The sequence below is a fragment of the Stenotrophomonas sp. X genome (assembly GCF_055721025.1).
In genome coordinates, this window is the sequence record NZ_CM146756.1 from 4043217 (window position 1) to 4230000 (window position 186784).

The window sequence follows — 186784 nt, forward strand, 5'->3', positions numbered from 1 at the left end:
CCCAGCAGCGACAGCGAAGTCAGCAGCAGCTTGCCGGCCGAAACTGCTGGGGAAAGGTTGGTTTTCCGGAACGGCTCATCGGCCTTGTCCAGCGCAGCGATGACCTGCGGAATGCCGCTGCCCCGCGTGGGCTTCAGCACGCCGGAAGTGAGCCAGGCCAGCAGCGCGAAGATGCCCGGCGTGAGCAGCAGGGCCCACCACGGCGAGTGCGAGGTGATGCGCTGGAACAGATGGAAGGCCGCGTCGCTGGCCTTGGCAAACAGGATGGCCACCAGCGCTACGGCCACAGCGCCGCCCCAGAGCGCGGCACGGCGGCGCCAGGCTTCGCTGATAACCAGCGCGGTGATGCGGCCGCGGAGGCGATGGAGATCGGTCATGGGAAAGAGTCTGCGCGCCAGCGCTTGCGTCGGGCAGCGGCCACTGTGGCCGGAGGCCTTGCAGGATGCGGTGAAATGCGGCGCATTCCTCGCTGTAGGACACGCCAATAATTGGTAAACCATATCAGTCAATAAATAGTTGACAGCCCTCCCCACCCCACCCACACTGCCGCCCTCGCTCCACTCGTACCCAAGGTCCGCCATGGCTGCTGCCATCCGCCACGACTGGCAACACGACGAACTGCAGGCCCTGTTCGATCTGCCGTTCCCCGAGCTGCTGTTCCGCGCCGCGGCGGTCCACCGTGAGCACTTCGACCCGGCGCAGGTGCAGGTCTCCACGCTGCTGTCGGTGAAGACCGGAGGCTGCCCGGAAGACTGCGCGTACTGCCCGCAGGCGCAGCGCTACAGCACCGGCGTGAACGCGCAGAAGCTGATGGACACCGATGCGGTGCTGGCCAAGGCCCGCCAGGCCAAGGCCGCCGGTGCGTCGCGTTTCTGCATGGGCGCCGCGTGGCGTTCACCGAAGGACCGCGACATTCCCAAGGTGGCGGCGATGATCGCCGGGGTGAAGGCGCTGGGCCTGGAGACCTGCGCCACGCTGGGCATGCTCAGTGGCGAACAGGCACGTGCGCTGAAGGACGCCGGCCTGGACTACTACAACCACAATCTCGACACCGCGCCGGACTACTACGATTCGATCATCCACACGCGCCAGTACCAGGACCGCCTGGACACGCTGGAGCACGTGCGCGAGGCCGGCCTGAAGACCTGCTGCGGCGGCATTGTCGGCATGGGCGAGACGCGCGCGCAGCGCGTCGGCCTGCTGCTGGCGCTGGCCACGCTGCCGGCGCATCCCGATTCGGTGCCGATCAACAGGCTGGTGCAGGTGGCGGGCACCCCGCTGCATGGCAGTGCCGAGCTGGACCCGTTCGAGTTCGTGCGCATGATCGCAGTGGCGCGCATCGCCATGCCGCGCTCGATGGTGCGGCTGTCGGCCGGGCGCGAAGCCATGAGTGACGAACTGCAGGCGCTGTGCTTCGTGGCCGGTGCCAACTCGATCTTCTACGGCGACAAGCTGCTGACCACCGGTAACCCGGAGAGCGAGCGCGACCTGGCCCTGTTCGCGCGGTTGGGCCTGCAACCGATGGCGATGCAGGTGGACGCCGAGGGCCACGACCACGGTGGCACCGTGCACGCCGATATCAGCGCCGAAGCGCCCGGCTGTGGCTGTGCTCACGCGGCCTGAGACAGGCCGCAAGCAGGCGTCGCGGCAACGCGCTACCCTAGCCGCCCCGTCGCCGCATTCAGCCGCCATGGCCCGCCCCGACCTGACCGCCCGCCTCCACGCCCAGCGCGCCCTGCGCGATGCCCAGGGCCGTCGCCGCACGCGGCGCACGGTCAACCGTCGTGATGGCGTCCGCCTGGAAGTGGACGGCCAGTGGCTGACTGGCTTCTGCAGCAATGATTACCTGGGCCTGGCCCAGCAGTTCAGCGTGGTCAATGCGCTGCAGGATGCCGCCGCACGCGAAGGCACCGGCGCCGGTGCATCGCACCTGGTCTGCGGCCACCACGCCCTGCATGACGCACTGGAGCGCGAAGTGGCGGAGTGGCTGGGCTACCCGCGCGCGCTGCTGTTCGGTAGTGGCTTCGCCGCCAACCTGGCCGTGCAGCAGGCACTGCTGAGCGAAGAGAGTGATGTCTGCGTGCAGGACAAGCTCAACCACGCCAGCCTCTTGGATGCGACGCGGCTGGCCGGTGCGCGCCTGCGCCGTTATCCGCACCTTGATGCCGAAGGCGCGATGCGCCAGCTCAAGCACGCGCCCGACGGCGCGGCGATGCTGGCCACCGATGGTGTCTTCAGCATGGATGGCGACATCGCACCGCTGCGTGCATTGTCGCTTGTGGCACGCCTGCAGCAGGCGCTGTTCTATGTGGACGATGCGCACGGCGTAGGCGTGATCGGTGACGGCCGTGGTGCCGTGGCCGCCGCCGGGCTGGGTGTGGACGATGTGCCGCTGCAGCTGGTCACGCTGGGCAAGGCACTGGGCGGTTCCGGCGCGCTGGTGCTGGGCCGCGACGATCTGGTCGAGCACCTGGCCGAAACCGCGCGCCCCTACATCTACACTACGGCGATGCCGCCACTGCTGGCCGCCGCTGCACTGGAAGCGGTGCGCCTAGCACGCCGTGACAACTGGCGCCGCTCGAAACTGACCGACCTGATCGCGCTGTTCCGCAGCGAGGCACGCCGCCATGGCCTGGACCTGATGGCTTCGGAAACGCCGATCCAGCCGCTGCTGTGTGGTGACGATCATCGCGCTGTGGCGATGTCCAAGGCACTGGAACAGGCCGGTTGGCTGGTCGGTGCGATCCGTCCGCCCACGGTGCCCGAAGGCAAGGCGCGCCTGCGTGTCACCCTGTCCGCCCTGCACACGCCGGAACAGGTGCGTGGCCTGGTGGACGCGATCGCCAGCGCGCGCGATCGCGTGGATCTGGCGGTGCGTGACGCCGTGCCACCGCCGTTGCCTGTCTTTGCCTGAGCCTGCTGTCGTTTTCCCATGCATATCGACGTCACCGGCCAGGGGCCGGACCTGGTACTGATCCATGGCTGGGCCCTGCAGGGCGGTGTGTTCGCACCGTTGGTGCAGCGCCTGGCCGAGCGGTTCACCCTGCATCTGGTTGATCTGCCGGGCCATGGCCACAGCCGCGAAGACACCACACCGTTGCGCCTGCCATTCGTGGTCAATGCCATTGCCGCGGCCACGCCGCCGGCGGTGTGGTGCGGCTGGTCACTGGGCGGGCTGTTCGCACTGCACGCCGCCGCGACGCTGCCGAAGGTGCGCGGGCTGGCGATGATCGCGGCCACGCCGCGCTTCGTGCGTGGCGACGACTGGCCGCATGCGGTGGAGCCGGCGGTGTTCGAGCAGTTCGGGCGCGAGCTGGCGACCGATTTCGGTGGCACCCTGGAGCGTTTCCTGGCGCTGGACGTGATGGGCTCGGCGCACGCCCGCGAGGAGCTGCGCACGCTGCGCCAGCGCCTGGTCGAGCGCGGCGCGCCCACCGAACGCGCTCTGCTGGAAGGCCTGCGCCTGCTGGAAAGCACCGACCTGCGCGGCGCACTGCCGACGCTGGCCAGGCCCAGCCTGTGGATCGCCGGCCAGCGCGACCGGCTGGTGTCTCCGGCGGCGATGCAGGCCGCTGCGGCATTGGCCCCGGGTGCGCAGGCGCTGACCATCGCCCATGGCGGCCACGCGCCCTTCCTCGGCCATGCCGACGAGGTGGCCAGCGCCCTGCAACACTTCGTTGCCCGCCTGTCACCGGCCGATGGCGGACAATGAGCGCCTTCCTCATTCCACGGGATTGACGCATGGATCTGGGCATCAACGGCCGCTGGGCACTGGTCTGCGGCGCAAGCAAGGGCTTGGGCCTGGGCTGCGCGCGTGCGCTGGTGCGCGAGGGCGTCAACGTGGTGATCGTGGCCCGTGGCGAGGCTGCACTACAGGCTGCCGCCGCAGAGCTGGGCGCCCTGCCCGGTGCCGCTGAGGTGCGCGCGGTCTCCGCCGACGTCACCACCGACGCCGGTCGTGCCGCGGCGCTGGCCGCATGCCCGCAGGTGGACATCCTGGTCACCAATGCCGGTGGCCCGCCACCAGGCGACTTCCGCACTTTCGAGCGCGACGACTGGATTGCCGCGCTGGACGCCAACATGCTGGCGCCGATCGCGCTGATCCGCGCCACCGTGGACGCAATGATCGCGCGTGGCTTCGGCCGCATCGTCAACATCACCTCGTCGGCGGTGAAGGCCCCGATCGACATCCTGGCGCTGTCCAATGGCGCGCGCAGCGGCCTGACCGGGTTCGTCGCCGGCCTGTCGCGCCGCACCGTGGCGCACAACGTCACGATCAACAACCTGCTGCCCGGCCAGTTCGACACCGACCGCCTGCGCGCCAACTTCGCCCACACTGCGGGCAAGGACGGCGATGCCGGCGAAGTGGCCGAACGCCGCCGCCAGCAGATTCCCGCCGGCCGCTTCGGCACGGCGGACGAGTTCGGCGCCGCCTGCGCCTTCCTGTGCAGCGCACACGCCGGTTACCTCACCGGGCAGAACCTGCTGATCGACGGCGGCGCCTACCCCGGTACGTTCTAAGAGACTTTCGCAATGCCGTCCCACTTCGATGCCCGCCATGTCCGACGCGCGTTCGCCCGCGCCGCCACCAGCTACGACGCCGCCGCCGCCCTGCAGCGCGAGGTGCAGGCGCGGCTGGTGGAATCGCTGGACTACCTGGAAGCACGCAAGCCCGAGGTGGTGCTGGACATTGGCGCCGGAACCGGCCACGCCAGTGCGCTGATGAAGAAGCGCTGGCCGAAGGCGCAGGTGATCGCACTGGACGTGGCACTGCCGATGCTGGACCAGGCCAAGCGCCAGGCCGGCTGGTGGAAGCCGTTCCAGCGCCTGTGCGGCGACGCCGCCGCGCTGCCGCTGGCCGACAACAGCGTGGACGTGATCTTCAGCAACCTGTGCCTGCAGTGGGTGGACGACCTGCCGGCGGTGTTCGCCGGATTTCGTCGGGTGCTCAAGCCCGGTGGCCTGCTGCTGTGCTCCACCTTCGGCCCGGAAACACTGGTCGAGCTCAACGAAGCCTTCGCGGCCGCCGACGACCGCCCGCACGTGAGCCGCTTTGCGCAGATCGCGCAGTTCGGCGATGCGTTGATGATGGCGGGCTTCCGCGACCCGGTGCTGGACCGCGATCTGTTCACCCTGACCTACGACGACCTGCCCTCGTTGATGCGCGAGCTGCGCGCGATGGGCGCGACCAATGCGCGGGTGGATCGCCGCCACACGCTGACCGGGCGTGGCCGTTTCGCTGCGGCGGCAGCGGCGTATGAACCGATGCGGCGCGCCGACGGCAAGCTGCCCAGCAGCTGGGAAGTGATCTATGCCCACGCCTGGGCACCGGACCCGGGCGCACCGATCCGCGAAGGCGGGCATGACGTGGCCTCAGTGCCGGTTTCGGCGATTCCGATCCGGCGCAAGCAGACCTGATCGCCTGGTAGTGCCGGCCGCTGGCCGGCAACCTCACGTTTCCATGCTGGGCATCTGCCGGCCAGCGGCCGGCACTACCGAATGGTAGCCGCCCAAATCAGGCTTCCGCCTCAGGTATTGGCCGGCGAACTCAGCGGCGGCCGCACCAGGTCGCGGTGGAAGAAGTAGATTTCCTGCACCAGGAAGCGCCAGCTGGTGTGGAAGCTGCGGAAGCGCGTGCTGGGCGTGGACGAGGCCAGTGCATCGATGCCCAGCGCCTTGCTCAGGCGCAGCGCGCGCGCCATGTGCAGCGGGTCGCTGACGATGATCACCCGGTGCAGGTTGCGCTGGTCCATCAGCCGCTTGGCTTCCACCAGGTTCTGCACGGTGTTGCGCGAGGCAGTCTCGATCAGGATCGCATCGTCCGGCACGCCGTGCTTGAGCGCATAGCGCCGCGCCACCTGTGACTCGGAAAAGCGCGCGCCGGTACCACCATAGCCGCCCGTGAAGATCAGCAGTGGCGCGAACTGGGCCTCATAGAGATCCAGCCCATGACGGATGCGTTCTTCGAACACCGGCGACGGCTTGGCGTCATAGGCCGCCGCACCGAGCACGATGATGGCGTCGGCCTTGGCCGCCTGGTCACGCTCGCCGACCCAGACGATCCAGGCAGTCACGCCCAGCAGCCAGATCACCAGCAGGACGAACAACCGCCACAGCCAGCCCAGCAGGCCAGTGCGATGCCGGTGCCGGTCGCGGCTCACGGCGCGCCCCAGCGCAGTGCGGGCAGGTCGACGTTGCCGCCGGACAGCACCAGGCCCACGCGCAGGCCGGCAAAACGCTGAGGCTGCGCCAGCACCGCGGCGAGCACGGTCGCCGATGACGGCTCGACCACCTGCTTGAGGACCTCCCACAGCAAGCGCATCGCCGCCATCGTCGCCGCGTCATCGACCACGATCACCTCGGCGTTGGCCGCGCGCAGCAGCTCGAAGTTGGGCGCGCCGATCAGGGTGCGCAGACCGTCGCAGATCGTGTCCGGAGTGAACGGCCCCTGGCGCTCGCCAGCGGCCAACGAGCGCGCGGTGTCGTCCGCGCCGGCCGGCTCGGCCAGCACCAGCCGGGTCTGCGGGCTGGCGAGCTGCAGGGCCCGCGCGGTACCGCTGGCCAGGCCACCGCCGCCCACCGGTACCACCAGCACGTCGAACGGGCCGTCGCTGTGCAGCAGCTCCAGTGCTGCGGTGCCCTGCCCGGCCATCACCGCCGGGTCCGCATAGGGATGGACCAGGGTCGCGCCGGTATCAGCCTGTACTTTGGCGCAGGTGGCCTCGCGGTCGGCGATGGTCGGCGGGCAGCGCCAGAGCGTGGCGCCATGGCGTGCGATGTTGGCCAGCTTGGCCGCCACTGCACCTTCGGGCACCACCACGTGGCAGGGAATGCCACGGGTGCGCGCGGCCAGGGCCAGGGCGGCGCCGTGATTGCCGGAGGAATGGGTGACCACGCCGGCGCCGGCGCGATCGGCATCCAGCGACCACACCGCATTGCAGGCGCCGCGGAACTTGAATGCGCCACCGCGCTGCAGATGCTCGGCCTTGAACGCCAGCTGCGCGCCGGCCAGCGCATCGAGCGTGCGCGAGCGCAGCACCGGGGTCACGCTGGCGTGCGGCGCGATCCGCGCAGCGGCAGCCAGGACATCATCGGCACGGGGCAACAGTGAATCGCTCATGACGCAAGATTAACGTATGGCTCCCTGCTGGCGACCCCGGCACAGGTCATGCCAGCATGGCAGCCTTCACCTCCATTCATCCTGGACAGTGAAGTTAAGGGCCGATTCAACGCCTGCGCATGAAGCTCCCTGTACAACCCGTCCTCTGGGGGGACCCACCATGAAAACGCGCCTGATGCTTGCCGGTGGCCTGATGCTGGCCCTGACCGGCTGCACCACCTACGACTATGTCGGCGGTGGCCGCAGCGGCAGCTACTACCACGGTGCGCCGTCGGTGGAGTACCGCTACCCCGCCGGCTATCCCTACAACTACGGCTACCCGTACTACGGCGGCTATGGCGGCTACTACGGCGGCTATGGCAATCCGTATTACTCGCGCCCGATCTACCGCCCGCCGCACAACCACCGCCCGCCACCGCGCCCACCCGGCAACGGCGGCGAGAACCGCCCGCCACCGCCGTCGCGGCCGTCGTACAACGGCGGTTCGCCGTGGCGGAACATGGACTCGATGCGCCGGCCGCCGCAATCGAACATCCAGCCCTCTGCGCCCCCGCCGCCGGCCCGTCCGGCTCCGGCGCCGAGTGCGCCAAGAATGAACGGTTCCCCCTGGCGCAACATGGATCGTGGGACGCAGCGCACAGTTGAGCGTTGAACCGTCTTGCATTTCACACGGTCCAAGCCGCACTCTACGGGGCCAGTGACGGCCCGCGTCACAAAGTGACAAAAACGACACGGGCCGCCGCAAAAAGCTCTACGTCGATATCCGACAGGAACATCTGGATCCCCCCTGTTCCGGCCCTGTCGGATGTCGGCACCTCTGAAGGCAGACGGCCCCGCAGTGCGGGGCCGTTTGTTTTTGGGGCACGTTGTTCTGGTGCCGCCGCCACGGCATCCACGCATGGCGTGGATCTACCCAAGGCCCGACATCAGTAGATCCACACCATGCGTGGATGGAGCTCTCCCGATTGCCTCCAGAAAAAAACAGGGCCGGGCAGTCCCCCGACTGCCGGCCCCCTGCTCCCCCACCGTGCGCCTGTACCGGCCCCTGTTCCAATTCCGGTCACGGGCGCCTGCGGCGCCAGCCACGGTGGGTGCTATTGGGTTATCTGCAAAAATCCTGCCAACTTTAGGGCTGATTTCGACGGGAGCCGGCCGGCGCCGACGTCCCAGCCCCGAATGGCGCTAAAATCGCCACCCCGGTGCCGCCCCGGCCGCGCCCGCCCCCAGCTGAACAGCCCCATGAACCCGTCCTTCCATCGTTACGACGTCATCGTCATCGGCGGTGGCCACGCCGGCACCGAAGCCGCGCTGGCCGCGGCCCGTACCGGCGTGCGCACCCTGCTGCTGACCCACAACATCGAAACAGTGGGCGCGATGAGCTGCAACCCGGCCATCGGCGGCATCGGCAAGGGCCATCTGGTCAAGGAAATCGACGCCCTGGGCGGTGCGATGGCGCATGCCGCCGACCGCGCCGGCATCCAGTGGCGCACGCTCAACGCCTCCAAGGGCCCGGCCGTACGCGCCACCCGCTGCCAGGCCGACCGCAACCTGTATCGCATGGCGATCCGCGCCATCGTCGAAGGCCAGGCCAACCTGACCGTGTTCCAGGCCGCCGTCGATGACCTGGTCATTGAAGGCGACGCCGTGCGCGGGGTCATTACCCAGACCGGCCTGCGCTTCGACGCCGGGGCCGTGGTGCTGACCGCCGGCACCTTCCTGGCCGGCAAGATCCATGTCGGCCCGACCCAGTACGCCGCCGGCCGCATGGGCGACCCGCCGGCCACCACGCTGGCGGCGCGCCTGCGCGAGCGTCCGTTCCAGGTCGACCGCCTGAAGACCGGCACGCCGCCGCGCATCGATGGCCGCTCGCTGGACTACAGCGTGATGGACGAGCAGCCGGGTGATTCGCCGCGGCCGGTGATGTCCTTCCTCGGCTCGGTGGACGAGCATCCGCAGCAGGTCAGCTGCTGGATCACCCACACCACCGAGCAGACCCACCAGATCATCCGCGACGCGCTGCACCGCTCGCCGCTGTACAGCGGCCAGATCGAAGGCATCGGCCCGCGCTACTGCCCGTCCATCGAAGACAAGGTGGTGCGCTTCGCCGAAAAGGCCAGCCACCAGATCTTCGTCGAACCCGAAGGCCTGGGCATCGTCGAGATCTACCCCAACGGCATTTCCACCTCGCTGCCGTTCGACGTGCAGCTGGAGATGGTGCGCAGCATCCGTGGCTTCAAGAACGCGCACATCACCCGCCCGGGCTACGCCATCGAGTACGACTTCTTCGATCCGCGCGGGCTGAAGGCTTCGCTGGAGACCAAGCTGGTCAACGGCCTGTTCTTCGCCGGCCAGATCAACGGCACCACCGGCTATGAGGAGGCCGCCGCGCAGGGCCTGCTGGCCGGCCTCAACGCCGCACGCCAGGTGCGTGGGCTGGACGGTTGGTGCCCGCGCCGCGACGAGGCCTACCTGGGCGTGCTGGTGGATGACCTGATCACCCACGGCACCAACGAGCCGTACCGCATGTTCACCAGCCGCGCCGAGTACCGGCTGCAGCTGCGCGAGGACAATGCGGACCAGCGCCTGACCCCGACCGGCCGCGAGATGGGCCTGGTGGATGATCGTCGCTGGGGTGCGTTCGAGACCAAGCAGGCCGCTGTTGCTGCCGAGCGCGCACGCCTGGGCGCGCTGTGGGCAACCCCGGCCAATGCGCTGGGCCGCGAAGTACAGGACACGCTGGGCGTGGCGGTCAGCCGCGAGACCAACGTGCTGGACCTGATCAAGCGCCCCGAGCTGGATTACGCGCAGCTGATGCAGGTGCCATCGCTGGGGCCGGCCGTGGCCGACGCCAAGGTGGCCGAGCAGGTGGAGATCGGCGTGAAGTACGCCGGCTACCTGGACCGCCAGCGCGAGGAGATCGAGCGCCAGCAGCGGCATGAGGCCACGCCGATCGCCGAGGCGTTCGACTACGCGACCGTGCGCGGGCTGTCGGCCGAAGCACTGCAGAAACTGGAGCGGGTGCGCCCGCAGACCATCGGCCAGGCGCAGCGTATCCCGGGCATGACCCCGGCAGCGATCTCACTGCTGCTGGTGCACCTGGAGCGCGCGCGCCGCGGCCGCGTGGCGTAACGCGGGACCGTCCGCTTCTGGTGGGTGCCGACCTTGGCCGGCACGAGTCATCCGATAGCGATACTCCGTGCATGTGTGCCGACCAAGGTCGGCACCCACCGGAGCGGAACACGCACCCACCTTGGCGAACGCGCTACCGTGCGTCGGCCCCGCCGCCCAGCACCTTGAACAACGTCACCCGGTTTCCCGCTTCCTGCTGCTGCAGCGCGATCAGGTCCTGCTGTGCGGCAAACAGGCTGCGCTGCGCATCCAGTGCCTGCAGATAACCGTCCAGCCCGGTGCGGTAACGCGCATCGGCCAGCGTGTAGCTGCGCTGGCTGGCGGCCACCAGCGCGCGCTGTGCGTCCATCTGTGTGGCCAGGTGATCGCGCGTGGCCAGCGCATCGGCTACTTCACTGAAGGCCTGCTGGATCGCTTTCTCGTACTGCGCAATGCCGATGTCCTTGCCGATCTTCGAGGCATCCAGCGAGGCCTTCAGCGCACCGGCGTGGAAGATCGGCGCGGTGATGCTGGGCGCGAACGACCAGCCACGGGTGCCGGCCGAGAACAGCGTCGACAACGCGGTGGAGCTGTGGCCGTAGTTGGCGGTCAAGGTCAGCGTCGGGAAGAATGCGGCGCGCGCGGCACCGATATCGGCATTGGCCGCCTGTAGTGCGTGTTCGGCGGACAACACGTCCGGGCGCTGCAGCAGCACGCTGGACGGCAGGTTGGCCGGCAGCGGCGCCAGTGTCACGCTGCCATCCAGCGCCTGCGCAGTTGGCAGCAGGGCCGCATCCAGCGGCGCCCCCACCAGCAACTGCAATGCATCCCGATCCTGCGCCTGCTGCGTCTGCAGCTTGGCCAGCGCACCGCGCGCGGCTTCGACGCTGGTCTGTACCTGCGACAGGTCCAGGCCCGAGGCCAGGCCCTGGGCGTGGCGGGCCTCGGTGCGCTGCAGGGTCTGCTGCTGGCTGTCCAGGGTCTTCCGGGTGAACGCCAGTGACTGCTCGTCCGCTGCCAGCGCCAGCCACGCCGTGGCCACTTCGGCTACCAGGCTGGTGCGCGCGGCGCGCTGGTTCTCGGCGCTGGCCAGCCAGTTCTGCAGGGCCTCGTTCTTCAGGCTGCGGATGCGTCCGAACAGATCCAGTTCCCAACTGCTGATACCCACCTGCACGGCATCGGATTCAGTCACCTGGGTGGCACCGGTCTCGCTGTTGGCATCACTCACCCGCAAGCGGGTGACACTGCCGCTGGCATCCACCGACGGCAGCAGCGCCGCGCGCTGGATGCGGTACTGCGCCCGCTCCTTCTCCACCTGCAGCATGGCCACGCGCAGGTCGCGGTTGTTCTGCAGCGCCAGCGCGATCACCTGCTGCAGGCGCGGCTCAAGGAAGACTTCGCGCCAGGCTGGCGCCGCCAGTGCTGGCTCGGCCTCGCCCGTGGCGGCATTGCCGAATTGTGCCGGCACCGGTGCCTCGGGCCGCTGGTAATGCGGCGCCATGCTCACGCAGCCACCCAGCACCGTGGTGATCATTGCGGCCGCCAGGGCGCGCAGCAGCATCGGCCTCATGGGCTTGCCTCCGGGGCCGCGGCGTGGGCCGGCGCGCGGCCCGGGAACAGGCGGCGCACCAGCAGGTAGAACAACGGCACGAAGAACATGCCCAGCACCATCGAGGCGACCGTGCCGCCGGCCACGCCGGTACCCAGCGAGCGGCGCGCGGCCGAGCCGGCGCCGGTGGCGAACACCAGCGGCAGCACGCCCATCAGGAACGCCAGCGAGGTCATCACGATCGGCCGCAGGCGCAGATAGACCGCCTGCAGGATCGCCTCGCGGGTGTTCCTGCCCTGCTGTTCAAGGATGCGCGCGAACTCGACGATCAGGATGCCGTTCTTGGCCGCCAGGCCAATCGTGGTCAGCAGGCCGACCTGGAAGTACACGTCATTGTTGAGGCCACGCAGGTTCATCATCAGCACCGCACCAAACACGCCCACCGGCACCGCCAGCATCACCGCGAGCGGCACCGCCCAGCTTTCATACAGCGCGGCCAGGCACAGGAACACGAACAGCAGCGAGATGGCGTACAGCATTGGCGCCTGGTTGCCCGACAGCTGTTCCTGGTAGGCCATGTCCGACCAGGCATGGCTGAAGCCTTCCGGCAGTTTGTCGGCCAGGCGCGCGATCTCGGCCATCGCCTCGCCGGAACTGACGCCGGGCGCGGGCTGGCCGGTGATCTCCATCGCCGAGATGCCGTTGTAGCGTTGCAGCGCGGCCGGCGCGCTGGACCAGTGCGCGCTGACCAGCGACGACAGCGGCACCATCTGCCCAACCTGGTTGCGCACGCTCCAGCGCTCGATGTCCTGCGGCTGCATGCGCGCTTCGGACGTGCCCTGGATGAACACCTTCTTGATGCGGCCCTTGTAGATGAAGTTGTTGACGAAGTCGCCACCCAAGGCCGCATTCAAGGTGTCATTGATGTCCTGCGGATTCACGCCCATCGCCTGCGCCTTGGCGTCGTCCACCTTCACTGCATACACCGGCGCGTCTTCCAGGCTGGCGTAGCGCACGTTGACCAGCTTCGGATCCCTGGCGGCCTCCTTCAGCAGCGTGTTGCGCGCGGCCACGGCGGCGGCATGGCCGGCGCCGCCTTCGTCCTGCAGTTCCAGGGTGAAGCCGCCCGCATCGCCCAGGCCAAGGATGGCCGGTGGCGAGGTGATGAACACCTGCGCATCGGGCACGCTGGCCATGGCCGCGGTCAACCGCGCGGCAATGGTGTCGGCGTCATCCTTGCGGTCATCCCAGTCCTTCAGGCGGATGAAGGCCTGGCCGACGTTCTGGCTGCTGCCGGTGACACTGAAACCGGCGGTGGCCTGGATCGACAGCACGCCGTCGTCCTTCACCGCGGCGGCACTCAGGCGATCCATCACCGCGCGGGTCTGCTCCAGGGTGGCACCGGCCGGCAGCTTCACCAGCGCGTTGAGCATGCCCTGGTCCTCGTCGGGCAGGAACGCGCCGGGCAGGTGCCACAGCAGCAGGCCGGTGGCCACGCTCAGCGCCAGGTAGAGCACCACGCCCAGCGTGCGCCGGCCAAGGAAGCCATCCACCCGGCGACGCAGGCCATTGGACGTGCGCTCGAAACGGTGGTTGAACCAGATGAAGAACTTGCCCAGCAGGCCCGGCTCGCCGCCGTGGTCGCCATGCGGATGGCCGCCCTTGGGAATCGGGTGCAGGATGCTGCCGCACAGCGCCGGGGTGATGGTCATCGCCACCAGCACCGACAGGATCATCGCGGCGGCGATCGTCACCGAGAACTGGCGATAGATCACGCCGGTGACACCGCTGAAGAACGCCATCGGCAGGAACACCGCGGTCAGCACCAGCACGATGCCCACCAGCGCGCCGGTGATCTGGCCCATCGCCTTCAGCGTGGCCGGCTTCGGCGCCAGCCCTTCGAAGGTCATCACCCGCTCCACGTTCTCCACCACCACGATGGCATCGTCCACCAGCAGGCCGATGGCCAGCACCAGTGCGAACATGGTCAGCGTGTTGATCGAATAGCCAAATGCCGCCAGCACGCCGAACGTACCCAGCAGCACCACCGGCACCGCGATGGTCGGGATCAGGGTGGCGCGCCAGTTCTGCAGGAACAGGTACATCACCAGCACCACCAGGATGACCGCCTCGATCAGGGTGATCACCACTTCCTTCAGCGAGATCGTCACGAACGGCGTGGTGGTGAACGCCACATGGTAGGTGTAGCCGTGCGGCCAGTGCTTCTGCAACTGCTGCAGGCGGGTCTCGATGGCCTTGGACACGGCGATGGCATTGGCGCCCGCATTGAGCTCGATGCCCAGCGACGCCGACGGCTTGCCGTTGAAGGTGCTGATGCTGTCGTAGCTCTCCGGGCCCAGGCCGATCGTCGCCACGTCACCCAGGTGCACCACGCTGCCGCTGGCATCGGCTTTCAGCACCACCCGTGCGAACTGTTCGGGCGTGTGCAGGCGGCTGCGCGCGGTGACCGTGGCGTCCAGCTGCTGGCCCTTCAGTGCCGGCTGGCCGCCGAGTTCACCGGCCGAGACGTCGGTGTTCTGTGCCTGCAGCGCGGTCTCGATGTCCGACGGCATCAGCGCGTACTGGCGCATCTTCTCCGGGTCCAGCCAGATGCGCATGGCGTACTCCTGGCCGATCGGCTGGATGTTGCCGACACCGCTGACGCGGCTGATCTGGTCATCGATGCGCGCTTCCATGAAGTTGGCGACATCGAAGTTGTCCATGCTGCCGTCTTCGCTGGTGAACGACAGCACCTCGAAGATCGAACCACTGGACTTGGTGATGGTCAGGCCGTTCTGCTGCACCGCCTGCGGCAGCGTGGCCATGGCCGCCTGCAGCTGGTTCTGCACCTGCACCTGCGCGGTGTCCGGATTGGTGCCGGTGGCGAACACCAGGTTGACCTGCGCCGAGCCGTCGGAGGCGCTGGTGGAGGTCATGTACATCAGGTGGTCCAGGCTCTGCTGGGACTGCTCGATGACCTGGGTGACCGCGTTTTCCACGGTCTGCGACGAGGCACCGGTGTAGGTGGCGCGGATGGTGATGGTGGGTGGGGCGATCTGCGGATAGCGGTCCACCGGCAGGATCAGGATCGCGAGCAGGCCGAGCAGGCTGACCGCGATGGCGATCACCCAGGCGAAGATCGGCCGGTCGATGAAGAAACGAACCATGTGTGGCAGGCCTCAGTGCGACGTTTCGTCGGTGTTGCCATTCGGGTCGATCGCCGGCATTGCGGCCAGCTGCGCGGTGGTGGCCGCCACCGCCTGCACCTGCTGGCCAGGCGCTACCGCGCTGCCGTTGCTGACGATCACCCGCTCGCCGGCCTTCAGGCCCTGCGTGATCTGCCACTGGTTGCCCACTACCTGGCCCGTGCTGACCCGGCGCTCGACCACGCGATCCTTTGCGTCGAGCAGGCGCAGCAACGGCTCGCCACGTTCATTGCGCAGCACCGCCTTCTGCGGCACCAGCAGGGCGCGCGCATCGGTGGCCATCGGCAGCACCGCCTTCAGGTACATGCCCGGCAGCAGCAGGCCCTCCGGGTTCGGAATGACCGCGCGCAGCACCACGTTGCCGGTGCCCGGGTCGACTGCGCTGCCGACGAACTCCAGGGTTCCTTCATGCGCATACGTGCTGCCGTCCTCCAGCAGCACCTTCACCTGTGCCTTGCCGTCGATGGCTTTCACCAGGCCGGCATCGAGCTGCCTGCGCAGCGCCAGCATCTGCGTGCTGGACTGGGTGACATCCAGGTACACCGGATCCAACCGCTGGATGGTCGCCAGCGCCGCGTCCTGGCCGGCGGTAACCAGCGCGCCGGCGGTAACGCTGGAGGTGCCGATGCGGCCCGCGATCGGTGCAGTCACCCGGGTGTAGTCAAGGTTGATGCGCGCGGCCTGCAATGCGGCGCGCGCGGCGATCACGTTCGCCTGTGCCTGCTTCAGCGCCGAGGTGGCATCGTCGGCGTCCTGCTTGCTCGCTGCATCCATGCCCAGCAGCGTGCGGGTGCGCTCGGCCTTCGGCTGCGCCGACAACACAGTGGCCTCGGCCTGCGCCAGCTGGCCACGCGCGGTATCGAAGGCGGCCTGGTACGGCGCCGGGTCGATCTGGTACAGCACCTGGCCGGCGCTGACCTGCTGGCCTTCGGTGAACAACCGCTGGCGGACCAGGCCGCCGATCTGCGGGCGCACCTCGGACACCTCGAACGGTACGGCGCGACCGGGCAGGATCTGCTGCAGCGCCAGCGGCTGTGCGCTGGCAGTGATGACGCCCACTTCAGGGATGGCCGGGGCCTCGGACCTGCCCGCCGAGCAGGCCGCAAGGGCCAGCAGCAGGGGCAGCAACAGCGGACGGGGAGAACGGGACAGCGGGCGCAGGAGTGACATGAGGGGGCGTGGGGGCCTTGCGTTGACCCGTGCACGCTGCCGTGGAACTGTGCAGAGAATATGGAGATTGTGCGACCGGCTCAGCGGGCGCTTGCTTTCGGCGCCGCATGCGCCGCTAATGGCCCGGCGATGGCGAAGATTCGACTCAAATTCGGCCTGACCGCGAAGACCTTCCTCGCGATCTTCACCGCCTGCCTGCTGGTGCTGGCAGTGAACGGCATTGCCAGCCGCGTGGCGTTCCAGACCGGCTTCCTGGACTACCTCAATGACCAGGGCGATCTGCGCATGCAGCGGGTGATGCCGCACCTGCAGCGCGAGTACAGCGCGCACGGCGGCTGGGAGCATCTGCGCGGCGACAGTGACCGCTGGGCGCGGCTGCTGCGCCCGGACCTGGCCCATGGGCACGAGGGGCCCGTGCCACCGCTGTCCGACCAGACCGGCGTTCCCTCCCGCCTGGGCCTGTTCGATGCACAGCATCGGTTCGTAGCCGGCAACCCGGATGCCACCAGCGACGACGAGCCGCACGCCGTGCAGGTGGACGGGCACACGGTCGGCTGGCTGGGCATGGTGCCGTTCCAGACCGTCATCGCCACCAACGACCTGAACTTCTACAACACCCAGGTGCGCGCGTGGTGGGTGATCGGCATCGCGCTGCTGCTGGTGACGGTACTGCTGGCCTGGCTGGTATCGCGCGCGCTGCGCCAGCGCCTGGCCAAACTGGCGGCGGCCACCCACCGGCTCGCCGCTGGCGACTACGCCACCCGCATCGAGCGCACCAGCGATGACGAGCTGGATGCACTGGTCAACGACTTCAACCGGATGGCGCAGGCGCTGGACGACACCGAGCGCAACCGCCGTGCCTTCATCGCCGACATCTCGCACGAACTGCGCACGCCGCTGGCGGTGGTTCGTGCCGAACTGGAAGCCATCGAGGACGGCATCCGCCCGTTGGACCGCGCCAACCTCGGTGCCCTGCAGGGCGAGATCCGCCAACTGGGCAAGTTGATCGACGACCTGCACGACCTGTCGATGACCCAGTCCGGCGGCCTGGCCTACCGCTTCGCGCCGCTGGACCTGGCGGCGCTGCTGCGCAGCGAGCTCAATGGCATGCGCGTGCGCTTCTCAACGGCGGGGCTGGCACTGGAGGAGGACCTGCCCGCCACACCGCTGCAGGTATCCGGTGACGAACGGCGCCTGCAGCAGGTGCTGGCCAATCTGCTGGAGAACGCATTGCGCTACACCCACGCCGGGGGCCGCGTACGCGTGCAGGCAGCGCGCGCGCCTGCCGGCGTGCAGCTGATCGTGGAAGACACCGCGCCAGGCGTGCCGGCCGACAAGTGCGCGCTGCTGTTCAAGCGCTTCTACCGGGTGGAGAGCTCGCGCAACCGGGCCAGCGGCGGCAGCGGGCTGGGCCTGGCCATCAGCCACAACATCATCCTCGCCCACCACGGCCTCATCCACGCCGAGCCCTCGCCGCTGGGCGGGCTGCGCGTGGTCATTACCCTGCCGGAGCCTGCATGAGCCCGTCCCCCGCCGCGTCCGCGAAGATCCTGATCGTCGAGGATGAGCCACGCCTGGCCTCGGTGCTGCGCGACTACCTGGCCGCCGCCGGGATGACCAGCGAATGGGTGGACGATGGCGGCCAGGTGATCGACGCATTCGCGCGCTACCAGCCCGACCTGGTGCTGCTGGACCTGATGCTGCCGCAGCGCGATGGCGTGGACCTGTGCCGCGAACTGCGCGCCAGCAGCGATGTGCCGGTGATCATGGTCACCGCACGGGTGGAAGAGATCGACCGCCTGCTGGGCCTGGAAATCGGTGCCGACGACTACATCTGCAAGCCGTTCAGTCCGCGCGAAGTGGTCGCACGGGTGATGGCGGTGCTGCGTCGCTACCGCCCGGACCCCGATGCGCGGGCCAACAGCGGGCTGCATATCGACGAACCGGCAGCCCGCGCCACCTGGAACGGCAAGGGCCTGGACCTGACCCCGGTCGAATACCGCCTGCTGCGCACGCTGCTGGCCACGCCGGGCCGGATCTGGGCGCGCGACGAGCTGCTCGACCGCCTCTATCTGGACCATCGCGTGGTGGTCGACCGCACCGTCGACAGCCACGTGCGCAACCTGCGCCGCAAGCTGGCCGACGCCGGCATGGAAGGCGAACCGATCCGTTCGGTGTATGGCATGGGCTACAGCTACGAACCGTGATCGCGTTCGCCGGGCTTGGCCCGGCGCTACCCCGTCATGCCTCGTCGACGAACGTCACCCTCTGGTAGCGCCGGGCCATGCCCGGCGAGCGCAGCGATGCAGACCTGCGCTACAGTCGAGAACGCTCGACATTAAGAACACAACTGCATGGACGACATCCACCCGATCGCGCCGGACAAGCGCGCCGCCATCCTTTCCACCCTGGCCGACATCGAACAGCGCTACGACGTACGCGTGCTGCTGGCCTGCGAATCCGGCAGCCGTGGCTGGGGCTTCTCTTCGCCGGACAGCGACTACGACGCACGCTTCATCTACGTGCATCGCCAGCCGTGGTATCTCAGCGTCAACGAGAGCACCGGTCCCGGCGAAGCGCAGCGCGATGTGATCGAACTGCCGATCGACGATGAGCTCGACGTCAGCGGCTGGGACCTGCGCAAGGCACTGCGGCTGGTCTCAAAATCCAATCCGACACTGATCGAATGGCTGCGTTCGCCGATCGTGTACCGGCAGGACGACGCCGCCGTGGTGCAGCTGTGGGAGGCCGCAAAGTCCTTCTATTCGCCGCTGGGCACGTGGTGGCACTACTTCAGCATGGCGCGCTCGAACCATCGCGGGTACCTGCGTGGCGAGATGGTACGCACCAAGAAGTACCTGTACGTGCTGCGCCCACTGCTGGCCTGCCAGTGGATCGAGCACGAGCAGACACCTCCGCCGATGGCCTTCGAGGATCTGCTGGATCGACTGCTGCCGCATGGCCCGGTGCGTGAAGCCATCGATGCCCTGCTGGTAGTGAAACGCGCCAGTGCCGAGGTCAATGCCGGACCCCGCATCGCGGCGATCAGCGATTTCATCGATCATGAGCTGGCCACCCGGACTGCGCAGGCGCCACAGCTGCCCGTTGGACACGGTGATGCGGCGTGGCTGGATGAGCTGTTCCGGCAGGTGCTGGCCAAGCACGCGCCGGCATGAAGAGCCGCAGCTGCTTCCGGTCGTGCCGGCCGCTGGCCGGCAACCCCAGAATTCCAGGTACGCCCATTGACGTTGCCAGCCAGCGGCCGGCACTACCACACGGGTATCATCGTCGCGAACGCCCTGATTTCCGGAGACACCGATGAACCCGCTGCGCCCCTTCCGCGACAAGATGCCCGTCCTCGGCGAGCGCGTGTACATCGATCCGGCCTGCACCGTCATCGGTGACGTGGAGCTGGCCGAGGACGTATCGGTGTGGCCGGGCACGGTCATCCGCGGTGATGTCAATCACGTGCGCATCGGCGCACGCACCAACGTGCAGGACGGCACCATCATCCACGTCAGCCACCACAGTCCCTACAACAAGGCCGGCTACCCGACCCTGATCGGCGAAGGCGTGACCGTCGGCCATGGCTGCATCATCCATGCCTGCACGATCGGCGACTACAGCCTGATCGGCATGGGCGCCTGCATCCTCGACGGTGCGCGCGTCGAGCGCCATGGCTTCGTCGGCGCCGGTGCGGTGGTCGGCCCGGGCAAGGTGGTCGGCGAAGGCGAGCTGTGGGTGGGCAATCCGGCCCGCCCGGCCCGCACGCTGAGCGACAAGGAGATCGAGTCGCTGCACTACTCGGCCGACCACTACGTGCGGCTGAAGGACGAATACCTGGGCTGAGCAGCCAACGCCGCCATGCGGCTCTGCTAAAGTCTGGGCCCGACCAGGACCTGTCGAGACCCCCATGCCTGTGGCTGCCTGCCGGAGAGGACTCCGGCGCCCACAACGAAGGCCATCGCACTGATGGCCGCACCGATGCTCGATACCTACCGCGAGGTGGTGACGCCGGAGGGTGTGCCGCTGCAGCTGCCGGCAGCCGGCCCGGTGCCACGGGCGATGGCGTGGCTGGTGGATCTGGGCGTGCGCATCGCGGTACTGGTGGTGATGTCGATTCCACTGGCACTGCTGGATTCGTTCGGCTCCGGGCTCGGCCTGGTGCTGATGTTCCTGGTGTACTGGGCCTACCCGATCGTCTGCGAAGCGCTGTGGGGCCGTACGCTCGGCAAGCGCGCGCTGGGCCTGCGCGTGCTTGCGCGCGATGGCGCGCCGGTAGGCTGGATGGCTGCCATCACCCGCAACCTGCTGCGCACCGTGGACATGCTGCCGTTCGGCTATGCACTGGGCCTGATCAGCAGCCTGTTCGATCCCCATGGCCGTCGCCTGGGCGATCTGGTGGCCGGCACCGTGGTGGTGCATGCGCCCGCGCTGTACCTGCCGCCTCCGCCCACCATCGACAGCGTGCTGGCCCCGCCGCAGCCGCTGCGACCGGAAGAGCAGGCCGCGCTGATGGCCTTCGCCGAGCGCGCGCCACGGCTTTCGGCGGCCCGCCAGCAGGAACTGGCCGGCATCGCCGAACCGCTGACCGGCACCCACGGCCAGGTCGGCGTACTGCGCCTGTATGCCATGGCCAACTGGCTGTTGGGGCGGCGATGAAGCAGGAACAGTTCGTCGCCCGCTACCAGCAGGAATGGCAGGACCTGGAACACTGGCTGCTGCTGCGTGCTGGTGCTGCGCGGCGCACGCGGCGCAAGGCCAGCGCGCTGGCAGTGGACGACGCCGCCTTCCCGCAGCGCTACCGGCGCCTGTGCCAGCAGCTGGCACTGGCCCGCGAGCGCGGCTACAGCCCGCAGCTGGTGCAGCGCCTGCAGCAGTTGATGCAGCAGGGCCACAGTGTGCTGTACCGCACGCCGCCGACGCGCTGGCGCGGTGCACTGGAATTCCTGGTGGCCGACTTCCCGCTGCTGGTGCGCAGCCAGGCGCGCAGCATGTGGGTGGCACTGGCGATATTCGCGCTGCCGGCGGTGGCCTGCTTCGTGCTGGCGCAGCTCTACCCGGACCTGATCCACATGGTGATGGACAACCGCCAGATCGCCGAGATGGAGCGCATGTACGATCCAGCGGCCGAACGCCTCGGGCGTGACAGCGGCACGGACTGGATGATGTTCGGCCACTACATCCTGAACAACATCAGCATCGCCCTGCGTACCTTCGCCAGTGGCCTGCTGGCCGGCCTGGGCACGCTGCTGGTGCTGCTGTTCAACGGCGTGATCATCGGTTCAGTGGCCGGCCACCTGCAGCACATCGGCCATGGCGATCCGTTCTGGCGCTTCGTCGCAGGCCATGGTGCGTTCGAGCTGACCGCGATCGTGATCGCCGGCGGTGCCGGCCTGCAGCTGGGCATGAAACTGCTGGCCCCCGGCCGGCGCAGCCGCCTGGATGCCCTGGTCGAAGGCGGCCGCATCGGGGCCCGGCTGTGCCTGGGCGTGGCGTTCATGCTGCTGGTGGCCGCGTTCATCGAAGCGTTCTGGTCGTCGATTGCCGAAGTGCCGGCGTGGGGCAAGTTCAGCGTGGCCGGCGTGCTGTGGGCCGGCGTGCTGCTGTGGCTGTGGCGCGGCGGGCGCGGAGGCGGCAATGCGCATTGACCGCCTGGACGTGGCGCTGCGCGCGCGCAGTGGCTGGGAAGCGATGGAGCTGGGCAGCGCCCTGTCGCGCCGCCACGCACGTGCGGTGTGGGGCAGCTGGCTGCTGGCCAGTGCGCCGCTGTTCGTGATCTTCAACGCGTTGGGCTGGTGGCTGGATGCGTTCGGCTGGGCCTGGCTGGCGATGTGGTGGTGCAAGCCGCTGTTCGAGCGCGCACCGCTGTACGTGCTGTCGCGCGGCATCTTCGGTGAGCCGGTGGGCGCGCTGGCAGCGCTGCGTGCGCAGCGCAGCTGGGGCAATGCAGGCTTCTGGGGCTACCTGGGCTGGCGCCGCTTCAGCGTGCTGCGCAGCCTGTGCCTGCCGGTGAACCTGCTGGAAGGCAACGCGCCGGCCCAGCGCGGTGCACGCCGCCGCGCCGTGGCGGCCGGTGCTGCGGGCGCCGCCGTCGTGCTGACCGTGGCCTGCATGGCCTTTGAAGGGGTGCTGGTGTCCGGCGCGATCGGCGCGGTGTTCATGTTCATGCCACTGGAGCTGATGTCCGAATCATGGCGTGCCGCATGGGACATGATCGGCCAGGACACGCCTGCCTGGGCGCAGCTGGGCTTCAACCTGGCGTGCTGGCTGGCATCGGTGCTGATCGGACCGTTCTATGTCGGCGCCGGCTTCGGCCTGTACTTGAACCGGCGTACGCAGATGGAAGCGTGGGACGTGGAGATCGCCCTGCGCCGCCTGCGCGAGCGGCTGCTGCCGGCAGCATCGACGCTGGCGCTGCTGCTGTGCCTTGCCCTGCCGCTGGCCTCCGCGCCAGTGCATGCGCAGGACGCGCAGACAGTCGCTGAGCAGGCCGGCGATGCCGAAGAGGACGAGGGCCGTGCGGAAGAACCCGCCACTGCGGCCAACGATCCGGCCAATACGCCGGCGATGATCTTCGGTGCGGCGCCGGTGGACACCGCCGGTTTCCGCCAGGCGGTGAACCGCGCCTATGAGGATCCGCTGCAGCGCCCGACCCGCCAGGTCACGCGCTGGAAGCCGATCGAACAGGCCGAGGAAAAAAAGAAGGAAGACAAGGCGCTGCAGAGCGACGGCAGCGACAAGGGCGAGCGCAGCAACCGCAAGGCCAGCATTGCCTGGCTGGCGCGCCTGGCCGAGTGGGGCCTGTGGGGCCTGCTGGGCGTCCTGCTGCTGGTGCTGTTGTTGACCGCCCGTCTGTGGCTGCCGTGGCTGCGCGGCAGTGGCCGGCGCAAGGCCGAGGCTGCACCACAGGTGGTGGAGGAACAGGTGGAGCTGCCGGTCGTGCTGCCGCCGGACGTGGCCACCCAGGCCGGCCTGCTGTGGGACCAGGGCCGGCCGCGTCAGGCGCTGGCCCTGCTGTACCGCGCCAGCGTACGCACCGTGGGCGAGCGCAGCGGCATCGCGCTTCCGCCCGGTGCCACCGAAGCGCAATGCCTTCGCGCCTCGCGGCGCATGCCCAATGCCACCGACCGTGACCTGTTCGCGCGCATCGTGCGCATGTGGCAGTACGCCGCCTACGGTGGCCGCCTGCCCAGCCGCGCCGATTTCGATGCATTGGCCGACACACTGCGCCAGCAGTACCGGTGGCTGGCATGAGCCCGCGCCTGTTCTGGTCGCTGTTGCTGGGCGGGCTGGTGCTGCTCGGCGTACCGCTGACGATCCTCTTTCTGCGCACGCATGAGCGGGTGACCGAGACCGTGCAGCTGCCGCCGCAGGGCGAAGCTGGCTACAACCCGCTGTACGTGCTTGGCCAGGCACTGCGCGCCGATGGCATCGACGTGCACTCGCGGCCGCGGCTGGACCTGCAGCAGATGGCGCTGGGTCCGCGCGATACGGTGGTGCTGCTGCAGGACAGCAGCGAACTGCCGGCACCGGCGGCCAGGGCCCTGCTGGCCTGGGTCGATGGTGGTGGCCATCTGCTGGTGCGTACGCCGCCACCCGCAGAGGACGACGCCAGCAGTACGCAGGGACCGCTGCTGGACCAGCTCGGCGTGGACAGCCTGTACCAGCAGAGCGACTGCCAGCCGTTCCACGTCATCGACGATCCCAGCCATGTGGAATTCTGCGGTGGTCGCCGCTTCACGCTGGGCTTTGCCGCCCGTACACAAGCCGAACGGCGTTGGGGCAACGAGCGCAACCTGGTGTTCGCGCGACTGCGCCACGGGCAGGGCAAGGTGAGCGTGCTGGCCGACATGGAGTTCATGCGCGGCGAGGTGGATTCGCCGGCAGCACGCCTGGCGTCGGCTGCGGGCAAGGCCAGCGACGGCCTGCACGATCTCTCGCACCGCGACCTGACCCGTTATCTGCTCGATCCGAACTATGGCAAGGGCACTTTCTGGCTGGTCTACGCCAGCCGCCCGCCGTCGCTGTGGGCGCGCCTGTTCTACCAGGGCTGGCCGGTGTGGGCGCCGCTGCTGCTGGCCCTGCTGGGCTGGCTGTGGGGCCGTTCGCAACGCTTCGGCAGCCGCCTGCCGTCGCCGGTGCTGGAACGCCGCTCGCTGCTGGAACACGTGCGTGCCAGCGGCGAGCTGCTGCTGCGCTTCGGCCACGGCGCGCGCCTGTACCACGCCGTGCTCGCCCTGTTCCTGCATCGCCTGCGCCTGCGCGCACCGGTGGCTGCCGCACTGGAGGGCGCCCCCCGCGAACAGGCCATCGCCGAACTGCTGAAGTGGCCGCAAGGCCGCGTTGCCAGCGCGCTCACGCCGCCTCCGCCGCACGATTCCTCCGCCCTGCGCGAGCGCATCCGCTTGCTGCTCCAGATGAGATCCCTGCTATGACCGAAGCCCCCGAGCTGCCGGCGGCCGCCAACGCCCGCCTGATCGAACGCGTCGATGCCATCCGCGATGCCGTCGGCCACGCCTTCATTGGCCAGGCCGATGTACTGGACCAGATCCTGGTGGCCCTGCTGGCCGGTGGCCATGTGCTGATCGAGGGCGTGCCCGGGCTGGGCAAGACCCTGCTGGTGCGGGCACTCGCGCAGGCGCTGGAGCTGGATTATGGCCGCGTGCAGTTCACCCCCGACCTGATGCCCAGCGACGTCAGTGGCCATGCGGTGTACGACCCGAAGAGCGAGAGCTTCAGGATCCGCCGTGGCCCGGTGTTCACCAATCTGCTGTTGGCCGACGAGATCAACCGTGCGCCGGCCAAGACCCAGTCGGCACTGCTGGAAGTGATGCAGGAAGGCCAGGTGACCATCGAAGGCAAGGCGTTCACCCTGGCGCCGCCGTTCATGGCGCTGGCCACGCAGAACCCGCTGGAGCAGGAAGGCACCTACCCGCTGCCAGAGGCACAGCTGGACCGCTTCCTGCTGAAGGTGCTGATCGACTACCCGCAACTGGAGGACGAGAAGCGCATGGTGACCGCGATCACCAGTGGCCGTGCCGCCAGCGATTTCGACCTGAGCCAGGTGCCACGCGTGCTCGGTGCCGGCGAACTGCTGGAACTGCAGCGTGCGACCGCGGCGATCACCGTCGATGACGAAGTGATCGACTACGCGGTCCGGATTGTGGCGGCCACGAGGCAGTGGCCAGGCATCGCGGTCGGCGCTGGCCCGCGCGGCAGCATCGCGCTGGTGCGTGCCTCGCGCGCGCAGGCGGTGCTGGCCGGCCGTGACTTCGTCACGCCCGACGACGTGCGCGACATTGCTCGCCCGGCACTGCGCCACCGCATTGCACTGGCCCCGGAGCTGCAGATCGAAGGCCAGGACGCCGACGACGTGCTGGGCGCACTGCTGGCCAAGGTGGAAGCACCGCGCCGATGAGGCCTGCCCCGCTGCTGCTGGCGCTGCTGCTGGCCTGGGCCGCCCTGGGCGGCCTGGTGCTGGGCGGGTTGCTGCCGCGCTGGAGCTGGGCGCTGGCCGCGGCGGCCATCGCGTTGCCTGCGCTGTTCGACCTGTGGCGGCAATCGCGGCGTCCGTCGCCGCAGGTACAGCGCGAACTGCCCGAAGCGCTGGCGCTGGGCGTGCGCCGCGAGGCGGCGCTGCGGCTGCAGGCCGAGCAAGCGATGACGGTGCAGGTGTTCGACCTGGTCCCCGGCGGCTGGCCGCTGGAATCGCTGCCACAGCGCGTGCGCCTGCGGGCCGGTAGCGCCTCCACGCTGCACTATCACCTGCAGCCGCTGCAGCGCGGGCACTTCCGCTTCGAAGGCGTGCACCTGCGCATGCGCTCGCCGTGGCGCCTGTGGTGGCAGCAACGCACGCTGCCGCCCGCACTGGACGTGCGGGTCTATCCGAACTTCGTCCCGCTCACGCGCTTTGCGTTGTTCAGTGCCGACCAGGCCTCGCGGCTGGTCGGTGCACACGTGAAGCGCCGCCGTGGTGAAGGCACCGACTTCCACCAGATGCGCGAGTATCGCGTCGGCGACAGCCTGCGCCAGCTGGACTGGAAGGCCACCGCGCGTGCGCGCAAGCTGATCTCGCGCGAGTACCAGGACGAGAAGAACCAGCAGTTGCTGCTGATGCTCGACAGTGGCCGGCGCATGCTGGCCAGCGAAGGCGGGCTCTCGCACTTCGACCATGCCTTGAATGCCTCGCTGGTGGTGGCCTACCTGGCGCTGCGCCAGGGCGATGCCGCCGGCCTGTTCGCTGCCGGTGGCGAACGCCGCTGGGTCGCGCCGCAGCGCGGCATGGGCACGGTCGAGCACCTGCTGCGCGCCAGCTACGATCTGCAGCCACGCGCGGTGGCCACCGACTACCTGGCCGCCGCCACCGAGGTATCGCTGCGCCAGCGGCGACGTGCGCTGGTGATGCTGGTCAGCAACGTGCGCGATGAAGACATCGAAGACCTGCTGGCGGCGGTGCGCCTGCTGCAGCGGCGCCACCTGGTGTGCGTGGCCAGCCTGCGCGAGCGCGAGCTGGACGGCGTGCTGGAGGGCGAAGTGCAGACACTGGAAGACGCCACCCAGGCCGGTGCCGGCGCGCTGTACCTGCAGCAGCGCGCGAAGGCGCACGAAGCGCTGCGCAGCGAGAAGGTGATGGTGCTGGACGTCACCGCCGACGCCCTGCCCGGCGCGCTGGTGGAGCGCTACCTGGCGGTGAAGCGCGAAGGGCTGCTCTGAGCCGAGCGCGGGCTCGGCTCTACACGGATCGGGTTGTCTGTAGCGCCGAGCCCATGCTCGGCTGCCGGCCAGCGGCCGGCACTACCTACCCCTGCAGCAAGCGCCGCTGCAACCGCTCCACCGCACGCTGCAGCAGCACCCGGTTGCGGGCCAGCTTCATCCACTGCGGCAGGCGCGAGATCATGGATCGATGATGGCCGCGGCCTTCGCGCAGCGTCGCGCCCGCGTATTCGTGCAGTGCCTGCAGATGTTCGGCGTTGTAGGCCCACAGCAGGCCCGCGCGGGTCGATTCGACCAGGCGCAGCGGCAGACCGAAATGCGGATCGGCAGGCTCGGCGTCACGCAGGGGACGCGTCAACACCGTGACCTCGGTGCTGCGATCGCACTGTGCGCATCGGGCGGGGAAGGAGGCAGGCGCGGGAATGCCGGCGGGAATCGGCCGACACACATGCAGCCACTGATGCCCGCAGAATCCACAGGGCTGGCGGCCCAGAATGCGGACTGCACCCACCCAGTCGCCGCTGTCCAATGCAGCGCTGCAAGCGGTGCAGCGGAAACGCGCGGTCCATCGATAGGGTTCCCAGCGGGCGATCACCCAACCGGGGGCATCGCAGCGGTGGCAACGCACCGCGACGCGGTCCGCGAAGGCCTGCAGGCTGCGCCCGTCATCGAAATGCCGGCCCGGCGCAGGCGTGGCACGTCCATGCCGGCCAGGCCAACGCCGCACCGTCATCAGACGTAGATCCGCGTCGGCGCCTCGTCGACGATCGCGTGCGGCACGAAGCGCGCACTGTCGCGGGTGATCGCGCTGTCGTCCTCGCGGATGCCGATGCCACAGGCGTGGTCACCCACCACCCAGCTGCCGATCAGCGGGTAGCCGCCTTCGAAGCGGGTCAGCGGATGGGCGCGCTGGATGATCGCCGGGCCGTCATAGGGACCGTCGCTGCGCTGGGTGCTGCCATCGGCCAGGTGCATCTCGATGTTGGCACCTTCGCGCGAGAACAGAGGCTTGCGCACCCAGCCCGGGGCCAGCGTGCTGCCGTCATCGAAGTGCGCCTCCAGCAGGTTCGGATGGCCCACGTTGCGCTGCCACAGCAGCGGCAGGATGCCCTTGTTGCTCAGCACCGCCTTCCAGGCCGGCTCCAGCAGCTGCACGCCCGAGCCAGGCAGCGCGCGGCCGAACTCTTCGGCCATCAGGTCTTCCAGCGGGTACAGCTTGAACAGCGTGCCGATCACCGAATCATCCAGCGCGGTGAAGCGGCCGTCCTCGGACAGGCCGATGTCCTCGATCGCGATGGCCTGGCCATGCAGGCCGGCCTGCGACGCGCAGTCGCGCAGGTACTCGACCGTGCCACGGTCTTCTTCCGAGCTTCCCACCGCGCTGAAGTACAGCGGCGGCGGCAGCTGCGTGGCCAGTTCGCCGAAGCGCTCGACCAGTGCCTCATGGATCGCATTGAACTGGTCGGCATGCTGCGGCAGGCGGCCGGCGTTGCGCTGGTCTTCCAGCCACTGCCACTGGAAGAAGCTGGCCTCGAACAGCGAGGTCGGCGTGTCGTAGTTCAGCTCGTACAGCTTGGCCGGACCGGTGCCGTCGTAGGCCAGGTCCAGGCGGCCGTAAAGGTGCGGCTGGCGCTGGCGCCAGCTGTCGGCGATCCAGTCGCGGTAATGCGACGGAATCGCCAGCTGGTCCATCAACCGCTCGCTGCCGATGACATCACCGACCAGATCCAGCGCCATCTGGTGCAGCTCGGCACTGGGGTCTTCGATGTCCTGTTCGATCTGGCGCAGGGTGAACGCGTAGTACGCGCTTTCATCCCAGTAGGGCTGGCCATCGATGGTATGGAAACGGAAACCCGCTTCCTCCGCGCGTGCCCGCCACTGGGCACGCTCGGCAATCCGGATGCGCTGCATGGGTCGATCAGCCGCCGTAGCTGCCGCTGGTGCTGCGGCGTGCGCTGGTGTTGCCGAAGCCACCACGGCTGGCAGTGACCGCACGGTTCGGTTCGCTGGTGACCGGTGCCAGGCCGGCCTTGCCGGCGCCGATGCCGCTGGCGGTGTTCAGGCCACCGGTGCCGCCCGGTGCCGGGCGCGCCCAGCCAGCGTTCTTGTCCTGGTAAGCCGGTGCCGACGCCGGCGCCTGCGGGGCGAGGCCGCCGCGGTTGCTCAGCATCTGCGACATGAAGAAGCCCATCATCATCGGGCCGATGAACGAGGTGCCGGCCGAGGTGTGCTGCTGCACGCACTGCTCCGGCTTGTAATCCTTCTCGCAGGCTTCCTTGCTGGCGTACTTCGGCGCCGCATCGGCGGCCTGCGTCTGCGCTTCGGCGAAGGCATTGCGGCACGACGACGGGTCGCCGGTGGCCTCGGTGCAGGCCTCGACCGAGGTGTACAGGCCTTCCTGCACCTTCACTTCCGGCTCCTTCTGGCAGGCGGTGAACAGCAGCGGCGCGGCGCTCATCATCAGCAGCGCGGTGGTGCGGGAACGTTTCATGGCCTCATGCCCTGTCGACGGATCAATGCCCCAATGATGCCAAATCCTCACCAACAACCGGAATCGGCAAAGTGGGAAAGATGAACGGAATTTCATTTTCGTCGTTCCCCATCAGCCACGCATGACGTGGATCCATCGTGTCGACCAAGGTCGACACCTACCAACAGCCACAGGAAACTGTCGAAGGCGGGCTGGGTCCCGCGGATAGCCCAGCTGATGCTGTTGAGGTTGCCGGCCAGCGGCCGGCACTACCACGGGTGCAGGGCGCAGCCCTGCCACTCCCTTCCTGGTGGTTGCAGCAGCAACCGAAAAAATTGGCCATGATCGGCTGACCCCCACGTCGTACGGCCCGCCCGTTCCGCCCGCCATGCCCGAATACCGTTCCCGCACCTCCACCGCCGGCCGCAACATGGCCGGCGCCCGCGCCCTGTGGCGTGCCACCGGCATGAAGGACGGCGACTTCCACAAGCCGATCATTGCCATCGCCAACTCCTTCACCCAGTTCGTGCCCGGCCACGTGCACCTGAAGGACCTCGGCCAGCTGGTCGCGCGCGAAATCGAACAGGTCGGTGGCGTCGCCAAGGAATTCAACACCATCGCCGTGGACGACGGCATCGCGATGGGCCACGACGGCATGCTGTATTCGCTGCCCAGCCGCGAGATCATCGCCGACGCCGTGGAGTACATGGTCAACGCGCACTGCGCCGACGCGCTGGTGTGCATCAGCAACTGCGACAAGATCACCCCCGGCATGCTGATGGCTGCGCTGCGCCTGGACATCCCGGTGGTGTTCGTCTCCGGCGGGCCGATGGAAGCGGGCAAGACAAAGCTGTCCGAGCACAAGCTGGACCTGGTCGACGCGATGGTGGTGGCCGCCGATGACAGCGCCTCCGACGAGAAAGTCGCGGCCTTTGAACGCAGCGCCTGCCCCACCTGCGGCTCCTGCTCGGGCATGTTCACCGCCAACTCGATGAACTGCCTGACCGAAGCGCTGGGCCTGTCGCTGCCCGGCAACGGCACTACGCTGGCCACCCATGCCGACCGCGAGGCGCTGTTCCGCCGCGCCGGCCGCCTGATCGTCGAGCTCTGCCATCGCTGGTACGGCGGCGAAGACCCGAGCGCGCTGCCGCGCGGGATCGCCACCCAGGCCGCGTTCGCCAACGCGATGACCCTGGACATCGCCATGGGCGGCTCCACCAACACCATCCTGCATCTGCTGGCCGCAGCGCAGGAAGCGGAGGTCGACTTCGACCTGACCCACATCGACGCGCTGTCGCGACGCGTCCCGCAGCTGTGCAAGGTGGCGCCGAACACACCGAAGTACCACATCGAGGACGTGCACCGCGCCGGCGGCGTGTTCGGCATCCTCGGGGAGCTGGATCGCGCCGGCCTGCTCGATACCACAGTGCCGACCGTGCACAGCGCCAGCCTGGCCGAGGCGCTGGAGCGCTGGGACGTGGTGCGCAGTGACAACGACACCCTGCACACCTTCTTCAAGGCCGGTCCGGCCGGCATCCCCACGCAGGAGGCCTTCAGCCAGGCCACCCGCTGGCCCGCGCTGGACCTGGACCGCGCCGAGGGCTGCATCCGCTCGCTGCAACATGCGTATTCGCTGGAGGGTGGCCTGGCTGTGCTGCGCGGCAATCTGGCCGTCGATGGCTGCGTGGTGAAAACCGCCGGCGTGGACGAATCGATCCATGTGTTCGAAGGCCCCGCGCGCGTCTATGAAAGCCAGGACGCCGCCGTCGCCGGCATCCTCGCCGACGAGGTACAACCGGGCGACGTCGTGGTGATCCGTTACGAGGGCCCGAAGGGCGGCCCGGGCATGCAGGAGATGCTGTACCCGACCAGCTACCTGAAGTCGAAGGGACTGGGCAAGCAGTGCGCGCTGCTCACCGATGGCCGCTTCTCCGGTGGCACCTCGGGGCTGTCGATCGGCCACGTTTCGCCGGAAGCGGCCAGTGGCGGCGCGATCGGCCTGGTGGAAGATGGCGACCGCATCCGCATCGACATCCCGGCCCGCCGCATCGACCTGCTGCTGGATGAGGCCACGCTGGCCCAGCGCCGCAGCGAGGCCGATGCACGCGGCTGGAAGCCACGCGCACCGCGCCCGCGCAAGGTCACCAGCGCGTTGAAGGCCTACGCCCTGCTCGCCACCAGTGCCGACAAGGGCGCCGTACGCAACACCGCCCTGCTCGGCGATTGATCCGTGCGCGGTAGTGCCGGCCGCTGGCCGGCATCTGGGAAAAGGGGACGGAGGGGATTAAGTCGTTTGAGGCACAAACGACTTAATCCCCTCCGTCCCCTTTTTTCAGCCGATCACGCGCTTGAACGGCGGCAGCGCGTCGATGATGCGCTTGCCGTAGCGGCGGGTCAGCAGCCGCGAATCGAGGATGATCACGCGGCCGGTGTCGGTGGAGGTGCGGATCAGGCGACCGGCGAACTGGGTCAACGTGCGCAGCGCGTGCGGAATGGCGATCAGGTTGAACGCATTGAGCCCGCGGCCCTCGAACCATTCGCTGAGCGTGGCGGTCTGCGGATCGGTCGGCACCGCGAACGGTACCTGGGTGATCACCACCGTGGTGCAGGCTTCGCCGGGCAGGTCGAGGCCTTCGCCGAACGAGTTCAGGCCGAACAGCACCGAACCCTCACCCGCTTCGACGCGGCGCAGGTGCTCTTCGATCAGCCGGGTCTTGGACATCTCGCCCTGCACCAGCACCTGCTTGCGGCGCGCCGCCGACATCAGGCCGGCCACCTTTTCCATCTTCCAGCGCGAGGTGAACAGCACCATCGAGCCCTTGGCCCAATCCAGCTCGGTGTCCAGGTAGCGCGCCACTTCGCGGGGATGGCCTTCGCGATCGTCGGGGGTGACCGGAAACTTCGGCACGATCAGCTCGGCCTGGTTGGGCAGGTCGAACGGCGACGACAGCGAGACCATCTCGGCCTCTTCGGGGATGCCGTTGTCGATCGCCAGCGACTGGAAATCGCCGCCGCCGGTCAGCGTCGCCGAGGTCATCACCACCGAATCCACTTCATCCCACAGCAGCTTGCGCAGCACGTGCGCGGCCGACACCGGCGAGCCGTGCAGCACCAGGTCGCCGTCGCGGGTAGCAGTGACCCAGCGCGCCATCGGCGGCGCGCCGTCCTTGTCCTCGCGGCGCCACGCCTGCCACAGGTTGTACTGTTGCTCGATCATTTCCAGCGCCATGCCCAGGTTGCGCTGCAGGCGCTCGCGCGCGGCATCGTCCGGCTTGCCCTTGGCCACCTGCGCGGTGGCGGCATGCGCCCAGTTGTAGAGGCTGCGGGTCTCGTCGGCCAGTGCCTCGATCGGCTCGCGCCAGGCCTCGGGCAGGCGTCCATTGGCCGCACGCCACATTGGCTCCTCGTCCGCCGGCGCCGGCATCCACACCCGCTCGATGTGATCGCGGAACGCGCGCAGCTGCTTGGCGACGTTGCTGGCCACCTCGATCGCTTCGTTCGGCAGCAGGTTGCCGAGGCGGTCCTTGTCGACCGCGCGGTAGGCACCGGCAATCAGGATCTGCAGGCGGCCGGTACGCTTGGCCATTTCATCCAGCGCGAGGCTGGCCGCGCCCTGGTCGATCGCCACGTTGCCGATGTGATGGCCTTCGTCCAGCACCAGCAGCATGTCCGACGGCGGCGCGATCAACGGCTGGCCGTTGTCGCTGTCGCCGATCGACAGCGCCGACAGCAGCAGTGCGTGGTTGGTGACCACGATCTGCGCATCGCGCACGGTGTTGCGTGAACGCAGCACCGCGCACTGCGCCGAATACGCACAACGGCGCCCGGCGCAGCCCGAGGCCGGCGTGGTGATGCGGCTGCGCAGGCCGGGGCTGATGGTCTCCGGCGCATTGTCGATATCGCCGTCCCAGCTGCCGCCGGTAAAGGCATCGGTCAGGCGCTTGGCGATGTCCATCTCGATCGGCGCCAGCGGCCGGTCGAACAGTGGTGCATCCTCCTCGAACATGCCGCCCTGCGAGCCCTCGCCCTGTGCTTCGGCCGCGTTGCGCGTGCACAGGTAGCGGGTACGGCCCTTGGCCAGCGCCACGGTTGCTTCCAGGCCGGTGGCCTTGAGGAAATTCGGGATATCCCGCTCGACCAGCTGCGACTGCAGCGCCACGGTGCCGGTGCTGATCACCAGCTTCTTCTTGGTGGCCAGCGCAATGGGTACGCCCGCGGTGAGGTAACCCAGGCTCTTGCCGACGCCGGTCGGCGCCTCGACCACGCCAACGCCGCCGCTCTTCGACAGCGCGCGCGACACCACGCCGATCATCTGGCTCTGCGAGCGGCGGGTGGAGAAGCCGGGAGTATTAGCCTGCAGCGTCGTGTACGCCTTGCGGATCGCGTCCTTCAAGGTGTCATCGAGCGTGCGCGGAGCGGCGACGGTTTCGGTCACGCCGGGAATTACCGTGGCTGGATCGGGCCGGTCATTGTCGCATGGCCGGCCATGTCCGCCGCCGCTGCCTGCCTGAACGGGGCAGCGGCGACGCCCGGCGGCTGGATGAACACACCGTACGCTGCGGGCGACGGCCCTGGGCCGTCACCGGGGTGTCACTGCACCGCGTTGCCGCGCAGCCGCAGCAGGCGCACCAGCGCCCACACCAGCAGCACCACGCCGATGGCCTCGACCATCGCCAGCGCGAAGTGCAGCACGCCGAAGATGGCGCTCATGCCCGAGATGGCGCTGAAGTTGCCACTGCTGACCAGCCACATCGGCAGGACACCCGCGGCCAGGCCGCCCAGGCTGGACAACAGCAACAGCAGCAGGCCGACCAGCGCGCCGGTGCGGGTCGCATCACGCGGCGCACCGATCACCCAGACCAGGCCGACGCACAGCGCGATCAGCACCGGCAGGCGCACACCGACCATGCTCAGCACGGTCACCATCAGGGTCGTGCCGTCCATCGATCAGTCCTCGCCGGCCAACACAGCCGGGCCCTGGCGCAGCGCCTGGTAGACCTCGTCGGTCTGCGGGCGTACGCCGTGCCACTGCAGGAAGCTCTCGGCAGCCTGCTCGACCAGCATGCCCAGGCCGTCGACGGTGTTACGGCACTGCGCCGCACGGGCCCAGGCCAGGAAGGCGATGGCCGCCTCGCCGTAGTTCAGGTCGACGGCGGTGGTCATCGAATTGACCAGCGACAGCGGCAGCTTGAACTCGACGTCGCGGTCGCGGCCCGCCGAGGTGGCGTTGACGATCAGTTCAAAGTCGCCCAGCTCGCGCAGGTCCTCCCAGTAGCGGCTGATCGCGCGGCCGGGTTCGCCCATGGCATCGATCAGTTCGTCGGCGCGCTCCGGCGTGCGGTTGACCACCACCAGTTCGGTGATGCCGGCATCGAGCAGCGCCGGTGCGACGCTGCGCGCCGAGCCACCGGCACCGATCATCAGCACGCGGCGGCCGCGCAGGTCCAGGCCGTGGCGGTCGGTCAGGTCGCGCACCAGGCCGATGCCATCGGTGGTGTCGCCGTGCCAGCGGTCGCCCTTGCGCAGCAGCGTGTTGACCGAGCCGGCGCGGCGCGCCCGTGCGGTCAGCGTGGTGCATGCCGAGAACGCGGCTTCCTTGTGTGGCAGGGTGACGTTGGCGCCGACACCGCCCTCGGCAGCGAAGGCCTCCAGGCCGGCCAGGAACGCCTCCGGGGCCAGGTCGATCGCGCGATAGTCGATGGCGATGCCTTCCTGGCGACCGAACGTCGCATGGATCTGCGGCGACTTCGAATGGGCGACGGGGTGTCCGAAGACGGCGTAACGGTCGGTCATGGAATCCTCAAGCTGGCTAGACTGATGCTCTGTTCGTGCATGGAACCGGATGATGCGCATCACCCCGCCCCTGCTGGTGCTCGCCGCCAGTCTACTCTCTGCCCCCGTGGCGATGGCGTTGAACGAGTACGGCATCGAAGGCATGGGCGTGGTCTCGACCCGCACCGACGAGGGCCGCGCCACGATCAGCGCCGATGGCCAGCGCATCGTCTTCGCCCGCCGCGGCGAAGCCGGCTGGAGCCTGTGGGAGGCACGCGTGGTCGACGGTCGTTGGCAGCAGGCACAGGCACTGCCGGTCGGCGTGGCCGGTGAAGCCCGCGATCCCTACTTCAGCCGTGACGGCCGCTGGCTGCTGTTCGCGGCCGGTCGCGAGGGCGCGCTGGCGCTGTACCGCGCTGCGCTGGCCACCGATGGCCGGCTGGGCCCGGCGCAGCCGCTGGCCGGTGACGGCGGGCGCCGGGAAGAGCGCGGACCGGCCCTGAGCGCAGATGGCAAGCAGCTGTTGTTTGCCCGCCAGCAGGGCCATGGCGCCGGCTGGGATCTGTTCGTAGCGACGCTGGATGCGCAGGGCGTGCGTGGCCCGGCCACCGCACTGAGCGCGTTGAACAGCGCCGACGACGAGACCGACGGCGACTGGCTGGGCCATGACGGCGCCGTGGTGTTCAGCCGCAGCCACGGCAGTACCGCGCAGGTCTGGAGCAGCGGCTGTGCGTGGAGCGGTGTGGCGCTGCAGCCGCTGGGGCTGTCGTTCAACCAGGCCGGCGGCTGGACCGGCGCGCCGGTGATCGACAACGCCAAGCCCGGCGAGATGATGGTGGCCAGCAGCGCGGCAAAGGCGCCGCGCGCCGGTGGCGTGGACGTGTACCGGTTGGCGGTGCCGAGGGTGACGGCGGTGGCCGGGTGCGTGCGGTAGATCCACGCCATGCGTGGATGGCGCCCGCGAAGGGGTCAGAGCCCTTTCCTGCGGAAAGGGATCCGACCCCGGGGATTGCCCGTCAGCGCGACAGCACCTTGGCGCGCAACTGCTCGTACTCCATCTCGCTCAGCTGGCCGTTGTCCTTGCGCTGGTTCAACGCAGCCAGCTCGGCCTGCACGCTGTCCGGCAGGGCCTGCTCACGGGCCACGCGGCGGGCGGCGGAGAGCTGCTCCGGTGGGCGCTTGCCCGCGCGCCATGCGGCGATGAAGACAGCGACGATGATGGCGCCGAACACCAGCGTACCGATGCCCCAGATCAGCCATTGCATCCATCCCAGTTCGGGTCCCATCGCGCAGTCCTCCGTCTATCGTGGCGCTATTGTCAGCGCTCGCGCAGCCATCGCGCCACCTGCGGCGCGAAATAGGTCAGCACGCCGTCGGCACCGGCTCGCTTGAAGCCCAGCAGCGACTCCAGCACGCAGGCACGCTCGTCCAGCCAGCCGTTGGCGAAGGCGGCCTTCATCATCGCGTACTCGCCACTGACCTGGTAGGCGAAGGTCGGCACGCCGAACGTCTCCTTCACCCGGCGCACCAGGTCCAGGTACGGCATGCCCGGCTTGACCATCACCATGTCGGCGCCCTCTTCCAGGTCCAGCGCGATCTCGCGCAGAGCCTCGTCGCCGTTGGCCGGGTCCATCTGGTAGGTCGTCTTGTCGGCCTTGCCGAGGCTGGCCGCGCTGCCCACCGCATCACGGAACGGGCCGTAGAACGCCGAGGCGTATTTGGCCGAGTAGGCCATGATGCGCACGTTGATGTGGTTGTCGGCATCCAGCGCACGGCGGATCGCTCCGATGCGACCGTCCATCATGTCCGACGGCGAGACGATGTCCACACCGGCCTCGGCGTGCGACACCGACTGCTTGACCAGCGCTTCGACCGTGATGTCGTTGAGCACGTAACCCTTGTCGTCGATGATGCCGTCCTGGCCGTGGGTGGTGTACGGGTCCAGCGCCACATCGGTCATCACGCCCAGTTCCGGGAAGCGCGACTTCAGCGCGCGTATCGCACGCTGCGCCAGGCCGTCCTCGGCCCACGCCGCCGATGCGTCCAGCGACTTCAGCGACGGGTCGATCACCGGGAACAGGTCGATTACCGGAATGCCCAGCTCCAGCGCCTCTTCGGCCACCTTCAGCAGCTCTTCGATCGACAGCCGCTCCACGCCCGGCATCGACGGCACTGCGGTGCGGCCCGCCAGTTCGTGCACGAACACCGGGTAGATCAGGTCGTCGGTGGTCAGCGTGTTCTCGCGCATCAGGCGGCGCGAGAACTCGTCGTGGCGCATGCGGCGCGGGCGGTAAAGCGGATGGGACATGGCAGGCTCCGAGGAGTGGCTATTGCAACAGGTAACCCTGCGGCAGCAGGGGTTCGGGCAAGGGGCGTTCGCCGAGCGCGTCGAGCTGGTCGATCTCGATCGTGCGCACCAGCGCGTCCAGCGGCAGGTCGTTCGGCTCCAGGCCGAACGGGTCTTCCATTTCTTCGCCCAGCTGGTCCAGGCCGAAGAAGGCGTAGGCCAGCACCGCCGACAGCACCGGCGTACCCCAGCCCAGCGAACTGGCCAGGCCGAACGGCAGCAGCACGCAGAACATCCACGCGCAGCGATGCAGCAGCAGGGTGTAGGCGAACGGCAGCGGCGTGGTGAGGATGCGCTCGCAGCCGGCCTGGATCGACGACATCGCGTGCAGGCGCTCCTCCAGCTGTGCGTAGAGGATCGGATCGAGCTCGCCGGCGCGCAGCGCCTGGGCCAGCTCGGCGGCGATCATCGACAGCAATGCATCCGGCACGTTCTCGCGCTGGCCCAGCTGCTCGCGCTGCGGCTTGTCCAGCCATGGCAAGGCGACCAGGGCCACGACGCGCCCACGCAGGCGCGCGGCCAGCGCATGGGCGAACGCGGTGGTGAGGTACGCGATGCGGCGACGGCGGCCGCCGTCATCGGCCAGCAGCAGGTGCACCTGGCGCGCCAGCGAACGCGATTCGTAGATCAGCTGGCCCCACAGCTTGCGGCCTTCCCACCAGCGGTCATAGCAGGCGCTGTTGCGGAAGCTGAGGAAGATCGACAGGACCAGGCCGAGCAGGGTGAACGGCGTGACCGACACGCGTTCGATGCCGGTCGGCGGGGCCAGTTCCACCACGGCCGCCACGGCAATGGACAGGATCAGGATGGCCAGCACCTTCGGCGCGATCGCTTTGACGATCGAGCCGCGCAGGATGTACAGCAGTTGCCAGCCGTGGGGACGGGGTCGGATGATCATCGGGCAGCCGCGCCAAGCGCGGAATCACAGGCACGCGGGGGGCTCGCGCAGCCGCTCATTGTACGCCCCTGCCCGGCCACCGGCCGTGCGCCTGCGACGCCCTGTCGCACCCGGCGCCGGGATTCAGATCACGCCGCCGCCCAGGCCCAGGCGCAGGATGCCGACCACCACCACGATGCCGTTCAGCACCAGCCCGGCCCAGGCCCGACCGCGCTTGGTCGGGTGGGTAAACAGGATGCCCAGCGCGGCGATCACCGCGCCGACGGCGGCGAACGGGATCAGGAACCAGTTGCCCCAGCCAAGCAGCGGAATCAGCGCCAGGATCATCCACAACAGCGCCAGTACGCCCCACAACAGACTGATCACGCCCATTCCGCTCTCCCGCAGTTGGTTCTGTCTGTCCACCATAGTCGTTCCCGCAGTCGCCGCCTACTGCCGTTGGCGGGGCTGTCACCCGACGCGTGCTAGCGTGCTGCCGTGGGTGCCCTGGCCCGGGTGTTGGCGCCGATTCAGAGTGGCCCGCCGATGATCGCAACCAGTCCTACAGGGGTCGTGCCATGAACATCCGTTGGGCCGCGCTGGCGGCCATCCTGCTGGTCGCCGCCGGTTGTGCCAGCACCTCCAAGGTCATGCTGGGGCGCGCCCGCGCGCCGATCGATCCGGCACTGGTGCAGATCTATTCCACGCCACCGGCCGGCTCGCAGGAAATCGCGCAGCTGGAATCGGCATCTGCCGTGGGCTTCGGCACGCAGGGCCAGACCGATGCCGCGGTGGCACGCCTGAAGCGTGAAGCGGCGGCACTGGGCGCCAATGGCGTGGTGCTGATGGGCGTGGGCAGCAGCGGCTCGCCGGTCGGCATGTCGGTGGGTGCCGGCACCTTTGGCTCGCATGTGGGGGGTGGCGTCGGCATCGGTATTCCGACCACGCAGAAGCGCGCCGCCGGCGTGGCGATCTGGGTACCCAATCCGGAACCGCCGGCACGGCTGCCGACCCAGGTGATCACGCCGCAGCGGTGAGGCGGCAGCGTCACCGCGGGTAGCGCCGGGCCATGCCCGGCGTCTCTCCCGCTGCGCTCGCCGGGCATGGCCCGGCGCTACCGATTATTTCTGCCGGTACTTCGGCACGAACACCTTGTTTACCGCATCGGCCAGCTGGTCCGGCGGCAGCAGGCCCTGGTCGAGCAGGAAGTTGTTGAAGGCCAGGCGGTCGAACTTCGCACCCAGTGCCAGCTCGGTCTGCATGCGCAGTTCCAGGATGCGGGTGTAACCGTAGAAGTAGCTGCCCGCCTGGCCCGGCATGCGCACCATGTAGCGGTCCAGTTCCTGGGTGGCCATCGCCTTGGACAGGCCGACCTGCTCCATCAGCACGCGTTCGCCGTTGGCGCGGTCGGTCAGGCCGAGGTTGAGCATCGGGTCAAGCATTGCGCGTGCGGCCCGCAGCAGGCGGAACTGCAGGGCGATCATCTGCCCGTCCAGCGGCTCGTACGGCACCATCTCGGCCTCGGCATACAGCGCCCAGCCTTCAACGTTCACCGAATTGAACGCGAACATGGTGCGTGCCAGCGAGACACCACGCTCGACCATTGCGGTGAACTGCAGCTCGTGGCCGGGGCGGCCTTCATGCGCGCTCAGCGTCCATGCCGCCGCACCGAAGTTGAAATCGTCGTATTGTGCGCCCGGGCCCGCCGCCGGGTTGCCCAGCGGCAGCACGAAGGTGCCCTGCTGCCCGGTGTTGTTGACCAGCGGCGCCGGCAGGAAATGCGGGGCCGGGCTGGCCGCGCTCTCGGCGGCCGAACCCAGGCGCATCTGCATGGCGCGCTTGGGTACATCGACGATGGCATGCTCGCGGATCAGCGGATCGATCGCATCGATCACCTTGCGGTAGTGGCCTTCCAGCTGGTCGTCGGCGATCTTGTCGGCCTTCAGCGCGCGGATCACCGCCACCGGGTCGCTCGGATCGGCCACCTTCAGGCCCTTGTCCTTCACCACCAGCGGCGCCAGCTGCTGCATCGCCGAGCGGGTTTCCATGAACTCCAGCTGCGCGCGCTGCATCAGCAGCTTCGGGTCGATATCGATGCCGACCTGCTTGAGCTGGTAGGCGTACAGCGGCGCCGGCAGGCGCGCATCGGTGCGTGCCTTCGGCAGCACGTCCTTGCGGGTCCAGGCGGCGTAGTCCTTCATCTGCCCGGCCAGGGCCTTCATTGCCTCATCGGCGCCGGCGATCTGGTACTTCTTCAGCAGCGACTCGATGCCGGTGATGTACGTCTCGACGTTGTCCAGCGATTGCTGCACTTCGATCTTCGTCGGCTGCAGCAGGCTGCCGTCCTTCAAGCGCTCTTCGTAACGCTGGCGGGCCAGCGTGGTGAACGCGGTGCCACCCGGCTGCAGCCCGGCGTAGGCCTTGAGGCGGTCGATCGCCTTGGCCCGGCGCTCGGCCGGCACCTGGTCGGACAGCAGCAGGTTGAGGCCGCTGAACACGGTCTGCGGTGCATCGGTCCACGGCAGCAGGTACTTCTCGTTGAGCTCGCTGCCCTCGATGTTCTGGTTGGCGGCGTGGATCATGATCTCCAGGTCCTGGCGGACGTTGGGATCCTGCTCGGTGGCCAGCTTCGCCTTCAGTTCGTCGCGCGCCTTGGCCATCGCCGCGCGGTAGCGCTTGCCGTTGTCCGCACCGAGGTCGGCCACCTTGTCGTCATAGCCGGGCACGCCGAAGAAGCCGGTTTCTTCCGGCTGGAACGGGCCCTGCGCATCGAGCAGGATCTGCGCCAATGCGTTGCTGCGGGCCACCCAGGCCGGGCTGGCCGGAGTAGCGGCCTTGGTGGCGGGTGCCGCCAGCGCCGGCGGTGCGAACATCAGCGGGGCGGCAGTCAGGGCCAGGGCAACGGCCAACGCGATCGGCTTCATGGTGCACTCCAGGACAGGGTTGCCCGCACCCTACGCGCTCAGCGCGGTGGCGACAATCGGCCGGAGGTCACAACGCCGCGGCCAGCGGGCATTCGCCGCGTTCGCGGCAGGCCTGCAGCTCGCATTCCTGCGCGGCCTCGTCATCATCCAGCGCGGTCAGGTCGAAGGTCTGCTTGTTCTCGCCCAGCACATACATCACCGGATAGTCCCAGACGTCGTCGCTGCGGGTGCCCTTCACGAACAGCCGGCCGTGCGCGCGCGGGCCTTCCAGGGCCACGGTCAGGCCGACGTCGCGCTGGCCATTGATCGCGGTCTGCATGCTGCCCAGCGGCATCGATTCGGCACGCAGCGGCTCGCCGAAGGCTTCCACCAGTTCGATGCTGCATCCGGCGCGGCGCATCGCCTCGCGCATCGGCGGGCTCTCGCGTGCCGCCTCGCTCCAGCGCAGCACGCTCCAGGCCACCACGCCACCGGCACCGGCCAACACCAGCAGCACGGCCAGCGGCATCGCCCAGCGCCAGTGACGGGACCACCAGCCGGCAGGCTTCGGGCCATGGGTGGGAATCGGCGGCGGCAGTGTCATCGGCGGGCTCCTTCCCGTTTGTGCATCAGGGCTTCAGGCAGCGTCCCAGGAAGGCTTCGGCCACACGGTAGCGATGCAGGGCATCGGCGCCGGACAGGCCATGCTTGGCACCCGGATAGGTCATCAGCTCGAACGGCTGCCCGCGCTTCTGCAGCGCGCTCATCAGGCTGGTCGAGTTGGTGAACAGCACGTTGTCATCGGCCATGCCGTGGATCAGCAGCAACGGCGAACGCAGGCCGTCGATATGGGTCAGCACGCGCGCTTCGCGGTACCCCGCTTCGTTGCGCGCCGGCAGGTCCATGTAGCGTTCGGTGTAGTGGCTGTCATACAGGCCCCAATCGGTGACCGGTGCGCCGGCCACGCCACAGGCGTACTGGTTCGATGCCTTGGCCAGCAGCATCAGGGTCATGTAACCGCCGTTGGACCAGCCCTGCACGCCGATGCGCGCCGGGTCGACCCACGGCTGCTGCTTCAGCCAGGCCACGCCGCGCAGCTGGTCGGTCACTTCCACCGTGCCCTGCTTCCCGTACAGCGCACCACCGAAGTCGCGGCCGCGGCGCGGGGTGCCGCGGTTGTCCAGCGAGAACACGACGTAGCCCTGCTGGGCCAGGTACTGGTTGAACAGATGGTCGCCACGGCCGGGCCAACTGTCAGTGACGGTCTGGCTGGCCGGGCCGCCGTAGACGTACACCGCCACCGGGTAGCGCTTGGACGGATCGAAGCCGGCCGGCTTGATCAGGCTGTAGTTCAACGGGGTCTTGCCGTCGGCAGCCATCAACGTGCCGAACTCGACCGGGCGCTGCGCATCGCGGTAGCGCGCATACGGGTGCCTGGGATCGGCCAGGTCGTTCTCGACCAGCGTGGCGATCTTCTCGCCGTTGGCGCGGAACAGTTCGATCTGCGGCGGCGTGGTGCTGTTGGACCAGCTGTCCACGTAGACGCTGGCATTGCGGGCGAAGCTGGCGCTGTGCATGCCCGGCGCCTTCGACAGGCGCTGCGGCTCACCGCCCTGCAGCGACACCGCGTAGATCTGGCTTTCGCGCGAGGTCTCGATGCCAGCACGGAAGTAGGCCTTGCCGGCCTTCTCATCGACCGCCAGCAGTTCGTCCACCGGCCAGTTGCCATGGGTCAGCGCAGTGGCCTTGCCCTTGCTGTCGATGCGGTACAGGTGCTGGAAGCCGGTGCGCTCGGACGACCACAGCACGCTGCCATCTTCAAGGAAGCGCAGGCTGTTGTGCAGCGGCACCCAGGTCGGGCTGGTCTCGTGGGCGAGCACGCGCTGGCGGTTGGAGTCGAGCGCCACTTCGACCAGGTCCAGCTGCTTCTGGTCACGCGACTGGCGCTGGAAACTCAGGTGCTGCGCATCGCGCCAATCGACGCGGGCCAGGTAGATGTCCTGTTCCTTGCCCAGGTCGATCCAGCGCGGCTGCGCATCGGCGGCCGGTGCGATCACGCCCAGCTGCACGCGCACGTTGGCGTCGCCGGCGGCCGGGTAACGCTGTTCGATCACATCGGTGCGGTCGGCGTAGACCTCGTAGCGCTTCTGCACCGGCACCGGCGCCTCGTCGATGCGGGCAAAGGCAATGGCCGAGTCATCCGGCGCCCACCAGTAACCGGTATGGCGATCCATTTCCTCGTCGGCGACGAACTCGGCCACGCCGTTGCCGATGGTGGTGCCGCCGTCGCGGGTCAGCTGCAGCTGCTTGCCACTGGCCAGATCGATCACCCACAGGTTGCGGCCGCGGATGAAGCTGACGAAACCGCCCTTGGGCGACAGCTTGGCGTCGGTGGCGAAGCCTTCACCGTGGGTCAGCTGGCGCACGGCCGCCTGGCCCTGCTGCTTGAGGTCGTACAGGTAGAGTTCGCCGCCCAACGGGAACAGCAGGCGCTGCGCGTCCGGCGACCACTGGTAATCGACGATGCCGGTCATCGCGGCGATGCGCTGGCGCTCGCGTCGGGCCTTTTCCTCATCGCTGAGGGTCTCGGCGCCGGGCAGCACCACCTTGGAATCAACCAGCAGGCGGGTCTGGCCGCTGCCGATGTCGTAGGTCCACAGGTCCAGCTGGTTGCGGTCGCTGTCCTTGCCGCGCAGGAAGCTGACCTGCGAACCGTCCGGCGCCACCTTGGGCTTCATCAGGGTCGGGCCGGACAGCGGCAGCGGGCCGGTGATGGCTTCCAGGGTCAGCTTTTCGGCGTGGGCGGCGGTACTGGTGGCGAGCATGAGGGCGAGCGAAGCGAACAGATGGCGCATGGAGGATCCCGGCAAACGGCAGGTCCGCCTCCACGCGGGGCGCGGGACGGTCGTCCCTCATCCTAACCAAGCCCGTGCGGGAAGGCAGCATGACCTTCTGCCCATAAGCAGTGCGGACGAGTGCCGACCAACGGTCGGCACCCACCTTCAGATGCCGGGGTCAGCGCTGGCCGAACAGGTGCTTGCGTTCTTCGTCGCTGAGCGGCTTGCCGGCGTTCGGGTTCACCTGCTGGCGCAGCGCATAGGCGCGCTGGGTGGCCGGGCGCGCGGCGATGGCCTCGTGCCAGCGCTTGAGGTTCGGGAACGCGGCGAAGTCCACCGGCAGCGTGTCGTAGGCGCCGATCCAGGGGTAACTGGCCATGTCGGCGATGGTGTACGCGTCGCCGGCCAGGAAGGCGTGCTGGGCCAGGCGCTTGTCCATCACCCCATGCAGGCGGCGCACTTCGTTGTCATAGCGCTCGATCGCATACGGGATCTTTTCCGGAGCATACACATTGAAATGCCCCATCTGGCCGCTCATCGGGCCCAGGCCCGCCATCTGCCAGAACAGCCATTCCAGGGTGGTGACGCGGCCGCGCGGATCGCTGGGCAGGAAGCGGCCGGTCTTCTCGGCCAGGTACAGCAGGATCGCACCGGACTCGAACACGCTCTGCGGGGCGCCGCCGTCGGCCGGGGCGTGGTCGACGATGGCCGGCATCTTGTTGTTGGGCGAGATGGCGAGGAATTCCGGCTTGAACTGGTCGCCCGAGCCGATGTTGACCGGGTGGATGCGGTACTCCAGGCCGGTTTCCTCCAACAGCAGGGTCACTTTATGGCCGTTCGGGGTGGGCCAGTAATACAGGTCGATCATGGCGTCGGCTCGGGGGTGCGGAAAGGAAACTGAAGTCTAGTGCGTGAGTTGGCTTGGCACCGTCATGGCGGGCCGGTAACCTCGCCTCTCCCCCGAAACGCAGCATCCCCCGCATGAGTGCAAACCGCCCGCCGCTCTCCCCGTTGTCCACGCTGATCTTCGCCTCGCGCTGGCTGCAGCTGCCGCTGTACCTGGGCCTGATCGTGGCGCAGTGCGTCTACGTGTTCCTGTTCGGCAAGGAACTGTGGCACCTGATCTCGCATTCGGTGTCGATGGGTGAACAGCAGATCATGCTGATCGTGCTGGGCCTGATCGACGTGGTGATGATCTCCAACCTGCTGGTGATGGTGATCGTCGGCGGCTACGAGACCTTCGTCTCGCGCCTGCGCCTGGAAGGCCACCCGGACCAGCCGGAATGGCTGAGCCACGTCAATGCCAGCGTGCTGAAGGTGAAGCTGGCGATGGCGATCATCGGCATCTCCTCGATCCACCTGCTGAAGACCTTCATCGCCAGTGGCGCACTGAATGGCATCCCGCTGTGCACGCCGGAGCAGATGAGCGTGGCCGCCGCCAACATCGGTGTCGCCCGCTGCTCGATGCTGACCCAGGACGGCGTGCTGTGGCAGACCATCATCCACTGCGTGTTCATCCTGTCGGCGATCGGCATCGCCTGGACCGACAAGCTGATGTCCAACGGCCACAGCAAGTCGCACGACAAGGCGCACGACCACTGAGGTCGGCGCCGGCAACGGCACGACCGCCGTTGCCCATCCCGGCCACTGCTCTTGTACGCGGCGGCGGCCGGGATGCTAGATTGCACCCTCGCCGTTGCCGGCGGTGGCGTCGGGAAACGTCACCCTGCCGCGCCCGGACCGCAGGTCCCGGCCATGCATATCAATGATTTACGTCACGTCGTCTTCTAGAGGGGAGCAGGATGTCGCACGTCTCAACGATCACCGCCGCGCGCCGGTGGCTGCCGGTTGCCCTGGCACTGGCACTGGCTGCCTGCTCGGGCAAGGAGGAAACCGCCGCACCGGCCCCGGCCGCCGCACCCACCGCCGCTGCACCGGCCGCACCGGTGGTTGCCGCCAAGGTGCAGTCGATGGGCACCGAGCAGCTGCGTGAGTCGGCCAGCCAGGCCCTGCGCGAGAACCGCATGTACGCGCCGGCCGGCGACAACGCCATCGAGTACTACCTTGCCCTGCGCGACAAGACGCCGGACGACGCCTCGGTGAAGAGCGCACTGACCGATCTGCTGCCGTACACCCTGATCGCCGCCGAGCAGCACCTGGGCCGCGAGGACTACACCGAAGCGCAGCGCCTGGTGGCACTGATCGAGAAAGTGGATGCGTCCGCGCCGGCCCTGCCACGCCTGAAGGACGGCCTGGCCAAGGGCGTGCAGAACGCGGCCAAGCGCACCGAGGCCGAAGCCGAGAAGGCGAAGAAGGACGCCGAGGACCGCAGCAAGCAGCAGACCGAACAGCAGCGCCTGGCCGAGCAGCGTGCCAAGGAAGCCGACGCGGCCAAGCAGATCGCTGCCCAGCAGGACGCCGCCCGCCGCGACAATGAGCGCCAGGAAGCCGAGCGCCAGGCTGCGGCCCGCCGCGAAGCCGAGCAGAAGCAGCAGCAGGCTGCCGCCCAGCAGGCCAGCGCCGCACGCCAGGCTGCAGCTCCGGCGGCCGCTGCGGCGCCGAACCTGCGCCCGGTCAGCACCCCGGCGCCGCGCTATCCGTCCGAGGCGCTGCGTGCAGGCACCTCCGGCGAAGTGCTGGTGGAGATCACCGTCGGCACCGACGGTTCGGTGACCAACGCCCGTGTGCTGCGCGCAACGCCGTCGCGCGTCTTCGATCGTGAGGCCATGAACGCGGTCAAGCGCTGGCGCTTCGAGCCGGTCAGCGCACCGGTCACCACCCGCCGCACCCTGGTGTTCGCCCCGGGCGGCAGCTGACCACGAAAAGGGGACGGAGGGGATTAAGTCGTTTCCGCCCCGCAATGACCACACGGCCCGGCATGTCCGGGCCGTGTTCGTTTCAGGAGAGGCTGTCGATCAGGCGTTGCAGTGCCGGATCACGCGCGGCCAGCACCTGGAACAGGCCCAGCGCATGCAGGCCCGGCAGTAGCGCACGCAGGTCGGCTTCGGCGGTGGCGCGGGTGGCGTCATCGCTGGCGGGGTCCTGCCAGTCACGGACGCTGGCGAGGAAGGCGCCGACGCTGCCCTTGCGCACGGTGAGGCCGTTCACCTGCACCTCGTTCTGATGGTCGGGAAGGATGTCGTGTGGCTGCATGGGTGATGCTCCGGTGGGATCGGGAGCCCAGTGTGCCGCCCAGTCAGTGGCACTTCTGCCGTATAACTGCCATTGGATATGGCAGATCAGACATCACCCGCGTTGATTGACCCCGCTTTGGCGAACGCCGAAGGCGGTCCCCTCGTCCTGGCCTCACAGCTGCGGGTGCCGGGACGGCGCCGCACCGCACGCCACCAGCACGTGCGCGGCCAAGTACTGGGTGCCCACCACGGCCTGCTGCGGATCGAGGCCGGCGATCTGCACTGGTTGCTGCCGGCGGGGCACGTTGCCTGGATACCACCCTTGCTGCCTCACGCCCTGGTAGGGGCAGAGGCATTCGATGGCTGGAGCCTGTACTTCAACGCCGAAGCCTGTCTGGAGCTGCCCGCCGTGCCGCGCATTTTCCAGCCGAACGTGCTGTTGCAGGCGGCGATGATGCGCGCACTGAGTTGGCCACATCAGGCGCTGGACGCCGCGCAGGCACGCCTGGCCGGCGTGATCACCGATGAGATCGCCGCCAGCACGCCTTTGCCGCTTGCCTTGCCACAACCGCAGGATCGACGGTTGCGGCGGATCGCGGCGGCGCTGGCACGGTCGCCGGACGACCTTCGCAGCGTCGAAGCGTGGGCAGCCGCCAACGGACTGTCCGGCCGCAGCCTCGCCCGCCGGTGGCAGGCCGAAACAGGCATGACCCTGGGCCATTGGCGGCAGCGCCTGCGCGTGCTGCTGTCGCTGCCACGCCTGCTGGCCGGCGAGCCGGTGATCAGCGTTGCGCTGTCGATGGGCTACGACACCCCGAGCGCGTTCATCACCGTGTTCAAGCGCGAGATGGGGGTGACGCCTGCGCGGTACAGGGTGGGCTGACGTATCCAGCACTCCCTCTATCCTTCCTTGCGACCTAAGCTGCTTGCTGATTTCGGGAGGGGAACAGATGAAGTACGACGACGCCAGCTGGCATTCCGACGGTGATTTTCCTGCCGAGCTTCCGCCCGAGGCCGGTGCAACGCATATCGGCATGTACGTGGCATGGCTCCTACTGCGGGGTATGGCAGGCGAAGAACTGGCCGACGACATGCAGGAGGAGCTGGAATCCTTGACCCGGCGTGCTATGACACCCGGTCAGTTCCTGCTGGTGTGTGATGGCAAGTTCCTTGACGAAATGATCAACGATGAAGCGAACGCATTCACGCTGGAGTACTACCAAGCGGATGACTGCCTGTATCCCGATGACTACATCGAATTGCTGGCAGACGATCTTCCTTCGCTGTACCACGTCGCCGATACCTGGGAAAACTTTGACCGACTGGCACCGGTGATCGCCCAGCGCTTCGCCGCGTGGCAGGCAACGCGAACCTGAGAACAACGAGGCCCGGAATGACCGGGCCTCGTTCCCCATCCGCCAGGCATGGCCTGGCGCTACCAGTTGCAGTCAGCCAGAGATGGCCAGGCGTTCGTTGTGATAGCGGCGCACGGCCGCGAACCACAGCACGGCGGCCAGGCCGAGGCTGGCGCCGAGGTAGATCGCCCAGACCGCCGGGGTGATGATCTCGTGGCGGATCACTTTCAGCAGCATCTGGTTCTGCGACAGGAACGGCACGGCGTACTGCCACAGCTCGCTCTTCAGCGGATAGGCCACCAGTGCGTAGCCGGGCAGCATCGGCAGCAGCATCAGCCAGGTCATGTGGCTCTGCGCTTCCTTCATGCTCTTGGCCGCGGCCGACAGGAAGGTCAGCAGCGAGGTGCCGATCAGCAGCATCGGCAACATCACCAGCAGCATCTGCAGCATCGAGCCGACGTTCATGTTGAACTGGCGGCCGATGTTGCCGGGCGCGATCTGCGCGCTCACCTTGAACGCGACCAGGGTCAGCAGCAGCGACACGAAACCGACCACGCAGGCGGCGGCGATCTTGCCGCTGACGATCGCGCTGCGCGAACCCGGCGTGGCCAGCAGTGGCTCCAGCGACTGCCGCTCGCGCTCGCCGGCGGTGGCGTCCATCACCAGGTAGGCGCCACCGATGAACGAGGTCAGCGTCAGCAATACCGGCAGCAGCATCGACAGGATCATGCCGCGCTTGGCCTCGGCACTGGCCAGGTCCTGGCGCGCCACGTCCAGCGGGCGTGCCACCTGTGCGTCGATGCCGCGTGCCATCAGGCGCAGTGCACCGACCTGGCCGTTGTAGGTGGCCAGCGCCGCCTCCAGGCGTGCACTGGGTACTTCGGCCGCGCGACGCGTGCTGTCCTTGATCACCTCCACCAGCGCCGGCTTGCCCTCGGCCCAGTCCTTGCCGAAGTCATCGCTGATGCGCAGCGCCACATCGATGTCCTGGGTGCGGATGGCCTCGGCCAGGTCCTTCGGTGCCGGTGCGGCATTGAGGCCCTGTGCGGCGAGGAAGCGCACCAGGTTCGGCGCGTTCTCGGCGCCGATGGTCGGGATCTGCAACGGCTCTTCGATCTGGGTGCGCACCCGGCTCTCGGCCAGCTTGCCCATGCCCAGCAGCAGCACCGGGTACAACAGCGGCCCGAACAGCAGGGTCAGCAGCAGCGTGCGGCGGTCACGCGACAGGTCGCGCAGTTCCTTGCGCATCACCGTCATCAGGGTCGACATCATGCTCATGCGTGCAGGCCCTCTTCGCTGCCGATCAGTTTCACGAACGCATCTTCCAGGTTGGCTTCGCCGGCCTGCGCACGCAGCTCGTCGGCGCTGCCGGCAGCCATCACCGTGCCCTTGGCGATGATCACGATGTGGTCACACAACGCCCCCACCTCCTGCATGATGTGGCTGGACAGGATCACGCAGCGCCCCTCATCGCGCAGGCCCAGCAGGAAGCGGCGCAGCGCGCGCGTGGTCATCACGTCCAGGCCATTGGTCGGTTCATCGAGGATGACGTTGCGGGGGTCGTGCACCAGCGCGCGGGCAATCGCGGTCTTGGTGCGCTGGCCCTGCGAGAAGCCATCGGTCTGCCGGTCGAGGATGTCACCCATGTCCAGCGCGTGCGACAGCACCTCGATGCGTTCGCGGATGCGCTCGGCAGACAAGCCATGCAGTTCGCCGAAGTAGGCGATGTTCTCGCGCGCGGTCAGGCGCTTGTAGACGCCACGCGCATCGGGCAGCACGCCGAGGTGGCGGCGCACCTCCACCGGATTGAGGGCGGCATCGATGCCATCGACAGTGATGCTGCCCTGGTCGGGCGTCATCAGTGTGTACAGCATGCGCATGGTGGTGGTCTTGCCGGCACCATTGGGGCCGAGCAGGCCGGTGATCTGCCCATCCCCGGCGCGGAAGCCGACGTTGGCGACCGCCTGGATGCGGCCCGTGCGGGTATCGAAGGCCTTGTGCAGGTTGTCGGCGACGATCATGGTTCCCATCCGTTGAACGAGGTGAACGCCGGCACGTAGCTCAGCGTGTCCAGGCAGCCGGCATCCAGCGCCTTGGCATCGGTCTTGTCGATGAACTGTCCGAGCAGCCGCGGCATGCAGCCGGCGGTCAACGTGCCATGGCCCTGGCCACGGGCGACCAGCGCACGGCCGTTGGGCAGGCCCTTGAGCACCTGTGCGGCGTAGCGCGGCGGCGTCACCGGGTCCAGCTCACCGGACAGCAGCAGTGCCGGCACGTCGCTGCGCAGCGGCACGGCATCGGTTGCCGGCGCCGGACGGTGCGGCCACACCGGGCAGGCCGCGAAGAACGCACTGGCCACTTCGTTGCCGAACAGGCGTTCGGGATCCTCGGCCGGCGCGTGGTAGCGCGGCGCATCCTCGCTGCAGATCACCGACCATTGCATGCCGCGGTTGATCTGGAAATCCATGCTGCGGTTCGCGCCGCGCGCCAGCGATGCCAACGGGGAATAGCGCCCCTGTGCGGCTTCATCCAGCACCAGTGGCAGCAGCGAGGAATATTGCGGCACGTAGGAGAAGGCGAAGGCAAGGCCGACCACGCTGTCCGGCGTCAGGACATCCTGCCGGGGTGCATTGGTACCCGGGTCGCGATACTCGACCGAGACCGGTGCACGGCGCAGGGTGTCGACCACGCTGCGCAGCTGCGCGCGGGTATCGGTCGGGAAACGCTTGCTGCACGCGGCATCCTTGCGGCACTGCGCCGACTGCAGGGCGATCGCATCCTCGAAGGTGGTTGCGAAGTCGCCACCGACCACCAGCTCGTTCGGTACCACGCCATCGATGACGATGCTGCGGGTGTGCTGCGGGTAGGCCCCGGCATAGCGCTGGGCCACGCGGGTACCGTAGGAGCCGCCAACCAGGTTGAGCTGGTCCACACCGAGCGCCGCACGCACCGCATCCAGATCGGCGATCGCCTCGGTGGTGGTGTAGAAGCGCGCATCGGCACGCCCCTGCAGCGATGCGGCACAGCGCTGGGCGTAGTCGCGCAACGCTGCCTCGGAAGGCGCGGCATCCTCGTCCACCTGCAGCGGCTTGCCGTCCGCGCCCAGGCAGCTGAGCGGGTTGGAGCCGCCGGTGCCGCGCTGGTCGATCAGGAACACGTCGCGCTGTTTGCGCACCTGGCGCAGTGCAGTGTCGACGACGACCGCCACCTCGCTGGCCGCCTGGCCGGGGCCGCCGGCCAGGAAGAACACCGGGTCCGGCTGGCTGGCGCCGCTGCTGCCCGATTCCAGCCAGGCGATACGCAGGCCGATCCGGCGACCGCCGGGCTGGGCCCGGTCCTCCGGCACCTGCAGGGTGGCGCACTGCGCCTCCACGTTGGCGCTGGCGCCTTCGGTAGACAGCGTGCAGGGCTGGAAGTCGATCGTGCCGAAGCGGCGGCTGGGTGCATCGCTGGCACTTCCGGCGTCGGCCGGCGGCGGCTGGCTGCACCCGGCAAGCATCAGGCTGGCCAGCATCCCGGCCAGCGCGAGGTGGTGTCTTTGCATCGTGCTCGTTTCCCCTGGAGGACGTTCCTGTCGACCACGACGGGCTGCCGCGGAAGATGTGACCCAACTTACACGGGCAGCGCGCCGACGGCGATGGGCAAATGACGAATCCGCCCAGACCAGGCAGTCCCGCCCCTCGGCCTCGGCCGGCACAGGGCGGCATCGGCGGCGGTCCGCAGCGCCCCATGGGCCAGTGCCCCGGCCCGACGGCGATGCGGGGTCTGAAAACGGCGAGCACGGCCGCCGGCGCACGCGCAGAATCCGCCGCAGACCCAGGAGACGCCCATGCACACGTGGTACCTCGGTGGCATCGACCATCGCCCCTTCCTGCACCTGTTCGAGATGAGCGACAGCGCGCTCGCCGCGCTCGGCATCCAGCGTCGCTGGGCCGGCGCCAACGGCGGACATCCCTGCCGGATCAGCCTGAGCGATCCCGCGCCTGGCAGCGAGCTGCTCCTGCTGTCCCACGTCCACCTGCCGCTGCATTCGCCGTACCGCGCCGCCGGCCCGATCTTCGTGCAGCGCGGCGTGACCCGTTGCGTCCTGACGCCGGGCGAGGTGCCCCCGTATGTGCAGCGCCGGATGATTTCGATGCGTGCCTATGACCACGCCGCGCTGATGTGCGGTGCCCAGGTCTGTGCGGGCACCGAGGTGGCCGACCATCTGGATGCACTGTTTGCCGACCCGTCGGTGGCGTTCGTCCAGCTGCACAACGCGGCGCATGGCTGTTTCTCGTGCCAGGCAGATCGGGTGGGTACCGGGACCGCGTAGCGCGATCTCCATGACGTGATCGATGCCACGCCGATCACGTGACATACAGCGCATCTGTTCAGTCCTGCGTGAAGCCTGCGGGAAGGGCTTCACATGCGCAGTCACGGATCGGCACTTCGATGGTTCCGTCGCCTGCATCGCGACTCGATACTCGCCGTGGTGCCGCCGGAAGTCCGCCGCGCAGCGCAGCGCCTGCGGTCACCGTTCCCTTTCGACGACCACAAGGATGCGCCATGTCATTCCGATCCACACCGCTGTTGCTGGCCACCTCGTTCGTGGCTGCGGGCCTGTGCCTGGCCGGCAACGCGTTCGCCCACGGCACCATGACCACGCCTGTCAGCCGCGTCTACGCCTGTTTCCAGGGCAACCCCGAGAACCCGACCAACCCGGCCTGTGCCGCCGCCAAGGCCATCGGCGGTTCGCAGGCGTTCTACGACTGGAACGGCATCAACCAGGCCAATGCCAATGGCAACCACCAGGCCGTGGTACCCGACGGCAAGCTGTGCAGCGGCAACAACCCGACCTTCCGCGGCCTCGACGTGAACCGCAGTGACTGGCAGACCACGCCGATCCAGCCCGATGCCAATGGCAGGTTCACCTTCGTGTTCAAGGCGACCGCACCGCACGCCACCCGTGACTGGCGCTTCTTCGTCACCCGCGAAGGCTGGCAGCCGGGCAGCCCGCTGCGCTGGGCCGACCTGCAGGAGTTCTGCACGCTGGGCAATACACCGCTGTCGGCCGATGGCACCTACAAGCTGCAATGCACGTTGCCGCAGCGCAGCGGCCAGCATGTGATCTACAACACCTGGCAGCGCTCGGATTCGACCGAGGCGTTCTATACCTGCATGGATGTGCGCTTCCAGGGCGGCGGCGGAACGGCACCGGCAACGCAGTGGCAGGATGCCGGCCCGGTCACCGCGCGCGGCGAGCTGCCGGTCGGCACCACGTTGGCGCTGCGCGTGTTCAATGCCAACGGCAATGATGTCGAACGCGTGGAAGCCACGCTGACCAGCGGCCAGACTGCCGCCGCACAGTGGCCGCTGGTACTGGCACGCAAGGTCAACGCCAGTGCGCAGCACGCACGCGTGGGCGTGCTCAGCAACGGCGTGATCACGCCGGCCGCCTCGGCCACCGACAACCGGGTGTACCTGAAGGACGGCAACCGCTTCCAGCTCGACACCCAGGTACCGGACGCGGGCACGCCGTCACCGGGCGGTGATTTCGACCACGTGTACCCTGCGGGCATCGGCAGCTACATCCCCGGCCAGACCGTGGTGAAGGGTGCCGACGGCAAGCTGTACGCCTGCCGCCCGTTCCCGGAAGGTGCGTGGTGCAACGTCAATGCCGAGGCATATCGCCCCGGTGTGGGCAGTGCATGGCGCGATGCTTGGATTGCATACTGAGACCGGGTACAGGGAACGGTGGCAGAGCGCCGTTCCCTGCATAGCGTGAGACGCGACAGCGCGTGAGTGTGAAGCCGTTCCCATATGCAACCACGCGATGCTTTTTTCAACGTAATCCGATGGATGCGGGCGGGCGGGATGCCGAGACTTCGCGGGGTTTCACCACCCACAGGAGATCTCCATGCATCTGTCACACCGGACTGTCTTCGCGCTGTCTGTGATCGCAGGCATTGCCACCTCTGGCAGCGCGTTCGCCCACGGCACCCTGTCCAAACCCGCCAGCCGTGTCTATGCCTGTTACCAGGGCAATCCCGAAAATCCGACCAACCCGGCCTGCGCCGCCGCCAAGGCCATCGGCGGCGCCCAGCCGTTCTACGACTGGGCCGGTGTCAACCAGGCCAACGCCAACGGCAACCATCAAGCGGTGGTTCCAGATGGAGAGTTGTGCAGCGGCGGCAACAGCAAGTACCGCGGCCTCGATCTGAACCGCAGTGACTGGCCGACCTCGCCGATCCGCGCCGATTCGCGCGGGCGCTACACCTTCGAGTTCAAGGCACCGGCCCCGCATGCTACCCGCGAGTGGAAGTTCTACGTCACCCGCGACGGCTGGCAGCCGGGCAGCCCGCTGCGCTGGGCCGACCTGCAGGAATTCTGCACGCTGGGCAACGTGCCGGTCTCCGGCGACGTCTACAAGCTGGATTGCCCGCTGCCCAAGCGCAGCGGCCAGCACATCATCTACAACACCTGGCAGCGCTCGGATTCCGGTGAAGCGTTCTATACCTGCGCGGATGTGCGCTTCGAAGGCGGTGGTGGCGTTGAACCGCCGCCGCAGTGGCAGGACGCCGGCCCGGTCACCGCCCGCGGTGCATTGGAAGAAGGCACCACCCTGACGCTGCGCGTGTTCAACGCCCAGGGCAATGATCTGGAGCGTCCGGAGATCACCTTGGCCGCAGGCCAGACCGCTGCGAACCAGTGGCCGCTGGCGCTGGCCCGCAAGGTCAACGCCAGTGCACAGCAGGCGCGTGTGGGCGTAATGAGGAACGGCGTGATCACGCCGGTCGCCTCGGCCACCGAGAACCGCGTCTACCTGAAGCCGGGCAACCTGTTCCAGATCGATACCCGCCTGCCGGGCCCGGTCGATCCGGTCGATCCGCCGCCGGGTGACGACTACGACTTCGTGTATCCGGCCGGTATCGGCAGCTACACGCCGGGCGAAACCGTGGTCAAGGGCACCGACGGCAAGCTTTATGCCTGCCGCCCGTTCCCGGAAGGCGCGTGGTGCAACATCAACGCCGATGCCTATCGCCCGGGCACCGGTTTCGCCTGGCGCGATGCCTGGGTCGCGTACTGAGGCAGGCGACCGGGGGCGGCGTGGCACCGCCTCCGGTTCTTGGAGTTGCCGGCCAGCGGCCGGCACTACCCTGACTTACTTGCTGCTGACGTACTTCTCGCGGCGGATCTGCGGGTTGCCCAGGCCGGCGGCCTTCAGCAGCTCGGCGCAGGCATCGACCATGTCCGGGTTGCCACACAGGTAGGCGATGTCGGTGGCCGGGTCCGGCGTGAAGCCGGCCAGCGCCTGCTGCACGTAGCCGTGCTGTACGTCCGGGTGCGGATCAGCCGGGAGTTCACGCGACAGGCACGGAACATAGCGGAAGTTCGCGTGTTTTTCGGCGAAGCTGTAGAAATCTTCGCTGTACAGCAGCTCGCCCGGGCTGCGCGCGCCCTGCAGCAGCACGATCTGCACGCCGCGTTCGGCCATGGCCTTCTCCAGCAGCGGCAGCATCGAGCGGTACGGGGTAACGCCGGTACCGGTGGCGATCAGCAGGTAACGGGCGTTGTGGTCACCGGGATTCAGGCAGAACCGGCCATAGGGGCCGGACGCACTGATCTGGCTGCCCTGCTCCAGTGCCTCGAACAGGGCCGTGGCGGCGCCACCGGGCACGAAACTGACCGCGATGTCCACCGCCTCGCCCGGGCCCAGCGCATGGTCGTGGATGGTCGCCAGCGAGTAGCTGCGCTTGGTTTCGGTGCCGTCGGCGTAGCTGAAATGGACCTGGATGAACTGGCCGGGCTGGAAATCCAGCGGCTGCCCATCGTCACGCACGAACTGGTAATGGCCGACGGTCGGGGCCAGCATGCGGCAGCCGACCAGCTTGAGGGGGAATTGAACAGGCACGACTTTTCGGGACAGTGTGTAGCCGGGGCAAGCCCTCGGGGTCTTCTATAATAGCCCCTCCCCGCCCCTCTCCAGCGCCAGCCCATGGGCGCGAAGGCTTCGAGCTTGGCATCCCAGAACGATACGGCGCCCGCCCTGCGCGTGCGCGACCTGCGCAAGACCTATGACAACGGCACCCAGGCCCTGAAGGGCGTTTCCCTGGAAGTGGCCCCGGGCGACTTCTTCGCCCTGCTCGGCCCCAACGGGGCCGGCAAGTCGACCCTGATCGGCATCATCAGCTCCCTGGTCAACCTCAGCGAGGGCCAGGTGGAAGTGTTCGGCAGCGACCTGGTGCGCAACCGCAGCGCCACCATGCGCCTGATCGGCCTGGTGCCGCAGGAAATCAACTTCAACCTGTTCGAGAAGCCCTTCGACATCCTGGTGAACTACGCCGGTTTCTACGGCGTGCCGCGCGAGGAAGCCGAAAAGCGCGCCGAGGAAGAGCTGAAGCGCGCACACCTGTGGGAAAAGGCGCAGGTGATGAGCCGCACGCTGTCCGGCGGCATGAAGCGCCGGCTGATGATCGCCCGCGCGATGATGACCCGCCCGCGGCTGCTGATCCTGGACGAACCCACCGCCGGCGTGGACATCGAGATCCGCCGCGACATGTGGCGCGTGCTGAAGGAGATCAACGGTGCCGGCACCACGATCATCCTCACCACCCACTACCTGGAAGAGGCCGAGTACCTGTGCCGCCACCTGGCGATCATCAACCATGGCCAGATCGTCGAGCAGGGGCCGATGCGCACCCTGCTGGCCAAGCTGGACGTGGAAGGCTTCCTGCTGGACATCGACGGTGACCTGCCGGCACAGCTGCCGGTGATCGAGGGCGCGACGCTGACCGCGCCGGATCCGCACACGCTGGACATCGACATGCCACGCGCGATGGACCTCAACCGCGTGTTCGCCACGCTGAACGAGGCGGGTATCCGCGTGCGTTCGATGCGTACCAAGAGCAACCGCCTGGAGGAGCTGTTCGTGCGCCTCACCGGCAACATGGAGAAGCCTGCATGAGCACCACCGAGCTGACCGACGGCCAGCGCAACCGCATCGCGCTGATGACCATCGTGCGCCGCGAAGTCGCCCGCATCATGCGCATCTGGGGCCAGACCCTGGTGCCGCCGGCGATCACCATGACCCTGTACTTCCTGATCTTCGGCAACCTCATCGGGTCGCGCGTGGGTGACATGGGTGGCTACACCTACATGCAGTTCATCGTACCGGGCCTGGTGATGATGAGCGTGATCCAGAACAGCTACGGCAACATCAGTTCCTCGTTCTTCGGCGCCAAGTTCGGCCGCCACGTCGAAGAGCTGCTGGTCAGCCCGATGCCGAACTGGGTGATCCTGTGGGGCTACGTGGCCGGCGCCGTGCTGCGCGGCCTGATGGTGGGCGTGATCGTGCTGATCATCGCCATGTTCTTCACCCCGGTGCGCATCCCGCACCCGCTGGTGACGCTGACCACGGTGCTGCTGGGCGCGACGATCTTCTCGCTGGCCGGCTTCATCAATGCGGTGTACGCGAAGAAATTCGACGACGTGGCGATCGTGCCGACCTTCATCCTGACCCCGCTGACCTACCTGGGTGGCGTGTTCTATTCGGTGAAGCTGCTGCCAGGCTGGGCCGAAGCGGCCACGCACGCGAACCCGATCTTCTACATGGTCAATGCGTTCCGCTATGGCCTGCTGGGCAGCAGCGATGTGCCGCTGCCGGTGGCCTACGGCCTGATGATCGGTTTCGTGGTGGTGCTGACGGCGCTGGCCCTGTGGCTGCTGCGCCGTGGCGTGGGCATGCGCAGCTGAGACCTGCGTGGTAGTGCCGGCCGCTGGCCGGCAACACCAGTTCCACGCCATGCGTGGATGCAGCAGCCTGTAGAGCCGAGCCTACGCTCGGCTCTTTTTCGCCAGCAATCTCCGGCACAATCGCAGTTCTGATTCCCCCCAGAAAACGGTGAACGTGCAATGCGCATCCTGATCCTCGGCGCCGGCGGCACCGGCGGTTACTTCGGTGGCCGCCTGGCCCAGGCCGGCGTGGACGTGACCTTCCTCGTGCGCCCCGCGCGCGCCGCGCAGCTGGACCATGATGGCCTGGTCATCCGCAGCCCACTGGGTGATGCGCGTTTCCCGGTTCAGCACGTCACGGCTGATGCACTGCCCGCACTGGCCGCGCAGAAGCCCTTCGATCTGGTCATCCTCAGCTGCAAGGCCTACGACCTGGACAGTTCGATCGATGCCATCGCCCCGGCAGTCGGAGCGAACACCACCGTGCTGCCGATCCTCAACGGCCTGCACCACTACAACGCACTGGATACGCGCTTTGGCCGCGACGCGGTGCTCGGCGGCCTGTGCTTCATCAGCGCCACCAAGGCGCCCGATGGCGCGGTGCTGCATCTGGGCAAGCCGGCCAAGCTCACCTTCGGCGAGCGCGACGGCGGCGCGATCTCCGCGCGCGTGCGCGCCTTGGCTGCGGTCTGCGCGAAGGCCAACCTTGATCACCTTGCCAGCGAACGTATCGGCCAGGAACAGTGGATCAAGTACGCCTTCCTGACCGCGCTGGCCGCGGCCACCTGCCTGCTGCGCGCGGATATCGGCACCATCGTCGCCACCGATGATGGCGAAGCGATCGTACGTGGCCTTTACGACGAGTGCCTGGCCGTCGCCGAAGCCGCCGGTGAACCGGTTCCGGAGGCAGCGCAGGACACTGCGCGCGGCACGCTGACCCAGGCCGGCTCGGCGTTGAAGGCCTCGATGCTGCGCGATCTGGAGGCCGGCCAGCAGGTGGAGGCCGAACAGATTGTTGGCGACATGCTGGTGCGTGCGCGCAGGGCTGATCAGGAAGCCCTGCTGCTGCAGGTTGCCTACAGCAGCCTGCAGGCCTACCAGGCACTGCGGGTCGCGTGAGTACCGCCTTGCAGGCCAGCCCGTTGCCCGCGCGGGTACTGATTCTCGGGCTGGGCTGGAGCGGACGCGTGCTGGCCGCGCAGCTGCAGGCGCACGGCGTAGGCGTGGCCGGCACGGTGCGCGATCCCTCGTTCGCGCCAGACGATGGCCTGCCGCGGCATCAGCTGCACGCCGACACGCCACCGTCGCCTGCCCTGCTCGATGAGATCGCACAGGCCGATGCCGTGCTGTGCAGCGTGCCACCGGATGCTGAAGGGGACCCGGCACTGCGCCTGCTGCTGCCCGCGCTGCAGGCCAGCCCGGCATTGCGCTGGGTCGGCTATCTGTCGTCGACCTCGGTGTATGCCGACCGCGCCGGCGGTTGGATCGACGAGCGCAGCGCGGCCGACGCCGCTGAAGCGGCTGGCGTGCAGCGCCTGCTCGCGGAAGCCCAGTGGCGTGCACTGGCCGGACAACGCGGCATCGCCTCGGCGGTGTTCCGCCTGCCCGGCCTGTACGGGCCGGGTCGCAATGCGCTGGTGCAGTTGGCGCAGGGCCGTGCACGCCACGTGGTTCGCCCGGACCAGGTGTTCAACCGACTGCACGTGGATGACCTGGCAACCGTCATCATCGCCGCAATGCAGCGACCGACGCACAAGGGCCTGTACCTGCCCAGCGACGACGAACCGGCACCGCCACAGGATGTGCTGGCCTTCGCTGCGCAGCTGGGTGGGTTTGCGCTGCCGCCCGCCGTGGCCTGGGATGACCCGGCACTGAGCCCGACGCTGCGGCGCTTCTACGAGAGCAACAAGCGCATCGACAGCCGTGGCACGCGTGAAGCGCTGGGGTGGCAGCCGCGCTTCCCGAGTTACCGTGAAGGCCTGACGGACCTTGCCGCTTCGCTCGCCGGGCATGGCCCGGCGCTACCGGACAGCGCTTTGTAGAGCCGAGCCCATGCTCGGCTGCTCTTTGCCTCTTTCGCGCTGCGCGCGATAAGCCGAGCATGGGCTCGGCTCCACGGATCAACCCGCGTCGGGCAGGCGGAAGAACGCGCGGGCGGCCGCCGTGGCATTGGCCGCGGTCACCGCAACGTCCTCGCCACGGTCACGTGCCAGCTCTTCCACGATGTGCGACAGGAACATCGGCTCGTTGCGCCGGTCCTTCGGCATCGGCTTCAGCGTGCGCGGCAGCAGGTACGGCGCGTCGGTCTCGATCATCAGGCGGTTGGCCGGGATGTTCTTCACCAGTTCGCGCAGGTGCGCGCCACGGCGCTCGTCGCACAGCCAGCCGGTGATGCCGATGTACCAATCCTGGTCCAGATAATCGAACAGCTCATCGCGTTCGCCGGTGAAGCAATGCACCACCGCCGGGCCGATGCGACCTTCGAAATTCTTCATCTGCGCCATGAAATCGGCGTGCGCGTCGCGCTGGTGCAGGAACAGTGGCTTGCCGTTGTCTGCCGCCAGCTGCAGCTGGCGCTCGAACGTTCGGTGCTGGGCCGGGCGCGGCGAGAAATCACGGAAGTAGTCCAACCCGCACTCACCCACCGCCACCACTTCCGGGTGGGCGTGCAGCGCGCGCATCTCGGCATCGCATTCCTCGGTGTACTCCACCGCGTGATGCGGGTGCACGCCGGCGGTGGCGTACAGGAAGCCCGGATGCTGCTGGGCCAGCTGCACCGCCAACGGCGAGTGCTCGCGGCTGGCGCCGGTGATGACCATCTGCACCACGCCGGCCTGGCGCGCGCGGTCCAGCACGGCATCGCGGTCGCGGTCGAAGGAGTCGTGGGTCAGGTTGGCGCCGATATCGATCAGGTGCATGGTCATCGTGGGGGAAAAGTGCCCGCGCATTGTACCTGCGCCCGCCGTGGCCCCTTATCCTTTGCACATGACCGCCCCGCTCTTCCCGATTTCCCCGCTGCTGCCGCAGATCCAGCAGCACCTGGCCGCACAGTCGCGACTGGTGCTGGAGGCCCCGCCCGGTGCCGGCAAGACCACCCAGGTACCACTGGCCCTGCTCGACGCACCGTGGCTGCAGGGCCGCAAGATCATCCTGCTGGAACCGCGCCGGGTGGCCGCACGCAGCGCGGCGCTGTTCATGGCGCGACAACTCGGCGAGGACGTCGGCGGCACGGTCGGCTACCGCATCCGCTTCGAGAACAGGATCTCGTCACGCACGCGCATCGAAGTCGTCACCGAAGGCATCCTGACCCGCATGCTGCAGGACGACCCGATGCTGGAAGAGGTCGGTGCGATCCTGTTCGACGAATTCCACGAGCGCCACCTCAGTGGCGACCTCGGGCTGGCGCTGGCGCTGGACGTGCAGGCGCAGCTGCGTGACGACCTGCGCCTGGTGGTGATGTCGGCCACGTTGGACGGGGAGCGGCTGGCGCGCTTCCTCGATGCACCGCGGCTGAGCAGCGAGGGCCGCAGTTACCCGGTGGCGATCAGCCACTTCCCGGCGCGCCGCGATGAAGCACTCGAGCTGCAGGTGCGGCGCGCTGTGCAGCAGGCCCTGGCCGAGCACCCCGGTGACCTGCTGGTGTTCCTGCCCGGCCAGCGCGAGATCGCGCGGGTGCAGGCGGGCCTGCAGGAATCACTGGATGCCGGCGTCGAAGTGCTGGCGCTGCACGGTGAACTGCCGGTGGAACAACAGGCGCGCGTACTTCAGGTGGCCAGCGATGGCCGCCGTCGCGTGGTGCTGGCGACCAACGTCGCCGAGTCGTCGGTGACGTTGCCCGGCGTGCGCGTGGTGATCGACAGCGGCCAGGCACGCGAACCGCGCTACGACCCCAACAGTGGTTTCACCCGGCTGGACGTGGTGGCCATCGCGCAGGCATCGGCCGACCAGCGCGCGGGCCGCGCCGGCCGCGTCGCCGAGGGCGTGGCCTGGCGGCTGTGGCCCCAGTCGCAGCGGCTGGAACCGCAGCGCCGCGCCGAGATCGACCAGGTGGAACTGGCCGGACTGGCACTGGAGCTGGCGGCCTGGGGCAGCAGCGATCTGCGCTTCCTCGATCCGCCCCCGGCGGGTCCGATGGGCGCGGCGCGCGAACTGCTGCAACGGCTCGGCGCCTTGTCCAGCAGTGGCGCGATCACCGAACTGGGCCGACGTGTGCTGGCGCTGGGCACGCATCCACGGATGGCGGCGATGCTGCTGGCAGCGCCCGATGCCCGCGCCCAGGCGCTGGCCGCCGATCTGGCCGCGCTGCTGGAGGCGCGCGACCCGTTGCGCCAGGGCGGCGACGCGCTGGCGGCCCGCTGGCGCGCACTGGCCGCGTTCCGCAATGGCCGCACACCGGGCGATGCCAACCGCAGCGGGCTGGCCGCGATCGATGCCGCCGCCAAGCAGTGGCGTCGCCGCCTGCGCTGCGAAGCCACGCCGCCGGCCAGCATCGAGGCCCATGAGCTGGGCGACCTGCTCGCTCATGCCTTCCCTGACCGGATTGGCTTCCAGCATCCCAGCGATCCTCTGCGCTACCTGCTGGCCAATGGCCGCAGCGCGCGCCTGCACGAGCTGAGCGACCTGCGCGGTGAGCCGTGGCTGGTGGCCAGCGAACTGCGCTTCGAGGCGCGCGATGCACTGCTGCTGCGCGCCGTACCGGTGGACGAGGATCGGCTGCGCAAGGCGTGGCCGGAGCGCTTCGTCACTGAAGACGTGGTGCGCTGGGACAGCGAACGACGCGCCCTGGTGGCGCTGCGCGAGACCCGTTTCGACCGCATCGTACTGGACAGCCGCTCGGCCGGCCGGGTCGATCCGCAGCACGCCGCGCAGGCACTGACCGACGCGGTGGCTGAACTCGGTCTGCAGGCGCTGCCGTGGACCGAGGGCCTGCGCCAGTGGCAGGCGCGCGTCGAGTCACTACGGCGCTGGATGCCGGAGCTGGACCTGCCCGACTGCAGCGACGCGGCGCTGCTGGCCAACCGTGCGCAGTGGCTGCAACCCGCGTTTGCCGGCAAGAGCCGTCTGGATGCGCTGGACGAATCCAGCTTCGGTGAGGCACTGAAGTCGCCGCTGGAGTGGTCGCAGCGGCAGCTGGTCGAGCGTCATGCGCCGACCCGCATCACGGTGCCGTCCGGACTGGAGCGGCCGATCACCTATGCGCTGGACAGCGAGAGTGGTGACCCGCTGCCGCCAGTACTGGCGGTGAAGCTGCAGGAACTGTTCGGCCTGGCCGACACGCCGCGCATCGCCGATGGCCGCGTGCCGCTGACCCTGCACCTGCTCTCCCCCGGCGGCCGCCCGCTGCAGGTCACCCAGGACCTGCGCAACTTCTGGGAAAGCACCTACGCCGAAGTGAAAAAGGAAATGAAGGGGCGCTACCCGCGCCATCCGTGGCCGGACGATCCGTGGACCGCGACAGCCACGCACCGCGCCAAGCCGCGTGGAACCTGACGGGTAGTGCCGGTCGCTGGCCGGCAATGCATTCCACAGGGTGCCCGGGACTGCCGGCCAGCGGCCGGCTACCGGTTTGGGACCCTGCCTGATCCTGAATGGCTGCGGTAGAGTCACACCACGTGCGTCCCCGACTGACATACCGTTTACGGGCAACGCGCGACACTGGACTTCGACCCGAGGCAAAGGACCCCCGCATGAGCAAGCTGACCGTAATCACCGACCGCGCTCTGGAGCGCGCCCTGGAGCTGGCCCACACCGCCGGCGATGGCCTGAAGAGCGCCGGTGGCAGCCTGCGCAACGCGGATTGGATCAAGACCGGCGCCGCCCTCGGCGCAGTGAAGACCGGCGGCAAGGTCGCCACCAAGTTCGTGCGCCGCAATCCCGCAGTGGCCGTGGCCGCCGCTGCCGTGGGTGTCGGCCTGCTCGGCTATGCGCTGTACCGCAAGCAGCAGAAGAAGAAGGCTGCCAATGGCCACGTGGTGAATGGGCAGGCGCAGCGCATCAGCGCGCGTGACCGCCGCAACGACACCGTCGTGGACGAGCACAGCGATATCGGCAGCGACGCCTGAGCCTGCCGGGGTCGGATCCCTTCCACAGGAAGGGCTCTGACCCCAAGGCACTCCATGAGGGCCGGATGCCGCGAGGCCTCCGGCCCTTTCTGTTTCAACCGATCTGCCGCCACTGTCCGGGCTGCAGGTCCTCCAGCCGGTACGGTCCCATCGACACCCGCACCAGGCGCAACGTCGGCAGGTTCACTGCCGCTGTCATCCGCCGCACCTGGCGGTTGCGGCCTTCGCGGATCGTGATCGCCAACCAGCTGTCCGGCACGGTCTTGCGGAAGCGTACCGGCGGATCGCGCGTCCACAGCAACGGTGCTGGATCGAGGCGCTCGATCTTCGCCGGCAGGGTCGGCCCATCGTTGAGCACAACGCCATCGCGCAGCTGTTGCAGCTGCTCGTCACCGGGCGTGCCTTCCACCTGCACCCAGTAGGTCTTGTCGGCCTTGTGCCTGGGGTCGGTGAGCTTGTGCGCCAGCGTGCCGTTGTCGGTCAGCAGCAGCAGGCCCTCGCTGTCATGGTCCAGGCGGCCGGCGGCATACACGCGCGGCGGCAGGCCGAATCCGGCCAGGGTCGGCCGCGGCGGCACGCTGCGGTCGGTGAACTGGCAGAGCACGTTGAAGGGCTTGTTGAAGGCGATCAGCATTGCAGGCACGGCGGGCGGCGGGTGGGGCATTGTCCCACGCCTCGCGCCCAGGCAACGGTAGAACCGGAGGCAGCGGCAGGAGCCGCTGCCAACGTCGCGTGCGACGGTCCGAAGGGTGCCGGTCAGGACGGCCGGCATTGCCCACGCTCGGCTGCTGTTGTGCTCCGTCGCGCTGCGCGCAATGAGCCGAGCATCGGCTCGGCTCTACGGGGCACTCCGCGCTGGCGCTACGGCGTGCCGGCTTACGGCTTGATGAAACGCAGGGTCATGCGGTCGCTTTCGCCGATCGCCTGGTACTTCGCATCATCGGCCTTGTCGTGCTGGTTGGTCGGGGGCAGCGTCCACACGCCATTGGGGTGGTCCTTGGTGTCGCGCGGGTTGGCGTTGACCTCGCTGCGCGCGTCCAGCTTGAAACCGGCGGCCTCGGCCATCGCGATCACCTGCTGCTGGCCGACATAACCGGTGTCATCGTCGTCGGCCACGTCGGTCTTGGCGCGATGCTCGACCACGCCCAGCACGCCACCCGGCTTGAGCACGTTGAAGAAGCCCTGGAACATGCCCTGCGCCTGGCCGGCCTTGCGCCAGTTGTGCACGTTGCGGAAGGTCAGCACCACGTCGGCTGAATTGGCCGGGCCGAACACCGGCTTGGCCGGATCGTAGGCCACCACGGCGGTCTTGCCGAACTGTGCCGGCGCGCCGGCGTACTTCTTTTCCAGGCTGTCGCGGCTGCGCTGCTGGTAGTCACGGCCACGGCCTTCGGGCACCGCCATCGGATCGACCACCGCAGCGACGTAATGGCCCTTGTCATGCAGCAGCGGCGCCAGGATTTCCGAATACCAGCCGTTGCCGGGGGTGATCTCGATGACGGTCTTTTCCGGTGCCACCTTGAAGAACGACAGCGTCTGCGCCGGATGGCGGAAGCCATCGCGCTTGACGTTGTTGGCATCGCGGGTGGGCGCCTTTACCGCCGCGTCGATGGCCGGCAAGACCTCGATCTTCGCCGGTGCCACCGTGGCCGGTGCGGCGAACGCGGGAACAGCAGCAAGCAGGGCCGAAGCAAGCAGCAGTCGGCAACCACGCAGGGACGAAGCAGGCATCATCGGGACGACTCCAGCGGAAGATGCGGCGAGACTAGCAGTCGCAGCGTCCCAGGTGTTCACAAAACGTTAGCGGCGTGCGCGTCGCGGAACACTGTTTTGTGGTCGTCGCCGCAGCACGGTCACACATCGCGTTCTATTCTGGAACACTTCCCCCAAGGAGTCCGTGCCCATGACGGCAACCCGCGAACTGGGCCGTTCCGGCCTGCATGTACGTCCGCTCGCCTTCGGTGGCAACGTGTTCGGCTGGAGCGCCGATGAGAAGGCCAGCTTCGCCCTGCTCGATGCCTTCGTCGATGCCGGCTTCAACCTGGTCGACACCGCCGACGTGTACTCGGCCTGGGTGCCGGGCAATGTCGGCGGCGAATCGGAGACGCTGATCGGCAAGTGGCTTGCCCGCAGCGGCAAGCGCGACAAGGTGGTGCTGGCGACCAAGGTGGCCAAGTGGGCCGAACGCCCCGGCCTGACCCCGGACAACATCAATGCGGCGGTCGAGGATTCGCTGCGCCGCCTGCAGACCGACGTGATCGATCTGTACCAGGCCCACGAGGATGACGAGTCGACGCCGCTGGAAGCCACGCTGGCTGCGTTCGGCCGCCTGATCGAGGCCGGCAAGGTGCGTGCGATCGGTGCTTCCAACTACAGCGCCACGCGCCTGGCCGATGCGCTGAAGGTGTCCACCGACTACAAGTTGCCGCGTTACGAAACCCTGCAGCCGGAGTACAACCTGTACGACCGCGCCGGCTACGAAAGGGAACTGGAACCCCTGGTGCAGCGCGAGCAGATCGGCGTGATCGGCTACTACGCGCTGGCCAGTGGCTTCCTCAGCGGCAAGTACCGCACGCCGGCCGATGCAGCCAAGAGCCCGGCGCGTGGCGAGACGGTGGTGAAGCGCTATCTGAACCCGCGCGGCCTGCGCATCCTGCAGGCGCTGGATGACGTAGCCAGCAAGCACAGCGCCAGCGCTGCGCAGATCGCACTGGCCTGGCAGATCGCGCGGCCGTCGATCACCGCGCCGATCGTCAGCGCCACCAGCGTCGAACAGCTGCACGACCTGCTGGCCGCAGCCAACGTATCGCTGAGCGTGCAGGATGTCGCGCAGCTGGATGCCGCCAGCGCCGAATCATGAGACCCGGTAGTGCCGGCCGCTGGCCGGCATGACACGTACATCGAAGAAAATAATTCAACAAAATGGTTGCGCGCGACTAAATCGTGGTTTATCGTGCGCACCTCGTTTCAACACCCACTGGAAACTTCCCTTGAACGCGCATTCCTTCGCCATCGCCAAACTGCTGCCATGCCTGCGCATGGACCGGCCGGCGCGCGCGTTCGGCAAGGAAGACCAGCTGACAACGGCCTGATACCCGCCCTGCGGAGATCGGCCACCCCGATCTCCGAGGCCTGACGACGCCCTCGGAACGCAAGTCCCGGGGGCGTTTTCGTTTGCGTCGGCACAAGGACCCGCGATGCCAGAACTGCACCCCGCGCGGCGACCCGCCGCTCACTGATCCAGGTTTTTCTGCCGCGCCGGAGGATTTTCTCCGCGTGCATGGCAACGCCTGGACATTATCTGCATCGCACCCAAACATTATCGTTCGCCGATAATGTCGGTGGCCTGCACCCTCGATTCTCCAACGGTCCCGTTTCCACCACGGGCTGGTGCGCGCGGCGTTGCCGTGGCGTATGCCGGCGGTCGCGGACAAGCCATCGCCTGGATCGCCTGCTGGAGGCAGGCGCCGGTTCGCCGGTACGCGGTTCGATTCCGCGCGGTTCACCACTGGATAGCTCAGTCGGGTAGAGCAACGGATCCTGATTCCGTCTGTCGTGGGTTCGATTCCCACTCCAACCACATGACCTGTCACGTCATGACTTGAAGCAACACCCGGGGCGCAAGCCCCAGCGGCCATCGTCGCCGTCCACGGTCACTGCCCTCGGGCGGGGCCTGGAAGGCAACGGACCGCACGCCGGGCCTCGGCCCGCCGTCACTGCCAGCCACGTTCCGCCCCGGTGCTGCCTGCCGGGAACGACGATGGCAGCACTGCCGGTGCACCGAAGGCTCCGCGCGCGGACCGTCCGCCGATGGCCGCCCTCTTCCGCTGCCTGCACGTGGTGTGCAGGCGGCCTCGCCACGACCTGATCGACCCGGGTCTTGGCGATTCATCCGCAACGGGTCGAACCACCAGAGCCATACAAGGAGAGACTCCCATGTTCTGGACCATCAAGGTCGTGATCGGCGACGGCGAGCGCGGCCTGGTGTATCGCAACCGTCGTTTCCAGCAGATCCTGCTGCCGGGCGTGCACCGCCTGTCGCCGTTCGGCGGCCGTCCGCACGTGGACATCCACACCGCATCGAAGGGCGCGGCCTACACCGGCAGCGACCAGGACAGCCTGATCGAAGCGCTGGGCGCACAGCTGGACACGCACTTCGTGCTGGCCAACGTCGGCGCCGGCGAGGTCGGCCTGTTGCTGCGCAACGGCCGCATCGACGAGGTGCTGCCGCCGGGCAGCCGCCGTCTGTACTGGCGCGGTTCGGTCGACACCCAGGTACGCGTGATGGCGCTGGGTGACGAGCCGCGCATCCCGCTGGACGTGCAGCAGCGCCTGGGCCAGCTGGGCGTGCTGCCGCGTGTCGCGGTGATCAGCACCGTGCCGAGCGAGTCGGTCGGCCTGCTGTTCATCGATGGCACGCTGCGGCAGACGCTGGACGCCGGCCTGCATGCGTTCTGGAACTTCAACGGCAACGTGTCGGTGGAGCGCGTGGAGCTGCGTGCGCGTTCGCTGGACGTATCCGGCCAGGAGCTGCTCAGCCGCGACAAGGTGACCCTGCGGGTGAACCTGGCCGCGACCGTGCAGGTGGTCGACCCGGTGCGTGCACACCGCACGCTCAGCAATGCCGATGAATTCATCTATCGGCAGCTGCAGTTCGGCCTGCGCCAGGCGATTGCCGCGCGCAGCCTGGACGAGCTGCTGGGCGACAAGGCAGCACTGGACGGTGAGATCGCCGCCCATGTGCAGGCGGCGATCGAGGGCCACGGTGTACGTCTGCTTGGCGTGGGCATCAAGGACGTGATCCTGCCGGGCGAGATGAAGGAGATCCTCAACGGCGTTGTGCTGGCCGAGAAGCAGGCCCAGGCCAGCGTGATCCGTCGCCGCGAGGAGGCCAACGCCACGCGTTCGCAGCTCAACACCGCAAAGCTGATCGAGGACAACCCGGTGCTGATGCGCCTGAAGGAGCTGGAGGCGCTGGAGAAGGTCACCGAGAAGATCGACACGCTCACCGTGTTCGGCGGCCTGGACGGCGTGCTGAAGCAGCTGGTGACGATCAGGTAGGGGGTCGCGGTGGCGCAGGGACGCGCCGCCGGCCCATCAAGGACATACACGAAGACATGGACACTCAACACAATTATCAATGGCTGCATGCCGAGGGCAGCACGCCGATCAAGGGCTGGGTCAACGGCGTGCCACTGGAAGCGCAGGCGCATGAGCAGCTGCGCAACATCGCCGCGATCCCGTTCGTCGGGCCGTGGGTGGCGGTGATGCCGGACGTGCACCTGGGCAAGGGCGCGACAGTCGGCTCGGTGATCCCGACCCGCGGTGCGATCATCCCGGCCGCAGTCGGCGTCGACATCGGCTGCGGCATGGCGGCCGTGCGCACCACGCTGCGCGCCAACGACCTGCCCGATGACCTGCGGCAGCTGCGCAACAGCATCGAGCGCAGCATCCCGGTCGGCAACGGGCGCGGCGGCGAGCATCAGCGCATGCCCGACAGCATCCATACCCGCCTGGTGCAGTCCGGACTGGCCGCCGGCCTGGAGAAGATCAAGGACAGGCACCGCAGGATCCGCACCGACAAGCTCGACCGCCAGCTCGGGACACTGGGTGGTGGCAACCACTTCATCGAACTGTGCCTGGACGAGACCGACACGGTGTGGGTGATGCTGCACAGCGGGTCGCGCGGTACCGGCAACCTGATCGGTACCTACTTCATCGAGAAGGCGCGCGAGGAACTGGCCCGGCGCGTGCTCGGCTTCCACCTGCCGGACAAGGACCTGGCCTTCTTCATGGAAGGCGAGCCGCTGTTCGATGACTACGTCGAAGCCGTGTCGTGGGCACAGGACTACGCCCGGCAGAACCGCGAGGCGATGATGTCGCGCGTGCTGGCCGAGATGCGCCACCGGCTGCCGAAGTTCCAGCTGGCGGCGATGGCGGTGAACTGCCACCACAACTACGTGCAGAAGGAAACGCACCACGGGCAGGAGCTGCTGGTGACCCGGAAGGGGGCCGTCAGTGCCCGCGAGGGTGAGCTGGGCATCATTCCCGGCAGCATGGGCACGCGCAGCTACATCGTGCGTGGCAAGGGCAACGCGGACAGCTTCCACAGCTGCAGCCACGGTGCCGGCCGGGTGATGAGCCGTGGCGCCGCGCGCCAGCAGATCACGCTGGCCCAGCACCGCGAGGCCACCGCGCACGTGGAATGCCGCAAGGACAGCGGCGTACTGGACGAGTCACCGGCCGCGTACAAGTCGATCGACGATGTGATGGCCGCGCAGCTGGACCTGGTCGACGTGGTGCACACCCTGCACCAGGTGTTGTGCGTGAAGGGGTAATGGAGCGGTGCCGGCCAAGGCCGGCACCCACCGCACCCAATGGCAGTAGATCCACGCCATGCGTGGAGGGAACGGCGCCGACCAGGGTCGGCCTCTACCTGTGCAACGTTCAGCGCGCGCTGCTGTCTTCAGCCACCAGCGCGTGGTGCACGCCGATGCCCGCGCGCACGCCTTCGGCCATGGCCAGGGTGATGTTGCCGACCGTGGTCGCATCGCCTGCGGCATACACGTTCGGCACCGAGGTCTGCTTCATCATGTCGACCTCGATCAACTCGCCCAGCGGGCTCTCGGCCAATGTGCAACCCAGCTGCTGCACCAGCGGCGTGGCCATCACCTGGGTGGCCGGCACGAACAGCGCACGCTGGGCGATGCGGCGGCCATCGGCCAGCTCCACTTCCAGCCAGGTCGGCTGGTCGCCCTGCACGCCCAGCACCGGCGACGTCTCGATCCGCACGCCACGCTGCTGCATGGCAGCCCGTTCCTCATCGGTGATCGGCAGGCCCTGGCTGAAGAAGGTGACATTGCCCCAGTCGGCAAACAGCGGCGCCTTGCTGGCGGACATCGGATGCCCGCCAAGCAGCCCGATGGCGCCACCGCCCACTTCGTAACCGTGGCAATAGGGGCAGTGCAGCACGGTGCTGCCCCAGCGCTCGGCCAGTCCGGGCAGCTCCGGCAGCTGGTCGGCGATACCGCTGGCCAGCAGCAGCTTGCGCGCGGCCAGCACCTGGCCATCGGCCGTGCGCACTTCCACACCCACTGCGCCGGCGGTGGCCTGCACGGCCTCGGCATGCACCCAGCGCACGCTGGGGTAATCCAGCAGCTGCTGGCGCGCGGTCTTCAGCAGCTCGGCGCCGCTGATGCCATCCAGCCCCAGCACCCCGTGCGAATGGCTGGCGAAGCGGTTGCGTGGTGAACCGGCGTCGATGACGGTGACCGGGCGGCGGGCACGGGCCAGGATCAGGCCGGCGGCAATGCCGGCATAGCTGCCGCCGACGATGAGCACATCAGGATTCATGGTGACCTTCCAGGGAACGGTGATGGGCGAGATGGCGGGCGAAGTCGGCGCCGAGCTTGTCCAGCGTGGTCGCCCGCAGGCGCTGTTCGAGCAGGCGCTGTGCTTCGCGTGCACCCTCCAGCAAAGCGCTGTTGACCAGCTGCTGGATCGGGCAGCCACCGCCGGAATCACGGGTACCGACCTGTACCAGCGACGGTGCGCCCACCGCCAGGTAGACGTCATGCAGGGTGATGGCTGCGGCATCGCGCGCCAACTGGCTGCCACCGCCATGACCACGGGCGCTGTGAACCAGGCCCGCCCTGTGCAGCTGCGCCAACAGGCGGCGGATCACCACCGGATGGGTCGGCAGGCAGGACGCCAGCTGCTCGGAGGTGCGCGGGCCGTCCTGGCCGACCAGGTGCGCCATCACGTGCAGGGCATCAGAGAGCAGGCTCGCGGATTTCATGTAACTACATTAGTTACATTTATATCCCCTGTCCAGGGTCCGTATTCGTTCCATATGGACACATTTGTCCTATGAAGCACTTTCTTCACATCACTAAACGAAACGCTAATGTGATGTTCGTCGCACTTCAGCGGGAGCTTGGCGGGTCGATACCGCATTGCCCCTTCCCGAGAGTGCTTCCCGATGAATGCGTCTGTCCGTGCTCCGCGCCTGCAGTCCAAGCTGCTCGGCGCGGTCTCTGTTGGCTTGGCCGTGGTCCTGCTGTGCGCGCTGGCTGGCCTGGCCTCCGCCTGGTTCAAGTTGTCCACCGAGGTTCCACCCGAAGTCGCGCACAGCCGCGACGCCGAACGCCTGCAGCGTGAGTTCCGAGGCCAGGTGCAGGAATGGAAGAACGTGCTGCTGCGTGGTCACGACGACGCGTTGCGTCAGCGCCATCTGGACGCCTTCGACAACGAAGGCCGCCTGGTCGAACGGCTGGCCAAGGGCCTGGTGACCAGCCCGGACGCGCGCACGCGTGAACTGGCGCAGGCGTTCATCGGCCTGCACGCGCAGCTGCAGCAGGACTATCGCGCGGCGCTGCAGGCATTTGCCGCGGCCGGCTACGATCCCGCCGCCGGCGACACCCTCGTGCGCGGCAAGGATCGCGCGGTGGCGACCGCACTGGATGCATTGAGCACGCATGCCACGCAGGTGGCCGAAGCGGCGCTGGCGGCGCGTTCGCAGCAGGCGCGGCAGACCCTGCTGCTGTGCGCGTCACTGACGGTGCTGGCCGCCGTGCTGTTGCTGATCGGCCTGGCCTGGTGGCTGCGGCGCGCGGTGGTGCAGCCGGTACTGGCGGTGGAAGCCGCTGCACGCGCAGTGGCTGCCGGCGACCTGCAGCACGTGGTGCAGGTGCGCAGCCGCGACGAGATCGGACGCCTCGCCCAGGCGATGCAGGCGTTGCAGTCCACGCTGCGCGGCGTGCTGGATGCACAGGCCGCGATGGCCCAGGCGCACGAGGCCGGCACCATCAGCCATCGCATGGACGCCGCTGCCTTCCCCGGCGCGTTCGGCACCATGGTGGCCGACTGCAACACGCTGGTCGACGCGCACATCCGGGTGAAGATGCGCGCGATCTCGATCATGGGCCGCTACGCCGTCGGCGACCTCAGCCAGGACATGGAACGCCTGCCCGGCGAGAAGGCAGTGATCACCGAAGCGCTGGATGCGGTCAAGCACAACCTCGGTGCGATCAACGGCGAAATCCGCCGCCTGGCCGAAGCGGCGGCCGCCGGTGACTTCAGCCAGCGCGGCGACAGCGCGCGCTTCGAGCATGACTTCCGCGCGATGGTCGATGGCCTGAACCGCCTGATGCAGACCACAGAACTGAACCTGGGCGAAGTCTCAACGATGCTGCGCGCGATCGCCGATGGCCGCCTCGGTGCACGCATGCACGGTGATTTCCAGGGTGTGTTCGCGCGTATCGCCGGCGATGCCAATACCACCGCCACGCAGCTGGCGACCATCGTCACCGACATCAAGCACGCCTCCGGCAACATCCACACCGCCGCCGCGGAGATCGCCGCCGGCAACAATGACCTGTCGCGCCGTACCGAGCAGCAGGCCGCCAATCTGGAAGAGACCGCGGCATCCATGGAAGAGCTGACCTCCACCGTGCGCCAGAACGCCGAACACGCGCGCCAGGCCAACCAGCTCGCGATCGGCGCGCACGCGGTCGCCTCGCAGGGCGGCAGCGTGGTCGGGCAGGTGGTGGCGACGATGGGCGCGATCGAAACCTCGTCACGGCAGATCGCCGAGATCATCAGCGTGATCGATGGCATCGCGTTCCAGACCAACATCCTGGCGCTGAACGCCGCGGTGGAAGCGGCACGCGCCGGTGAGCAGGGCCGCGGATTCGCGGTGGTTGCCAGCGAAGTGCGCACGCTGGCACAGCGCTCTGCGGCGGCGGCAAAGGAGATCAAGTCGCTGATCGAGGCGTCGGTGGAACAGGTCGGTGAGGGTGCGCAGCGCGTGCGCGAGGCCGGCGACACCATGGCCGAGATCGTCGCCTCGGTGCAGCGCGTGACCGACATCATGGCCGAGATCTCTGCAGCCTCGCAGGAACAGAGCGCGGGCATCGAACAGGTCAGCCAGACGGTGATCCAGATGGACGGCACCACCCAGCAGAACGCCGCGCTGGTGGAAGAAGCCAGCGCCGCGGCGCGCAGCCTGGAACAGCAGGCGAACCGGTTGATCGATGCGGTCGATGTGTTCGATCTGTCGGCCACGGCGACAGCGAAGGACGCGTTGGCGCGCGCGGCCTGAGGGATCCGGTTGCCGGCCAGCGGCCGGCACCACCGTGGAGCGCGGACTGGGGTAGTGCCGGCCGCTGGCCGGCAGCGTCCAACGCTACATGGGTGGCGGCATGAACAGTGCGGACCAACGTTCCGCACTCATTACGGCCTGTGGTCGTACACGGCAGTGCAATGCACCGTTGCCGGCATGCACACGGCCGCTGGCCTACCCTTTCGTGAATATTCCCGTCTCCCTCCCCCACTGCTGGAGCCCCTCATGACAGTCCCCGCCTTCGGTCTCGGCACTTTCCGCCTCAAAGACCAGACCGTGATCGATTCCGTGCGCAACGCGCTGGAGGTCGGCTACCGCGCCATCGATACCGCGCAGATCTACGGCAACGAAGCCGAAGTCGGTCAGGCCATCGCCGATTCCGGCGTGCCGCGCGATGAGATCTACCTGACCACCAAGGTCTGGATCACCGAGTTCAAGCGCGAAGCGCTGCTGGCCAGCCTGCGCACCAGCCTGGAGAAGCTGCGCACCGACCATGTCGACCTGGCACTGATCCACTGGCCGTCGCCGAACGACAAGGTCGACGTGCCGATGGAGGAGTACCTGACCGCACTGGCCGAGGCCAAGGCACAGGGCCTGACGAAGGAGATCGGCATCTCCAACTTCACCATCGCACAGACCCGCAAGGCGATCGAGATCCTCGGCGCCGATGCGATCGCCACCAACCAGATCGAGATCCATCCGTACCTGCAGAACCGCCTGCTGGTGAAATTCCTGCAGGACAACGGCATCCACATCACCGCCTACATGAGCCTGGCCTATGGTGAGGTAATCAAGGACCCGGTGATCCAGGCCATTGCCGGCCGCCACCAGGCCACGCCGGCGCAGGTCGCGCTGGCCTGGGCGCTGCAGCAGGGCTTCTCGGTCATTCCGTCCTCGACCAGGCGCGACAACCTGGCCAGCAACCTGGAAGCGGCAGCGATCCGCCTGACCGACGAAGACATGGCACAGATCGCCAAGCTCGACCGCGGCCATCGCCTGGCCAACCCGGAAGGCATCGCCCCAGCCTGGGATTGAAGAGCGGCCGCCGGGCATGGCCCGGCGCTACCGGATACGCGTGGGTAGCGCCGGGCCATGCCCGGCGGATCCATCAGGCCTGCAACAGCCACCCACGCATCGCCACACTGACCTCGTCCGGTTTTTCCATAGGCGCCAGGTGCCCGCAATCAGGCACCACCACCAGCTGCGAGTGCGGCACCATCGCGTGCATTTCCTCGCTCACCGCTTGTGGCGTAATGCGGTCGTTGGCGCCGCACACGATCAGCAGCGGATCGCGGTAACCGGCCAGCACATCATGGCCATCGCGGCGTTCCAGTGCGCTCTGGCGCAGGAACACTTCCGCGCCCAGGCGGGTGGTCATGTCGCGCACGCGCTGTACCAGCACGTAGTCGTCCAGCCGCGAGGCATCGATGTAGCTGCGCATCAGCACATCGCCGAAGCCGTGGAACTTCCCCGGCAGGCGCACGCTGGCGCGCTGGCTGCGCCGCTGCTCGGCGCGCTCCGGCGAGTCGGCGTGGATCGAGGTGTCAATCAGCGCCAGCTGCAGCACCCGTTCCGGCGCGATGCGCAGGATCTGCTGGGCCACGAAGCCGCCCAGCGAGAACCCGGCCAGCGCAAAGCGCTCCGGTGCCTGCGCCAGCACGTCTTCGGCCACCGCCTGCAGGGTCTCGCCACGGGTCTGGTCGCCCACGGTGCAGTCGGCGATATCGGCCAGGTCGGCCAGCTGCGCGCGCCACAGCTCGGCATCGTTGAGCAGGCCCGGCAGCAGCAACAGGGGGATACGGTCGGTCATGGGGATATTGTCGCGCCGGCGGGGTGACGGCACCATGCCGCAACGGGTGATTGCACTGTAGAGTCGAGCTAGTTCGACTCTACGACACGGACGCGACCATGGCAGACCCCTACAACAGCAGCCCCACGTCCCCGCCCGCGCTGCGTTTCGACGATGCGCTGGTCACCACCGCCTTCGAGCTGCCCGGCCATCGCGTGGTGCGCAACCTCGGCGTGGTACGCGGCATCACCGTGCGCTCGCGCTCGATCGTCGGCAATTTCCTCGGCGGCATCCAGACCCTGTTCGGCGGCAACATCACCATCTACACCGAACTGTGCGAACAGGCCCGCGAGGAAACCTACCGCGACATGGTCAAGCACGCGCGGCAGCTGGGTGCCAACGCGATCATCGGCATGCGTTACGACGCCACCGATGTGATGACCGGGCTGACCGAAGTGCTGTGCTATGGCACGGCGGTGGTGGTAGAGCCGGTGCGGTGATGCAGCCGCCAAGCGTACGCAAAAGCAGCCGAGCGTAGGCTCGGCTCTACAGGAATTACGCCACCGGCGGGACGTCGGGCACCTCGACCTGCTGCACCGGCAAGGTCACCACCATCACCGTCGGGTCGTCCGGGTCGAGTCGGGTCTTGAAGCCCAGGCTCTGGCACATCGCCAGCATGGTGCTGTTCTCGCGCAGCACCTGGCCTTCGACCACGTCCAGGCCCAGCCACTTGGCGTACTCGATCATGATCGCCATCAGCCGCCAGCCGATGCCGTGGCCCTTCAGGTCCGAGCGGATCAGGATGCCGTACTCGCCGCGATGATAATCGGCATCGGCGTGCAGGCGCACGGCGCCCAGCATCTCGCCGCTGCGCGGTTCGATCGCTACCAGCGCGATCGAGCGCGCGTAGTCGAGCTGGGTAAGGCGCGCGATGAACTCGTGGCTGAAGTGCTTCACCGACTGGAAGAAGCGCAGGCGCAGGTCCTCGTCGCTGACGCGGGCGAAGAACGCACGGAACAGCGCGTCATCCTCCGGCCGCACCGGGCGCACGAAGGCCCGGCCGCCATCAGACAGTTCGATGGTGCGCTCCCACTCCTTCGGATACGGAAACACCGAAAAGCGCGGATGGCCACGGCCCTTGTGCAGGATCCGCGACGGTGCCACCGCCACGCGTGCGTCGAGGGCAAGGATGCCCTTGCTGTCGACCAGCAGCGGGTTGATGTCCAGCGTGCGCACTTCGGGAATATCGGCGGCCAGCTGTGCCAGCTTGACCAGCGCCAGCGCCAGTGCGCGCTCGTCGGCGGCGGGCACATCGCCGTAGGCCTTGAGGATGCGCGAAGCGCGGGTCTGGCCGATCAGCTCGTGGGCCAGGCGCAGGTCCAGCGGCGGCAGGGCCAGCGCCTTGTCGTTGATCACTTCGACGGCGGTGCCGCCACGGCCGACCACGATCACCGGGCCGAACGTCGCGTCATCGGCGATGCCGACAATCAGTTCGCGCGCCTTCGGGCGGACGATGGTCGGCTGCACCAGCAGGCCATCGATGCGCGCATCCGGCCGCAGCTGGCGCGCACGCGACAGGATCGCGTTGGCCGCGCTCTGCACCGCCGGCAGCGTGGACAGGTTCAGGCGCACGCCGTCCACTTCCGACTTGTGCGGAATATCCGGCGAGAGAATCTTCAGCGCAACCGTGGCACCGCGTTCCAGCAGCGGCTGCGCAAGGTCCATCGCCTCGTGCGCATCACGCGCATGCATCACCGGAGCAGACGGAATGCCGTAGGCCTTGAGCAGTTCATGCGTGGCCAGCGGGTCCAGCCACTGCTGGCCATTGGCCAGCGCGGCATCGACCAGTGCGCGCCCGGTGCCCGTGTCGACGCTGAAGTCCTGCGGCAGGCTGGGCGGAGTTTCCATCAACGCGCTCTGTGCCTCGCGATAGCGCACCAGATGCTGGAAGCCACGTACGGCTTCGGCCTCGGTCGGATAGGTCGGCACCCGCGCCGCGTTGAGCGTGGCGGTGGCCTGGTCATCGTTGCCCAGCCACACCGCGAACACCGGCTTGTCGCGATGATGGCGCGGGCGTAGGCCGAGCGTGCGGGTGAGGGCCTGCGCCGCGTCGGCGGACGAGGTGAATGCGGTGGGTACGTTGACCACCATCACCGCGTCATTCTCGTTGTCGGCCAGCAGCGCTTCGATGGCCGCGGCATAGCGGTCACCATCGGCGTCGACCACGATGTCCACCGGATTGCTGCGCGACCAGCCCTGCGGCAGCACCGCGTCGAGTTTCTCGACCGTGCTGTCGGACAGGTTGGCCAGCGTGCCACGCAATGCGATGAGTTGGTCCACGGCCAGGCGACCGACACCACCACCATTGCTGAGGATGGCCAGGCGGCGACCGGGGAAGGTGCCCAACCGCCCGAGCGATTCGGCGGCGGTGAACAGTTCGTCCAGCGCACCCACGCGCAGCAGGCCGGCACGATTGAAGGCCGCGCCGTACACATCATCGGCACGCGCCAGGGCCTGCACATGGGTATCGCGGCTGCCCGGCTGCACGCGCTCGGCGCGACCGGACTTCACCACCACCACCGGCTTGGCGCGGGCGGCGGCACGCGCGGCCGACATGAACTTGCGCGCGTCCTTGATCTGCTCGACATAGAGCAGGATGGCGCGGGTGCGGTAGTCGGTGGCGAAGTAGTCGAGCAGGTCGCCGAAGTCGACGTCCATCGTGTCGCCCAGCGAAACCACGGCGGAGAAGCCCACCGAGCGCGCCACGCCCCACTCCACCAGCGCGGCGGCAATGGCGGAGGATTCGGAGATCAGGGCGAGGTCGCCCGCCTGCGGGAAATGTGCGGCGATGCTGGCATTGAGTCGCGCGTGCGGCGCGATGACGCCCAGGCAATGCGGCCCGAGGATGCGCAGGCCATGCTTGCGCGCCACCGCCTCTACCTGTGCAGACAACGAACCCGGGCCTTCGCCCAGGTGCGCGGTGAGGATGATCGCCGCCTGCACGCCACGCTCTGCAGCGGTACGCACCACCTGCGGCACGATCGCCGCGGGCGCGGTGATCACCACCAGGTCGGGCACCCAGTCCAGGTCCTTCAAGCGCTTGACCGTGCGGATGCCATCGATCTCGGCGTGCCGCGGGTTGATCCACGCCACCTTGCCGGGGAAGCCGGTGCCGCGCAGGTTGCGCATCACCGCACGGCCGGCCGAGCGCTCACGCGGGCTGCCGCCGATCACCGCGACCGACTGCGGACGGAACACGGACTGCAGGTGGTAGGTACTCATGCGCCTACGGTACCCAAAAAAGGGGACGGAGGGGATTAAGTCGTCTGTGCCACAAACGACTTAATCCCCTCCGTCCCCTTTTTTGTTACAGCAGCGTGCCGTGCAGGATCAGCGCGGCGATGCTGAAGTAGATCACCAGGCCGGTTACATCCACCAGGGTGGCCACGAACGGGGCCGAGGCGCTGGCCGGGTCGAAGCCGAGCCGCTTCAGGACGAAGGGCAGCATCGAGCCGGACAGCGAACCGAAGGTGACGATGCCGACCAGCGCGGCACCGATGGTGATCGCCAGCAGGATCCAGTGCTCGCCGTAGTCATGCAGGCCACCCAGCTGCCAGATCACGATGCGCACGATCGCCAGGCAGCCGAGGATGGCACCCAGCACCATGCCGGTCGGGATCTCGCGCAGGGCCACCTTCCACCAGTCGCGCAGGCGCAGTTCGCGCAGCGCCAGGCTGCGGATCAGCAGCGAGGTGGCCTGCGAGCCGGAATTGCCGCCCGAACTCATGATCAACGGGATGAACAGGGTCAGCACCACCGCGCGCGCCAGTTCGTCTTCGTAGTGCTGCATCGCGCTGGCGGTCAGCATCTCGCCCAGGAACAGCACGCTCAGCCAGCCGGCGCGCTTGCGCAGCATCTCGAAGAAGCCGATCTGCATGTACGGCTTGTCCAGCGCTTCCATGCCGCCGAACTTGTGCGCATCCTCGGTGGATTCCTCGATCAGCGCATCGAGCACGTCGTCCACGGTGACGATGCCGAGCATCTGCTGCTGCGCATCGACCACCGGAATCGCCAACAGGTCGTGGCGGCGGATCAGACGCGCGACTTCTTCCTGGTCCATCAGCGCGTCCACCGTCACCGGCGGGTTGACCTGGGCCACGTCCAGGATCGATTCCTCGGGCAGGCCGGTGATCAGCCGGCGCATGGTCACCACCTGCTGCAACTGCTGGGTGGCCGGCTCCAGCACGTAGATCGCGTACACCGTCTCGCGGGTACGCTCGACCTGTCGGATGTGCTGCAGGGTCTGCGCCACGGTCCAGCTGGCGGGCACCGCCACGTATTCGGTGGTCATCAGCGCGCCGGCGGTGTTCGGCGGATAGCTCAGCAGCTTCTGGATGGCCTGGCGGGCGTCAGTGCCCAGCAGCGGGATCAGCCGCGCGCGTTCTTCCTCATCCAGCTCGTGGACAATGTCGGTGGCGCGGTCGTCAGCCATCAGCCCGAGCAGGGCAGCGGCGCGTGCCGGCGGCAGCGCGGCCACCAGCTCACCGCTGCGGTGCAGCTCCGGTGCTTCCAGCATCTTCACTGCACGCGGCAACGGCAGCGCGGCCAGCGTTTCCGCGGCGCGGGCCAGTTCCAGTGTGTTGAGGAATTCCACCGCATCGGCGGTGTTGTAGTTCGCCAGCGGTGCGGCCAAAGCGGCGGCATCGGCCACCGGGCGCAGCAGTTGCTTCTGGTTCATCGGTTTTGCCTTGTGGGGGTGCGACCTCGCGCAACGCCAACGCAGGCAAACCGTCCCGATGTCAGGCGGTGGCCATCGCTGGCGTCGAACGAGGTCGACTTCTACTGTCGCTGGACATGGGTTGGGGACTCCGGAATGCGCGTGCCGGCGGTGCGCCGCCAGCGGCGGGCAGTCTGGACCCGCGGGCCATGCAGGTCAACCCGGCATCCCTGCGCCGGGCGCCGGCCGGCCGGTTGTTCTCGTGCATACACCGACCGGCGCGCATAATGGCCGAGTGGCGCTCGCCACGCTTTCCCCACCCGAACGGACGCACTGCGGGCTTCCCCGATGACCAGGTATTCCCATGCATAGCGGCGGTCTGGAACTGGCCCTGGTGCTGCTGCTGGCGGCGGTCATTGCCGTGCCGGTGTTCAAGAAGTTCGGCTTCGGCGCGGTGCTGGGCTACCTGGCGGCCGGCGTGGTGCTGGGCCCGGACGGGCTGGGCTTCGTGCAGGACGCCGATCGCATCCTCGGCGCGGCCGAGATCGGCGTGGTGATGCTGCTGTTCGTGATCGGCCTGGAGCTGTCGCCGGCACGCCTGAAGGTGATGCGGCGCTCGGTGTTCGGCGCGGGCGCGGCGCAGGTGGCGATGTCCGGGCTGGTGCTGGGCGGCCTGCTGCTGCTCGACCACTTCCAGTGGAAGAGCGCGCTGGTGGTCGGTGTTGCGCTGGCGCTGTCATCCACCGCGGTAGGCCTGCAGCTGCTGTCCGAGCACAAGGCGATCAACAGCGACCATGGCCGGCTGGGTTTTGCCATCCTGCTGTTCCAGGACCTGATCGCGATCCCGCTGCTGGCGGCCATCCCGCTGCTGGGCGGGGCGAAGAACGAGACCCTGCGCTGGGAAGACGCCGCCGTGGCCCTCGGCGCGCTGGCCGTGGTGATCCTGTGCGGGCGACCGGTGCTGCGCAAGGTGTTCAGCATCATCGCGCGCACCCGCAGCCCGGAAGTGTTCACCGCCACCGCCCTGCTGGTGGTGCTGGGCACTGCCTGGTTCATGCAGGAAGCGGGCCTCAGCCCCAGCCTGGGCGCGTTCCTGGCCGGGGTGCTGCTGTCCGATTCGGAGTTCCGGCACGAACTGGAAGCGCAGATCGAGCCGTTCAAGGGCCTGCTGCTGGGGCTGTTCTTCATCGCCGTGGGCATGGGCATCGATCTCGACCGCATCGCCGCAGAGCCGTGGCTGATCGCCGCCGGCGTGGCGATCCTGCTGGTGGTCAAGTTCAGCCTGCTGTATGTGATTGGCCGTATTGCAAAGCTCAGTTCACGGCAGTCGCTGCTGCTGGGCAGCGTGCTGTGGCTGGGGGGCGAGTTCGCCTTCGTGGTGTTCAACGAAGCGCAGCGCGCGCACCTGCTCGGCAACGCCAATCACGATCGGCTGGTGGCGATCGTCGGCCTGTCGATGGCGATCACGCCACTGCTGATGATCGCGCTGCTCAAGCTGCTCGGCCAGGAGAAGGCTCCACCGCGCGGGAGCGCCGAGGCCGACAAGGTGGCACCGGACAACCGGCCCAAGGTGCTGATCGCCGGCATGGGCCGCTTCGGCCAGGTGATCGCGCGCCTGCTGACCGCACAGAAGGTGCCGTTCGTGGCGCTGGAGGCGAACCCGGACACGGTGGCCGACCTGCGCCGCTTCGGCAACCAGCTGTACTACGGCGACCCGACCCGCCCGGAGATGCTGCGTGCAGCGGGTGGCGAACACATCGATGTGTTCGTCATCACCGTGGACGACCCGGAGACCAACCTGCGCGCGGTGCGCATGGTGCGCCGGCTGTACCCGGACGCGAAGGTGCTGGCGCGTGCACGCAACCGCCAGCATGCCTGGCGACTGATGGACATGTCGGCCGAGCCGTTCCGCGAAGTGTTCGGCACCAGCCTGGAGATGAGCGGGCGCGTGCTGACCGCATTGGGCGTGGCACCGGACGTGGCCGAGCGCCATGTGCAGCGCTTCCGTGAGCATGATGAGCAGCTGCTGCGCGACCAGTACCTGGTGTACGACGACGAGGCCGCGGTGATCCAGACCTCGCGTGATGCACGCAACGACCTGATGCATCTGTTCGAGGCCGACGCGGAAAGCGACGGCAAGTAGGCGTGCCGACCAACGGTCGGCACCCACCACAGATTGCGGTTGCCGGCCAGCGGCCGGCACGACCCTTTTCCAGGAATCAGCCGTTGTCGCGCAGGAACCGCGCCATCGACGAGACACCCGGCACGCGGGGTTCGAACTCGCCGGCGACGTCGATGAAGCCACGCATCACCGCGATCTCGCGCGGGCTGCGGTTGAGGCTGTCGCGCGCTTCAGGATCGGCGCCGGCGCGCAGCAGGCGCTGCACCAGCAGCGGCAGGCCATGCAGCGCGGCCAGATGCAGCGGGCCGAAGCCACGCGGGTCGCGTACGTCCAGGCTTACGTCCTCGTCCAGCAGGCGCTCCACTGCGGCCATCACCACCTGCTCGTCGCAGGCGGTACCCGGCTCGGCGCGCGCGCCCAGCAGCAGCAGCAGCGGCGTGACAGAACCAGCGGCGGCCTGGTCCGGTTCGGCACCGGCCAGCAGCAGGGTGTCGAGCAGCGCCAGCAGGCGCGAGCGGTCGCGGGCACTGAAACCGTACAGCGCGGCACAGTGCAGCGGACCCAGCTGCTGCGCGTCACCGGCATGCACGTCGGCACCCGCCGTGAGCAGGCGCGCGACGATGTCCGGAAGGCCCAGCGCGGAGGCCAGCATCAGCACCGTCACGCCACCCGGCAGGCGGTGTTCCAGCTTGGCGCCAGCGTCGAGCAGGGCCGAAACGATGTCCACCTGGCGCATGCTGACCGCCGCCGACAGCGGCGTCGCGCCACTGGCCGCCGCGTGCTGCGGATCGGCGCCGCGCGCCAGCAGCAGGTCGGTTACCGCCAGGTGGCCGCCACCGGCGGCACGCAGCAGCGCGGTGCAGCCCTGTGCGTCGACCGCGTCGACGGCGAAGCCCAGATCGATCAGGCGGCGCACTGCATCGACGTCACCGGCCATTGCGGCGGCCGGCAGATCGGCCTCGCGCAGGGTGCGGCGCGGCAACGGCCACACCCGCCAATCGAGCCAGTCGGCCAGATCGCGGCGACCGATCGACAGCGCCACGCCCAGCGGTGTCTGGCCGTCGGCGGCACGTGCTTCCGGCGAGGCACCATGCTGCACCAGCAGCTTAAGCGCGCCTTCGCGGGCCAATGCGGTGGCCAGGTGCAGTGCGGTCATGCCGTGGCTGTCGCGTGCTTCGCGATCAACGCCGGCCTTGAGCAGGGCCTGCTGCAGCCGCAGCCACCCCAGGCGCACCGCCAGCGACAGCGGCGGATCGCCCGCCGGCGAGGCGGCGAACGGATCGGCGCCACGCTCAAGCAGTTCCAGTGCCAGCTGTTCCAGGCCACGCGCGGCCTGGTCGTGCTGTGCGCAGGCAGCAAGGAAGCGCGCCAGGCCACCGCGGCCGGCCGGCGACAGGCCACGCTGCAGCATCACCTGCAACGCCGGCACCGCATCGATGCCGCGCGACAACAGCGCGAACATCGGCGTATCGGAGCAGGCATCACGCACATAGGGATCGGCGCCGTGGCCCAGCAGCCAGTCCACCGCACGCGGTTCCAGCGCCAACTCCGGATCGAGCAGCAGCCCGCCCAGTTCCTCCGGCTGGCACAGCCTGGTCAGCGCCGCCATGCCGTCTGTGTTGCCGAAGCCCAGGGCCTCGCGCAGCAGGGTCAGCGGCGGACGATCCGGCAGCAGGCCGCTGGCACTGGCTGCTTCGCCACGATCGGCCAGGCCATCACTGACCGCGGCCGGCAACGGATAGGACGGGTCCAGCAGGGCTACGATCGCCCAGCGGCCGGCCTCGGCGGCGTAGTCCACCGCACGGCGGCCGAGCGGATCGGTGGCATCGGCCGCGATGCCCAGTTCGACCAGGCGCTTGATCAGCAGCGGCGAGACATCCTCGGCCATCGCCGCCAGCTGCACCGCATTGCGGCCTTCGCCGTCCACCGCGACCAGGTCCGGCTTGTGCGGCAGCAGGTGCTCGATCACGGCGGCGCGACCGGCACGGGCCGCTTCCAGCCACGGCGTACGCCCCAGTGCATCGCGCGCCTCCAGATTGGCGCCCGCGCCGAGCAGCACGCCGATGATCTCGACATGGCCGGCCAGGGCCGCCTCATGCAACGCACTGCGGCGCTGGCGATCGCGGGCGTCGGCCCGTGCCTTGTGCTTGAGCAGCAGCTGCACGCCCGCCGGATCATCATCCTCGGTGGCGGCGGCGGCCAGCAGCACCGGGGTGCCATCGGCCGGTTCGCAGCGTGCACCGCGTTCGAGCAGGAAGCGGGCCAGACGCCAGTTGCCCACCTGGCAGGCCACCGCCAGCGGCGACCAGCCATCACGGTTCAGCGCATCGACTTCGGCAGCGGCATCGCGCAGCAGCGCGGCCACCCCCGGGTCGGAACTGCGTGCGGCATGGTGCAGCGGGGTGTTGCCATCACTGTCGGTGGCACGCGAGTCGGCGCCGTTGGCGAGCAGGGTCATCACCGCTTCGGGGCGGCCATGCCAGCTGTCGCGGGTCGCCGCCAGCAGCGGGGTCATGCCCCGGTGCGGCGCATTCACATCGACGCCGCGGGCAATCAGTTCGCGCAGCAGGCGCAGGTCCGGCAGCACCGCGGCCAGCACCGCCAGGCTGCGCTGGTCACGCCAGTTCGGGTCCGGCAGCGCATACGGATCGGCACCGGCCTGCAGCAGCTGCAGGCCCCGGTCGATGCGGCCCTGGCGGGCGGCCTCATACAGCGCCGGTGTCAGTTCCTGCGGCGCCATCACCTCCAGCGGCACGGTTTCGGCCGCCGCTGCGAACATCGGTTCGGGTGCAGCGCTGGACGCCGCCAACGGGCTGGAGCGCAGCGACACCAGCGGCGCGGGCGCGACCCGCTGCAGCAGCAGGTGCAGCACCGGCGACAGCAGTACGACCGCCAGTGCGGCGGGCCAGCGCGCGCTTTCCGGCAACAGGCCCGGCCAGGCCGGCAGCACCACCAGCGCGGCCAGCGCAATGACCAGCGCGGCCACGCCGAGGCCACGCCAGGCAGTCAGGTCGCGCCCCGCCAGCGCCTGCCAGTGCTGGGCCAGGCTGCCATCCAGGCGTTCGACATCGTTCCACAATGGCCAGGTGCGCCAGGCCGCCAGCAGGCCGGCACTGACCAGTACGCTCAGGCCAAGCACTGCCGCCAGGCTGCCGCTGTCACGCAGCGCTGCGAGCGGCCAGGCCAGCAGCAGCGCCAGCAACAGCGGCGCGGCTGCCCACAAGGCCAGCAGCGCCGGCAGGTCCTGGCGCGCGACCACCTTCAGCGGCAGCAGCCCGCGGCTGCGGCGCCACCACGATATCGCCAACGCGAACGCGGGCTGCGCCAGTGCGGCAAGGACGGCACCCGGAACGCCGCCCACGGCGGCGCCCAGCGCCAGCACCGCGCCCGCGGCGAAGGCAATTGACAGAATGCGCGGACGGGAGGCGTCAGTCATAGTGGCGCGGCATCAGGCTGGCCACCGACGGCGGCACCTGCAGGTAGAACCCGCGCTCGCTCATTTCGCTGCGGACCTTTTCCGGGTCAGCCTGCGCCAGGCGGCGCTGGGCATCCAGGGCCACCTCCAGCACGAAGGCGAGCGTCCCCAGCGAGGTGAGCAGCGGCGCGGGCAGCGCGCTGAAATCATCGCGTCGGGGAACGTAGACGTAGGTGTCCGGCTTGAGTTGGCTTTTATAGACGTAGGCGTGCATGTCCGCGGGACGATAACCCGGGAAGAGCCATGATTGTGTCGGAAAGCCGACACCGGGGAAAGCCGTCAGCCGGCGATGGCGGCGCGATCGGCGGCGTTTCGCCTGCGGGGTTCAGCAATGTGGCGGCGACGTTCAGGCTGCGCCGCCGCCACACCGGCGCTTACTTGACCTTGGCGTAGGTGCCCTTCAGCGCGACACCCGCGAGGATGGCACCGGCGTAGCACTCGTAGTTGGTGCTGCTCTTGAACTCGTTCTTCTTGTAATAGCTGACGATGTCGACCACGGCGTTGGCGCCGCGCGACTTGGCACCGTCCTGCAGCGCGCGCAGTGCCGACAGCGCAACCCAGCGGCAGGCCTCGGCATCGCTCTTGTTGGCGGCGTTGGTCTTCTTGTTGGTCACGTCTTCGCCCAGGCGCTGCTGCACGCTGACCGGCTGGCCGGCCAGATAGAAGCGCACGCTGCCGTCGATGCCGGCGTCCTTGGCGGCCTGCGAATTGACCAGTTCCTGCAGGGACTGTTCGACACGCGTGTCGCGGGCGGAAGCGGTGGAAGTCAGGGCCAGCAGCGCGGTAGCCGTGGCGATCATGAGAGTGCGGCGCATCGGAACATCTCCTTGTCGAGGGTGCGGGGGTAACGGGGACGGTATGTTGGCGCAGTGGATCACTCGCTCCAGCGGCGGAACACCAGCGAGGTGTTGATGCCGCCGAAGGCGAAGTTGTTGCTCATCACGTACTCGGCCTGCAGTTCGCGGCCCTGCCCGGTGATGAAGTCGAGCTGGCCACAGCGCGGGTCGACCTCGGCCAGGTTCAGGGTGGGCGCGAACCAGCCGGCACGCATCATCTGGATGCTCACCCAGGCCTCGAACGCGCCACAGGCACCCAGCATGTGGCCGACGTAGCTCTTCAGCGAGCTGATCGGCACGCGGCTGCCGAACACCTGTGCGGTAGCCTGGGTCTCGGCGATGTCGCCGTGGTCGGTGGCGGTGCCATGGGCGTTGACGTAGTCGATCTGCGCCGCGTCCAGGCCGGCGTCCTCCAATGCCAGGCGCATGGCCTGGGCCATGGTGTCGGCACTGGGCTGGGTGACGTGCTGGCCATCGCTGTTGGTGCCGTAGCCGACCACCTCTGCAAGGATAGTGGCGCCGCGCGCCTGCGCGTGTTCCAGGTCTTCCAGGATCAGCGTGCAGGCGCCCTCGCCCAGCACCAGGCCATCGCGGCCGGCATCGAACGGGCGTGGCGTGGTCTGCGGCGCGTCGTTGCGCACGCTGGTGGCGAACAGCGTGTCGAACACCGCTGCAGCGGTGGCATCGAGCTGCTCGGCACCGCCGGCCACCATCACCGTCTGCTTGCCGCTGCGGATGGCTTCATAGGCCGCGCCCACACCCTGGCTGCCCGACGTGCAGGCGCTGGAGGTGGTGTACACGCGCCCGGACAGGCCGAAGAACACGCCGATGTTGACCGGCGCGGTGTGGCTCATCATCTTCAGGTAGGTCGTGGCGCTGATGCCATCCGTGGTGAATTCGTTGAGCATGCGCCCGAATTCGCCGGTGGCCTCGTGGCTGCCGGACGAGGAACCATAGGCCACGCCGGTACGGCCACTGCGCAGCACCGGATGCTCATGCAGGCCTGCCTCGCGCAGCGCCACCTCGGTGGCGCGCACCGACATGATCGCGACCTTGCCCATCGAGCGGGTGGTCTTGCGGTTGTAGTTCGGCGGCAGCTCGAAGTCCTGCGCCGGCGCGGCCAGCTTGGTGTTCAGCCCGGCATAGACATCCCACTCGGGCATCGCACGCACCGCGTTGCGGCAGCTGCGCAGGTGCGCTTCGATGGTGGGCCAGTCGTGGCCGAGCGGACTGATGGCGGCGGCGCCGGTGACCACCACGCGACGATCGGCGGCCATCAGATCATGCCTCCGTTCACCGAGATCACCTGCCGGGTGATGTAGCCGGCCGGTTCGGACAGCAGGAACGCCACGGTAGCCGCCACTTCGTCCGGGCGGCCAACGCGGCCGGCGGGAATCAGCTTGAGCGCGTGTTCAACCACTTCGTCGTTGAGCATTTCGGTCTCGATCAGGCCCGGGGCCACGCAGTTGACGGTGATCTGGCGGCTGGCCAGTTCCAGCGCCAGGGCCTTGGTGGCGCCGATGATGCCGGCCTTGGCGGCACTGTAGTTGACCTGCCCGCGGTTGCCGGCCAGTCCGGAGACCGACGACAGGGTGACGATGCGGCCCGGCTTGCGCCGCCGCACCATCGGCATGATCAGCGGATGCAGCACGTTGTAGAAGCCATCCAGGTTGGTGTGGATGACCTGGTCCCAATCGTCCTCCGACAGCGCCGGGAAGGCGCCGTCACGGGCGATGCCGGCATTGCAGACCACGCCGTAATACGCGCCATGTGCCTCGACATCGGCTTCCAGCGCGGCCCTCGCGGCCTCGCGGTCGGCCACGTCGAACACCACTACGCGGGCCTGCTGGCCCAGTGCCTGGATCTCGGTGACCACCGCCTGTGCTTCATCCACGCGGCTGCGGCAATGCACCACCACGTCGAAGCCATCGCGCGCGATACGCAGCGCGATGGCCCGGCCGATGCCCCGGCTGGCGCCGGTCACCAGCACGCTTCGATTCCCTGTCATGCCTGTCCACTCTCCAGATAGGCCATCGCGTCGGCCGGTTCGAACACCGAAACGTTGGCTGTCGCCCATTCTTCCTCGCCTGCCAGGATGCGGCAGGCGAACATCCCCAATCCATTGTCACCCAACAGCTCGCAGCGCGCCTGCACGCGCAGCCGCGAACCGCTGGGGAAGCTGCTGCGCGCGCTGCTGTAGCGGCGGCTGCCGAGCAGGAAGCCCAGCTGCGGTGGCCTGCCGGCCGCACGCGCGCGGCAACCGGCCCAGGCCGCGATGGCCTGCGCCATGTACTCGATGCCGACCCATGCCGGCACCTGGTCATCCTCGACGAACAGGCCGGCCTCGGGCACCACCAGTTCGGCCTCGATGGCGTCCTGGTCCCATTGCGTGATGCGCTCCAGCAGGCACATGTCCTGGCGGTGCGGCACCACGTCTTCGATCGCGTACAGCGTGTTCATCGACGCTCCAGTGCCAGCACGGCATTGCTGCCGCCGAAGGCGAACGAATTGCTCAGCACCCGCCGTGGCGGCTGCGCAAGGCGCGTGCCCGGTGCGACCAGCGGCAGCACCGGCAGTGCCGGGTCGGCCACGCCGTCCCACCAGTGCGGCGGCAGCAGCTGCTGCGGGTTCTCGGCCAGCACGATCCAGCACAGCGCCGCCTCGATGGCACCCGAGGCACCCAGCGTGTGGCCGGTCAACGGCTTGGTCGAACTGGCCGGCACGTGGCTGCCCAGCACCTGCGACACGGCCAGGCTTTCCATCGCATCGTTATGGCCGGTCGCGGTCCCATGCAGGTTCACATAGTCCACTTCACCGGCGGCCCAGCCAGCACGCTGCAGCGCCTGCTGCAGGGCGTCGATGGCACCCAGGCCCTGCGGGTCCGGGGCGGACATGTGGTGGGCGTCGGCCGACTCGCCCCACCCCGCCAGGCATACCGGGCCGGGTTCGCGGGTGAGCAGGAACAGCGCGGCGCCTTCGCCGATGTTGATACCGGTACGATGCTGCGAGAACGGATTGCAGCGTTGGGCCGAGACCGATTCCAGCGCGCTGAAGCCGGCTACGGTGAAGCGGCACAGCGAATCGGCGCCACCGGCGATCACCGCATCGACGATGCCGGCGCGCAGCATGCGTGCGGCCGACATCAGCGCCTTGGCACTGGACGAGCAGGCAGTGGACAGGGTCCATGCCGGCCCCTGTGCGCCACTGCGCTGGCGCACGAACTGCGCGGCGGTGCCCATTTCCTGCTGGGCGTAGTCAAAGCCCTGCGGCCACTGGCCCTGTTCGGCATGGCTGCGCAATGCCTGCTCCGATTCACCAATGCCCGAGGTGCTGGTGCCCAGCACCACCGCTACGCGCTCGGCGCCATGGCGGGCGATCGCCGCGGCCACTGCCGGCGCGATCTGAGCCAATGCCACGTCCAGCAGGGCATTGTTGCGCCCGCGCAGGGCCACCGGCAGGTCATCCAGTGCCGGCAGCGGCGTGCGTACTTCTCCCAGCGCCAGAGTGCGCCCCGGCAACAGGCTGTCGTTGTCGCTGAGCCCGCCCGGCGCGTCGGCGAACAGTGCCGACGTCACTGCGGCGCGGCCAGCGCCGAGTGCACAGACCACACCCAGGTCGTTCAGGTAGATCGGTGCGCTCATCGGTACGGCCCGGCCATGTCGATCGATTCGATGCGCAGCGCATAGCCTTCGGCGCGGTTGTCCAGCTGCACGCTGCCATCGTCCAGCCGCTGCAGGTGCAGCCACACGGTGCCCTCACGCGACAGGCTGCGCTGATGGCCATCATCACTGACCTGCCAGCCCGGCGGCAGCACGGCGGCAATGGCCGCGGTCGGCCACAGCGCGAACTGCAGGTCATCCAGCACGCGCTCGGCGCGCACCTGCGGTGGCAGCCATGGCGCGCGCTGCTGGGTCAGCTGCTGGCCGTCCCATTGCAGGCGCACGCCGGTCTGGCCCATCGCCTGCACGGCCAGCTGCACCTGCTGGGCGTCGGCTTCCAGCAGCGCGTCGAGATCGCGCTCATGCGTGCCGAAGCGGAAATGCAGCTGCTGCTGCAGCGCCAGCGGCGCCGGCAGGCTGGCCGGCGCCAGGCGCAGCGGCGGCAGTTCCACCTGCGGTTTCGGCATGCGGCCGGCACAGGCGGCCAGCAGCAGGCACAGCAGCAGGGCCGCAGTACGGAAGATCAGGCGCTGCACAATTCCTCCAGCACGCGCATGCGGCGACCACTTTCATCGGCCACATACGGATTCTTGGTGTCCCAGGCGTAACCGGCCAGGATGGAGCTGATCATGTCGCGCACTTCGGGCTGCTGCTGCGGGTGGTAGATGATCTTCTGGAAGCCGCCCTGGTACCAGCTTTCGACGAAGCGGCGGAAGGTCTTCACGCCCGCGCGCAGCGGGATCGAGAACTCGGCCTCCCAGTCCACGGCCTGGCCGGCATAGCGGCGCTTGAGGCATTCGCTGGCGAGCTGCGCGGACTTGAAGGCAATGGTCACGCCGGAGGAGAACACCGGATCGAGGAACTCGCCGGCGTTGCCCAGCAACGCGTAGCCGGGCCCCCACAGCGAGCTGACGTTGGCCGAATAGCCGGTGATGCGGCGCACCGGCAGCACCGCCCATTCGGCGTTGGCCAGCAGGCGGGTCAGGTTGGGGTCCTCGCCGACGATGGCCTGCAGCTTCTGCAGGTCGTCACCCTCGTAGCGCTCGAAGAACGACGGCTCGGCGACCACGCCCAGCGAACAGCAGCCATTGGAGAACGGGATCGTCCAATACCAGACGTCGATGTGCTCGGGATGGGTGGTGATCAGGATCTTGTTGCGGTCGAATTCTGCTTCGGCCGGAATGTTGTCGCGCACGTGGCAGAAGATCGCGCCGCGCACCGGGAAGTTGGACGGCGATTCCAGCTGCAGCAGCCGCGGCAGCAGGCGCGCGAAGCCGGAGGCATCGAGGATGAAATCGGCCTCGATGCGGTACTCGCTGCCGTCCGGGCGGCGTACCGTCACCGCCGGTTGCTCGCCCGGCTCGACCGACAGCACCTCGTCGCCGAAACGCAGCGTGGCCCCCATGCGCTCGGCGCCGCGTGCCAGCACGTTGTCGAAGTCGGCGCGCTGCACCTGGTAGGTGGTGCCCCAACCCGGCGAGAACTTCTTCCTGAAATCGAACGCCGTACGCGCTTCGCCGTGCACGAAGGCGGCACCGTTCTTGTACTGGAAGCCCGCCTCGACCACGTCCTGCAGCAGGCCGGCCGCCTCGATGTACTCCATGCTCTGCGGCAGCAGGCTTTCGCCGATGGAGAAGCGCGGGAACTGCTGGCGCTCCAGCATCAGCACCTGGCGGCCCTGCTGGCGCAGCATCGCCGCGGCCACGGAACCGGCCGGGCCGGCGCCGATGATCAGGATTTCAGTGCGTTCGACAGCATCCACAGCAGTGTTCATCGGTGCGTCCTTGTTGCTCGATCAAGTGGAAAGAAGGAAGTCGGAAAACAGGCTCAGGCCGGCGGCAGATCGTGCGGCGGCGGACGGAACAGCGGCGAGATCAGCCAGACCAGGCCGATGCCGAACAGCAGGGTCAGGCCGAACGCGCGCAACGCCGGGGTCTGCGACAGGCCCAGCAGGCCGAACGACAGCCAGGTGCTGGCCGCGCCCACGCACACGGCCAGCCAGGCACTGGCGTCGCCGCGGTGCTCGATCAGGAAAATGCCGTAGTCGATGCCCATGCCCAGCAACAGCATCAGTGCCAGCACGTTGAACAGCTGCAGCGGCTGGCCGAACAGGCCCAGCAGGCCCAAGGTCAATGCGCCGGCAATCAGGGTCGGCGCGAACACGCGCCAGGCCTGGCGGCGGTAGCGCAGCCACAGCGCGCCGAACACCAGCACGATGCCGACCAGCAGCAGCCCGCCCATCAGCTTGCGGTAGTGGCCCAGCAGCTGCGAGAAGTCGGCGGTGCGATCCACCCAGCGCACACCCGGCAGGCCCTCGGCCGCCCCGCGTAGGGTGGCCAGCGCATCGGCGCGCGACAGGTCATCGACCATCACCACGCTGATCATCTGCCCGCCGACCTGGCCCACCCACAGGTGCCGGAACGGCTGCGAGGCCGGCGAGGCCAGGAACGCTTCGGCGGTGAGTGGCGCGTCCGCGAACCGCGGTCGCTGCAGTGGCTCTCCCACGGCCTCGGACACGGCCGCAAGCACACCCGGCTCAACCTTCGCAGTCAGCGCCGCATCGGCCTGCTGGCGCGACGGCGACGGCAGCCAATCGCTGATCGCGCGATAGCCCCCAATGCGCTTCTGGTTGGCCAGTACACGCAGGCGTTCGGTCAACGCTTCCTCACGCTGCAGCAGCTGCGCCGCGTCGGTGCCCTGTACCAGGTAGAACTGTGCCGGGCTGGGCATGCCCAGCAGCTGGCTCAAGCGGATCTGCTGCGCCATCAGCGCGGGCGGCGACGATTGCAGGCTGCGCAGGTCGTCGTTGCTGTGCAGGCGGGCGATGCCGATTGCAGCCAGTGCCAGCGTGATCACCACGAACACCGTCAGCGGGCGGCGGCCATGCAGGCGCGGGAAGCGCTCCAGCGTGTTGCCCAGCCACTGCGAGAAACGGGTCTGGCGGATCTCTCCGCCATCCAGCCACGGGAACCAGAAAATCACCGTAAGGAAGGCGGCGGCCAGGCCGACCACCGAGAACAATGCCATCTGGCGCAGGCCCGGGAACGGGGCCAGGCCCAGTGCCAGGTAGGCCAGCGCGCTGGTCAGCAGGGCCAGCCACAGGCCGGGCAGCAGGTGCCGCAGCAGTTTCCAGCGACGATCAGCCGGTTCGGCCTGGCGCGAAGCGAACCAGTGGATGCCGTAGTCCTCGGCCACGCCCACCAGCGACGCACCAAACACCAGGGTCAGCACATGCACCTTGCCAAATACCAGCACGGTCACCGCCAGCGCCACGCCACAGCCGATCAGCAGTGAGGCGGCGACCAGCAGGATCGGCCGCAGCGAACGGAACGCCAGCCACACCAGCAGCAGCACCGCGGCCAGCGAGCCCCAGCCGATCGTGTTGATCTCCTGGTTGGCCTGCACCGCCGCCGCTTCGGCGTGCAGCGGCACACCCGCATGCAGGATTTCCAGTTCTGGCGCCGCCGTCCTGGCGGCCAGCCCGGCACGTTCCAGCAGGCCGTCAAGATGGCGCTCGCCGTCAAGCTGGAACGCCGACCCCGGCGTATCGAACTGCAGTACGGCCCAATGCCTGCCCTCGGCTTCGAGCAGGCCGTCATCGCCCAGCCGCAACCCCGATCCCTGCGCCTGCTGCTGCCACCATTGCGGCCACAGCGACAGCGGGTCTTGCCGCCAGTCGGTCAGGCGCGGAGCGCCCATCGGGCCGTACAGCGCAGCCAACGCCTGCTCGGCCAACGCGCCCGGTTCGCTGCCCTGCAGCTGCTCGCGCTGGGCCGGGGTCAGCAGGCGGTCGCGGTACGGTGCGTAGAACGCGCGCGCCTCGTCGAACCAGCCTTCGATCGAACCGCTGGGCACCAGCAACGCGCTGTCGGCATCCGCCGCCATCGCCGCAGCGAACGCCGCCTGTGCGCGCTTGGCGGCGGCGCCATCCTTGCTGCCCAGCAGCACCACCACCTGGCGCGAGCTGCCGTCGGCGATGCGCCGGGTGACGTCACTCAACAGGCGGTCATGCGCGTCCTGCGGCAGCAAGGCGAGGATGTCGGTGTCGATCCGCGACTGCTGGCTCCACAGGCGCCATTGCTGCGCCCCCAACACCAGCAGGAGCACCAGCCAGGCGATGCCCAGCCAGTGCCACCAGCGCCGCAACCGGTCCGGCCCGTTCGATGCTGCACCCTCACTCAAAGCGGCGTGCCTCGTCGGCGGTGAGCGTGGCCGGCGCTTCGCTCAGTGCACTGAACTGGATTTGCGTGCGGTCCTTGTTGGCCTCGACGATCTCGACCTGGCGCACGTAGCGGTCACCTTGCAGGGTCAGCGACTGGAACGCCTTGGCCAGCATCGCCGACTTCGGCGTCAGCCGCAGCCGCCAGCCCTGCCCTTCACGGCTGGCCGCCACGTTGAACTGGCCGGACAGCGCCTGCACGTCTCCACTCATCAGCGCGAACATGATCGCGTTCACCGAACGCATCGCCGGCTGCTGCCGCGCATCGAGCTCGACACGGGTGCTGCCATCGCGCTGGCGGCTGAGGATGCGGTCGGCGGTGACCACCACTTCGGAGGGGAACGGCTTGAGCGTGGTCCAGATCACGCCATGCTGGCGCGCGACCACGAACTGGCCCTGCGAGCGCAGCGGGTTCTTGAAGCCGCTGACCTGCTTTTCCTGGCTGAACTGACCACGCAGCACGTCCGGCCGCGCCACCGCCTGGGTGATCACATCAATGGCGGCGTCGGCCGCCTGCACCTGCGGCGCGGCAATGAACATCAGCGCGCACAGAAGCACGCTCGAAAGGCGGACAAGGGTGTTCACGGTGCAGGCACTCCCAGGCGTTCCCACAGTACCGGCGGGCACTGGTACAGCATTTCCCTGCTGGTCGCGTCCACCGCGACCTGGATGGTCATCGCACGGGTCAGCACCTGGCCGCTTTCCGCATCAAGGATCTCGTACTCGATCTTCAGCCGGTTCTCCCATTCCACGATGCGCGCAATCACGCGCAGCGCCTGGTTGAACAGCAGCGGGCGCACGTACTTCACCCGCGCATCGACCACCGGCCACAGGTAGCCCGATTCGAGCATCTGCGGGTAGTCGTAGTCGTAGCGCCCAAGCAGCGCGCAGCGCGCGATCTCGAAGTACTTGAAGTAGTTGCCATGCCAGACCACGTTCATCGGATCGCAGTCATGGAAGGCGGGGGTCAACGCAATTTCGCCAACCCGTTCAATAGCCTCATTCACCGGCATACAGCTCCCAACGTTGCGCGCGGATCTCCACCAGCAGTTCCCGCAGTTCGCGATCCAGCGCGCGGTCTTCTTCAACCAGGGCGATGCGCTGCCCCAGGTCGGCGTACATGCCGGCCAGACTGCCATGCAGCTGCGCGTTCAGGCCAACCCGTTCGCGCAGCGCCAGGCCCTGGCGGGCGGCGATCAGCATCGCGGCCACCACCTGTTCAGTCAGCTCGATCACGCGCAGGCAGTCGCGCGCGGCGATGGTGCCCATGCTGACCTTGTCCTGGTTGTGGCACTCGGTGGAACGCGAGAACACGCTGGCCGGCAGGGTCTGCTTCAGCGCTTCGGCAGTCCAGGCCGACACGCTGATCTGCAGCGCCTTCAGGCCATGGTTGATGGCCGCGCGCGGGCCGGTTGCCGCCGACAGGTTGGCCGGCAGGCCATGGCTGTAACGGGCATCCACCACCAGCGCCAGCTGGCGGTCGAGCAGGTCGGCAACGTTGGCCACGGTGTTCTTCAGGGTGTCCATCGCCAGCGCGATGTGGCCGCCGTAGAAGTGGCCGCCATGCAGGATGCGCTCGCCGTCGGCGTCGATCAGCGGGTTGTCGTTGGCACTGTTCAGTTCGGTTTCGATCAGCTGGCGCAGGAACGGCAGGCTGTCCTCCAGCACGCCGATCACGTGCGGCGCGCAGCGCAGCGAATAGCGGTCCTGCAGGCGCTGTTCATTGCGTGGCGGACGCTCGCTGTGCAGGTCGCTGCGCAGGCGCGCGGCGATGCGGCCCTGGCCCGGGTGCGGCTTGGCCGCGAACAGGGTTTCGTCGAAGTGGTGCGCGTTGCCGTCGCTGGCCAGCACGTTGAACGCGGTCAACCGCGTGGCCATGCGGGCCAGGTAATCGGCGCGCTGCCAGGCCAGGCAGGCCAGGCCGGTCATCACCGCGGTGCCGTTCATGATCGCCAGGCCTTCCTTCGGCCGCAGCTTCAGCGGGGTCATGCCGATCTTCGCCAGCACCTCGGCAGCAGGCTGCACGCGGCCATCGTGCAGCACCTCGCGCTCGCCGCACAGCACCGCCGCCACGTAGGACAGCGGGGTCAGGTCACCACTGGCCCCCACCGAGCCTTCGGCCGGGATCATCGGCAGCACATCGTGCTGCAGCAGCGTGGCCAGGCCTTCCAGCAGCGGCATGCTGACACCGGACATGCCACGCACCAGCGACGCCAGGCGCGCGGCCAGCACCGCACGGGTCTCGACCGGGTCCAGGTAACGGCCCAGGCCGCAGCCATGGTAGGTGTACAGGTGGTGCGGCAGTTCAGCCACCAGTGCCGGCGGGATGTTCACCGTGCACGAGTCGCCGTAGCCGGTGGTCACGCCGTAGATCACGCCATCCTCGCGCAACAGGCGGTCAAGGAAGTCGGCACCGCGCTGGATGTGCGCGCGGAACGCCGGCGCGTCGCTCAGTGCGGCCTCGCACTGGCGCTGGGCCAGGGCAACCACGTCTTCGATGGTCAACGGTGCATCGCCAAAGCGGCACACGGGTACGGCGTCAGTCGTCATGCGGAGCCTGATCCCAGAAGGGGAAGAAATTGAACCAGTCCAACGGGGACTGGATGACCTGGAGTTCCAGCCAGCGCGCGAAGCGCTGTGCCTGTTCGGCAAGTGCCGCGTCGCGCGAGCCACGCGGCAGCACGATGCGTTCGGCGAACTGTTCGAATGCCACCCGATAGCCATCGCCCTCGTGCAGGCAGGCCATGGTGTAGACCGGGCAGCCCAGCGCCGCGGCGAGCACATAGGCGCCGATCGGGAACGGGGCGCGATGGCCGAGGAAATCGGCGGTGACGCTGCGACCGCCCTGCACCGGCGTGCGGTCGCCGACGATGGCAACGAAGCCCCCCGCCGCCACGCGCTCGGCCAGCATCACCGCCGTGGCCGGCCCCATTTCGGTCACCTGCACCAGTTCCACCGCCGCCAGCGGGTCCAGCCGCTGCAGCAGGCGGTTGAAGCGCTGCGCATGCGCGGTGTGCACCAGCACGGTGATGCGGAACCCCGGCACCTGTTCGGCCAGCACCTGGCACAGTTCCAGGCAGCCGATGTGCGCGGTGAGGATCAGACCGCCTTCGCGGCGCGCGATCTTCTGCAGCACCAGGTCGCGGTGCAGGTGGATACGGTTGGCCGGGTAGCGCCCGCCCAGGCCGAGGATCTTGTCCAGCATCGTGTCGGCGAAGGCGAAGAAGTGGCGCAGGCTGTCGCGCCGGGTTGGCGCGCGGCCGAGCACGCCGCTGTATGCCTGCAGCCGCTGCAGGTACTGCATCGAGGCCTGTCGCCCCACACGGTTACCCAGCCAATGGCAGGCCACCACCGGCCACGCGCACAGGCGGAATGGCCAGCGCCCGAACCAGCGGTGAACCCAGCACAGGAACAGCACGCCGGCCACCGACGTCGATTCGCCGATGTCGGCCCAGTGCGGGGCGTCCTGCGCGGTCGCCATTTCAGCGCTGCCCCTGCAGGCGGCGCCACAGCAGCCGCGGTGCGCGCCAGAGCATGCCGAAGAACAGGCGGGTGTGCATGCGGCTGATGCGCACGTTGTCGCGCCACACATCGAAGTGCGACACGCCATCGGCGGGATAGGTCACGCGCGTGGCCAGGTGCTCGACCGGCAGCTGGCGCCAGTACAGGCGCACCATCACTTCAGTATCGAAATCCATGCGCCGGCCGATGGTCTCTTCACCGATCAGGCGCAGCACCGGTGGCAGGGGATACACCCGGAAGCCGCACATGGTGTCGCGCAGGTGCAGCGACAGCGTGTTGATCCAGACCCAGACGTGGGTGGCGTAGCGGCCATACAGGCGTGCCTTGGGAACACTGGCGTCGTAGGCCGGAATGCCGCAGATCACCGCGTCGGGATGCACACGCGCGGCCTCGATGAAGCGTGGCAGGTCAGCGGTATCGTGCTGGCCGTCTGCGTCGATCTGCAGCACGTGGCTGTAGCCACGCGCGCCGGCTTCAGCAAAACCGGCCAGCATCGCCCCACCCTTGCCCTGGTTGGCGTCCAGGCGCAGCAGGTCAACGCCCTGGCGTTGTGCCAGCGTGCGCAGCACCGCCGCGCACGCGTCATGCGAACCATCGTCGACCAACAGGCAAGGCAGGCCAGCGGCCTGCACACCGTCGACCACCGCCACGATGGCGTGCTCGTGGTCGTAGACGGGAATCACCACCAGTGGCGCGAACGCGGCACCGGCAACGGCCGGGTCAGTCCGCATCGGCGAAAACCACCTTGCCGCTGGCATGCACACCGTGGCTGGAGGTATAGCGGAAGGCGAGCACGTTGCGTGCGGCATCCCAGTCCAGCTGCAGGGTCAACTCATCGCCGGGGCGGGCCACGTGCTGGAACTTCACCGCGTCCATGCGCAGGAACACGCGCGGCATCGCAAATGCCTGGCGACCGAAACGCATCGCCCAGTCCAACTGCGCCACACCGGGCAGGATCGCCGCCTGCGGGAAGTGGCCCTGGAACGGTCGCAGCGCCGGGTCGAGGGTCATGCGCAGCGTGGCGCTGGCGGCGTCGCGGCGGTCCCAGACCGGCACCGGCATCAGTGGCTGGAACAGCGCCGCCAATGCCGCCTGGGTCACCTTGCCCTGCGCGTTGATCGGCAACGCCTGCACCAGGCGCCAACGGCGCGGCCGGGTCACCGCGTCATGCGCATGCGCCAGGCGCGCGCCCAGGCGTTGGCCCAGCGCACGGCGCGCGGCGTCGCCGCCCTCCAGCAGCGCCGGATCGGCCGGAACCACCACGGCGGCCAGCTGCTCGCGCTGCCCGGGCAGCACCAGCACGCGCACGTCATCCACTTCGGTGTCTTCGCGCAGCGCGCGTTCCAGCGCATCCAGCGAGACGCGGCGCTCTTCGATCTTGACGATGCGGTCGGCGCGGCCCAGCAGCCGGAAACGGCCATCGGCCAAGGCTTCCACGCGGTCCTGGGTGCGCCACCAGCCGGGAGTTTCCAGATGCGCCGAGGCCACCGCCAGGCAGCCGTCGTCGATCCGCCATTGCACACCCGGCAGCGGCTGCCACGGCGGCAGGTCGGTGTCCCAGCGGCGCCAGGCGATACCGCCGGTCTCGCTGCTGCCATAGACCTCGGTCGGCGCCACGCCCAACCACTGCCGCACCTGTCGCGCCGCGTCCTCCGGCAGCGGGCCACCGGAGGAGAACACCGCGCGCAGGCGGCCATGCAGGCTGGCCCAGTCGAGCTGCTCGGGCAGGCGCTTGAGATGGGCCGGCGTCGCCACCAGCACCGTGTCGGTACCGGCCAGCGCACCCACCAGGTCTTCGTGGAAGAACCGGCGCGGATGGATCAGGCGGCCGGCGGCCAGCGGCCACAGCACCCGGAACAGCAGCCCGTAGATGTGCTGGTGGGACACCGTGCCGTGCACCTGCGCGCCCTCCAGCTGCGCGCCGAACGCGGCCTGCAGCGCTTCCACCTCGCGCGCCAGCTGGTCCAGGCGCTTGCCGATCGCACTGGGCTGGCCGGTGCTGCCGGAGGTGAACACGCACAGCTCGCAGGCGCGCTCGTCCAGCGCCTGCAATTCGTCGTCCAGCGCGGCGTCCAGCGCCGCCAGCGGGCGGTAATCGGCCGGCACGTCGCCCGCGAAACCGCTCACCTGCGGCTGCAGCGCCTGCAGCGTGGCCGGCAGGTTGTCAGCAGCCAGGAACACCCGCTTGCCGGCATGCCAGGCGCCGAACAGCGCCGCAGCGAAGGCCACGGCGTCATCGAAATACAGGGCCCAGTCGCGGCCTTCGGCCGCCGCAAAGGCGGCGCGCCAGCCCCGCACGCGCTGGCGGAAGCAGGCGTGGTCAACCATGTCTCCGTCGCACAGGCCGACGCTGCGCTGCGGCCGCGCCTCCAGCAGCAGCCGGTCCAGGGCAATCCACTCAGCCATGCGCGTGCGCCGCCTTCACCCGCCGCCGCACCAGCCACTCACCTGCGAACAACACGCCCATCATCACGTACGCCAACAGTCCGTTGTAGAGCATCCAGGCCCGGTCCGACGCGTACAGCGCGGTCAGCAGGGCCAGGCTGCCGTTGAGAACGAAGAAGCCGCTCCACACCTGGGTGACGCGGCGGGTATAGGCCACCGCAAACGGGGGCAGGTCCGGCTCCTGCAGCCGCGCCAGGCGCTCCACCAGCGGCGGCCCGAAACGCAGGCTGGTGCCGAACACCGCCAGCATCACCGCATTGACCAGCACCGGGTACAGCTTCAGCGGCAGGGCCTGGTTGAGCACGGTGGCCAGCACCGCCAGCAGGCCGGTGCCGGCGGCGGCGGCCCACCACAATGGCTGGCGCGTGCTCAGCGCACGCAGCAGGGCCAGGGTGAACAGCAGCAGCGACAGCCAGCGCGGCTCGAAGCGGCCCATCGCCAGGTACACCAGCAGCGGGTAGGCGAGCGAGATCGCTGCCACCACGACGGTACGTGCGCGAGCCATGGCGAAGCCGCCGGCGCTGCGGTCAGGCGGCTGCCTGGTCCGGCAGCAGTCCATGCACGACATCGACGATGTCCTGCACGGTGCGCACGGCCTTGAACGCTTCCGGCTGCAGGTTGCGGCCGAGCAGCGGCTTCAGCTGAACGATCAGGTCGACCGCATCGATGCTGTCGATGTCCAGGTCGTCGTACAGGCGGGCCTCGGGGGTGATCCGGGCGGTTTCGATCTCGAAGCTGTCGGTCAGGATGCTGACGATGCGTTCGAACAGTTCATTCTTGGTCATGGCTATTCCTGGCGCCGTTACGACTGGCGTGCGGCGACGAACTCGCCGAGCGCGCGCACGCTGGAGAAATGGCGACGGGTTTCTTCCGAATCGGCCGAGAGGCTGACACCGTACTTCTTCTGCAGCGCCAGGCCCAGCTCCAGCGCGTCGATCGAATCCAGGCCCAGGCCCTCGACGAACAGCGGCGCGGTCGGATCGATGTCCTCCGGCGTGATGTCCTCCAGCGAAAGGGAGGAAATGATCAATTCCTTGATCTCGTGCTCAAGTGCTTGCACGGGGCGGATCTCCAGACAGGTCGAAATAACGAGAAAGGTGCTCGGTGACGCGGCGGGCTGCCAAGGCATCCCCCCTTGGCGAGTCGTCATCGGCCAGGAAGGGCGCGATCGGGATATCTTCGCCGATCTGCAGCCGAACGTGAAAGCGACGTGAGGGGACACGATACCACTTCTGTCCCTTGGTCAACGTGGGCGGGGTGCAGGTGATCCGCACCGGGGTGATGTCCAGCCGGCCACGGACGGCGATGTTGGCGGCCCCGCGCTGCAGCCGCGGCGGCTGGCCCGGCACGCTGCGGGTGCCTTCGGGGAAGATCACCAGGGTGCCGCCGGCGTGCACCGCCGCCACGCAGTCATCGACCAGGCCAGCGCCATCGTCATTGGAGATGTAGCCGGCCGCCCGCACCGGACCGCGCATGAACGGGTTGCGGGCCACGGCCCGTTTCACCACGCAATCGGCGTTGGGCAGCAGCGAGATCAGGCAGACCACGTCGATCAGGGTCGGGTGATTGGCCAGGACCAGCAAACCGTCGCGCTGCAGGCGTTCACCGCCCTCGATCTGGTAGGTCATCACCCCCAGCGCGCGCATCAGGCGCAGATGGCTGGCAAAGGCAACCTGAACCACGCGGCGCGCCCGGCGGCGACGGACCACCGGGTCGCGCATCAGCAGCAGCACCGGCATCACCAGCACGCCTAGCAGCAGGCCACCCATGCCGAATGCGGCAAAGCTCAGGCCGGTGCCGAGCACCCGCCAGGCATGATCGAGACGGCGCAGCGCCTCAGCCACGGCTCCCCCAGTGCCAACGCTGGCCCTGGGCCACGTGCTCCAGCGCCGGCGCACCGGACAGCAGGAAGCGGTGCAGGTCCAGCGCGTGCGGCAGCGCGCCCGGGGCGGTGGCAGTGGCCTCCGGCGCCGCCTCCCACTGCAGGGAGAGGGTCGGCTGGCCCGGCATCGGCGCCGTCAAACGCCAACACCAGGCAAAGAACGGGTCGGGTTCGTCGGCGAACGTCGAGTAAATCTCGGGAAGACGCGACTCATACACCACCACCCGCACTTCGCGGGCGCCATCGGCGAGCAGACCGGCCGCTTCCAGGCAGGCGGTCTCGACCGTGGCCTGGCCGGCGGCCAGCGCCAGGTAGTTGCCACGGTGGCCGCGCGCGATCGAGTACAACGCAGCGATCGCGTTGTGCACCGACAGGCCGAACCCCGTCGGTGACAAGGGCTGATCGTTGGACAGCGCCCCCAGCAGCTCCATCGAACGGGCCACGTCGCCGTGGCGGCTGGCGAACACCAGCGGGACCTGGCTGTCTGCCCCCTGCCCCTCCTCGCACCAGCAGGCGGCCTGGATCGCCATCCGGCCCAGCCGCTCGATGCGCCGGCGCTGCATTGCCGGGATCTCGGCCAGCGCCGGCGTGTCCTCGCCAACCGGCGGATACGGCGCATCGGCCCAGCCCAGCCACTGGCTACGCTCGCTCAGGCCAGGCGCCCAGGCAGCCCAGTCGACGATGGAGAATTCGATCATTTAGCGAAGGTGCTTCAACGGGAGAACGATAGGCACGAGCCATTACGGCGACGCGCGGCGGCCCCCCAGTCCTGCAGCCGTGCGTCCGTCCAGGACGTCGCCGGCTGCCCCCCTGGCTGCCGGAAAGGAGCGCACGCTAGCACGTCCTGCACGGGGTGTGCAGGTTTCACATTCCCCAACACGGGAGCCGGCACCGGCGGCCCCGCTTCAAACGATCAGTGGTAACCGGTATCGGCGTGCACCTTGCCACGGAACACCCGGTACGACCACGCCGTATAACCGAGGATGACCGGCAGCAGAATGACCAGGCCAACCAAGGTAAAGCCCAGCGAGGAGGCCGGCGCGGCGGCCTGCCACAGGGTCATCGACGGTGGCAGCAGGTAGGGCCACATGCCCAGTACCAGGCCGAGGAAGCCGAGCACGAACAGGGCCAGGCTGAGCACGAACGGCGGCAGCTCGTGGCGCGGGTGGGTGGCACTGCGCCACAGCGCGGCGGCTACCGCCAGGGTCAACAGCGGCACCGGCGACAGCCACCAGAAGTTGCCGTCGCTGAACCAGCGCGCCATCAACCGCGAGTCGAGGAACGGCAGCCAGCTGCTGACCAGGCCCATCGCCGCGATCACCGCCACCACCAGCGGCCGGGTCATCTGCCGCGCCAGCGCCTGCACGCGTCCCTCTGTCTTCAGGATCAGCCAGGTGCTGCCCAGTAACGCATAGCCGGCCACCAGCGCGGCACCGGTCAGCATCGCGAACGGGCTGAACCAGGCGAACGGCCCGCCCTGATAGACACCGTCCACCAGCGGGATGCCCTGCACCAGCGTGCCCAGGATCACGCCCTGGGCGAACGTCGCCAGCAGCGAACCGAGGCCGAACGCCACGCTCCACAGCCGGCGTGACCGATGTGCCTTGAAGCGGAATTCAAAGGCCACGCCACGGAACACCAGCGCCACCAGCAGCACCAGCACCGGCAGGTACAGCGCCGACAACAGCACCGCATAGGCCTTGGGAAAGGCCGCCAGCAGGCCGGCCCCCCCCAGCACCAGCCAGGTCTCGTTGCCGTCCCAGATCGGCGCGGCGGTGTTCATCATCAGGTCCAGCTGCTCCTCGTCCTCGGCGAAGGGGGCGAGGATGCCGATGCCAAGCACGAAGCCGTCCAGCACCACGTACATCAGCACGCCGAAGCCGATCACCGCGAACCACGCCACCGGCAGCCAGGTCATCAGGTCCATGTCAGCGCTCCTCCAGCGGTTCGTCGGCTGCCGACAGCGGGCGCGCCGGGGTGTGGCTGCCGTGGTCCAGCGACGGCCCTTCGGCGTAGGGCTGCGGTCCGTGGCGCAGGATCTTCACCAGGTACCAGATGCCCCAGCCGAACACGAAGGCGTAGCCGACCACGTAGACGCCCAGCGACAGCGCGGTCATCCACGCGCTCTGCGGGCCGACCGCATCGGCGGTGCGCAGCAGGCCATGCACCACCCACGGCTGGCGCCCCATTTCGGTGACGAACCACCCCGACAGCAGCGCGATGAAACCGCTGGGCAGCATCCAGTTCCAGCCGCGCAGCAGCCATGGCGAATCGAGCAGCTTGTTGCGCCACAGCTGGAAGGCCGACACCCAGGCCAGCAGCAGCATCAGCGTGCCCAGCCCGACCATGATGCGGAAGGCAAAGAACACCGGCGTCACCGGCGGCCGCTCGCTGGCCGGTACCGAGGTCAGCGGGTCGAAGGTGCCGTCCAGGCTGTGGGTCAGGATCACGCTGCCCAGCTTCGGGATGGCCACTTCGAAATCGTTGCGCTCCTCCTTCTCGTTGGGCAGCGCGAACACCACCAGCGGTACGCCCTCGCCTTCCCGGGTCTCATGCCAATGCGCTTCCACCGCCGCGATCTTCATCGGCTGGTGCTTGAGCGTGTTCAGGCCGTGCATGTCGCCGACGAAGATCTGCACCGGCACGGTCAGCGCAGCGAATGCCACGGCGGCGATCAGCATGCGCCGGCCCGCTTCCACGTGCGTGCCCTTGCGCAGGTACCACGCACCCACGCCACCAATCACGAAACAGGTGGTGATGAACGAGCCCAGCGCCATGTGCGCGAGGCGGTAGGGGAACGAGGGATTGAACACCACCTGCCACCAGTCCACCGGATGCACGATGCCGTTGACCATCTCGTAGCCGGCCGGCGTGTGCAGCCAGCTGTTGGACGACAGGATCCAGAACGTGGAGAACAGCGTGCCCAGCGCAACCATGCAGGTGGACAGGAAATGCAGGCGCGGCGAGACCCGGCCCCAGCCGAACATCATCACGCCGAGGAAGCTGGCTTCCAGGAAGAACGCGGTCAGCACCTCGTAGGTCAGCAGCGGGCCGATGACCGTGCCGGCCACCTCGCTCAGCCGCGGCCAGTTGGTACCGAACTGGAAGGCCATGACGATGCCGCTGACCACGCCCATGCCGAACGACACCGCGAAGATCTTCTGCCAGAAGAAGTACAGCTCGCGCCACACGGGCAGCCTCGTGCGCAGCCAGCGCCACTCGATGAAGGCCAGCCAGCTGGCCGTACCGATGGTGAAGGCGGGGAACAGCACGTGGAAACTGATGACGAATCCGAACTGGATCCGGGACAACAACAACGCGTCCAAGGGACGCCTCCTGCCTGCGACCGGTGGGATACCGGACCACTTTAGGAGGATTTCGTTAAAACGGGATGCGACCGGGTGACGCGCTGCTTCACTTTGTCGCAGGGGTCAACCGTTCTGGTAGCTGCCAACCTTGGTTGGCACACACGCCCAAACGCCGACCCAGGTCGGCCTCTGCCCACCGCGATTGGAGCGGCCCCTTGGCGGGTGCCTCAGTGCCAGAAATACCAGGCCGCCGCAGCCAGCAGGGCGCCAAACAACAGCACCTGCACCACCACATAACCCACGCCACCGTCGCGCGACTCAGCGGCAATGCGCTTCTGCAGCGCCTCGCTCACATCCGGCGTTTCTTCCTGCTGTGCCTGCTCACGCAACGCCTGTGCCAGCGCGCGCGCTTCCGCATCGCGAGGGTCGGTCGGTGGATTCACAGCAGCTCTCCGGCGGTGGCATGCCGCGTCAGTTCCTGCTTCAGGATCTGGCGCGCGCGGTGCAGATGGCTCTTGATGGTACCGCGCGCCAGCCCGGTCACCTGTTCGATCTCGGCCAGATCGAAATCCTCCAGGTAATGCAGGCCGACGATCAGGCGCTGCGGCGGACTCAGCCGTTCCAGTGCCGCGCCGAGCTGGCGCCCGGCCTGCAGCGCCTCGCTCAACTCGGCCGGCCCGGGGCCTTCATCGCCGATCCCCAGATCCTCCGGCACCTCCACCGCCACCATCCATTGCGCCTCCAGCCGCCGCCGGCGCAGGTGCTGCAGCGCCGTGGTGTAGGCGATCCGGGAAACCCAGGTGCGCAGCGAGCATTCAAAACGAAACCGATGCAGCTGGCGGAACACGGCAAGGAAAGTTTCCTGCAGCAGGTCGGCGACCTGGTCGCGGTCGCCCACCATGCGTCCGATCACATGCGCGCAAGTGCGCTGGTGGGTCTCCACCAGCTGCGCGAAGGGCGACTGCGAGCCATCGATGATGGCCCGCACCAGAGCCTGGTCCGCGTCCAGCGCTTTGGCGGGGGCCGCCGTCGCCGCCGTATCCTCGCGGCGACGGCCCCGCAGTGCCGACAGCGCTTCGCCGAGCAGGCTCATGCGCGGGGCGCCCCCTGTGCCCGTGGCATGCCTGCCTCAGCCCTTGCGCGCGGCAGGCCGGGTGAAGTGCCAGGCCAGCAGCTGGCCGAGGCCGGCACTGCCGACCAGCGCGGCGGCGGCGCCAAAGGTCAGGTCACGGGCCCCGATGGCTTCCAGCAGGGCCATGGCCAGGGCCAGGCAGACCAGGCTGATGCCCCAGCGCAACGCACCCTGGCGGCGGCGCTCTTCTTCCAGCACGGCCAGCGAGCGGATCACTTCCTCCGGTACGTGCGGGGCCACCAGCTTGCTGCGCGCGCGCGCATCGGCAATGGCATGGATCGCGTAGGCGATGCAGATGAAGAGGGTGATCGGGATCAGTTCCTGCATGGTCGGGCTCCTGTTCGGTGGATGATGCGGGTTCAGGAGAATGGATGCGCGACCACGGCAACCGGTTGCGCCACTTTGCCAATCCCGCTGCCATGACCTGTGGCCCCTGCCCCGGGCCGGGGCGGCTGCTACCCTTGGCCGGTTTCCTCTTCTGGTGCCGTCCGCCCATGTCCCGAGTGCTGCCCCTGTCCCTCCTGCTGTCGGCCGTGCTGGCCGCACCGGCCGCGCATGCCGCGCCGACGCCGATCACCATCGAACAGGCCATGGCCGACCCGGACTGGATCGGTCCCCCGGTCGAGAAGGCCTGGTGGTCGTGGAACAGCCAGCAGGTGGAATACCAGCTCAAGCGCAACGGCAGCCCGGTACGCGACACCTTCCGCCAGCCGGTGGCCGGCGGCGTGGCCGCGCAGGTGGCCGATGACCAGCGCGGCACCCTGGACGTCGCCGATCCGGTCTACGACCGCAGCCGCAGCCGCAGCGCCTTCGTGCGCAATGGCGATGTGTTCGTGCGCGACCTGCGCAGCGGCGCGCTGACCCAGCTGACCCGCAGCAACGAGCGCGCGGGCAACGTGAACTTTGCCGCGGACAACGGCGTGATCTGGCGCGTCGGCCAGAACTGGTTCCACTGGACCGCCGCCAGCGGCGTGCAGCAGGTGGCCAGCCTGAAGGCCGAGAAGGACCCGCGCACGCCGCCGAAGGCCGACGTGCTGCGCGACCAGCAGCTGCGCACGCTGGAAACCCTGCGCCGCGACCGCGAGCAGCGCGAGGCATTGAAGGACCAGGACCAGCGCTGGCGCCAGGCCGACCCGACCCGCGCACCGGGCCCGGTCTACCTCGGCGCCGACGTCGAGATCGGTGACAGCGTGCTGTCGCCGGACCTGACCCACCTGATCGTGGTGACCAAGCCGAAGGACTTCGACGACGGCCGCACCAGCAAGATGCCGCTGTACGTGACCGAGTCGGGCTACGAGGAAACCGAGGACACCCGCACCCGCGTCGGCCGCAACGGCTTCGAGCCACACACCCTGTGGTACGTGGACGTGCGCACCGGCAAGGCCGAGAAAGTCTCGCTGTCCGGCCTGCCGGGCATCAGCACCGACCCGCTGGCCGAACTGCGCCGCAAGGCCGGCAAGGATGCGCTGAAGGGCGAGCGCAGCGTGCAGGTGATGAGCGACTTCATGGGCGGCGGCATCCGCTGGAGCGCCGACGGCCAGCAGGCCGCGGTGATGCTGCGCGCCAACGACAACAAGGACCGCTGGATCATCAGCGTCAATGCTGCCGACGGCCGCGTGCAGAACCGCCACCGCCTGACCGACAACGCCTGGATCAACTGGGGCTTCAACGATTTCGGCTGGATGGCCGATGGCCGCACGCTGTGGCTGTTGTCCGAGGAATCGGGCTTCTCGCACCTGTACACCCAGGCCGGCACCGCCAAGCCGCAGGCGCTGACCAGCGGCAAGTGGGAAACCTCGGCGCCGGTGCCGTCGGCCGATGGCAAGGGCTTCTACTTCCTGTGCAACCAGCAGGCGCCGCATGACTACGAAGTCTGCGCGGTCGACACCGGCAGCCGCCAGGTGCGCGAGCTGACCAGCCTCAACGGCGTGGAGGATTTCTCGCTGTCGCCCGACGGCCAGCAGCTGCTGGTGCGCTACTCCGGCGCCTACCTGCCGCCGCAGCTGGCGGTACTGCCCAGTGCCGGTGGCCAAGCGCGCGTGCTGACCGACACCCGCACCGCCGACTACAAGGCACGCCAGTGGACCCAGCCGAAGCTGGTGGCAGTGCCGTCCAAGCATGGTGCCGGCGTGGTCTGGGCCAAGTACTACGAACCGGAAAACAAGGAACCGGGCCGCAAGTATCCGATCGTGATGTTCGTGCACGGCGCCGGCTACCTGCAGAACGTGCACCAGCGCTACCCGGCCTATTTCCGCGAGCAGATGTTCCACAATCTGCTGGTGCAGAAGGGCTACATCGTGCTGGACATGGACTACCGCGGCAGCGAGGGCTATGGCCGCGACTGGCGCACGGCCATCTACCGCAACATGGGCCACCCGGAACTGGAAGACTACAAGGACGGCCTGGACTGGCTGGTCGACACCCAGCAGGGTGACCGCGACCACGCCGGCATCTACGGCGGTTCCTATGGCGGCTTCATGACCTTCATGGCGCTGTTCCGTGCGCCGGGCACCTTCAAGGCCGGCGCCGCGCTGCGCCCGGTGGTGGACTGGCACAACTACAACCACGGCTACACCAGCAACATCCTCAACACCCCGGACATCGACCCGGAGGCGTACCGCGTGTCCTCGCCGATCGAGTACGCGCAGAACCTGCAGGACAACCTGCTGATCGCCCACGGCATGATGGATGACAACGTGTTCTTCCAGGATTCGGTGAACCTCACCCAGCGCCTGATCGAACTGCACAAGGACAACTGGTCGATCGCCCCGTACCCACTGGAACGCCACGGCTATGTGCGTGCCGATTCCTGGCTGGACCAGTACAAGCGCATCCTCAAGCTGTTCGAGCAGAACCTGAAGTGAGCGACGCCGCAGCCACGATCCGGATCGTGGCTGCGGTCATCCTGGATGACCGCGGCCGGGCGCTGGTGGTGCGCAAGCAGGGTGCGCGCCGCTTCATCCAGCCCGGTGGCAAGCCCGAACCCGGCGAGGCGCCCCTGCAGGCGCTGGCCCGCGAGCTGGACGAGGAACTGGGCGTGCAGCTGCGCGCCGATGCCGCCATCGCGCTGGGCACGTTCGAGGACTGGGCGGTGAACGAGCCCGGCCACCACGTGCAGGCACAGGCGTGGTGGGTGCAGGTGGACGGTGCGCCGCAGGCGCGCGCCGAAATTGCCGAACTGGCCTGGGTGCCGCTGCAACCGCCGCATGGCCTGCCCTTGGCACCCTTGAGCGAACACCATATCCTGCCGGCCGTCGCCACCCGGGCGACGGCCCGCTGAGCAGGCGGGCGCCGACTGCAAGGACATCGGATGTCAATGTCGATCCCGTCGATCCCCTCGCCGCTTTCCCCGGCCTATCACGCCTGGGTGCGCCCGGTCGCACAGGCTTCGTTCTGGCTATCACTGCTGCTGACGATCTACTTCGTGCTGCAGGGACTGGTGCTGTGGCCGCTGCAGAACCTCGCGCTGTGGCACCTGGTGGAAGGTGAAGTGCAGCTCCAGCAGATGCACAGCCTGGTCTGGCTGCTGGCGCACCCGGTGGCCGCGTCAATGGTCGTCGCGCTGTTGTGCCTGGCCTCGACCGTGTCAAGTTGGGGCCTGCTGCGTGAACGTCGCTGGGGCCTGTGGAGCTTCGTGGTACTGCTGCTGCTGAGTGCCCTGACCAACTTCGCAGCCGCCTGGTGGCTGGACCTGTTCATGGGCGACTTCATTCCGTTGCTGGCCGATGACCCGGCCCTGCTGCAGGAACTGCAGCTGAAACGCTGGCTGATCACGCTGACCGTGGTCGGCATGTCGTTCGTGCTTCTCGGCCTGCAGGGCTGGCTGGCCTGGCGCCTGCTGCGCCCCGACGTGCGCGCGCGCTTCCACTGAGTTCTGCCGGGCGTGGGCCAAGGCCTCCGGCAGCGCCCGGCGTTTTGCCTTTGATCGTCAAGGAGACGACATGCTCTCATTCGCACCGTACCGCCACTGGCTGGCCTGGGCGTTGCTGCTGGCCACGCCGGTGGCCGCGGCACAGTCACCGCAATGCGGCCTGTTCAAGGCCGACGAAGGCAGCAGCACGCTGCGCGTCAGCTCATCCAACCGTGGCGAGCAGAAGCACTTCGGCAGCGCACCGACCCCGGTCGCGTTCCAGCAGATCGAAGGCAAGCTGCAGCTGGTGAATCTGGAATATGGCCTGCCCAGCGCGCTGCAGGTGCGCGACCGTGGCCGCACCCTCGAGGTGGACGGCACGGTCTACACCCTGCAGGCCCCTGCACAGTGCGCCGCAGCCGCCGCGCCGGCTGCGGGCAGCTGCCTGGCCGATGCGGCGGCCTGCCTGGACAACCGCCACGAGGCGACCCCCACCGCGCTGGCAGCGGCGTGCCGGGAAGGCGTGCCCGGCATGTGCCTGCAGCTGGCCGATCGCTGGCATGACGAGGCCAGGGCGCCGGCCACGCCGGATGAGGCGCAGCAACAGGCCATCCTCGATACCGCACTGGCCGGCATCGAACTGCCTGTGCCGTGCCGGAATGGAGGCTTCAGCAACGAGACACCGGCCTGTGCAGCGGCGCTGGAAGCGGATCCGGCGCTGCAGGAGCAGATCGTCAAGGCCGCGATGGGTGCGGCGATGGTCGAAGCGGTGAGCTCCGTGCTGTCACCCTCCACGCCGGTGGTGGTGCCGGCCGCGCAGCGCCAGCAGCTGTTGCAGTTGTGCCAGCAGGTCGGCCATGGCGGCTTCTGCAGCCGCGTGGCCGAGCTCTCGTGGGAATCCGGCGACCCCTTGCAGGCGGTGCAGGCACTGGCCACAGCGTGCGCGCCCGGCAATGACAGCGCCGCCTGTGAGCGCCTGCCTGCGTTGCAGGCGCTGGGCGCCTCGTTGCGGCCGCAGCCGGCTACGGCGCTGCCCTGCGGCACCTTCCGCGCCGCGGGTGGCCTGATGGATACGCTGGACTTCGGCGATGCAGGACGGGTCGGCATCGGCTGGGACAGCCAGCTGCGTGCCCGTGTCGAAGACGGCGACGTCCGCATCCGCCACGACAAGGGCGGCGACTTCGTGCTGCGGCCGTTGCCCGGGGGCCAGCTGCTGGGCCTGGACACGTGGACACGCTTCCAGGTGTTCGTGCCGACCGGCGAGGGCGCGAGCACCTGCAGCCCGCCGAAACACTACACGGTGCTACCGCTGCCGCAGGACTGCCCGCAAGCGCTGGCCAGCGGCGGTGCCGAAGCCTGCTGCGCGCAGGGCAAGCTGCAGGGCTGCAACATTCTTGGCAACCGTCTTGCGCTGTCCGGCCAGTGGCGACAGGCGGCAGAGCACTACACCACCGTGTGCCGTGCCGGCGTGCGCGAGGGCTGCGAGAACCTGGTCGCAGCGCAGGGCCGCAGCAGCGACGTCGACGCCCATGCGACGCTGGAGCGGCTGTGCGCCGCCGACCGCAGCGGGCGCCACGTCGCCTGCGATGTGCTGGACACCGGAAACTGGAGCGCCCTGGAGCTGGGTCGCGTCCTGCAGGAGGCGGTGGACGAAGCGACGGCCGAGGACGCTCCGGCGCCGCGCACTTCCAATCGCAAGCGCTGAGCCTGCCAGGGCCTGTCCGCAGCGTTGGCCGGGCCCTGCGGTAAAGTACGCGCCATGAACGAATTCGAGCGCGTTCGCGCCTACCTCACCGAGCTGCAGGACCGCATCTGTGCGGCGATCGAGGCCGTCGATGGCCGGGCCCGCTTCCAGGAAGACCTGTGGCAGCGTGCCGAGGGCGGTGGCGGGCGTACCCGCGTGCTGCGCGACGGTGCGGTGTTCGAGCAGGCCGGCATCGGCTTCTCCGACGTCGCTGGCAGCCGCCTGCCGCCGTCGGCCTCGGCCAACCGCCCGGAACTGGCGGGCGCCTCCTGGCGCGCCACCGGCGTGTCGCTGGTGTTCCACCCGCTCAACCCGTACGTGCCGACCACCCATGCAAACGTGCGCTTCTTCCAGGCGCAGCGCGACGGTGAAGTGGTGGCCAGCTGGTTCGGCGGCGGCTTCGACCTGACCCCGTTCTATCCGTTCGACGAGGACGTGCAGCACTGGCACCGGGTCGCACGCGATCTGTGTGCGCCGTTCGGCGACGAACGCTACGCCGCGCACAAGCGCTGGTGCGACGAATACTTCTTCCTGCGTCATCGCAACGAAACGCGCGGCGTCGGCGGTCTGTTCTTCGACGACCTGCACGGCGATTTCGAGCGCGATTTCGATTATCTGCGCGCGGTCGGCGACGGCTTCCTCGATGCGTACCTGCCGATCGTGCAGCAGCGCAAGGACACTCCGCATGGCGAACGCGAACGCGAGTTCCAGCTGTACCGCCGCGGCCGCTACGTGGAATTCAACCTGGTCTACGACCGCGGCACCCTGTTCGGGCTGCAGAGCGGTGGCCGCAGCGAAAGCATCCTGATGAGCCTGCCGCCGCGGGTGCGCTGGGAATACGGCTTCTCGCCCGAACCCGGCAGCCCCGAATCGCGCCTGGCCGACTACCTGGTGCCGCGCGACTGGCTCTGAGGGGTGTCGTCGCGCGGGACGTGGGCTCGGCGCTGGTCAGCTGCCCTTTCGCGCGATGATGGTGATGTGCCCTGTCGTCTCCAGCAGGGCAATCTGCACGTCTTCAATCTGCAGCCCGCCCTGCTGGCGGAGCGCGGCATCGAAGTCGGCGCGGCTGATCAGCTCGCGCCGAAGTACCGCCTCGAACAGGCGACCACCGCGCGCAGGATGAATTCCCACCACGGCATGGCCAGCGCGAACAGGTCGGGCATGGTCTTCCCTTGCTGGACAGTGGCCCAGCCTGACCCCATCTGCGGTTCCGGCAGCACAAATAAAAAGCCCCGCTGACCAGGGGGAGGTCAACGGGGCCGGGGAACGGGCACTTGGGGAGGAGTCCCCGTTCCGAGATCTGCTCCAGGGGATGGGAGAGATCCACAACAGGCATTGCGCCTGTCGGGAGTTATAGAAGCACTCCGAACACTAACGGTTCGTGAAGGGGCCCCATTTAATGAAATTCAATCGGGGCAACATTCATGGTCGAGTCAGAAACCCCTGACTCATGAACACATTCACGTCGTTTTCGGCCTGAAATGCCGTCAGTGCGCTTCGTCCCAGTTGTTGCCGACGCCCGTGTCGACCACCAGAGGCACCCGCAGTTTGGCCGCTTGCGACATGCGCTCTACCACCTGCAAACGCAAGTCTTCAACGAAACCGCTTTCGGTTTCAAAGACCAGTTCATCGTGCACCTGCAGGATCATCCGTGCCGGTGCCCCGCTGTCGCGCAGCCACTGGTCCACATCCACCATTGCACGCTTGATGATGTCGGCGGCGGTGCCCTGCATCGGCGCGTTGATCGCGGCGCGCTCGGCCCCGGCACGCAGGCCCTGGTTGCGGGCGTGGATGTCGTTCAGGTACAGGCGGCGGCCGAACAGGGTTTCCACGTAGCCCTGGTCGCGGGCCTGCTGGCGCATCCGCTCCATGAAGTCGCGCACGCCCGGGTAGCGGCTGAAGTACAGCGCCACATAGTCCTGCGCCTGGCCCCGGTCGATGCCCAGGTTGCGGGCCAGGCCGAAGGCGCTCATGCCGTACATCAGGCCGAAGTTGATCGCCTTGGCGGCGCGGCGCTCGTTCGGGGTCACCTCTTCCAGCGTGCGCCCGAACACCTCGGCGGCGGTGGCACGGTGCACGTCGGCGCCCTGCTCGAAGGCGCGCACCAGGCCCGGATCCTCGGACAGGTGCGCCATGATCCGCAGCTCGATCTGCGAATAGTCGGCGGCCAGCAGCTGGAAGCCTTCCGGCGCCACGAACGCGCGGCGGATGCGGCGGCCGTCCTCGGTGCGGATCGGGATGTTCTGCAGGTTCGGGTCCGACGAGGACAGGCGGCCGGTAGCGGCGCCGGACTGGTGGTAGCTGGTGTGCACCCGGCCGGTGTCCGGATTGACCATCTCCGGCAGCTTGTCGGTGTAGGTGCTGCGCAGCTTGGCCAATCCGCGGTAGTCGAGGATCACCCGCGGCAGTTCATGCTGGTCGGCAATCGCCTCCAGCGCCTCTTCGTTGGTGCTGGGCTGGCCCTTCGGGGTCTTCACCACCGCCGGCAGCTTCAGCTCGTCGAACAGCACCGCCTGGAGCTGCTTGGGCGAATCCAGGTTGAAGCTGCGCCCGGCCAGCTCGGTGGCCTTCTGCTGCGCGGCCAGCATGCGCGAGGACAGGTCCTGGCTCTGGCGGCGCAGTTCGTCGGTGTCGATCCGCACGCCGTTGGCTTCGATCGTGGTCAGCACCGGCACCAGCGGCATCTCGATGGTGCGGTACACGCTGTCCAGCGCCGGCTCGGCCAGCAGCTGCGGCTGCAGCGCGCGATGCAGGCGCAGGGTGATGTCGGCATCCTCCGCCGCATAGCGGCTGGCTTCGTCGATGCCCACCTGCGAGAACGGAATCTGCTTGGCACCCTTGCCGGCCACGTCCTCGAACTTGAGGGTGGTGTAGCCCAGGTAACGCAGGGCCAGCGAATCCATGTCGTGGCGGGTGGCGGTGGAGTTGAGCACGAAGCTCTCGAGCATGGTGTCGTCGTGGTAGCCCTGCACCTCCACGCCGTGGCGGCGCAGCACATGCAGGTCGTACTTGCCATGCTGGCCCAGCTTCTTCTTCGCCGGGTCCTGCAGCACCGGCCGCAGCGCATCCAGCACCTGCTGCATCGGCAGCTGGGCCGGCGCACCCGGGTAATCGTGGCCGACCGGAATGTAGGCCGCCCTGCCCGGCTCGACCGCCAGGCTGACGCCGACCAGGCGCGCGCGCATCGCGTCCAGCGCATCGGTTTCAGTATCGAAGCTGATCAGCTCGGCCTGCTGCAGGCGCTCGACCCAGGCCTGCAGCTGCCCGCTGGTCAGCACGGTCTCGTATTCACCCGGCGCGGACAGTGCCGGATCCAGCGTGCCGGCGGCCGGCGCCTCGACGCTGCCACGTGCGAAGCCGGCGGCGGTGCCGCGCAGGCTCGGGGTCGCCTCGCTGGCGGCCAGCGGTGCCGGCACCGGCGCGCCCAGCTCCTTCAACGCCTGGGTGAAGCCATAGCGCGTATACAGCTCGGTCAGCGCCGGCACATCCTGCTCGCGCAGGGCCAGCGTGGTCGGGCTGGCGTCCAGTTCCACGTCGGTACGGATGGTCACCAGCTCGCGGTTCAGCGGCAGCCGCTCCAGCGCAGCGCGCAGGTTCTCGCCGATCTTGCCCTTCATGGTCGGCGCGGCCGCCATCACCCCGTCCAGGTGCTGGTACTCGGCCAGCCACTTGGCAGCGGTCTTCGGCCCGCACTTCTCCACGCCCGGCACGTTGTCGACCGCGTCGCCCATCAGCGCCAGCAGGTCGATGATCTGATCGGCGCGCACGCCGAACTTGTCCATCACCGCCGCGTCGGAATCCATGCGGCTGCCGGTCATGGTGTTGACCAGCTCGATGCCCGGCCGCACCAGCTGGGCAAAGTCCTTGTCGCCGGTGGAGATGGTCACCTTCAGGTCCTGCGCCAGGCCCTGCAGCGCAAGCGTGCCGATCACATCGTCGGCTTCCACGCCGGGGATGCGCAGGATGCTGATGCCCAGCGCTTCGACGATGCGGCACATCGGCTCGACCTGGCTGCGCAGTTCATCGGGCATCGGCGGGCGGTTGGCCTTGTACTGGTCGTACAGGTCATCACGGAAGGTCTTGCCGGGCGCATCGACCACGAACGCGACGTAGGCCGGGCGCTCCTTCAGCGTCGAACGCAGCATGTTGACCACGCCGAACAGCGCGCCGGTGGGTTCACCCTGTGCATTGGACAGGGGCGGCAGCGCGTGGAACGCGCGGTACAGGTAACTGGACCCGTCGATCAGGACTAATCTGCTCATGCGCCGATTCTACGCGCCCGTGCCTGCACCGCGGCGACACGGCGCGCACACCGCGATGGGGCATAATCAGGGCTCTTTCCAGGCAAAGGCCCCCGCCGATGAAGACCCTGATGCTGGCTTCCCTGCTCCTGCTCGCTGGCTGCGCCAGCATGGGTGGCGCGGGTGCTCCCCCGGTGGACGTCAAGGGCGCGGATGTGTCCAGGCGTACCATGGACAACGGCGATGTCATCGAGGAATACCGTGTGTCCGGCCAGCTGCGCATGGTCAAGGTGACCCCGTCGCGCGGTGCCCCGTTCTACATGTACGACAAGAACGGCGATGGCCGATTCGACAACGACAAGGATGGCGTGTCGCCGGTCTACTGGAAGCTGTACAGCTGGTGAGGTGACCCGGTCGGATCCCTGCGATCCAGTAGATCCACGCCATGCGTGGATTCACCCCAGCCCCCTACAAAAAACAACGCCGGCGCGCATCCTGCGCACCGGCGTCGGGTTCCCTCCCCGGGGGAACGCTTGAATCTGCGGGTATGGATCAGCGGATGACCAGTACCGGCAGCGTGCTGCGCGCCAGTACCTCGGCAGTCTGGCTGCCCAGCAGTACACGGGTCACGCCACGGCGGCCGTGCGAGGTCATCACGATCAGGTCGCTGTTGCGCTCGGCCGCCGTCTCGATGATGCCGTCGGCCGCGTAGCGGTCCAGCACGTGCACCGGGTTGGCCGTGATGCCCTGCTCGGCGGCCTTGGCCAGCGCCGGCTCCAGCACCTTCTGCGCGCCCTCCTCGCGGTCGGCCTTGTATTCCGGGCTGTTCATGTAGCCCACGCTCCAGCCCATGGCGTCATACATGCCCACGGCCCACGGCTCGGACACGGTCACGATATCGACCTCGGCATTGAGGTCCTTGGCCAGCTCCAGGCCCTTGGCCAGGCCCTTGTCGGCCAGCTCGGACCCGTCAGTGGCAATCAGGATGCGCTTGTACATGGTAGGGCTCCGTGGCGGTCTGCCAGATGGGAACAACACCATTACACACCGGATGTGGAGGCGGCGCCTTGAGCAGGATCAATCCGGCGCCGTGCAGCGGCCCGTGCGCGCCACCCGCTTGCCCGCCCCCCTTCTGTAGAGCCGAGCCCATGCTCGGCTTCGGATGCATGAGCCGAGCATGACTCGGCTCCACATTTTCCGCCCTCAGGCGATCTGCACCACGCGTGCGTTCTGGCACAGGGGGTAGCTGCCCACGAATTCAGCGATCGCATCGCGCATCGCCTCGAACGATTGGCCGTACATGTACAGCGCGGTCTCGCTCGGGCCCTGCCACCAGCTGCAGATCTCGCCAAGGCCATCAATGCGCTCGGACAGCTGCTCGAACACGTGGTTGGAATCGCACTGTTCGTAGACCTCGTCCGGCAGGTTCAGGCCATCCAGGTAGATGCCCAGGCCCTCGGTCACGCCGAAGCTGCGATCGGCTTCACCCGCGCCCTGGATCTTCGAGCCCTTCGGCGCACCCAGCTGTTCCAGCAGATCGATCAGCTTCGGCACGCCATCGGCATCGACCAGCGCCACTTCGATATCGCCGTATTCGACCTCACCCAGGTCGGACATCGCCGTGCCGCCACCGGTGATCTCGCCGACATTGGCCGCCTGCAGCAGCGCATCGAGTGGGTCCTCGAACAGTTCGTGGCGATGCTCGGGCTGCAGCCGGGCATTCAACGTCACGGTGACGTGCAGCGTAGGTTCGGTCATGGGAGCGTTCCTGAAAGAAGTGCCGCCTATTGTAGAGCCGAGCCCATGCTCGGCTGCTTTTCGCGCCAGAAGCAGCCGAGCATGGGCTCGGCTCTACAACAGCCCGTCAGCGCAGGAACGGGGTCACCTTGCGCTTGAGCAGCTCCACCAGCACCGGGTCCATGTACTCGTAGTCATCCGGGATATCCAGGCAGATCACTCGCTTGCCGTTCAACCACGCCTTGTAGCGGCTGGACAGCCGGTTGCGGTGGGCGCGCTCCATCACGAACACCAGGTCGGCCCACTGCAGCAGCTCGGGGCTGAGCACTTCCTCGGCGTCGGCCAGCAACCCGGCTGAGGCGGTCTCGATGCCCGGCCAATCGGCGAAGACCTGCTCGGCGGTGGGGCTGCGCAGGCGGTTCTGGCTGCAGAGGAAGAGCACGTTGCGGGTCATGAGCGCAGCCTAATCGGGGTCGGATCCCTTTTCCAACGGAAAGGGATCCGACCCCTTGGCGGTGATCAGATCACCGTCAGGTTGGCATACGCCATCACCAGCCACTTGCTGCCGGCGTCGGCAAACTCGACCTGCACGCGGGCGTGCGCGCCGCTGCCTTCGTAGTCGGTCACCATGCCTTCGCCGAACTTGGGATGGGTGACCAGCGCGCCGAGCTTGATCGGCGGTGCTTCGATCGAGGCATGGCCCATCACCCGGCTGGCGCCCATCGAGGCCGGCCGCGAGACCTGTACCTTGGGGCGCACTTCGTGCAGCAGCTCGCGCGGGATCTCGCGCAGGAAGCGCGACGGCAGGCTGTAGTTGTCCTGGCCGTGGATGCGGCGCGATTCGGCATAGCTCAGCACCAGCTTCTGGCGCGCGCGGGTGATACCGACGTAGGCCAGGCGGCGCTCTTCTTCCAATCGCCCGCTTTCCTCCAGCGAACGTGCGCTGGGGAACAGGCCTTCTTCCAGGCCGGCCAGGAACACCAGCGGGAATTCCAGGCCCTTGGCCGAGTGCAGGGTCATCAGCTGCACACCATCCTCGCCGGCCTGCGCCTGGCCTTCACCGGCCTCCAGCGCGGCATAGGCCAGGAACGCGACCAGCTCATCCATGTCCTCGCCCACTTCCTCGATGTCGTCGGCGCGGCGCACGAAGCGCGAGGCCACCGAGACCAGTTCGTCGAGGTTGTCGGTGCGCGATTCCGAATCCAGCGCGTTGCGGCTTTCCTTGCTCCAGTGCTCGCGCAGCTGCGAGCGGGCCAGCACGTGGTCCACGCGCTCGGCCAAGGTCATGTGCACGGTCTGCGCCTGCAGCTCGTTGACCAGCCCCAGGAAGCCGGCCAGCGCATTGCGCGCGCGTGCGGCCAGCGCGTTGCCTTGGGTGACCAGCATCGTTGCTTCCCACAACGAAATGCCCTGCGCGCGCGCCTCGCGGCGCACTTCGTCCAGCGTGCGGTCGCCGATGCCCCGGGTGGGCGTGTTGACCGCGCGCTCGAAAGCGGCGTCATCATTGCGGTTGGACAGCAGGCGCAGGTAGGCCAGCGCGTCCTTGATCTCGGCACGCTCGAAGAAGCGCATGCCGCCATACACGCGGTACGGCACCTGTTCGCTCAGCAGCGCTTCTTCCAGCGCGCGCGACTGCGCGTTGCTGCGATAGAGCACGGCCACTTCGGTGTAGCTGCCACCGTCGCGCACCCACTGGCGGGCGCGCTCGACGATGTAGCGCGCCTCGTCCATCTCGTTGTACGCGGCGTACAGGTCGATCGGCTCGCCGTCACCGCTGTCGGTCCACAGCTGCTTGCCGATGCGATCCGGGTTGTGCGCGATCACCGCATTGGCGGCGCCGAGGATGTTGGCGGTGGAGCGGTAGTTCTGCTCCAGGCGGATGGTCTGCGCGCCCGGGAAATCGCGCAGGAAGCCCTGCACGTTCTCGACCTTGGCGCCGCGCCAGCCGTAGATGGCCTGGTCATCGTCGCCGACCACGAACACGTGGCCGGAATCGCCGGCCAGCACGCGCACGAAGGCGTACTGGATGGCGTTGGTGTCCTGGAACTCGTCCACCAGGATCTCGCGGAAGCGCGCGCGGTAATGCGCCAGCAGGGCCGGGTTGTCGCGCAGCAGTTCATGCGCGCGCAGCAGCAGCTCGGCGAAGTCGACCAGGCCAGCGCGGTCGCAGCGTGCCTGGTACTCGATGTAGGCCTGGCGCATGGTTTCCAGCCACGCATCGTGCGGTTCGGGCTGGATGTGCTGCGGGCGGCGGCCTTCGTCCTTCTGCGCGTTGATCCACCACGCGATCTGCTTGGGCGGGTACTTGCCGTCGTCCAGCTCCAGCGCCTGCACCACGCGCTTGACCAGCCGCAGCTGGTCGTCCGAGTCCATCACCTGGAAGCCTTCTGGCAGCTTGGCGTCCTGCCAGTGCAGGCGCAGCAGGCGGTTGGCCAGTCCGTGGAAGGTACCGATCCACATGCCACGGCTGCCATGGGGCAGCTGGGCGTCGATGCGGTGGCGCATTTCGCCGGCCGCCTTGTTGGTGAAGGTCACCGCGAAAATGCCGTGGGTCGGCACGCCATCGACTTCATGCAGCCAGGCGATGCGGTGGGTGAGTACGCGGGTCTTGCCGGAACCGGCACCGGCCAGCACCAGGTGGTGGCCGGGGGGAGCGGAGACGGCTTCGCGCTGGGCCGGGTTCAGGCCATCAAGCAGGTGGGAGACATCCATGCCCCCATTTTACGGCATCGCCGTCGCGGCTCCTGCGACCACCTGGGTGGCCAGCGCCTGCGCCTGCTGACGCAGTTCAGGCACCGCCAGGCTTTCCCACAGGCTGCCGATGCGCAGGCTGCCGAGCACGCCCAGCCGTGCCTGCGGCTGGCCACTGGCGCTGCGCAGGCGTTCGCCCGGCACCGTGCTGTCCAGGCCCAGCCCATGCGGGCCGGGGCGAGCGAGGCCATCGGCCTGCAGCTGCTGCAGCAACGGATTGCGCAACGCACTGGCGCGGGTTTCCACGCCGGTGGCGTTGACCACACCGCCGATCGTCCAGTGCTGTTCATTGCCGTTGGCATCGCGACCCGACAGCCGCAGGGCATCGCCTTCGCGGCCGACGGATTGCAGGCGGGACCGGTGAATGCGCAGTTGGCCGCTTTCGATCAGCGCCTGCAGCTGTGCGTCGACCTCTTCGGCGATGCGGTGGCGATGCACGTCCCAGTAGCGCACCACATGGCGCAGGAAGCGACGCTGGTCGGCCGCGTCGAGGCTGCACCACAGCGCCTGCCCGTGCGGACGGATGCGGTCCATCACGCCCTGCCACGGCAGCCCGTCGGCCTGCGCCTGGCGCGCAAACCCACGCAACGCGCGCAGGCGCTGGCGCAGGTTCATCTGCAGCAGCGTGGCCGGGTCGAACGTGGGCAGGCCGCCATGCGCATGCGGCAGCGGCAACAGGCCATGGCGCGAGATCACGTGCAGCGGGCCGGTGTGGCCGGCGGCAACCAGCGCCAGCACGGTGTCGGCCATGCTCAGGCCGGAGCCGACGATGGCCACGGCCTGCTCACCGGCCAGGGTACGCACGCCGTCGTAGTCCCAGGCCTCGATCACGTCATCCGCAGGCAGCGCATCAGCACCGGCCACCGGCAGCGGCCGCATGCTGTTGCCGGTGGCGAGCACCGCCTGCGCGGCGTGCAGCGTCCGGGCATCGCCAAGTGCCAGCCGGTAGCCATGGTCATCCGGCTGCAGGCCCAGCACCGGCTGCGCGATCACCTGCAGCTGCGCCGGGCTGGCCGCAGCGGCCTCCTGCAGGCGCTGCTGCAGGTAGGCCGCAAAGTAGTGGCGGCATACGTAACGCTCGCCCAGCACCTCGCGCGCCTGGCCCGGGTAGGCGTTGGCGGCCATCAGGTAGTCGAGGAAATCGCCGGGCTGGTCGGCAAACGCACTCATCTTCGCCGCCGGCACGTTCAGCAGGTGCTCCGGCCACGGCGTGGCATAGGCGATGCCCTGGGCCAGCTGCGAAGCCGGTTCGAGAATGGCCAACGCCAGTGGCGCCTTGGCTTGGCGCAGCACCTGGATCGCCACCAGCACCCCGGCCGCACCACCACCGATGATTGCCAGGTCCAGTTCGCCATTACGCGGTGAATCAGTCATGCGCCGATTGTAGGCCATCGGCGATGACGGGCCGGATTGCCGAAGCGGGCGGTTGCCACCGTTTCACATCAACGCATCGGCCAGCCGTGCGATGCCTTCGCGGCTGCGCCGCCACGTGGGACGGCTGCGCCACTGCTGCAGGTCCAGCTGCCGCGACTCGCGCAGGTAGCCATCCTCGATCGCGCACAGCTGCTGCACCAGCGCGCGGTCGTAGCAGACCAGGCCGATTTCGGCATTCAGCGCGAATGAGCGGATGTCCATGTTGATCGAGCCGAGCACGGCGATGTCCTCGTCCACGCTCATGTGCTTGGCATGCAGGAACTGCGGCTCGTACAGCGCGATGCGCACGCCACAGCGCAGCAGCTCGTCGTAGTAGGCCTCCTGCGCCCACGAGGTCAGCCGCTGGTTGTTGCTGGCCGACAGGATCAGCTGCACCTGCACGCCGGACAACGCCGCAATGCGCAAGGCGCTGAGCGTGGCTTCGTCGGGCACGAAGTACGGGGTGACCATCACCAGCCGTCGCCGCGCCAGATGGATCAACGCCGCCACCGCGTCGCGTGCGTTGCTGTACGGATAAGCCGGGCCGCTGGGCAGCAGCTGGGTGGCGATGTCGTCGCTGCACTCGGGCACATCGGCGATCACGTCCAGGCGCTGGCCGGTTTCCATGTACCAGTCGCTGGCGAACACCGCTTCCAGATGCGCCACCGCCGGGCCGCGCACGCGCGCCACCAGTTCGCGGTTCGGGTGGCCGGGCACGAACTGCGGGCCGGCCAGGTTCTGCGAACCGACATAGGCCACTTCGTTGTCGATCACCGCGATCTTGCGGTGGTTGCGCAGGTCCATGCGCCCGCTGCGGCGCCAGCGCAGGCCACCGGGCAGCATCGCGCGCACTTCGATGTCGCGCGCCTGCAGGCGCTTGCGATAGGCACGCAGGCCGCGCTTGGCGCCCACCGCGTCGAGCAGCACGCGGCACTGCACGCCACGCGCGGCGGCACGCTGCAAGGCCTCGACAATGGCCTCGCCGACCGCGTCATCGAACATCAGGTAGTACAGCAGGTGCACGCGGTCTTCGGCCTGGTCGATATCGGCAATCAGCGTGTGCAGCGATTCGTCGTAGTCGGTCAGCAGGTCGACCGCGTTGCCGTGCACGGGCATGAAGTCGCCCTGGCGCTGCACCAGCGGCACGATCTCGGCGCAGGCGGTGTCCGGCTGCGGTGTCCAGCGCAGGCGATGCTGCAGCGCCTGTTCCTCGCGGATGACCTGCGAGGCCTCGGCCTGGCGGCGGATGCGCTCGCGCGACAGCCACGGGTGGCCGAACAGCAGGTACAGCGGCAGGCCCAGCAGCGGCACGAAGCCGACCAGCAGCAGCCAGCTGCGCGCCGCCCCCGGCGTGGTGCGGGTGGGAATCCAGCACAGCGCGACCAGCCGGATCAGCCAGTCGATCAGCAGCAGGTAGGAACCCAGCAACCACTCGAACAGCATCGTGTCGCCCGTCGGGAGGTGATGGGCCATTCTGCCCAGCAGGATTTGCAGAGTCGAGCCATGCTCGACTGCCTTTCGGCCCGACAGCGGAGCAGCCGAGCGTGGGCTCGGCTCTACAGGATGGATCAATGCCGCACCGGCACCTCGCACAGCTGCCGCACCGCGTCGGCATGGCGGCGGCCGTTGAGCGCCATGCAGGCGATCGCCTGTGCGGCCCGCTCCAGCTGCGTCTCCGGCAGCGGTGACGGCGCGCCGTTGGCCAGTGCCAGATGGTGGTCGCACAGCAGCAGCGCCATGCCCTCGATGCCTTGCAGCATGCGCTGCAGGCGCAGCCAGCCCAGTTCCAGGTCCTGCCGGTGGGATGGGGTGTTCATGCAACCTCCTTCAACGGATCTGGCCACCGTGAAGGTGGCGGACGATGCGTGGTTGCAATACCGGGAAGCAATCAATCAGCAAACGAACCGGCGGGCGCAAGGCCCCCTCGCACCGTCCGCCATAGAGGCGGATAGGTCACCAACCGTCGCCGGAGGGATCTCCGGCGACGGCGGGCGAGTCTACTGATTGATTGACTTCACGGGATTGCAAGCCCGACCGCTGCAACCGCAGCGGCTCGCCATCATGGGCACGGCCACGCCCGTCGTTCCAATCGATTTGAACAGCGCGAGGCGCCGGAACCAGTAGGAAGAATCACTTATCGCAATCGGCCCTTCGCTCCAGGCATGGCGCCATTGGCGACAGCGTGCGCAGGGACTGCCCAGTGCCGACCAACGGTCGGCACCCACCACCACCACAGCAGCATCGGAACGGTCGGTATCCACCAGGTAAATGCAGGGCATAAAAAAACCCGCCACAAGGGCGGGTTTCTTCGCGGGGACCAGCAATCCGTGCGGATTACTTGATCTTGCCTTCCTTGTACAGGACGTGCTTGCGCACGACCGGATCGTACTTCAGGAATTCCATCTTCCCCGGGGTGTTCTTCTTGTTCTTGTCCGTGGTGTAGAAGTGGCCGGTACCGGCCGAGGAAATCATACGGACCTTATCGCGCTTGCCTGCCATGATGCTTTACTCCTCAGACCTTTTCGCCGCGCGCACGCAGCTCAGCCAGAACGGAATCGATGCCGTTCTTGTCGATGGTGCGCAGTGCATGCGCGGAAACACGAAGCTTGACCCAGCGGTTCTCGCTGGCCACCCAGAAACGGCGCTCGTGCAGATTCGGCAGGAAACGACGACGGGTCTTGTTGTTGGCGTGCGAGACGTTGTTACCCGTCTGCACTCGCTTGCCGGAAACCTGGCATACGCGGGACATTGCGCACCTCGATAGTAGTAGTTGTCAGCCCGTAGCCCGGGCGACGGCGGCCTCGATGGTTGCCCACCACACGTCAAGAGAATCAAAGGGTTACGCTGGCGTTGGGCGGCCGGGGACGTGCTCCCGGGGGCGCCGCCCGGTAGGAAACCGGACACAGCGAGCCGCGCATTATGCACGGGTTCAAGCACTTGCGCAAGTTACCCACAGGCGGGGGCTGAATGCGGCGATCGCCCCCTGTAGAGCCGAGCCCACGCTCGGCTGCTGCGTCCCGGAACGCCTGAGCCGAGCGTGGGCTCGGCTCTACAACAATGACCGGGCCGGCTCAACGCAGGTGCGGAATCACCTGGGCGAGAAGATGGGCATCCTTCAACGCGCCGTGCAGGCCGCGCTGGCTGGGAATACGCAGGCGCTGCAGCACATCGTCCAGCTTGTTGCCCTGGCCGGGCCAGCGCCCGCGCGCCAGCTTCAGGCTGCAGGTGATGCGGCAATGCTGGGCCAGCGTGCCAGGAATACCGGACAGACGCAGCTCGTTGTCCAGGAAGCCCACATCGAAGGTGGCGTTGTGCGCGACCATCTCGCTGCCGCGCAGGAAGTCGAGCAGTTCAGCAGCCTTGCTGGAGAACAATGGCTTGCCCACCAGCATTGCATCGCTGATGCCATGCACGCGCTGTGCGCCCCAGTCCACCTTGCGCTGCGGCTGCAGGTAGGTGTGGAACTGGCGGCCGGTGAGCTGACCATCGATCAGTTCGACGGCACCGATTTCGATCACCCGGTGCCCCAGGCGGTGGGAGATGCCGGTGGTTTCGGTGTCCAGTGCGACGATGCGATTCATGCGTGGCGATGTTTCCTGTTGCGTGCCGCGATGATTTTCGCATGCTTGCAGCAGGAAGCCCTCCCTGTAGCCGAACCCGTGCTCGGCTCACGCGCGAAGCGCGGGCCTTGAGCGCTGGTGCCAGAAGCGGCCGAGCGTGGGCTCGGCTCTACAGATGCGCGCGCGCGATCACCCCAGCGCTTCCACCACCCAATCGATGAACACCCGCAGCCGCTGGCTCATGTGCCGGTTCGGCGGGAACATCACATGCATCGGCATCGGCGGCAGCTGCCAGTCCGGCAACACCGGCAACAGCTCGCCGCGCGCCACGTGCGGCTCGGCCATGTAGCTGGGCAGCGCCACCACGCCCAACCCCGCCAGCGCTGCGGCCAGATAGGCATTGCCGTCGTCAAAACCGACCGTGTAGCAGCCCTGCACCTCGATGCGCTCATCGCCGCGCTGTGCAACGAACACGCGTGCGCGGCCACTACGCGGGCTGAGGAAGCCGACCATGTGGTGATCGGGCCCTTCCAGCGCGCGCGGATCGGTCGGCAGGCCGAAACGCTGCACATAGCCGGGGCTGGCGTGGAAGCCGATCGGCAGCGCCGCCAGCGGCCGCGCCACCAGTGCCGGGTCGGCAGGGGTGCCGCCGCGGATCACGCAGTCGACGTTGTCGGCGATGACGTCGACCTCGCGGTCACTGACGCCGATATCCAGCTGGATCTCCGGGTAGCGCGCCTGAAACTCCGGCAGCGCCGGTACCAGCCGCAGCCGCGCGTAAGGCCCCGGCACATCCACCCGCAGGCGGCCGCGCGGCTGGCTGGCTGCGTCACCCAGCCCGCCCTCCACCTCTTCCAGCTCGGCCAGCAGGCGGGCGATGCGCGGGTAGTAGGCCGCGCCGTCGGCGGTGACGCTGACCCGGCGCGTGGTGCGGTTGAGCAGGCGCAGCCGCAGGTGTGCCTCCAGCTGCTGCACCAGCTGGGTGGCCGTGGTGCGGCTGATCTGCAGGGTCTGCGCCGCACGGGTGAAGCTGCCAGTCTCCACCACCCGGGCAAACGCCCGCATCGCCTCGAAACGGTCCATGGCTGGCCGTGATTGTTTGGAATTGGCAATCAATCTAGGCCGATCATCGCGGTTTATCCAGACACCGCTGGCGGGGAGGATGGCGTCCTCTCCCACGGGATCTTCCCCATGTCACAGCGTGATGTCGTTTTCCCCGCCGGCCGCCAAGCGCTGTACGAGCGCAACCGCTATTCGCCGGCGATCCGATCCAACGGTTTCCTGTTCGTCTCCGGCCAGGTCGGCAGCCGCGAGGACGGCTCGCCCGAGCCGGACTTCGAAATGCAGGTGCGCCGCGCCTTCGAGAATCTCAATGCGGTGTTGGCTGCCGCAGGCTGCACGTTCGATGACGTAATCGACGTGACCGTGTTCCTGGTCGATCCGGAGAAGAACTTCGAGAAGGCCTGGGCGATCGTGCCCGAGTACTGGGGCCAGGCGCCGCACCCGACCCTGACCGGTATCGGCGTGACCTGGCTGTACGGGTTCCAGTTCGAGATCAAGGTGATCGCGAAGCTGCCATGACCTTCGCTGTAGAGCCGAGCCCATGCTCGGCTGATCGTGCGACAGCAGCCGAGCATGGGCTCGGCTCTACAGAAGCGCAGCCCGGTGGGCCGAAAGGCGTGCCCGGTCCACCTGAACGGGAAATTCCGACGGATTCCCGAAGCGGCCATTGATATTGTATCCGGCGAAAACCGCTTGCTAGCCTCCCTTCCATGCGCCGGATCACCCGCCAACTGCGTACGTACCTGATGATGCTGCTGATGGCGGCATTCGTGGTCGTGCCGGTGGCCGACGTGCTGGCCTGCGCGGTCGAACCGCACGACACCACTGCGGTGCACGTGGAAAGCAACACCAACGATGCCGAGGGTGACAGTGACAGCAAGCACGCCGGTGCCTGCAGCCACAACCACTGCCACCACTCCAACCTGAGCCTTCCGGCCAGCACCCTCGCCGCCTTCGGTGCGCCGCTGCCGGCGCGCTGGATGAATGCCGGCGACGCGGCGACCTATGCGGTCGCCCAGGATGAATTGACGCGTCCCCCCCGGGCGTGAGTTGAGCGCGTCCCGCGATTGCGGGCTCCCGTTTCACTCACAACCGGAATCCCCCTATGTCGATCCTGACACCTCGGTCGCTGCGTGCGGCCGGGCGGGTCGTCGCCGTGTTGCTGGGCCTGGCCCCAGCGGCAGCGGTGATGGCGCAAGCCGCCCCTTCCTATGACACCCTGCTTGAACGCCTGGACCAGCTGCCCGGCACCCGCGTCGGTGCGGCGCTGGCCGAGGCCGCCGATGCGCGCGCCGACCAAGCCCGTGCGTTGCCCAACCCTTCACTCTCCTACTCCGCCGAGAACGCCTGGGGTACCGGCTCCTATGGCGGCATGGGCAGGGCCGATACTGTGCTTACCCTGTCCCAGCCATTGGAGGTCTGGGGCCAGCGCGGCGCGCGCGTCCGTGCAGCCCGCGCCGAGGCACAGGCGGCCAACCTGCGTGGCACGCAGAGCCGCAGCGATGTGGCCAGCCAGCTGGCGGTGGTCTACGCACAGGCGGAAAGTGCACTGCGCCGCTACACCCTGGCCGAAGAGGCACTGAGTCTTACCCGCGATGACGCCAACGCGGTCAACGCGATGGTCAAGGAGGGCCGCGAACCGCAGCTGCGTGCGGTGCAGGCGCAGAGCGAAGTGGCCAACGCCAGCGCCGCGCTGGATGAAGCGCAGGCCTTCCGCGATGCCGCGCTGGCCCGCCTGGCCGGTGCTGCACTGCTGGATGCGCCGGTGCAGTCGATCGACGACAGCCTGCTCGACCGTGCGCCGCCGCTGCCGCGCGGTGCCACCGATGTAGCGCTGGCCGTGCGCATCGCCGAAGCCGAAGCCGATGCGGCGGGCAAACTGGTCGAGGTGGAGCGCAAGCGTGCCCTGCCCGACCTCAGCGTCACCGCCGCGCAGACCCGCTTCCGCGAAGGCGGCGAGCGTGCCTACAACCTCGGCGTCAGCATCAGCATCCCGCTGTTCGACCGCAACCGCGGTGGCATCCGCGCCGCCAACGCCGACCAGCGCGCGGCCGAGGCGCGCCTGGACCAGCAGCGCCGCGACAGCGAGGCGGCACGCCTCTCCGCCGTGGCCGGTTTGAAGGCCGCCGGCAGCCGAACCCGTGCCGCCGACGAAAGCGTGGTCGCCGCCGAAGAGGCGTATCGCCTGGCCCGCATCGGCTTCGACGCCGGACGCATCTCGCAGCTGGAACTGCGCAGCACGCGCAGCGCTCTTATCGCCGCCCGCGCCGCCGCCGTGGATGCGCGCCTGTCGCGCGTCGGCGCGGAAATCGATCTTGCCCGCCTTGAAGGGCGCGCACCCTTTGTGGAGGCCCCATGACTCTCTCCCGTACTTTTCCGCTGATCGGCGGCATGCTGCTGACTGTGCTGCTGGCCGGCTGCGCCGGCAACGCGCAGACGCCTGCCAATGAAGACCCCGCTGCGGCCAAGGCCGGCACCGACGATGGCCATGGCCACGCCGCCAGCAGCAAGGAAGCCAAGGCAGAAATCGCGAAGGCGCCTGCTGACGCCGACGAAGGCGTGGTGCAGCTGACGCCCGAGCAGATCAAGGCGTCCGGTATCGAAGTGGTTGCCGTCGGTCGCGGCGGTGGCGGTTCCACCCGTCTCGCCGGTCGGGTGGAACCCTCGGTCGGTGCCCGTGCCTCGGTGGCCTCGACCGTGACCGGCCGCGTCGAACGCGTGCTGGTCGCACCGGGCACCGCAGTGAAGCAGAACCAGGCCCTGGCCATCGTGGTCAGTGGCGAAGCGGCGGTGTTCCGTGCCAATGCGCTGGCCGCCTCGGCCGAAGCCGAGGCCGCGCGCCTGGCCTATGGCCGCGACAAGGCCCTGGTCGACCAGGGCGTGGTCGCGCGCCAGGAGATGGAAGCCTCGCGCGCACGTTCGCTGGCGGCACAGGCCCAGGCCGCTGCCGCGCAGGCCCAGGCCGCCGCCAACGGCGCGCCCGATGCCAGTGGCCGCGTGCGCATCACCAGCCCGGTGGCCGGCATCGTTGGTAACGTGCAGGTCACGCCGGGCGGTGTGGTCGCCGCCGGCAGTGCGGTGGCCGACGTCGCCGACCCGTCGATGAACGAGCTGGTGTTCACCGCACCGCCAGCGCTGGCTGCGCAGGTCATGCCCGGCATGACGCTGGAAGTGAGCGTGCCGGGTGGCAGCTTCACCGCTACCGTCACCGGTTCGGCCGCCGATGTACGGCAGCAGGGCGGCGTCGCAGTGATCCGCGCCACGCCGCTGGATGCGTCGCTGCCGCCAGCCGGTTCGCCGGTATCGGCCGTGGTGGTCACCGAAGGCCAGGACGGCTCGCTCAGCGTGCCCGCCGATGCGGTGCAGAACGTCGATGGCAGCAGCGCGGTGTTCGTCGCCGTCGAAGGCGGCTTCAAGGCGCAGCCGGTACTGGCCGGGCGTCGCGCCGGCGACCGTATCGAGATCCTCGGTGGGCTGACCGGCAACGAGCGCATCGTCGGTGCCAACGCCTTCCTGCTCAAGGCCGAACTGGCCAAGGGCGAAGCCGAGCACGGCCACTGAGGAGGCGACCATGTTCAAGCTGATCATTGAAACAGCGGTGCGCCACCGCTGGCTGGTGGTGTTCATGGCCGCGCTGATCGCCGCCGTGGGCCTGTTCCAGCTCGGCAAGCTGCCGATCGACGCGGTGCCGGACATCACCAATCGCCAGGTACAGATCAACACGGTGGCGCCAGCACTGACCCCGGAGCAGATCGAGCGGCAGGTGACCTATCCGCTGGAAACCGCGCTGGCCGGCATTCCCGGCCTGACCACCACGCGTTCGCTGTCGCGCAATGGCTTCTCGCAGGTCACTGCGATCTTCACCGATGCCACCGACATCTACTTCGCCCGCCAGCAGGTGGCCGAACGCATGCGCGAGGCATCGGAAGACCTGCCCGATGGTGCGTCGCCGATGCTGTCGCCGGTCACCACCGGCCTCGGCGAGGTGCTGATGTGGACGGTGGACTTCACCGCGTTCAATCCGGCCAGGCTGGCCAAGCCCGGTGAAGCCGGCTGGCAGGCCGGCGAGGTCTACCGCACGCCGGAAGGCAACCTGCTGCGCACGCCGGAAGAGCGCGCGACCTACCTGCGCACCGTGCAGGACTGGATCATCGCGCCGCAGATGCGCTCCAGCCCGGGGCTGGCCGGGGTCGATACGGTCGGCGGCTACGTCAAGGAATACGGCGTGCATCCTGACAGCGCCAAACTGGCCGCGCATGGCCTCGGCCTGGCCGACCTGGTCACTGCCCTGCAGCGTTCCAACGTGCAGGCCGGCGCCGGCTTCGTGCAGCGTGCCGGCGAAGGCCTGGTGGTGCGTGCCGATGGCCTGGCGCTGACCACCGAGGATCTTGCACAGGCGCCGGTGGCCACCCGCAATGGCGTGGTGGTACGCGTGGCCGATGTGGCCACCGTGGAACTGAGCCGCGCGCCGCGCCTGGGTGCAGCCAGCCGCAACGGCCACGAGGCTGTGCTGGGCACCGCGCTGATGATCGCCGGTGGCAACAGCCGCACCGTGGCGCAGGCCGCTGCGGCGCGCCTGGAACAGGTGAACACGTCGCTGCCGGCCGACATCGTGGCCGCGCCGGTGCTGGACCGCAGCGTGCTGGTCAATTCCACCATCAAGACCGTGGCCAAGAACCTCACCGAGGGCGCGCTGCTGGTAGTGGTGGTGCTGTTCCTGCTGCTGGGCAATCTGCGCGCGGCCACCATCACCGCGCTGGTGATTCCGCTGTCGTTCCTGTTCGCGGTGATCGGCATGAACCGCTTCGGCATCAGCGGCAACCTGATGAGCCTGGGTGCACTGGACTTTGGCATCCTGGTGGACGGTGCGGTGATCGTGGTCGAGTCGACGCTGCTGATGCTGGGCCAGCGCCGCGCCGAACTGGGCCGTGCGCTGACCACGATGGAACGGCTGCGCGTGGCCGCCGATTCTGCGCTGAAGATGGCGCGCCCGGCGGCGTTCGGCCAGCTGATCATCCTGCTGGTGTTCGCGCCGATCCTCACCCTGGAAGGTGTGGAGGGCAAGACGTTCCACCCGATGGCGGCGACCTTCATGCTGGCTCTGGTCGGTGCCTTCCTGTTCTCCTTCACTTTCGTGCCGGCGATGACGGCGCTGCTTGTGCGCGAGCCGAAGCTGAAGGACGGCGATGCACATGCGGACGACGGCGAGCACGAGACCAGGCTGATACGCGTGCTGCGTGCGCGCATCGAGCCGGTGATCCGCAAGGCCGTGGCGCATCCGCGCACGGTCGTGGCCAGTGCGGTGATGATGGTGGTGGTGGGCATCGGCTCGTTCTCGCTGCTGGGCCGCGAGTTCATGCCGACGCTGGACGAAGGCAACGTGGCGATGCAGGCGTTGCGCGTGCCGTCGACGTCGCTGGAGCAGTCACTGGCCATGCAGCTGGCGTTGGAAAAGGTGATTGCCACGCAGCCGGAAGTGGAGACCGTGTTCTCGCGTACCGGAACCGCCGAGGCGGCGATCGATCCGATGCCGACCAACATCTCCGACAGCGTGATCGTGCTGAAGCCGCGCAAGGACTGGCCCGATCCGAAGTTGGCCAAGGACGCGCTGGTGGCCCGTTTCGAAAAGCTGGCCGGGCAGCAGCTGGGCAACAGCTTCGAGTTCAGCCAGCCGATCGAGCTGCGCTTCAACGAGCTGATTTCCGGCGTGCGTACCGACCTGGCCGTAATGATCTTTGGCGATGACTTCGGCCAGCTGCAGAAGGTGGCCGACCAGGTGGCGTTGAAGCTGCGTGCGGTGAACGGCGCCGCCGACGTGCGGGTGGAGCAGATCTCCGGCCTGCCCACGCTGAACGTGGCGATCGATCATGTGGCGGCGGCGCAGTACGGGCTGACTGCGGCGGATGTGAGTGATGCACTGTCCACCGGCATCGGCGGTACCGCGGCCGGCAAGATCTTCGAAGGCGACCGCCGCTTCAACGTGGTGGTGCGCCTGGACGATGCCGCGCGCAACGATCCGGACCAGCTGGCTTCACTGCCGATCGCCACGCCGTCGGGGTTGGTGATTCCGCTGTCGTCGGTTGCGCGCATCACGGTCAGCGAAGGGCCGAACCAGATCAGCCGCAACAACGGCAGCCGCCGCGTGGTGGTGCAGGCCAACGTGCGTGGCCGTGACCTGGGCGGCTTCGTCGGCGAAGCGCAGGCCGCGGTGGCCGACGTGGCACTGCCGCCAGGTGCCTACCTGACCTGGGGTGGCCAGTTCGAGAACCTGCAGCGCGCGGAAAAGCGGCTGGCGACGGTGGTACCGGTAGTGTTCCTGCTGATCGGCAGCCTGCTGTTCATGGCCCTGCGCAGCGGCAAGGAAGCCATTCTGGTGTTCAGCTGCGTGCCGTTGGCGCTGGTCGGCGGCATCCTCGCACTGCTGCTGCGGGGCATGCCGTTCTCGGTGTCGGCGGCGGTCGGCTTCATCGCCGTCTCCGGCGTAGCCACGTTGAACGGCCTGGTGCTGATGCAGGCGATCCGCGAACGCCTGGACGCCGGCGACCTGCCGTTGCAGGCGGCGATCAACGGTGCGTCCAGCCGCATCCGCGCGGTGCTGACCACGGCACTGGTGGCCATCGTCGGCTTCATCCCGATGGCGATCGCCAGCGGTTCCGGTGCGGAAGTGCAGAAGCCGCTGGCGACGGTGGTGATCGGTGGCCTGATCACCGCCACCGTGCTGACCCTGCTGGTGCTGCCGACCTTCGCAGCACGGGTGGCCAAGCCGCGGGCGGTAGGCTGAGGTGAGAGGGGGTCGGAGCCCCGCCCTTCGGGCGGGGCTCTGACCCGATCGCATCACGCTCGCCGGGCATGGCCCGGCGCTACCACCGCGCATTCTGGTAGCGCCGGGCCATGCCCGGCGACGCGTCGGGTCAGGCCTTCTTGCGCTCGGCGATGTAGGCCTGGATCTGCTGTTCCAGCACCGGCAGCGGCACCGAGCCCTGCTTCAGCAGGGTGTCGTGGAAACCCTTGATGTCGAACTTGTCGCCCAGCTCCTTCTCGGCCTGCGCACGCAGGCGCACGATGGCGATCTCGCCCAGCTTGTAGCTCAGCGCCTGGCCCGGCCAGGAAATGTAGCGGTCCACTTCGGTGGTCACTTCATGCTCGCTCAGCGCGGTGTGGTCACGCAGGTAGGCCAACGCCTGCTCGCGGGTCCAGCCCTTGCTGTGCACGCCGGTGTCGATCACCAGGCGCGCAGCACGCCACATCTCGTAGGTCAGACGGCCGAAATCCTCGTACGGGGTTTCATAGATGCCCATTTCCACGCCCAGCTTCTCGCAGTACAGCGCCCAGCCTTCGCCATAGGCGGAGATGTAGGCGTTGCGGCGGAACTCGGGCAGGTTCTTCTGCTCGGCGGCGATGGCGCCCTGCAACGCGTGGCCCGGATCGGACTCATGCAGGGTCAGTGCCGGCAGGTTGTACAGCGGGCGCGACGGCAGGTTGTAGGTGTTGAGCCAGTAGGTACCCATGCCACCGCGGCCGGCCGTCCAGAACGGTGCGATGTCCGGCGGCACCGGCACGATGGTGAAGCGTGCGCGCGGCAGCGTCATGTACTTGCCCAGCTGGCCATCGGCGCGCTTGGAGATCCACGCGGCGCGCGACAGCAGCTCTTCCGGCGTCTTCGCATAGAACTGCGGATCGGTACGCAGGAAGGTCAGGAACTCGGCGAAGCTGCCCTTGAACTTCACCTGCTTGATGATGTCGTTCATTTCCTTCTGGATGCGTGCGACTTCATCCAGGCCGATGCGGTGGATCTCGTCCGGCGACAGGTCCAGCGTGGTGTATTCGTGGATCTGCTGCCGGTAGTACGCCTTGCCATCGGGCATCGCTTCGGCGGCCAGGGTGGTACGCGCCTGCGGCACGTACTCGTTGACGAAGAAGGCGCGCAGCTGCTGGAACGCCGGCACCACCTTGCCGCTGATCGCTTCACGCGCCTGCGCCTGCAGCCTGGCCTGTTCGGCGGCCGGGATGCTGTTGGGCAGCTTCTTGAACGGCGCGTACAGCGGCGATTCGGTCGGGTCCTTCAGTTCGGCGACGGTGGCGATGGACACTTCGCGGCCATCCAGCACCGCGCGCGGCACGCTGAAGCCGCGCTTCAGGCCGGCGCGCATGTTCTCGGTCTGCTGGCCGAAGTAACGCGGCACATCGTTCAGCCGTGCGATGTAGTTCTGGTAGTCCTGCACGGTCTTCATCTCGCGCCGGGCCATGAAGGACAGGTTGGACCAGAACGAGGAATCGGCGTTGAACGGCATTTCGTAGCCGCGCAGGCGCGTCTCTTCGGCCAGGTTGAACACCTGGTCGTGGTAAATCGCGTAGTTGACCTGGTTGTCCGGCGACAGGGTCTTCGGGTCGATCTTCTTCAGCGCGGCCAGGGTCTCGTCCCACACCTTCAGGCGTGCCTGCTGCGCGGCCGGGCCGACGTCGGGCATGCGGGTGGCGTTGGCGGGCGCGTCTTCGTCCTCGCTGGCTTCACCACCGCCCTGCTGGCGCCACTTCCATTCCTTCTCGTACAGCGCGCGGAAGGCGGCATCTGCGGGCGATTCGGTGGCCACGCTGGCGGGCGCGGCGGCGGCGGTGGGCGCAGCGGCCAAGGCCACGGTGGGGGCGGACATGGCGAGCAGCAGGGCAACGGCAAGACGGGTTTTCACGAGCACAGGTTCCCGGGAAGGCAGACCCCGATCATGGCACCGCCCACGGCCCATGGCATGGGACGAAGGTCCTGCTTGCAGCGCAGGCAGGACCGGGAACCGGCCGCAAGTTGGGCCCCCAGCGCCGGAGGCGCGTGGTAGAGCCGACTGGGTAGAGCCGACTGTTAGTCGGCTGCTCTTCCGCCAGACGTAGCAAAGCCCGCGCTCCGCGCGAAAGTCGACTGACAGTCGACTCTACCCATGGCAGGCACCCCGCGCCCTCAGTGGCTGGCCCTGTCGCGCTTCCAGCCGCGGTGCTTGATATCCAGGTGCAGGCTGTACAGGGCGGTGAACGCCGGGAACAGGTTCTGCAGCACGCCCACCGAGTCCTGCTTGGCCGAGAACAGGAAGTAGCTCAGGGTCATCAGGCTGCCGATCACGCTCATGTACCAGAACAGGCGCGGGATGACCGGCTTGCCGGCACGCTTGGAGGCAATGAACTGGACCAGCCAGCGGCCGCCGAACATCAGTGCGCCGGTGTAGCCGATCAGCTTCCAGCCGGTCACATGCAGGCCGGTCCAGTACAGCCAGGTGAGGGGCTGATCCAGCCAGTGCAGCTCCAGATCCATCAGCGCTCCTCCACCGCGGTGCGCTTGCTTCGGGTGATCAGCCAGGCCACGCCACGCAGGTCGCGGATGCCGACCAGCGCGCGGCCGAGGTTGTTGTACTTGGACACGCCGGCGGTACGGTGGCGGTGGTTGACCGGCACGCTGGTGGTCTTCCAGCCGGCACGCTGCATCAGCGCCGGCAGGTAACGGTGCATGTGGTCAAAGTACGGCAGGTCGAGAAACGCGCTGCGTTCGAACAGCTTGATGCCGCAACCGGTGTCGGGCGTGTCATCGCGCAGCATGCGCGCACGGATGGCGTTGGCCCACTTGCTGGCCCAGCGCTTGCTGCCGCTGTCCTGGCGGTTGACGCGCCAGCCGGCGAACAGCTTCACCTGCGCCTCGGCGGCGTCGCGTGCGGCGAGCAGCTTGGGAATATCGGCCGGATCATTCTGGCCATCGCCATCCAGGGTGGCGATCCACGGCGCCCGCGCATGCTTGACGCCGGTCCGCACGGCGGTGCTCTGCCCGCTCTGGTTCACGTGGTGCAGCACCCGCAGTTCCGGCGTGGTCGCCTTCAGTCCCTGCAGCACCGCCAGGGTGTCATCGCGCGAGTGATCGTCGATGTAGACGATCTCGAACGGCAGCCGGCCACGCAGCGCAGCGGTGATTTCGGCGACCAGCGGGGCGACATTGTCGCGCTCGTTGAATACCGGGACGACAACGGAAAGCTCGGGTTGGCTCATAAGGCACTCGGCCAAAGGGGGGACAAAGACCGCGCATTCTCCGAAACCGAGGTTATCCGAAGATGAACCCGGCGGCGTGAGGATCCGTCCTCAGGCGCGATCGCCAAAATACTCGCGGCACCACTGCACCACAGGCGGCAGGCCTTGTTCGATCGGGGTCACCGCATCGAAGCCGAAAGCGTCATGTGCGCGCCGGGTATCGGCCATCGTGCGCACCATGTCGCCGGGCTGCATGGGCTTGTAGACCTTCTGCGCGGGGCGGCCGGCGGCCTGCTCGATCACGCTGATGAAGCGCTCCAGCTCGACCGGCGTATGGTTGCCGAGGTTGAACACCCGGTGCGGCACCGGACCGTCGGCCGGATGCGCGAGGGCGCCGAGGATACCGGAGACGATGTCGGAGACATGTGTGAAATCGCGCTGCATGCGGCCTTCGTTGAACACGTCGATCGGCCGCCCGGCCAGCACCGCGCGCGAGAACAGCAGCGGTGCCATGTCCGGCCGGCCCCACGGGCCGTACACGGTGAAGAAGCGCAGGCCGGTGGCATGCAGGCCGTACAGCTGCGCGTAGGTGTAGGCCATCAGCTCGTTGGCCGCCTTGGTCGCCGCATACAGCGAGCGCGGCTGGTCCACGCGCTGGTCTTCGGAGAACGGCGGCGTGGCCGAATCGCCGTAGACCGAACTGCTGGAGGCGTACACCAGGTGCTGCACGCCACGGTGGCGGCACAGCTCGAGCATGTTGACGAAGCCGACCAGGTTGCTGTCGACGTAGGCATGGGGGTTTTCCAGCGAATAGCGCACGCCGGCCTGCGCGGCCAGGTGGATCACCGCGGTCGGCTGCACCTCGTCGAACAGCGCGGCCAAGCCCTGCTGGTCGGTCAGGTCCAGCGTGCGCAGGTCCAGCGCCGGACACAGCGCGGCCACGCGGTCACGCTTGATCTGCGGGTCGTAGTAATCGTTGAAGTTGTCCAGGCCGACCACGGCCTGGCCGGCCTCCAGCAGCGCGCGGGCGGTGTAGGCACCGATGAAGCCGGCAGCGCCGGTGAGCAGGATGGTCATGGCAGGGGCCTGGAAACGAAGTTCAGGCCCCTGATGTTACCGATCTCAGAACAAACCGAAACGCTTCTTCGCCACGTTGGTGCGGCCGGGTTCGATTACATCCTGGATCTTCTTCGCGTCGAAGCGGTCGAGCAGGGCGTCGGCGCCCTTCTTCAGCTTCAGGTCCATCTCTTCGGGGTACAGCGGAACCAGGCTCATGAAGCTGATGGTATTGCCATCCTCCAGCTCCAGCGTGGCGAAGTCCTCCGGGGCGGTCACCGGCGGCAGCACGATGGCACCGTCGAAACCCACGCCCGGCGCATAGGGCTCGCTGGGATGGCCGTTGGGAATGGTGTGGCCGAAGCCCAGCCACGTGTCGTACTCGTGCGGCAACCGCGCCATGCCCTTCAGCAGGCGCACCGGCCAGTAGTTGCGCTCATCCTCGAAGGCGTCCTGGGAGATCGGCCAGTCGGCCGGCAGGGTCACCATCAGTTCCATGTAGCGCGGCACGTCCGCATCCACCTCGGCGGGCACGGTCATCGGCAGGTCGCTCATGCCGGAGGTGACCAGGCGCAGGTACGGGCAGTGGTCATTGGCCGGCACCACGTGCACGTCGATGTGCACCAGGTCGGAGATGATTTCATGGAAGACACCGGACACCGGTCCCAGGTGGTGTTCGATGTGGGCACTGATCGCCTCGATGTGCCGTTCTTCGCCGATGGCGAGCACAAAGTCCTTCTCACGGCGATGTACCAGTATCTGGGTGCCGTCCGGGCTGACGTCCTCGTAGTCGTTGCTCATGTCCTGCTCCCTGGATGAGGCCACGGCGGGAGGTCAGTGCATTCCCGGTGCGCGTGGCGGTGCGTTCCCTGTCATTCGCGGGGCGGCAGGAACAGGCCGCCCCCCGACGCGGCGCCGGGCTCAGCCCTGGCGCGTGCGCAGTTTTTCCAGCACGCCGTCCAGGGTGTCCAGATCGGTGTAGTGGATGATCAGCTTGCCCTTGCCGCCACGGCCGTGGCTGATCGCCACCTTGGCGCCGAGCGCTTCGGACAGCTCGGTTTCCAGCGAGGCGATGTCGGCCTGCTGCACCTTCGGCGTGGCCACCGGACGGCTACTCGGCACCTTGCCGGCGGCGAAAGCCTGCGCGCGCCGCTCGACCTCGCGCACCGACCAGCCTTCGTCGGCCGCTTCCTGGGCCAGCTTGCCGGCCAGTTCGGGGGCCAGGGTCAGCAGCGCACGGGCATGCCCCATTTCCAGGCGGCGGGTTTCCAGCAGCAGGCGGATCGCCACTGGTAGTTCCAGCAGGCGCAGCAGGTTGGACACCGCCGCGCGCGAGCGGCCGACGGCCTCGGCGGCCTCGGCATGGGTGAGGGTGAACTCGCTGATCAGGCGCTGCAGCGCTTCGGCTTCTTCCAGCGGGTTGAGGTCTTCGCGCTGGATGTTCTCGATCAGCGCCATCGCGATGACGGTGCGGTCTTCCAGCTCGCGCACCACCACCGGCACTTCGTCCAGCCCGGCCAGCTGCGATGCGCGCCAGCGGCGTTCACCGGCGACGATTTCGTAGTTGCCCGCCGGCAGCTGGCGCACCAGGATCGGCTGGATCACGCCCTGCGACTTGATCGAGTCGGCCAGCTCGGACAGCTTGCCCTCGTCCATCTCGCGGCGCGGCTGGTACTTGCCCGGCTGCAACTGGCCCACGGCCAGCTTGCGCAGCACTTCACCCGGCAGCGGCTCGATCACCGCGGTGGTGGCCTGCACCTGGCTGACCGCGCCTTTCGGGCCCAGCAGCGCATCCAGGCCACGGCCGAGGCCTCGCTTCTTGGCTGCCGGCTTGCTGCTGGTCATCAGACGGTCTCCACGGCCTTGGTGGCCTTGTTGCGTTCGTTGTTGCGGCGGATGATCTCGCCGGCCAGGCCCAGGTAGGCCACGCCACCGCGCGAGGCGCGGTCGTAGCCGACGATGCTCTGGCCATGGCTGGGTGCCTCGGCCAGGCGCACGTTGCGCGGCACGATGGTGCGGAACACGCGATCGCCGAAGTGCTCGGTGAGCTCGGCCGACACCGCGTTGGCCAGGTTGTTGCGCACGTCGAACATGGTGCGCAGCACGCCTTCGATCTCCAGCGCCGGATTGAGGTTGGCACGCAGCGCTTCGATGGTTTCCACCAGCGCGCTCAGGCCTTCCAGGGCGTAGTACTCGCACTGCATCGGCACGATCACCGAATCGGCGGCGGCCAGCGCGTTGAGCGTCAGCAGCGACAGCGCCGGCGGGCAGTCGATCAGGATGTAGTCGTACTCGTCGCGGATCGGTGCCAGCGCGCGCTTCAGCCGCTGCTCGCGCTCGCTCTGCGCCATCAGCTGGATCTCGGCGGCGGTCAGGTCGATGTTGCCGGGCAGCAGGTCGTAGCCTTCGGCGGTCTGCACGCGTACATCGGCGGCGCTGGACTCGCCCAGCAGCAGATCGTAGGTGGAGGCGGCCAGCTCACGCTTGTCCACGCCACTGCCCATGGTCGCGTTGCCCTGCGAATCCAGGTCGACCAGCAGCACGCGCTTGGGTGCGTTGGCCAGGGAAGCGGCCAGGTTGACGGCGGTCGTGGTCTTGCCGACGCCACCCTTCTGGTTGGCGATGGCGATGATGCGGGCCATGCGGGTGTGCCTCGTCGACGTGTGCTGGGACCGGTCATTATGCGTACAACCGGCCCCTTGCGGAAATCGTGGATCGCCAACCCGTTGTTGCACAAGGGGCTGGCGGCGGGAATCAAGGGCCTGTAACAGTGACCAGGTGGCGTTCGCCGGCCAGGCCGGGCACGCTCAGCGGGGTCACCTCGCGCACCTGCCAGCCCGCCGGCAGGTCCGCGATCTCCTCATGCGGGTAGACGCCCTTCATGGCCAGCAGCACGCCCCCCGGCCGCAGCAGGTGGCCACCGACGCGGACGATGCCGGCCAGCGTGTCCATCGCGCGGGCGGTCAACTGGTCGTAACGGCCGGCCTCGTCCAGCGCCTCGGCGCGCGATTCGGCCACGCGGGCATTGCCCAGGCCGAGCTGGCGCACGGCCTCGCGCATGAAGCGCGCCTTCTTGCCATTGCTCTCGACCAGGGTGACCTGCAGGCCCGGGCAGGCGATGGCCAGCGGGATGCCGGGCAGCCCGGGCCCGGTGCCGAGGTCGGCCAGGCTGCCATCGGCCACGAACGGCTGCATCGCCAGCGAGTCGAGCAGGTGGCGGGTGACCATCTCCTGCGGGTCGCGGATGGCGGTGAGGTTGTAGGTGCCGTTCCAGCGGTGCAGCAGGGCCAGGTAGCGCAGCAGCGGCGGCGCCAGCGCGGCATCCAGGCCCATGCTGGCCAGGCCCTGTTCCAGCGTGGCAGCCACGCTGGCGGGAAGTGGGTGTTCGCTCATGCCGGCATTATCGCCGGTTTTGCGCGCTGATTCCCCGCCTCAGTGCGGATACCAGGCCAACGCCGCCCGGAACTGACCGGTGGCCTGCCATTCGTGCAGGTGCCAGCGCGCGGCCTCGCCCAGTTCCGGGTCGCACCAGCGCAGGTGCAGGGCGCCATCGGTCCCCGGCGCCAGCTGCAGGCGGTGCAGGCCGAACGAGATACCCTGGCCGTGCGCCTTCAGCAACGCTTCCTTGGCGCACCACACGCGGAAGAACCAGTGTTCGCGGTCGGCCTGGTCCAGGCTTTCCAGCCACGCCACCTCCTCCGGGTGGAAGAAGCGCTGCACGATCTCCAGCAGGCGGGCGCGCGGCCGCAGCAGTTCCAGGTCCACGCCCAGCCGCACGCCTTCGCCCAGCGCCACCAGCAGCACCTCACCGCTGTGGCTCCAGCCAGTGCCGTAGTGGGCCAATGCGCCGCTAAGCTCCGGCCGGCCCTTGTCATCGCGGACCAGCGGCAGCGTCTCCGGATCGGCCCCGAGGGCCTGCGCCAGCACCTGGCGTGCCTGCGGTTCGCCGCGATGGCCGGGCACGTGCGGGCGCCGCCAGACCGTCACCGGACCAAAGCGCCACGGGCCATCGAGGGTGGCTGGCAGGCTCATCCGCACGCGCCCATCACGCAATTGCACGACGGGTTCACGGCCGTGCGCGTCAACTGGTCACAGTTCCCCACCGGAGGTTCGATCATGGGCATCATCATCTGGCTGATCGTCGGCGGCATCGTAGGCTGGCTGGCCAGCATCATCATGAAGCGCGATGCCCAGCAGGGCATCATCCTCAACATCGTGGTCGGCATCGTCGGCGCGCTGATTTCCGGTTGGCTGTTCGGCGGCGGCATCAACGAAGCGATCACCATTCGAACCTTCCTGTTCTCGCTGATCGGTGCGGTGATCCTGCTGGCGATCGTCAACCTGTTCACCCGCAAGAGCATACGCTGACGCGGCGGTAGCGCCGGCCGCTGGCCGGCGGGCCTTTCAAAACGGGCCCGGCAATTGCCGGGCCTCGTTCATTCAACCGATCTGTACCCACGCCGGCGCATGGTCGCTCGGACGTTCCCAGGTGCGCGGCTCGCGGTCGATGCCCGAAGCCACCGCACCGCTCTTCAGCGCATCGGAGACCAGGGTCAGGTCGATGCGCAGGCCCAGGTTGCGACGGAAGCCGGCGGCGCGGTAATCCCACCAGCTGAAGGTGCCCGCCTCGTCGTTGTGCAGGCGGAAGCCATCGTGCAGCCCCAGCTGCAGCAGCTTGTTGAGCGCGCCGCGCTCGGCGGTGGAGGTCAGGATGTGGTTGTCGTTCCACACCTCCGGGTCGTGCACGTCGCGTGCGTCCGGGGCAATGTTGAAGTCCCCCATCACGATCAGCTTCGGGTGCCGCTGCAGTTCCTGCGCGATCCACGCATGCACCGCGTCCAGCCAGCGCAGCTTGTAGTCGTACTTGTCGGTACCGATGTCCTGGCCGTTGACCACATACAGGTTGATCACCCGCAGGTCGCCGAAGGTACCGGCGATGACACGCTTCTGCTCGTCCTCGAAGCCGGGAATGCCGATCTGCACGTCCTGCGCCGGTTCACGCGACAGCAGCGCCACGCCGTTGTAGGTCTTCTGGCCGGCGAACACGCTGCGGTAGCCCGCCGCGATCAGCGCAGAGTCGGGGAACTTGTGGTCCTCCAGCTTGGTTTCCTGGATACCGACGATGTCCGGGCCGAACGCCTTGAGCCACTGCTCCAGGTGCGGCAGGCGGACATTGAGCGAATTGACGTTCCACGAGGCGATTTTCATGCGGGCATTCTACCCGGGTGGCCGGGATGGGGGCGGCCCGGATTCCCGTGTAGAGCCGAGCCCACGCTCGGCTGCATTGACCAGGCACCCAGCCAGGAGCAGCCGAGCGTGGGCTCGGCTCTACAGAAGAATCGGGCCCTGATTCAGTAGTGCCACGCCCTGCCTGGGTTCACCGCAGCAGCAGCTTCAACAACCCCGCAATCTTCGAATACGGCGGCCGCAGCCGGTCGCTGGCCGCCCAGCGCGACTGCCACAGCACCGGCAGCCGCTTGATCATCGCATCGAACCCGGCCCGGCCGTGGTACGCGCCCATGCCGCTGGCCCCTACCCCGCCAAACGGCAGGCCATCGGCGGCGAAGTGCAGCAGCGTGTCATTCACCGTCACCCCACCGGCCACCACCTGGCCGAGGATGCGCTCCACCGTCGCGCGGTCGTGGCTGAAGGGATACAGCGCCAGCGGCCGGTCGCGGGACAGCACGTCAGCCAGCGCCGTCTCCAGGTCCGGGTAGGCCCGCACCGGCAGGATCGGGCCGAAGATCTCCTCGCGCATCAGGTCGAGGTCGTCCGGCGGGTCCAGCACCACGGTCGGCACCAGCAGGCGCTCGCGGTCGGCGCGCGCGTCATCCACCTGCGCCAGCGGAATCACCGGCACCCCGCGTTCGCGCGCCTGTGCCAGGTAGCCCTGCAGGCGCTGGTACTGGCCCTCGTTGATGATGCGGGTGTAGTCGTCGGCATTGCTGAAGTCGCCATAGCGCTCGCGCACCTGCTGCTGCAGCCCCTGTACGAATTCGCGCTGGCGAACGGTATCGATCAGCACATAATCCGGCGCGATGCAGGTCTGGCCCGCGTTGAACCACTTGCCGGTGGCCAGCCGCGCGGCGGCTTTGTCCAGCGGGAAATCACGGCAGACGATGGCCGGCGACTTGCCGCCCAGCTCCAGCGTGACCGGCACCAGATGCTCAGCGGCGGCGGCCATCACCTTGCGGCCCACGGCCGTCGAGCCGGTGAACAGCAGATGGTCCAGCGGCAGCGAGGACACCGCCGCCGCCACGTCCGCCCCGCCCTGCACCACCGCCACCCGATCGGGCGGAAACACGCTGGCCAGCAGATCGGCCAGGAACGCGCTGGTGCGCGGCGTGTGTTCAGAGGGCTTCAGCAGCACGTGGTTGCCAGCGGCGATGGCGGTGGCCAAAGGCACCAGTGCCAGCGTGACCGGGTAGTTCCAGGGCGAAATCACCCCGACCACGCCCAGCGGCGTCGGCCGCAGCTGCGCACGCGCCGGCCACAGCTTCCAGCCGGCCGATGCGCGCTGCGGCTTCGACCAGCGCCGCAGGTGGCGGCGCAGGTGGTCGATGGCCGACAGCACGCTCATGCCGTCGGCCAGCTTCGATTCGGTGTGGGCGCGGTGGCCGAAGTCCTCGGCGATGGCCTGGGCCATTTCGTCCAGGCGTGGCTTCAACGCCTCGCGCAGGCGACGCAGGTCGGCTTCGCGCTGGTCCAGCGAAGGGCGCTGGGCCTGCCAGGTACTGCGCAGGGTGTGCAGGAGAGCGGGAAGGTCGGCTGGGGCGGCGGTCGTCATGGGCCGACTATACGGGGTGCTGCACGTGTGGATGGGGTCAGATCCCTTTCGCGCGCGAAAGGGATCTGACCCCGGGCGCGAGAGGGCCTGCGGCTTCGGATGCCTGTCAACCGCGATGGCGGCATTGAGTTCTGCCTTTTCGCGTCTGCGGAGTTTTGTGCCGCGCGTTGCGCGGTCGCCGAGCATGGCTCGGCGCTACAGGGCAACGAAAAGGCCGTGGTCTGCACCACGGCCTCTCCTTTATCCGATGAACATCATTCTTACTTGGTGATATCCACGTCCTTGGTCTCGCGCAGGAACAGGCCGCCGATCACCACCGACATCAGTGCGATCGCAATCGGGTACCACAGGCCGTAGTACAGGTTGCCGGTACCGGCCACCAGCGCGAACGAGATGGCCGGCAGGAAGCCACCGAACCAGCCGTTGCCGATGTGGTACGGCAGCGACATCGAGGTGTAGCGGATGCGGGTCGGGAACAGTTCGACCAGGTAGGCGGCGATCGGGCCGTAGACCATGGTCACGTACAGCACCAGCAGCCACAGCATGAAGATGGTGCCGGCGATGTTGATGCGCGCACCATCGGCCTTGGCCGGGTAGCCGGCAGAGGTCAGCGCGGTCTTCAGTTCCGCGCCGAACGCATCGGCCTTGGCCTTGCCTTCTTCCTTGGTCAGGCCGGCGGCCTCATACGAGGTGACGCTGGCACTGCCAACGTTCACCATCGCCAGCGAACCGGCGGCGGCGGGCTGCACGTCGTACGGCACACCGGCCTTGGTCAGCGCGGCGGTGGCCACGTCGCAGGAGCTGGTGAACTTGCGCAGGCCGACTGGATCGAACTGGAACGAGCAGGTGGCCGGATCGGCGACGACCAGGGCCGGCGAGCTGCTGCGCGCTTCTTCGATGGCCGGGTTGGCGAAGTGGGTCAGGCCCTTGAAGATCGGGATGTAGGTGATGGCCGCCAGCAGGCAGCCGGCCAGGATGATCTTCTTGCGGCCGATGCGGTCGGACAGCCAGCCGAAGAAGATGAAGAACGGCGTGCCCAGTGCCAGCGCAGCGGCGATCAGCAGGTAGGAGGTGGTGGCATCGACCTTCAGCATGCTGCTCAGGAAGAACAGCGCGTAGAACTGGCCGCCGTACCAGACCACGGCCTGGCCCGCCGCCGCACCGAGCAGGACCAGCAGCATCAGCTTCAGGTTGCCGCCCTTCAGGCTGTCGCGGAACGGGGTCTTGGAGCCCTTGCCTTCAGCCTTCATCTGCTGGAACAGCGGCGATTCGCTCAGCTGCAGGCGAATCCATACCGAAATGCCCAGCAGCAGGATCGAGACCAGGAACGGGATGCGCCAGCCCCAGGCTTCGAAGGCCTCGTTGCCCAGCGTCATGCGGCAGGCCAGGATGATCAGCAGCGACAGGAACAGGCCCAGCGTGGCGGTGCACTGGATGAAGCTGGTGTACAGGCCGCGCTTGTCGTCCGGCGCGTGCTCGGCCACGTAGGTGGCGGCACCGCCGTACTCGCCGCCCATCGCCAGGCCCTGGGCCAGGCGCAGGATGATCAGGATCACCGGTGCGGCAAACCCGATCGAGGCGTAGTTGGGCAGCACGCCGACCAGGAAGGTCGAGATGCCCATGATCAGGATGGTGACCAGGAAGGTGTACTTGCGGCCGATGCGGTCGCCGAGGCTGCCGAAGAAGGCCGCGCCGAACGGACGCACGAAGAAGCCGGCGGCGAACGCCAGCAGGGCGAAGATCATGCCCGTGGTTTCATTGACGCCACTGAAGAACTGCTTGGCGATGATGGCCGCGAGCGAGCCGTACAGGAAGAAGTCATACCACTCGAAGACCGTGCCGAGGCTCGATGCGAAGATGACCTTCTTGTGGCCCTTGGTCAGGGTGCCCGCTTTATGTGCGGTGCTGGGTGTACTGGACATGGGACGCTTCCCCTCCGAAGCAATCGTTGTTGGTGGGTGCCGACCGTTGGTCGGCACTCAATTCGGTAGATGCCGACCTTGGCCGGCACCCCATCTCGGTAGGTGCCGGCCGCTGGCCGGCACGCTCCTAGAAGCTGTACTTCGTAGTGAACTGCAACCGGGTGATGTCACCCTTGTTGCCGTTCTCCACTTCGCGACGGCCATACATCAGCTCGGCGCCGATATCGACCTTGGGCAGCGGCGAATAGAAGATGTTGCCGCGGATGCTCTGCACGCTCTTGGTCACCAGCGGGCCGAGGATGCTGTCGTTGTCGTAGTCGCTGCGCGCGTAGATCAGGTTGGTGCGCAGCTTCGGCGAGAACGCATGCCGCCAGCCGACGTAGCCGGCCAGCACGCCGGTCGGGTTGAGCTCGTCGCGGGCCACGTCGTAGGCACTGTCGGCGGTGATGCCCAGGCCGATGTAGCGGGCGATGCCTTCGCCGCCGGTCAACTGGTAATGCAGAGAATCGCTGTCACCCATCACCCACTTGCCGCCCAGGGTCAGGCCGCCGGCCACCTTGTCGGCCTTCGCGCCGGTCGCCTGGTTGTCGACCTTCAACTGGCGGACGATGCCGCCGACACCGAAGGTGCCCCAGTCGCCCTTCCAGCCATAGCGCAGGGTCAGGTCGGGCAGGCTGCCACGGTCGGAGTTGGCGCTGGCGTTGGTCCAGGCGCCGGTGACCGGGTTGCGGGTACCGGTGAGGGTGGTGGTTTCCGGGTTTTCCAGCGCGACGCTGAAGCCGCCCTGGGTGTAGCGCACCTGCGCCTGGCGCACGAAGATCACGCCGTCGGTGGGGCCGACGAAGTCGACCGCTTCGGGCAGTGCGGCCGCGTCCATGAAGTTGGACCAGGTCTGGCCGGCCAGCCAGTTGTTCCAGTACATGTAAGCGTGGCGCAGGGTCACGCCGTAGGTGTTGGTGGCGGTCTGGTTGCCCAGCGAGTTGCCGAAGAAGTCCATCTCGAAGAACGCACCGGCCTTGTTGCCCGATTCGCTGACGTTGTCGATGCCCAGGTTGAAGCGCGAGAACTTGGCATGGGCGTTGAAGTCGGTGCCCGAACGCTTGCCGCTGCCGCCGGCGCCTTCCACCGGGGTCTGGCCCGGCAGATACAGCGAACGGCCGGTGGCGTCGTCGGCCAGCTGGCCATCGCTGGTCTGGGTGGCCAGGAAGTCGGCCTTGATGAAGCCGCCGATCTTGACCGTGGTGCCCGGTGCCGCGCCCGGGGTGAGGGTGGTGACCTGGATCGGCTGCTTGCCGGCCGGCACCTGTGCGACCGGCTTCTGCCCGGCCTGCACCGTGCGGACTTCGGTTACGGCCTGCTGGGTCTGGCTGATCTGGGTCTGTTGTTGTTGCTGCGAAGACAGCAGCAGCTGGACCTGGCGTTCCAGTTCGGCAACGCGTGCTTCCAGCGCCTTCTCTTTGGCGGTCTCTGCGAACGCCATGCCCGGTGCGACCAGGGCGACCAACAGGCAGGCCGCCAAAGGTGTGCGCACGGCTTTCAACGTACGGTGGCTCATGTTGCCCTCTCTCCCAAGTGGCAAGGTGATGCCGCGCGTGGGGCACGGTCGAGCCGAGACTGCGGGGCGATTATGTATAGCGGCTATTCGCCATTGGTCGAACCTGGCCCTGCAAGGCGCTCACTTTCGACCATGGTCTAACCAGGGTGGTGACGCGGCCGGGGGTGGATGGGGCAAACTGAGGGGGATCGGTCGTTGCGATGCTGCGACCGCACATACAAAGTCAACGTGCAAGTGAGGGTGCCATGGCTGATATCTACCCCGTCGATCCGCAGTTCGCCGCCAAGGCACGCATCGACAAGAAGACCTATGAACAGCAGTACCAGGCGTCGGTGACCGACCCGGATGGATTCTGGGGCAAGGCCGCCGAGCGCCTGCAATGGATGCGCAAGCCGACGAAGATCAAGAACGTCAGCTATGACCTGTCCGACTTCCACATCAAGTGGTTCGAGGATGGCGAGCTCAATGCCAGCGTGAACTGCCTGGATCGCCAGCTCGAGACGCGCGGCGACAAGACCGCCCTGCTGTTCGAGCCGGACGGCCCGGATGCACCCGCCCAGCACGTGACCTATCGCGAGCTGTACGAGCGCACCTGCCGCCTCGGCAATGCGCTGCGCAACCTCGGGGTCAAGAAGGGCGACCGCGTCACCATCTACCTGCCGATGATCGTCGACGCCGCCGTGGCCATGCTGGCCTGCGCGCGCATCGGTGCGATCCACTCGGTGGTGTTCGGTGGCTTCGCGCCGAACTCGATCGCCGACCGCGTCAGCGACTGCCAGAGCAAGCTGATCATCACCGCCGACGAAGGCCTGCGTGGTGGCCGCAGGATTCCGTTGAAGGCCAACGTCGATGCCGCGCTGAAGCTGCCGGGCACGAACACGGTTGAAACCGTGCTGGTGGTGCGCCACACCGGCGGCGCGGTGGACATGCAGGCCCCGCGCGACCGCTGGTTCCACGACGTGGTGGACAGCCAGCCGGCCACCTGCGAACCGGAACGCATGAACGCGGAAGACCCGCTGTTCATCCTCTACACCTCCGGTTCCACCGGCAAGCCGAAGGGCGTTCTGCACACCACCGGCGGTTACCTGCTGTACGCGGCCTACACCCATGAAGCGGTGTTCGACCTGCGCGAGGACGACATCTACTGGTGCACCGCCGACGTCGGCTGGGTCACCGGCCACAGCTACATCGTGTACGGCCCGCTGGCCAACGGCGCGACCTCGCTGATGTTCGAAGGCGTGCCGAACTACCCGGACACCTCGCGCTTCTGGAATGTCATCGACAAGCACAAGGTGACCATCTTCTACACCGCCCCGACCGCCATCCGTGCACTGATGCGCGAGGGCGAGGAGCCGGTGAAGAAGACCTCGCGCGCGACGCTGCGCCTGCTCGGCAGCGTCGGCGAGCCGATCAATCCGGAAGCCTGGCGCTGGTACTACGAGGTGGTCGGCGACAGCCGCTGCCCGATCGTCGATACCTGGTGGCAGACCGAGACCGGCGGCATCCTGATCTCGCCGCTGGCCGGCGCGATGGACCTCAAGCCGGGTTCGGCCACCCTGCCCTTCTTCGGCGTGCAGCCGGCGCTGGTCAATGCCGATGGCGAGATCCAGGACGGCCCGACCGAGGGCAACCTGATCATCCGTGACTCCTGGCCGGGCCAGATGCGCACGGTGTACGGCGACCACCAGCGTTTCATCGATACGTATTTCCGCACCTACCCCGGCAGCTACTTCACCGGCGACGGTTGCCGCCGCGACGAGGACGGCTATTACTGGATCACCGGCCGCGTCGACGATGTGATCAATGTGTCCGGCCACCGCATCGGCACCGCCGAAGTGGAAAGCGCGCTGGTCTCGCATCCGAAGGTGGCCGAGGCGGCCGTGGTCGGCTTCCCGCACGACGTCAAGGGCCAGGGCATCTACGCCTACGTCACCCTGGTGGCCGAAGAGGCACCGAGCGATGAACTGCACAAGGAACTGATCGCCTGGGTGCGCAAGGAGATCGGCCCGATCGCCACGCCGGACCACCTGCAGTGGGCGCCGGGCCTGCCGAAGACCCGCTCGGGCAAGATCATGCGCCGCATCCTGCGCAAGATCGCCGAGAACGCGCCGGACCAGCTCGGCGACACCTCGACCCTGGCCGACCCGTCGGTGGTGGCGTCGCTGGTGGACGAGCGCAAGGTGCGCTGACGTACGACCCGGGGTCGGATCCCTTTCCTCAAGGAAAGGGCTCTGACCCCATCTGCTTTCCCCCACGGTTCCCCCCGACCATGACCACCCTCCTGATTGCCGATGACCACCCGCTGTTCCGCGAAGCCCTGCGTGGGGCCGTGCAGCGGGTCATCCCCGGCGTGCAGCTGTTCGAGGCCGACAGCGTGGAAGCGTTGTATGCACTGGCCGACCAGCACAACGACGCCGACCTGGTCCTGATGGACCTCAACATGCCCGGTGCGCAGGGCTTCAACGCACTGGTGCACATGCGCTCACTGCACCCCCAGCTGCCAGTGGTGGTGGTATCCGCGCGCGAAGAGGCCACGGTGATGCGCCGCGCGCTCGACCACGGTGCGCTGGGCTTCATCCCGAAGTCTGCGGATTCGGACACCATCGGCCATGCGCTGGGCACCATCCTCGATGGCGAGACCTGGGCACCGCCGGAAGCGCACAACGTGCCGCCCACCGGCAGCGAAGAACGCGAAGTCGGCCAGCGCCTGCGCGAGCTGACCCCGCAGCAGTTCCGCGTCCTGCAGATGCTCGGCGCCGGCCGCTTGAACAAGCAGATCGCCTACGACCTCAACGTCTCCGAAGCGACGATCAAGGCCCACGTCACCGCCATCCTGCGCAAGCTGGGCGTGACCAACCGCACCCAGGCCGTACTGATGGCCGGCAAGCTGGCCATCGACGACGACGCCATCGTGCTGCCGCCGGAAGAAGACTGATTGTGACCGACTATGGAGCCGAGCATGGGCTCGGCTCTACAGACGTCATGATGCCCCTGTAGAGCCGAGCCCACGCTCGGCTGCTCTTTGCCTCAATACCAATCACTCCTCAAGCGGCCATCGACTCCACACATAGGGGTATTCCCCGATGCGCGTGGCCAGCCCAGCACGCACCGGATTGGCCGCGATATACATCGCCTGCGTGCGCAGGCACTCATCGCCGCGCAGCGCATGATCGTAGTATCCCGGCTGCCAGATCGGCGCGTTGGCCTCAGCGCGCCTGCCGATGGAACGCCCGCTCCGTGATTTGAGAATCTGCATGCAGCCGGCAAGCGTGCCGGTACGGAGTTCGAACAGCCAATGCAGATGATCCGGCATGACCACCCAGGCGAGGGAGGAGGTCCGCCCCGTCCGCTCTACGGTCCGCAGGGCTTCGATCAGCAGATCGACGTTGGCCTTGTCACTGAACCAGGGACGACGCGCATGCGTCACCGTGGTAAGTGCATAGACATAGCCGGTATGCGACCAACGACCATAACGGAGTGCGGGACTGGCCATGCGAAGAGGCTATGGCACGCATGCCAGTCTCTCCATCAGTGCAACACCGCAATGCTTGTCAGCCAACACTCTGATGTAGAGCCTAGCCCATGCTCGGCTGCCATGCAAAGCAGCCGAGCGTGGGCTCGGCTCTACAGGTTTCCCTGCTCACCCCACTCCGTGCAGGTGTTCGTACAGGATCGTCGCGCCGATGATCACCAGGATCACGCCGCCGATGATCTCGGCACGCTTGCCGACCATGCTGCCCAGCACGCGGCCGAGCATGATGCCGACGGTGACCATGGTCAGCGTGCACAGACCGATGACCGCGGCCATCACGCCGATATGCACGTCCATGAAGGCCAAGCCGATGCCCACGGCCATCGCGTCGATGCTGGTGGCGAAACCGGTCAGCGCCAGCTTCCAGAAGCCGTGGTGCTGCGAAGGGTCTTCATCATCTTCGCCACTGTCCGGGCGCAGGCCGTTGTAGATCATGTGGATGCCCAGCGCGCCGAGCAGGCCGAAGGCGATCCAGTGGTCGAAAGCTTCCACGTACTGCAGGGCGGCACGGCCGAGCAGCCAGCCGATGATGGGCGTGATCGCCTCGATGACACCGAAGATGATGCCGGCGCGCAGCGCGTCACGGAACACCGGTTTGCGCATGGCGGCACCCTTGCCGATCGCGGCTGCGAAGGCATCGGTGGACATGGCAAAGCCGATCAGGAGGATCGAGATGGGAGACATTGGCGACTGCTGAAGGTCGGGCTAGGACGGACGCACGGCCGGCGCTCGCGCCCAACCTGACGTTGCGCGCGCGGGCCGTTGGTCTCGCCAACCATCATGGTTGTCCACGCCACGGCGCACTGGCCGAGTATGTTGACGTGGACGATTCCTGCGAAGGAATCCGGCTACTCCCCAAGGGGACGCGAAGCTTAGCATCGCGATCCACGCGTGGCGCATTTCCATCGAAACGCGCAGGCAGGGCTGGTTTGTATAGCGATGGCTATATCGGCGCCGTGCAGCGCGCGGAAGCCGAGCATGGGCTCGGCTCTACGGAGGGCCGCGCAAGTGGATTCTTGTAGAGCCGAGCCAATGCTCGGCTGCTGTTCGTCCGGGCCACGGAACACCATGCCGCGCGCAGGAGCCGAGCATAGGCTCGGCTCTACAGTTGCCAATCAGGCATCGCTGTTGCCGGCGTCGCGCAGCGCGCCGAGGAAGGCGCGCAGCGAAGCCGGTTTGATCGGCTTGGTCAGCACGCGGTAGCCACGCTCGCGTGCCATCCGCTTCAACTCATCGCGGCCATCGGCGGTCAGCAGCGCACCCGGCAGCGGGTAGCCGGCCGCCTCGCGCAGCGCCACCAGCGCATCCAGGCCGTCCATGCGGTCGTGCAGGTGGTAGTCCACCAGCATCACCTGCGGACGCTCGGCAATCTTCTCCAGCGCCTGGTCGACGGTGGCGGCGGTGATCACCTGCACCTGCCAGCGGCCGAGCAGTGCGCGCATGCCGTCGAGGATTTCCTCGTCGTTGTCCACGCACAGCACTCGCAGGCCCGCCAGCGAATCGCTGCGCACCGGTGTGGCCACGGCCTGGGTCGCCTTGGCAGGCTCGGTGTAGCCGGGCAAGGGCGCAACCCGCGGCAGGATGATCGAGAACATCGAGCCACTGCCAACGCGGCTGCGTGCATTGAGACGATGGTCGAGCAGGCGCGAGATGCGCTGGCAGATCGACAGGCCCAGGCCCAACCCCTGCTCGCCCCAGTCGAACGGCTGCTGGTAGCGGTGGAACTCGTCGAAGATCTGCCGCATGTGGTGTTCGGGAATGCCCGGGCCGGTGTCCCACACCTGCAGTTCCACCTCGTCGCCGCGCTGGCGTACGGCCAGCACGATGCGGCCCTGGCGGGTATAGCGCAGTGCATTGGCCAGGAAGTTCTGCAGTACGCGGCGCAGCAGGCGGCGATCGCTGCGTACCCAGGCCGCGCGTGCGAACAGGTCCAGGCGCAGGCCACGGCCTGCGGCGACCGGCGTGTACTGCGCGGCCAGCTCGCGCATCAACGCACTCACATCGAACTCGCCGATCACCGGGTGCAGGCCACCGGCATCCAGCCGCGACACGTCCAGCAGGCCATCAAGCAGTTCTTCGGCTGCGCGCAGCGACGCGTCCACGCGTTCGGCCAGATGCTTTTGTTCGTCGCTCACGTGATCGCTGTCGCGCAGCGCGGACGCAAACAGGCGCGCCGCATTCAACGGCTGCAGCACGTCATGGCTGATCGCCGCCAGGAAACGGGTCTTCGACTGCTGCGCGACCTCGGCCTCATGCGAGCGCTCGGCCACGCGCTGTTCCAGCGTCTCGTTGGCTTCAAGCAGCGCCCTTTCAGCGTGCTTGTAGTCGGTGATGTCGTTGTAGCTGGTCACGTAGCCGCCGCCCGGCAGCGCCTGGCCGCGCATCTCGATCACCTTGCCGTCGCTGCGGGTGCGCTCGAACACGTGCGGCGAACCGGCGCGCATGTAACCGATGCGGCGGTTGATCTGCACTTCGATATCGCCCTCGCCCAGCTCGCCGCGCTCGGCGTTGTAGCGGATCAGGTCGGCCACCGGGCGGCCCACGTAGAGCATGCCGTCGGGGTAACCGAACATGTCCTGGTAGCGGCGGTTCCACGCGGTCAGGCGCATGTCCGGATCGACCACGCTGACCCCGGCGCTGATGTTCTCCAGCGTGGTCGACAGGATCTCGCGGTTGAAGCGCAGTTCCTGCCCGGCTTCGTCCAGTACCGCCACCACTTCACCCAGGTCCATGCCCGAGCCACGCAGCAGGCTGGTCAGCAGCAGGCGTGCGGACGCCGCGCCGATCGACGCGGCCAGCAGGCGTTCGGTGAACTGCACCCACGGGCGGTCTGCAGGCGCGGAGGATTGCAGTTCACGGCCCAGTGACTGCGCCTGCTCGAAGAACGAACGCCGCGCATGACGTTCGCCGACCACGCGCGAGGCCAGCGCCAGCAGGTCGCCCACATGCACGTGGCCGGGCCAGCCGCCGGCCACCGACGGGCGCTCGGCATACGGGTCGAGGAACGGTGCCGCACGCAGGCGCTCGTCGACGCCGGGCCGCCAGCGTGCGGACACCAGCATCATCGTGGCCGCATTGACCAGCAGCGACCAGAACGTGCCGTGGGTCAGCGGATCCCAGCCGGACATGCCGAACAGCTGCTGCGGGCGCAGCCACTCGATGCCGAACGGGCCGTGCTGCACCCAGCCAGCATCGACCCAGCCGGCCATGGTCATCGCCGGCAGCAGCAGTGTGTACAGCCAGGTGGCGAAGCCCAGCAGCATGCCCACCTCGACACCACGCCGGCTGGCGCCGCGCCAGTACAGGCCGCCGATCAGCCCCGGCGCGAACTGCGCCACCGCCGCGAACGCCATCAGGCCGTACGAGGCCAGCGTGCTGTCGTTGCTGCTGGTGCGGTAGTAGCTGTAGGCCATCAGCGCCAGCAGCAGGATCGCCAGGCGGCGGATCCACAACACGCGCGAGGCGACGTCGGCGGCTTCCTGGTGGTCACCGCTCCGACGCAGCAGCACCGGCATCACCAGATCATTGCTGACCATGGTCGCCAGCGCGATGGACGAGACGATGACCATGCCGGTGGCCGCCGAGAAGCCGCCCACGTAGGCGATCAGCGCCAGCGCATTGCGGCCTTCGGCCAACGGCAGCGCCAGCACCATCGAATCGTCGGCAACGCTGCCGCCGGTGCCGAACAGGGTGACGCCGGCGGTGGCGATCGGCAGCACCATGCCCGAGATAAGCACCAGGTAACCGCCGAACATCCAGCGCGCGCGGCGCACGTCGCGCACGTCACCGCACTCGACCACGGCCACGTGGAACTGGCGCGGCAGGCAGATGATGGCGAGGAAGCTGAGCAGGGTCTGCGAGATGAAGCCGACCGGCGGCAGGCCGGTGAACAGCGTATGCACCGACTCGACCACCGCGTCGGTGCGGTTGCTCAGCCACAGGTAGGCGAACACGCCCACCGCCAGCATCGCCAGCAGCTTGATCACCGATTCGAAGGCGATCGCCAGCATCATGCCGTGGTGGTGCTCGGTAGCATCGACCTGGCGGGTGCCGAACAGGGTGGCGAACAGCGCCATCAGCAGCGCCACGTACAGCGCCGGGTCGGTGAAGAAGCCGGTGGGGCCGGTGTTGCCGGTCAGCACCTGCAGGCTCATCGCCACCGCTTTGTACTGCAACGCCAGGTACGGAATGATGCCGATCAGCGCGATGATCGCCACCAGCGCCGCCAGCCGCCGCGAGCGACCGAAGCGCGAGGAGATGAAATCGGCGATGGAGACCACGTTCTGGCTGCGTGCGATCAGCGCCAGGCGCTCGATGATGCGCCAGCCGAACAACAGCAGCAGCAGCGGGCCGATGTAGATCGGCAGGTAGCCCACGCCATTGCGCACGGCGGTACCCACCGCGCCGTAGAACGTCCACGACGAGCAGTACACGGCCAGCGCCAGGCTGTAGACCACCGGCCGCAGCCACGGCCGGTCGGGGTACATCGGCCGACGGTCGCCCCACCACGCCACGCCGAACAGCAGCGCGGCATAGGCAACCGAGACCAGCAGCAGGATCCAGCTGGAGACCACGCGTGCGTTTCCGTGGGAAGAACCCGCAGTGTAGGCCAGGCGTGGCCGGGGATGCGGGCGCGTTGGGGGCAACCACCCCCACCCAGGTGGGGGCCTACGCGGTGCGGGCCACGACCGTGGGTCGTGGCCGGCTTCTTACTGGGCCGGCACGCCCATTTCCTTCAGCAGTTCCGGCGCCGGGTAGACCTTGGCCAGCAGCCAGCGCAGGTAGCGCATGTCCACGTGCACGGCGCGCTTGTAGCGCGGGTCGAACCACCAGCTGGCGCTGACCGACTCCCAGTTGCTGTCGAAGTTCAGGCCGATCAGTTCGCCCTTGGCGTTGAGCACCGGCGAGCCGGAGTTGCCGCCGGTGGTATCCAGGTTGGTCAGGAAATTGACCGTCTGGGTGTTCAGTGCCGGATCGGCGGTGCTGCCGAAGTCACCTTTGGCGATCGCGGCCAGCAGCGGCTTGGGTGCGTCGAACGGATAGGCGTTGGTGTTCTTCTCGACGATGCCGGCCACGGTGGTCACCGGCGAGTAGGTCACGCCATCGCGCGGGTGCAGTGCCTCGACCTTGCCGTAGCTGATGCGCAGGGTGCGGTTGGCATCCGGGTACACGGCGCGGCCCTGCTTGGCACGCCAGGCGAACAGCGCCTGCATGTAGGCCGGGCGCAGGCGCAGCTGCTCGCCCTCGCGGGTCTTGCTTTCGTTCTCGATGCGCAGCTGCGCGGCCACCAGCGGGCCGGCCACAGCGATCAACGGATCGGCGGCCAGGGCCTTGCCTTCGCGCGCAGCCGCGAAGCGCGACAGGCGCTGCGCCTCGTCACCCAGCTGGGTGCCGGCGTACAGGGTGTCCAGTGCCTTGGCCAGCTGCTGCGGGGTACGGCCGAAGGCGGCGTCGAACTCGGCCACGCGCTGCGCGTCCGGCAGCTGCTGGTAACGGGTCAGCAGGGTGGTCAGCAGGGCCTTCTCGACCTCCGGTGCGTAGCGGCGCTGGACCTGCTTGAGCACGCCTTCGATCATCGCCTGGTCGCGCTGCTGGTAACCGCTCTCGCGCTGCGCGTCCGGTTTAGCCGATTCGATGCGCAGGCGCTCCAGCAGCAGCGCCGAGCGCAGCAACTGGCTCTGTGCGGCCATCTGGTCCAGCAGCAGGTCACGCTCGCCCACCGCCGCGCCCTGTGACAGGTTGGCCAGCAGCGCCTTGATGTCGCCCTGGTACCTGCGGTCGGTGGCGGCCAGCATCGCGGTCTCGTCGGCGGCACGCTGGGCCTTGGCATCGCTGCGCAGCAGGCCTTCCAGCTCACCGGCGGCGCGCTTGCGGTTGTTCTTCAGCGACTGCAGCTGCGAAGCGTAACGGGTACGTGCCTGCGCGTCCTTGGCGGTTGCCGCCTCGATGGTGTCGATCATCTGCTGGAACACCGAAACGCGGCGCGGCAGCACGGTGTCGATCTGGCCGGCGAATTCGGCCGCAGTACGGTGGCGGTAGGTGATGCCCGGATAACCGGCCAGCATCGCGTAGTCGCCCTCCTTCGGGCCCTCTACCGACATCTGCAGGTGTGCCGGCGCCTGGTAGGGCACGTTGTCCTTGCTGTAGGCGGCCGGCTTGCCGTCCTTGCCCACATAGGCGCGCAGCAGGGTGAAGTCGCCGGTGTGGCGCGGCCACATGAAATTGTCGATCTCATCGCCATAGTTGCCGATCGCACGCGGCGGCGCGTACACCAGGCGCACGTCGCTCAGTTCCAGCTGGGCGATGCGGTAGAAGTCGGTGCCGTAGTACATGTTGGCCACCGAGCAGCGCACACTGCCATCCTTCTCGCACTCGGCCACGATCTGCTTGCTGGCCGCATCGACGGCATCGAAGTAGGCACGGCCGGTCTTGCCGCGGGCCTGCGCCAGCACCTGATCGGTCACCTTGTCGAAGCCAACGGTGACCAACACGCGGAAGTCGGGGTTGGCCGGGCGCTCGTCGGCACGGTCCCTGGCGATGAAGCCACCGTTGATCAGGTCGTGCTCTGGCGAGCTGTTGTACTGGATCACGCCCATCGCCACGTGGTGATTGGTCAGCAGCAGGCCGTCGCTGGACACGAACGAGCCGGTGCCGCCGCCCGCGCGCACCACCGCGCTCAGCGGCGGCGCGGTGACATTGGCCAGGTCGGCCGGATTGCCCTTGAAGCCAGCGGCCTGCAGCGGCTTGGCCAGGTCCGGCAGCTGGGTTGGCATCCACATGCCTTCATCGGCGTGGGCACCGGCGGCGAGGGTCAGGCCCAGGGCCAGGGCGGTGGGAAGGGCTTTGCGTGGCGACATGAGGCAATCCGGTACGACAGAACAGCCCGGGACCATAGCCGCTGGGGCCGGATGGGGCAACGGCCGATGGTTGGGGACCTGACGGGTAGAGCCGAGCCCATGCTCGGCTGCTCTTCCTTCAACCCGCGCCGCGCGCAGAAGCCGAGCATGGCTCGGCTCTACAGGGATGCCACGGCGGGTTACTTCTCCCGCCGCCAGTTGATCGAACCACGGTTTTCCACCGTGCTCGATTCCACTTCCACATCAAACCCGCGGCGCAGCAGGTACTTCAGCGTGATCACCGAACCGGCGCCCACCAGCGACACGCCGTAACCCACGTAGAGCTTGGGCGAGATGTACTTGCCGACGCCGATCACCGAACCACCCAGCGCGCGCGACTGGCTCACGCCGGCATCATCCAGGCCCAGCTTGGCACCCAGCTGCGAGGCGAGCAGGCCACTGCCAGCCGAGAGCGCCGCCGAGGCCGCGTTGACCTGCTGCGCCTGGTCGCTGCTGGCGCCGGTCAGGCTGCGTCCCAGCACCAGATAGGCCAGTGCCTCGGACTGCGACATCGCCGGATCGGACCACACGTCGGCACGCGGTTGCTGGGCACGCCCGGTCACGTCGATGCCGGCGGTGACATCACCGATGCGGCGCTCGGCGCGGATGTTGATGCGTGGGTCGGACACCGCGTTGTAGTTCCAGTTGAGGTTGCCGCGGGTGATGGTCAGGTCCTGCCCGTAAGCCTTGTAGCGTCCACTCACTTCCAGCCCGCCGTTTGCGGTCATCTCGCGGCCGGGCTTGGCCCAGACCTGCATCTTGCCGGTCAGCGCGCCCTTCAGGCCGAACCCGGTCATCTTCACCTTGTCGCCGAGGCTGACGGTCAGCTCCATGTCCAGCGGCGAAGTGAGCGACTCTTCCGGATCGGCCGGGTCGAGCACCACCACGTCTTCGGACACCGAGGTGCCGCGGTCCAGGCGTTCCAGGTCGATGTCGGCCTCGGGCACGTGCACGGTGCCGCGCAGCTCCATCGCCGCCTTGGCCAGGGTGAAGTCGAGGTTGGGGTTGGCGACGATGCGCAGTTCGCTGGTGTTGGACAGCAGCACGTTCTCGCCATGGATCTTCAGCTGCAGCGGCTGCGCATCGCCGAACCACGACAGGCCACCGTCCACGTACAGCGTGCCCTGGCCGGAGTTAGCCTGCGCGGTGATCTTGGCCGAACCATCGGGCTGGGCCACGAAGCTGCCCTTGCCCTGGTCGAAGGTCAGGCCGAGCGCCGGGAATTCACCCTTGAAGTTGCTCAGCTGTGCGTCGCCACCCAGCGACGGCTGGCCTCGCGTCCCGCGCAGGCTGACGTGGCCTTCGATCAGGCCGGTCGGTCGCACGATGTCCGGCGAGAACAGCTCCAGCCAGTACAGCCGCGACATGTTGAGGTAGAGCTCACCATTCAGCGGCGCACTGGCTTCCCAGCCGGTCTGCATCTTGGCGTCGACGAAGCCATTGCCCTGGAAGCCCATGCCCAGGTAGCCCTTGATGCTGGCCGGGGTCATGTCGAGCTTCAGCGAGAACTGGTCATAGCGCACCAGCTCGCCGCGGGTGGTATCGCCCACGGTGTTGCGGTTCTCGCCAAGGCGCACGCCGCCTTCCTTCGAGCGCACTTCCACATGGCCTTCCCAGGCGTTGCCGCGCGGGCGGATGTGCGCGTCCAGGCTGACATCGCCGCGAAGGTAGATGCGGCGGCCGGACTGCGGCGGCAACCACGGCTGCACCAGCGCCAGCGGCAGCGCGTCGCTGCGCACCACCAGGCCTTCGCGCGGCCAGTTGGCCTGTGCGCACAGCGCGCCGCTGCTGGCGGCGGCCAGGCAGGCTTCGGACAGCGTGTAGGTGCTGCCGTTGATCGCGAACGCCGCCGGTGCACGCAGCGCCCAGGCATCGCCCTTCACCGGTGCGATGCGCAGCGACGCCAGCTCGCCACGCCACTGCGTGCCCTGCTGGCGCACGCTGCCCTGCAGCTCGACCGCACCCATCTCGTTGCGGGTCTGCGCAGCCAGGCGCAGGTTGGACACACTGCCCTGTGCGTCGATGTTCAGCCGCTCCAGCAGCATGCCCGCGTTGACCTGCTGGCCCTGCACGGCCAGCGTGCCGCTGTCGCCGCGCCACGGCAGGCGGCCCTTGATGCTCACGCTCTCGGCGCCGTAGCCATCCCAGTTGAGGTTGTTGCCGACCAGGTTGGCGGTGATGTCCGGCGCATCGCGCGGGCCCTTCACCTGTACCTGTCCACGCAGGCCGCCATCGGCGCCGGGCAGCAGATCGCTCAGCTGCAGCGGTTCGAAACGCGCATCGATGTCGAGGCGGTCGCCGACCTTGCCCGACGCGGTCACCCGGCTGCTGCCCAACGCCAGTTTCAGGTCACCCTGGCCCTGCGCGCCCTGCAGCGCGAACTTGCCCTGTGCGTCGAGATTTCGCTGGCGCAGCATGCCCTTCAGCGAGGGCAGGTCCACCGTGGCTTCCAGCGTACCCGCGGTGCCCGGTGCGGCATTGGCCGGCGGCGGCAGCTGGCGGCCCTTGGAGGCCAGGTTGCCGGACAGGCGGCCATTCCAGCCCGGCACGAAGTAGCCGGGGTCGAAGTCCTTCAGCGTGGCCTTGGCGTCCCAGTCCAGCTGCGGCGCCCACGCCACCTGGCCTTCCACCTGCAGCTGGCCACCGGGCGTCTGCGCCTGCAGCTGGTGGATCGACGCGGCCTGGTCATTGCCACGCACATCGAAGTGCAGCTGCGCCTTCTGCTTTTCGCGTTCGACCTCGGCGCGGCCGATCGCCGCCCAGGCCTTCAGGGTACCGGCCAGGCCGAAGCGTGCTTCCTTCAGAGTGACCGGCACCGGTGCGCTGCCGGCGGTGTTCGGATCGGGCGCCGGTACATAGCTCAGGTCACGCGCGACCACCGAGAAGTTGAGCTTCTGCTGGTCTTCCTGGCTGAAATCGGCGGTACCCTCCAGGCGGGCTTCGCCACCGAGGCCCTTCAGCAGCAGCGGCGAAACCTTCAGCACCTGGTCCTGCAATGACACCACGGACGGTGCCAGTTCCAGTTCCTGCTCGCCCTGCTTCACCTTGCCACGCAGGCTGGCATTGCCGCCCTTGCCAGCAGCAGTGAAATCCAGCGACAACGGCGTGATCGCCGAGCTCGCCAATGCCGGCGACAGCAGCGCCAGATCGAGCTCGTCGCTGCGCACGCTGGCATTCCACGTCGGGTCGGTGCGGCCATCGAACACCAGCATCGCGTGCAGCGGCTTCGGTGCACGCCCGGCCACCGCCACTTCCATGTGCGACAGGTCACCGCGGGCGACCAGGCCGACGGTAGCGGCCGTGCGCCCACGCGGTGCCGGCAACACCGCCGTCACCGTCACGTCGGTGTCGTAGTCCTTGGCCGGGATGTAATGGCCTTGGGCAGTGAAGTTGCCCATGTCACTGTCCACCACCAGCTTGTGCGCCTGGAACTCGCCGTTGGCGATCTCGATGCCACCACGCACGCGGCTGATGTCGATCACCGGTTCGTTGGCCTGGCTGATGCGGAAGCCATCGATGGCGATGGCATCGGCCTGGATCGCCAGCGGCATCTCGATCTGCGGCAGGGAATCGGGCCAGGACGGCAGCTTGAACGGCTCATCGCTCTTGGCCAGGTTCAACGTCGCGTTGGTCAGCTCCAGCTTGTCCAGCAGCAGCTTGCGGCCCAGCAGCGGGCGCAGGTCCGGCTCCAGGTGCGCGCGCTCGGCGTGGAAGTGGATGTCGTCATAGCGGAAGTCGACGTTGTACAGGGTCAGCGGTCCGGCCACCGGACCCTCCACCTTGTCCCAGGTGAAGCTGGCACCCACCGGCAGCCGCGCCACCACCTGGGCCAGCAGTACGTCACGGCCGGCCACTGTCTGCAGCAGCCAGTACACCGCCAGCAGGGCCAGCAGCACCAGGCCGATCACGCCGGCGCCGGACCATGCCCAGAAGCGGCGACGGCGATAGAAACGCACGCGTGGCGGCGGGGTGTTCGGGGTCGGTGCGGGCGTGCTCACAGGTCCGCTCCGATGTTCAGGTACAGCTGGAACTGCGAATCCGGGTTGTTCAGGCCGTGCGCCACGTCGATGCGCACCGGGCCCACCGGCGATTTCCAGCGTACGCCGAAGCCGACGCCGGTATGCAGGTCGATGGTGTTGTCGAAGGCACTGCCGGTATCGACGAACACCGCCGCACCCCAGGGGCCACCGTTGAAGTAGTGCTCGTACTCGGCCGAGCCGATCACAAGGTTCTTGGCACCCAGCGCGTACTTGTCCGGCTTCGGCGTACGCGGGCCGACCTCACGGTAGGCGTAGCCGCGGATGCTGCGGTCACCACCGGCGAAATAGCGCAGGCTCGGCGGCATCGCCACCAGATCGCTGGTCCAGGTGGTGCCGCCCTCGCCGCGCAGGATCAGGCGATTGCTTTCACCCACCGGGATGTACCAGCGCAACACGGCGTTGGCCTGCACGAAGCTGGTATCCGAGCCGGCGCCTTCCACGCCGGCACGCACCGTCGCCGCGCCGCTGATGCCCTTGCGCGGGAACATCTCGTCGTCGACGTTGACGTAGTCGGCAACCATCTGCGGGTACACCAGCGTCGAGGTGTTGTAGACGGCGTCGGTGAATTCGGTGCCGGAGGCATAGCGCCAGCGCTCGCGCAGCGCATTGATCGAGGCGATCGCGGTCCAGTGCTCGTTGATCTCGCCGCTGCGGCTGGCGATCAGCTTGAAGTTGCGCAGATCGATGTAGTCGGTCTGCTCGTCGTACGCGCTGGCGGCGAAGGTGTACCAGCCGTCGAGCCAGTTGAAGGCCGGAATGCGGTAACTGGTGACCAGGCTCTTGCGCTTCTGCGCATAGTCCAGCTGCGTGTTCATCTTGTGGCCGCGGTTGTTCAGGAACCGCCGCTCGATGCCACCGCGCACACCCGGGCCGCTCTCGCTGCCGTAGCTCAGGCCTGCGGTGTAGATGGTGCGCTTGGCCCGGGTCAGCTTCACGTCCACCGGCACTTCGCCGTTTTCATCGGCCTGGTCCGGGCGCGGCTGGATGTCGATCACGCTGAAGTAGTCCAGCTTGGTCAGCGACTCGCGCAGCCGGTCCAGCTTGCCCTCGTGGTAGTAGCTGCCCTGGTCCCAGTACACCAGTGGATCGAACAGCTTGTCGACGAAGTAATCCTGCTCGAAGCGCACCGGGCCCATGTTGTAGCGGCGGCCGCTGTCCCAGGTCAGGTCGATGTCGGCGGCGTTGTCGGCGCGGGTGATCTGCACCTGGCGCTGGGTGTAGTCGGCATCGAAGTAGCCACGCTCGGCCAGGCGCCGGGTGATGGTGATCTTGCTGGCTTCGTACTGGGTGTGCTCGAAGCGCTGGCCCTTGCGCGGCTTGAAGGCGGCCAGGTCGTCCTGCAGGTACTGGTCGTACATCGCCGGGCCGGTGATGTCGATGTGCTCGCGGCGCACGGTCACCGGGGCGCCCTTGTCGACATGGATCAGCACGCGCACGTGCTCATCCTCGCGCGGCGCCTCGACCTTGATCACCGGGTTGTAGTACCCGAATGGTTCCAGCGCCTGGCGGGTCTGCCGCTCGGCCTGCGACAGCAGGTACTCCAGGCGCGATTCGCCCTGCTCCTTGCCGATCGTGTCGTACAGCGACAGCGATTCCTGGATGTTCTCGATGATTGCGGCGTCGTCGCCCTTGTCCAATCCCTTGATGTCCACCTTGTCGATGGTGCCGCGCGCATGGACCACGGAAGTGGCGGCCAGCGACAGGACCATCAGCGGCAGGGCGTATTTCTTTGGCTGCATGCGGCACAGCATACCGACCGGAGGTGACGATGCGAAATGCATCACGTCATTGGGGATCGGTTGTTAAGTGGCGGTCAAAATACACCGCAAGGCGTCGATTGTCGCAATCGACCAATCAGGATGCCGGCATCGTCCACGATGTCGGCAATGACCCCGATAGACATCCGCCGGCGATGCTCCGGCAGTGCCGGTCGCTGGCCGGCAACCCACAGATCGGGGGCAATGCCGGCCAGCGGCCGGCACTACCGATACGGGCGTCAGCTCGACAGATGCTCGATCGCCGCCACCTTGCCCAGGCGCTCGCCCAGCATCGTCAGCAGCGCCAGGCGGTTGCCACGCAGTGCCGGATCTTCCGCGTTGACCATCACGCCATCGAAGAACGCATCGACCTGCGGACGCAGGCGCGCCAGGCGTGCCAGCACCGCCACATAATCCTTCTGGTGCAGGCTGGCGCCGGTGTCATCGATGGCGGCGGTCACCGCTTCGGCCAGCGCGCGCTCGGCATCTTCCTGCAGCAGTGCCGCGTCGATCTGCGCCGGAATCTCGCCCTCGGCCTTGCGCAGGATGTTGCGGATGCGCTTGTTGGCCGCGGCCAGCGCCTCTGCCTCCGGCAGCGCGGCGAAGGTGCCGATCGCATCCAGGCGGCGATCGAAGTCGTACAGCGAGGCCGGCTTCAACTCGGCCACCGCGTTGAAGTGCGTGGCCGGCACGCCCTTGTCGCCGTAGTAGCCCTTCAGGCGGTCGAGGATGAAGTCGTACAGCTCGCCGATATCGGCCTGCACGTTTCGCGCGGCCAGGCCGGCATTGGCGCTGGCCATCAGCGCGCGCAGGTCCAGTTCGAAGCCGCTTTCGATGATCGTGCGGGCCAGGCCCAGCGCGTTGCGGCGCAGCGCGAACGGGTCCTTGTTGCCGGTCGGCTTCAGGCCTGCAGCGAAACCACCGGCCAGCGTATCCACGCGTTCGGCGATGGCCAGCACCTTGCCCAGCGGCGACAGCGCGATGTCGTCACCACCGAAACGTGGCTGGTAGGCCTCGTCGATGGCCAGCGCCACGTCGGCCGATTCACCACCGGCCACGGCGTAGTGGCGGCCGGCGATGCCCTGCAATTCCGGGAATTCGTTGACCATGCGCGACTGCAGGTCGTTCTTGGCCAGCTCGGCAGCCCGCTTGGCCTGCGCCGGATCGGCACCGACCTGGGCTGCGATCACTTCGGCCAGTGCGGCCACGCGCGCCACCTTGTCGGCCACGCTGCCCAGCTTGGCCTGGTAGGTCACCGTCTTCAGGCCGTCGCCCATCGACACCAGGCCCTGCTTCAGGTCCTCGTCGAAGAAGAACTTGGCATCGGCGAAGCGCGGGCGGATCACCCGCTCGTAGCCCTTGGCCACTTCGGCCACGTCCTTCGATTCGATGTTGGCGATGCCGATGAACTTCTCGGTCAGCGTGCCGGCGGCATCCAGCACCGGGAAGAACTTCTGGTTGATCTCCATTGTCTCGATCAGCGCTTCCTGCGGCACCGCCAGGAACGCGCGTTCGAAGCTGCACAGCACCGCCGACGGCCATTCGACCAGGTTCACCACCTGCTCCAGGTTGTCTTCGGTGATGCGGGCGCTGCCACCGGCCCCGGCTGCGGCGGCCTCGACCTCGGCGACGATGCGCGCGCGGCGCTCGCTCGGGTCGACCAGCACGAACGCGGCGCGCAGCGCTTCAACGTAGTCCTGGGGCTGCGCCAGCGACACGGCCTGGTCGTGGTGGAAGCGATGGCCACGGCTGGCGCGGCCGGCCTGCAGGCCGAACAGTTCGGCCTCGACCACATTGGCGCCGTGCAGCAGCACCAGCCAGTGTGCCGGGCGGGCGAAGCCCCAGGCGTGATCGCCCCAGCGCATCGGCTTGGGAATCGGCATCGCCGCGATCGCCTCGCGCAGGATGTCCGGCAACAGGCTGGCGGTGCTCGCGCCCGGGGTCACCGCGCGGTGCACGAAGCGCTCACCCTTGTTGTCGGTGGTCTTCTCCAGCGCGGTCCAGTCGATCCCGGCCTTGGCGGCGAAGCCCTGCAGGGCCTTGGTCGGCTGGCCTTCGGCATCCAGCGCGATGTTCAGGTACGGGCCCAGCACTTCGCTGTGCTGTTCCGGCTGTTCCAGGCCGACGCCCGGCAGCAGCACGGCCAGCCGGCGCGGGGTCGACAGCGGGCGGGCATCGCCCAGCTCCAGCGCGACGCCACGCTTGCGCAGGCCTTCGACAACGCCGTCGAAGAACGCCTGGGCCAGGCCCGGCAGCGCCTTGACCGGCAGCTCCTCGGTGCCCAGTTCGATCAGCAGGGGGGACAATTGGCTCATCGGTTCGATCCTGTGGTGGGGGCGCAGCGCGCAACGCGTCCGGCGCCCCGGGTAGTTGATGAAAAGCGGGACGGTGCAGGAAGGCGGTCAGGCCTTCTTCGCGCCCGGGAAGCCCAGCTTCTCGCGCTGCTCGTAATACGCCTTGGCCACCGCCTGGGCCAGCGCGCGCACGCGCAGGATGTAGCGCTGGCGCTCGGTCACGCTGATCGCGCGGCGCGCATCGAGCAGGTTGAAGGTATGGCTGGCCTTCATCACCTGCTCGTAGGCCGGCAGCGGCAGGCCCACTTCCACCAGCTTCTGCGCTTCACGCTCGCAGGCATCGAAGCGGTGGAACATTTCGTCCACGTCGGCGTATTCGAAGTTGTAGGTGCTCTGCTCCACCTCGTTCTGGTGGTAGACGTCGCCGTAGGTCACCGGCTGGCCGTCCGGGCCGTAGGTCCAGACCAGGTCATAGACGTTGTCGCAGTTCTGCAGGTACATGCACAGGCGCTCGAGACCGTAGGTGATCTCGCCCAGCACCGGGCGGCACTCCAGGCCACCGGCCTGCTGGAAGTAGGTGAACTGGGTCACTTCCATGCCGTTGAGCCAGACTTCCCAGCCCAGGCCCCACGCGCCCAGCGTCGGCGATTCCCAGTTGTCCTCGACGAAGCGCAGGTCGTGCACCAGCGGATCGATGCCCAGTGCCTTCAGCGAATCCAGGTACAGCTGCTGGATGTTGTCCGGCGCCGGCTTCATCGCCACCTGGTACTGGTAGTAGCGCTGCAGGCGGTTCGGGTTCTCGCCGTAGCGGCCGTCGGTCGGGCGCCGCGACGGCTGCACATAGGCCGCGTTCCAGCTTTCCGGACCGATCGCACGCAGGAAGGTGGCCGGGTGGAAGGTACCGGCGCCCACCTCCAGGTCGAGCGGCTGGATGAGCACGCAGCCCTGCTGGGCCCAGAACTGGTTCAGGGTCTGGATCAGGCCCTGGAAGGTGATCGGAACGGTCGGGGTCGCGGACATGCGTACGAGTCTTGGCCGGCAAGGGGGTGCGCTAGTATAACGGCCGACCTGCGGGGCATTCCGTACCCGGGAGGAGCAGGCAGATGGAACATCGGCTGCCGGTGGGCACGCCCGGCGAGCCAGGCGGCGTCCCGCTGCCGTGGGGCCGCCTGCATTTCGAGCAGGTCGGTGCGGCGCTGCTGGCCGACGGCCTGGTTGCCGAGCACGAGGGCGAGCGCATGCGGTTTTCCGCACAGGGCGCGCGCAATGCCAGTGAAGTGCACCCGCTGGTGCTGCTGTCCAACCTCAAGCTGGCCACCCGCGACGGCGGCGAACTGACCCTGGAACGCCTGACCGAATGGCTGGCCCAACGCACCGGCAGCCGCTACCTGCGCATCGATCCGACCCGGGTCGACGTCGCTGCGGTCACCGCGCTGGTCTCCCACGCCTATGCCCGTCGCCACCGCTTCCTGCCGCTGGCAGTGGATGCCGAACGGGTGCTGGTGGCCACCAGCGAGCCGCTGGTGCAGGAATGGCGCCGCGACCTGCAGCACCTGACCCGCCGCCGCATCGAGCTGGCGGTGGTCAATCCGCTCGACCTGCACCGCTACACCATGGAGTTCTACGGGGTGACCCGTTCGGTGCGGGGCGCGCGCGGCGACGTCCGCGGCGAGGCCAACACCACCCTGCCCAGCTTCGAGCAGCTGGTCGAGCTGGGCCGCACCGGCGACGTCAATGCCGACGACCAGCACATCGTGCACATCGTCGACTGGCTGCTGCAGTACGCCTATGAGCAGCGCGCCTCGGACATCCACCTGGAACCGCGCCGCGAGATGGGACGCATGCGCTTCCGCATCGACGGCGTGCTGCACAAGGTGTTCGAGGTGCCGCCGGCGGTGATGACCGCGGTGGTCAGCCGCATCAAGGTACTCGGCCGCATGGACCTGGCCGAGCGCCGGCGCCCGCAGGACGGCCGCATCAAGACCCGCTCGCCGGGTGGCCGCGAGGTCGAGATGCGCCTGTCGACCATGCCCACCGCGTTCGGCGAGAAATGCGTGATGCGCATCTTCGACCCGGACGCCGCCTTCAAGAGCATCGACCAGCTCGGCTTCAGCCCGCAGGAGGCCGCTGGCTGGAATGCCCTGGTTGAGCGCCCGCACGGCATCGTGCTGGTCACCGGCCCGACCGGCTCGGGCAAGACCACCACCCTGTATTCCACGCTGAAGCGGCTGGCCACGCCGGACGTGAACGTGTGCACGGTGGAGGACCCGATCGAGATGATCGCCCCCGAGTTCAACCAGATGCAGGTGCAGGCCAACATCGACCTGGACTTCGCCAGCGGCGTGCGCACCCTGCTGCGCCAGGACCCGGACATCATCATGATCGGCGAGATCCGCGATCTGGAAACCGCGCAGATGGCGGTGCAGGCCTCGCTGACCGGCCATCTGGTGCTGTCCACCCTGCACACCAACGACGCGCCGTCGGCGGTCACCCGCCTGCTCGACCTGGGCGTGCCGCACTACCTGCTGACCAGCACCCTCAACGGCATCCTCGCCCAGCGCCTGGTGCGCACGCTGTGCCCGCACTGCAAGCAGCCGCACAGCCTCGGTGCGGCCGACTGGGCGGTGCTGGCTGATAGCCAGGCTGCATATCCAGATGCCGCCACGCCCTGTCGTCCGGTCGGTTGCCTGGAGTGCCGGCGCACCGGATTCCTCGGCCGCATCGGCCTGTATGAGTTGCTGCCATTGGGCTCGCGGCTGCGCGGGCAGATCCGCGCCGACATGGATCTGGCCGGTTTCACCCGTGCCGCGCGCGCTGAAGGGCTGCGAACCCTGCGCCAGGCCGGGCTTGAAAAGGTGGCGCAAGGGCTGACTACAATCGAGGAAGTCCTGTCAGTGCTGCCGCCCCCGGATGAACCCAGCCCCCTTCCTGATCCTTGAAACCGGCCGCCCGGTACCGTCGCTGCGCCGCTACGGGCGCTTTCCGCACTGGATCCGCGTCGCCGCCGGGCTGGAAGAGCATGAGACGGTGGTGGTCGACGTCGAACACGGTGGCGCCCTGCCCGATCCGCACGGTTTTGCCGGCGTACTGGTGACCGGCTCGGCCGCCTTCGTTACTGACCACGCCGACTGGAGCGAGCGCAGCGCGGCGTGGCTGCGCCAGACCGTCCACGCCGGCCTGCCGGTGTTCGGCATCTGCTACGGCCACCAGCTGCTGGCGCATGCGCTGGGCGGTGAGGTGGCCTACAACCCGGCCGGCCGCGAGTCCGGCACGATCGAGCTGGAGCTGCAGCCACAGGCGGCACAGGATCCGCTGTTCCAGGGCCTGCCGCAGCACTTTGCCGCCCACGCCACCCACCTGCAGACCGTGCTGCGCGCGCCCGACGGTGCCGAGGTGCTGGCACGCTCGCCGCTGGATGGCTGCCACGCGTTCCGCTGGGGGCGCCAGGCCTGGGGCGTGCAGTTCCACCCCGAATTCGCCACCCACCACATGCGCGGCTATGTGCGCGCCCGCGCCGACTGCATCGGCCGCCACGGCGGCTGCGCGCGCAGCATCGAGCGCGCAGTCAGCGCCGCACCGCTGGCCCGCCAGCTGCTGCGCCGCTTCGTCCGACAGGCGCGGCTGTCTTCAGCCCAGCCGGCGGCAAAACAGGGATAATCAGCGGCACGGGCAACCGCCCGTCCCCTCCTGTCCTTCCCGGATGTCCATGAAAGAGATTCGCAAGCTGCCGGCCTCGGCGGGCGCCCAGTGGTTGCTGGATACGTTCTCGCTGTATCGGCGTGCGCCGCTGCAGCTGGCCCGGATCGGCCTGGCCTGGCTGCTGGTGAGCTGGGTGGTCACCCTGTTGTCGACGCTGATTCCCGGCGCCGCCGGCATGGCCGTGCAACTGATGACCCTGGCCATCTCGCCGATCATGTTCGGCGGCATGCTCTACGCCGTGGGTGAGATCGACGAAGGCCGCCCGGGCCTGTCCTCGCACCTGCTGCAGCCGATCCGCGACCACCGCGTCAGCCACCTGCTGGTGCCGCTGGCGATCCAGGTGCTGGCGGTGCTGCTGCTGGGCGCGTTGCTGTTCATGATGATCGGCCGCGAAGGCTTCACCGCCTTCAGCGAGGTCATGACCAAGATGGAAGAGATCAGCCGCAGTGGCCAGCAGATCAAGCCGGACGATGCCGCGGCGCTGGTCGCCAACCTGCCGGCCAAGCGCATCGCACTGTGGATGCTGCTGGTGTTCCTGAGCGCGGTGGCGCTCTCGCTGGCGATGTTCACCCAGCCGGCGCTGGTGGTGTTCGACAAGCAGAGCGGCATGCACGCGCTGCGCCTGAGCCTGCAGGGCTGCATCGAGAACATCGGCGCGATGATCGTGTTCGCCGTGCTCGGCCTGATCGCCGCGTTCTGCATCTACATCCTGTTCGTGATCGTGATCCAGATCGCGATGCTGATCGGAGGCCCGCTGGCCGCCGCCTTCATCGCCCAGCTGGTGCTGACCACAGTGCTGATGCCGCTGTATGTCGGCGCGGTCTATGCCGCGTGGAAGCAGATGTTCGTGCACCGTGGCAGCCGCGCAGCACCGCCGGTCCCGACCACCCCGGCCTCAAGCGACATCTTCCACGCCTGACGAAAAAGGGGACGGAGGGGATTAAGTCGTTTGTGCCACTGTGCCGATAACGACTTAATCCCCTCCGTCCCCTTTTTTAGGCGGCGGGTTTCTTCACCGCCGACGATGGCACCAGCCAGCGTGCGGCGTGGATGCCCAGCTCGTAGAGCAGGCACATCGGGATCGCCAGCATCAGCTGCGAAACCACGTCCGGCGGGGTCAGCACCGCCGCCAGCACGAAGATGCCGACGATCGCGTAACCACGGCCTTCCTTGAACTGCTGCGGCGTCACCCAGCCCAGCAGGACCAGGATCACCATCGCCACCGGCAGTTCGAAACTGCCACCGAAGGCGAAGAAGATCGCCAGCACGAAATCCAGGTAGGCATTCGCATCCGGGGTGATCGCGATCACGTCCGGGCTGAAGGTGGTCAGGAAATGGAACACCGCCGGCAGCACCAGGAAGTAGGCGAAGGCACAGCCGGTGTAGAACAGCAGTACCGAAGACACCAGCAGCGGCACCGCCAGGCGCTTCTCACGCGCGTAAAGCCCCGGGGCGACGAAGGCCCACAGCTGGTACAGCAGCCACGGCACCGCCACGAACAGGGCCACGAAGAAGGTCAGCTTCAATGGCGCGAAGAAGGCTCCGGCCGGATTGGTCGCGATCATCGTCTGCCCGTTGGGCAGCTGCGAGACCAGCGGTTCGGCCAGCGCGTTGTACAGCTTCTGGGTAAATGGCAGCAGCGCCACAAGCACCACGCCCAGGCCCAGCAATGCGCGCACCAGGCGGCCGCGCAGCTCCACCAGATGTTCGACCAGCGAGCTTTCGCCGAAATCCTGTTCACTCATGGCTGGCGCTCCGTGCGCTGCGGCGTCGGCGCACCGGCTTCAGGGGGTGTCGCCGGCGTCGGCTCGGGAGCAACGCTCTCCTGTGCCGGCGCATCGGCATCGGGCGCAGCGCTCATATGCGGCGGCAGATCCGCAGGCGCCGGTGCGCGAACCTCCTGCGCCAGAGTATCGCCCTGCTGCTGCGCCTGCTGCGCTTCGCGACGGATCGCTTCACCGCTGGCGCGCAGCTGGTTCTCGGTGTCCTGCATGCCTTGGCGCACGTCCTGCATCTGCCGCTTGATGTCCTCGGCCTGCAGTTCGCGCTCCAGTTCCTGTTTCACCGAATCCCACTGATTGCGGGCACGGCGCACCCACAGGCCGGCGAAGCGGGCCGCCTTGGGCAGGCGCTCGGGACCGAGCACCACCAGGGCGACCACCGCGATCACCAGCAGTTCGCTGAAGCCGATATCGAACACCGCAACCGCTCCGGATCAGCGAGCGTTACGGTCGTGCTCGTCCTGCGCAGTGCGCGAGGCGTCCTGGCTGCGCGACTCATCGCCCAGCTGCGCGTTCGGCTTGTCTTCGTCGCGCATGCCCTTCTTGAATTCCTTGACCGCCGAGCCGAGGTCCTTGGCGCCACTGGTCAGGCGCTTGGTGCCGAACACCAGCAGGACGATGGCCAGCACGACCAACCAATGCCAGATGCTGAAACTGCCCATAAAGACGCTCGTTACGTTAGTGATCAGGCTGTCGAGCATAGCGCACCGGGTGTTAGCCGGCGCGCGTGACGAAAGTCAGTTTCCGCCCAGCGTTTCCGTGCGGATTTCGCCGTCGTTGACCGGCTGGAAGCCCTGCTGCTGCGGCGGCGGGTTCTGCGGCACGTTCTGCAGCGGCGCGGTGGTGGCTTCGGTTGGGGCGGCCGGCGCTGCCTGAACAGGCGCCGGCGCAACCGCCGGGGTCGCCGCCGGACGCGGTGCACTGCCACCGTTGCCGTTGCGGTTGTTGCGGGCGGCGTAGGTGGCCTCTTCCAGACGATCACGGAAGGCGACCACGTCCATCGACGGCGAACCGGCGGCGCGACCTTCGAAGATCATGCGCGGTGTGGTGTTGCTGCCGTAGGCGTCAAGGTTGGCGGCATCGTCGATCTGCAGCACCGCACCATCCAGCGCGACGCCCGCGAACAGCCCACGGGCACGCGACCACGACCAGATCTCGGCCTTCAGCTGGCCGTCGGTGGCGGCGGCGGCATTGCGGCCGACCGGACCGGCGGCAACGCCGGCATCGGCGCCGAGCGTGAACTTGCCGTTGACCAGATTGTCCAGGCTGCGGTCGTTGCGGAACACCAGCACCACATCCGAAGATTGCACGCCGGCTTGGAAGCCGATGCTGCCACCGGTGAGCTTCACGAACACCGGGTTGGACCATGCGCCATTGGGCATGCGCACCGACATCAGGCCGTGGCCACGACGACCGCCAATGACTAGACCGGCCTTGATCGTGTCGGGAATGACGATGACCGCGCGGCCTTCGTCGAGCAATTTATCCGGAATGCCCTGTTCAGGAATTTCCTGGATTTCAGCCAGCACGCGCACGGCGTTGCGGGCGCGCTGGTCTTCCTGCGGTCCGGCCATGGCCTGGCTGGACAGCAGGCTGGCGGCGATCAGCAGGGCTTGGATCGGGCGACGCATGGCAGGCTCCAGAAGTCAGTCCATAGGAAGATATAGCAAGTGACTGAAATTAGTGGTGTTGCCATGAATCCCCAATGAGCGTTCCCTGCCCGCATTGATGCGCGCTATGCCTGCAATCCGAACCCTGCATCCCGGTGCGGCGCCGGATAGGCGACAATACCGCCCATGCTCGACGCACCCGATACCGCCGTGCTGGCGGTCAACCTAGGCACGCCCGAGACGCCGACGGCCCCCGCCGTACGCCGTTACCTGGCCGAATTCCTGTCCGACCCGCGCGTGGTCGCGATTCCGGCACTGCTCTGGCAGCCGCTGCTGCGCGGGCTGATCCTGCCGCTGCGAAGCGGCCGGTCGGCGGCCAAGTACGCCCAGGTCTGGCTGCCCGACGGCTCACCGCTGATGGTGCATACGCGCCAGCTGGCGCAGGCCATGCAGGCCCTGCTGCCGACCCTGACGGTGCGCCATGCGATGCGTTACGGCGAACCGGCGCTGGCCGGCGAGCTCGACCGTCTGGCCGCCGACGGCGCGCGCCGGATCGTGGTGCTGCCGCTGTACCCGCAATACTCCTCCACCACCACCGCCTCGGTCGAAGACCGGGTCGATGCGTGGCAGCGCCGCAACCCGGGCGTGACCGTGAGCCTGGTGCGGGATTACTCGGTCGATCCCGGCTGGGTCGAGGCCGTAGCCGGATCGATCCGCCGCTACTGGGAACAGCACGGTCGCGGTCAGAAACTGATGTTTTCCTTCCATGGTATCCCGCAGCGCCTGGCCGACGCGGGCGACCCGTATCCGCAGCGCTGCGAGGCCAGTGCGCAGGCCATCGCCAATGCACTGGGCCTGGGCAAGGACGACTGGCAGATGGGTTACCAGTCGCGCTTCGGCCGCGAGCGCTGGTTGCAGCCGTATGCCGAGCCCAGCCTGTGGGCGCTGGCCGAATCCGGCGTGAAGCAGATCGACGTGGTCTGCCCCGGATTTGCCACCGACTGCCTGGAGACGCTGGAAGAGGTTGCGCTGGGCTTCACCGAAACACTGGCCGAGCGCGGTGCGACGATGCGCTATATCCCCTGCCTCAACGCCGAGCCGGAGCATGCACGCGCCCTGGCACGGCTGGCCGTGTCCTCGCTGGCATGAGCCTGCAACCGTTTGAACTCCAGGTCGGGGGCGCACGCGTCGCCGGCCTGCGCAACCACGGCGGCGGCCCACGCGTGCTGGCCCTGCATGGCTGGCTCGACAACGCCGCCAGCTTCGTGCCGCTGGCGCCGCACCTGTCGGCGTTGCAGCTGGTTGCCATCGATCTGCCCGGCCACGGTCACAGCGCACACCTGCCGGCGGGTGCCAGCTACACCACGGCCGCCGCGATCTGCCACGTACTCGATGTCGCCGACGCGCTGGGCTGGGACCGATTCAGCCTGCTCGGCCATTCAATGGGTGCCGGCATTGCCAGCCTTACCGCCTCGGTCAGCGACCGTGTTGATCGGCTGGTGGCGATCGAAGCACTCGGCGGCCTGCGCGGTCCCGAGGAAGAAACGGCGCATCGCCTGCGCGAGCATGTGAACGCTACGCGCGCGCTGGCACGCAAGCAGCTGCGCGTGTTTCCCGATCTGGCAGCGCCGATCCGCGCGCGGATGATGACCAACCAGCTCAGCGAACCCTGCGCACGGCTGCTGGTCGAGCGCGGCGTGGAACCGGTCGAAGGTGGCTACCGCTGGTGCAGCGATCCGCGCCTGATGCTGCCCACCGCGATCCGCCTCAGCGAAGGCCAGATCGACAACCTGCTGCAGGCCATCGCCTGCCCGACGCAGGTGATCTATGCCACGCCGGCACAGTCCTACTACCCCGAGCCGATGCGCAGTGATCGCCTGCAGCACCTGCGTGATGGACGGCTGGCCGTGTTTCCCGGCAACCACCACCTGCATATGGAAGACCCGGCACGCATCGCCGAGGTGATCCTGCGCTTCCTCGGCAACGACAACGCCGGCTGAGTCGCAGCGTCCGCTGCACTTCATTCTGCGCACTTCCTGCCGATACATCAGTTGCGGGCCACTGCGTCCGCAGCACGTGGGCCCGGTCGGGCCTGCGGCGTGTGTCTGGTTCTGCAAGGAAGTCCGCATGCCCGCTCCATTGCTCCGTCACCCACAGGATGTGGTCACGGCGCCCCGTCTGCGCGACGTTGATTGCGTCGCATTCCCCGAATTCCCGGTCCATGCCCTGGCCACGCACTCGAGCGTGCGCCACCGTGTGGCCGTAGCCGTCTGCTGATCCAGGAGTCGCCGATGTCCGCTGCATCCACTCGTCCCCCCGATACCGCCCGCCTGCCGCATCTGCAGCAGCTCGCCCACCGCGCTGACCGCCGATTGCTGATCGGCAGTGCGGCACTGGCGGTGGCCGGCCTGGTGCTGGCCCTGCGCGGGCCTCATGCCCTGACCGCCTCGCTGGTTGCGGCCGCTGTGCTGCCTGCCATATGGCTGGCCGGTCCCAAGGCAGGCCATTGCGTCACCCGCAATGGCCTGGCGCTGTTGTTGTCGCTGCAGCTGGCAGGGCTGTGCGCGATCACGGGCCTGTCACCGGCGTTGCCGATTGCACTGCTGCTGGGCGTGCTGTTGAGCCATCGTGATCGCCTGCCGGTATGGCTGGCCGGTGGCATCGGCACGCTCGCGCTGCTGGCACCGTTGCAGGACGGTGCCGCGCTGTGGCCAACGCTGCTGCAGGCCGGCATGTTCGCGGGCCTGACCTTGTTCCTCGGCCAAGTCGCACTGCGCCTTCGGCAGCAGACCGAGGCCCTTGGCCACGGCCCGCGTCGGCTTGCCGCGCTGGCACGCGACATTGCCACCGGTGCCGATCTTGGTGCACATGCCGACACCGGCGCCTATGCACCGGGTTCACTCGCCCACGCCCTGGCCGACACTGCACGCCACGTGCAGGCCCAGCGTGGTCTCGAGGCGGCGGTGCATGCCGAGAATGCGCAGATCCGCCAGGCGCTGGATGCCTCGCGCACCGCGATGATGATCGCCGACAACGATCACGTGATCCGCTATGTGAACCGCTCGGTGGTGGCTCTGCTGCGCAACCAGCAGGCGACACTGCGCCAGGCCTTCCCTGACTTCGATGCCGAACGCCTGGTCGGCAGCAGCATCCATCGCTTCCATGCCAACCCGGACCGCATCCGCGCCATCCTCAATGGCCTGCAGGCCAGCCACAACGGCAAGGTACAGATCGGCCCGGTGCACTTCGCCCAGGTGGTCACCCCGGTATTCGATGCACAGGGCATGCGCCTCGGCTTCGCCGTGGAATGGCATGACCGTACCCAGGAGCTGGCGCTTGAGAACGCCGTGGCCGGCATCGTCGCTGCTGCCGCTGCCGGAGATCTGGGCCAGCGCCTGCAGGCGACCGAAGGCGCCAGCTTCCTCGATGGCCTGACCGGTGGCATCAACCAGCTGCTCGATACGCTGGGCAGCACCGTCGATGAAGTACGCCAGATGCTTTCGGCGCTGGCCAACGGCGATCTCGATCGGCGCATGCGCGGTGAGTACCACGGTGCCTTCGCCGCGATCCAGCGCGATGCCAACGCCACCGCCGGCCAGCTGGCACGCATGGTGGGCCGCATCCAGCAGTGCGCAGCCTCGATCAGTACCGCCGCCAGCGAGATCGCTGCAGGCAATGGTGCGCTGTCCGAGCGCAGCGAGCGCCAGGCGGCGCACCTGCAGGAAACCGCAGCCTCGATGGAGGAGCTGACCGCCACCGTGCGCCAGAATGCTGCGCATGCGCGCGAGGCCAGTGAGCTGGCTGCGTCCACGCAGAGCGCCGCCAGTGATGGCAACACCGCGATGCAGCGGGTTGTCGACACCATGCAGGTGATTGAAGGCGCCTCGAAGCGGATCGGCGACATCACCGGCGTGATCGACGGGATCGCCTTCCAGACCAGTATCCTCGCGCTCAATGCGGCGGTGGAAGCCGCGCGCGCCGGTGAACAGGGCCGTGGCTTCGCCGTGGTGGCCAGCGAGGTTCGCGTGTTGGCGCAGCGTTCTGCCGCCGCCGCACAGGAAATCAAGAAGCTGATCGATGAGGCAGGCCGGCAGGTGGGCGAAGGTGCCCAGCTGGTGGCCGACGCCGGCAAGCGGATGCAGGGCATTGTTGGCGGCGTGGAGAATGTCAGCCAGCTGATGCGTGAGATCTCGGCGGCCTCGCAGGAGCAGTCGACCGGCATCGAGCAGATCAACCAGACCGTGGTGCAGATGGATCAGGCCACGCAGCAGAACGCGGCGCTGGTGGAAGAAGCCACCGCGGCCGCACGCGAGCTGCAGTCGCAGGCGGGGACGCTTACCGAGGCGGTATCGGTGTTCCGCCAGCAGGAACCGCACGATGTCCCGCGGGCCGCCTGATCCGTGCCTGCAATGCGATCCCGGTCAAGACGGCGCCCGCAGGGCGCCGTTTTTTTGCCTGCTTTTGCGTGATGGGTCAGGAAAAGTCCGCTTCCGGACCTGCGGTGAGGAGCGGCCAGCCCTGTTTGGCGCCGCATCCACACACGGCGTGGATCTACCGGTAGTGCCGGCCGTTGGCCGGCAATCGATTGGTAGCGGCCAACCTTGGTTGGCGCAATGCTTCCTCGTGGACGGCATCCACGCATGGCGTGGATCTACCGGGCGATGTAACGCCATCGGGTTGCCGGCCAGCGGTCGGCACTACCCACGTTTCCTGCGCACAAAGAAAAACCCCGCTGCGTCAGCAGCGGGGTTTTGGGTGTAAACCCTGGCGATGACCTACTCTCGCATGGCTTGAGCCACACTACCATCGGCGCAGCTGCGTTTCACTTCCGAGTTCGGGATGGGATCGGGTGGTTCCACAGCGCTAATTTCACCAGGGAGGCTTTTGGAGTGTCGCACTCGTCCCTAGGGGACAAGGCGCCAGCCTCGCATAGTTCTTGTGACGTAGCGTGCACTTGGATGCTCTTACGACGCTGTCGTAAAGCCAAGGCAACTTGAGGTTATATGGTCAAGCCGCACGGATCATTAGTATCAGTTAGCTCAATACATTGCTGTACTTACACACCTGACCTATCAACCACGTAGTCTACATGGTTCCTTCAGGGGGCTTGTGCCCCGGGAGATCTCATCTTGAGGCGCGCTTCCCGCTTAGATGCTTTCAGCGGTTATCGCTTCCGAACATAGCTACCCGGCAATGCCACTGGCGTGACAACCGGAACACCAGAGGTTCGTCCACTCCGGTCCTCTCGTACTAGGAGCAGCCCCTCTCAAATCTCCAACGCCCATGGCAGATAGGGACCGAACTGTCTCACGACGTTCTGAACCCAGCTCGCGTACCACTTTAAATGGCGAACAGCCATACCCTTGGGACCGACTACAGCCCCAGGATGTGATGAGCCGACATCGAGGTGCCAAACACCGCCGTCGATATGAACTCTTGGGCGGTATCAGCCTGTTATCCCCGGAGTACCTTTTATCCGTTGAGCGATGGCCCTTCCATACAGAACCACCGGATCACTAAGTCCTAGTTTCCTACCTGCTTGATCCGTCGATCTTGCAGTCAAGCACGCTTATGCCTTTGCACACAGTGCGCGATGTCCGACCGCGCTGAGCGTACCTTCGAGCTCCTCCGTTACTCTTTAGGAGGAGACCGCCCCAGTCAAACTACCCACCATACACGGTCCCCGACCCAGATAATGGGCCCAGGTTAGAACGTCAAGCACGACAGGGTGGTATTTCAAGGATGGCTCCGCCACAGCTAGCGCCATGGTTTCATAGCCTCCCACCTATCCTACACAGACGAACTCAACGTTCAGTGTAAAGCTATAGTAAAGGTTCACGGGGTCTTTCCGTCTTGCCACGGGAACGCTGCATCTTCACAGCGATTTCAATTTCACTGAGTCTCGGGTGGAGACAGCGCCGCTGTCGTTACGCCATTCGTGCAGGTCGGAACTTACCCGACAAGGAATTTCGCTACCTTAGGACCGTTATAGTTACGGCCGCCGTTTACTGGGGCTTCGATCAAGAGCTTCGCCTTGCGGCTGACCCCATCAATTAACCTTCCAGCACCGGGCAGGCGTCACACCCTATACGTCCACTTTCGTGTTTGCAGAGTGCTGTGTTTTTGATAAACAGTCGCAGCGGCCTGGTTACTGCGACCCTCTTCAGCTATAGCTCGCACGAGCCACCAAAAAGGGTGCACCTTCTCCCGAAGTTACGGTGCCATGTTGCCTAGTTCCTTCACCCGAGTTCTCTCAAGCGCCTGAGAATTCTCATCCTACCCACCTGTGTCGGTTTACGGTACGGTCTGCGTAAGCTGAAGCTTAGGAGCTTTTCCTGGAAGCGTGGTATCAGTGACTTTGCCATAAAGGCTCGTCTCGGTGCTCGGTCTTAAAGGATCCCGGATTTGCCAAAGATCCAAACCTACCGCCTTTCCCCAGGACAACCAACGCCTGGTACACCTAACCTTCTCCGTCCCTCCATCGCACTTACGCGAGGTGCAGGAATATTAACCTGCTTCCCATCGACTACGACTTTCGTCCTCGCCTTAGGGGCCGACTCACCCTGCGCCGATTAACGTTGCGCAAGGAAACCTTGGGCTTTCGGCGTGCGGGTTTTTCACCCGCATTATCGTTACTCATGTCAGCATTCGCACTTCCGATACCTCCAGCAGACTTCTCAATCCACCTTCAACGGCTTACGGAACGCTCCTCTACCGCGCATACAAAGTATGCACCCCAAGCTTCGGTTCTGTGCTTAGCCCCGTTAAATCTTCCCCGCAGACCGACTCGACCAGTGAGCTATTACGCTTTCTTTAAAGGGTGGCTGCTTCTAAGCCAACCTCCTGGCTGTCTGTGCCTTTCCACATGGTTTTCCACTTAGCACAAAATTTGGGACCTTAGCTGTGGGTCTGGGTTGTTTCCCTTTTCACGACGGACGTTAGCACCCGCCGTGTGTCTCCCATACAGTCCGTCTCGGTATTCGGAGTTTGCAATGGTTTGGTAAGTCGCGATGACCCCCTAGCCATAACAGTGCTCTACCCCCGAGAGGATACATATGAGGCGCTACCTAAATAGCTTTCGAGGAGAACCAGCTATCTCCGGGTTCGATTAGCTTTTCACTCCTAATCACACCTCATCCCCTACCTTTGCAACGGGAGTGGGTTCGGGCCTCCAGTGCGTGTTACCGCACCTTCACCCTGGGCATGACTAGATCACCCGGTTTCGGGTCTACTGCCCGCGACTATGCGCCCTTATCAGACTCGGTTTCCCTTCGCCTCCCCTATACGGTTAAGCTTGCCACGAACAGTAAGTCGCTGACCCATTATACAAAAGGTACGCAGTCACTCCTTGCGGAGCTCCTACTGCTTGTACGCACACGGTTTCAGGTTCTATTTCACTCCCCTCTCCGGGGTTCTTTTCGCCTTTCCCTCACGGTACTGGTTCACTATCGGTCGGTCAGTAGTATTTAGCCTTGGAGGATGGTCCCCCCATGTTCAGACAGGGTTTCACGTGCCCCGCCCTACTCGTCTTCACTGAAATGGCCCTTTCAGATACAGGGCTATCACCTTCTATGGCCACTCTTTCCAGAGTGTTTTCCTAGAACCAAATCAGCTTAAGGGCTAGTCCGCGTTCGCTCGTCGCTACTTACGGAATCTCGGTTGATTTCTTTTCCTCTGGTTACTTAGATATTTCAGTTCACCAGGTTCGCTTCCAGCAGCTATGTATTCACTGCAGGATACCCGCAAGCGGGTGGGTTTCCCCATTCGGACATTACCGGATCAAAGCTTGTTGCCAGCTCCCCGATACTTTTCGCAGGCTGCCACGTCCTTCATCGCCTCTGACCGCCAAGGCATCCACCGTGTGCGCTTATTCGCTTGACCATATAACCGCAAGTTGCCTTGGGTTACACATGACCCGGGGGTACAAAGCCCGGATACGAATATAACGACTCAATCAATAAAGAGACTTGCGTCTCTCGCCTTAGCCTCACGACACGTCTGATAGAACATCTCAAACGCTCGCTACGTCACAAGTTTTAAAAGAACACGTACCAGCCACAGTGCTGATGCGTATAAAGATCGAATGTATGCGTCATTCAGAGAATGGTGGGTCTGGGAGGACTCGAACCACCGACCTCACCCTTATCAGGGGTGCGCTCTAACCACCTGAGCTACAGACCCGGAGCTTGTTTCTTAATCTCCCTGGTGGAGCCTGTCGGGATCGAACCGACGACCCCCTGCTTGCAAAGCAGGTGCTCTCCCAGCTGAGCTAAGGCCCCAGAAAGGGACATCTCACACCGGCCTGGCCGATGCAAATCTCTGAATGCAGGTACTTTGTGAAGACGCCCGACAGGACGATGCTGTCTTTGCTCAAAAGGAGGTGATCCAGCCGCACCTTCCGATACGGCTACCTTGTTACGACTTCACCCCAGTCATCGGCCACACCGTGGCAAGCGCCCTCCCGAAGGTTAAGCTACCTGCTTCTGGTGCAACAAACTCCCATGGTGTGACGGGCGGTGTGTACAAGGCCCGGGAACGTATTCACCGCAGCAATGCTGATCTGCGATTACTAGCGATTCCGACTTCATGGAGTCGAGTTGCAGACTCCAATCCGGACTGAGATAGGGTTTCTGGGATTGGCTTACCGTCGCCGGCTTGCAGCCCTCTGTCCCTACCATTGTAGTACGTGTGTAGCCCTGGCCGTAAGGGCCATGATGACTTGACGTCATCCCCACCTTCCTCCGGTTTGTCACCGGCGGTCTCCTTAGAGTTCCCACCATTACGTGCTGGCAACTAAGGACAAGGGTTGCGCTCGTTGCGGGACTTAACCCAACATCTCACGACACGAGCTGACGACAGCCATGCAGCACCTGTGTTCGAGTTCCCGAAGGCACCCATCCATCTCTGGAAAGTTCTCGACATGTCAAGGCCAGGTAAGGTTCTTCGCGTTGCATCGAATTAAACCACATACTCCACCGCTTGTGCGGGCCCCCGTCAATTCCTTTGAGTTTCAGTCTTGCGACCGTACTCCCCAGGCGGCGAACTTAACGCGTTAGCTTCGATACTGCGTGCCAAATTGCACCCAACATCCAGTTCGCATCGTTTAGGGCGTGGACTACCAGGGTATCTAATCCTGTTTGCTCCCCACGCTTTCGTGCCTCAGTGTCAATGTTGGTCCAGGTAGCTGCCTTCGCCATGGATGTTCCTCCTGATCTCTACGCATTTCACTGCTACACCAGGAATTCCGCTACCCTCTACCACATTCTAGTCATCCAGTATCCACTGCAGTTCCCAGGTTGAGCCCAGGGCTTTCACAACGGACTTAAATAACCACCTACGCACGCTTTACGCCCAGTAATTCCGAGTAACGCTTGCACCCTTCGTATTACCGCGGCTGCTGGCACGAAGTTAGCCGGTGCTTATTCTTTGGGTACCGTCATCCCAACCGGGTATTAGCCAGCTGGATTTCTTTCCCAACAAAAGGGCTTTACAACCCGAAGGCCTTCTTCACCCACGCGGTATGGCTGGATCAGGCTTGCGCCCATTGTCCAATATTCCCCACTGCTGCCTCCCGTAGGAGTCTGGACCGTGTCTCAGTTCCAGTGTGGCTGATCATCCTCTCAGACCAGCTACGGATCGTCGCCTTGGTGGGCCTTTACCCCGCCAACTAGCTAATCCGACATCGGCTCATTCAATCGCGCAAGGCCCGAAGGTCCCCTGCTTTCACCCGTAGGTCGTATGCGGTATTAGCGTAAGTTTCCCTACGTTATCCCCCACGACAGAGTAGATTCCGATGTATTCCTCACCCGTCCGCCACTCGCCACCCAGAGAGCAAGCTCTCCTGTGCTGCCGTTCGACTTGCATGTGTTAGGCCTACCGCCAGCGTTCACTCTGAGCCAGGATCAAACTCTTCACTTAAAACTACATGATCCGAAGATCAAAATTTAAAGCTGCAGATGATTGATTCTGGCAACGTATCGCTTGCTTTAAAACAATTAATAGTTGCTTGATCAAACGTCTGCAAGATGGACAATCATCCTTCCTGCAGGCGCCTTCACAAGATACCTGCGCATACTTTCAAAGATCCAGGGAAGTGGCCTCAGCGCCGTTCCCGTGTGCTGCGAAGTTTCCTTCGTAGCGAGCCGCCCATTATAGCCGGCTTTTCTGCTTCGTCAACACCTTTTTTCAAGGCCGTCTCACCGGAGTGGACGTTGTTGCCGATGCTGCTTCGTCGTTGGACCCGAGGGTCTTTCGTCGTTGCGAGCCGCCTATTATGGCAGGCCTTTCAGCTTTGTCAACAACTTGTTGAAGTAACTTGAAGCTCTTCGTGAAGTTGTTGCTGCAAGTCCAAGTAAAACCAGGTGCCTGCAAAAAAAGGAAAACCCCGCTGCGTCAGCAGCGGGGTTTTGGGTGTAAACCCTGGCGATGACCTACTCTCGCATGGCTTGAGCCACACTACCATCGGCGCAGCTGCGTTTCACTTCCGAGTTCGGGATGGGATCGGGTGGTTCCACAGCGCTAATTTCACCAGGGAGGCTTTTGGAGCGTCGCACTCGTCCCTGGGGACAAGGCGCCAGCCTCGCATAGTTCTTGTGACGTAGCGTGCACTTGGATGCTCTTACGACGCTGTCGTAAAGCCAAGGCAACTTGAGGTTATATGGTCAAGCCGCACGGATCATTAGTATCAGTTAGCTCAATACATTGCTGTACTTACACACCTGACCTATCAACCACGTAGTCTACATGGTTCCTTCAGGGGGCTTGTGCCCCGGGAGATCTCATCTTGAGGCGCGCTTCCCGCTTAGATGCTTTCAGCGGTTATCGCTTCCGAACATAGCTACCCGGCAATGCCACTGGCGTGACAACCGGAACACCAGAGGTTCGTCCACTCCGGTCCTCTCGTACTAGGAGCAGCCCCTCTCAAATCTCCAACGCCCATGGCAGATAGGGACCGAACTGTCTCACGACGTTCTGAACCCAGCTCGCGTACCACTTTAAATGGCGAACAGCCATACCCTTGGGACCGACTACAGCCCCAGGATGTGATGAGCCGACATCGAGGTGCCAAACACCGCCGTCGATATGAACTCTTGGGCGGTATCAGCCTGTTATCCCCGGAGTACCTTTTATCCGTTGAGCGATGGCCCTTCCATACAGAACCACCGGATCACTAAGTCCTAGTTTCCTACCTGCTTGATCCGTCGATCTTGCAGTCAAGCACGCTTATGCCTTTGCACACAGTGCGCGATGTCCGACCGCGCTGAGCGTACCTTCGAGCTCCTCCGTTACTCTTTAGGAGGAGACCGCCCCAGTCAAACTACCCACCATACACGGTCCCCGACCCAGATAATGGGCCCAGGTTAGAACGTCAAGCACGACAGGGTGGTATTTCAAGGATGGCTCCACCACAGCTAGCGCCATGGTTTCATAGCCTCCCACCTATCCTACACAGACGAACTCAACGTTCAGTGTAAAGCTATAGTAAAGGTTCACGGGGTCTTTCCGTCTTGCCACGGGAACGCTGCATCTTCACAGCGATTTCAATTTCACTGAGTCTCGGGTGGAGACAGCGCCGCTGTCGTTACGCCATTCGTGCAGGTCGGAACTTACCCGACAAGGAATTTCGCTACCTTAGGACCGTTATAGTTACGGCCGCCGTTTACTGGGGCTTCGATCAAGAGCTTCGCCTTGCGGCTGACCCCATCAATTAACCTTCCAGCACCGGGCAGGCGTCACACCCTATACGTCCACTTTCGTGTTTGCAGAGTGCTGTGTTTTTGATAAACAGTCGCAGCGGCCTGGTTACTGCGACCCTCTTCAGCTATAGCTCGCACGAGCCACCAAAAAGGGTGCACCTTCTCCCGAAGTTACGGTGCCATGTTGCCTAGTTCCTTCACCCGAGTTCTCTCAAGCGCCTGAGAATTCTCATCCT

The 186784-nt window shown here is 67.6% G+C and carries 157 protein-coding genes, 3 tRNA genes, 5 rRNA genes, 1 pseudogene and 1 riboswitch (2 of these 167 only partly in view); of the genes and pseudogenes, 62 read left to right on the forward strand and 104 right to left on the reverse strand.

What is annotated here, in order from left to right; translation table 11 throughout:
• Positions 1-377, reverse strand: partial view of a chloride channel protein gene (locus ACZ75I_RS18560; protein WP_472958493.1) — the 5' end (the start) only. The gene continues 949 nt to the left of window position 1, outside the view; the window shows 377 of its 1326 coding nt (coding positions 1-377); its start codon is at positions 375-377; the stop codon falls past the left edge of the window.
• 202 nt (positions 378-579) lie between these two features.
• Between ACZ75I_RS18560 and bioB the strand changes: the two genes are divergently transcribed.
• The 5 genes from bioB to bioC all read left to right on the forward strand — a co-directional run bounded on the left by bioB (position 580) and on the right by bioC (position 5418).
• The gene (gene bioB, locus ACZ75I_RS18565; protein ID WP_472958494.1) at positions 580-1623 is read left to right on the forward strand and encodes a biotin synthase BioB; all 1044 of its coding nucleotides are present in this window, start codon (positions 580-582) and stop codon (positions 1621-1623) included.
• A 67-nt stretch (positions 1624-1690) separates the two neighbouring features.
• Positions 1691-2914, forward strand: a complete 1224-nt coding sequence (gene bioF, locus ACZ75I_RS18570; RefSeq protein WP_134968767.1) for an 8-amino-7-oxononanoate synthase — start codon at positions 1691-1693, stop codon at positions 2912-2914.
• An 18-nt stretch (positions 2915-2932) separates the two neighbouring features.
• Positions 2933-3712 carry a pimeloyl-ACP methyl ester esterase BioH gene (gene bioH / locus ACZ75I_RS18575; RefSeq protein WP_472958495.1) on the forward strand — a complete coding sequence of 260 codons (780 nt, stop codon included), beginning with the start codon at positions 2933-2935 and terminating at the stop codon, positions 3710-3712.
• A 29-nt stretch (positions 3713-3741) separates the two neighbouring features.
• Entirely contained in the window at positions 3742-4521 is a 780-nt protein-coding gene (locus tag ACZ75I_RS18580; RefSeq protein ID WP_472958496.1) for an SDR family oxidoreductase, read from the forward strand.
• Positions 4522-4533: 12 nt separating this feature from the next.
• A complete protein-coding gene (gene bioC / locus ACZ75I_RS18585) occupies positions 4534-5418 on the forward strand; it encodes a malonyl-ACP O-methyltransferase BioC (RefSeq protein WP_472958497.1) in 885 nt (294 codons plus the stop codon).
• A gap of 110 nt (positions 5419-5528) precedes the next feature.
• Here bioC and ACZ75I_RS18590 read toward each other — a convergent pair whose 3' ends face one another.
• Both ACZ75I_RS18590 and ACZ75I_RS18595 read right to left on the reverse strand, forming a co-directional pair.
• Positions 5529-6173, reverse strand: coding sequence for a YdcF family protein (locus ACZ75I_RS18590; RefSeq protein WP_061479043.1), 645 nt, complete (start codon positions 6171-6173; stop codon positions 5529-5531).
• Positions 6158-7120, reverse strand: a complete 963-nt coding sequence (locus tag ACZ75I_RS18595; protein ID WP_069138789.1) for a pyridoxal-phosphate dependent enzyme — start codon at positions 7118-7120, stop codon at positions 6158-6160. Before ACZ75I_RS18595 ends, ACZ75I_RS18590 begins: the two co-directional genes overlap by 16 nt.
• A gap of 160 nt (positions 7121-7280) precedes the next feature.
• On the opposite strand from ACZ75I_RS18595, the gene ACZ75I_RS18600 reads away from it, so the two are divergent.
• Positions 7281-7772, forward strand: coding sequence for a hypothetical protein (locus ACZ75I_RS18600; protein WP_049415731.1), 492 nt, complete (start codon positions 7281-7283; stop codon positions 7770-7772).
• Positions 7773-8359: 587 nt separating this feature from the next.
• Positions 8360-10249, forward strand: a complete 1890-nt coding sequence (mnmG, locus tag ACZ75I_RS18605; protein WP_180869425.1) for a tRNA uridine-5-carboxymethylaminomethyl(34) synthesis enzyme MnmG — start codon at positions 8360-8362, stop codon at positions 10247-10249.
• A gap of 133 nt (positions 10250-10382) precedes the next feature.
• Here mnmG and smeC read toward each other — a convergent pair whose 3' ends face one another.
• From smeC to smeA, 3 genes are read right to left on the reverse strand one after another with little or no spacing between them, the layout of a single operon-like run.
• Entirely contained in the window at positions 10383-11798 is a 1416-nt protein-coding gene (gene smeC / locus ACZ75I_RS18610) for a multidrug efflux transporter outer membrane subunit SmeC (RefSeq protein ID WP_472958498.1), read from the reverse strand.
• Positions 11795-14944, reverse strand: a complete 3150-nt coding sequence (smeB, locus tag ACZ75I_RS18615) for a multidrug efflux RND transporter permease subunit SmeB (protein ID WP_472958499.1) — start codon at positions 14942-14944, stop codon at positions 11795-11797. Before smeB ends, smeC begins: the two co-directional genes overlap by 4 nt.
• A 12-nt stretch (positions 14945-14956) precedes the next feature.
• Positions 14957-16153 (reverse strand): multidrug efflux RND transporter periplasmic adaptor subunit SmeA, encoded by a 1197-nt coding sequence (gene smeA / locus ACZ75I_RS18620; RefSeq protein WP_472958500.1) that lies wholly within the window; start codon positions 16151-16153, stop codon positions 14957-14959.
• A gap of 129 nt (positions 16154-16282) precedes the next feature.
• Here smeA and baeS point away from each other — a divergent pair, with 129 nt between their 5' ends.
• From baeS to ACZ75I_RS18670, 10 genes are all read left to right on the forward strand, one after another.
• Positions 16283-17674, forward strand: coding sequence for a sensor histidine kinase efflux regulator BaeS (gene baeS / locus ACZ75I_RS18625; RefSeq protein ID WP_346476471.1), 1392 nt, complete (start codon positions 16283-16285; stop codon positions 17672-17674).
• Positions 17671-18360 carry a response regulator gene (locus ACZ75I_RS18630; protein WP_180869420.1) on the forward strand — a complete coding sequence of 230 codons (690 nt, stop codon included), beginning with the start codon at positions 17671-17673 and terminating at the stop codon, positions 18358-18360. The genes baeS and ACZ75I_RS18630 overlap by 4 nt, the downstream gene beginning before the upstream one ends.
• A gap of 147 nt (positions 18361-18507) precedes the next feature.
• The gene (locus ACZ75I_RS18635) at positions 18508-19329 is read left to right on the forward strand and encodes a nucleotidyltransferase domain-containing protein (RefSeq protein ID WP_180869419.1); all 822 of its coding nucleotides are present in this window, start codon (positions 18508-18510) and stop codon (positions 19327-19329) included.
• A 142-nt stretch (positions 19330-19471) separates the two neighbouring features.
• Positions 19472-20002 (forward strand): gamma carbonic anhydrase family protein, encoded by a 531-nt coding sequence (locus ACZ75I_RS18640; RefSeq protein ID WP_061479018.1) that lies wholly within the window; start codon positions 19472-19474, stop codon positions 20000-20002.
• Between the two features lie 123 nt (positions 20003-20125).
• Positions 20126-20815: an RDD family protein gene (locus tag ACZ75I_RS18645; RefSeq protein ID WP_072168016.1), complete on the forward strand. Its 690-nt coding sequence runs from the start codon at positions 20126-20128 to the stop codon at positions 20813-20815.
• The gene (locus tag ACZ75I_RS18650) at positions 20812-21804 is read left to right on the forward strand and encodes a stage II sporulation protein M (RefSeq protein ID WP_180869418.1); all 993 of its coding nucleotides are present in this window, start codon (positions 20812-20814) and stop codon (positions 21802-21804) included. The genes ACZ75I_RS18645 and ACZ75I_RS18650 overlap by 4 nt, the downstream gene beginning before the upstream one ends.
• Complete coding sequence (locus ACZ75I_RS18655) at positions 21794-23410, forward strand: DUF4129 domain-containing protein (RefSeq protein ID WP_472958501.1); 1617 nt, start codon at positions 21794-21796, stop codon at positions 23408-23410. Before ACZ75I_RS18650 ends, ACZ75I_RS18655 begins: the two co-directional genes overlap by 11 nt.
• A complete protein-coding gene (locus ACZ75I_RS18660) occupies positions 23407-24591 on the forward strand; it encodes a DUF4350 domain-containing protein (RefSeq protein ID WP_061479014.1) in 1185 nt (394 codons plus the stop codon). Before ACZ75I_RS18655 ends, ACZ75I_RS18660 begins: the two co-directional genes overlap by 4 nt.
• Positions 24588-25574: an AAA family ATPase gene (locus ACZ75I_RS18665; RefSeq protein ID WP_180869416.1), complete on the forward strand. Its 987-nt coding sequence runs from the start codon at positions 24588-24590 to the stop codon at positions 25572-25574. Before ACZ75I_RS18660 ends, ACZ75I_RS18665 begins: the two co-directional genes overlap by 4 nt.
• Positions 25571-26869 (forward strand): DUF58 domain-containing protein, encoded by a 1299-nt coding sequence (locus tag ACZ75I_RS18670; RefSeq protein WP_180869415.1) that lies wholly within the window; start codon positions 25571-25573, stop codon positions 26867-26869. The genes ACZ75I_RS18665 and ACZ75I_RS18670 overlap by 4 nt, the downstream gene beginning before the upstream one ends.
• 85 nt (positions 26870-26954) lie before the next feature.
• Here the strand turns inward: ACZ75I_RS18670 and ACZ75I_RS18675 are convergent, their stop codons facing one another.
• The 3 genes from ACZ75I_RS18675 to ACZ75I_RS18685 are packed head-to-tail and all read right to left on the reverse strand — an operon-like array spanning position 26955 to position 29360.
• Positions 26955-27602, reverse strand: coding sequence for a hypothetical protein (locus ACZ75I_RS18675; RefSeq protein ID WP_472958502.1), 648 nt, complete (start codon positions 27600-27602; stop codon positions 26955-26957).
• Positions 27602-28780 carry a glutathionylspermidine synthase family protein gene (locus tag ACZ75I_RS18680; RefSeq protein WP_139727962.1) on the reverse strand — a complete coding sequence of 393 codons (1179 nt, stop codon included), beginning with the start codon at positions 28778-28780 and terminating at the stop codon, positions 27602-27604. Before ACZ75I_RS18680 ends, ACZ75I_RS18675 begins: the two co-directional genes overlap by 1 nt.
• Positions 28781-28787: 7 nt before the next feature.
• Positions 28788-29360, reverse strand: coding sequence for a DUF1190 domain-containing protein (locus ACZ75I_RS18685; RefSeq protein ID WP_472958503.1), 573 nt, complete (start codon positions 29358-29360; stop codon positions 28788-28790).
• A gap of 137 nt (positions 29361-29497) precedes the next feature.
• Here ACZ75I_RS18685 and ACZ75I_RS18690 point away from each other — a divergent pair, with 137 nt between their 5' ends.
• Together ACZ75I_RS18690 and ilvD are read left to right on the forward strand one after the other, a co-directional pair.
• On the forward strand, positions 29498-29692 hold the full coding sequence (locus tag ACZ75I_RS18690; protein WP_472958504.1) for a hypothetical protein: 195 nt from the start codon (positions 29498-29500) through the stop codon (positions 29690-29692).
• A 35-nt stretch (positions 29693-29727) separates the two neighbouring features.
• Positions 29728-31566, forward strand: a complete 1839-nt coding sequence (gene ilvD / locus ACZ75I_RS18695; protein ID WP_061479009.1) for a dihydroxy-acid dehydratase — start codon at positions 29728-29730, stop codon at positions 31564-31566.
• A 105-nt stretch (positions 31567-31671) separates the two neighbouring features.
• On the opposite strand, the gene dinG is transcribed toward ilvD, so the two are convergent.
• The 3 genes from dinG to aroE all read right to left on the reverse strand — a co-directional run bounded on the left by dinG (position 31672) and on the right by aroE (position 35132).
• Positions 31672-33774: an ATP-dependent DNA helicase DinG gene (dinG, locus tag ACZ75I_RS18700; RefSeq protein ID WP_180869413.1), complete on the reverse strand. Its 2103-nt coding sequence runs from the start codon at positions 33772-33774 to the stop codon at positions 31672-31674.
• A 155-nt stretch (positions 33775-33929) separates the two neighbouring features.
• Positions 33930-34283: a hypothetical protein gene (locus ACZ75I_RS18705; protein WP_180869412.1), complete on the reverse strand. Its 354-nt coding sequence runs from the start codon at positions 34281-34283 to the stop codon at positions 33930-33932.
• A 3-nt stretch (positions 34284-34286) separates the two neighbouring features.
• Positions 34287-35132, reverse strand: coding sequence for a shikimate dehydrogenase (gene aroE / locus ACZ75I_RS18710; RefSeq protein WP_088497020.1), 846 nt, complete (start codon positions 35130-35132; stop codon positions 34287-34289).
• A 49-nt stretch (positions 35133-35181) separates the two neighbouring features.
• Here aroE and ACZ75I_RS18715 point away from each other — a divergent pair, with 49 nt between their 5' ends.
• Complete coding sequence (locus ACZ75I_RS18715; protein ID WP_180869411.1) at positions 35182-36045, forward strand: TolB family protein; 864 nt, start codon at positions 35182-35184, stop codon at positions 36043-36045.
• An 82-nt stretch (positions 36046-36127) separates the two neighbouring features.
• On the opposite strand, the gene ACZ75I_RS18720 is transcribed toward ACZ75I_RS18715, so the two are convergent.
• The 4 genes from ACZ75I_RS18720 to ACZ75I_RS18735 all read right to left on the reverse strand — a co-directional run bounded on the left by ACZ75I_RS18720 (position 36128) and on the right by ACZ75I_RS18735 (position 38728).
• Positions 36128-36397, reverse strand: coding sequence for an SHOCT domain-containing protein (locus tag ACZ75I_RS18720; RefSeq protein WP_180869410.1), 270 nt, complete (start codon positions 36395-36397; stop codon positions 36128-36130).
• A 32-nt stretch (positions 36398-36429) separates the two neighbouring features.
• Positions 36430-37419: a porphobilinogen synthase gene (hemB, locus tag ACZ75I_RS18725; RefSeq protein WP_472958505.1), complete on the reverse strand. Its 990-nt coding sequence runs from the start codon at positions 37417-37419 to the stop codon at positions 36430-36432.
• A 19-nt stretch (positions 37420-37438) separates the two neighbouring features.
• Positions 37439-38356, reverse strand: a complete 918-nt coding sequence (locus ACZ75I_RS18730) for a bestrophin family protein (RefSeq protein WP_472958506.1) — start codon at positions 38354-38356, stop codon at positions 37439-37441.
• A 123-nt stretch (positions 38357-38479) separates the two neighbouring features.
• Entirely contained in the window at positions 38480-38728 is a 249-nt protein-coding gene (locus ACZ75I_RS18735) for a hypothetical protein (RefSeq protein ID WP_005420185.1), read from the reverse strand.
• 185 nt (positions 38729-38913) lie between these two features.
• Here ACZ75I_RS18735 and ACZ75I_RS18740 point away from each other — a divergent pair, with 185 nt between their 5' ends.
• A complete protein-coding gene (locus ACZ75I_RS18740) occupies positions 38914-39372 on the forward strand; it encodes a hypothetical protein (RefSeq protein ID WP_005420187.1) in 459 nt (152 codons plus the stop codon).
• Between the two features lie 84 nt (positions 39373-39456).
• Here ACZ75I_RS18740 and ACZ75I_RS18745 read toward each other — a convergent pair whose 3' ends face one another.
• From ACZ75I_RS18745 to ACZ75I_RS18760, 4 genes are all read right to left on the reverse strand, one after another.
• Positions 39457-41259, reverse strand: a complete 1803-nt coding sequence (locus tag ACZ75I_RS18745; RefSeq protein ID WP_061479003.1) for a DUF885 domain-containing protein — start codon at positions 41257-41259, stop codon at positions 39457-39459.
• Between the two features lie 67 nt (positions 41260-41326).
• On the reverse strand, positions 41327-41842 hold the full coding sequence (locus ACZ75I_RS18750) for a cytochrome c oxidase assembly factor Coa1 family protein (RefSeq protein ID WP_049414402.1): 516 nt from the start codon (positions 41840-41842) through the stop codon (positions 41327-41329).
• A 25-nt stretch (positions 41843-41867) separates the two neighbouring features.
• Positions 41868-44093 (reverse strand): S9 family peptidase, encoded by a 2226-nt coding sequence (locus ACZ75I_RS18755; RefSeq protein ID WP_472958507.1) that lies wholly within the window; start codon positions 44091-44093, stop codon positions 41868-41870.
• A 160-nt stretch (positions 44094-44253) separates the two neighbouring features.
• Positions 44254-44943 carry a glutathione binding-like protein gene (locus ACZ75I_RS18760; RefSeq protein ID WP_472958508.1) on the reverse strand — a complete coding sequence of 230 codons (690 nt, stop codon included), beginning with the start codon at positions 44941-44943 and terminating at the stop codon, positions 44254-44256.
• Between the two features lie 113 nt (positions 44944-45056).
• Between ACZ75I_RS18760 and ACZ75I_RS18765 the strand changes: the two genes are divergently transcribed.
• Both ACZ75I_RS18765 and ACZ75I_RS18770 read left to right on the forward strand, forming a co-directional pair.
• A complete protein-coding gene (locus tag ACZ75I_RS18765; protein ID WP_472958509.1) occupies positions 45057-45677 on the forward strand; it encodes a TIGR00645 family protein in 621 nt (206 codons plus the stop codon).
• A gap of 200 nt (positions 45678-45877) precedes the next feature.
• Positions 45878-46891: an energy transducer TonB gene (locus ACZ75I_RS18770; RefSeq protein WP_061478999.1), complete on the forward strand. Its 1014-nt coding sequence runs from the start codon at positions 45878-45880 to the stop codon at positions 46889-46891.
• Positions 46892-46973: 82 nt separating this feature from the next.
• Here the strand turns inward: ACZ75I_RS18770 and ACZ75I_RS18775 are convergent, their stop codons facing one another.
• Positions 46974-47228: a hypothetical protein gene (locus tag ACZ75I_RS18775; RefSeq protein ID WP_061478998.1), complete on the reverse strand. Its 255-nt coding sequence runs from the start codon at positions 47226-47228 to the stop codon at positions 46974-46976.
• A 78-nt stretch (positions 47229-47306) separates the two neighbouring features.
• Here ACZ75I_RS18775 and ACZ75I_RS18780 point away from each other — a divergent pair, with 78 nt between their 5' ends.
• Together ACZ75I_RS18780 and ACZ75I_RS18785 are read left to right on the forward strand one after the other, a co-directional pair.
• The gene (locus ACZ75I_RS18780) at positions 47307-48092 is read left to right on the forward strand and encodes an AraC family transcriptional regulator (protein ID WP_180869405.1); all 786 of its coding nucleotides are present in this window, start codon (positions 47307-47309) and stop codon (positions 48090-48092) included.
• Positions 48093-48159: 67 nt separating this feature from the next.
• On the forward strand, positions 48160-48585 hold the full coding sequence (locus ACZ75I_RS18785; RefSeq protein ID WP_061478996.1) for a DUF7832 domain-containing protein: 426 nt from the start codon (positions 48160-48162) through the stop codon (positions 48583-48585).
• A gap of 72 nt (positions 48586-48657) precedes the next feature.
• Here the strand turns inward: ACZ75I_RS18785 and ACZ75I_RS18790 are convergent, their stop codons facing one another.
• The 3 genes from ACZ75I_RS18790 to ACZ75I_RS18800 are packed head-to-tail and all read right to left on the reverse strand — an operon-like array spanning position 48658 to position 52108.
• On the reverse strand, positions 48658-49842 hold the full coding sequence (locus ACZ75I_RS18790) for an ABC transporter permease (protein ID WP_053496786.1): 1185 nt from the start codon (positions 49840-49842) through the stop codon (positions 48658-48660).
• Positions 49839-50585 carry an ABC transporter ATP-binding protein gene (locus tag ACZ75I_RS18795; protein WP_134968857.1) on the reverse strand — a complete coding sequence of 249 codons (747 nt, stop codon included), beginning with the start codon at positions 50583-50585 and terminating at the stop codon, positions 49839-49841. Before ACZ75I_RS18795 ends, ACZ75I_RS18790 begins: the two co-directional genes overlap by 4 nt.
• Complete coding sequence (locus ACZ75I_RS18800; protein ID WP_472958510.1) at positions 50582-52108, reverse strand: alpha/beta hydrolase; 1527 nt, start codon at positions 52106-52108, stop codon at positions 50582-50584. Before ACZ75I_RS18800 ends, ACZ75I_RS18795 begins: the two co-directional genes overlap by 4 nt.
• A 285-nt stretch (positions 52109-52393) precedes the next feature.
• Between ACZ75I_RS18800 and ACZ75I_RS18805 the strand changes: the two genes are divergently transcribed.
• From ACZ75I_RS18805 to ACZ75I_RS18815, 3 genes are all read left to right on the forward strand, one after another.
• A complete protein-coding gene (locus ACZ75I_RS18805) occupies positions 52394-52879 on the forward strand; it encodes a DUF1203 domain-containing protein (RefSeq protein WP_061478993.1) in 486 nt (161 codons plus the stop codon).
• A 233-nt stretch (positions 52880-53112) separates the two neighbouring features.
• Complete coding sequence (locus ACZ75I_RS18810; protein ID WP_472958511.1) at positions 53113-54282, forward strand: lytic polysaccharide monooxygenase; 1170 nt, start codon at positions 53113-53115, stop codon at positions 54280-54282.
• Between the two features lie 181 nt (positions 54283-54463).
• Positions 54464-55633, forward strand: coding sequence for a lytic polysaccharide monooxygenase (locus ACZ75I_RS18815; protein WP_134968860.1), 1170 nt, complete (start codon positions 54464-54466; stop codon positions 55631-55633).
• 75 nt (positions 55634-55708) lie between these two features.
• On the opposite strand, the gene ACZ75I_RS18820 is transcribed toward ACZ75I_RS18815, so the two are convergent.
• The gene (locus ACZ75I_RS18820) at positions 55709-56458 is read right to left on the reverse strand and encodes a ferredoxin--NADP reductase (RefSeq protein WP_072168039.1); all 750 of its coding nucleotides are present in this window, start codon (positions 56456-56458) and stop codon (positions 55709-55711) included.
• 84 nt (positions 56459-56542) lie between these two features.
• On the opposite strand from ACZ75I_RS18820, the gene ACZ75I_RS18825 reads away from it, so the two are divergent.
• The 4 genes from ACZ75I_RS18825 (at position 56543) to ACZ75I_RS18840 (ending at position 60320) form a co-directional block, all read left to right on the forward strand.
• Positions 56543-57511 carry an ABC transporter ATP-binding protein gene (locus ACZ75I_RS18825; RefSeq protein ID WP_061478990.1) on the forward strand — a complete coding sequence of 323 codons (969 nt, stop codon included), beginning with the start codon at positions 56543-56545 and terminating at the stop codon, positions 57509-57511.
• On the forward strand, positions 57508-58299 hold the full coding sequence (locus ACZ75I_RS18830; protein WP_061478989.1) for an ABC transporter permease: 792 nt from the start codon (positions 57508-57510) through the stop codon (positions 58297-58299). Before ACZ75I_RS18825 ends, ACZ75I_RS18830 begins: the two co-directional genes overlap by 4 nt.
• Before the next feature lie 159 nt (positions 58300-58458).
• Entirely contained in the window at positions 58459-59397 is a 939-nt protein-coding gene (panE, locus tag ACZ75I_RS18835; RefSeq protein WP_472958512.1) for a 2-dehydropantoate 2-reductase, read from the forward strand.
• The gene (locus tag ACZ75I_RS18840) at positions 59394-60320 is read left to right on the forward strand and encodes an NAD-dependent epimerase/dehydratase family protein (protein WP_472958513.1); all 927 of its coding nucleotides are present in this window, start codon (positions 59394-59396) and stop codon (positions 60318-60320) included. Before panE ends, ACZ75I_RS18840 begins: the two co-directional genes overlap by 4 nt.
• A gap of 78 nt (positions 60321-60398) precedes the next feature.
• Here ACZ75I_RS18840 and ACZ75I_RS18845 read toward each other — a convergent pair whose 3' ends face one another.
• Positions 60399-61196 (reverse strand): TatD family hydrolase, encoded by a 798-nt coding sequence (locus tag ACZ75I_RS18845; RefSeq protein ID WP_061479042.1) that lies wholly within the window; start codon positions 61194-61196, stop codon positions 60399-60401.
• A gap of 67 nt (positions 61197-61263) precedes the next feature.
• Here ACZ75I_RS18845 and hrpB point away from each other — a divergent pair, with 67 nt between their 5' ends.
• Both hrpB and ACZ75I_RS18855 read left to right on the forward strand, forming a co-directional pair.
• A complete protein-coding gene (gene hrpB / locus ACZ75I_RS18850; protein WP_472958514.1) occupies positions 61264-63768 on the forward strand; it encodes an ATP-dependent helicase HrpB in 2505 nt (834 codons plus the stop codon).
• A gap of 197 nt (positions 63769-63965) precedes the next feature.
• A complete protein-coding gene (locus tag ACZ75I_RS18855) occupies positions 63966-64340 on the forward strand; it encodes a hypothetical protein (protein ID WP_061478985.1) in 375 nt (124 codons plus the stop codon).
• A gap of 94 nt (positions 64341-64434) precedes the next feature.
• On the opposite strand, the gene ACZ75I_RS18860 is transcribed toward ACZ75I_RS18855, so the two are convergent.
• Together ACZ75I_RS18860 and ACZ75I_RS18865 are read right to left on the reverse strand one after the other, a co-directional pair.
• Complete coding sequence (locus tag ACZ75I_RS18860) at positions 64435-64974, reverse strand: pseudouridine synthase (RefSeq protein WP_346477238.1); 540 nt, start codon at positions 64972-64974, stop codon at positions 64435-64437.
• Positions 64975-65216: 242 nt separating this feature from the next.
• Complete coding sequence (locus ACZ75I_RS18865; protein ID WP_061478983.1) at positions 65217-66074, reverse strand: class I SAM-dependent methyltransferase; 858 nt, start codon at positions 66072-66074, stop codon at positions 65217-65219.
• 169 nt (positions 66075-66243) lie between these two features.
• Between ACZ75I_RS18865 and ACZ75I_RS18870 the strand changes: the two genes are divergently transcribed.
• From ACZ75I_RS18870 to ACZ75I_RS18885, 4 genes are all read left to right on the forward strand, one after another.
• On the forward strand, positions 66244-67200 hold the full coding sequence (locus ACZ75I_RS18870) for an aldo/keto reductase (protein ID WP_061478982.1): 957 nt from the start codon (positions 66244-66246) through the stop codon (positions 67198-67200).
• 649 nt (positions 67201-67849) lie between these two features.
• Positions 67850-67920: transfer RNA gene (locus tag ACZ75I_RS18875), tRNA-Gln, on the forward strand.
• 356 nt (positions 67921-68276) lie between these two features.
• Positions 68277-69401 (forward strand): slipin family protein, encoded by a 1125-nt coding sequence (locus tag ACZ75I_RS18880; RefSeq protein WP_061478981.1) that lies wholly within the window; start codon positions 68277-68279, stop codon positions 69399-69401.
• Between the two features lie 56 nt (positions 69402-69457).
• Entirely contained in the window at positions 69458-70678 is a 1221-nt protein-coding gene (locus ACZ75I_RS18885; protein ID WP_134969095.1) for an RtcB family protein, read from the forward strand.
• A gap of 109 nt (positions 70679-70787) precedes the next feature.
• Here ACZ75I_RS18885 and ACZ75I_RS18890 read toward each other — a convergent pair whose 3' ends face one another.
• Both ACZ75I_RS18890 and ACZ75I_RS18895 read right to left on the reverse strand, forming a co-directional pair.
• Positions 70788-71693 carry an NAD(P)/FAD-dependent oxidoreductase gene (locus tag ACZ75I_RS18890; protein ID WP_346477233.1) on the reverse strand — a complete coding sequence of 302 codons (906 nt, stop codon included), beginning with the start codon at positions 71691-71693 and terminating at the stop codon, positions 70788-70790.
• Positions 71683-72138, reverse strand: a complete 456-nt coding sequence (locus ACZ75I_RS18895) for an Rrf2 family transcriptional regulator (RefSeq protein ID WP_346477232.1) — start codon at positions 72136-72138, stop codon at positions 71683-71685. The genes ACZ75I_RS18890 and ACZ75I_RS18895 overlap by 11 nt, the downstream gene beginning before the upstream one ends.
• A 183-nt stretch (positions 72139-72321) precedes the next feature.
• Here ACZ75I_RS18895 and ACZ75I_RS18900 point away from each other — a divergent pair, with 183 nt between their 5' ends.
• Positions 72322-74442, forward strand: coding sequence for a methyl-accepting chemotaxis protein (locus ACZ75I_RS18900; protein ID WP_472958515.1), 2121 nt, complete (start codon positions 72322-72324; stop codon positions 74440-74442).
• Positions 74443-74688: 246 nt separating this feature from the next.
• A complete protein-coding gene (dkgB, locus tag ACZ75I_RS18905) occupies positions 74689-75498 on the forward strand; it encodes a 2,5-didehydrogluconate reductase DkgB (protein WP_180871217.1) in 810 nt (269 codons plus the stop codon).
• A 73-nt stretch (positions 75499-75571) separates the two neighbouring features.
• Here the strand turns inward: dkgB and ACZ75I_RS18910 are convergent, their stop codons facing one another.
• Positions 75572-76273 carry an alpha/beta fold hydrolase gene (locus ACZ75I_RS18910; RefSeq protein WP_180871215.1) on the reverse strand — a complete coding sequence of 234 codons (702 nt, stop codon included), beginning with the start codon at positions 76271-76273 and terminating at the stop codon, positions 75572-75574.
• Between the two features lie 98 nt (positions 76274-76371).
• Between ACZ75I_RS18910 and ACZ75I_RS18915 the strand changes: the two genes are divergently transcribed.
• Positions 76372-76752 (forward strand): YbjQ family protein, encoded by a 381-nt coding sequence (locus tag ACZ75I_RS18915; RefSeq protein WP_010482286.1) that lies wholly within the window; start codon positions 76372-76374, stop codon positions 76750-76752.
• A gap of 55 nt (positions 76753-76807) precedes the next feature.
• Here the strand turns inward: ACZ75I_RS18915 and ACZ75I_RS18920 are convergent, their stop codons facing one another.
• Positions 76808-79534, reverse strand: coding sequence for a bifunctional acetate--CoA ligase family protein/GNAT family N-acetyltransferase (locus tag ACZ75I_RS18920; RefSeq protein ID WP_180869690.1), 2727 nt, complete (start codon positions 79532-79534; stop codon positions 76808-76810).
• 85 nt (positions 79535-79619) lie between these two features.
• Positions 79620-80990, reverse strand: a complete 1371-nt coding sequence (mgtE, locus tag ACZ75I_RS18925) for a magnesium transporter (RefSeq protein ID WP_472958516.1) — start codon at positions 80988-80990, stop codon at positions 79620-79622.
• 343 nt (positions 80991-81333) lie between these two features.
• Here mgtE and ACZ75I_RS18930 point away from each other — a divergent pair, with 343 nt between their 5' ends.
• Positions 81334-83112 (forward strand): monovalent cation:proton antiporter-2 (CPA2) family protein, encoded by a 1779-nt coding sequence (locus ACZ75I_RS18930; RefSeq protein ID WP_154351622.1) that lies wholly within the window; start codon positions 81334-81336, stop codon positions 83110-83112.
• Between the two features lie 76 nt (positions 83113-83188).
• Here the strand turns inward: ACZ75I_RS18930 and ACZ75I_RS18935 are convergent, their stop codons facing one another.
• The 26 genes from ACZ75I_RS18935 to ACZ75I_RS19060 form a co-directional block, all read right to left on the reverse strand.
• Entirely contained in the window at positions 83189-86527 is a 3339-nt protein-coding gene (locus ACZ75I_RS18935; RefSeq protein WP_180869696.1) for an ankyrin repeat domain-containing protein, read from the reverse strand.
• On the reverse strand, positions 86520-86780 hold the full coding sequence (locus tag ACZ75I_RS18940) for a YcgL domain-containing protein (protein WP_014648833.1): 261 nt from the start codon (positions 86778-86780) through the stop codon (positions 86520-86522). The genes ACZ75I_RS18935 and ACZ75I_RS18940 overlap by 8 nt, the downstream gene beginning before the upstream one ends.
• A 160-nt stretch (positions 86781-86940) precedes the next feature.
• Positions 86941-87381 carry a hypothetical protein gene (locus tag ACZ75I_RS18945; protein WP_005420284.1) on the reverse strand — a complete coding sequence of 147 codons (441 nt, stop codon included), beginning with the start codon at positions 87379-87381 and terminating at the stop codon, positions 86941-86943.
• Between the two features lie 59 nt (positions 87382-87440).
• Positions 87441-88679 (reverse strand): beta-ketoacyl-ACP synthase, encoded by a 1239-nt coding sequence (locus tag ACZ75I_RS18950; RefSeq protein WP_049438266.1) that lies wholly within the window; start codon positions 88677-88679, stop codon positions 87441-87443.
• Positions 88679-89410, reverse strand: a complete 732-nt coding sequence (locus ACZ75I_RS18955; protein WP_346477067.1) for a 3-ketoacyl-ACP reductase FabG2 — start codon at positions 89408-89410, stop codon at positions 88679-88681. Before ACZ75I_RS18955 ends, ACZ75I_RS18950 begins: the two co-directional genes overlap by 1 nt.
• On the reverse strand, positions 89407-89862 hold the full coding sequence (locus tag ACZ75I_RS18960) for a hotdog family protein (RefSeq protein WP_005420287.1): 456 nt from the start codon (positions 89860-89862) through the stop codon (positions 89407-89409). Before ACZ75I_RS18960 ends, ACZ75I_RS18955 begins: the two co-directional genes overlap by 4 nt.
• Complete coding sequence (locus tag ACZ75I_RS18965; protein WP_061480631.1) at positions 89859-91043, reverse strand: beta-ketoacyl-ACP synthase; 1185 nt, start codon at positions 91041-91043, stop codon at positions 89859-89861. The genes ACZ75I_RS18960 and ACZ75I_RS18965 overlap by 4 nt, the downstream gene beginning before the upstream one ends.
• Positions 91040-91597 (reverse strand): DUF3261 domain-containing protein, encoded by a 558-nt coding sequence (locus ACZ75I_RS18970; protein ID WP_346477066.1) that lies wholly within the window; start codon positions 91595-91597, stop codon positions 91040-91042. The genes ACZ75I_RS18965 and ACZ75I_RS18970 overlap by 4 nt, the downstream gene beginning before the upstream one ends.
• On the reverse strand, positions 91585-92835 hold the full coding sequence (locus ACZ75I_RS18975; protein WP_154351626.1) for an NAD(P)/FAD-dependent oxidoreductase: 1251 nt from the start codon (positions 92833-92835) through the stop codon (positions 91585-91587). The genes ACZ75I_RS18970 and ACZ75I_RS18975 overlap by 13 nt, the downstream gene beginning before the upstream one ends.
• A gap of 53 nt (positions 92836-92888) precedes the next feature.
• On the reverse strand, positions 92889-95243 hold the full coding sequence (locus ACZ75I_RS18980; RefSeq protein ID WP_472958517.1) for an MMPL family transporter: 2355 nt from the start codon (positions 95241-95243) through the stop codon (positions 92889-92891).
• Positions 95236-95865 (reverse strand): LolA family protein, encoded by a 630-nt coding sequence (locus ACZ75I_RS18985; protein ID WP_061480635.1) that lies wholly within the window; start codon positions 95863-95865, stop codon positions 95236-95238. The genes ACZ75I_RS18980 and ACZ75I_RS18985 overlap by 8 nt, the downstream gene beginning before the upstream one ends.
• Positions 95862-96293 (reverse strand): acyl-CoA thioesterase, encoded by a 432-nt coding sequence (locus tag ACZ75I_RS18990; protein WP_010482317.1) that lies wholly within the window; start codon positions 96291-96293, stop codon positions 95862-95864. The genes ACZ75I_RS18985 and ACZ75I_RS18990 overlap by 4 nt, the downstream gene beginning before the upstream one ends.
• Entirely contained in the window at positions 96280-97830 is a 1551-nt protein-coding gene (locus ACZ75I_RS18995) for an HAL/PAL/TAL family ammonia-lyase (RefSeq protein WP_472958518.1), read from the reverse strand. The genes ACZ75I_RS18990 and ACZ75I_RS18995 overlap by 14 nt, the downstream gene beginning before the upstream one ends.
• The gene (locus tag ACZ75I_RS19000) at positions 97820-98761 is read right to left on the reverse strand and encodes an LpxL/LpxP family acyltransferase (protein WP_472958519.1); all 942 of its coding nucleotides are present in this window, start codon (positions 98759-98761) and stop codon (positions 97820-97822) included. Before ACZ75I_RS19000 ends, ACZ75I_RS18995 begins: the two co-directional genes overlap by 11 nt.
• A gap of 1 nt (position 98762) precedes the next feature.
• Positions 98763-99533: a glycosyltransferase family 2 protein gene (locus ACZ75I_RS19005; RefSeq protein ID WP_053498350.1), complete on the reverse strand. Its 771-nt coding sequence runs from the start codon at positions 99531-99533 to the stop codon at positions 98763-98765.
• Positions 99523-101208, reverse strand: coding sequence for an ApeI family dehydratase (locus tag ACZ75I_RS19010; protein WP_472958520.1), 1686 nt, complete (start codon positions 101206-101208; stop codon positions 99523-99525). Before ACZ75I_RS19010 ends, ACZ75I_RS19005 begins: the two co-directional genes overlap by 11 nt.
• Positions 101201-101752, reverse strand: coding sequence for a COG4648 family protein (locus ACZ75I_RS19015; RefSeq protein WP_061480643.1), 552 nt, complete (start codon positions 101750-101752; stop codon positions 101201-101203). Before ACZ75I_RS19015 ends, ACZ75I_RS19010 begins: the two co-directional genes overlap by 8 nt.
• Before the next feature lie 22 nt (positions 101753-101774).
• Positions 101775-102032, reverse strand: a complete 258-nt coding sequence (locus tag ACZ75I_RS19020) for an acyl carrier protein (RefSeq protein ID WP_005411609.1) — start codon at positions 102030-102032, stop codon at positions 101775-101777.
• 17 nt (positions 102033-102049) lie between these two features.
• Positions 102050-102307 (reverse strand): phosphopantetheine-binding protein, encoded by a 258-nt coding sequence (locus tag ACZ75I_RS19025; RefSeq protein WP_005411610.1) that lies wholly within the window; start codon positions 102305-102307, stop codon positions 102050-102052.
• Entirely contained in the window at positions 102294-103091 is a 798-nt protein-coding gene (locus ACZ75I_RS19030; RefSeq protein WP_072167809.1) for a lysophospholipid acyltransferase family protein, read from the reverse strand. The genes ACZ75I_RS19025 and ACZ75I_RS19030 overlap by 14 nt, the downstream gene beginning before the upstream one ends.
• Positions 103084-103827 (reverse strand): beta-ketoacyl synthase chain length factor, encoded by a 744-nt coding sequence (locus ACZ75I_RS19035; RefSeq protein WP_472958521.1) that lies wholly within the window; start codon positions 103825-103827, stop codon positions 103084-103086. Before ACZ75I_RS19035 ends, ACZ75I_RS19030 begins: the two co-directional genes overlap by 8 nt.
• A gap of 215 nt (positions 103828-104042) precedes the next feature.
• Positions 104043-105056, reverse strand: coding sequence for a cytochrome d ubiquinol oxidase subunit II (gene cydB / locus ACZ75I_RS19040; protein WP_472958522.1), 1014 nt, complete (start codon positions 105054-105056; stop codon positions 104043-104045).
• Between the two features lies 1 nt (position 105057).
• Entirely contained in the window at positions 105058-106455 is a 1398-nt protein-coding gene (locus tag ACZ75I_RS19045; RefSeq protein WP_472958523.1) for a cytochrome ubiquinol oxidase subunit I, read from the reverse strand.
• 209 nt (positions 106456-106664) lie between these two features.
• Entirely contained in the window at positions 106665-106880 is a 216-nt protein-coding gene (locus ACZ75I_RS19050; RefSeq protein WP_180869741.1) for a hypothetical protein, read from the reverse strand.
• Entirely contained in the window at positions 106877-107530 is a 654-nt protein-coding gene (locus tag ACZ75I_RS19055; RefSeq protein WP_472958524.1) for an RNA polymerase sigma factor, read from the reverse strand. Before ACZ75I_RS19055 ends, ACZ75I_RS19050 begins: the two co-directional genes overlap by 4 nt.
• 36 nt (positions 107531-107566) lie before the next feature.
• Positions 107567-107896, reverse strand: a complete 330-nt coding sequence (locus tag ACZ75I_RS19060) for a hypothetical protein (protein ID WP_005414880.1) — start codon at positions 107894-107896, stop codon at positions 107567-107569.
• Positions 107897-108063: 167 nt separating this feature from the next.
• Between ACZ75I_RS19060 and ACZ75I_RS19065 the strand changes: the two genes are divergently transcribed.
• The 5 genes from ACZ75I_RS19065 to hemF all read left to right on the forward strand — a co-directional run bounded on the left by ACZ75I_RS19065 (position 108064) and on the right by hemF (position 114075).
• The gene (locus ACZ75I_RS19065) at positions 108064-110433 is read left to right on the forward strand and encodes a S9 family peptidase (RefSeq protein ID WP_472958525.1); all 2370 of its coding nucleotides are present in this window, start codon (positions 108064-108066) and stop codon (positions 110431-110433) included.
• Complete coding sequence (locus tag ACZ75I_RS19070) at positions 110430-110849, forward strand: NUDIX hydrolase (RefSeq protein ID WP_472958526.1); 420 nt, start codon at positions 110430-110432, stop codon at positions 110847-110849. Before ACZ75I_RS19065 ends, ACZ75I_RS19070 begins: the two co-directional genes overlap by 4 nt.
• Before the next feature lie 30 nt (positions 110850-110879).
• Complete coding sequence (locus ACZ75I_RS19075) at positions 110880-111440, forward strand: hypothetical protein (protein ID WP_061480545.1); 561 nt, start codon at positions 110880-110882, stop codon at positions 111438-111440.
• Between the two features lie 70 nt (positions 111441-111510).
• Entirely contained in the window at positions 111511-113124 is a 1614-nt protein-coding gene (locus ACZ75I_RS19080; protein WP_134972533.1) for a hypothetical protein, read from the forward strand.
• Between the two features lie 54 nt (positions 113125-113178).
• Positions 113179-114075: an oxygen-dependent coproporphyrinogen oxidase gene (hemF, locus tag ACZ75I_RS19085; protein ID WP_049415973.1), complete on the forward strand. Its 897-nt coding sequence runs from the start codon at positions 113179-113181 to the stop codon at positions 114073-114075.
• A gap of 36 nt (positions 114076-114111) precedes the next feature.
• On the opposite strand, the pseudogene ACZ75I_RS19090 reads toward hemF, so the two are convergent.
• Positions 114112-114279 (reverse strand): annotated as a pseudogene (locus ACZ75I_RS19090) (YetF domain-containing protein); the annotation flags it as partial.
• A gap of 371 nt (positions 114280-114650) precedes the next feature.
• Positions 114651-117425 carry a DNA polymerase I gene (gene polA, locus ACZ75I_RS19095; protein ID WP_346477055.1) on the reverse strand — a complete coding sequence of 925 codons (2775 nt, stop codon included), beginning with the start codon at positions 117423-117425 and terminating at the stop codon, positions 114651-114653.
• A 98-nt stretch (positions 117426-117523) separates the two neighbouring features.
• Here polA and ACZ75I_RS19100 point away from each other — a divergent pair, with 98 nt between their 5' ends.
• Positions 117524-117808: a DUF2782 domain-containing protein gene (locus ACZ75I_RS19100; RefSeq protein WP_049443782.1), complete on the forward strand. Its 285-nt coding sequence runs from the start codon at positions 117524-117526 to the stop codon at positions 117806-117808.
• A 148-nt stretch (positions 117809-117956) separates the two neighbouring features.
• On the opposite strand, the gene ACZ75I_RS19105 is transcribed toward ACZ75I_RS19100, so the two are convergent.
• The 11 genes from ACZ75I_RS19105 to ACZ75I_RS19155 all read right to left on the reverse strand — a co-directional run bounded on the left by ACZ75I_RS19105 (position 117957) and on the right by ACZ75I_RS19155 (position 127948).
• Positions 117957-118403 carry a universal stress protein gene (locus tag ACZ75I_RS19105; RefSeq protein WP_346477054.1) on the reverse strand — a complete coding sequence of 149 codons (447 nt, stop codon included), beginning with the start codon at positions 118401-118403 and terminating at the stop codon, positions 117957-117959.
• A gap of 204 nt (positions 118404-118607) precedes the next feature.
• The gene (locus tag ACZ75I_RS19110) at positions 118608-119162 is read right to left on the reverse strand and encodes a hypothetical protein (RefSeq protein WP_134969325.1); all 555 of its coding nucleotides are present in this window, start codon (positions 119160-119162) and stop codon (positions 118608-118610) included.
• Positions 119163-119268: 106 nt separating this feature from the next.
• Positions 119269-119595 carry a low molecular weight protein tyrosine phosphatase family protein gene (locus ACZ75I_RS19115; protein WP_049454192.1) on the reverse strand — a complete coding sequence of 109 codons (327 nt, stop codon included), beginning with the start codon at positions 119593-119595 and terminating at the stop codon, positions 119269-119271.
• A 65-nt stretch (positions 119596-119660) separates the two neighbouring features.
• Entirely contained in the window at positions 119661-121853 is a 2193-nt protein-coding gene (gene uvrD / locus ACZ75I_RS19120) for a DNA helicase II (protein WP_088497393.1), read from the reverse strand.
• A 9-nt stretch (positions 121854-121862) separates the two neighbouring features.
• Positions 121863-123284 (reverse strand): FAD/NAD(P)-binding protein, encoded by a 1422-nt coding sequence (locus ACZ75I_RS19125; RefSeq protein ID WP_472958527.1) that lies wholly within the window; start codon positions 123282-123284, stop codon positions 121863-121865.
• Between the two features lie 45 nt (positions 123285-123329).
• Positions 123330-124748 carry a cardiolipin synthase gene (gene cls / locus ACZ75I_RS19130; RefSeq protein ID WP_061480536.1) on the reverse strand — a complete coding sequence of 473 codons (1419 nt, stop codon included), beginning with the start codon at positions 124746-124748 and terminating at the stop codon, positions 123330-123332.
• Between the two features lie 125 nt (positions 124749-124873).
• Entirely contained in the window at positions 124874-125122 is a 249-nt protein-coding gene (locus ACZ75I_RS19135; protein ID WP_346476952.1) for a hypothetical protein, read from the reverse strand.
• A 517-nt stretch (positions 125123-125639) separates the two neighbouring features.
• Positions 125640-125807, reverse strand: a complete 168-nt coding sequence (gene rpmG / locus ACZ75I_RS19140) for a 50S ribosomal protein L33 (RefSeq protein ID WP_169411268.1) — start codon at positions 125805-125807, stop codon at positions 125640-125642.
• A gap of 10 nt (positions 125808-125817) precedes the next feature.
• Positions 125818-126054: a 50S ribosomal protein L28 gene (gene rpmB / locus ACZ75I_RS19145; RefSeq protein ID WP_005411638.1), complete on the reverse strand. Its 237-nt coding sequence runs from the start codon at positions 126052-126054 to the stop codon at positions 125818-125820.
• A 322-nt stretch (positions 126055-126376) separates the two neighbouring features.
• Positions 126377-126886, reverse strand: coding sequence for a DNA polymerase III subunit epsilon (gene dnaQ / locus ACZ75I_RS19150; protein ID WP_061480535.1), 510 nt, complete (start codon positions 126884-126886; stop codon positions 126377-126379).
• 168 nt (positions 126887-127054) lie between these two features.
• On the reverse strand, positions 127055-127948 hold the full coding sequence (locus tag ACZ75I_RS19155) for a LysR family transcriptional regulator (RefSeq protein WP_061480534.1): 894 nt from the start codon (positions 127946-127948) through the stop codon (positions 127055-127057).
• A gap of 108 nt (positions 127949-128056) precedes the next feature.
• Between ACZ75I_RS19155 and ACZ75I_RS19160 the strand changes: the two genes are divergently transcribed.
• From ACZ75I_RS19160 to ACZ75I_RS19180, 5 genes are all read left to right on the forward strand, one after another.
• Entirely contained in the window at positions 128057-128446 is a 390-nt protein-coding gene (locus ACZ75I_RS19160) for a RidA family protein (RefSeq protein WP_061480533.1), read from the forward strand.
• Positions 128447-128637: 191 nt separating this feature from the next.
• Complete coding sequence (locus tag ACZ75I_RS19165) at positions 128638-128976, forward strand: hypothetical protein (RefSeq protein ID WP_346476951.1); 339 nt, start codon at positions 128638-128640, stop codon at positions 128974-128976.
• A 56-nt stretch (positions 128977-129032) separates the two neighbouring features.
• Entirely contained in the window at positions 129033-130286 is a 1254-nt protein-coding gene (locus ACZ75I_RS19170) for a TolC family protein (RefSeq protein ID WP_346476950.1), read from the forward strand.
• A complete protein-coding gene (locus tag ACZ75I_RS19175; RefSeq protein ID WP_180882407.1) occupies positions 130283-131488 on the forward strand; it encodes an efflux RND transporter periplasmic adaptor subunit in 1206 nt (401 codons plus the stop codon). The genes ACZ75I_RS19170 and ACZ75I_RS19175 overlap by 4 nt, the downstream gene beginning before the upstream one ends.
• 10 nt (positions 131489-131498) lie before the next feature.
• Positions 131499-134708 (forward strand): efflux RND transporter permease subunit, encoded by a 3210-nt coding sequence (locus tag ACZ75I_RS19180; RefSeq protein ID WP_346476949.1) that lies wholly within the window; start codon positions 131499-131501, stop codon positions 134706-134708.
• 130 nt (positions 134709-134838) lie between these two features.
• Here the strand turns inward: ACZ75I_RS19180 and ACZ75I_RS19185 are convergent, their stop codons facing one another.
• The 9 genes from ACZ75I_RS19185 to ACZ75I_RS19225 form a co-directional block, all read right to left on the reverse strand.
• A complete protein-coding gene (locus ACZ75I_RS19185) occupies positions 134839-136614 on the reverse strand; it encodes a DUF885 domain-containing protein (RefSeq protein WP_185807426.1) in 1776 nt (591 codons plus the stop codon).
• A 260-nt stretch (positions 136615-136874) separates the two neighbouring features.
• A complete protein-coding gene (locus tag ACZ75I_RS19190; RefSeq protein ID WP_049415940.1) occupies positions 136875-137222 on the reverse strand; it encodes a lipid-A-disaccharide synthase N-terminal domain-containing protein in 348 nt (115 codons plus the stop codon).
• Positions 137222-137944 (reverse strand): glycosyltransferase family 2 protein, encoded by a 723-nt coding sequence (locus ACZ75I_RS19195; RefSeq protein ID WP_005420380.1) that lies wholly within the window; start codon positions 137942-137944, stop codon positions 137222-137224. Before ACZ75I_RS19195 ends, ACZ75I_RS19190 begins: the two co-directional genes overlap by 1 nt.
• A gap of 90 nt (positions 137945-138034) precedes the next feature.
• Positions 138035-139000 (reverse strand): NAD-dependent epimerase/dehydratase family protein, encoded by a 966-nt coding sequence (locus tag ACZ75I_RS19200; protein ID WP_061480450.1) that lies wholly within the window; start codon positions 138998-139000, stop codon positions 138035-138037.
• Positions 139001-139045: 45 nt separating this feature from the next.
• Positions 139046-139780 (reverse strand): suppressor of fused domain protein, encoded by a 735-nt coding sequence (locus ACZ75I_RS19205; RefSeq protein ID WP_346476947.1) that lies wholly within the window; start codon positions 139778-139780, stop codon positions 139046-139048.
• Positions 139781-139900: 120 nt separating this feature from the next.
• Entirely contained in the window at positions 139901-140824 is a 924-nt protein-coding gene (locus ACZ75I_RS19210; RefSeq protein ID WP_180869786.1) for a ParB/RepB/Spo0J family partition protein, read from the reverse strand.
• The gene (locus ACZ75I_RS19215; protein WP_005420387.1) at positions 140824-141621 is read right to left on the reverse strand and encodes a ParA family protein; all 798 of its coding nucleotides are present in this window, start codon (positions 141619-141621) and stop codon (positions 140824-140826) included. Before ACZ75I_RS19215 ends, ACZ75I_RS19210 begins: the two co-directional genes overlap by 1 nt.
• A gap of 112 nt (positions 141622-141733) precedes the next feature.
• Entirely contained in the window at positions 141734-142372 is a 639-nt protein-coding gene (gene rsmG, locus ACZ75I_RS19220; RefSeq protein ID WP_005420388.1) for a 16S rRNA (guanine(527)-N(7))-methyltransferase RsmG, read from the reverse strand.
• Between the two features lie 39 nt (positions 142373-142411).
• Positions 142412-143011, reverse strand: a complete 600-nt coding sequence (locus tag ACZ75I_RS19225) for a 4'-phosphopantetheinyl transferase family protein (RefSeq protein ID WP_346476946.1) — start codon at positions 143009-143011, stop codon at positions 142412-142414.
• 84 nt (positions 143012-143095) lie between these two features.
• Here ACZ75I_RS19225 and ACZ75I_RS19230 point away from each other — a divergent pair, with 84 nt between their 5' ends.
• Complete coding sequence (locus tag ACZ75I_RS19230) at positions 143096-143347, forward strand: GlsB/YeaQ/YmgE family stress response membrane protein (RefSeq protein ID WP_005411656.1); 252 nt, start codon at positions 143096-143098, stop codon at positions 143345-143347.
• 72 nt (positions 143348-143419) lie between these two features.
• Here the strand turns inward: ACZ75I_RS19230 and xth are convergent, their stop codons facing one another.
• The 4 genes from xth to ACZ75I_RS19250 all read right to left on the reverse strand — a co-directional run bounded on the left by xth (position 143420) and on the right by ACZ75I_RS19250 (position 149243).
• Positions 143420-144187, reverse strand: a complete 768-nt coding sequence (xth, locus tag ACZ75I_RS19235; protein ID WP_346476945.1) for an exodeoxyribonuclease III — start codon at positions 144185-144187, stop codon at positions 143420-143422.
• Between the two features lie 169 nt (positions 144188-144356).
• Entirely contained in the window at positions 144357-145766 is a 1410-nt protein-coding gene (locus ACZ75I_RS19240) for a coniferyl aldehyde dehydrogenase (RefSeq protein ID WP_346476944.1), read from the reverse strand.
• A 260-nt stretch (positions 145767-146026) separates the two neighbouring features.
• Positions 146027-147688: an MFS transporter gene (locus ACZ75I_RS19245; protein WP_346476943.1), complete on the reverse strand. Its 1662-nt coding sequence runs from the start codon at positions 147686-147688 to the stop codon at positions 146027-146029.
• Positions 147689-147815: 127 nt separating this feature from the next.
• A complete protein-coding gene (locus tag ACZ75I_RS19250; RefSeq protein ID WP_057494015.1) occupies positions 147816-149243 on the reverse strand; it encodes a DcaP family trimeric outer membrane transporter in 1428 nt (475 codons plus the stop codon).
• A gap of 245 nt (positions 149244-149488) precedes the next feature.
• On the opposite strand from ACZ75I_RS19250, the gene acs reads away from it, so the two are divergent.
• Entirely contained in the window at positions 149489-151432 is a 1944-nt protein-coding gene (acs, locus tag ACZ75I_RS19255) for an acetate--CoA ligase (protein WP_346476942.1), read from the forward strand.
• Between the two features lie 80 nt (positions 151433-151512).
• On the forward strand, positions 151513-152178 hold the full coding sequence (locus tag ACZ75I_RS19260) for a response regulator transcription factor (RefSeq protein ID WP_005420420.1): 666 nt from the start codon (positions 151513-151515) through the stop codon (positions 152176-152178).
• Positions 152179-152280: 102 nt separating this feature from the next.
• Here ACZ75I_RS19260 and ACZ75I_RS19265 read toward each other — a convergent pair whose 3' ends face one another.
• From ACZ75I_RS19265 to glyQ, 8 genes are all read right to left on the reverse strand, one after another.
• The gene (locus ACZ75I_RS19265) at positions 152281-152736 is read right to left on the reverse strand and encodes an REP-associated tyrosine transposase (RefSeq protein ID WP_346476941.1); all 456 of its coding nucleotides are present in this window, start codon (positions 152734-152736) and stop codon (positions 152281-152283) included.
• Positions 152737-152883: 147 nt separating this feature from the next.
• Complete coding sequence (locus tag ACZ75I_RS19270) at positions 152884-153459, reverse strand: manganese efflux pump MntP (RefSeq protein WP_053498787.1); 576 nt, start codon at positions 153457-153459, stop codon at positions 152884-152886.
• Between the two features lie 89 nt (positions 153460-153548).
• Positions 153549-153638: riboswitch (yybP-ykoY riboswitch) on the reverse strand.
• 252 nt (positions 153639-153890) lie between these two features.
• A complete protein-coding gene (locus ACZ75I_RS19275) occupies positions 153891-157349 on the reverse strand; it encodes a hybrid sensor histidine kinase/response regulator (protein WP_061480441.1) in 3459 nt (1152 codons plus the stop codon).
• 135 nt (positions 157350-157484) lie between these two features.
• A complete protein-coding gene (locus ACZ75I_RS19280) occupies positions 157485-159632 on the reverse strand; it encodes a S46 family peptidase (RefSeq protein ID WP_346476940.1) in 2148 nt (715 codons plus the stop codon).
• 179 nt (positions 159633-159811) lie between these two features.
• Complete coding sequence (locus ACZ75I_RS19285; RefSeq protein ID WP_472958528.1) at positions 159812-163669, reverse strand: translocation/assembly module TamB domain-containing protein; 3858 nt, start codon at positions 163667-163669, stop codon at positions 159812-159814.
• Positions 163666-165462 carry an autotransporter assembly complex protein TamA gene (locus tag ACZ75I_RS19290; RefSeq protein ID WP_032954656.1) on the reverse strand — a complete coding sequence of 599 codons (1797 nt, stop codon included), beginning with the start codon at positions 165460-165462 and terminating at the stop codon, positions 163666-163668. The genes ACZ75I_RS19285 and ACZ75I_RS19290 overlap by 4 nt, the downstream gene beginning before the upstream one ends.
• A 245-nt stretch (positions 165463-165707) precedes the next feature.
• A complete protein-coding gene (gene glyS, locus ACZ75I_RS19295; RefSeq protein WP_472958529.1) occupies positions 165708-167783 on the reverse strand; it encodes a glycine--tRNA ligase subunit beta in 2076 nt (691 codons plus the stop codon).
• 87 nt (positions 167784-167870) lie between these two features.
• Positions 167871-168782, reverse strand: a complete 912-nt coding sequence (glyQ, locus tag ACZ75I_RS19300; protein WP_049412007.1) for a glycine--tRNA ligase subunit alpha — start codon at positions 168780-168782, stop codon at positions 167871-167873.
• 83 nt (positions 168783-168865) lie between these two features.
• On the opposite strand from glyQ, the gene ACZ75I_RS19305 reads away from it, so the two are divergent.
• Genes ACZ75I_RS19305 through ACZ75I_RS19315 form a run of 3 tightly spaced genes read left to right on the forward strand, consistent with a single transcriptional unit; the run spans position 168866 to position 172380 of the window.
• Positions 168866-170701 carry a GspE/PulE family protein gene (locus tag ACZ75I_RS19305; RefSeq protein ID WP_180869817.1) on the forward strand — a complete coding sequence of 612 codons (1836 nt, stop codon included), beginning with the start codon at positions 168866-168868 and terminating at the stop codon, positions 170699-170701.
• Positions 170673-171419 (forward strand): glutamine amidotransferase, encoded by a 747-nt coding sequence (locus ACZ75I_RS19310; RefSeq protein WP_072168856.1) that lies wholly within the window; start codon positions 170673-170675, stop codon positions 171417-171419. Before ACZ75I_RS19305 ends, ACZ75I_RS19310 begins: the two co-directional genes overlap by 29 nt.
• Positions 171420-171468: 49 nt before the next feature.
• Positions 171469-172380: a BPSS1780 family membrane protein gene (locus ACZ75I_RS19315; protein ID WP_072168855.1), complete on the forward strand. Its 912-nt coding sequence runs from the start codon at positions 171469-171471 to the stop codon at positions 172378-172380.
• 76 nt (positions 172381-172456) lie between these two features.
• Here the strand turns inward: ACZ75I_RS19315 and tatC are convergent, their stop codons facing one another.
• From tatC to ACZ75I_RS19335, 4 genes are all read right to left on the reverse strand, one after another.
• On the reverse strand, positions 172457-173206 hold the full coding sequence (gene tatC, locus ACZ75I_RS19320) for a twin-arginine translocase subunit TatC (RefSeq protein WP_472958530.1): 750 nt from the start codon (positions 173204-173206) through the stop codon (positions 172457-172459).
• Positions 173203-173661 carry a Sec-independent protein translocase protein TatB gene (tatB, locus tag ACZ75I_RS19325; RefSeq protein WP_061480671.1) on the reverse strand — a complete coding sequence of 153 codons (459 nt, stop codon included), beginning with the start codon at positions 173659-173661 and terminating at the stop codon, positions 173203-173205. The genes tatC and tatB overlap by 4 nt, the downstream gene beginning before the upstream one ends.
• Positions 173662-173676: 15 nt before the next feature.
• Complete coding sequence (gene tatA / locus ACZ75I_RS19330) at positions 173677-173904, reverse strand: Sec-independent protein translocase subunit TatA (protein WP_005420453.1); 228 nt, start codon at positions 173902-173904, stop codon at positions 173677-173679.
• Between the two features lie 75 nt (positions 173905-173979).
• The gene (locus tag ACZ75I_RS19335) at positions 173980-174873 is read right to left on the reverse strand and encodes a lipid-binding SYLF domain-containing protein (RefSeq protein WP_005420455.1); all 894 of its coding nucleotides are present in this window, start codon (positions 174871-174873) and stop codon (positions 173980-173982) included.
• Positions 174874-175038: 165 nt separating this feature from the next.
• Between ACZ75I_RS19335 and hemH the strand changes: the two genes are divergently transcribed.
• The 3 genes from hemH to ACZ75I_RS19350 all read left to right on the forward strand — a co-directional run bounded on the left by hemH (position 175039) and on the right by ACZ75I_RS19350 (position 179249).
• Positions 175039-176001 carry a ferrochelatase gene (gene hemH, locus ACZ75I_RS19340; RefSeq protein ID WP_472958531.1) on the forward strand — a complete coding sequence of 321 codons (963 nt, stop codon included), beginning with the start codon at positions 175039-175041 and terminating at the stop codon, positions 175999-176001.
• A complete protein-coding gene (locus ACZ75I_RS19345) occupies positions 175998-176852 on the forward strand; it encodes an alpha/beta fold hydrolase (RefSeq protein ID WP_111202116.1) in 855 nt (284 codons plus the stop codon). The genes hemH and ACZ75I_RS19345 overlap by 4 nt, the downstream gene beginning before the upstream one ends.
• 291 nt (positions 176853-177143) lie before the next feature.
• A complete protein-coding gene (locus ACZ75I_RS19350; protein WP_472958532.1) occupies positions 177144-179249 on the forward strand; it encodes a methyl-accepting chemotaxis protein in 2106 nt (701 codons plus the stop codon).
• Between the two features lie 365 nt (positions 179250-179614).
• On the opposite strand, the gene rrf (ACZ75I_RS19355) is transcribed toward ACZ75I_RS19350, so the two are convergent.
• From rrf (ACZ75I_RS19355) to ACZ75I_RS19385, 7 genes are all read right to left on the reverse strand, one after another.
• Positions 179615-179729, reverse strand: a 5S ribosomal RNA gene (gene rrf, locus ACZ75I_RS19355).
• Positions 179730-179855: 126 nt separating this feature from the next.
• Positions 179856-182733, reverse strand: a 23S ribosomal RNA gene (locus tag ACZ75I_RS19360).
• Positions 182734-182956: 223 nt separating this feature from the next.
• Positions 182957-183033, reverse strand: a tRNA-Ile gene (locus ACZ75I_RS19365).
• Between the two features lie 22 nt (positions 183034-183055).
• Positions 183056-183131 (reverse strand) — tRNA-Ala (locus tag ACZ75I_RS19370).
• 94 nt (positions 183132-183225) lie between these two features.
• Positions 183226-184770: ribosomal RNA gene (locus ACZ75I_RS19375) — 16S ribosomal RNA — on the reverse strand.
• A 499-nt stretch (positions 184771-185269) separates the two neighbouring features.
• Positions 185270-185384 (reverse strand): 5S ribosomal RNA (gene rrf, locus ACZ75I_RS19380).
• Positions 185385-185509: 125 nt separating this feature from the next.
• A 23S ribosomal RNA gene (locus ACZ75I_RS19385) occupies positions 185510-186784 on the reverse strand (it continues 1605 nt past the right edge of the window).
• Together the 16S, 23S and 5S rRNA genes with 2 tRNA genes alongside form the textbook arrangement of a ribosomal RNA operon.

What these genes read in the sequence shown, in the direction of transcription:
- ACZ75I_RS19225 (WP_346476946.1), bottom strand. Translation starts at nt 143,011, where the DNA reads ATGAGCCTGCCAGCCACCCTCGATGGCCCGTGGCGCTTTGGTCCGGTG.
- hemB (WP_472958505.1), bottom strand. Translation starts at nt 37,419, where the DNA reads ATGTCCCATCCGCTTTACCGCCCGCGCCGCATGCGCCACGACGAGTTC.
- ACZ75I_RS19125 (WP_472958527.1), bottom strand. Translation starts at nt 123,284, where the DNA reads ATGGCCTACAATCGGCGCATGACTGATTCACCGCGTAATGGCGAACTG.
- ACZ75I_RS19195 (WP_005420380.1), bottom strand. Translation starts at nt 137,944, where the DNA reads ATGAGCCAACCCGAGCTTTCCGTTGTCGTCCCGGTATTCAACGAGCGC.
- ACZ75I_RS18995 (WP_472958518.1), bottom strand. Translation starts at nt 97,830, where the DNA reads ATGACGACTGACGCCGTACCCGTGTGCCGCTTTGGCGATGCACCGTTG.
- glyQ (WP_049412007.1), bottom strand. Translation starts at nt 168,782, where the DNA reads ATGTCCGCGACCCCGACCGTTCCGATCACCTTCCAGGGCCTGATCCAG.
- ACZ75I_RS19110 (WP_134969325.1), bottom strand. Translation starts at nt 119,162, where the DNA reads ATGACCGAACCTACGCTGCACGTCACCGTGACGTTGAATGCCCGGCTG.
- ACZ75I_RS19200 (WP_061480450.1), bottom strand. Translation starts at nt 139,000, where the DNA reads ATGACCATCCTGCTCACCGGCGCTGCCGGCTTCATCGGTGCCTACACC.
- ACZ75I_RS19345 (WP_111202116.1), top strand. Translation starts at nt 175,998, where the DNA reads ATGAGCCTGCAACCGTTTGAACTCCAGGTCGGGGGCGCACGCGTCGCC.
- ACZ75I_RS18950 (WP_049438266.1), bottom strand. Translation starts at nt 88,679, where the DNA reads ATGGCCGCCGATCGTCGCGTGGTGGTCACCGGCGCCGCCGCCATCAGT.
- ACZ75I_RS18765 (WP_472958509.1), top strand. Translation starts at nt 45,057, where the DNA reads ATGAGTGCAAACCGCCCGCCGCTCTCCCCGTTGTCCACGCTGATCTTC.
- xth (WP_346476945.1), bottom strand. Translation starts at nt 144,187, where the DNA reads ATGAAAATCGCCTCGTGGAACGTCAATTCGCTCAATGTCCGCCTGCCG.
- ACZ75I_RS19020 (WP_005411609.1), bottom strand. Translation starts at nt 102,032, where the DNA reads ATGACCAAGAATGAACTGTTCGAACGCATCGTCAGCATCCTGACCGAC.
- smeA (WP_472958500.1), bottom strand. Translation starts at nt 16,153, where the DNA reads ATGTCACTCCTGCGCCCGCTGTCCCGTTCTCCCCGTCCGCTGTTGCTG.
- ACZ75I_RS19335 (WP_005420455.1), bottom strand. Translation starts at nt 174,873, where the DNA reads ATGCGTCGCCCGATCCAAGCCCTGCTGATCGCCGCCAGCCTGCTGTCC.
- ACZ75I_RS19270 (WP_053498787.1), bottom strand. Translation starts at nt 153,459, where the DNA reads ATGTCTCCCATCTCGATCCTCCTGATCGGCTTTGCCATGTCCACCGAT.
- bioC (WP_472958497.1), top strand. Translation starts at nt 4,534, where the DNA reads ATGCCGTCCCACTTCGATGCCCGCCATGTCCGACGCGCGTTCGCCCGC.
- ACZ75I_RS19240 (WP_346476944.1), bottom strand. Translation starts at nt 145,766, where the DNA reads ATGACGACCGCCGCCCCAGCCGACCTTCCCGCTCTCCTGCACACCCTG.
- ACZ75I_RS18655 (WP_472958501.1), top strand. Translation starts at nt 21,794, where the DNA reads ATGCGCATTGACCGCCTGGACGTGGCGCTGCGCGCGCGCAGTGGCTGG.
- ACZ75I_RS19010 (WP_472958520.1), bottom strand. Translation starts at nt 101,208, where the DNA reads ATGGCTGAGTGGATTGCCCTGGACCGGCTGCTGCTGGAGGCGCGGCCG.
- ACZ75I_RS19100 (WP_049443782.1), top strand. Translation starts at nt 117,524, where the DNA reads ATGAAGACCCTGATGCTGGCTTCCCTGCTCCTGCTCGCTGGCTGCGCC.
- ACZ75I_RS19230 (WP_005411656.1), top strand. Translation starts at nt 143,096, where the DNA reads ATGGGCATCATCATCTGGCTGATCGTCGGCGGCATCGTAGGCTGGCTG.
- ACZ75I_RS18945 (WP_005420284.1), bottom strand. Translation starts at nt 87,381, where the DNA reads ATGCGCCGCACTCTCATGATCGCCACGGCTACCGCGCTGCTGGCCCTG.
- ACZ75I_RS19305 (WP_180869817.1), top strand. Translation starts at nt 168,866, where the DNA reads ATGGAACATCGGCTGCCGGTGGGCACGCCCGGCGAGCCAGGCGGCGTC.
- ACZ75I_RS19105 (WP_346477054.1), bottom strand. Translation starts at nt 118,403, where the DNA reads ATGTACAAGCGCATCCTGATTGCCACTGACGGGTCCGAGCTGGCCGAC.
- ACZ75I_RS18600 (WP_049415731.1), top strand. Translation starts at nt 7,281, where the DNA reads ATGAAAACGCGCCTGATGCTTGCCGGTGGCCTGATGCTGGCCCTGACC.
- ACZ75I_RS19250 (WP_057494015.1), bottom strand. Translation starts at nt 149,243, where the DNA reads ATGAGCCACCGTACGTTGAAAGCCGTGCGCACACCTTTGGCGGCCTGC.
- ACZ75I_RS18680 (WP_139727962.1), bottom strand. Translation starts at nt 28,780, where the DNA reads ATGCAGCGCATCCGGATTGCCGAGCGTGCCCAGTGGCGGGCACGCGCG.
- ilvD (WP_061479009.1), top strand. Translation starts at nt 29,728, where the DNA reads ATGCCCGAATACCGTTCCCGCACCTCCACCGCCGGCCGCAACATGGCC.
- ACZ75I_RS18825 (WP_061478990.1), top strand. Translation starts at nt 56,543, where the DNA reads ATGGGCGCGAAGGCTTCGAGCTTGGCATCCCAGAACGATACGGCGCCC.
- bioB (WP_472958494.1), top strand. Translation starts at nt 580, where the DNA reads ATGGCTGCTGCCATCCGCCACGACTGGCAACACGACGAACTGCAGGCC.
- baeS (WP_346476471.1), top strand. Translation starts at nt 16,283, where the DNA reads ATGGCGAAGATTCGACTCAAATTCGGCCTGACCGCGAAGACCTTCCTC.
- ACZ75I_RS18745 (WP_061479003.1), bottom strand. Translation starts at nt 41,259, where the DNA reads ATGAAGCCGATCGCGTTGGCCGTTGCCCTGGCCCTGACTGCCGCCCCG.
- smeB (WP_472958499.1), bottom strand. Translation starts at nt 14,944, where the DNA reads ATGGTTCGTTTCTTCATCGACCGGCCGATCTTCGCCTGGGTGATCGCC.
- dkgB (WP_180871217.1), top strand. Translation starts at nt 74,689, where the DNA reads ATGACAGTCCCCGCCTTCGGTCTCGGCACTTTCCGCCTCAAAGACCAG.
- ACZ75I_RS19280 (WP_346476940.1), bottom strand. Translation starts at nt 159,632, where the DNA reads ATGTCGCCACGCAAAGCCCTTCCCACCGCCCTGGCCCTGGGCCTGACC.
- ACZ75I_RS19000 (WP_472958519.1), bottom strand. Translation starts at nt 98,761, where the DNA reads ATGGCGACCGCGCAGGACGCCCCGCACTGGGCCGACATCGGCGAATCG.
- ACZ75I_RS19180 (WP_346476949.1), top strand. Translation starts at nt 131,499, where the DNA reads ATGTTCAAGCTGATCATTGAAACAGCGGTGCGCCACCGCTGGCTGGTG.
- ACZ75I_RS19080 (WP_134972533.1), top strand. Translation starts at nt 111,511, where the DNA reads ATGCTCTCATTCGCACCGTACCGCCACTGGCTGGCCTGGGCGTTGCTG.
- ACZ75I_RS18860 (WP_346477238.1), bottom strand. Translation starts at nt 64,974, where the DNA reads ATGCTGATCGCCTTCAACAAGCCCTTCAACGTGCTCTGCCAGTTCACC.
- ACZ75I_RS18775 (WP_061478998.1), bottom strand. Translation starts at nt 47,228, where the DNA reads ATGCAGCCACACGACATCCTTCCCGACCATCAGAACGAGGTGCAGGTG.
- ACZ75I_RS19190 (WP_049415940.1), bottom strand. Translation starts at nt 137,222, where the DNA reads ATGGATCTGGAGCTGCACTGGCTGGATCAGCCCCTCACCTGGCTGTAC.
- aroE (WP_088497020.1), bottom strand. Translation starts at nt 35,132, where the DNA reads ATGACCGACCGTTACGCCGTCTTCGGACACCCCGTCGCCCATTCGAAG.
- ACZ75I_RS19350 (WP_472958532.1), top strand. Translation starts at nt 177,144, where the DNA reads ATGTCCGCTGCATCCACTCGTCCCCCCGATACCGCCCGCCTGCCGCAT.
- ACZ75I_RS19060 (WP_005414880.1), bottom strand. Translation starts at nt 107,896, where the DNA reads ATGCAGGAACTGATCCCGATCACCCTCTTCATCTGCATCGCCTACGCG.
- tatA (WP_005420453.1), bottom strand. Translation starts at nt 173,904, where the DNA reads ATGGGCAGTTTCAGCATCTGGCATTGGTTGGTCGTGCTGGCCATCGTC.
- ACZ75I_RS18800 (WP_472958510.1), bottom strand. Translation starts at nt 52,108, where the DNA reads ATGCAAAGACACCACCTCGCGCTGGCCGGGATGCTGGCCAGCCTGATG.
- ACZ75I_RS18855 (WP_061478985.1), top strand. Translation starts at nt 63,966, where the DNA reads ATGAGCAAGCTGACCGTAATCACCGACCGCGCTCTGGAGCGCGCCCTG.
- ACZ75I_RS19205 (WP_346476947.1), bottom strand. Translation starts at nt 139,780, where the DNA reads ATGAGCAACGACTACGAGGACGTCAGCCCGGACGGCACCCAGATACTG.
- ACZ75I_RS18665 (WP_180869416.1), top strand. Translation starts at nt 24,588, where the DNA reads ATGACCGAAGCCCCCGAGCTGCCGGCGGCCGCCAACGCCCGCCTGATC.
- acs (WP_346476942.1), top strand. Translation starts at nt 149,489, where the DNA reads ATGGCTGATATCTACCCCGTCGATCCGCAGTTCGCCGCCAAGGCACGC.
- ACZ75I_RS18965 (WP_061480631.1), bottom strand. Translation starts at nt 91,043, where the DNA reads ATGAGCGCACCGATCTACCTGAACGACCTGGGTGTGGTCTGTGCACTC.
- rpmB (WP_005411638.1), bottom strand. Translation starts at nt 126,054, where the DNA reads ATGTCCCGCGTATGCCAGGTTTCCGGCAAGCGAGTGCAGACGGGTAAC.
- ACZ75I_RS18805 (WP_061478993.1), top strand. Translation starts at nt 52,394, where the DNA reads ATGCACACGTGGTACCTCGGTGGCATCGACCATCGCCCCTTCCTGCAC.
- ACZ75I_RS18630 (WP_180869420.1), top strand. Translation starts at nt 17,671, where the DNA reads ATGAGCCCGTCCCCCGCCGCGTCCGCGAAGATCCTGATCGTCGAGGAT.
- ACZ75I_RS18975 (WP_154351626.1), bottom strand. Translation starts at nt 92,835, where the DNA reads ATGAACACTGCTGTGGATGCTGTCGAACGCACTGAAATCCTGATCATC.
- polA (WP_346477055.1), bottom strand. Translation starts at nt 117,425, where the DNA reads ATGAGCAGATTAGTCCTGATCGACGGGTCCAGTTACCTGTACCGCGCG.
- ACZ75I_RS18580 (WP_472958496.1), top strand. Translation starts at nt 3,742, where the DNA reads ATGGATCTGGGCATCAACGGCCGCTGGGCACTGGTCTGCGGCGCAAGC.
- ACZ75I_RS18675 (WP_472958502.1), bottom strand. Translation starts at nt 27,602, where the DNA reads ATGACGGTGCGGCGTTGGCCTGGCCGGCATGGACGTGCCACGCCTGCG.
- ACZ75I_RS18895 (WP_346477232.1), bottom strand. Translation starts at nt 72,138, where the DNA reads ATGAAATCCGCGAGCCTGCTCTCTGATGCCCTGCACGTGATGGCGCAC.
- ACZ75I_RS18830 (WP_061478989.1), top strand. Translation starts at nt 57,508, where the DNA reads ATGAGCACCACCGAGCTGACCGACGGCCAGCGCAACCGCATCGCGCTG.
- glyS (WP_472958529.1), bottom strand. Translation starts at nt 167,783, where the DNA reads ATGAGCCAATTGTCCCCCCTGCTGATCGAACTGGGCACCGAGGAGCTG.
- hrpB (WP_472958514.1), top strand. Translation starts at nt 61,264, where the DNA reads ATGACCGCCCCGCTCTTCCCGATTTCCCCGCTGCTGCCGCAGATCCAG.
- ACZ75I_RS18715 (WP_180869411.1), top strand. Translation starts at nt 35,182, where the DNA reads ATGATGCGCATCACCCCGCCCCTGCTGGTGCTCGCCGCCAGTCTACTC.
- ACZ75I_RS18880 (WP_061478981.1), top strand. Translation starts at nt 68,277, where the DNA reads ATGTTCTGGACCATCAAGGTCGTGATCGGCGACGGCGAGCGCGGCCTG.
- ACZ75I_RS19035 (WP_472958521.1), bottom strand. Translation starts at nt 103,827, where the DNA reads ATGATCGAATTCTCCATCGTCGACTGGGCTGCCTGGGCGCCTGGCCTG.
- ACZ75I_RS19160 (WP_061480533.1), top strand. Translation starts at nt 128,057, where the DNA reads ATGTCACAGCGTGATGTCGTTTTCCCCGCCGGCCGCCAAGCGCTGTAC.
- hemH (WP_472958531.1), top strand. Translation starts at nt 175,039, where the DNA reads ATGCTCGACGCACCCGATACCGCCGTGCTGGCGGTCAACCTAGGCACG.
- ACZ75I_RS18640 (WP_061479018.1), top strand. Translation starts at nt 19,472, where the DNA reads ATGAACCCGCTGCGCCCCTTCCGCGACAAGATGCCCGTCCTCGGCGAG.
- ACZ75I_RS18890 (WP_346477233.1), bottom strand. Translation starts at nt 71,693, where the DNA reads ATGAATCCTGATGTGCTCATCGTCGGCGGCAGCTATGCCGGCATTGCC.
- ACZ75I_RS18740 (WP_005420187.1), top strand. Translation starts at nt 38,914, where the DNA reads ATGAACATCCGTTGGGCCGCGCTGGCGGCCATCCTGCTGGTCGCCGCC.
- ACZ75I_RS18955 (WP_346477067.1), bottom strand. Translation starts at nt 89,410, where the DNA reads ATGACAGGGAATCGAAGCGTGCTGGTGACCGGCGCCAGCCGGGGCATC.
- ACZ75I_RS19135 (WP_346476952.1), bottom strand. Translation starts at nt 125,122, where the DNA reads ATGAACACCCCATCCCACCGGCAGGACCTGGAACTGGGCTGGCTGCGC.
- ACZ75I_RS19170 (WP_346476950.1), top strand. Translation starts at nt 129,033, where the DNA reads ATGTCGATCCTGACACCTCGGTCGCTGCGTGCGGCCGGGCGGGTCGTC.
- ACZ75I_RS18885 (WP_134969095.1), top strand. Translation starts at nt 69,458, where the DNA reads ATGGACACTCAACACAATTATCAATGGCTGCATGCCGAGGGCAGCACG.
- ACZ75I_RS18785 (WP_061478996.1), top strand. Translation starts at nt 48,160, where the DNA reads ATGAAGTACGACGACGCCAGCTGGCATTCCGACGGTGATTTTCCTGCC.
- ACZ75I_RS18730 (WP_472958506.1), bottom strand. Translation starts at nt 38,356, where the DNA reads ATGATCATCCGACCCCGTCCCCACGGCTGGCAACTGCTGTACATCCTG.
- ACZ75I_RS18845 (WP_061479042.1), bottom strand. Translation starts at nt 61,196, where the DNA reads ATGCACCTGATCGATATCGGCGCCAACCTGACCCACGACTCCTTCGAC.
- ACZ75I_RS19290 (WP_032954656.1), bottom strand. Translation starts at nt 165,462, where the DNA reads ATGCTGTGCCGCATGCAGCCAAAGAAATACGCCCTGCCGCTGATGGTC.
- ACZ75I_RS19115 (WP_049454192.1), bottom strand. Translation starts at nt 119,595, where the DNA reads ATGACCCGCAACGTGCTCTTCCTCTGCAGCCAGAACCGCCTGCGCAGC.
- ACZ75I_RS18660 (WP_061479014.1), top strand. Translation starts at nt 23,407, where the DNA reads ATGAGCCCGCGCCTGTTCTGGTCGCTGTTGCTGGGCGGGCTGGTGCTG.
- ACZ75I_RS18920 (WP_180869690.1), bottom strand. Translation starts at nt 79,534, where the DNA reads ATGAGTACCTACCACCTGCAGTCCGTGTTCCGTCCGCAGTCGGTCGCG.
- ACZ75I_RS18635 (WP_180869419.1), top strand. Translation starts at nt 18,508, where the DNA reads ATGGACGACATCCACCCGATCGCGCCGGACAAGCGCGCCGCCATCCTT.
- rsmG (WP_005420388.1), bottom strand. Translation starts at nt 142,372, where the DNA reads ATGAGCGAACACCCACTTCCCGCCAGCGTGGCTGCCACGCTGGAACAG.
- ACZ75I_RS19005 (WP_053498350.1), bottom strand. Translation starts at nt 99,533, where the DNA reads ATGCGGACTGACCCGGCCGTTGCCGGTGCCGCGTTCGCGCCACTGGTG.
- ACZ75I_RS18595 (WP_069138789.1), bottom strand. Translation starts at nt 7,120, where the DNA reads ATGAGCGATTCACTGTTGCCCCGTGCCGATGATGTCCTGGCTGCCGCT.
- ACZ75I_RS18735 (WP_005420185.1), bottom strand. Translation starts at nt 38,728, where the DNA reads ATGGGCGTGATCAGTCTGTTGTGGGGCGTACTGGCGCTGTTGTGGATG.
- ACZ75I_RS18650 (WP_180869418.1), top strand. Translation starts at nt 20,812, where the DNA reads ATGAAGCAGGAACAGTTCGTCGCCCGCTACCAGCAGGAATGGCAGGAC.
- ACZ75I_RS18790 (WP_053496786.1), bottom strand. Translation starts at nt 49,842, where the DNA reads ATGAGCATGATGTCGACCCTGATGACGGTGATGCGCAAGGAACTGCGC.
- dnaQ (WP_061480535.1), bottom strand. Translation starts at nt 126,886, where the DNA reads ATGAATCGCATCGTCGCACTGGACACCGAAACCACCGGCATCTCCCAC.
- bioH (WP_472958495.1), top strand. Translation starts at nt 2,933, where the DNA reads ATGCATATCGACGTCACCGGCCAGGGGCCGGACCTGGTACTGATCCAT.
- cydB (WP_472958522.1), bottom strand. Translation starts at nt 105,056, where the DNA reads ATGGACCTGATGACCTGGCTGCCGGTGGCGTGGTTCGCGGTGATCGGC.
- ACZ75I_RS18670 (WP_180869415.1), top strand. Translation starts at nt 25,571, where the DNA reads ATGAGGCCTGCCCCGCTGCTGCTGGCGCTGCTGCTGGCCTGGGCCGCC.
- ACZ75I_RS19165 (WP_346476951.1), top strand. Translation starts at nt 128,638, where the DNA reads ATGCGCCGGATCACCCGCCAACTGCGTACGTACCTGATGATGCTGCTG.
- mgtE (WP_472958516.1), bottom strand. Translation starts at nt 80,990, where the DNA reads ATGAACCAGAAGCAACTGCTGCGCCCGGTGGCCGATGCCGCCGCTTTG.
- cls (WP_061480536.1), bottom strand. Translation starts at nt 124,748, where the DNA reads ATGCTGTTCGAGTGGTTGCTGGGTTCCTACCTGCTGCTGATCGACTGG.
- ACZ75I_RS19175 (WP_180882407.1), top strand. Translation starts at nt 130,283, where the DNA reads ATGACTCTCTCCCGTACTTTTCCGCTGATCGGCGGCATGCTGCTGACT.
- ACZ75I_RS18755 (WP_472958507.1), bottom strand. Translation starts at nt 44,093, where the DNA reads ATGCGCCATCTGTTCGCTTCGCTCGCCCTCATGCTCGCCACCAGTACC.
- ACZ75I_RS18935 (WP_180869696.1), bottom strand. Translation starts at nt 86,527, where the DNA reads ATGACTGACGCCTCCCGTCCGCGCATTCTGTCAATTGCCTTCGCCGCG.
- ACZ75I_RS18915 (WP_010482286.1), top strand. Translation starts at nt 76,372, where the DNA reads ATGGCAGACCCCTACAACAGCAGCCCCACGTCCCCGCCCGCGCTGCGT.
- ACZ75I_RS18910 (WP_180871215.1), bottom strand. Translation starts at nt 76,273, where the DNA reads ATGACCGACCGTATCCCCCTGTTGCTGCTGCCGGGCCTGCTCAACGAT.
- ACZ75I_RS19265 (WP_346476941.1), bottom strand. Translation starts at nt 152,736, where the DNA reads ATGGCCAGTCCCGCACTCCGTTATGGTCGTTGGTCGCATACCGGCTAT.
- ACZ75I_RS18810 (WP_472958511.1), top strand. Translation starts at nt 53,113, where the DNA reads ATGTCATTCCGATCCACACCGCTGTTGCTGGCCACCTCGTTCGTGGCT.
- ACZ75I_RS18780 (WP_180869405.1), top strand. Translation starts at nt 47,307, where the DNA reads ATGGCAGATCAGACATCACCCGCGTTGATTGACCCCGCTTTGGCGAAC.
- ACZ75I_RS18720 (WP_180869410.1), bottom strand. Translation starts at nt 36,397, where the DNA reads ATGGGACCCGAACTGGGATGGATGCAATGGCTGATCTGGGGCATCGGT.
- hemF (WP_049415973.1), top strand. Translation starts at nt 113,179, where the DNA reads ATGAACGAATTCGAGCGCGTTCGCGCCTACCTCACCGAGCTGCAGGAC.
- ACZ75I_RS18930 (WP_154351622.1), top strand. Translation starts at nt 81,334, where the DNA reads ATGCATAGCGGCGGTCTGGAACTGGCCCTGGTGCTGCTGCTGGCGGCG.
- ACZ75I_RS18865 (WP_061478983.1), bottom strand. Translation starts at nt 66,074, where the DNA reads ATGATGCCTGCTTCGTCCCTGCGTGGTTGCCGACTGCTGCTTGCTTCG.
- uvrD (WP_088497393.1), bottom strand. Translation starts at nt 121,853, where the DNA reads ATGGATGTCTCCCACCTGCTTGATGGCCTGAACCCGGCCCAGCGCGAA.
- ACZ75I_RS18750 (WP_049414402.1), bottom strand. Translation starts at nt 41,842, where the DNA reads ATGACACTGCCGCCGCCGATTCCCACCCATGGCCCGAAGCCTGCCGGC.
- ACZ75I_RS18900 (WP_472958515.1), top strand. Translation starts at nt 72,322, where the DNA reads ATGAATGCGTCTGTCCGTGCTCCGCGCCTGCAGTCCAAGCTGCTCGGC.
- ACZ75I_RS19310 (WP_072168856.1), top strand. Translation starts at nt 170,673, where the DNA reads ATGAACCCAGCCCCCTTCCTGATCCTTGAAACCGGCCGCCCGGTACCG.
- ACZ75I_RS18645 (WP_072168016.1), top strand. Translation starts at nt 20,126, where the DNA reads ATGGCCGCACCGATGCTCGATACCTACCGCGAGGTGGTGACGCCGGAG.
- ACZ75I_RS18770 (WP_061478999.1), top strand. Translation starts at nt 45,878, where the DNA reads ATGTCGCACGTCTCAACGATCACCGCCGCGCGCCGGTGGCTGCCGGTT.
- smeC (WP_472958498.1), bottom strand. Translation starts at nt 11,798, where the DNA reads ATGAGGCCGATGCTGCTGCGCGCCCTGGCGGCCGCAATGATCACCACG.
- tatC (WP_472958530.1), bottom strand. Translation starts at nt 173,206, where the DNA reads ATGAGTGAACAGGATTTCGGCGAAAGCTCGCTGGTCGAACATCTGGTG.
- ACZ75I_RS19015 (WP_061480643.1), bottom strand. Translation starts at nt 101,752, where the DNA reads ATGGCTCGCGCACGTACCGTCGTGGTGGCAGCGATCTCGCTCGCCTAC.
- ACZ75I_RS18960 (WP_005420287.1), bottom strand. Translation starts at nt 89,862, where the DNA reads ATGAACACGCTGTACGCGATCGAAGACGTGGTGCCGCACCGCCAGGAC.
- ACZ75I_RS19210 (WP_180869786.1), bottom strand. Translation starts at nt 140,824, where the DNA reads ATGACCAGCAGCAAGCCGGCAGCCAAGAAGCGAGGCCTCGGCCGTGGC.
- ACZ75I_RS18705 (WP_180869412.1), bottom strand. Translation starts at nt 34,283, where the DNA reads ATGGACGGCACGACCCTGATGGTGACCGTGCTGAGCATGGTCGGTGTG.
- ACZ75I_RS19260 (WP_005420420.1), top strand. Translation starts at nt 151,513, where the DNA reads ATGACCACCCTCCTGATTGCCGATGACCACCCGCTGTTCCGCGAAGCC.
- bioF (WP_134968767.1), top strand. Translation starts at nt 1,691, where the DNA reads ATGGCCCGCCCCGACCTGACCGCCCGCCTCCACGCCCAGCGCGCCCTG.
- ACZ75I_RS19315 (WP_072168855.1), top strand. Translation starts at nt 171,469, where the DNA reads ATGAAAGAGATTCGCAAGCTGCCGGCCTCGGCGGGCGCCCAGTGGTTG.
- ACZ75I_RS18940 (WP_014648833.1), bottom strand. Translation starts at nt 86,780, where the DNA reads ATGCACGCCTACGTCTATAAAAGCCAACTCAAGCCGGACACCTACGTC.
- ACZ75I_RS18685 (WP_472958503.1), bottom strand. Translation starts at nt 29,360, where the DNA reads ATGAAACGTTCCCGCACCACCGCGCTGCTGATGATGAGCGCCGCGCCG.
- ACZ75I_RS19245 (WP_346476943.1), bottom strand. Translation starts at nt 147,688, where the DNA reads ATGTCCAGTACACCCAGCACCGCACATAAAGCGGGCACCCTGACCAAG.
- ACZ75I_RS18870 (WP_061478982.1), top strand. Translation starts at nt 66,244, where the DNA reads ATGACGGCAACCCGCGAACTGGGCCGTTCCGGCCTGCATGTACGTCCG.
- ACZ75I_RS19055 (WP_472958524.1), bottom strand. Translation starts at nt 107,530, where the DNA reads ATGAGCCTGCTCGGCGAAGCGCTGTCGGCACTGCGGGGCCGTCGCCGC.
- mnmG (WP_180869425.1), top strand. Translation starts at nt 8,360, where the DNA reads ATGAACCCGTCCTTCCATCGTTACGACGTCATCGTCATCGGCGGTGGC.
- panE (WP_472958512.1), top strand. Translation starts at nt 58,459, where the DNA reads ATGCGCATCCTGATCCTCGGCGCCGGCGGCACCGGCGGTTACTTCGGT.
- ACZ75I_RS18815 (WP_134968860.1), top strand. Translation starts at nt 54,464, where the DNA reads ATGCATCTGTCACACCGGACTGTCTTCGCGCTGTCTGTGATCGCAGGC.
- ACZ75I_RS19075 (WP_061480545.1), top strand. Translation starts at nt 110,880, where the DNA reads ATGTCAATGTCGATCCCGTCGATCCCCTCGCCGCTTTCCCCGGCCTAT.
- ACZ75I_RS18795 (WP_134968857.1), bottom strand. Translation starts at nt 50,585, where the DNA reads ATGATCGTCGCCGACAACCTGCACAAGGCCTTCGATACCCGCACGGGC.
- ACZ75I_RS19065 (WP_472958525.1), top strand. Translation starts at nt 108,064, where the DNA reads ATGTCCCGAGTGCTGCCCCTGTCCCTCCTGCTGTCGGCCGTGCTGGCC.
- ACZ75I_RS19215 (WP_005420387.1), bottom strand. Translation starts at nt 141,621, where the DNA reads ATGGCCCGCATCATCGCCATCGCCAACCAGAAGGGTGGCGTCGGCAAG.
- ACZ75I_RS19155 (WP_061480534.1), bottom strand. Translation starts at nt 127,948, where the DNA reads ATGGACCGTTTCGAGGCGATGCGGGCGTTTGCCCGGGTGGTGGAGACT.
- ACZ75I_RS18760 (WP_472958508.1), bottom strand. Translation starts at nt 44,943, where the DNA reads ATGATCGACCTGTATTACTGGCCCACCCCGAACGGCCATAAAGTGACC.
- ACZ75I_RS18990 (WP_010482317.1), bottom strand. Translation starts at nt 96,293, where the DNA reads ATGCCGGTGAATGAGGCTATTGAACGGGTTGGCGAAATTGCGTTGACC.